General features: G+C 73.6%; 203 protein-coding genes, 3 tRNA genes and 2 pseudogenes (1 of these 208 cut by a window edge). 138 read left to right on the top strand and 70 right to left on the bottom strand.

Translation table 11 applies throughout. The annotated features are described in order from the left end of the window. Positions 1-805, bottom strand: partial view of a glycoside hydrolase family 3 N-terminal domain-containing protein gene (locus O7598_RS23370; RefSeq protein ID WP_269693427.1) — the 5' portion only. The gene continues 650 nt to the left of window position 1, outside the view; only the first 805 of its 1,455 coding nucleotides appear in the window; it begins with the start codon at positions 803-805; its stop codon lies off the left edge, out of view. A gap of 124 nt (positions 806-929) precedes the next feature. On the opposite strand from O7598_RS23370, the gene O7598_RS23365 reads away from it, so the two are divergent. Next, the gene (locus O7598_RS23365) at positions 930-2,135 is read left to right on the top strand and encodes an ROK family transcriptional regulator (protein ID WP_269693426.1); all 1,206 of its coding nucleotides are present in this window, start codon (positions 930-932) and stop codon (positions 2,133-2,135) included. A 105-nt stretch (positions 2,136-2,240) separates the two neighbouring features. Here the strand turns inward: O7598_RS23365 and O7598_RS23360 are convergent, their stop codons facing one another. Next, positions 2,241-3,251: an ABC transporter permease subunit gene (locus O7598_RS23360; protein WP_269693425.1), complete on the bottom strand. Its 1,011-nt coding sequence runs from the start codon at positions 3,249-3,251 to the stop codon at positions 2,241-2,243. Then, on the bottom strand, positions 3,248-4,252 hold the full coding sequence (locus O7598_RS23355; protein WP_269693424.1) for an ATP-binding cassette domain-containing protein: 1,005 nt from the start codon (positions 4,250-4,252) through the stop codon (positions 3,248-3,250). Before O7598_RS23355 ends, O7598_RS23360 begins: the two co-directional genes overlap by 4 nt. 131 nt (positions 4,253-4,383) lie before the next feature. Between O7598_RS23355 and O7598_RS23350 the strand changes: the two genes are divergently transcribed. Both O7598_RS23350 and O7598_RS23345 read left to right on the top strand, forming a co-directional pair. After that, entirely contained in the window at positions 4,384-5,223 is an 840-nt protein-coding gene (locus O7598_RS23350) for an ABC transporter ATP-binding protein (RefSeq protein ID WP_269693423.1), read from the top strand. Positions 5,224-5,230: 7 nt separating this feature from the next. Then, positions 5,231-6,127, top strand: coding sequence for a ribokinase (locus O7598_RS23345; protein ID WP_269693422.1), 897 nt, complete (start codon positions 5,231-5,233; stop codon positions 6,125-6,127). Positions 6,128-6,190: 63 nt separating this feature from the next. On the opposite strand, the gene O7598_RS23340 is transcribed toward O7598_RS23345, so the two are convergent. Continuing rightward, entirely contained in the window at positions 6,191-6,949 is a 759-nt protein-coding gene (locus tag O7598_RS23340; RefSeq protein WP_269693421.1) for a hypothetical protein, read from the bottom strand. 79 nt (positions 6,950-7,028) lie between these two features. Here O7598_RS23340 and O7598_RS23335 point away from each other — a divergent pair, with 79 nt between their 5' ends. Together O7598_RS23335 and O7598_RS23330 are read left to right on the top strand one after the other, a co-directional pair. Then, the gene (locus O7598_RS23335; RefSeq protein WP_269693420.1) at positions 7,029-7,361 is read left to right on the top strand and encodes a hypothetical protein; all 333 of its coding nucleotides are present in this window, start codon (positions 7,029-7,031) and stop codon (positions 7,359-7,361) included. A 35-nt stretch (positions 7,362-7,396) separates the two neighbouring features. Continuing rightward, a complete protein-coding gene (locus O7598_RS23330; protein WP_269693419.1) occupies positions 7,397-8,971 on the top strand; it encodes a dienelactone hydrolase family protein in 1,575 nt (524 codons plus the stop codon). Between the two features lie 32 nt (positions 8,972-9,003). Here the strand turns inward: O7598_RS23330 and O7598_RS23325 are convergent, their stop codons facing one another. The 3 genes from O7598_RS23325 to O7598_RS23315 form a co-directional block, all read right to left on the bottom strand. Beyond that, entirely contained in the window at positions 9,004-9,915 is a 912-nt protein-coding gene (locus O7598_RS23325; protein WP_269693418.1) for an alpha/beta hydrolase family protein, read from the bottom strand. Between the two features lie 95 nt (positions 9,916-10,010). Beyond that, a complete protein-coding gene (locus tag O7598_RS23320; protein ID WP_269693417.1) occupies positions 10,011-10,376 on the bottom strand; it encodes a hypothetical protein in 366 nt (121 codons plus the stop codon). Next, a complete protein-coding gene (locus O7598_RS23315) occupies positions 10,373-10,855 on the bottom strand; it encodes a DUF6232 family protein (protein ID WP_269693416.1) in 483 nt (160 codons plus the stop codon). The genes O7598_RS23320 and O7598_RS23315 overlap by 4 nt, the downstream gene beginning before the upstream one ends. A gap of 56 nt (positions 10,856-10,911) precedes the next feature. On the opposite strand from O7598_RS23315, the gene O7598_RS23310 reads away from it, so the two are divergent. Further along, on the top strand, positions 10,912-11,322 hold the full coding sequence (locus O7598_RS23310; protein WP_269693415.1) for a nuclear transport factor 2 family protein: 411 nt from the start codon (positions 10,912-10,914) through the stop codon (positions 11,320-11,322). On the opposite strand, the gene O7598_RS23305 is transcribed toward O7598_RS23310, so the two are convergent. Beyond that, positions 11,268-11,789, bottom strand: a complete 522-nt coding sequence (locus O7598_RS23305) for a DUF6232 family protein (RefSeq protein WP_269693414.1) — start codon at positions 11,787-11,789, stop codon at positions 11,268-11,270. The genes O7598_RS23310 and O7598_RS23305 overlap by 55 nt on opposite strands. A 98-nt stretch (positions 11,790-11,887) precedes the next feature. Between O7598_RS23305 and O7598_RS23300 the strand changes: the two genes are divergently transcribed. Together O7598_RS23300 and O7598_RS23295 are read left to right on the top strand one after the other, a co-directional pair. After that, entirely contained in the window at positions 11,888-12,661 is a 774-nt protein-coding gene (locus tag O7598_RS23300; RefSeq protein WP_269693413.1) for an enoyl-CoA hydratase-related protein, read from the top strand. Between the two features lie 72 nt (positions 12,662-12,733). Further along, on the top strand, positions 12,734-14,356 hold the full coding sequence (locus tag O7598_RS23295; RefSeq protein WP_269693412.1) for an acetolactate synthase: 1,623 nt from the start codon (positions 12,734-12,736) through the stop codon (positions 14,354-14,356). 28 nt (positions 14,357-14,384) lie between these two features. Here O7598_RS23295 and O7598_RS23290 read toward each other — a convergent pair whose 3' ends face one another. From O7598_RS23290 to O7598_RS23280, 3 genes are read right to left on the bottom strand one after another with little or no spacing between them, the layout of a single operon-like run. Next, positions 14,385-14,783, bottom strand: a complete 399-nt coding sequence (locus O7598_RS23290; RefSeq protein ID WP_269693411.1) for a PLD nuclease N-terminal domain-containing protein — start codon at positions 14,781-14,783, stop codon at positions 14,385-14,387. Positions 14,784-14,809: 26 nt separating this feature from the next. Beyond that, positions 14,810-15,109: a DUF202 domain-containing protein gene (locus tag O7598_RS23285; protein ID WP_269693410.1), complete on the bottom strand. Its 300-nt coding sequence runs from the start codon at positions 15,107-15,109 to the stop codon at positions 14,810-14,812. Positions 15,110-15,131: 22 nt separating this feature from the next. Then, positions 15,132-15,518, bottom strand: coding sequence for a YidH family protein (locus O7598_RS23280; protein WP_269693409.1), 387 nt, complete (start codon positions 15,516-15,518; stop codon positions 15,132-15,134). Between the two features lie 41 nt (positions 15,519-15,559). Here O7598_RS23280 and O7598_RS23275 point away from each other — a divergent pair, with 41 nt between their 5' ends. From O7598_RS23275 to O7598_RS23260, 4 genes are all read left to right on the top strand, one after another. Continuing rightward, positions 15,560-16,357 (top strand): GNAT family N-acetyltransferase, encoded by a 798-nt coding sequence (locus O7598_RS23275; protein WP_269693408.1) that lies wholly within the window; start codon positions 15,560-15,562, stop codon positions 16,355-16,357. Positions 16,358-16,359: 2 nt separating this feature from the next. Then, positions 16,360-16,764, top strand: a complete 405-nt coding sequence (locus O7598_RS23270; protein WP_269693407.1) for a hypothetical protein — start codon at positions 16,360-16,362, stop codon at positions 16,762-16,764. Positions 16,765-16,952: 188 nt separating this feature from the next. Next, positions 16,953-17,732: an electron transfer flavoprotein subunit beta/FixA family protein gene (locus O7598_RS23265; protein ID WP_269693406.1), complete on the top strand. Its 780-nt coding sequence runs from the start codon at positions 16,953-16,955 to the stop codon at positions 17,730-17,732. Between the two features lie 11 nt (positions 17,733-17,743). Then, positions 17,744-18,703, top strand: coding sequence for an electron transfer flavoprotein subunit alpha/FixB family protein (locus tag O7598_RS23260; protein ID WP_269693405.1), 960 nt, complete (start codon positions 17,744-17,746; stop codon positions 18,701-18,703). Positions 18,704-18,803: 100 nt separating this feature from the next. Here the strand turns inward: O7598_RS23260 and O7598_RS23255 are convergent, their stop codons facing one another. Beyond that, complete coding sequence (locus O7598_RS23255; protein WP_269693404.1) at positions 18,804-19,577, bottom strand: anti-sigma factor; 774 nt, start codon at positions 19,575-19,577, stop codon at positions 18,804-18,806. Next, positions 19,531-20,136, bottom strand: coding sequence for an RNA polymerase sigma factor (locus O7598_RS23250; RefSeq protein ID WP_442929888.1), 606 nt, complete (start codon positions 20,134-20,136; stop codon positions 19,531-19,533). Before O7598_RS23250 ends, O7598_RS23255 begins: the two co-directional genes overlap by 47 nt. Positions 20,137-20,376: 240 nt before the next feature. Between O7598_RS23250 and O7598_RS23245 the strand changes: the two genes are divergently transcribed. The 7 genes from O7598_RS23245 (at position 20,377) to O7598_RS23215 (ending at position 27,248) form a co-directional block, all read left to right on the top strand. Continuing rightward, positions 20,377-21,207 (top strand): DUF4397 domain-containing protein, encoded by an 831-nt coding sequence (locus tag O7598_RS23245; RefSeq protein WP_091063805.1) that lies wholly within the window; start codon positions 20,377-20,379, stop codon positions 21,205-21,207. Then, positions 21,204-21,875 carry a class F sortase gene (locus O7598_RS23240; protein WP_269693402.1) on the top strand — a complete coding sequence of 224 codons (672 nt, stop codon included), beginning with the start codon at positions 21,204-21,206 and terminating at the stop codon, positions 21,873-21,875. The genes O7598_RS23245 and O7598_RS23240 overlap by 4 nt, the downstream gene beginning before the upstream one ends. Before the next feature lie 145 nt (positions 21,876-22,020). After that, complete coding sequence (locus O7598_RS23235; RefSeq protein WP_269693401.1) at positions 22,021-23,196, top strand: cysteine desulfurase family protein; 1,176 nt, start codon at positions 22,021-22,023, stop codon at positions 23,194-23,196. 40 nt (positions 23,197-23,236) lie between these two features. Then, a complete protein-coding gene (gene mnmA / locus O7598_RS23230; protein ID WP_269693400.1) occupies positions 23,237-24,313 on the top strand; it encodes a tRNA 2-thiouridine(34) synthase MnmA in 1,077 nt (358 codons plus the stop codon). 485 nt (positions 24,314-24,798) lie between these two features. Next, positions 24,799-25,803 (top strand): methionine synthase, encoded by a 1,005-nt coding sequence (locus O7598_RS23225; RefSeq protein WP_269693399.1) that lies wholly within the window; start codon positions 24,799-24,801, stop codon positions 25,801-25,803. A gap of 36 nt (positions 25,804-25,839) precedes the next feature. Next, a complete protein-coding gene (locus tag O7598_RS23220) occupies positions 25,840-26,208 on the top strand; it encodes a VOC family protein (protein ID WP_269693398.1) in 369 nt (122 codons plus the stop codon). Between the two features lie 26 nt (positions 26,209-26,234). Then, positions 26,235-27,248, top strand: coding sequence for an ADP-ribosylglycohydrolase family protein (locus tag O7598_RS23215; protein ID WP_269693397.1), 1,014 nt, complete (start codon positions 26,235-26,237; stop codon positions 27,246-27,248). Positions 27,249-27,260: 12 nt separating this feature from the next. Here the strand turns inward: O7598_RS23215 and O7598_RS23210 are convergent, their stop codons facing one another. After that, positions 27,261-27,830, bottom strand: a complete 570-nt coding sequence (locus tag O7598_RS23210) for a type II toxin-antitoxin system PemK/MazF family toxin (protein WP_269693396.1) — start codon at positions 27,828-27,830, stop codon at positions 27,261-27,263. A 207-nt stretch (positions 27,831-28,037) separates the two neighbouring features. On the opposite strand from O7598_RS23210, the gene ligA reads away from it, so the two are divergent. The 4 genes from ligA to gatA all read left to right on the top strand — a co-directional run bounded on the left by ligA (position 28,038) and on the right by gatA (position 34,877). After that, positions 28,038-30,173, top strand: coding sequence for an NAD-dependent DNA ligase LigA (gene ligA, locus O7598_RS23205; RefSeq protein WP_269693395.1), 2,136 nt, complete (start codon positions 28,038-28,040; stop codon positions 30,171-30,173). A 139-nt stretch (positions 30,174-30,312) separates the two neighbouring features. Beyond that, the gene (locus tag O7598_RS23200) at positions 30,313-32,994 is read left to right on the top strand and encodes a putative bifunctional diguanylate cyclase/phosphodiesterase (RefSeq protein WP_269693394.1); all 2,682 of its coding nucleotides are present in this window, start codon (positions 30,313-30,315) and stop codon (positions 32,992-32,994) included. 105 nt (positions 32,995-33,099) lie between these two features. Beyond that, positions 33,100-33,405, top strand: coding sequence for an Asp-tRNA(Asn)/Glu-tRNA(Gln) amidotransferase subunit GatC (gatC, locus tag O7598_RS23195; RefSeq protein ID WP_091063838.1), 306 nt, complete (start codon positions 33,100-33,102; stop codon positions 33,403-33,405). Next, complete coding sequence (gene gatA, locus O7598_RS23190) at positions 33,402-34,877, top strand: Asp-tRNA(Asn)/Glu-tRNA(Gln) amidotransferase subunit GatA (protein ID WP_269693393.1); 1,476 nt, start codon at positions 33,402-33,404, stop codon at positions 34,875-34,877. Before gatC ends, gatA begins: the two co-directional genes overlap by 4 nt. Here gatA and O7598_RS23185 read toward each other — a convergent pair. Then, positions 34,858-35,424: a hypothetical protein gene (locus O7598_RS23185; protein ID WP_269693392.1), complete on the bottom strand. Its 567-nt coding sequence runs from the start codon at positions 35,422-35,424 to the stop codon at positions 34,858-34,860. The genes gatA and O7598_RS23185 overlap by 20 nt on opposite strands. An 11-nt stretch (positions 35,425-35,435) precedes the next feature. Next, complete coding sequence (locus O7598_RS23180) at positions 35,436-35,654, bottom strand: hypothetical protein (RefSeq protein WP_269693391.1); 219 nt, start codon at positions 35,652-35,654, stop codon at positions 35,436-35,438. Positions 35,655-35,863: 209 nt separating this feature from the next. Between O7598_RS23180 and gatB the strand changes: the two genes are divergently transcribed. Both gatB and O7598_RS23170 read left to right on the top strand, forming a co-directional pair. Next, positions 35,864-37,360, top strand: coding sequence for an Asp-tRNA(Asn)/Glu-tRNA(Gln) amidotransferase subunit GatB (gene gatB / locus O7598_RS23175; protein WP_269693390.1), 1,497 nt, complete (start codon positions 35,864-35,866; stop codon positions 37,358-37,360). A 103-nt stretch (positions 37,361-37,463) separates the two neighbouring features. Further along, on the top strand, positions 37,464-39,812 hold the full coding sequence (locus tag O7598_RS23170; protein WP_269693389.1) for a transketolase-like TK C-terminal-containing protein: 2,349 nt from the start codon (positions 37,464-37,466) through the stop codon (positions 39,810-39,812). A gap of 364 nt (positions 39,813-40,176) precedes the next feature. On the opposite strand, the gene O7598_RS23165 is transcribed toward O7598_RS23170, so the two are convergent. The 3 genes from O7598_RS23165 to O7598_RS23155 are packed head-to-tail and all read right to left on the bottom strand — an operon-like array spanning position 40,177 to position 44,898. Beyond that, entirely contained in the window at positions 40,177-41,802 is a 1,626-nt protein-coding gene (locus O7598_RS23165; RefSeq protein ID WP_269693388.1) for a metallophosphoesterase family protein, read from the bottom strand. A 54-nt stretch (positions 41,803-41,856) separates the two neighbouring features. Continuing rightward, entirely contained in the window at positions 41,857-43,032 is a 1,176-nt protein-coding gene (locus O7598_RS23160) for a PQQ-dependent sugar dehydrogenase (protein ID WP_269693387.1), read from the bottom strand. A 57-nt stretch (positions 43,033-43,089) separates the two neighbouring features. Next, complete coding sequence (locus O7598_RS23155) at positions 43,090-44,898, bottom strand: SpoIIE family protein phosphatase (protein ID WP_269693386.1); 1,809 nt, start codon at positions 44,896-44,898, stop codon at positions 43,090-43,092. A 143-nt stretch (positions 44,899-45,041) separates the two neighbouring features. Between O7598_RS23155 and O7598_RS23150 the strand changes: the two genes are divergently transcribed. Continuing rightward, positions 45,042-45,968, top strand: coding sequence for a 2-hydroxyacid dehydrogenase (locus tag O7598_RS23150; RefSeq protein WP_269693385.1), 927 nt, complete (start codon positions 45,042-45,044; stop codon positions 45,966-45,968). Here O7598_RS23150 and O7598_RS23145 read toward each other — a convergent pair. Then, positions 45,962-46,366, bottom strand: coding sequence for a PH domain-containing protein (locus O7598_RS23145; RefSeq protein WP_269693384.1), 405 nt, complete (start codon positions 46,364-46,366; stop codon positions 45,962-45,964). The two genes, O7598_RS23150 and O7598_RS23145, sit on opposite strands and share 7 nt — an antisense overlap. Before the next feature lie 455 nt (positions 46,367-46,821). Between O7598_RS23145 and O7598_RS23140 the strand changes: the two genes are divergently transcribed. Beyond that, a complete protein-coding gene (locus O7598_RS23140) occupies positions 46,822-49,200 on the top strand; it encodes a putative bifunctional diguanylate cyclase/phosphodiesterase (protein ID WP_442929935.1) in 2,379 nt (792 codons plus the stop codon). An 18-nt stretch (positions 49,201-49,218) separates the two neighbouring features. Here O7598_RS23140 and O7598_RS23135 read toward each other — a convergent pair whose 3' ends face one another. Beyond that, entirely contained in the window at positions 49,219-50,238 is a 1,020-nt protein-coding gene (locus tag O7598_RS23135; protein WP_269693382.1) for a LacI family DNA-binding transcriptional regulator, read from the bottom strand. A gap of 384 nt (positions 50,239-50,622) precedes the next feature. Between O7598_RS23135 and O7598_RS23130 the strand changes: the two genes are divergently transcribed. The 4 genes from O7598_RS23130 (at position 50,623) to O7598_RS23115 (ending at position 56,327) form a co-directional block, all read left to right on the top strand. Continuing rightward, positions 50,623-51,906, top strand: coding sequence for an ABC transporter substrate-binding protein (locus O7598_RS23130; protein WP_269693381.1), 1,284 nt, complete (start codon positions 50,623-50,625; stop codon positions 51,904-51,906). Positions 51,907-51,988: 82 nt separating this feature from the next. Then, positions 51,989-53,002: a carbohydrate ABC transporter permease gene (locus O7598_RS23125; RefSeq protein ID WP_269693380.1), complete on the top strand. Its 1,014-nt coding sequence runs from the start codon at positions 51,989-51,991 to the stop codon at positions 53,000-53,002. Positions 53,003-53,043: 41 nt separating this feature from the next. After that, positions 53,044-53,886, top strand: coding sequence for a carbohydrate ABC transporter permease (locus O7598_RS23120; protein ID WP_269694953.1), 843 nt, complete (start codon positions 53,044-53,046; stop codon positions 53,884-53,886). Beyond that, complete coding sequence (locus tag O7598_RS23115; protein WP_269693379.1) at positions 53,883-56,327, top strand: glycoside hydrolase family 2 protein; 2,445 nt, start codon at positions 53,883-53,885, stop codon at positions 56,325-56,327. Before O7598_RS23120 ends, O7598_RS23115 begins: the two co-directional genes overlap by 4 nt. A gap of 328 nt (positions 56,328-56,655) precedes the next feature. Here O7598_RS23115 and O7598_RS23110 read toward each other — a convergent pair whose 3' ends face one another. From O7598_RS23110 to ilvD, 3 genes are all read right to left on the bottom strand, one after another. Then, on the bottom strand, positions 56,656-58,134 hold the full coding sequence (locus tag O7598_RS23110) for a stress response protein (protein ID WP_269693378.1): 1,479 nt from the start codon (positions 58,132-58,134) through the stop codon (positions 56,656-56,658). A gap of 216 nt (positions 58,135-58,350) precedes the next feature. Then, entirely contained in the window at positions 58,351-59,076 is a 726-nt protein-coding gene (locus O7598_RS23105) for a hypothetical protein (RefSeq protein WP_269693377.1), read from the bottom strand. A gap of 75 nt (positions 59,077-59,151) precedes the next feature. Beyond that, a complete protein-coding gene (ilvD, locus tag O7598_RS23100) occupies positions 59,152-60,999 on the bottom strand; it encodes a dihydroxy-acid dehydratase (protein WP_269693376.1) in 1,848 nt (615 codons plus the stop codon). Between the two features lie 110 nt (positions 61,000-61,109). Here ilvD and O7598_RS23095 point away from each other — a divergent pair, with 110 nt between their 5' ends. From O7598_RS23095 to ilvC, 4 genes are all read left to right on the top strand, one after another. Further along, positions 61,110-63,545, top strand: a complete 2,436-nt coding sequence (locus tag O7598_RS23095; RefSeq protein WP_269693375.1) for a putative bifunctional diguanylate cyclase/phosphodiesterase — start codon at positions 61,110-61,112, stop codon at positions 63,543-63,545. Positions 63,546-63,690: 145 nt separating this feature from the next. Then, positions 63,691-65,613, top strand: a complete 1,923-nt coding sequence (locus O7598_RS23090; protein ID WP_269693374.1) for an acetolactate synthase large subunit — start codon at positions 63,691-63,693, stop codon at positions 65,611-65,613. Between the two features lie 62 nt (positions 65,614-65,675). Then, on the top strand, positions 65,676-66,191 hold the full coding sequence (gene ilvN / locus O7598_RS23085) for an acetolactate synthase small subunit (protein WP_269693373.1): 516 nt from the start codon (positions 65,676-65,678) through the stop codon (positions 66,189-66,191). Between the two features lie 58 nt (positions 66,192-66,249). After that, entirely contained in the window at positions 66,250-67,263 is a 1,014-nt protein-coding gene (gene ilvC, locus O7598_RS23080; protein WP_269693372.1) for a ketol-acid reductoisomerase, read from the top strand. A gap of 64 nt (positions 67,264-67,327) precedes the next feature. On the opposite strand, the gene O7598_RS23075 is transcribed toward ilvC, so the two are convergent. Continuing rightward, positions 67,328-69,013, bottom strand: coding sequence for a tetratricopeptide repeat protein (locus O7598_RS23075; RefSeq protein ID WP_269693371.1), 1,686 nt, complete (start codon positions 69,011-69,013; stop codon positions 67,328-67,330). Between the two features lie 267 nt (positions 69,014-69,280). Here O7598_RS23075 and serA point away from each other — a divergent pair, with 267 nt between their 5' ends. Beyond that, positions 69,281-70,879, top strand: coding sequence for a phosphoglycerate dehydrogenase (gene serA / locus O7598_RS23070; protein WP_269693370.1), 1,599 nt, complete (start codon positions 69,281-69,283; stop codon positions 70,877-70,879). A gap of 87 nt (positions 70,880-70,966) precedes the next feature. On the opposite strand, the gene O7598_RS23065 is transcribed toward serA, so the two are convergent. Both O7598_RS23065 and O7598_RS23060 read right to left on the bottom strand, forming a co-directional pair. Beyond that, complete coding sequence (locus O7598_RS23065) at positions 70,967-71,323, bottom strand: hypothetical protein (protein WP_269693369.1); 357 nt, start codon at positions 71,321-71,323, stop codon at positions 70,967-70,969. A 334-nt stretch (positions 71,324-71,657) separates the two neighbouring features. Beyond that, positions 71,658-72,530 (bottom strand): FAD:protein FMN transferase, encoded by an 873-nt coding sequence (locus O7598_RS23060; protein ID WP_269693368.1) that lies wholly within the window; start codon positions 72,528-72,530, stop codon positions 71,658-71,660. 220 nt (positions 72,531-72,750) lie between these two features. On the opposite strand from O7598_RS23060, the gene O7598_RS23055 reads away from it, so the two are divergent. Both O7598_RS23055 and O7598_RS23050 read left to right on the top strand, forming a co-directional pair. Beyond that, a complete protein-coding gene (locus O7598_RS23055) occupies positions 72,751-73,782 on the top strand; it encodes a 3-isopropylmalate dehydrogenase (protein ID WP_269693367.1) in 1,032 nt (343 codons plus the stop codon). A gap of 175 nt (positions 73,783-73,957) precedes the next feature. Next, the gene (locus O7598_RS23050; protein WP_269693366.1) at positions 73,958-75,055 is read left to right on the top strand and encodes a branched-chain amino acid aminotransferase; all 1,098 of its coding nucleotides are present in this window, start codon (positions 73,958-73,960) and stop codon (positions 75,053-75,055) included. A 56-nt stretch (positions 75,056-75,111) separates the two neighbouring features. Here O7598_RS23050 and O7598_RS23045 read toward each other — a convergent pair whose 3' ends face one another. Both O7598_RS23045 and O7598_RS23040 read right to left on the bottom strand, forming a co-directional pair. Next, positions 75,112-75,843: a tyrosine-protein phosphatase gene (locus tag O7598_RS23045; RefSeq protein ID WP_442929887.1), complete on the bottom strand. Its 732-nt coding sequence runs from the start codon at positions 75,841-75,843 to the stop codon at positions 75,112-75,114. Between the two features lie 65 nt (positions 75,844-75,908). Continuing rightward, positions 75,909-76,373, bottom strand: a complete 465-nt coding sequence (locus tag O7598_RS23040; RefSeq protein WP_269693364.1) for a PRC-barrel domain-containing protein — start codon at positions 76,371-76,373, stop codon at positions 75,909-75,911. 285 nt (positions 76,374-76,658) lie between these two features. On the opposite strand from O7598_RS23040, the gene cimA reads away from it, so the two are divergent. After that, positions 76,659-78,275, top strand: coding sequence for a citramalate synthase (cimA, locus tag O7598_RS23035; RefSeq protein ID WP_269693363.1), 1,617 nt, complete (start codon positions 76,659-76,661; stop codon positions 78,273-78,275). Between the two features lie 11 nt (positions 78,276-78,286). On the opposite strand, the gene O7598_RS23030 is transcribed toward cimA, so the two are convergent. Then, complete coding sequence (locus tag O7598_RS23030; RefSeq protein ID WP_442929886.1) at positions 78,287-79,279, bottom strand: endonuclease/exonuclease/phosphatase family protein; 993 nt, start codon at positions 79,277-79,279, stop codon at positions 78,287-78,289. A 270-nt stretch (positions 79,280-79,549) separates the two neighbouring features. Between O7598_RS23030 and O7598_RS23025 the strand changes: the two genes are divergently transcribed. From O7598_RS23025 to O7598_RS22985, 9 genes are all read left to right on the top strand, one after another. Continuing rightward, entirely contained in the window at positions 79,550-80,068 is a 519-nt protein-coding gene (locus tag O7598_RS23025; protein ID WP_269693362.1) for a hypothetical protein, read from the top strand. A 192-nt stretch (positions 80,069-80,260) separates the two neighbouring features. Continuing rightward, positions 80,261-81,310: an AAA family ATPase gene (locus tag O7598_RS23020; protein ID WP_269693361.1), complete on the top strand. Its 1,050-nt coding sequence runs from the start codon at positions 80,261-80,263 to the stop codon at positions 81,308-81,310. A gap of 92 nt (positions 81,311-81,402) precedes the next feature. Next, positions 81,403-82,392 carry a DUF58 domain-containing protein gene (locus tag O7598_RS23015; RefSeq protein WP_269694950.1) on the top strand — a complete coding sequence of 330 codons (990 nt, stop codon included), beginning with the start codon at positions 81,403-81,405 and terminating at the stop codon, positions 82,390-82,392. Then, a complete protein-coding gene (locus O7598_RS23010; RefSeq protein WP_269693360.1) occupies positions 82,389-83,348 on the top strand; it encodes a VWA domain-containing protein in 960 nt (319 codons plus the stop codon). The genes O7598_RS23015 and O7598_RS23010 overlap by 4 nt, the downstream gene beginning before the upstream one ends. A gap of 46 nt (positions 83,349-83,394) precedes the next feature. Further along, positions 83,395-84,258: a S1C family serine protease gene (locus O7598_RS23005; protein WP_269693359.1), complete on the top strand. Its 864-nt coding sequence runs from the start codon at positions 83,395-83,397 to the stop codon at positions 84,256-84,258. 89 nt (positions 84,259-84,347) lie between these two features. Beyond that, on the top strand, positions 84,348-84,644 hold the full coding sequence (locus O7598_RS23000; RefSeq protein ID WP_269693358.1) for a hypothetical protein: 297 nt from the start codon (positions 84,348-84,350) through the stop codon (positions 84,642-84,644). A gap of 9 nt (positions 84,645-84,653) precedes the next feature. Beyond that, positions 84,654-85,079 carry an alternative ribosome rescue aminoacyl-tRNA hydrolase ArfB gene (arfB, locus tag O7598_RS22995; protein WP_269693357.1) on the top strand — a complete coding sequence of 142 codons (426 nt, stop codon included), beginning with the start codon at positions 84,654-84,656 and terminating at the stop codon, positions 85,077-85,079. A gap of 49 nt (positions 85,080-85,128) precedes the next feature. Continuing rightward, entirely contained in the window at positions 85,129-85,704 is a 576-nt protein-coding gene (locus O7598_RS22990) for a GNAT family N-acetyltransferase (protein WP_269693356.1), read from the top strand. Between the two features lie 85 nt (positions 85,705-85,789). Next, positions 85,790-86,953 (top strand): cellulose binding domain-containing protein, encoded by a 1,164-nt coding sequence (locus tag O7598_RS22985; RefSeq protein ID WP_269693355.1) that lies wholly within the window; start codon positions 85,790-85,792, stop codon positions 86,951-86,953. Between the two features lie 191 nt (positions 86,954-87,144). Here O7598_RS22985 and O7598_RS22980 read toward each other — a convergent pair whose 3' ends face one another. Together O7598_RS22980 and O7598_RS22975 are read right to left on the bottom strand one after the other, a co-directional pair. Next, positions 87,145-88,026: a 3-methyladenine DNA glycosylase gene (locus O7598_RS22980; protein ID WP_269693354.1), complete on the bottom strand. Its 882-nt coding sequence runs from the start codon at positions 88,024-88,026 to the stop codon at positions 87,145-87,147. Positions 88,027-88,059: 33 nt separating this feature from the next. After that, the gene (locus O7598_RS22975) at positions 88,060-89,508 is read right to left on the bottom strand and encodes a hypothetical protein (RefSeq protein ID WP_269693353.1); all 1,449 of its coding nucleotides are present in this window, start codon (positions 89,506-89,508) and stop codon (positions 88,060-88,062) included. A gap of 171 nt (positions 89,509-89,679) precedes the next feature. On the opposite strand from O7598_RS22975, the gene O7598_RS22970 reads away from it, so the two are divergent. From O7598_RS22970 to O7598_RS22955, 4 genes are all read left to right on the top strand, one after another. Continuing rightward, on the top strand, positions 89,680-90,483 hold the full coding sequence (locus O7598_RS22970; RefSeq protein ID WP_269693352.1) for a fumarylacetoacetate hydrolase family protein: 804 nt from the start codon (positions 89,680-89,682) through the stop codon (positions 90,481-90,483). A gap of 108 nt (positions 90,484-90,591) precedes the next feature. Beyond that, a tRNA-Gln gene (locus O7598_RS22965) sits at positions 90,592-90,663 on the top strand. A 75-nt stretch (positions 90,664-90,738) separates the two neighbouring features. Further along, positions 90,739-90,811: transfer RNA gene (locus O7598_RS22960), tRNA-Glu, on the top strand. A gap of 150 nt (positions 90,812-90,961) precedes the next feature. Continuing rightward, positions 90,962-91,034 (top strand) — tRNA-Glu (locus O7598_RS22955). Positions 91,035-91,176: 142 nt separating this feature from the next. On the opposite strand, the gene O7598_RS22950 is transcribed toward O7598_RS22955, so the two are convergent. Next, a complete protein-coding gene (locus O7598_RS22950) occupies positions 91,177-91,863 on the bottom strand; it encodes an IclR family transcriptional regulator (RefSeq protein ID WP_091063967.1) in 687 nt (228 codons plus the stop codon). 49 nt (positions 91,864-91,912) lie between these two features. Between O7598_RS22950 and leuC the strand changes: the two genes are divergently transcribed. The 4 genes from leuC to O7598_RS22930 all read left to right on the top strand — a co-directional run bounded on the left by leuC (position 91,913) and on the right by O7598_RS22930 (position 96,923). Then, complete coding sequence (leuC, locus tag O7598_RS22945; RefSeq protein WP_269693351.1) at positions 91,913-93,355, top strand: 3-isopropylmalate dehydratase large subunit; 1,443 nt, start codon at positions 91,913-91,915, stop codon at positions 93,353-93,355. Between the two features lie 15 nt (positions 93,356-93,370). Continuing rightward, positions 93,371-93,958: a 3-isopropylmalate dehydratase small subunit gene (gene leuD / locus O7598_RS22940; protein ID WP_269693350.1), complete on the top strand. Its 588-nt coding sequence runs from the start codon at positions 93,371-93,373 to the stop codon at positions 93,956-93,958. A 160-nt stretch (positions 93,959-94,118) separates the two neighbouring features. Beyond that, positions 94,119-94,745 carry an HU family DNA-binding protein gene (locus O7598_RS22935; protein WP_091063976.1) on the top strand — a complete coding sequence of 209 codons (627 nt, stop codon included), beginning with the start codon at positions 94,119-94,121 and terminating at the stop codon, positions 94,743-94,745. A gap of 132 nt (positions 94,746-94,877) precedes the next feature. Next, a complete protein-coding gene (locus O7598_RS22930; RefSeq protein ID WP_269693349.1) occupies positions 94,878-96,923 on the top strand; it encodes an endonuclease/exonuclease/phosphatase family protein in 2,046 nt (681 codons plus the stop codon). A gap of 44 nt (positions 96,924-96,967) precedes the next feature. Here O7598_RS22930 and O7598_RS22925 read toward each other — a convergent pair whose 3' ends face one another. The 3 genes and pseudogenes from O7598_RS22925 to cofC all read right to left on the bottom strand — a co-directional run. Further along, positions 96,968-97,849 (bottom strand): NUDIX hydrolase, encoded by an 882-nt coding sequence (locus O7598_RS22925; RefSeq protein ID WP_269693348.1) that lies wholly within the window; start codon positions 97,847-97,849, stop codon positions 96,968-96,970. Between the two features lie 40 nt (positions 97,850-97,889). Then, entirely contained in the window at positions 97,890-100,193 is a 2,304-nt protein-coding gene (locus O7598_RS22920) for an RNA degradosome polyphosphate kinase (protein WP_442929885.1), read from the bottom strand. A gap of 279 nt (positions 100,194-100,472) precedes the next feature. Beyond that, positions 100,473-101,093: pseudogene (cofC, locus tag O7598_RS22910) on the bottom strand (2-phospho-L-lactate guanylyltransferase); the annotation flags it as partial. A 94-nt stretch (positions 101,094-101,187) separates the two neighbouring features. Here cofC and O7598_RS22905 point away from each other — a divergent pair. The 5 genes from O7598_RS22905 to O7598_RS22885 all read left to right on the top strand — a co-directional run bounded on the left by O7598_RS22905 (position 101,188) and on the right by O7598_RS22885 (position 106,110). Further along, positions 101,188-101,913, top strand: coding sequence for a lysophospholipid acyltransferase family protein (locus tag O7598_RS22905; RefSeq protein WP_269693347.1), 726 nt, complete (start codon positions 101,188-101,190; stop codon positions 101,911-101,913). Continuing rightward, positions 101,910-102,917: an NAD(P)H-dependent glycerol-3-phosphate dehydrogenase gene (locus O7598_RS22900; RefSeq protein WP_091063994.1), complete on the top strand. Its 1,008-nt coding sequence runs from the start codon at positions 101,910-101,912 to the stop codon at positions 102,915-102,917. The genes O7598_RS22905 and O7598_RS22900 overlap by 4 nt, the downstream gene beginning before the upstream one ends. After that, positions 102,914-104,032: a cystathionine gamma-lyase gene (locus tag O7598_RS22895; RefSeq protein WP_269693346.1), complete on the top strand. Its 1,119-nt coding sequence runs from the start codon at positions 102,914-102,916 to the stop codon at positions 104,030-104,032. The genes O7598_RS22900 and O7598_RS22895 overlap by 4 nt, the downstream gene beginning before the upstream one ends. A 172-nt stretch (positions 104,033-104,204) precedes the next feature. Then, on the top strand, positions 104,205-104,996 hold the full coding sequence (locus O7598_RS22890) for a putative protein N(5)-glutamine methyltransferase (protein WP_269693345.1): 792 nt from the start codon (positions 104,205-104,207) through the stop codon (positions 104,994-104,996). Between the two features lie 67 nt (positions 104,997-105,063). Further along, positions 105,064-106,110: an ROK family protein gene (locus O7598_RS22885; RefSeq protein ID WP_269693344.1), complete on the top strand. Its 1,047-nt coding sequence runs from the start codon at positions 105,064-105,066 to the stop codon at positions 106,108-106,110. 28 nt (positions 106,111-106,138) lie between these two features. Here O7598_RS22885 and O7598_RS22880 read toward each other — a convergent pair whose 3' ends face one another. Both O7598_RS22880 and O7598_RS22875 read right to left on the bottom strand, forming a co-directional pair. Then, a complete protein-coding gene (locus O7598_RS22880) occupies positions 106,139-106,339 on the bottom strand; it encodes a DUF397 domain-containing protein (protein WP_269693343.1) in 201 nt (66 codons plus the stop codon). Positions 106,340-106,343: 4 nt separating this feature from the next. Beyond that, a complete protein-coding gene (locus tag O7598_RS22875; RefSeq protein WP_269693342.1) occupies positions 106,344-107,189 on the bottom strand; it encodes a helix-turn-helix domain-containing protein in 846 nt (281 codons plus the stop codon). 276 nt (positions 107,190-107,465) lie between these two features. Here O7598_RS22875 and O7598_RS22870 point away from each other — a divergent pair, with 276 nt between their 5' ends. Continuing rightward, positions 107,466-107,690, top strand: coding sequence for a hypothetical protein (locus O7598_RS22870; protein WP_269693341.1), 225 nt, complete (start codon positions 107,466-107,468; stop codon positions 107,688-107,690). Between the two features lie 302 nt (positions 107,691-107,992). After that, the gene (locus O7598_RS22865; protein ID WP_091064463.1) at positions 107,993-109,096 is read left to right on the top strand and encodes a D-alanine--D-alanine ligase family protein; all 1,104 of its coding nucleotides are present in this window, start codon (positions 107,993-107,995) and stop codon (positions 109,094-109,096) included. A 14-nt stretch (positions 109,097-109,110) separates the two neighbouring features. On the opposite strand, the gene O7598_RS22860 is transcribed toward O7598_RS22865, so the two are convergent. After that, a complete protein-coding gene (locus O7598_RS22860) occupies positions 109,111-109,698 on the bottom strand; it encodes a DUF3515 family protein (protein WP_269693340.1) in 588 nt (195 codons plus the stop codon). Beyond that, the gene (locus tag O7598_RS22855; RefSeq protein WP_013284547.1) at positions 109,699-109,932 is read right to left on the bottom strand and encodes an Lrp/AsnC ligand binding domain-containing protein; all 234 of its coding nucleotides are present in this window, start codon (positions 109,930-109,932) and stop codon (positions 109,699-109,701) included. A gap of 167 nt (positions 109,933-110,099) precedes the next feature. On the opposite strand from O7598_RS22855, the gene O7598_RS22850 reads away from it, so the two are divergent. Further along, positions 110,100-111,038, top strand: coding sequence for a thiamine-phosphate kinase (locus O7598_RS22850; protein ID WP_269693339.1), 939 nt, complete (start codon positions 110,100-110,102; stop codon positions 111,036-111,038). Between the two features lie 91 nt (positions 111,039-111,129). Continuing rightward, positions 111,130-111,597: a GNAT family N-acetyltransferase gene (locus O7598_RS22845; protein WP_269693338.1), complete on the top strand. Its 468-nt coding sequence runs from the start codon at positions 111,130-111,132 to the stop codon at positions 111,595-111,597. A 3-nt stretch (positions 111,598-111,600) separates the two neighbouring features. Here the strand turns inward: O7598_RS22845 and O7598_RS22840 are convergent, their stop codons facing one another. Next, positions 111,601-112,857, bottom strand: coding sequence for an ATP-grasp domain-containing protein (locus tag O7598_RS22840; RefSeq protein WP_269693337.1), 1,257 nt, complete (start codon positions 112,855-112,857; stop codon positions 111,601-111,603). A gap of 183 nt (positions 112,858-113,040) precedes the next feature. Beyond that, the gene (rpmB, locus tag O7598_RS22835; protein WP_091064024.1) at positions 113,041-113,232 is read right to left on the bottom strand and encodes a 50S ribosomal protein L28; all 192 of its coding nucleotides are present in this window, start codon (positions 113,230-113,232) and stop codon (positions 113,041-113,043) included. A 219-nt stretch (positions 113,233-113,451) separates the two neighbouring features. On the opposite strand from rpmB, the gene O7598_RS22830 reads away from it, so the two are divergent. Genes O7598_RS22830 through O7598_RS22820 form a run of 3 tightly spaced genes read left to right on the top strand, consistent with a single transcriptional unit; the run spans position 113,452 to position 118,224 of the window. After that, entirely contained in the window at positions 113,452-115,062 is a 1,611-nt protein-coding gene (locus tag O7598_RS22830; protein WP_269693336.1) for a DAK2 domain-containing protein, read from the top strand. Further along, positions 115,059-117,260 carry an ATP-dependent DNA helicase RecG gene (recG, locus tag O7598_RS22825; protein WP_269693335.1) on the top strand — a complete coding sequence of 734 codons (2,202 nt, stop codon included), beginning with the start codon at positions 115,059-115,061 and terminating at the stop codon, positions 117,258-117,260. Before O7598_RS22830 ends, recG begins: the two co-directional genes overlap by 4 nt. Positions 117,261-117,285: 25 nt before the next feature. Beyond that, positions 117,286-118,224, top strand: a complete 939-nt coding sequence (locus O7598_RS22820; protein ID WP_269693334.1) for a serine hydrolase domain-containing protein — start codon at positions 117,286-117,288, stop codon at positions 118,222-118,224. Between the two features lie 173 nt (positions 118,225-118,397). On the opposite strand, the gene O7598_RS22815 is transcribed toward O7598_RS22820, so the two are convergent. Then, complete coding sequence (locus O7598_RS22815) at positions 118,398-119,348, bottom strand: cell wall anchor protein (protein ID WP_269693333.1); 951 nt, start codon at positions 119,346-119,348, stop codon at positions 118,398-118,400. Between the two features lie 247 nt (positions 119,349-119,595). Here O7598_RS22815 and rsmD point away from each other — a divergent pair, with 247 nt between their 5' ends. The 10 genes from rsmD to O7598_RS22765 all read left to right on the top strand — a co-directional run bounded on the left by rsmD (position 119,596) and on the right by O7598_RS22765 (position 129,411). Continuing rightward, complete coding sequence (gene rsmD, locus O7598_RS22810; RefSeq protein ID WP_269693332.1) at positions 119,596-120,159, top strand: 16S rRNA (guanine(966)-N(2))-methyltransferase RsmD; 564 nt, start codon at positions 119,596-119,598, stop codon at positions 120,157-120,159. After that, complete coding sequence (gene coaD / locus O7598_RS22805; RefSeq protein WP_269693331.1) at positions 120,156-120,632, top strand: pantetheine-phosphate adenylyltransferase; 477 nt, start codon at positions 120,156-120,158, stop codon at positions 120,630-120,632. The genes rsmD and coaD overlap by 4 nt, the downstream gene beginning before the upstream one ends. Positions 120,633-120,846: 214 nt before the next feature. After that, the gene (locus O7598_RS22800; protein ID WP_091064048.1) at positions 120,847-121,344 is read left to right on the top strand and encodes a hypothetical protein; all 498 of its coding nucleotides are present in this window, start codon (positions 120,847-120,849) and stop codon (positions 121,342-121,344) included. Between the two features lie 127 nt (positions 121,345-121,471). After that, positions 121,472-122,035 (top strand): YceD family protein, encoded by a 564-nt coding sequence (locus O7598_RS22795; protein WP_091064050.1) that lies wholly within the window; start codon positions 121,472-121,474, stop codon positions 122,033-122,035. Positions 122,036-122,040: 5 nt separating this feature from the next. Beyond that, positions 122,041-122,214: a 50S ribosomal protein L32 gene (gene rpmF / locus O7598_RS22790; RefSeq protein WP_089156974.1), complete on the top strand. Its 174-nt coding sequence runs from the start codon at positions 122,041-122,043 to the stop codon at positions 122,212-122,214. Between the two features lie 54 nt (positions 122,215-122,268). Continuing rightward, a complete protein-coding gene (locus O7598_RS22785) occupies positions 122,269-123,306 on the top strand; it encodes a phosphate acyltransferase PlsX (RefSeq protein WP_269694945.1) in 1,038 nt (345 codons plus the stop codon). Next, the gene (gene rnc, locus O7598_RS22780; RefSeq protein WP_269693330.1) at positions 123,303-124,139 is read left to right on the top strand and encodes a ribonuclease III; all 837 of its coding nucleotides are present in this window, start codon (positions 123,303-123,305) and stop codon (positions 124,137-124,139) included. The genes O7598_RS22785 and rnc overlap by 4 nt, the downstream gene beginning before the upstream one ends. Next, on the top strand, positions 124,132-124,989 hold the full coding sequence (mutM, locus tag O7598_RS22775; protein WP_269693329.1) for a bifunctional DNA-formamidopyrimidine glycosylase/DNA-(apurinic or apyrimidinic site) lyase: 858 nt from the start codon (positions 124,132-124,134) through the stop codon (positions 124,987-124,989). The genes rnc and mutM overlap by 8 nt, the downstream gene beginning before the upstream one ends. Before the next feature lie 237 nt (positions 124,990-125,226). Continuing rightward, a complete protein-coding gene (locus O7598_RS22770) occupies positions 125,227-127,449 on the top strand; it encodes an MMPL family transporter (protein WP_269693328.1) in 2,223 nt (740 codons plus the stop codon). 456 nt (positions 127,450-127,905) lie between these two features. Further along, positions 127,906-129,411: an MFS transporter gene (locus tag O7598_RS22765; RefSeq protein ID WP_269693327.1), complete on the top strand. Its 1,506-nt coding sequence runs from the start codon at positions 127,906-127,908 to the stop codon at positions 129,409-129,411. A 55-nt stretch (positions 129,412-129,466) separates the two neighbouring features. On the opposite strand, the gene O7598_RS22760 is transcribed toward O7598_RS22765, so the two are convergent. Both O7598_RS22760 and O7598_RS22755 read right to left on the bottom strand, forming a co-directional pair. Next, on the bottom strand, positions 129,467-130,339 hold the full coding sequence (locus O7598_RS22760; RefSeq protein ID WP_269693326.1) for an endo alpha-1,4 polygalactosaminidase: 873 nt from the start codon (positions 130,337-130,339) through the stop codon (positions 129,467-129,469). Positions 130,340-130,417: 78 nt separating this feature from the next. Further along, positions 130,418-131,716 carry a CAP domain-containing protein gene (locus tag O7598_RS22755; RefSeq protein ID WP_269693325.1) on the bottom strand — a complete coding sequence of 433 codons (1,299 nt, stop codon included), beginning with the start codon at positions 131,714-131,716 and terminating at the stop codon, positions 130,418-130,420. A gap of 377 nt (positions 131,717-132,093) precedes the next feature. On the opposite strand from O7598_RS22755, the gene O7598_RS22750 reads away from it, so the two are divergent. The 3 genes from O7598_RS22750 (at position 132,094) to O7598_RS22740 (ending at position 136,819) form a co-directional block, all read left to right on the top strand. After that, positions 132,094-132,288 (top strand): hypothetical protein, encoded by a 195-nt coding sequence (locus tag O7598_RS22750; protein ID WP_091064470.1) that lies wholly within the window; start codon positions 132,094-132,096, stop codon positions 132,286-132,288. 314 nt (positions 132,289-132,602) lie between these two features. Further along, positions 132,603-136,202, top strand: coding sequence for a chromosome segregation protein SMC (smc, locus tag O7598_RS22745; protein ID WP_269693324.1), 3,600 nt, complete (start codon positions 132,603-132,605; stop codon positions 136,200-136,202). Then, positions 136,199-136,819 (top strand): HAD family hydrolase, encoded by a 621-nt coding sequence (locus O7598_RS22740; protein ID WP_091064085.1) that lies wholly within the window; start codon positions 136,199-136,201, stop codon positions 136,817-136,819. Before smc ends, O7598_RS22740 begins: the two co-directional genes overlap by 4 nt. Before the next feature lie 15 nt (positions 136,820-136,834). On the opposite strand, the gene O7598_RS22735 is transcribed toward O7598_RS22740, so the two are convergent. From O7598_RS22735 to O7598_RS22720, 4 genes are all read right to left on the bottom strand, one after another. Next, on the bottom strand, positions 136,835-138,184 hold the full coding sequence (locus O7598_RS22735; protein WP_269693323.1) for an extracellular solute-binding protein: 1,350 nt from the start codon (positions 138,182-138,184) through the stop codon (positions 136,835-136,837). Then, positions 138,184-140,781 carry a caspase, EACC1-associated type gene (locus O7598_RS22730; RefSeq protein ID WP_269693322.1) on the bottom strand — a complete coding sequence of 866 codons (2,598 nt, stop codon included), beginning with the start codon at positions 140,779-140,781 and terminating at the stop codon, positions 138,184-138,186. The genes O7598_RS22735 and O7598_RS22730 overlap by 1 nt, the downstream gene beginning before the upstream one ends. After that, on the bottom strand, positions 140,778-141,161 hold the full coding sequence (locus tag O7598_RS22725) for a hypothetical protein (protein WP_269693321.1): 384 nt from the start codon (positions 141,159-141,161) through the stop codon (positions 140,778-140,780). The genes O7598_RS22730 and O7598_RS22725 overlap by 4 nt, the downstream gene beginning before the upstream one ends. Before the next feature lie 107 nt (positions 141,162-141,268). After that, complete coding sequence (locus O7598_RS22720) at positions 141,269-142,204, bottom strand: superoxide dismutase (protein WP_269693320.1); 936 nt, start codon at positions 142,202-142,204, stop codon at positions 141,269-141,271. Positions 142,205-142,281: 77 nt separating this feature from the next. Between O7598_RS22720 and O7598_RS22715 the strand changes: the two genes are divergently transcribed. Continuing rightward, complete coding sequence (locus O7598_RS22715) at positions 142,282-143,271, top strand: ArsR/SmtB family transcription factor (RefSeq protein WP_269693319.1); 990 nt, start codon at positions 142,282-142,284, stop codon at positions 143,269-143,271. Positions 143,272-143,305: 34 nt separating this feature from the next. Here O7598_RS22715 and O7598_RS22710 read toward each other — a convergent pair whose 3' ends face one another. The 6 genes from O7598_RS22710 to O7598_RS22685 all read right to left on the bottom strand — a co-directional run bounded on the left by O7598_RS22710 (position 143,306) and on the right by O7598_RS22685 (position 149,985). Next, on the bottom strand, positions 143,306-144,799 hold the full coding sequence (locus O7598_RS22710) for a N,N-dimethylformamidase beta subunit family domain-containing protein (RefSeq protein WP_269693318.1): 1,494 nt from the start codon (positions 144,797-144,799) through the stop codon (positions 143,306-143,308). 205 nt (positions 144,800-145,004) lie between these two features. Beyond that, positions 145,005-145,535, bottom strand: a complete 531-nt coding sequence (locus tag O7598_RS22705) for a DinB family protein (RefSeq protein ID WP_269693317.1) — start codon at positions 145,533-145,535, stop codon at positions 145,005-145,007. A 67-nt stretch (positions 145,536-145,602) separates the two neighbouring features. Continuing rightward, a complete protein-coding gene (locus tag O7598_RS22700; protein WP_269693316.1) occupies positions 145,603-146,091 on the bottom strand; it encodes a universal stress protein in 489 nt (162 codons plus the stop codon). A gap of 4 nt (positions 146,092-146,095) precedes the next feature. Further along, positions 146,096-147,721, bottom strand: a complete 1,626-nt coding sequence (locus O7598_RS22695; protein WP_269693315.1) for an MDR family MFS transporter — start codon at positions 147,719-147,721, stop codon at positions 146,096-146,098. A 112-nt stretch (positions 147,722-147,833) separates the two neighbouring features. Then, complete coding sequence (locus O7598_RS22690; RefSeq protein ID WP_269693314.1) at positions 147,834-148,259, bottom strand: MarR family winged helix-turn-helix transcriptional regulator; 426 nt, start codon at positions 148,257-148,259, stop codon at positions 147,834-147,836. Between the two features lie 13 nt (positions 148,260-148,272). Next, a complete protein-coding gene (locus O7598_RS22685) occupies positions 148,273-149,985 on the bottom strand; it encodes an alkaline phosphatase D family protein (RefSeq protein ID WP_269693313.1) in 1,713 nt (570 codons plus the stop codon). A gap of 146 nt (positions 149,986-150,131) precedes the next feature. On the opposite strand from O7598_RS22685, the gene ftsY reads away from it, so the two are divergent. The 12 genes from ftsY to O7598_RS22625 all read left to right on the top strand — a co-directional run bounded on the left by ftsY (position 150,132) and on the right by O7598_RS22625 (position 163,564). Further along, positions 150,132-151,313: a signal recognition particle-docking protein FtsY gene (ftsY, locus tag O7598_RS22680; protein ID WP_269693312.1), complete on the top strand. Its 1,182-nt coding sequence runs from the start codon at positions 150,132-150,134 to the stop codon at positions 151,311-151,313. 8 nt (positions 151,314-151,321) lie between these two features. After that, positions 151,322-152,185, top strand: a complete 864-nt coding sequence (locus O7598_RS22675) for an aminoglycoside phosphotransferase family protein (protein WP_269693311.1) — start codon at positions 151,322-151,324, stop codon at positions 152,183-152,185. 165 nt (positions 152,186-152,350) lie between these two features. Further along, entirely contained in the window at positions 152,351-153,757 is a 1,407-nt protein-coding gene (locus tag O7598_RS22670) for an ammonium transporter (RefSeq protein WP_269693310.1), read from the top strand. Positions 153,758-153,782: 25 nt separating this feature from the next. After that, entirely contained in the window at positions 153,783-154,121 is a 339-nt protein-coding gene (locus O7598_RS22665) for a P-II family nitrogen regulator (protein ID WP_174537509.1), read from the top strand. A gap of 17 nt (positions 154,122-154,138) precedes the next feature. Further along, positions 154,139-156,502 carry a [protein-PII] uridylyltransferase gene (locus O7598_RS22660; RefSeq protein ID WP_269693309.1) on the top strand — a complete coding sequence of 788 codons (2,364 nt, stop codon included), beginning with the start codon at positions 154,139-154,141 and terminating at the stop codon, positions 156,500-156,502. 133 nt (positions 156,503-156,635) lie between these two features. Further along, entirely contained in the window at positions 156,636-157,538 is a 903-nt protein-coding gene (locus O7598_RS22655; protein WP_269693308.1) for an ABC transporter ATP-binding protein, read from the top strand. After that, complete coding sequence (locus tag O7598_RS22650) at positions 157,528-158,349, top strand: ABC transporter permease (protein WP_269693307.1); 822 nt, start codon at positions 157,528-157,530, stop codon at positions 158,347-158,349. Before O7598_RS22655 ends, O7598_RS22650 begins: the two co-directional genes overlap by 11 nt. A 15-nt stretch (positions 158,350-158,364) precedes the next feature. Then, positions 158,365-159,498, top strand: a complete 1,134-nt coding sequence (locus tag O7598_RS22645; RefSeq protein WP_269693306.1) for a sensor histidine kinase — start codon at positions 158,365-158,367, stop codon at positions 159,496-159,498. Next, positions 159,495-160,151, top strand: a complete 657-nt coding sequence (locus O7598_RS22640; protein WP_269693305.1) for a response regulator transcription factor — start codon at positions 159,495-159,497, stop codon at positions 160,149-160,151. Before O7598_RS22645 ends, O7598_RS22640 begins: the two co-directional genes overlap by 4 nt. A 109-nt stretch (positions 160,152-160,260) precedes the next feature. Continuing rightward, positions 160,261-161,814 (top strand): signal recognition particle protein, encoded by a 1,554-nt coding sequence (gene ffh / locus O7598_RS22635; protein ID WP_269693304.1) that lies wholly within the window; start codon positions 160,261-160,263, stop codon positions 161,812-161,814. 70 nt (positions 161,815-161,884) lie between these two features. Then, positions 161,885-162,466: a Uma2 family endonuclease gene (locus O7598_RS22630; protein WP_269693303.1), complete on the top strand. Its 582-nt coding sequence runs from the start codon at positions 161,885-161,887 to the stop codon at positions 162,464-162,466. A gap of 18 nt (positions 162,467-162,484) precedes the next feature. After that, a complete protein-coding gene (locus O7598_RS22625) occupies positions 162,485-163,564 on the top strand; it encodes an amidohydrolase family protein (protein ID WP_269693302.1) in 1,080 nt (359 codons plus the stop codon). A gap of 35 nt (positions 163,565-163,599) precedes the next feature. On the opposite strand, the gene O7598_RS22620 is transcribed toward O7598_RS22625, so the two are convergent. Continuing rightward, positions 163,600-164,175, bottom strand: a complete 576-nt coding sequence (locus O7598_RS22620) for a TetR/AcrR family transcriptional regulator (RefSeq protein ID WP_269693301.1) — start codon at positions 164,173-164,175, stop codon at positions 163,600-163,602. A gap of 92 nt (positions 164,176-164,267) precedes the next feature. Here O7598_RS22620 and proS point away from each other — a divergent pair, with 92 nt between their 5' ends. The 12 genes from proS to O7598_RS22560 all read left to right on the top strand — a co-directional run bounded on the left by proS (position 164,268) and on the right by O7598_RS22560 (position 172,566). After that, entirely contained in the window at positions 164,268-165,674 is a 1,407-nt protein-coding gene (gene proS, locus O7598_RS22615) for a proline--tRNA ligase (protein ID WP_269693300.1), read from the top strand. A gap of 75 nt (positions 165,675-165,749) precedes the next feature. Continuing rightward, positions 165,750-166,397, top strand: coding sequence for a DUF402 domain-containing protein (locus O7598_RS22610; RefSeq protein ID WP_269693299.1), 648 nt, complete (start codon positions 165,750-165,752; stop codon positions 166,395-166,397). A gap of 241 nt (positions 166,398-166,638) precedes the next feature. Then, entirely contained in the window at positions 166,639-167,130 is a 492-nt protein-coding gene (rpsP, locus tag O7598_RS22605; RefSeq protein WP_091064187.1) for a 30S ribosomal protein S16, read from the top strand. Position 167,131: 1 nt separating this feature from the next. Next, on the top strand, positions 167,132-167,365 hold the full coding sequence (locus tag O7598_RS22600) for an RNA-binding protein (RefSeq protein WP_013732101.1): 234 nt from the start codon (positions 167,132-167,134) through the stop codon (positions 167,363-167,365). Beyond that, positions 167,365-167,904, top strand: a complete 540-nt coding sequence (gene rimM / locus O7598_RS22595; RefSeq protein WP_269693298.1) for a ribosome maturation factor RimM — start codon at positions 167,365-167,367, stop codon at positions 167,902-167,904. The genes O7598_RS22600 and rimM overlap by 1 nt, the downstream gene beginning before the upstream one ends. Before the next feature lie 18 nt (positions 167,905-167,922). Then, entirely contained in the window at positions 167,923-168,711 is a 789-nt protein-coding gene (trmD, locus tag O7598_RS22590; protein WP_269693297.1) for a tRNA (guanosine(37)-N1)-methyltransferase TrmD, read from the top strand. A gap of 144 nt (positions 168,712-168,855) precedes the next feature. Continuing rightward, complete coding sequence (gene rplS / locus O7598_RS22585) at positions 168,856-169,215, top strand: 50S ribosomal protein L19 (RefSeq protein WP_091064199.1); 360 nt, start codon at positions 168,856-168,858, stop codon at positions 169,213-169,215. A 171-nt stretch (positions 169,216-169,386) separates the two neighbouring features. Further along, the gene (gene lepB / locus O7598_RS22580; RefSeq protein ID WP_269693296.1) at positions 169,387-170,268 is read left to right on the top strand and encodes a signal peptidase I; all 882 of its coding nucleotides are present in this window, start codon (positions 169,387-169,389) and stop codon (positions 170,266-170,268) included. After that, positions 170,265-170,897 carry a signal peptidase I gene (gene lepB, locus O7598_RS22575; protein WP_269693295.1) on the top strand — a complete coding sequence of 211 codons (633 nt, stop codon included), beginning with the start codon at positions 170,265-170,267 and terminating at the stop codon, positions 170,895-170,897. The genes lepB (O7598_RS22580) and lepB (O7598_RS22575) overlap by 4 nt, the downstream gene beginning before the upstream one ends. 51 nt (positions 170,898-170,948) lie before the next feature. Further along, positions 170,949-171,416 (top strand): NUDIX hydrolase, encoded by a 468-nt coding sequence (locus tag O7598_RS22570; protein WP_269693294.1) that lies wholly within the window; start codon positions 170,949-170,951, stop codon positions 171,414-171,416. Next, positions 171,410-172,246 (top strand): ribonuclease HII, encoded by an 837-nt coding sequence (locus O7598_RS22565; RefSeq protein WP_269693293.1) that lies wholly within the window; start codon positions 171,410-171,412, stop codon positions 172,244-172,246. The genes O7598_RS22570 and O7598_RS22565 overlap by 7 nt, the downstream gene beginning before the upstream one ends. Next, positions 172,243-172,566 carry a DUF2469 domain-containing protein gene (locus O7598_RS22560; RefSeq protein WP_007075222.1) on the top strand — a complete coding sequence of 108 codons (324 nt, stop codon included), beginning with the start codon at positions 172,243-172,245 and terminating at the stop codon, positions 172,564-172,566. The genes O7598_RS22565 and O7598_RS22560 overlap by 4 nt, the downstream gene beginning before the upstream one ends. 37 nt (positions 172,567-172,603) lie before the next feature. On the opposite strand, the gene O7598_RS22555 is transcribed toward O7598_RS22560, so the two are convergent. Next, positions 172,604-173,710 (bottom strand): sulfite oxidase, encoded by a 1,107-nt coding sequence (locus O7598_RS22555; RefSeq protein ID WP_269693292.1) that lies wholly within the window; start codon positions 173,708-173,710, stop codon positions 172,604-172,606. Further along, the gene (locus tag O7598_RS22550; protein ID WP_269693291.1) at positions 173,707-174,357 is read right to left on the bottom strand and encodes a class I SAM-dependent methyltransferase; all 651 of its coding nucleotides are present in this window, start codon (positions 174,355-174,357) and stop codon (positions 173,707-173,709) included. The genes O7598_RS22555 and O7598_RS22550 overlap by 4 nt, the downstream gene beginning before the upstream one ends. Positions 174,358-174,695: 338 nt before the next feature. Between O7598_RS22550 and O7598_RS22545 the strand changes: the two are divergent. Next, positions 174,696-175,238: pseudogene (locus O7598_RS22545) on the top strand (murein hydrolase activator EnvC family protein); the annotation flags it as partial. A 17-nt stretch (positions 175,239-175,255) separates the two neighbouring features. Here O7598_RS22545 and O7598_RS22540 read toward each other — a convergent pair. Both O7598_RS22540 and O7598_RS22535 read right to left on the bottom strand, forming a co-directional pair. Further along, entirely contained in the window at positions 175,256-176,437 is a 1,182-nt protein-coding gene (locus O7598_RS22540) for an aminotransferase class V-fold PLP-dependent enzyme (protein ID WP_269693290.1), read from the bottom strand. 44 nt (positions 176,438-176,481) lie between these two features. Further along, entirely contained in the window at positions 176,482-177,399 is a 918-nt protein-coding gene (locus O7598_RS22535; protein WP_269694944.1) for a tyrosine recombinase XerC, read from the bottom strand. Between the two features lie 480 nt (positions 177,400-177,879). On the opposite strand from O7598_RS22535, the gene O7598_RS22530 reads away from it, so the two are divergent. After that, complete coding sequence (locus O7598_RS22530) at positions 177,880-178,221, top strand: hypothetical protein (RefSeq protein ID WP_269693289.1); 342 nt, start codon at positions 177,880-177,882, stop codon at positions 178,219-178,221. Positions 178,222-178,259: 38 nt separating this feature from the next. Here the strand turns inward: O7598_RS22530 and O7598_RS22525 are convergent, their stop codons facing one another. The 3 genes from O7598_RS22525 to O7598_RS22515 are packed head-to-tail and all read right to left on the bottom strand — an operon-like array spanning position 178,260 to position 181,319. Next, on the bottom strand, positions 178,260-179,441 hold the full coding sequence (locus tag O7598_RS22525) for a DNA-processing protein DprA (RefSeq protein ID WP_269693288.1): 1,182 nt from the start codon (positions 179,439-179,441) through the stop codon (positions 178,260-178,262). Continuing rightward, complete coding sequence (locus tag O7598_RS22520; protein WP_269693287.1) at positions 179,438-180,958, bottom strand: YifB family Mg chelatase-like AAA ATPase; 1,521 nt, start codon at positions 180,956-180,958, stop codon at positions 179,438-179,440. The genes O7598_RS22525 and O7598_RS22520 overlap by 4 nt, the downstream gene beginning before the upstream one ends. A 1-nt stretch (position 180,959) precedes the next feature. Beyond that, positions 180,960-181,319 carry a YraN family protein gene (locus O7598_RS22515; RefSeq protein WP_269693286.1) on the bottom strand — a complete coding sequence of 120 codons (360 nt, stop codon included), beginning with the start codon at positions 181,317-181,319 and terminating at the stop codon, positions 180,960-180,962. Positions 181,320-181,827: 508 nt separating this feature from the next. On the opposite strand from O7598_RS22515, the gene O7598_RS22510 reads away from it, so the two are divergent. From O7598_RS22510 to O7598_RS22460, 11 genes are all read left to right on the top strand, one after another. Beyond that, positions 181,828-185,373 (top strand): LamG domain-containing protein, encoded by a 3,546-nt coding sequence (locus O7598_RS22510; RefSeq protein WP_269693285.1) that lies wholly within the window; start codon positions 181,828-181,830, stop codon positions 185,371-185,373. A gap of 180 nt (positions 185,374-185,553) precedes the next feature. After that, positions 185,554-192,585: an RHS repeat-associated core domain-containing protein gene (locus tag O7598_RS22505; protein ID WP_269693284.1), complete on the top strand. Its 7,032-nt coding sequence runs from the start codon at positions 185,554-185,556 to the stop codon at positions 192,583-192,585. Positions 192,586-192,755: 170 nt separating this feature from the next. Beyond that, positions 192,756-193,196, top strand: a complete 441-nt coding sequence (locus O7598_RS22500; RefSeq protein ID WP_269693283.1) for a hypothetical protein — start codon at positions 192,756-192,758, stop codon at positions 193,194-193,196. Positions 193,197-193,565: 369 nt separating this feature from the next. Then, a complete protein-coding gene (locus tag O7598_RS22495; RefSeq protein ID WP_442929884.1) occupies positions 193,566-194,579 on the top strand; it encodes a hypothetical protein in 1,014 nt (337 codons plus the stop codon). Between the two features lie 359 nt (positions 194,580-194,938). Continuing rightward, positions 194,939-195,838 carry a 30S ribosomal protein S2 gene (gene rpsB / locus O7598_RS22490; protein ID WP_269693281.1) on the top strand — a complete coding sequence of 300 codons (900 nt, stop codon included), beginning with the start codon at positions 194,939-194,941 and terminating at the stop codon, positions 195,836-195,838. Positions 195,839-195,964: 126 nt separating this feature from the next. Beyond that, complete coding sequence (gene tsf, locus O7598_RS22485; protein ID WP_269693280.1) at positions 195,965-196,792, top strand: translation elongation factor Ts; 828 nt, start codon at positions 195,965-195,967, stop codon at positions 196,790-196,792. A gap of 154 nt (positions 196,793-196,946) precedes the next feature. Then, positions 196,947-197,714, top strand: a complete 768-nt coding sequence (pyrH, locus tag O7598_RS22480) for a UMP kinase (RefSeq protein ID WP_036345766.1) — start codon at positions 196,947-196,949, stop codon at positions 197,712-197,714. Positions 197,715-197,800: 86 nt separating this feature from the next. Beyond that, positions 197,801-198,358 (top strand): ribosome recycling factor, encoded by a 558-nt coding sequence (gene frr / locus O7598_RS22475; RefSeq protein ID WP_269693279.1) that lies wholly within the window; start codon positions 197,801-197,803, stop codon positions 198,356-198,358. A 259-nt stretch (positions 198,359-198,617) separates the two neighbouring features. Next, entirely contained in the window at positions 198,618-199,889 is a 1,272-nt protein-coding gene (locus tag O7598_RS22470; protein WP_269693278.1) for a phosphatidate cytidylyltransferase, read from the top strand. A 104-nt stretch (positions 199,890-199,993) separates the two neighbouring features. After that, positions 199,994-201,139, top strand: coding sequence for a 23S rRNA (adenine(2503)-C(2))-methyltransferase RlmN (rlmN, locus tag O7598_RS22465; protein WP_269693277.1), 1,146 nt, complete (start codon positions 199,994-199,996; stop codon positions 201,137-201,139). A gap of 22 nt (positions 201,140-201,161) precedes the next feature. Next, positions 201,162-202,358 carry a DivIVA domain-containing protein gene (locus tag O7598_RS22460; protein ID WP_269693276.1) on the top strand — a complete coding sequence of 399 codons (1,197 nt, stop codon included), beginning with the start codon at positions 201,162-201,164 and terminating at the stop codon, positions 202,356-202,358. A 75-nt stretch (positions 202,359-202,433) separates the two neighbouring features. Here O7598_RS22460 and O7598_RS22455 read toward each other — a convergent pair whose 3' ends face one another. Then, on the bottom strand, positions 202,434-202,658 hold the full coding sequence (locus O7598_RS22455; RefSeq protein ID WP_091064291.1) for a DUF2631 domain-containing protein: 225 nt from the start codon (positions 202,656-202,658) through the stop codon (positions 202,434-202,436). 259 nt (positions 202,659-202,917) lie between these two features. On the opposite strand from O7598_RS22455, the gene O7598_RS22450 reads away from it, so the two are divergent. Both O7598_RS22450 and O7598_RS22445 read left to right on the top strand, forming a co-directional pair. After that, entirely contained in the window at positions 202,918-204,498 is a 1,581-nt protein-coding gene (locus tag O7598_RS22450; protein ID WP_269693275.1) for a Rieske 2Fe-2S domain-containing protein, read from the top strand. Between the two features lie 106 nt (positions 204,499-204,604). Next, positions 204,605-205,240, top strand: a complete 636-nt coding sequence (locus O7598_RS22445) for a TMEM175 family protein (protein ID WP_269693274.1) — start codon at positions 204,605-204,607, stop codon at positions 205,238-205,240. 53 nt (positions 205,241-205,293) lie between these two features. Here O7598_RS22445 and O7598_RS22440 read toward each other — a convergent pair whose 3' ends face one another. Beyond that, positions 205,294-206,889 (bottom strand): phytoene desaturase family protein, encoded by a 1,596-nt coding sequence (locus O7598_RS22440; protein ID WP_269693273.1) that lies wholly within the window; start codon positions 206,887-206,889, stop codon positions 205,294-205,296. 68 nt (positions 206,890-206,957) lie between these two features. Between O7598_RS22440 and O7598_RS22435 the strand changes: the two genes are divergently transcribed. Both O7598_RS22435 and O7598_RS22430 read left to right on the top strand, forming a co-directional pair. Continuing rightward, entirely contained in the window at positions 206,958-207,377 is a 420-nt protein-coding gene (locus O7598_RS22435) for a 50S ribosomal protein L7/L12 (RefSeq protein WP_269693272.1), read from the top strand. A 94-nt stretch (positions 207,378-207,471) separates the two neighbouring features. Next, positions 207,472-208,641, top strand: coding sequence for an alkaline phosphatase PhoX (locus tag O7598_RS22430; RefSeq protein ID WP_269693271.1), 1,170 nt, complete (start codon positions 207,472-207,474; stop codon positions 208,639-208,641). A gap of 10 nt (positions 208,642-208,651) precedes the next feature. Here the strand turns inward: O7598_RS22430 and O7598_RS22425 are convergent, their stop codons facing one another. Further along, positions 208,652-209,494: a YhjD/YihY/BrkB family envelope integrity protein gene (locus O7598_RS22425; RefSeq protein ID WP_269693270.1), complete on the bottom strand. Its 843-nt coding sequence runs from the start codon at positions 209,492-209,494 to the stop codon at positions 208,652-208,654. A 51-nt stretch (positions 209,495-209,545) separates the two neighbouring features. Here O7598_RS22425 and O7598_RS22420 point away from each other — a divergent pair, with 51 nt between their 5' ends. Beyond that, the gene (locus O7598_RS22420) at positions 209,546-210,091 is read left to right on the top strand and encodes a GNAT family N-acetyltransferase (protein WP_269693269.1); all 546 of its coding nucleotides are present in this window, start codon (positions 209,546-209,548) and stop codon (positions 210,089-210,091) included. Between the two features lie 58 nt (positions 210,092-210,149). Beyond that, positions 210,150-211,382 carry a PP2C family protein-serine/threonine phosphatase gene (locus O7598_RS22415; RefSeq protein WP_269693268.1) on the top strand — a complete coding sequence of 411 codons (1,233 nt, stop codon included), beginning with the start codon at positions 210,150-210,152 and terminating at the stop codon, positions 211,380-211,382. On the opposite strand, the gene O7598_RS22410 is transcribed toward O7598_RS22415, so the two are convergent. Continuing rightward, positions 211,345-211,617 (bottom strand): hypothetical protein, encoded by a 273-nt coding sequence (locus tag O7598_RS22410; RefSeq protein ID WP_269693267.1) that lies wholly within the window; start codon positions 211,615-211,617, stop codon positions 211,345-211,347. The genes O7598_RS22415 and O7598_RS22410 overlap by 38 nt on opposite strands. A gap of 147 nt (positions 211,618-211,764) precedes the next feature. Here O7598_RS22410 and O7598_RS22405 point away from each other — a divergent pair, with 147 nt between their 5' ends. From O7598_RS22405 to ispG, 8 genes are all read left to right on the top strand, one after another. Further along, entirely contained in the window at positions 211,765-212,571 is an 807-nt protein-coding gene (locus O7598_RS22405; protein ID WP_269693266.1) for a helix-turn-helix domain-containing protein, read from the top strand. Continuing rightward, positions 212,562-212,762, top strand: coding sequence for a DUF397 domain-containing protein (locus O7598_RS22400; protein ID WP_269693265.1), 201 nt, complete (start codon positions 212,562-212,564; stop codon positions 212,760-212,762). The genes O7598_RS22405 and O7598_RS22400 overlap by 10 nt, the downstream gene beginning before the upstream one ends. A gap of 221 nt (positions 212,763-212,983) precedes the next feature. Beyond that, a complete protein-coding gene (locus O7598_RS22395; RefSeq protein ID WP_269693264.1) occupies positions 212,984-213,181 on the top strand; it encodes a hypothetical protein in 198 nt (65 codons plus the stop codon). Continuing rightward, positions 213,178-213,471 (top strand): type II toxin-antitoxin system VapC family toxin, encoded by a 294-nt coding sequence (locus O7598_RS22390; RefSeq protein ID WP_269693263.1) that lies wholly within the window; start codon positions 213,178-213,180, stop codon positions 213,469-213,471. Before O7598_RS22395 ends, O7598_RS22390 begins: the two co-directional genes overlap by 4 nt. 173 nt (positions 213,472-213,644) lie before the next feature. Then, the gene (locus tag O7598_RS22385) at positions 213,645-213,941 is read left to right on the top strand and encodes a hypothetical protein (RefSeq protein WP_269693262.1); all 297 of its coding nucleotides are present in this window, start codon (positions 213,645-213,647) and stop codon (positions 213,939-213,941) included. Between the two features lie 135 nt (positions 213,942-214,076). After that, the gene (dxr, locus tag O7598_RS22380; RefSeq protein WP_269693261.1) at positions 214,077-215,291 is read left to right on the top strand and encodes a 1-deoxy-D-xylulose-5-phosphate reductoisomerase; all 1,215 of its coding nucleotides are present in this window, start codon (positions 214,077-214,079) and stop codon (positions 215,289-215,291) included. Then, complete coding sequence (locus O7598_RS22375; RefSeq protein ID WP_269693260.1) at positions 215,288-216,535, top strand: M50 family metallopeptidase; 1,248 nt, start codon at positions 215,288-215,290, stop codon at positions 216,533-216,535. The genes dxr and O7598_RS22375 overlap by 4 nt, the downstream gene beginning before the upstream one ends. A 9-nt stretch (positions 216,536-216,544) precedes the next feature. Continuing rightward, positions 216,545-217,720 (top strand): flavodoxin-dependent (E)-4-hydroxy-3-methylbut-2-enyl-diphosphate synthase, encoded by a 1,176-nt coding sequence (gene ispG, locus O7598_RS22370; RefSeq protein WP_269693259.1) that lies wholly within the window; start codon positions 216,545-216,547, stop codon positions 217,718-217,720. Between the two features lie 350 nt (positions 217,721-218,070). Here ispG and O7598_RS22365 read toward each other — a convergent pair whose 3' ends face one another. Further along, positions 218,071-218,655 (bottom strand): PadR family transcriptional regulator, encoded by a 585-nt coding sequence (locus tag O7598_RS22365; RefSeq protein ID WP_269693258.1) that lies wholly within the window; start codon positions 218,653-218,655, stop codon positions 218,071-218,073. A 137-nt stretch (positions 218,656-218,792) separates the two neighbouring features. Between O7598_RS22365 and O7598_RS22360 the strand changes: the two genes are divergently transcribed. The 5 genes from O7598_RS22360 (at position 218,793) to O7598_RS22340 (ending at position 226,784) form a co-directional block, all read left to right on the top strand. Then, positions 218,793-219,632 (top strand): GNAT family N-acetyltransferase, encoded by an 840-nt coding sequence (locus tag O7598_RS22360; RefSeq protein ID WP_269693257.1) that lies wholly within the window; start codon positions 218,793-218,795, stop codon positions 219,630-219,632. Between the two features lie 99 nt (positions 219,633-219,731). Further along, positions 219,732-220,427, top strand: a complete 696-nt coding sequence (locus O7598_RS22355; protein WP_269693256.1) for an ATP-binding cassette domain-containing protein — start codon at positions 219,732-219,734, stop codon at positions 220,425-220,427. Beyond that, a complete protein-coding gene (locus O7598_RS22350) occupies positions 220,424-222,574 on the top strand; it encodes a YhgE/Pip domain-containing protein (protein ID WP_269693255.1) in 2,151 nt (716 codons plus the stop codon). The genes O7598_RS22355 and O7598_RS22350 overlap by 4 nt, the downstream gene beginning before the upstream one ends. 10 nt (positions 222,575-222,584) lie before the next feature. Beyond that, on the top strand, positions 222,585-223,178 hold the full coding sequence (locus O7598_RS22345; protein ID WP_269693254.1) for a TetR/AcrR family transcriptional regulator: 594 nt from the start codon (positions 222,585-222,587) through the stop codon (positions 223,176-223,178). 90 nt (positions 223,179-223,268) lie between these two features. Continuing rightward, positions 223,269-226,784, top strand: a complete 3,516-nt coding sequence (locus tag O7598_RS22340; protein ID WP_269693253.1) for an ABC transporter ATP-binding protein/permease — start codon at positions 223,269-223,271, stop codon at positions 226,782-226,784. Between the two features lie 39 nt (positions 226,785-226,823). On the opposite strand, the gene O7598_RS22335 is transcribed toward O7598_RS22340, so the two are convergent. Together O7598_RS22335 and O7598_RS22330 are read right to left on the bottom strand one after the other, a co-directional pair. Beyond that, a complete protein-coding gene (locus tag O7598_RS22335) occupies positions 226,824-227,891 on the bottom strand; it encodes an NADH:flavin oxidoreductase/NADH oxidase (RefSeq protein WP_269693252.1) in 1,068 nt (355 codons plus the stop codon). 77 nt (positions 227,892-227,968) lie between these two features. Next, on the bottom strand, positions 227,969-229,258 hold the full coding sequence (locus O7598_RS22330; RefSeq protein ID WP_269694943.1) for a dicarboxylate/amino acid:cation symporter: 1,290 nt from the start codon (positions 229,256-229,258) through the stop codon (positions 227,969-227,971). Between the last annotated feature and the right edge of the window lie 237 nt (positions 229,259-229,495).

Raw genomic sequence — 229,495 nt, 5'->3', positions numbered from 1 at the left:
CGCCGGCGGCCAGCGCGGCGCCCTTCATCTCCAGCGCGTCGGTGATCACCGTGCCGGTGAAGCCGTACTCGACGCGCAGCAGGTCGTGCAGGACGGCCCGGCTGAACGTCGCCGGTCCGTCCCCGGTCAGCGCCGGCACCCGGATGTGCGCGGTCATCACCGCGCGTACCCCGGCGTCGATCACCGCGGCGAACGGCGGCAGGTCCCGCTCCCGCAGCACGGCCGGCGGCACGTCGACAGTGGGCAGCTCGTGATGCGAGTCGGCGACCGTGGCGCCGTGCCCGGGGAAGTGCTTGGCGCAGGCGGCCACGCCGGCCGACTGGAGACCGGCGACTGCGGCGGCCGAGTGGACGGCCACCCGCTTCGGGTCCGCGCCGAACGAGCGGGTGCCGATCACCGGGTTCTCGTCGGCGGTGTTCACGTCGACGGTGGGCGCCAGGTCGAGGGTGATGCCGACGGCGGCCAGTTCGGCGCCGATCGCCGCGTACACCGCGCGGGTGAGGTCCGGGTCGTCGACCGCGCCGAGCGCGGCGTTGCCCGGGTACGGGCTGCCGGTGGCGTGGGCCAGCCGGGTGACGTCACCGCCCTCCTCGTCGATCGCCAGGATCACGTCCGGGCGACCGGCGCGCAGCGCCGCGGTGGACGCCGCCAGCTGGGCCGGGTCGTGCACGTTGGTGCCGAACAGGGTGTGCCCGGCGAGGCCGTCGGCGAGCAGGTCGACCGCCCAGTCCGGCGGGACCGGGCCGGCGTACGCGGCCAGCAACGTGCCCAGCGCGAGCCGACGGAGTCCTGGATCCAACCCCACTTGTGCCCCTTTCCCTGCCGGATCGTCCGACCTCTCTCGGAACGGGGTGGCCGATACGCTAACGGCCACCCTTCGGCAGGCGTTTTATGGTTAGAAACCTTACTGAAAAATCGAGGACCTTGGCATGAGTGCGACCCGGCTGCCCGGCACCCCCCGACTCCTTCGGGCGCTCAACGACCGCGCGGCGCTGGAGCTGCTGCTCGAGCGCGGGCCGCTGACCCGGGCCCGCATCGGCGAGCTGACCGGGCTGTCCAAGGTGACCGCCTCCCAGCTCGTCGAGCGGCTGGAGGAACGCGGCCTGGTCGCCCGGGTCGGCGAGCAGGCCGGCGGGCGGGGCCCGAACGCCCAGCTCTACGCGGTGCGCCCGAGCAGCGCGTACGTGGTCGGCGTGGACGTCGGCGCGGAGCGGGTGGTGGCCGCCTGCGCCGACATCACCGGCGCGGTGGTCGGCCGGGTCGAACAGTCCACCCGGGACACCGACGACCCGGTGGGCGTGGTGCACAACGCGGTGGTGCGGGCGGCCAGCAGCGCCGGGGCGGAGCTGTCCGCCGTCCGGCGCGTCGTGCTGGGCACGCCCGGCCTGGTCGACCCGCAGACCGGCGACATCACGTTCGCGTTCAACCTGCCGCGCTGGCACAGCGGACTGCTCGCCGCGCTCCGCGAGGACCTGGACACCCCGGTCGTCTTCGAGAACGACGTGAACCTGGCCGCGGTGGCGGAGGCGCAGTCGGGTGCGGCCCGCGACACCGCCGACTTCGTGCTGGTCTGGGTGGACGCGGGCGTCGGCCTGGCCATCGTGCTGGGCGGCCGGCTGCACCACGGCAGCAGCGGCGCGGCCGGTGAGATCGGCTACCTGCCGGTGCCCGGGGTGCCCATCCCGCGCGACGTGTCCCGGCGCGCCAAGCCGGCGTTCCAGCAGCTCGCCGGCGCCGACGCGGTCCGCGCGGTGGCGGCCGAGCACGGCTTCGCCACGCCGGACGCGGCCGAGCAGGGGGTCGCCGCGGCCCGGGCGGCCGAGGCGGTCGGCGCGGCCATCGCGGCCGGCGACGCCGGCGGCCCGGTGCTGGACGAGTTGGCCCGGCGGCTGGCCCTCGGTGTGGCGAGCACCTGCGTGGTGCTCGACCCGCCGCTGGTGGTGCTCGCCGGCGCGGTCGGCCGGGCGGGTGGGGCCGAGTTGGCCGAGCGGGTGCAGCAGGAGGTCGCCGCGATCACGCTGGTCCGGCCGCGGGTGGTGAGCACCGGGCTGACCGAGGAGCCGATCCTGCGCGGCGCGCTGCGCACCGCGCTCGACGCGGTCCGCGACGAGGTGTTCGGCTCGACGGTCGGCTGAGCGTCCGACCCACCCTGCCGCCATGTGAAGGAATTCTTCACCCTGTCGGGCGGGTCTGCAAGGAGTTGCCGGCGCGGCCCGCTCGCACGGGCCGCGCCGGCACGCTCAGATCAGGTCCCGCCGCCGGAACACCGCGAACGCGGCCGCCACCAGCGCGCCGGTCAGCGCGACCAGGACCACCAGCCCCGACGGCCAGCCGAGCGTGTAGGAACCGTCGCAGAACCCGGAGATCCCCGTGCTGCAGGCGCTGCCGTCCCAGAACCGCACCTCACCGGCGAGCCACGCACCCAGATAGCTGGAGAGCATGAACCGGTCCGGCCGGGCGACCTGGAGGATCTGGAACACCAGCCGCGCGCCCAGCTCCCACACCACCAGGTAGGCGGCCACCGTGCCCAGCGCCGCGGAGGTGTGCCGGCCCAGTGTGGCCACGGCGAACCCGAGCGCCGCGGCGAACAGCACGAGCAGCAGACCGCGTACCCAGGTCGCGCCGAGCGACGCCCAGAACTCGCCGCCCATCCGCCCGGTCAGCCCGGACGCCTGGCCGATCAACCAGAACGCGCCCAGATAAGCCACCGACGCCAGCACGGAGAGCGCGAGCACGCCGCCGAGCAGCGTGCCGAGCTTCGCGGCGAACACGGTCGGCCGGCGCGGCCGCCACAGCAGCAGGTTGACCACCCCGCCCGAGTTCAGGTCCGCCCCGATGTAGGAGGCGCCCACCAGGAACCCGAACAGCGCCAGGAACGCGATCAGGAAATAGAGCAGCGGCTGGGCCTCCTTGGCGAAGACGAAGACACCGCTGAGGTAGTCGGACGCGGTCGGCAACTGCTCCGACCGGGCCGGGTCGATCTGCGCGCAGTCCCGCGGCACGTAGTCGTTCTCGACCGGGGTGACCGTCCCCGCCTTGATCTGCACGCAGCGGTCGTGCGCCAGCTCCAGCCGCTGGACCTCCTGCGCGGCCTGCGCCTGGGCCCGGCTCAGCTCGATCGCGGTCGGCCGGTGCGACCCACCGAGCGTGGTCACCACCGTCACCGCGAAGGCGACCGCCAGCAACACCACCATGAGCTGCACGAAGCGCCGGGCGGCCAGCCGCTCCAGCTCGGCACGGACCAGGTTCACGCGTCCACCTCCCGGCCGTCCCGGACGTCCAGATCGATCACTCCGTCGTGCGTCGGCGCGCCGTCCACCTGGCGCGGCACCGCCACCGGCTCCCGGTCGCCGGTCAGCTCCAGGAAGACGCTCTCCAGGTCGGGTCGGAGCGGCACCAGCTCACGCACCCACAGCCCCTGCTCGCCCAGCGTGCGGCTGACCACCTCGGGATCCTCCACACCGGTCACCACCAGGTGGTCGGGGTGCGCGGTCACCGACAGGCCGGCGCGGCCCAGCAACTGCTCGGCCCGCTCCGGCTCGGCCACCCGCACCTGCCACTGGTGCTGGTCGAAGCCGGCCAGCACCTCGTCCACCGGCCCGTACGCGACCCGCCGGCCGCGGCTGACGATCGTCACGTGGTCGCAGATCAGCTGGATCTCGGCGAGGATGTGGCTGGAGAGCAGCACCGTCACCCCGGAGGCGGCGAGCGACCGGGTCAGGTCGCGCATCTCCCGGATGCCGGCCGGGTCGAGCCCGTTCGCCGGCTCGTCGAGGATCAGCAACTCCGGGCGCTTGAGCAGCGCCGAGGCGACCGCCAGGCGCTGCTTCATGCCCAGCGAGTAACCCTTCACCCGCTCGTCGCCCCGGTCCCGCAGGCCGACCTGCTCCAACACCTCGTCCACCCGACTGGTGGGCACGCCGCCGGCCAGCGCCAACAGCCGCAGCGTCCGGTGCGCGGTGAAGTTGCCGAAGAACTGCGGGCTCTCCACGATCGCGCCGACCCGCCCGGCCACGTCGGGCAACCGCTCCGGAGACCGGGCGCCCAGCACGTGCATCCAGCCGGAATCCGGCCGGACCAGCCCGAGCAGCGCCCGCAGCGTGGTCGTCTTGCCCGAGCCGTTCGGGCCGAGGAAGCCGTGCACCTGACCCGCCTCGACCAGCATGTGGAAGTCGTCGACGGCGACGCGGCGCCCCTGACGCAGGGTGTGGAACGTCTTGCGGAGACCGGCGATCTCGATGACCGCGCTCATCCGCCCGCCTCCCGGCAGCGGTCGGGCATCTGTCGTCCTTCCGAAGCGGTGACCAACGACACGGCGCCCCACCCTATGGCCGCGACGCCGCCCGTGGGGGGCGACGGGCCGGTGCGTGGTTGGATGGGGCGGTGACTGGTGACCTGATCCCCGGCGCCGTCGGCGCCCCCGCCCCCTCGACCGTGGACGCGGATCTGGTGGTCAGCCTCGACGGGGTCGGCGTCAAGCGCTCCGGCACCTCGCTGGTGCACGACGTCGACTGGCGGGTCGAGCTGGACGAACGGTGGGTGCTGCTCGGCCCGAACGGCGCCGGCAAGACCACAGTGCTCAACCTGGCCGCCGGCCGGCTGCACCCGAGCCACGGCGTCGCCCACGTGCTCGGCGAGCGCATCGGCCGCACCGACGTCAACGAGCTGCGTACCCGGATCGGCCTCTCCACCGCCACCCTCGCCGAGCGGATCCCCGCCGAGGAACGCGTCACCGACGTGGTGGTGACCGCCGCCTGGTCGGTGGTGGGCCGCTGGCGGGAGAGCTACGACCGCACCGACGAGGCACGCGCCACCGCGCTGCTCGGCCAGCTCGGCGTCGGCCACCTGGCCGACCGCGCGTACGGCACGCTCTCCGAGGGCGAGCGCAAGCGGGTGCAGATCGCGCGCGCCCTGATGACCGACCCGGAGCTGCTGCTGCTCGACGAGCCCGCCGCCGGGCTCGACCTGGGCGGTCGGGAGGACCTGGTCGCCCGGCTCGCCGAGCTGGCGTACGACCCGGACGCGCCGGCCATGGTGCTGGTCACCCACCACGTGGAGGAGATCCCGCCCGGCTTCACCCACGCGTTGCTGCTGCGCGAGGGCGGGGTGGTGGCGCAGGGCCTGCTCGCCGACGTGCTCACCGCCGACAACCTGTCCAAGACCTTCGGCCTGCCGCTGCTCGTCTCCCGCGCCGGCGACCGTTGGACCGCCCGCGCCGCCTGAGCCTGTCATGCCGCAGACCCGCGTCGCCGTCGTCGGCAGCGCCAACATGGACCTGGTCGGGACCGCCGCCGCGCTGCCGAGGCCGGGTGAGACGGTGCTCGGCACCGACTTCGTCATGCTCCCCGGCGGCAAGGGCGCCAACCAGGCGGTCGCCGCGGTCCGCGCCGGCGCGTCCTGCGTCTTCCTCGGCGCGATCGGGTCGGACGCGTTCGGCGTCACCCTCCGGGCCCGGATCACCGCCGCCGGTGTGGACACCGGCCACCTTCGGGTGGCGTACGGCCCGTCGGGCGTCGCCCTGATCATGGTCGGTGGCGCGGGGGAGAACGCGATCCTGGTCACCCCCGGCGCGAACGAGGCGTTCGTCGCGCCGACCGAGGACGAGCTGGCCGCCGTACGCGAGGCGGACGTGCTGGTCGCGCAGCTGGAGGTGCCGGTCGAGACGGTGACCGAGGCGGCGCTGGCGGCCCGGTCGGCGGGCACCCGGGTGGTGCTCAACGCGGCACCGGCGCGGTCGCTGCCGGCCGAGCTGCTGGCCGCGACCGACCTGCTCGTGGTCAACGAGCCGGAGGCGCAGGCGCTGACCGGCCGCGGCCGGGACGAGCCGGCGGCGCTGCTCGACCTGGTGCCCCGCGCGGTGCTGACGCTCGGCGGCGACGGCGCCTGGTACGTCGACCGGGACCGGGCGCCGATGCACGTGCCCGCCGTGCCGGTGGACGTGGTCGACTCCACCGCGGCCGGGGACGCCTTCACCGCCGCGCTCGCCGTGGCCTGGGGTGAGGGGCGGGACCTGGCCGAGGCGGTGCGCTGGGCCTCGGCGGCCGGGGCGGCCTGCGTCCGCAGGCTGGGCGCCTCGGTGGCGCTGCCGCACCGCACCGAGATCGACGCGCTCTTCGCCCGGGGTTGAGCCGGTCCTCGCTGTTAACAGGGGGCCCCGCCTCTACCGGATGCGTTAAGAAGGGGCCCCTCCTTAACTCTCGGCGCGCTCGCCGCGGCGGCGCAGCATGGCGAGGCCGGGGATGCCGGCCACCGCGAGCTTGAGGTCGCGGGTGACGTCCAGCAGGTCGTGCAGGTCCGGCCCGACCCGGTCCAGCGTGGCCAGGATCGGCAGCACGTCCGAGGTGAGGTGCTCCTTCAACTTCGGCAACTCGTCGACGAGCCGGATCGCCGCGGTCACCTCCTCCGGGCTGAGCTGCTCGACGAAGCGGGCCGCCATCGGCGCGGCCCGGCGCAGCGTCGCCTCGTACGCGGCCAGCAGCTCGGTCGCGGTGCCGGCCGCCGCCTCGGCGGTGGCCACCGTGCCGGCGGCCCGGGCCGCCACCGTGTCCGCCTCGGCGACCACGCCGGCCGCCGCCCGGGCCACCCGGTCCGCCTCGCCGACCACCGTGGCCGCGGCGGCGGAGACCCGCTCCGCCTCGCCGACCACCACCGCGGCCGCGGCGGCCACCTCGGTCGCGGTGTCGATCGCGGTGGTGGCGGCGGCGCTGATCACGGCCACCTCGCGCACCGCCGTCTCCGCGTCGGTGAGCACCCGGTCGGTGCGGTCGAGCGTGCCCTCGATCCGGTCGACCACCCCGTTGATCCGCCGGACCAGCGCCTCCACCTCGTCGAGCACGGCGAAGGCACGGGCGGGCACGGCGGCGAGCGCGGTGGCCGAACCGAACGCCTGGTCCAGGGCGGAACGGGTGAGGCCGACGACGGCGCCGGGCCGGGGAAGTGGGATCGCCATGCCCACCAGTGTGCGTCGTGCGGTCCAGCGACGCTCGGCGGCGGCCGGGCGGTGACGGTGGCGCCACTACCATGCGGGGATGGGTAGATTCCTTGCGCTCTTCAACGGTGCGGCCGACGAGGTCGACAAGGTCGAACTCTCCGACCAACAACAGACCGAGTTCATCGACGCCTGGGCAGCGTGGGCGCAGGCCAACGAGAAAGCGCTCGTCGACCCCGGTGCTCCGTTGAACGCGAAGAAACTGGTCACCGCGCAGGGGGTTGAGGACTTCACCGACGCGATGACCGGCTACACCATCGTGGAGGCGGACTCGCACGACGAGGCGGTGAGGATCTTCTCCGGGCATCCGCACCTGGGGCTGTTCCCCGGCAACTCGGTCGCCGTCCTCGAATGTCCGGCTCCGCCCAGCTGAGCCACGCGGCGCGTGGCACCGCGTAGGGTGCCGGCATGCCCGCCCCCGGCCCGGCCACCCGGCGAGCCCTCGCGTTCGGTGTGGTCGCCCTGCTCGCCGTCGTGGCCGGCGTCCTGCTGCTGGTCCGCGCGGACGCCGGCCTGAGCACCCGGCGGGCGACCGTCGCCGGCGTGCCGCTCACCGAGGTGCGCCAGGCCGGAGCGGGCGGTGAGCGGCGGCCCGGCGTGGTGATCGCGCACGGTTTCGCCGGTTCCGCCCGGCTGATGCGACCGCTCGCCGACTCGGTGGCCCGGCACGGCGCAGTAGCGGTGCTGCTCGACTTCGCCGGGCACGGCGCCAACCCGTCCCGGCTGCCCGGGGCCGGTCGGGACGACGAGCGGGCCCGCTCGGTCCTCGCGCACGACCTGGACGTCGCGCTGGCCTGGCTGCGGAGCCGGCCCGACGTCGACCCGGACCGGATCGTCCTGGTCGGGCACTCGATGGGCGCCGGCGCGGTCACCCGCTACGCGGTCGCCCACCCGGAGATCGCCCGGACCGTGGCGATCTCGCTGCCCGACGCGGGCGACGTGCCGGCCGGCTGGGCGGGGAACCTCACGCTTGTGGTGGGCGGGCTGGAGTTCCCGGACTTCCGGCGGGCCGCCGAGGAGGCGACGCGCGGCGCGCCGCCGGGGACGCGGGAGCGGGTGGTGGCGCCGGGGACCGAGCACATCTCGGTGCTCTTCGCGCCGCGTACCCACGCGGCGGTGGTCGCCGCGCTCCCGGGCCGTCCCGGCGGTCCGGCGCCCGAGCCGCTGACCCGCCCGGCCGCCGCCGCACTGCTCCTGCTCGGCCTGGCGCTCGGCTTCGTACCGCTGGCCGGGTTGCTGCTCCGCCGCCGGTCGGCACCGTTGCTGGCCACCACGCCCCGGGCGGCGGCCGGCAAGGCTGCGAATGCTGCCGGCGAACCGGTGCCGGCCGGTGATCCCGGGGACGCGGCCGGCGGCCCACGCTCCTGGCCGGGGCGGTGGCTCGCGGTGGCGGTGCCGGCGGCCGGGGCCGGCGCGGCGCTCGCCGCCCCACTGCCGACCGCCCGGCTGCCGCTCGCGGTCGGCGGGCACGTCGCCGTGTTCCTGCTGCTCACCGGCGTGCTGCTGGCCGCCGCGCACCTGTTGTTCCGGCCGGGTCGACCACCGGCGGGGGACACCGTCCGGCCGGCGCGCGCCGCCGTGGTGGCGGTGGTGCTCCTCGGGTACGCGGCGCTCGCCGTCGCGCTGCCGCTGCACCTCGGGTTCACCTCGGCCGCGCCGGTCGGTGCCCGCTGGTGGCTGCTGCCAGTGGTGGCGCTCTGCTGCCTGGTCTTCCTGCTCGGCGCCGAACTGGTCGCCGAGGGCCGGGGCGGCCGGTACGCGACGGTCGGCGGGATCGCCGTGGCGGTCCTGGCCGGCGCGGCGGTGACCGGCCTGGCGCCCGGGTTCGTGCTGCTGGTGGTGCCGCTGTTCGCGGCGTTGGTGGCCTGGCAGGCGGCCTGGGCCGGGGTGCTGCGCCGGCGGGGCGCGCCCCGGTGGCTGCCGGCGGCGGTCGGCGCGGTGCTGCTCGCCTGGCCGGTCGCCACCACGCTGCCGCTGGCCTGAGCCGGGGCGGGCCGGCCGCCCCGGCCCGCGGCTCAGCGCACGCCCTCGAAGACCACCTGCGGGTCGGTGCGGGCCGGGTCGCCCCAGACCGCGTCGTCGTAGCCCGTGTCGCCGGCCAGGTGCCGCAGGAACCACTCGGTGAGCAGCCGCCGGGTGAGCTGGAGCTGGACCGTACGGCTGATCGAGCCGCTGTCGCAGAACAGCGAGCCGCTGTCCATGAAGCCGCAGTGCGAACCGCCCTTGATCGTCCGGAGCTGCTTGACCGGCGGCTTGGCGGCGTAGATCGGGCGCTGGTGGTCGGCCGGTGGGGCGATGCCGTCCCGGTCGCCGGAGATGAGCTGCACCGGGATCGTGAGGGTGGCCGCGGCCGAGACGGCGGACGGGTTGGTCTCGGCGGCGGCCAGGTTCGCCACCGTCACCACGCGCGGGTTGCGGGCCGCGGCCAGGATGCTCGCCCCGCCGCCCATGGAGTGCCCGGACAGGCCCAGCCGGGCGGTGTCCACGTGCCCGGCGAACCGGGATCCGCTCGTGGTGTCCTGCGCCACGGTCCAGGTCAGCGCCGCGTTGAGGTCGTCGGCGAAGGCGCTGTGGTTGGGCGACAACCCGCCCTGCGACGTCGGGGCGACGACGATGAAACCCCAGGTCGCCAGGTGCGACAGCGTCGAGGAGTACTTCGACACGGACTGCAGGAAGCCGTGGCCGAACGCGATCGTCGGGAACCGTCCGGCGGCGACCGGCTGGCCGTTGCCGGCGGCGGTGGCCGGGTAGGTGATCCGGGCCGAGAAGGAGCGCCCGGCGGCGCTGACGGTGGCGTCGACGTAGCCGGCCGCGTACCGGCCGGGGGTGGACGGGTCGGCCGAGGCGGTGGCGCCGGCCGGGGCGCCGGTCGCCGGCAGCGCCAGGCTGAGCGCCGCCGCGACCGCGACGGTGAGTCTCCGCAACATGTCACCCTCCTGCTGATCGATGGACATGAACGTCCACTCAGGAGAGCAGGGATGGTGGCCCGGGGTAACAACCCGGTTGGTCCATCGCGGGGGCGTTATGACCGGGCGACCCGTAGCGCCCACCAGATCAGCGGCGCCTGCATCGGCACCCGGCCGTAGGCGATCGCCCGCTTCACCGGCCGGCGCCGGCGCCAGTCCCAGGCCATCTGCGCGTTCGCCGGCAGCACGGCGGCGAACAGCGCCGCCGCGGCCAGGCCACCGGACCGACGGGTCGCCGGACGCGCCACCGCCGCGGCCACGGCCAGCTCCGCTACCCCCGAAGCGTACGTCCAGAAGCGGGCCGGCCCGGGCAGGACGCGCGGCACGATCGGGTCGTAGAAGCCGGGGCGGACGAAGTGGGTGACGCCCGCGGCGGCGAGCAGCCCGGCGAGTGCGACGGCCTCGCCGCGACGGTGGGTCATCGTCGGTCTCCCTGCTGTTCGACGGCGCGTTGCACGGCCCGGTAGATCTGTCCGAACCGTAGCGCGTCGGGCGTGCGGACCAGCATCGTCTCCCGCCCGTGCGCCTGCACCCACAGTTCGTGCACCCGGTTGCCGCGCTCGTAGGAGCGGTCCAGCCAGCCGAGCGGCACCTCCAGGAACGGGGTGAGCGCCAGCCCGACCACCACGAACGCGGCCACGATGATCAGCGCCAGCTTCCAGTCGCCCCGGTCCTGCGCCGCCCAGGCCAGCGACAGTACGCAGACCAGCGCCACCAGCGGCGGCAGCGACAGCAGCAGGACCAGCACGCCGCGACCCAGCACCCGCCCCCGCACCGCCGCCGTGGTCCGGCCGCGGGCGTGCCAGACGTAGGTGACGTCGGCGAGCGGGACGACCTGCCCACCGGCGTGGATGGCCCGCGAGGTGACCTGTACCGCGTCGTCCCGGTAATAGAGGGTCATAAATCAGCGTACCCACTCGGAGTGCGCGGGCGGAATCTGTCGGTAGCGTGGCCGGTATGGCGGACTCCGACGAGCAGGCGCGCAACGTGGAGGTGGTCCGGCGCTACCTGCGGACCTTCGTCACCAAGGACCTGGCCGAGTTGGCCGAGGTGGTCGACGAGGACGTGGAGATCTACGGTTCCGGCACGGCGGTGCGCGGCCGGCGCTACCCGGAGGCGGCCGTCTCGTCGCCCGGCCTGACCGTGCTCGACCAGCAGATCGTGGAGATCTTCGCGGCCGGTGACCGGGTGGTGGTGTCGGTGGCGCAGACCTACCGGCGGGACGCGACCGGGGCCACCACGGTGCAGAGCGCGTGCAAGATGTACCGCCTGGCGGGCGGCCGGATCGTGCAGTTCTGGGGCGAGCAGGACACCTACGGCCTGCTGCGCGGGCTGGGCCTGCTGCCGGACGAGCCGATCACGTTCTGAGCCGGCGCGGCGGCGGGCACCCGCTCCATGGCCCGCTGCACCGCGCGGTAGATCTGGCCGAAGCGCAGCGCGTCGCCGGTGCTCAGCAGCCGCACCGGCCGCCCCTGCCAGGTCGCCCACATCTCCAGTTCCCGGCTGCCCCGCACGTAGGAGCGGTCCAGGTGTTCGAAGAGTACGTCGGCGAGCGGCCCGACGGCGAGGCCGACAAGCACGGAGGCGCCGACGATGGCGATGGTGACGGTGAGCGAGCGGTGCAGCCAGACCGCGAGCGCGATGCCCAGCAGCGCGGCCACCAGCGGCCCGGCGAGCGCCGCGCCGATCGCGCCGCGGCCGGCGAGCACCCGCCAGGAGCGGCTGCCCCGCCGGTGCCAGACCATGGTCAGCTCGGCCAGCGGCCAGCTGCGGTCGTCGACCCGCAGGGCGGTGGAGGTGACCCGGACCGACCGGTCGTCGTAGTACGTGGTCATGGCCTCACTCCCGGTGCTCCGGCGTCTACCGCCATGTCTACCCCAACGAGGCGGGTCGTAAGGTTGGCACGCGACTTCGACGAGGAAGTGAGGGCAGCGTGGGCGAGTTCGTCAGGCTGGAAGTGAAGGACGGCGTCGGCACCATCCGGCTGGAGCGGCCGCCGATGAACGCGCTGAACACGCAGGTGCAGGAGGAGTTGCGCGCCGCCGCGGCGGCGGCCACCGCCGACGCCGAGGTCCGCGCCGTGATCGTGTACGGCGGCGAGAAGGTCTTCGCGGCCGGCGCGGACATCAAGGAGATGGCCGACATGTCCTACGTGGACATGGCGGAGCGGGCCGCCGACCTGTCCAGCGCGCTGGGCGCGATCGCCCGGATCCCCAAGCCGGTCGTCGCCGCGATCACCGGGTACGCGCTCGGCGGCGGCTGCGAGCTGGCGCTGGCCTGCGACTGGCGGATCGTGGCCGACGACGCGAAGCTCGGCCAGCCGGAGATCAAGCTGGGCGTCATCCCGGGCGCCGGCGGCACCCAGCGGCTGGCCCGGCTGATCGGCCCGGCTCGCACCAAGGATCTGATCATGACGGGTCGGATGGTCGACGCCGAGGAGGCGCTGCGCATCGGCCTGGCCGACCGGGTGGTTCCGGCCGCCGAGGTCTACGACGCCGCGCTGGCGTACGTCAAGCCGTTCCTGACCGGGCCGGTGCAGGCGCTGCGGGCGGCGAAGGCGGCCGTCGACGCCGGCCTGGACATGGATCTCACCTCCGGCCTGGCCTGGGAGAGCCAGCTCTTCGCGGCGCTGTTCGCCACCGACGACCGGCGCGAGGGCATGGCCGCGTTCGTGGAGAAGCGCAAGCCCGGCTTCACCGGCCGCTGACGCGAGAGCTGTTCACATCTCGTCTACCGGCCAGTAGCGTGTGACTCCGGTCGCGCGACGAAGGGGAGTGGCATGACGGAACACGTCGAGGGGCACGGCGGCGAGCTGGCGCTGGCGGCGCTGCGCGCGCACGGCGTACGGGAGATGTTCACGCTCTCCGGCGGGCACGTCTTCCCGCTCTACGACGCGGCGCACTCCGCCGGCTTCCCGCTCTACGACGTGCGGCACGAGCAGTCCGCCGTGTTCGCCGCCGAGGCGGTCGCCAAGCTCCAGCGCCGCCCCGGCCTCGCCGTGCTCACCGCCGGCCCCGGCGTCACCAACGGCGTCTCCGGGCTGACCAGCGCGTTCTTCAACGCCTCGCCGGTGCTGGTGATGGGCGGGCGGGCCCCGCAGTTCCGCTGGGGCTCGGGCAGCCTCCAGGAGATGGACCACCTGCCGCTGGTCGCCCCGGTGACCAAGCACGCCGAGACGGTGTTCAGCGCCGACGACATCCCGCGGGCCGTCTCCGCGGCGCTGACCACCGCGCTCACCCCGCACCGCGGCCCGGTCTTCCTGGACTTCCCGCTGGAGGCGGTCTTCTCCGTCGGCGACGCCGACCTCCCGGCGGTCGCCGCCCCGGCGCCGATCGAGCCCGACCCGGACGAGGTGACGAAGGCGGCCCGGCTGATCGCCCGCGCGTCCCGGCCGGTGATCATCGCCGGCTCCGACGTGTACGCCGGGGACGCCGTCGACGCGCTGCGCGCCGCCGCCGAGTCCCTCCAGGTGCCGGTGTTCACCAACGGGATGGGCCGGGGCGCGCTGCCGCCGACGCACCCGCTCGCCTTCGCCAAGGCCCGCCGGGTCGCGCTCAAGGGCGCCGACGTGGTGGTGGTGGTCGGCACGCCGCTGGACTTCCGGCTCTCCTTCGGCGACTTCGGCGACGCGGCCGTCGTGCACGTGGTGGACGCGCCCAGCCAGCGCGCCGGGCACGTGCAGCCGGCCGCCGCGCCCGCCGGTGACCTGCGGCTGATCCTCGGGGCGTTCGCCGAGCACCCCGGCGACCGGGCCGACCACGCCGACTGGATCGCCGAGCTGCGCACCGCCGAGGACGCGGCGAAGGCGCGCGACGCCGAGGAGATGGGCGCCGAGACCGACCCGATCCGGCCGGCCCGGGTCTACGGCGAACTGCGCAAGGTGCTCGCCCCGGACGCCATCACCATCGGCGACGGTGGCGACTTCGTCTCGTACGCGGGGAAGTACCTGGAACCGGCCCAGCCCGGCACCTGGCTCGACCCCGGCCCGTACGGCTGCCTCGGCACCGGCATGGGCTACGCGATGGGCGCCCGGGTCAGCCACCCGGACCGGCAGATCTGCGTGCTGATGGGCGACGGCGCGGCCGGCTTCTCGCTGATGGACGTGGAGTCGCTGGCCCGGCAGAACCTGCCGGTGGTGATCGTGGTCGGCAACAACGGCATCTGGGGGCTGGAGAAGCACCCGATGCGCGCCATGTACGGCTACGACGTGGCCGCCGACCTCCAGCCCGGGCTGCGCTACGACAGGGTGGTCGAGGCGCTCGGCGGTGCGGGCGAGACGGTGGAGAAGGCCACCGACCTCGGCCCGGCGCTCGGCCGCGCGTTCGACGCCGGGGTGCCGTACCTGGTCAACGTGCTGACCGACCCGGCCGACGCGTACCCCCGGTCGTCGAACCTGGCCTGACCGCGACGCCGCGACGGCCCGCCGGCTCTCAGACCTCCGGGCGATCCCGGTCGTCCGGGCGGTCGCGCAGCTCCTCCTCGCGGCGGCGCAGGTCCTCCTCCCAACGCCGCAGACGCTCCTGGTCCTCGGCGCGGGAGCGCTTGTCGAGCGAGGCGAGGAAGTCCGGGTCGTCGTCCGGCGCGAGCGGGCGGCGGGCCGGCGCGGCGGTTCCGCCGGACGCGGCGACGCCACCCGGCCCGGTGGCGCGTTCCCGACCGGCCACGAACCAGGCGATCGAGCCGACCAGCGGGAAGAAGAGGATGACCAGCACCCAGACCAGCCGGGGCAGCACCTTGACCTGCTCGTCCTCGGCGGAGAGGCAGCTGATCAGCGCGCAGACGGCGAGCACGACCTGGACCAGGAACAGCAGTACGTAGAGGCGGGCCATGCCCCATGATGGCGCACCGGGCGCGCCTAGTGCACCCTCCCGAGCACGTGCGCCACGCCGAGCAGGGCCAGCGCGGCCGCGCCGAGCGCGGTCAGCGGCATCGAGACCCGGCCGAGCCGGCGCGGGCCGGCCCCGGTCGCGCGCCGCCAGGCGGCGGCGAGCACGACCAGCCAGACCGCGACCGCGACCCCGGCCAGGGCCGCGTCGACGACGCGACCGGTGAACGCCGGCCGGAGTTGGAGCAGCAGCACCACGGTCAGGGCGAGCAGGGTGCGCCGCCAGGCCAGGCGGGTGCGTTCCGCCGGCAGCCCGGAGTCGGCGCTCACCACGGACCTCGCGGCGGCGTGGTCATCGGGCCCCCCGGAGCAGCACGGCGGCGACCAGCAGCAGCGCGCCGAGCGCGACGATCAGCGCCAGCACCGCCGGGAAGCGGGACGCCGGCAGTTCCTCGCCCAGCCGGATCGCGCGTTCGGTGCGTGCCCAGTGGTCCACCGCGCGGATCGACACGGTGGCGCCGAGCAGCAGCAGCCCGACGGCGAGCGCCTCACGCAGGTGGGCCAGGGGGAGCGGGGGCAGGAACTGCGCGGCGGCCAGCCCGCCCGCGACCAGCGCCAACCCGGTCCGCAGCCAGGCCAGGAACGTCCGCTCGTTGGCCAGCGAGAAACGGTAGTCCGGCGGGGTGCCGACCGAGCGCAGCTCCCGCGGGTCGAACCAGCGCCTGATCGACTCCCACACGGCACCGATTATCCGCTTGGCTCCCGGCCTAGCCTTGGGGGATGACCGATCTTGACGCGCGCGCCCTCCGCGAGGCCTACGACACCCAGATCCGCCCGGAGCTGCCGAACCCGGTGCCGGCCGGGGTGACCATCGAGCGGGACGGCCCGCTGTTCCGCGTGCTCGGCCTGGACCAGCGCGGCTTCCTCACCTACCGGACGCTGGACGGCCTGGCCGGCGCCGAGCTGGACGCGCTGATCACCCGGCAGGTGGAGTTCTTCCGGGCCCGGGGCGAGGCGGTCGAGTGGAAGCTCGCCGGCCACGACGAGCCGGCCGACCTGGGCGACCGGTTGCGCGCCGCCGGCTTCGTCCCGGAGGACCAGGAGACCGTCGTGGTCGGCCCGGTGGCGCCGCTCGCGGCCGCCGTCCCGGTGCTCCCCGAGGGGGTACGCCTACGCGAGGTCACCAGCCGGGCCGACCTGGAGCGGATCGCCGCCATGGAGGAGGAGGTCTGGCACGACGACCGTGGTCACCTGGTGCACGGGCTGGCCCGCGAGATCGAGGCGGACCCGCAGTCGATCACGATCGTGGTGGCCGAGGCGGGGGAGACGGTGGTCAGCGCGGGCTGGGTCCGCTACGAGGGCGACACCGGCTTCGTCAGCCTCTGGGGCGGGTCGACGCTGCCGCAGTGGCGGAAGAAGGGGATCTACCGGGCGCTGGTGGCCTACCGGGCGCGGCTCGCGCAGCAGCGGGGCCGGACGCTCGTGCAGGTGGACTGCTCGCCGGACAGCCGGCCCATCCTGGAGCGGCTCGGGCTCGTTGCGGTCACCACCTCCACGCCCTACGTCTACACTCCGTGATCATGGACCGGTTGACGGCGGACGAGCAGCTCACCCTCAAGACCGGCGCGTTCGGGGCGGTCTTCCTGGTCTCCAACGCCGTGCCCGGGGTGCTGGCCATGGTGCGGGAGAGCATCGCCGCCTCCGGGGCGCTGGCCGACGCCGGTGGCGTGGTCAAGGAGGCGCTCACCACCGGTCCGCTCCCGCAGCTGCCGCGCGACTCCGCGCTGGAGATCGAGTCGGTGGTGCTGCCGGCGCTGGGCCGGGCGGTGGAGATCCTGCGGGCCAAGTCGCCGGGGGACGTCGAGGCGTACCGGTCGGTGGTGCTGGCGGCGGCGGACCGGGTGGCGCAGGCGCACCGGGGAGTGGAGCCGGCCGAGGCGGCGGCGATCGACAAGATCCGGATGGCCCTGGCCGAGACGGCCTGAGCGCCGTCGGACTACGGTGAGTTGCGTCACTCCGGGCCCACGGGGAGTCGATGCTACTTGCGGGTAACATTGCGCCGTGGGCAAGTGCACAGCGTCTCGCGGTTGACCGAGCGTTAAGTCACGCGGGAGGCTGCGCCCGTGACCGGGCGAGTGATCGCTACACCAAACAGGAGGGTCGTCGAAGCGCGATGAACATCGTCGTACTCGTCAAGCAGGTGCCCGATTCGGGCGCGGACCGCAACCTGCGTCCTGACGACAACACCGTCGACCGCGGCTCGGCGAACAACGTCATCAACGAGATGGACGAGTACGCCATCGAAGAGGCGTTGAAGATCAAGGAAGCGCACGGCGGTGAGGTCACCATCCTGACCATGGGTCCGGACCGGGCGACCGAGTCGATCCGCAAGGCGCTCTCCATGGGGCCGGACAAGGCCGTCCACGTCGTCGACGACGCGCTGCACGGCTCCTGCGCGGTGGCCACCTCCAAGGTGCTCGCGGCCGCCCTCGGGCAGCTCAACGCCGACCTGGTCATCTGCGGCGCCGAGTCCACCGACGGTCGGGTGCAGGTCATGCCGCACATGATCGCCGAGCGGCTGGGCGTGGCCGCGCTGACCGGCGCGCGCAAGCTCACCGTCGACGGCGCCACCCTCACCGCCGAGCGGCAGACCGAGGAGGGCTACGAGGTGGTCACCGCCTCGACCCCGGCCGTGGTCTCCGTCTGGGACACCATCAACGAGCCCCGCTACCCCTCCTTCAAGGGCATCATGGCCGCGAAGAAGAAGCCGGTGCAGACGCTCTCCCTGGGCGACCTGGGCGTGGCCCCGACCGAGGTGGGCCTCGACGGCGCCACCAGCGCGGTGCTGGAGCACACCAAGCGTCCGCCGCGCTCCGGCGGCGAGAAGATCACCGACGAGGGCGAGGGCGGCGTCAAGCTGGTCGAGTTCCTCGCCACCGAGAAGTTCGTGTGAGAGGTCTGGACATGTCTGAGGTTCTCGTCGTCGTCGAAGCCACCCGGGAATTCGGCGTCAAGAAGGTCACCCTGGAGATGCTCACCCTCGCCCGCGAGCTGGGCACCGTGAGCGCGGTCGTGCTCGGCGGCGCCGGCGCCGCCGATGCGCTGAGCGCCAAGCTGGGCGAGTACGGCGCGGAGAAGATCTACGCCGCCGAGGGCGAGGAGATCGACGGCTTCCTGGTGGCCCCGAAGGCCGCCGTGGTCGCCGAGCTGGTCAAGCGGGTGCAGCCGGCCGCCGTGCTGCTCGCCTCCTCGCAGGAGGGCAAGGAGATCGCCGCCCGCCTTGCGGTCAAGCTGGACAACGGCATCCTGACCGACGTCGTCGGCCTGGACGCCGACGGCACCGCCACCCAGGTCGCGTTCGCCGGATCCACCATCGTCAAGTCCAAGGTCACCAAGGGCCTGCCGCTGGTCACCGTCCGGCCGAACTCGCTCAACCCGACACCGGCCGCGGCCACCCCGGCCGTCGAGCAGCTCACCGTGTCGGTCACCGACGCGGACAAGCTGGCCAAGGTCGTCGAGCGGGTCGCCGAGCAGAAGGGCTCCCGCCCCGAGCTGACCGAGGCCTCGATCGTCGTCTCCGGCGGTCGCGGTGTCGGCAACGCCGACAACTTCAAGCTGGTGGAGGAGCTGGCCGACCTGCTCGGCGGCGCGGTCGGCGCGTCCCGCGCGGCGGTCGACTCCGGCTTCTACCCGCACCAGTTCCAGGTCGGCCAGACCGGCAAGACGGTCTCCCCGCAGCTCTACGTCGCGCTCGGCATCTCCGGCGCGATCCAGCACCGGGCCGGCATGCAGACCTCGAAGACCATCGTCGCGGTGAACAAGGACGGCGAGGCGCCGATCTTCGAGCTGGCCGACTACGGCGTGGTCGGCGACCTGTTCAAGATCGTCCCGCAGGCCGCGGAGGAGATCCGCAAGCGCAAGTGACACGCGGTCGCGGAAAAAGGCCGCCGCCCGGTGATCCGGGCGGCGGCCTTTGCACGTAGGGAGCTGATCGGCGGGCCGGGGAGCTGAGCCGGCCCGCCGATCAGCCCGTCAGGGTGCCCCTCAGCAAACTGTCGCCGGAGTGGGCGGGCTTGTTGTCGTACTGCTCGGCGCTGACGTCGACGACGGAGAAGGTGCTCAGGTCCACGTTGCGGGGAATCGGCAGCAACGCGTCCCCCGATCCCTTGCTCAACGTGCCCACCGAGAACATCTCCATCGTCTTCGGGTCGATCAGCCAGACCTCGTAGTACCCCGGAACGCTCGGGAGATTCGCCACATGCAGATGCAGTTGGTTGTCACCGAGCACCCGGGCGTCGCCCGAGGCGTCCTTCGGGGTCGAGCCGAACGCGGCCAGCGGCGCGCTGGCCAGCACCGTCGGCTGTGGTGCGGGCTCGTCCCCGCCCGCGCCGAGCACCACGGCGGTGCCCACCACCCCGATGATCGCGGCGGCGGTCGCGGTGACCGCGGTGCTCGCCCAGCGGCGCCACCGGCGGCCGCGGCGCGGACGGGTCGCGACGGCCGGCCGGCCGGCGGGCTCACCGACCGCGTCGCCGTCCCGCGGCGGGCGGTGACCGTTCAACGTGGGCAGTTCCTCGGCGGCCCGGATCTCGGCGACGATGCCCTGCCAGAGGTGCTCCGGCGGATCGGGTAGGTCGTTCAGGCCCTGGGTGCCGGCGCCGAGCCCGGCGACGTGCTGGAGCGTCTCCAGCTCGCCCCGGCAGTGTGCGCAGGTGTCGAGGTGGGTGGATTCCCCGTCGGCCGCCTCGCTCTCACCGAGCGCCAGAAAGACCAGCCGGTCGTGGTCCAGGTGCTGCACCGTCCACCTCCCATCTGCGTTTCAGACTCTGCATGCCGCGTCGGATGTGGCTCTTGACCGTGCCGAGCGGCACGCCGGTCACGGCCGAGATCTGCTGGTGTGTCAGGTCGTCGTAGAACGCCAGCTCCAGCATCCGCCGTTGCTCGTCGGGCAGCCGGGCCAGCTCGTCGGCGACCACCAGCCGGTCGACCACGGTGTCGGGGTCGGGGCCGGTGTCCACCGGCTCGGGCAGTTGCCTGACCGTCTCGACCACCCGGGTCTCCCGGGCGGAGGCCCGGATCCGGTCGACCACCTTGCGTCGCCCGATCCCGAGCAGCCAGCCGATCAGTGAGCCCTTCGCCGGGTCGAACGTCTCCCGGCCGAGCCAGGCGGCGACGAACGTCGCCTGGGTCACGTCCTCCGCGTCGCTCCGGTTCGCCAGCGTCGAGGCGGCCAGGTGCAGCACCGCCCGGCCGAACCGGTCGTACGCCTCTCGCAGGGCGGCCTCGTCGCCGTCGCGGAACCGCATCGCCAGATCGTCGTCTTTCGGCGGCTCGGGTCCCTGCCTCGCCGCCGTCACCGGGCGGCTCGCCATCCGTGGGGCATGCCGAACTGTAACTCCCACCGCCCCCGCCCCACTCTCCCGGTGTTGTTCGTGCAATGCCCGTCACCTCCTCTTCGTCGCCGGGGGCCCCACCGGATGCGTCCGCCGCCGGAAAAAGAAAACGGATCCGGAGCGCATCCGGCGGCGTCCGGACCGGCGTAACCCGTTCTGCAAGCCAGGCCTGACGAATCAGCACCAATCCCCAGGAGGCAGACAATGCAGCTCGCCATGTTCCGTCGGGTCGCCGCGGGCGGCGCGGTGGCCGCCCTCACCTTCGCCGGCGTCGGCGCCGCCACCATGAGCCCGGCCTACGCCGCCTCGTCGAAGGTCTCCGTGGTCCACGGCATCCCGGACACCCCGGTCGACGTCTACGTCAACGGCAAGAAGACGTTGAACAACTTCAAGCCCGGCGACGTGGCCGGCCCGCTCACCCTTCCCGAGGGCGAGTACGACATCGCGCTGACCAAGCCCGGTGAGGCGATCGACAAGGCGATCCTCAAGGTCGACGACGCCGAGGTGCCGGGTGGGGCGAACATCAGCCTCGCCGCCCACCTGAGCGCCGACGGCAAGCCGCAGATCACCCCGTTCGTCAACGACGTGTCCAAGGTGGGTGCCGGCAAGGCCCGGCTGATCGTGCGGCACACCGCCGCCGCGCCGGCCGTCGACGTGCGGGCCGGTGGCAAGCCGGTCTTCGAGGGCCTGACCAACCCGAAGGAGGCCAAGGCCGACGTCGCCGCCGGCACCGTGAAGGCGGACGTGGTGCTCGCCGGCACCGACACCGTCGCGATCGGCCCGGCCGACCTGAACCTGAAGGAGGGCACCGCCACCATCGTCTACGCGATCGGCTCCGCCGACGCCAAGAACCTGGACCTGGTCGCGCAGACCATCAGCGGTCTGCACTCGGCGCCGGGCGGCGTGCCCAGCGGCACCGGTGGCCAGGCCGGCACCGGCGTGGACACCTGGTGGTACGTGCTGGCCGGCGCCGGCGTGCTGCTGCTGGTCGGCGGCGGGGCGCGGGCGGCCACCGCCCGGGCCGGTCGCCGGTGACGGTGCGCAACCGCGGGGCGCTGGCGGCGATGACCGCCGGCGCCGCCGCGCTCACCGTGGCGGCGCTGGTGGCGTGCGGATCCCAGCCCGCGGAGGACGTCGGCGGCGACGAGGCGGCGGCGCTGGCCAGCGCCACCCCCAGCGCGACGCCGGCGGCGACCACGACCGCTGACGCGTCGGTGCCGGTGAACGCCGGCACGCTGCCGGCGGACGCCAAGATCGTGCCACCGGTACGGCTGAGCATCCCGCCGATCAAGGTCACCGCCTCGGTCGACCCGGTCGGCATCAACGACCGCACCAACGAGTTCGAGGTGCCGCCCAGCGTGGACCAGGTCGGCTGGTACCGCTACGGCCCGGGCCTGGAGGCCGGCGCCGGCTCGGTGGTGATCGCCGGGCACGTGGACAGCGCCGAGCAGGGCAAGGGGGCGTTCTTCCGGCTCCGCGAGCTGGGCCGGGGGGACACGCTGACCGCCACCGGCTCGGACGGCAAGGAACGCCGCTACCGGGTGGTGGCGCGGGAGGAGTACACCAAGACGAAGATCCCGCTGGAGCGGTACTTCGCCCGCGACGGCAAGCCGCGCCTGACCTTGATCACCTGCGGCGGGCCGTTCGACCCGAAGACCCGGCACTACCGGGACAACATCGTGGTCACCGCGGTTCCCGCATGAGCGAACGCACCGAGCGAAGCGAGGGCCGTGAGGGCATGCTCCCGGCCAGCACGGCATGAGGTGCTCGACCGCCCGTCCCGCCCCGGTGCGGGACGGGCGGTCCGGCCAGCGGCGGACAGTCCTGCGGCCGTTAGGCTGAACGGTGATGGCATACCTGGATCACGCGGCGACGACCCCGATGCTGGACGAGGCACTCGAGGCGTACGTCGCCACCGCCCGCGAGGTGGGCAACGCGTCGTCGCTGCACGCGGCGGGTCGCCGTGCCCGGCGTCGGGTGGAGGAGTCCCGCGAGCGGGTGGCCGCCGCGCTCGGCGCCCGCCCGTCCGAAGTGATCTTCACCGGTGGTGGCACGGAGAGCGACAACCTCGCCGTGAAGGGCATCTTCTGGGCCCGTCGCGACGCCCGGGCCGAGCGGGTCCGGGTGGTCTCCAGCGCGGTCGAGCACCACGCCGTGCTGGACTCGGTGGACTGGCTGGTCGACCACGAGGGCGCGCAGGTCGGCTGGTTGCCGGTCGACGAGGCCGGCCGGCTCGACCCGGAGCTGCTCCGCGCCGAGCTGGCCGAACACGGCGACCGGGTGGCGGTGGTCACCGCGATGTGGGCCAACAACGAGGTCGGTACCGTCCAGCCGGTGGCCGAGCTGGCGGCGGTCGCCGCCGAGCAGGGGGTGCCGTTCCACACCGACGCGATCCAGGCGGTCGGCCAGGTGCCCGTCGACTTCGCCGCGAGCGGGGTGTCCGCGCTCACCGTGACCGGCCACAAGCTCGGCGGGCCGACCGGCGTGGGCGCGCTGCTGCTGGCCCGCGACGTCGCCGCGACGCCGCTGCTGCACGGCGGCGGCCAGGAGCGCGACGTCCGCTCCGGGACGCTGGACACCGCCGGCATCGTCGCGTTCGCGGTCGCCGTCGAGGCCGCGGTGAAGGGCCAGCAGGAGTACGCGGCCCGCGTCGCCGCGCTCCGCGACGAGCTGGTCGAGCGCGTCCGGCGGGCGGTGCCCGAGGTGGTCTTCAACGGCGACCCGGCGGACCGGCTCCCCGGCAACGCGCACTTCTCCTTCCCCGGCTGCGAGGGGGACGCCCTGCTGCTGCTCCTCGACGCGCAGGGCATCGCCTGCTCGACCGGCTCGGCCTGTTCGGCGGGCGTGGCCCAGCCCTCGCACGTGCTGATGGCGATGGGCGCCGACGACGACCGGGCCCGCTCCTCGCTGCGCTTCACGCTCGGGCACACCAGCACCGGCGCGGACGTCGACGCGCTCATCGCCGCGCTGCCGGCCGCCGTGGAGCGAGCCCGCCGCGCGGCCGCCCTCCGTACCCCCCGCTGAGCCGGATACCCTCGGTGTCGAGGACGAGGGGAGTCGGCTGGTGAGGGTTCTGGCGGCGATGTCGGGCGGAGTGGACTCCGCCGTCGCGGCGGCGCGGGCGGTGGAGGCCGGGCACGACGTGACCGGGGTGCACCTGGCGCTGGCGCGCAACCCGCAGACCTACCGCACCGGCGCCCGGGGCTGCTGCACGCTCGAGGACTCCCGCGACGCCCGGCGCGCCGCCGACGTGCTGGGCATCCCGTTCTACGTGTGGGACATGGCGGACCGCTTCCACGACGACGTGGTCGACGACTTCGTCGCCGAGTACGCCGCCGGGCGTACCCCGAATCCCTGCCTGCGCTGCAACGAGAAGATCAAGTTCACCGCGGTGCTGGACCGCGCGGTCGCCCTGGGCTTCGACGCGGTGGTGACCGGCCACCACGCCCGGCTCGGCCCCGACGGCCTGCTGCGGCGCAGCGTCGACCCGGCCAAGGACCAGTCGTACGTGCTGGCGGTGCTGACCCGCGCCCAGCTCGACCGGTCGATCTTCCCGCTCGGCGACTCCACCAAGGCCGAGGTGCGCGCGGAGGCCGCCCGGCGCGGCCTGGCCGTGGCCGACAAGCCGGACTCGCACGACATCTGCTTCATCGCCGACGGCGACACCCGGGGTTTCCTGGCCCAGCGGCTCGGCGAGGCGCCGGGCGAGGTGGTGGACGCGCTCACCGGCGCGGTCGTGGGCAACCACAGCGGCGCCTACCAGTACACCGTCGGGCAGCGCCGCGGGCTGCACCTGGACCGCCCCGCGGCGGACGGCCGACCCCGCTACGTGCTCTCCATCACGCCGAAGACCAACACCGTGACGGTCGGTCCGGCCGAGGCGCTGGAGGTCTCCTCGGTGCGGGCCACCCGCCCGGTCTGGACCGGCGGGCCGCGCCCGGACGGGCCGATCGAGTGCGAGGTGCAGCTACGGGCGCACGGTGACGTGGTGCCGGCCGCCGTCACGGTGGACGCCGCCGCGCTGCACGCCGCGCTGCGCCGCCCGCTGCGCGGCGTCGCCGCCGGTCAGGCGATCGTGGCCTACCGCCCGGACCCGGCCGGCGACGTGGTCCTCGGCTCCGCCACCATCGCCGCTGCCTGACCTCGCCCCGCCCAGCCCCGGCCCTCGCCCCCCGGCCCCCGGCCCTCGGCCCTCGCCCCCCGGCCCTCGGCCCTCGCCCCCCCGGCCCTCGGCCCCAGGCCCCAGGCACTGGCTTTCGTTCTCCGACCCGGGCCTTCGGGCCTGGCGGCGGCCAGGATCGGCGGCACGTCCCGCTCGCCACGCGCCTCGGGCCATCCCGTCGAACAGGTCCCTCGGGTGCCTTTAGAGCTGATGTCACAGACGACTCACCGGTCAGCGCACTCCGCCGGGCCGGCCGGGCCGGGGCTGGGTGGGGCGAGCGGGCGAGTCGTTCCTGATCTCAGCTCCAAAGGCACCTCGGACCGGTCGTCGGCCCGGCCCGCGTCCGGAGCCGCCCGCGTCCGGAGCCGCCCGCGTCCGGAGCCGCCCGCGTCCGGAGCCGCCCGCGTCCGGAGCCGGCCGCGTCCGGAGCCGGCCTGCGGCGGGCAGCCGGATAGGCTGCGGCGGTGACTGATCAGCAGTGGCCCTGGCCGGCCGGCGCGGCGACCGGGATCGGTTCGCTGCCTGGCACCGACATTGCCGAGGCGCAGCGGATCGTGCTCGGCGAGCTGCCCGCCCTGCCGCACCTGCCGGAGCTGCCCGCCCGGGGCCCCGGCGCGGACCTCGTCGGTCGCACCGCCGGCCTGCTGGTCGAGCTGCCGGTCGAGCTGTACGCGGCCCGCTGGCGGATCGCCCCACGTCCCGGGCGGGACCTGCGCCGCGCGCGCGACCTCATGGAACGTGACCTCGACCAGCTTGCCGAGCAGGCCGAGGAGTACGCCGGCCCGGTCAAGGTCCAGGCCGCCGGTCCGTTCACCCTGGCCGCCACGCTCGAACTACCGATCGGCGGCCGGATGCTGCGCGACCCGGGCGCGGTGCGCGACCTCGCCGGGTCGCTCGGCGAAGGGTTGCGGGGGCACGTGGCGGCGGTGGCCCGACGGCTGCCCCGCGCCTCGGTGCTGCTCCAGCTCGACGAGCCGTCGCTGCCGGCGGTTCTTGCCGGCCGGGTACCCACCGAGAGCGGCTTCGGCACTCACCGCGCGGTGGAGCCGGAGGTGGCCCGTGCGCTCCTGCGCGACGTGCTCGACGCGGCCGGGATCCCCACGCTCGTGCACTGCTGCGCGCCGGACGTGCCGCTGGAGCTGATCCGGTCCGCCGGCGCCGCCGGTGTCGCCCTCGACCTGTCCCTGGTCACCGACCTGGATCCGCTCGGCGAGGCGATCGACGCCGGGTTCGGGCTGCTGGCCGGCGCCGCGCCGACGCAGCCGCCGGCGTCCGGCCGGGCGCCGACGTCGGCCGAGGTCGCCGATCGGGTGAGCCGGGTCTGGGACCGGCTCGGCTTCCCCCGGCGTCGGCTGGCCGAGCAGGTGGTGATCACGCCCGCGTGCGGCCTGGCCGGTGCCACCCCGGCGTACGCCCGGGCGGTGCTGGCCGCCTGCCGCGACGCCGGCCGGCGGCTCGCCGAGGCGTGACGTTTCCTGTCGCACCCCGGGGGCAGGATGACTCACATGATCGGACGACTGCGTTCCACCGTGATCGACTGCCCCGATCCGCGCGCGCTGGCCGGCTTCTACGCGGAGCTGCTCGGCCTGCCACTGATCGAGGAGGGTTCCGAGGGCGACGACTGGGTGGTGCTCGGCGGTCCGCCGGGGCACCAGCCGCGGCTGGCCTTCCAGAAGGCGCTCGACCTGCGCGCGCCCGCCTGGCCCGACCCGGAACGGCCGCAGCAGTTCCACCTGGACGTGACGGTGGACGACATCGAGGCGGCCGAGAAGGCGGCGCTGGCCCTCGGTGCCCGGCGGCTGCCCGGCGAGGGCGACGGCTGGCGGGTCTACGCCGACCCGGCCGGCCACCCGTTCTGCCTCTGCTGGGACTGAGCGCGCGTCGGTTGCGCGGCGGGTGCATGATCACCACCGTGATCGCCTCCACCGACCGTCGCGCCGCCGGCTCGCTCTTCGGGCTGGCCTACGGCGACGCCCTGGGCAAGCCGACCGAGTTCCTCACCGTCGCCGAGATCGTCCGGCGCTACGGCCCGACCGGCCCGCGTGAGCTGGAGGGCGACCCGGCGCAGGTCACCGACGACACCCAGATGGCGTTGGCCGTGGCGTGGGCGCTGCACGACGCGCCCGCGTACACGCCGGAGGCGGTCGAGCCGCTGCTGCGGCAGCGCTTCGTCGACTGGTCGGTCAGCCCGGAGAACAACCGCGCGCCGGGCATGACCTGCCTGCGCGCCTGCGCCGAGCTGGGCCGGGGCACCCGGTGGCAGGAGGCCACGGTCGCCGACTCGAAGGGCTGCGGCGCCAACATGCGGGTCACCCCGGTCGGGCTGCTCGACGTCGACCTCGACACGCTGGCCGGGCTGGCCCAGCTCCAGGCCGGCCTCACCCACGGCCACCCGACCGGGCTGGCGGCGAGCGAGCTGACCGCGTACGCGGTCCGGCTGTTGCGCGACGGCGCGGCGCTGCCGGCGCTGCCCGGTCTGCTCACTTCGCGGGCCCACGAGCAGCGCACGGTCTACCGGGGCGACTGGCTCGGCGACCTGTGGCAGCGACCCGGCGTGCCCACCGCCGCCGAGTTCATCGCCGAGGGCTGGGACGACTGCCTGCGGGTGCTCGGCCGGCTCGACGCGGCGCTGGCCCGCCCGGACGACGGCGGCGACCCGTGCCGGCTCACCGGCGAGGGGTGGATCGCCGAGGAGGCCCTCGCGACCGCGCTGCTCTGCGCGCTGCGACACCCGGACGACCCGGTCGCCGCGCTGGCCCGGGGCGCCACCACCGCCGGTGACTCCGACTCCATCGCGGCGCTGGCCGGCGCGTTCGTCGGGGCCGCGCACGGCATGGCCGCCTGGCCGGCGGCCTGGTCCGGCCGGATCGAGTACGCCGACCAGCTCACCGCCCTGGCCGCCGCGCTGGACTGAGCGCCCGCGCCGCTAGGCGGTGAGGTGGGGCAGGCGGCGCACGCCGCGCCACACCCCGGCGTCGCAGTCGCCGGCCTTGTCCGCGAACGCGGTCAAGGCCACCGGGATCGGCTCGCTGACGTCCAGCCAGCTGTCGTGCTCGGCGTCGGCGTCCCAGCTCCGGGTGGGGATGGACACGTGGTCGTCCCGGTCCGACTTGTCCTGGCTGGTGATCTTCAGGACCTCGGCGTCGGCCCCGTCCACCCGCAGCACCAGGCAGGGACGCACCTTCGAGCCGGTGCCGTCGGCGTAGGGCACGTCGGCCCACCAGATCTCCCCGGGCCGCGGGGCGCCCCGGTCCGGCCGGCCGGCGTCGCGCGGTCGCGGTGGCGTACCGGTCCGGCCGCCCCCGCTCCCGGCGCGGCCACCGCGGGGCGGGCCGGCGGGCCGGCCACCGGAGCCCGGCCGTCGGCGGTCCCCGGAGCGGTCGCGTCGGGGCGTCCCCGCCGACCGGTCGGCGGACCGGCGGCGCCACTCGCTCCACAGCCAGCCCGCCGCCACGCAGGCCACGATCACCAGCGCCCAGATCAGCCCGTCGCGCATCCGTACCCCGCCTTCCGTCCGTTTCGGCCCACCGCCGCCGCCGCGATCGTCGCACGGCCGGGGCTCGCGCGCTCCGCGGGCGCGGGACGCGCCGCCCCGCAGCCGGGCCGCTGCTCAGCGCGGGTGGCCGGACGGGTGTCACAGCCGACCGCTACGGTTCGGGGGTAGCACGAGCACGGGAGGTCGACAGCGGTGTCCGAAGGCGGCGTGTCCGAAGAAGCGGTTCCCCAGACGGTCGACGCCGCCCAGGAGGCGGCGGCCGGCGCCGAGCCGACCCCGGCGGCCCGGGAGCGGCACGCCACGTTGAGCCAGGAGCTCACCGAGCACCAATACCGCTACTACGTGCTGGACGCGCCGACGATCACCGACGCGGAGTTCGACAGGCAACTGCGTGAGCTGGAGGCGCTGGAGGCCGAATTCCCGGCGCTGCGCACCCCCGACTCGCCCACCCAGCGGGTCGGCGGCACGTTCTCCACCGACTTCACACCGGTCACCCACGCCGAGCGGATGCTCTCGCTCGACAACGCGTTCGCCGACGAGGAGTTGGCCGCCTGGGCCGAGCGGGTCGAGCGGGACGCCGGCGGCCCGGTGCCCTACCTGTGCGAGCTGAAGGTCGACGGGCTGGCCATCAACCTGACCTACTCCAAGGGCCGGCTGGTGCGGGCCGCCACCCGTGGTGACGGCCGCACCGGTGAGGACGTCACCGCAAACGTGCGCAGCATCCGGGGCGTGCCGGCGCGACTCACCCCGACCGACGAGTTCCCCGACGTGCCGGAGCTGCTCGAGGTGCGTGGCGAGATCTACTTCCCGGTGGCCGGGTTCGCCGACCTCAACGCCAGCCTGGTCGAGCAGGGCAAGGCGCCGTTCGCCAACCCGCGCAACGCCGCCGCCGGCAGCCTCCGGCAGAAGGATCCGCGGGTCACCGCCTCCCGGCCGCTGCGCCTGGTCGTGCACGGCATCGGCGCCCGCAAGGGCTACCGGCCGGCCGCGCAGTCCGCGGCCTACGCCGCGCTCAAGGCGTGGGGGCTGCCCACCAGCGACCGCTGGAAGGTGGTGGACGACCTGGCCGGGGTGGCGGAATACATCGCCTGGTACGGCACGCACCGCCACGACGTCGAGCACGAGATCGACGGCGTGGTGGTCAAGGTGGACCCGGTCTCCATCCAGGGCCGCCTCGGCTCGACCAGCCGCGCGCCACGCTGGGCGATCGCCTTCAAATACCCGCCGGAGGAGGTCAACACCAAGCTGCTCGACATCGACGTCAACGTCGGGCGCACCGGCCGGGTCACCCCGTTCGCGGTCCTGGAGCCGGTCCGGGTGGCCGGTTCCACTGTCGCGCTCGCCACCCTGCACAACGCCCGCGAGGTGGAGCGCAAGGGCGTGCTCATCGGCGACACGGTGGTGCTGCGCAAGGCCGGCGACGTCATCCCCGAGGTGCTCGGCCCGGTGGTCGAGCTGCGTCCGGCCGACGCCCGCGCGTTCGTCATGCCGACCACCTGCCCGGCCTGCGGCACGCCGCTCGCGCCGGCCAAGGAGAGCGACGTCGACATCCGCTGCCCCAACTCGCGCAGCTGCCCGGCGCAGTTGCGGGAGCGGGTCTTCCACCTGGCCGGTCGCGGTGCCTTCGACATCGAGGTGCTCGGCTACAAGGGCGCCGCCGCGCTGCTCGACGCCGGGATCATCACCGACGAGGGCGACCTGTTCGCCCTCGACGCCGAACAGCTGAGCCGTTCCCCGTTCTTCGTCAACAAGGACGGCACGCTCGGCAGCAACGCCACCAAGCTTCTCGACAACCTGGCCGTGGCCAAGGAACGCGATCTGTGGCGGGTGCTGGTGGCGCTCTCCATCCGGCACGTCGGCCCGACCGCGGCCCAGGCGTTGGCCCGGCACTTCCGGTCGATCACCGCGATCGAGGAGGCCGCCGAGGAGGAGCTGTCCTCGGTGGACGGCGTCGGTCCGACGATCGCCGCGAGCCTGAAGGAGTGGTTCGCCGTCGACTGGCACCGCGACGTGGTGCGCAAGTGGGCCGATGCGGGCGTCCGGATGGTCGAGGAGGCCGGCGACGAGGGGCCCCGGCCGCTCGACGGGGTCACCGTCGTGGTCACCGGCACGCTGTCCGGGTTCAGCCGCGACCAGGCCGCCGAGGAGATCCAGAACCGCGGCGGGAAGGTCACCGGGTCGGTCTCCAAGAAGACCGGCTTCGTGGTGGTCGGCGACAACCCCGGCTCGAAGGCCGACAAGGCGGCGACGCTGAAGCTGCCGATCCTCGACGAGGACGGGTTCCGGGTGCTGCTGGATTCCGGCCCGGAGGCCGCCCGGGAAGTGGCCCGGGTGGAGGGCTGAGCGCCGCACGCGGCGTATACCAACTTAATTACGACTACGACCGATTCGTGGCTGTCGTGTCGGGGAAAGTGGCCCGGAGGGCGTTTCATTGGCGTACGGCGTGTGACGGCGCGCGCCACGACCGCTCCCGGGAGGTGCGATGGCGACCGGCGACCCACGCAACTCCGTCCCGCCCGGGCGGGCCCGGCCGTTCTTCGGCTTCGTCGGTGCGGTCGGTGCGGTCGCCGTCCTCGTCTCCGCCGGGCCGCTGGCCGCGCTCCCGGACCGACTGACCGAGCTGCCGGTCGCGTTCTGGACCATGGCGGCGCTCGCCGTCGTCTGCGACGCCCGTCCGTTCGTCCCGCCGGGGCGGCGGCAGACCTCGGCGCTCTTCCCGTCCACCTGCTTCACCTTCGCCATCCTGCTCGGCTGGGGTTTCGGCCCGGCCGTGGCGGTGCAGGCCGTGGCGGTGGCCGTGTCCGGCTGGCGGCTCGGGTACGCCGCCTGGCGCACCGGCTTCAACGCCGCCCAGTACGCCTGCGCGCTCGCCGCCGCGTACGCGGTCAGCCGCCTGGGTGCCGGCGAGCTGTTCGGCGGCGGCCGGTTGCACTGGACCGACGTGGCGGCGTTGGGCGGCGCCACGGTGGCCTGGTTCGCGGTCAACTACGGCCTGGTCAACTCCGCCATCCGGCTGCGGTTCGGTGACCGGTGGTGGCCCAGCGTCCGGCTCGGGTTGGCCTACGAGCTGCTCTCCACCGGGTCGCTGCTGCTGCTCGCGCCGGTGCTGGTGGCCGCCGCCCGGGCCAGCGCGGCGCTGATCCCGCTGGTGCTGGTGCCGCTCTTCGCGGTCTACCGGATGGCCCGGCTCTCCGCCGAACGGGAACAGCTCGCCGACGTCGACCCGCTCACCGGGCTGCCCAACCGCAAGGCGCTGCTCACCGAGGTCGCCGAGCAGGTGCACCTGCACGGCGAGCGGGCCGCCCGGGGCGAGCCGGACGCCCACCTGGCCCTGCTGCTGCTCGACCTCGACCGGTTCAAGCACGTCAACGACGCGCTCGGGCACGCGGTGGGCGACCGGCTGCTGGTCGAGGTGAGCGCCCGGCTGATCGACGTGGCCGACGAGGGCGAGCTGGTGGCGCGGCTCGGCGGCGACGAGTTCGCCATCGTCGTACCCCGGTTGGCCGGTGTCGAGGAGGCCCGCGAGCGGGCCGACCGGGTGGTCGCCGCGCTCGCCGAACCGGTGCCACTTGACGGTCTGCCGCTGGACGTCGGCGGTTCCATCGGCGTCGCGCTCTTCCCCGACCACGGCGAGGACTTCGCCACCCTGATGCGGCACGCCGACGTCGCCATGTACGACGCCAAGCACCGCAACGACACCGTGGCGGTCTACGCGCCGGAGTCCGACCACAACTCGGCCGAGCGGCTGAGTCTCCTGGCCGACCTGCGTCGGGTGCTGGAGTCCCCGCACCCGGCGCCGGCCGGCGAGCCGGGGGGCGTACGCGGGGGCGACGGTGCCGTGCTGGCGCCGAGCCTGCCCGCCGCCCGGCCGGCCCACGACGAGCGGCCGGCCCACGACGAGCGTCGGGCCCACGAGGAGCGGCCGGCACGCGACGACGGCCCCGGCGGGGTGCGGCCCGGTGGCGGGCCGGCCCGGTGGCGGCTGCGACGTCGCCGGGAGCGCGTCGACGCGCGACCCGACGACGATCTGATCGAGCGGATCCTCACCGGCGCCGACCCGATCCGTCGCCGGGCCGCCCACAGCGGCACGCCCACCGGCTCGGGAAGCGTCGACACCGCGCCGAGCGCGATCGGCGCGCCGGCCGCCCACCCGACACGGTCGGCACCGGCCGCGCCGGCCGTGGCTGCGGGGACGGCCGCGCCGGCCGTACCCGTGGAAACCGTGCCGGTCACGGCGGCGCCGGCGGCCGACGGTGCGGAGGCCGGCGGGTGGACGGGTGGCGAGCCGACCGCACCCGGCGTCGTGCCCGCGGTGACCGGTGACCGGCCCGGCGCGCACGACCCGGACGACCCGGCCGGCGACCCGGGCGAGATCACCATGTACTACCAGCCGCAGATCGCCATCGCGACCGGCGAGGTGGTCGGCGTGGAGGCGCTGTTGCGCTGGTGGCACCCGCGCCGGGGCATGGTCGACCCGGGGGAGCTGATCCAGGTCGCCGAGCAGAGCGCGGTGATGCGGCTGCTCACCCGCCGGGTGGTGGACGACGTGGTGGAGCAGCTCGCCAAATGGTCGGCGGCCGGCCTGACGCTGCGCGCCGCGCTCAACGTCAGCGTGCGGGACCTGCACACCGGCGAGATCGCCGACCAGATCGCCGAGCGGTTGACCCAATACGGTGTGCCGCCGGAGCGGCTCCAGGTGGAGATCACCGAGGGCGCGTTGATGGCCGACCCGAGGCGGGTGCTGGCCAGCATCACCCAGTTGCACCGGATCGGGGTGGGCATCGCGCTCGACGACTTCGGCACCGGCTACTCCTCGTTGCAGCACCTGCGTCGGCTGCCGCTGTCCGAGGTGAAGGTGGACCGGTCGTTCGTGCTGGGCATGGCCGACGACCCGGACGACGCGGCGATCGTCCGCTCGATGATCGAGCTGGCCGGCGCGCTCGGGCTGCGGGTGGTCGCCGAGGGCGTGGAGGACGAGCGCACCTGGCGACTGCTGCACGCCGCCGGCTGTGACGTGGCGCAGGGCTGGTTCCACGCCCGGCCGATGCCGGCGGAGGAACTGATCACCTGGCTGTCGCGGTACCGCCCGGTCCGCCCGGTGGCGGCGGAGGCCGACGGTCGGGGTGGCCCGGCGGCGGAGGGGGAGTCGAAGGCGTCGTCGTGACGGCGGGACAATAGACTCGCTCCGGTCACCGCGCGTCATCGTTCACGGGTCGTGCGCGGCCGGCACACCGAAGACGTCTCAGGACAGCCACGAAGGGGGCACCCGATGGCCGCCATCTCCCGCGAGGAGGTCGCGCACCTCGCGCGACTGTCGCGGCTCGCCGTCACCGAGGAGGAGTTGGACACCTTCGCCGGTCAGCTGGACGTGATCCTCCAGTCGGTCGCGCAGGTCGGCGAGGTCGCCGCGGCGGACATCCCGCCGACGTCCCACTCGGTGCCGTTGACCAACGTGCTCCGCGAGGACGTGGTGACGCCGAGCCTGACCCCGCAGGAGGCGCTGTCGGGTGCACCCGACGCCGAGGAGCAGCGGTTCCGCGTCCCGCGGATCCTGGACGAGGATGTGGCCTCATGACCGATGTGACAAAGCTCAGCGCCGTCGAGATCGCCGGGCTCGTCGCGAACGGTGACGCCTCCGCGGTCGAGGTCACCCGCGCCCACCTGGACCGGATCGGCGCCGTCGACGACCGGGTGCACGCGTTCCTGCACGTCGACACCGACGGCGCGCTGGCCGCCGCGCGGGCCGTGGACGAGCGCCGGGCCGCCGGCGAGGAACTGGGCCCGCTGGCCGGCGTGCCGGTCGCGGTCAAGGACGTGCTCACCACCAAGGGCGTGCCGACCACCGTCGGGTCGAAGATCCTCGAGGGTTGGCGCCCGCCGTACGACTCGACGATCGTCGAGCGGCTGCGTGCCGCCGGCACGGTGATGCTCGGCAAGACGAACATGGACGAGTTCGCCATGGGCTCCTCCACCGAATACTCGGCGTACGGGCCGACCCGCAACCCGTGGGACACCGACCGGATCCCCGGCGGCTCCGGCGGCGGCAGCGCCGCGGCGCTGGCCGCGTACGAGGCGCCGCTGTCGATCGGCTCGGACACCGGCGGCTCGATCCGCCAGCCCGGCGCGGTCACCGGCACCGTCGGCGCGAAGCCCACCTACGGCGGCACCTCCCGCTACGGTCTGGTGGCGTTCTCCTCGTCGCTGGACACGCCCGGCCCGTGCGCGCGCAACGTGCTGGACGCCGCGCTGCTGCACCAGGTGATCGGCGGCCACGACCCGCGCGACTCCACCTCCATCCCGGCCCCGGTGCCGGACGTGGTGGGCGCCGCGAAGCTCGGCGCGAGCGGCGACCTGACCGGCGTGAAGCTCGGTGTGGTCACCGAGTTCACCGGCGAGGGCGCCGAGCCGGGCGTGATGGCCGCGTTCCGGGAGTCGGTCGAGGCGCTGGCGAAGCTGGGCGCCGAGATCGTCGAGATCTCCTGCCCGCACTTCAAGTACGCGCTGCCGGCCTACTACCTGATCGCGCCGAGCGAGTGCTCCTCCAACCTGGCCCGCTTCGACGGCGTCCGCTTCGGCCTGCGGGTCGGCGACGACGGCAACCGGTCGCTGGAGGAGGTCATGTCGCTGACCCGCGAGGCCGGCTTCGGGCCCGAGGTGAAGCGCCGCATCATGATCGGCACGTACGCGCTCTCGTCGGGCTACTACGACGCCTACTACGGCCAGGCGCAGAAGGTCCGCACGCTGATCACCCGCGACTTCACCACGGCGTTCGAGCAGGTGGACGCGCTGATCTCGCCGACCACGCCGTTCGTGGCGTTCCCGATCGGCGCGCGCACCTCGGATCCCTACCAGATGTACCTGGCGGACCTCTTCACCATCCCGACCAACCTCTACGGCGGCCCGGCCATCTCGGTGCCGTGCGGGCTGTCCGAGGGGCTGCCGGTCGGCCTGCAGATCATGGCCCCGACCATGGCGGACGACCGGATGTACCGGGTCGCCGCCGCGCTGGAGTCCAGCGTCGGCACGTTCACCCCGCCGGCTCTCTGAGTCCACCACCGATCGGCGTCGACGGACCTCCGTCGGCGCCGATCGGCGTCTCCGGCGGCACCGGTGCCGCGTCGAGGTAGCGGCGGGCCTCCCGGATGCCGCGCCCGCGCCACCACGCCGTGCCCGACCAGCCCACCACGAGCGTGGCGGCGACCAGCCTGGTGGACCACCGGGTGGCGCCGACGAGCACCACCGCCTGCAGCGCCGCCAGCACCAGCACGAACCACACGTACCACCGCTGGCCGAGCCGGCGGCGGGCCTCCCGACGGGCGGCGGCGTCGACGGTCGCGTCGGTGGCCCGGCCCGCGCGCAACGCGTCCCGCGCCGCCGCGGCCGGGCCCGGATCGGCGGTACGCATCCGCGGCACCAGCCACCTGCCGAGCAGCAGCGCGGCCCCGGCGCCGACGACGGCTGGCAGGGCGGTGAGGGCCACCATGGCCACCACGTCCTGGAAGTCGTACTCGCCGTCGGCCGCCCAGATCCCGGTCAGCAGCGCGGGCAGGCCGAGCGCCAGTGCACCGGCGACCAGCACCGCGCCGGTCGTCACCGGAGCCCTGCTCACCGGTTCGCCCGCCCGCGCCGCCGGGAACCGGTCACCCACCGGGCCGCGAGGAGTCCGATCAGCGCGCCGACGACGCCGGGCAGGACGCTGACGAGCAGCAGGACGCCAAGACTCTCGGGTGACCTGTCGTCGGAGAGGAACCAGCGGATCGCACTGATCGTCACCGCGACGACGAAAACGGCGGCCACGCCCACCACCACCTGCCGCACGTTCATGGAGCGAGGCGGCGCCGGTGATTCGCCGCGTTCGGTGCGTACCGTCGAGTCGTCCCCCGTATTCGTCATCCTCGACACGTACCCCCGGGTCGTTCCTCGCATGCCGGCGCGGCGGGCCCCCGTGCGGTGATCTCGAAGCCCGGCAGCGGGGTGGCCGGGCCAGCCGATTAGGCTGGAACGGTTCTGTCCGGATCGCGCCTGGAGCTCAGATGACGACGACACTGCCCGCGTACGACGAGGTCGTCGCGCGCTACGAACCGGTGATCGGCCTGGAGACCCACGTCGAGCTGGGCACGAACACCAAGATGTGGTGCGGCTGCCCGACCGACTTCGGCGGCGAGCCGAACACCCGGGTCTGCCCGGTCTGCCTGGGCCTGCCCGGTTCGCTGCCGGTGGCCAACAAGGCCGCCATCGAGGCGACGATCCGGATCGGCCTGGCGCTGAACTGCTCCATCGCCGAGTGGTGCCGGTTCGCCCGGAAGAACTACTTCTACCCGGACATGCCGAAGAACTTCCAGATCAGCCAGTACGACGAGCCGCTCTGCTTCGACGGGTACCTGGACGTCGAGGTCAACGGCGAGCTGGTGCGGATCGGCATCGAGCGGGTGCACCTGGAGGAGGACACCGGCAAGACGCTGCACGTCGGCGGCGCCACCGGTCGCATCCACGGTGCCACCGAGTCGCTCGTCGACTACAACCGGGCCGGCATCCCGCTGGTGGAGATCGTCACCAAGCCGATCCCCGGCACCGGCGCGCTCGCCCCGGAGATCGCCCGGGCGTACGTGGCCGAGCTGCGCGACGTGGTCCGCTCGCTGGGCGTCTCGGACGTGCGGATGGAGGAGGGCTCGCTGCGCTGCGACGTCAACACCTCGCTGAACCTGCCGGGCGAGGAGTGGGGCACCCGCACCGAGACCAAGAACGTCAACTCGCTGCGTTCGGTCGAGCGGGCGGTCCGCTCGGAGATGCTGCGCCAGGCGTCCGTGCTCGACGCGGGCGGCCGGATCGTGCAGGAGACCCGGCACTTCCACGAGGACACCGGCGACACCACCTCGGGCCGGTCCAAGGAGACCGCCACCGACTACCGGTACTTCCCGGAGCCGGACCTGGTGCCGCTCGCGCCGGACACCGCCTGGGTGGCCGAGCTGAAGGCCGCCCTGCCGGAGCTGCCGCGGCTGCGCCGCAAGCGGATCCAGCAGGACTGGGGCCTGTCCGACCTGGACATGGAGTCGGTGGTCAACGCCGGCGCGGTCGAGCTGATCGAGGCGACCGTGGCCGCCGGGGCCACCCCGGCGGCGGCCCGCAAGTGGTGGCTGGGCGAGCTGTCCCGCCGGGCCAACGAGACCGGCGTGGAACTGGCCGACGTGGGCGCCACCCCGGCGCAGGTCGCCGAGCTGCAGGGCCTGGTCGACGCCGGCAAGCTCAACGACAAGCTGGCCCGGGCCGTGCTGGAGGGCGTGGTGGCCGGCGAGGGCTCGGCGACCGAGATCATGACCAACCGCAACCTGGAGGTCGTCTCGGACACCGGCGCGCTCACCGCCGCCGTGGACGAGGCGATCGCCGCCAACCCCGACATCGCCGACAAGATCCGCAGCGGCAAGGTCGCGGCGGCCGGCGCGCTGGTGGGCGCGGTCATGAAGACCACCCGCGGCCAGGCGGACGCGAAGACCGTCCGCGAGCTGATCCTGGAGCGCCTCGGCGCTGCCTGACATGTGTCAATAGGGGCCCCCGCCTATGCAGAATGCGTTAAGCGGGGGCCCCGCCTTACCCCCCCAAGAGGGCGTCAACGGCGACGCCCCGGATGGAGTCACCGTGAACGAGGACGTCCTCGACGAGATCCAGCGCCGGGTGCTCTGGCTCGCCACCCGCATCGTCGACGCGGCCAACCACGACCGGGACACCGGCGACGGCGTGAAGGTCGGCGGCCACCAGGCCTCCAGCGCCTCGCTCGTCACCGCGATGACCGCGCTCTGGTTCCAGCACCTCGACGCCGAGGACCGGGTCGCGGTGAAGCCGCACGCCTCCCCGGTGTTCCACGCCATCCAGTACCTGCTCGGCAACCTCGACCGGTCCTACCTGCCGACGCTGCGCGCCCGCGGCGGCCTCCAGTCGTACCCGTCGCGCACCAAGGACCCGGACGAGGTGGACTTCTCCACCGGCTCGGTCGGCCTGGGTGCCGCCGCGCCGCTGTTCGCCGCCGTCACCCGTCGCTACGTCGACGCGCACTTCGGCGAGCGGCCGCACTCCCGGTTCGTCGCGCTGATCGGCGACGCCGAACTGGACGAGGGCAACATCTGGGAGGCGGTCGCCGACCCGGCCACCACCGGGCTGGGCAACGTGATGTGGCTCGTCGACTTCAACCGGCAGTCGCTGGACCGGGTCGTCCCCGGCATCCGGATCAACCAGTGGCGCGGCCAGTTCGAGGCCGCCGGCTGGCACGTCGTCGAGGTCAAGTACGGCCGCAAGCTCGCCGAGGCGTACGCCCGGCCGGGCGGGACGGCGTTGCGCGACTGGATCGACCTGATGCCGAACGAGCAGTACCAGTCGCTGTTCGGCCTCGCCGGGCCGGCCCTGCGCAAGCAGTTCCTGGACGGCGCGCCGGCCGAGGTGGCCGCGTTCGTCGCCGACATCCCCGACGACGAGCTGGGCCCGCTCGTCACCGACCTGGGCGGGCACGACGCGCAGGCGATGCTCGACGCGTACGCCCAGTGCGACGCCGTCACCGACCGGCCCAGTGTGGTCTTCGCCTACACGGTCAAGGGCTGGGGCCTGCCGATCGCCGGCAACCCGCGCAACCACTCGGCGCTGCTCAGCACCGAGCAGGTGGACGCGTTGCGGGCCGCGAACGGCCTGACCGCGCAGACCGAGTGGGACCGTCTGGACCCGGCGTCGCCGGCCGGCATCCGGGCCGGCGAGCGCCGGGAGGCGCTGTCCCGCGCGCCGCGCGAGCGGGCGCTGGGCGTCGCCGTCCCGGAAACCACTCGGGTACGCGCGAACAAGCCGGTCTCCACCCAGGAGGTCTTCGGCCGGGTGCTCGTCGACCTGGCCCGGGACCCGAAGGTGGCGCCCTACCTGGTGACCACCGCGCCGGACGTGGCCACCTCGACCAACCTGGCCGGGTTCATCAACAAGACCGGCGTGTTCGCCCCGACCGAGCAGCGGTCCTGGACCGAGGACCGGATGCTGCGCTGGACGGAGAGCCCCGCCGGGCAGCACATCGAGCTGGGCATCTCCGAGATGAACCTGTTCCTGCTGCTGGGCCAGCTCGGCCTGTCGTGGGACCTGTCCGGCCAGCCACTGCTGCCGGTCGGCACGGTCTACGACCCGTTCGTGCTGCGCGGGCTGGACGCGTTCCTCTACGGCACCTACTCGGGTTCCCGGTTCGTGGTGGCCGGCACCCCGTCGGGCATCACGCTGGCGCCCGAGGGCGGCGCGCACCAGTCCACCATCACCGCCTCGGTCGGCCTGGAGCTGCCGGGCGTGACGTTCCTGGAGCCCGCGTACGCCGGCAGCCTGGACTGGCTGCTCTGCGACGCGCTCGGGCAGATCGCCGGCGGCGGCGCGCCGGCCGCCACCGCCGCGCCGGCCGAGGACGGGGCGTACTACTTCCGGCTCAGTACCCGGCCGATCGACCAGGCGCCGTTCGAGGCCGCCCGGGCCCGGCTCGGTGACGCGGTGCTGCGCCGGCAGGTGGTGGCCGGCGCGTACCGGCTGGTCGACGCGCACCAGGCGTACCCCGAGCTGGCGGACGCCCCGGTGGTGCAGCTCGCCGCGTCCGGCGCGGTGCTGCCCGAGGTCCTGGCCGCCGCCGCGGAGCTGGCGGAGGAGGGGGTCGCCGCGCACGTGGTCGACGTGACCAGCCTGGACCGCCTCTACCGGGCGTGGCAGCGGACGCTGCGCCAGGGCGTGCGGACCGCCACCGTGCCGAGCGTGCCCGGCGCGCTGCGGTCGGCCTTCGCCGACCGGGTGCCGGTGGTGACCGTGCACGACGCGGCGTCGCACGCGATGGCCTGGTTGGGTTCGGCGGTGGGGGCGCCGGCGGTGCCGCTCGGGGTGGACGAGTTCGGCCAGTCCGGCACCGTCCGGGAGCTGTACGAGCTGCACGACCTGCTGCCCGGCAGCATCGTCAACGCGGCATTGGCCGCGCTGGCCCTGCGCTGACCGGCACGGGCGCGCGCACCGCCGTCGGTGGCGCGCCCGGAGCCCGGTCCGGATCGCCGAAGCGGGGCGCCCGGACCGGGTCGGCAGGTACGGAGAGTGATTCCATGACGAGTTGCTCTCCGTGACCGGTAGGCATCGACAAAGGCATGCCCTCGCGCCGCCTTTGCTCTGCAGCCATATCCGCATCACCGCGCTTAGCTGCGGCGTTGCGTCGGACGGCCCGAGCATCGGACGGCGCCTTTGGTCACCCTACGTGCCCGCTGCGCGGATGGCTGCAGAGCAAAGGCGGCAGACACGGATGCTTGTCGGCAGGGCCGAAACTACTTTCTGTGATTGACCAGTGCTGACTGCCGCCCCAGGGCGGTCAACCGGTGGTGGTGGGGCTCGGGCTCGTCGCGGTCGCCGACGGTGACGACGACGGCGGTTCCGACGGCCCGCGCGTCGGCGTCGGGGTGACCGGCACCTCGTCGCCCTTGGCCGGGTCCCGGATCACGTGCCGTTCCAGGTTGACCTGCGACTGGCCGGTGCCGCCCACGGTGATCTCGTCGTACGCCTGGAGCAGCTTCTGCTGGTCGAGGTAGAGCACCGTCATGGTCAACGGGGTCGGCTTCTCGCCCTCCAGCCCGCGCAGCCCGGCCCCACCGGTCGAGCCCTCCACCATCAACGTGGTCGGCTGCTCACCCGGCGCCTGCGGCAGCTTCGACACCTGCCGGGCGTGGGTGTGCCCGGAGAGCACCAGCGGGCAGGCGCCGGAGAGCGGCCCGGCCGACGCCGGGTCGTGCACCAGTGCGATGTCCACCTTCTTCGGTGACTTCTCGACCGTGCGGGCAAGCTGCTCGCCGGCGCCGATCACCTGGTCGGCGACGGCGGAGGTGAGGCCGCTGCCGGCCGGTGAGGTCTCCTTGTCCGGGGTGAACCGGGGGTCGCCGATGCCCGCGATGGTCAACCCGGCCACGGTCGTGGTCGAGTTGTTCAGCACCACGGCGTTCGGCTGCTGGGCCACGGTGGCCGCCGTACGCGGCGAGTCGTGGTTGCCCCGGATGTACACGTACGGCTTCTTGAGCAGGCCGATCGAGCCGACGTAGGACGCCTCCGGCTCGCTGCCCCAGTCGGTGAGGTCGCCGGTGTCGATCACCACGTCGATGCCGAACTGCTCGACCACCGTGCGGATCAACTGCCACCCGGTCGGGTTGAGGTGCATGTCGGAGACGTGCAGCACCCGGGTGGTCCCGGGGGACGGCTGCACCACAGGCAGCGCGGAGACCGTGGTGTAGAGCTTGCTGACGTTGCCGACCAGCCGCTGCAACTGCTCGGCGTACTTGGTGTAGTCGTTGGCGATCCGCCGCGCGTCACCCACGATCGCGGGCGCGTTGACCAGCAGCCCCTCGTACCTCGGTTCCTCGATCGCCTGCGGGCGCACGGTGGCGGCGGCCAGGCCGAGACTGCCGGCGGTGATCACCAGCGCCAGGCCGCCCGCCCAGGCGGTGCGACGGACGTCGCGGAAGACGAGCCCGGCCAGGAGCAGGGTGGCCAGCACCGCCGAGGCGAGCGTCTTCAGGCCGAGGCGCACCACGCCGTCGCGGACGTCCTGCACCGCCGACTGGCTGGCCCGGCTGATGCTCGCCGGGTCGTCGATCAGCGCCTCGGTGCGCCCCTGGTCCAGCGAGCCCACCTCGACGGTCAGGTACGCCGGCCCGTCGTGGCTGTCCAGCAGCAGCGCGCCCAGCGGCGGGATGTCGACGGTGGTGCCGCCGGTCAGCGACGGGCTGAGCTTGAGTTCCGCCCGGAACGGCCCGATGTCGGTGCCGACGTGGCCGCCGGCGTACGTGCCGACGACGATGCCGCCCAGCGTGACCGCGAGCAGCGCCAGCACCACGCCCACCCGGCGCAGCCGGTGGCCGGGCCGCCACGCGGCGAGGCGGCGGACGCGCTCGGTCTCCGGGGACGTCGGGTCCCCGGCGCGCTGCTCTTCGTTCTCCTGGCCGTCCATGCTGAGATTCTGACCTGCCCAGTGTGTGATCTTGGCAAACCCGCCGGAAGTGGATCAGCTCCGGCCGGCGCCGCCGTCCGCGAAGACCAGCCGCAGGATCCGGTCGTCCTCGGCGGCCGGCTTGCCCCGACCGTCCCGGTTCGAGGTGCTCACCCAGATCGAGCCGTCCGGCGCCACGGCGGCGGCGCGCAGCCGACCGTAGCGGCCGGTGAGCAGCTCGCGCGGCTGGCCGAGGACGGTCCCGTTGCCGGCCAGCTCGACCAGCCACAGCCGCTGCCCGCGCAGGCAGGCGGTGACCAGCAGCCGGTCCACCGCCGCCAGGCCGGAGCAGGAGGCGTCGGAGGTGCGCCACTGCACGATCGGGTTCACGTAGCGCTTGTCGTCGCCACGCCCCTCGACCTGTGGCCAACCGTAATTGCCGCCCTGGTTGATCTGGTTGATCTCGTCCCAGGTGTTCTGGCCGAACTCCACGGCGTACATCCGCTTCTCCGGCGTCCAGGCGAAGCCCTGCACGTTGCGGTGCCCCGACGACCACACCGGGGAACCGGCGGTCGGGTTGCCCGGTGCCGGCTTGCCGTCCGGTGTGATCCGCAGGATCTTGCCGCCGAGGCTCTTCGGGTCCTGCGCGTTAGCGGTCTGCCCGGCGTCGCCGGTGCTCACGTAGAGGAAACCGTCCGGGCCGAAGCCCAACCCGCCGCCGTCGTGGTTGCCGGCTTTGGGGATGCCGGTGAGGATCGGCGTCGGGGTCTGGCCGAGCTGCAGCTTCGCGACCCGGTTGTCGTCCTGCGCGGTGTAGTAGACGAAGATCGTGCGGTCGCGCGCGTAGGCCGGGGAGACGGCGATGCCGAGCAGACCGCCCTCACCGCCGGACGCCACGCCCGGCACCGTCTGCACCGGTCGCACCGCGAGCCCGTCCGCCCCGGACTCGGGGCCGACCTGGAGGATGCGCCCGCTGTCACGCTCGGTGACCAGTGCCGCGCCGTCGGGCAGGAACGCGATGGCCCACGGCACCTCGAGACCCTTCGCCAGCACCGTGGCCACCACCTGCTGACCGGCCCCGCCGGGGCTGGCCGTGTTGGACGGCGACGGCAGGTTGGGCGGCTCGCCGGCCGGGTCCGGCTCGGGCTCGCCGAGGGTACAGCCGGCGGTGCCCAGCAGCAGCGCCGCGCAGGACGCCGCCAGCGCCGTCCGGAGGCGGCGGGCGCGGGGGTACGACAGACGCGGGCTCACCCGGCCCAGCCTAGCCGGACACGACGGCGAACCGGCCGGCTCGGCGGTGCGGCGCGTTCAGCCGGCGCGCAGGGCGAGCACGGCGACGTCGTCCTCCCGGCGGTCCGCGGCGGTGAGCAGCCGGTCGCAGAGGGCGGCGAGCGGGACGGTGGGCCCGGCCGCGGCGATCCGCTCCAGCAGCTCCGCCTGGCCCTCGTCGATCGGCTGGTCCCGGCGTTCGATCAGCCCGTCGGTGTGCAGCAGCAGCGTGTCGCCCGGGGCGAGGGTCAGCGTCCGGCCGGTGCGCCGGGGCGGGCGGGCCAGGCCGAGCAGCGGGCCCCGTCCCCGCGCCACCGCCACCGTGCCGTCGGCGCGGAGCAGCAACGGCGGTGGGTGCCCGGCGTTGCACCAGTGCACCCGCAGCCCGCCGTCGTCCGGGCGGACCCGGGCCAGCACGGCGGTGGCGACAGTGGGCACCCGCAGCCCGCCGATGGCCCGGTCGAGGTTCGCCACCAGCGCCTCGACCGGGTCGTCCCGCCCGTACGCGTTGCCGCGGACCAGGTTGCGCAGCTGGCCCATGGTGGCCGCGGCCTCGATGTCGTGCCCGGCGACGTCACCGATCGCGGCGATCAGCTCGCCGTCGGGCTGGACGAAGGCGTCGTACCAGTCGCCGCCGACCTCGACCCGGTCCGCGGCCGGCAGGTACCGGGCGGCCAACTCGATCCCGGGGACCACCGGCAGCACCGGCAGCATGCTGTGCTGGAGCACCTCCGCGACGTGCCGCTGCTCGCCGTAGAGCCGGCTGTTGCCGACCGCCTGGCCGGCCCGTACGCCGATGTCCTGCGCGGTCCGCAGGTCGCTCGCGTCGAAGCCACGCCGGCCGGGCCGGTTGACGAGCGTGACCGCGCCGATCACCCGGTCGCCGACGGCGGCGGTGATGGGCACGGTCAGGTGGGAGCTGATGCCGAGCCGGTCCGCCAGCGGCACCAGCTCCGGGCGGGTGGTGCCGCGCGCCACGTCGTCGATGCCGGCGGCGCCACGCATCACCGGCCGGCCGGTCCGCAGCACCGACCGGATCAGCGACTCCGGGCCGAGCCCGGTGACCAGCAGTTGGGCGAAGCGCGCCAGGTCGGCGTCGCACTCGGGGTCCCGGTGCGCGCCGGAGACCCCGCGCGGCCGGCCGGCCGGGTCGACCAGCGTGATCAGGCACCAGTCGGCGAGCAGCGGCACCATGGCGTGGGCGAGGCGGTCGACCGCGGTGCTCACGTCGAGCGTGCCGCCGAGCAGCTCGCTCATCCCGGCCAGCATGGCGAGCCGGTCGTGCGCCTCCTCGGCACGGCGTCGGGCCTGCTCCGCGCTGCGTACCGCGATCCGCAGCCGCAGCTCCGAGGAGCAGGCGGCGGCCAGGTCGGCGAGCGTCCGCAGCTGTTCCTTGCTCCAGGCGCGGGGCTTGCTGTCGATCGCGCAGAGCGAGCCGAGCACCCGTCCGTCCAGGTCGGTCAGCGGCATTCCGGCGTACGCCACCACGCCCAGGTCCTCGATGGCGAGGTTCAGCCGCACCCGCGGGTAGAGCCGGGCGTCGGGCAGCACCATCGGTGCCTCGATGTCGACGACGTGCTGGCAGAACGAGTGGCTGAGCGGGGTCTCCCGGCGGCCCGCCCAGGGCTGCGGCAGCCCGGTCTCGCCGGGGAAGAACTGGCGGTCCGCGTCGACCAGGGAGACCAGCGCGACAGGCACGTCGAGCAGGTCACTGACCAGGCGTGCGAACCGGTCGAACGCCTCGTCCGGCACCGCGTCGAGGCGGGTCTCGTCGAGGGAGCGCAGCCGGTCGGGATCGGTCAGCGCCGGGATCGGCGCCGCCTTCCGCTCCGGGTCGTCCTCGCTCATCGCCACCCGTCCTCAGTACCGGCGGGCGCCGGCCGGCGTCCCGCTCCCGATTAAACCCTGTCGCACGTGTGTCCGACCCGCGGCGGGGCGTTCGTCACGGTCGACGCGCCGCCGACCTGCGGGTACGGATATCGTCGGCGGTCGTGAAGGCATGGATCCCGCACCCCGCCGGCCGCCGGCTCCTCGGCGAGCTTCCCCCCGACGTCACCGTGGAGCTGCTGGAGGACCCGGCCCGGCTCCCGTCCGCCCCGGGCGGGGTGCGGTTCTGGGTGCCGCCGTTCCTGTCCGGCCCGGATGCCGGCACTCTCCTGGCCGAGCTGCCGGACGTCGAGGTGGTGCAGCTCCTCTCCGCCGGCGCGGACGCGTGGGTGGGACGCGTCCCGGCGGGCGTGACGCTCTGCGACGCCCGGGGCGTGCACGACTCGGCCACCGCCGAGTGGGTGGTCGCCGCGATCCTGTCGGCGCTGCGCGGGTTCGCGCCGCTGGCCCGCGCCCAGGCCCGCCGGGAGTGGGCGTACGACGAGGTCGCGCCGACCGACGAGCTGGCCGGGAAGCGGGTGCTGATCGTCGGCGCCGGATCGATCGGCGCGGCGGTGCGGGCCCGGCTCGCCCCGTTCGAGGTGAGCTTCACCCTGGTCGCCCGCACGCCGCGCCCGGACGAGGGGGTGCACGGGGTGGCGGAGCTGCTGGCGCTGCTGCCGGCGGCGGACGTGGTGGTGCTGCTGGTGCCGCTCACCGAGCAGACCCGGGGCCTGGTCGACGAGCGTTTCCTCGCCGCGATGCCGGACGGCGCGCTGTTGGTGAACGCCGCGCGAGGGCCGGTGGCCAGCACCCCGGCACTGGTCGCCGAGCTGGAGTCGGGGCGGCTGCGAGCCGCGCTGGACGTCACCGACCCGGAGCCGCTGCCGGCCGACCATCCCCTGTGGGAGCTGCCGAACGTGCTGCTCACGCCGCACGTCGCCGGCTCGGTACGCGGCCTGCTGCCGCGCGCGTACCGGCTGGTGGGGGAGCAGCTGCGTCGCTTCGTGGCCGGCGAGGAGCTGACGAACCGGGTGACCGACGGCTACTGACCCTCGTCGGGCCGCGCCGGACCGGTGCCGTACCCGGGCAGATCCTGGCCGGCGGCGGCGACCAGCCGGGGCAGGTCGGTGGCGCGTACCGCCGGCAGCGCCAGCACCTGACCGTCGTCGAGCCGGGCGACCGCCCGCCCACGGGGATCACCGCCCAGCTCCACCACCCGGGTCCAGGGCACCCGGCGCTGCCCGGCGAGCGCGCGCAGCCGCAGTTCCCGGGGATCGGCGTCGGTGCCGGCCCGCCAGGTCCAGACCCCGACCGCGAGCGGGACGAGCAGCACCCAGAGGAGCCACCAGCGGGCGGTGGCCAGCGGCAGCGCGCCGATGAAGGCGACGATCGCGGCGGCCAGGATGGCCTGGTTGTGACGGAAACGGACGGTGTCGGCGCGGCTCACCCTCCGATGATCGCATCCGGCCAGGTCAAGTTCCCCTCCGGGCGACCCGCGCCGCGTCGTCGTTGCCGAGCTCGGCAGCAGAATCCCGAGATCTTGGTACCGGACGGCCCTTCCGGGGGCCATTGCGTACCAAGATCTCGCGGGGCCCCGGAATGCGGAACGGACATGCTGCCCCGACGAGCGCTGCGCGGTCGCCTGTGACACACGTCACTAGCCGTGTTGCGTAACCGGTTGCTTCCGGGATCGTTCTTAGGCATGGCCGCAGCGATCCCCGCCGATGCGACCGTGACGCCCCGACGACCCCGCGCCGCAACCGCACCGCCCCGTGCCCCCTCACGAAGGCGACCGCCGTGCCCGTCACCCCTCCCACCGGTCCCCGCCGGTGGCTCGCACCGCCCGACCTCGCCGTCTCGCTAGCCGGCGCGCTCTTCCTGCTGGCCGGCGTCGCCGGGCTCATGCCCGGCCCCGCTGCCGCAGCGCTCGCCGTCGCCGGTGGCTGCGCCCTCGCCTGCGTCCGGCTCGCCTGGCTGGCCGGCGTCCCACCCGCGCCGTCCCCGCCGCCGCACGCCGCCCCGGCCTCGGAGCGGCCCGCACCCGCCCCGACGCCGTACGCCGCAACGGCGCCGGAGTACGCCGGGACGGCGCCGGAGCACGCCGGGACGGCACCGGAGCGCCGGGCGTCGTCGACGCCCTGCACGCCCTCGGGGCGCCCGGCGCCCTCCCCGACGCCTCGCGCCGGTTCCGGGCCGGGCCGCCGTGCGCCGGACGGGCCGCCCGGCCGGGCGGGTGGGGGCGCGACCGGGCGGCAGGCCCGGAGGGTGGCGTTGTCACGCCGGGTCGCCGCGATCCTCGACGCCGCAGTCCTGGTCGCCGGCCTCACCGTCGCGGTGTTGCCGCTCAGCGATCCGGCGCACCGGCTGCCGGTCGCGCTGGGCGGGCTGGGCCTGGCCGGGTCACTGCACGCCGCGGCCCTGCTCCGCCTGCCCGGCCGGTCCCGGCTGCCCGGGCGGGAGCGGCTGCGTCGTACCGTCGACGTGCTCGCGCTCGGCGTCAGCCTGGTCTTCGCCGGCTGGATGCTGCTGCCCGCCGGCCCGGTGCCGCCGGCCGCGCTGATCGCCAGCGTGGGCGGGGCGGTGACGCTGGCCGTGCTCACGATGGCGGCGCTCGCCGAGCGCCACCGGCGGCCGGGAGCCGCGCGCTGCCACGCCGGGGCCGGCCTCACGCTGGGCGGGTTGGCGTTGCTCGTGGTGCTGCTGGCGTACCACGCGCCGGACCGGGCGCTGTCGGCCGTCGCGCCGCCGGTGCTGGCCGGCGCGCTGCTCACCGCGGCCGGCGCGCGGCGCACCTCGGCCGGGGAGCGACCGCACCACGGCGCCGCGCCGGCTGCCTGGCCGCGCCTCACCGCGCCCGCCGGGATCGCGGCCGTGGCCGCCGGGGTGCATCTGGGTACGGCGGGGGAGTTCAGCCCGGCGGCGATGGCCCTCGGGCTGTCGGTCATCCCGCCGATCATGGTGGGTGAGCTGCTCGCCGCCGCCGACCAGCGTCGCCGGGTCGAGCGGCTGGTCGCCAGCGAGGCATGGCTGCGGCGCGTCGTCGGCGCGGGCGGCGAGACCGGTGAGCCGGCGCCGCTGACCCGGGCCGAACTGGTCCGGGCGCTGCCCCTGCGCAGCGGCGGCGCGCTGCTCGTGGTGGACCTGCACGGCGACGACGCGACGGCGCCGGACGGGCCGGTGCCGGCCGAGGTGCAGCGGCGGCTGCGTGCCGGCTGCGGGCCGCACGACCTGGTCGCCCGGTTCAACGACACCGGGTACGCGGTGCTCACCGACGTCGGGCCGGTGCCCGCGTACGCGCTGGGCATCCGGTTGCTGGCGGCGCTGGCCGAGCCGTACGCCCGGCCGGGCGGGGTGACCCGGCTCCGGGTGAGCATCGGGCTGGCCGAGACCACCGGGGGCGATCCGGAGGACGTGCTGCGCCAGGCCGACCTGGCCCGTAGGCGGGCGGTGCAGCTCGGCCGGGACCGGGTCGAGTGGTACGACGCCTACCTGGAGGAGCAACTGGTCCGCCGGCTCGACCTGGAGCGGGAGCTGCCCGGCGCGGTGGCGCGCGGCGAGCTGGACCTCGTCTACCAGCCGGTGGTGGCGCTGGCCGACCGGATGCCGGCGGGCACCGAGGCGCTGCTGCGCTGGCGCAGCCCGGTGCTGGGCACGGTGCTGCCGGCGGAACTGCTGCCGGTGGCGACCGACCTCGACCTGCTGGGGGAGGTCGGGTGGTGGGTGGTGGACCGGGCCTGCCGGCAGCTCGCCGCCTGGTCGGAGGGGGGCCGTGAGCTGTGGATGGCGGTCAACGTCACCCCGCGGGAGCTGGCCGCGAAGGACTTCGTGGCGCGGACCGCGACCGCGCTGGCGGCGTACGACGTGCCGCCGGAGCGGCTGGTGGTGGAGGTGGCCGAGCCGGCGGTCGGGGCGGAGCTGTCCACGGTGGTGGCTCGTCTCGCCGGCCTGCGGTCGCTCGGCGTCCGCACCGCGCTGGACGACTTCCGGGCCGAGCACGCCTCACTGGCCCAGCTCCGCCGGCTGCCGATCGATCTGCTCAAGGTGGGTCCGAACCTGGTGGCGCCCGGCGCCGACGGGCAGCGCCCGCTGATCGACGTGGTGGCGAACCTGGGCGACCGGCTGGGTGTGGAGGTGGTGGTGGAAGGGCTGGAGTCGGACGGTCAGGTGGCCGGGGCGCGGCAGGCCGGCTGCCGGTACGGGCAGGGCTTCGCGCTGGCCCGGCCGGCGACCGCGGAGCGGGTCGAGGCGTGGTTCGAGGAGTTCCCCTCGGCGTCGAGGTGAGGTGGTCCCTTAACCGGTTCAGTGAACCCGCGGCGGGGCGGTGCTGCCGCGCGGCGTGAGGTGGGCGGTCTCGTCCTGCACGCCGGTCACCTCCTCGCCGGCGATCACCGCGAGGAGTTGCCGGGCGGCGTGTGCGCCGTACGCCGGGATGTCCCGGCCCAGCGCGGTCAACGGCGGGTGCACGAGCTGGCAGAGCGGCGAGTCGTCCCACGCCACGATGGACAGGTCGCCGGGGACGGCGAGCCCCATCTCCTGGGCCACGGAGAGGCCGGCGATGGCCATCACGTCGTTGTCGTAGATCACCGCGGTCGGCCGCCGGGCGGAGCTGAGCAGCCGGCGGGTGGCCCGCGCCCCCTCCTCGCCGGTGTAGTCGGACCAGACCGTGCTCGCCTCGTCCAGCCCGAGCCGCCGGCACACGTCGGTGAACGCGTCGGTGCGGATCTCGGTGTGCAGCAGCGAGGGCAGCCCGCCGACCCGGGCGATCCGCCGGTGCCCGAGCGCGACCAGGTACTCCACCGTCTCGACCAGGGCCGCCGCGTCGTCGGACCAGACGCTGGCCAGGCCACCGGTGTGCCCGGGACCGCCGATCACCACCGCGGGCAGTTGCAGTTCCTCCAGCGCGGGCACCCGCCGGTCGTCGGTGCGCAGGTCGCAGACGAAGACGCCGTCCACCCGGCGCTCGGCCCACCAGCGTCGGTAGACCGCGATCTCGGCCTCCTGGTCGGTGACCACCTGGAGGGTCAGCGCGTACGAGCGGGCCGACAGCTCGGACTCGACGCCGCTGATCAGCTCCATGAAGAACGGCTCGATGCCCAGTATCCGGGCGGGCCGGCACAGTGCCAGCCCGACCGCCTTGGCGGTGGCGCCGGAGAGCGCCCGGGCGGCGCTGCTCGGGCTGAACCCGATCTCGGCGGCGATCGCGAGGATGCGCTGGCGGGTCGCCTCGGAGACGCCGGGTTGTCCGTTCAGCGCGTACGAAACCGCGCCCTTGGAGACCCCGGCGCGCCGGGCGACGTCGGCGATGGTCGGCCGCTTCACCGAAGCGTTCCTCCACTGTGTCCGGCCCTCGCGGGCGCTTCTCGGCCGCCGGGGTGCCGGCGGTGAGTGACGCTACTGCACCCGCCCCGGCGCGCGGTCGGCGCGGCGGGGGCGGAGGAACTGAACCGCACAGTTCGTCACTGGTGCGGTTCAGCGTACGGGGAACCCGGATCCTGTCCAGTGCCCACCCGCTCCCGATTCTGCTCAGGAAAGCGCTCCACCACGCATGGTCGCGCTCCCAGAAGCGTCCCAGGGTTACGGGACGGCCTCGCTGTTAACCGGCCGTTGACAGTGCTGGGGGTGAACCGTACGGTGGCCTCACTTATCCGGTTCAGTCAACGTCTCTCGATCTCGGGAGCGTTCCCATTTGGCGCGGAGGATGACATGAAACGGTCCTGGACGCACTGGGCGCGCACGGCCGCCGTCGGTGCCGTCAGCCTGGTCATGATCGCTGCCTGCAGCGGCAGGAGCACCACCGGCGGCTCGGACGCGGCCGACGGTCAGGTCACATTGAAGATCAATTTCTGGGGCGACTTCGGCCTGCAGGACCTCAAGACGAAGTACGAGGCCGAGCACAAGAACGTCAAGATCCAGCTCAACTCGGGCGAGTACAACGCCCAGCACGAGGACCTGCAGAAGAAGCTCGTCGCCGGCAACGGCGCGCCGGACATCGCGGCGATCGACGAGGGCTTCATGGTCCAGTTCCGCAGCCAGTCCGACAAGTTCGTCAACCTGCTCGACAAGGGCGCCGGCTCGTACGAGAGCAAGTACCTGCCCTGGAAGTGGAAGCAGTCGCTGTCCGCCGACGGCAAGACGCAGATCGGCCTCGGCACCGACGTCGGCGGCCTGGCCATGTGCTACCGCACCGACCTGTTCAAGGCCGCCGGCCTGCCCACCGAGCGCGACCAGGTCTCCGCGCTCTGGCCCACCTGGGACAAGTTCCTCGAGGTCGGCCAGCAGTACACCGGCAAGACCAAGAAGAAGTTCCTCGACGCCGGCACCAACCTGTTCAACCCGATCCTCGGGCAGCAGCAGGTCGGCTTCTACAACGACCAGGAACAGCTCCAGATGCAGCAGGGCCCGAAGGTCGCCTTCGACTACACGGTCAAGGCCGTCGACCAGGGGCTCTCCGCCAACCTGGTCAGCTTCCAGGCCGACTGGGACAAGGGCTTCACCAGCGGTGCGTTCGCGGTGCTCGCCTGCCCGGCGTGGATGCTCGGCCACATCAAGGACACCGCGCCCGGCACCCAGGGCAAGTGGGACATCGCCGCGGTCCCCGGCGGCGGCGGCAACTGGGGCGGCTCGTTCCTGACCATCCCCAAGCAGGGCAAGAACGTCGACGAGGCGTACAAGCTGCTGGAGTGGCTGGTCGCGCCGGAGCAGCAGATCGAGATCTTCAAGAAGGTCGGCAACCTGCCCTCCCAGCCGGCGCTCTACGCCGACCCGGCCATCGCCGACTTCAAGAACCCGTTCTTCAACAACGCCCCGGTCGGGCAGATCTTCCCGAAGATGGCGCAGGGCCTCACCCCGCAGTACCTGGGCAAGAAGAACGGCCCCACCCGGGTCGCGGTGGAGAACGTGATCCGGCGGGTGGAGAACAAGTCGCTGAAGCCGGACGCCGCCTGGAACGAGGCGGTCAAGGAGGCCGACAAGGCCGCCAAGTCCTGACGCACCACAGGTGCCGGAGCGGGACCCGACCCGCTCCGGCGCCGCCGCACCCGCCCACCCTCCTCGGCTCTGGAGTGATCCGATGTCCAGCACCCGTGCCGCGCCCGCGCCGCCGAGCCGCCGACCCGCGCCGGAGCGCGGCCGTCCCGGGGCCGACGACCGGCGGCTGACCTGGCGCAACCGGCTGTACCGCTTCGACATGCGCTACATGCCGTACCTCATGATCGCGCCGTTCTTCCTGATCTTCCTCGTGTTCGGGCTCTTCCCGCTGCTGTTCAACGCGGTGGTCTCGCTGCGCAACTACCGGCTCGACGACCCGACGCTGCCCTACTGGGCCGGGTTCGAGAACTTCAGCCGGCTGGTCGCCGACGAGGACTTCTGGAACGCGCTCTACAACACGTTCGGCATCTTCCTGCTCTCCACCGTGCCGCAACTGCTGCTCGCTCTGGTGGTCGCCTCGCTGCTCAACCGGCAACTGAGGGCGCAGACCTGGTGGCGGGTCGGCGTGCTGCTGCCGTACGTGACGCCGATCGTGGCCTCGACGATGGTGTTCAGCGTCTTCTTCTCCCGCGACTTCGGCATGGCCAACTGGGTGCTCGGGCTGCTCGGCATCGGCGGCGCGGACGACCCGATCGACTGGCGGGCCGACAAGCTGCACGCCTGGATCGCCGTCGCCACCATGGTCAACTGGAAGTGGATCGGCTACAACGCGTTGCTCTACCTGGCCGCCATGCAGTCCATCCCGCGCGACGTCTACGAGGCCGCGGCGATCGACGGCGCCGGCCAGTGGAAGCAGCTCTGGCGGATCACCGTCCCGATGATCCAGCCGGTGGTGCTGTTCACCGTGATCCTCTCCACCATCGGCGGGCTGCAGCTGTTCACCGAGCCGATGCTCTTCGACCTCAACGCCCAGGCCGCCACCGGCGGACCCAACGGCGAGTGGCAGACCATCGCCCAGCTCATCTACAAGGTCGGCTGGAAGGACCTCAACCTCGGCTACGCCGCCGCCATGTCCTGGGCGCTGTTCCTGATCATCCTGGTCGTCGCCGGCGTCAACTACCTGCTGACGAACCGTCTCTCGGGAGGTCGTAAATGAGTGCCATCGCCGCCCCGCCGGCCCGGCGCAAGCGACGCCCGATGGCCCGGGCACCGCAGGACACCCCGGCCGGCCTCTGGACCTACCTGCTGCTCGCGGTCAGCATGCTCTTCGCCGCCTTCCCGCTCTACTGGATGTTCGTCATCGCCACCAGCAACGACGAGGCGCTGGCGAAGCTCCCCCCGGCGATCGTCCCGAGCGACCGCTTCCTCACCAACGTCGACGAGGTCTTCTCACTCCAGGACGTCTACTTCGCCGCCTCGCTCGTCAACAGCGTCATCGTCTCGACAGTGGTGACCGCCTCGGTGCTGTTCTTCTGCTCGCTGGCCGGATTCGCGTTCGCCAAGCTGCGCTTCAAGGGCAGCAACGCGCTGATGCTCTTCGTGGTGCTCACGCTCACCGTGCCCAACCAGCTCGGCATCGTCGCGCTCTACATCGTGATGGGCAAGCTCGGCTGGAACGGCACCCTGCTCGCGGTCATCGCCCCCGGCCTGGTCACCGCGTTCGGCGTGTTCTACATGCGGCAGTTCATCGTGAACACCGTCCCGGACGAGCTGGTCGAGGCGGCCCGGGTCGACGGCGCGACGACCATGCGGGTGTACGCGACCATCGTGCTGCCCGCGATCCGTCCGGCCCTCGCGGTGCTCGGCCTGCTCACGTTCGTGGCCACCTGGAACGACTTCCAGTGGCCGTTGATCACGCTGAGCGGCACCGACTTCCCCACCTCCATGGTCGCGGTCTCCGACCTGGCCAGCGGCAACTACGTGATCTACCGGCGGGTGCTGGCCGGCGCGTTCATCGCCACCATCCCCCTGCTGCTCATGCTGTTCATCGGTGGACGTCAGATCGTCCGCGGAATCATGGAAGGCGCGGTGAAGTCGTGAGCCGTTCCACGCTGCTGCACGAGGGTTGGACGCTGCGGGCCGAGCCCGGCCCGCAGGTGCCGCCGGAGATCGCCGGGATCGAGGTGCCGGCGACCGTGCCCGGATGCGTGCACACCGACCTGCTCGCGGCCGGCCTCATCCCCGACCCGTACCTCGACGACAACGAGAACCGGCTCACCTGGATCGGGCGCACCGACTGGGTCTACCGGACCACGTTCGACCGGCAGCCCGGCGACGGCGTCGACCGGGTCGACCTGGCCTGCGCCGGCCTGGACACGGTCGCCACCATCACGCTCAACGGTGTCGAGGTGGGGCACACCGAGAACCAGCACCGCGGCTACCGGTTCGACGTCCGGTCGCTGTTGCTGCCCGGCGAGAACACCCTGGCCGTACGCTTCGACTCGCCCTACCGCTACGCGGAGGCGCACCGGGACCGACTCGGCGACCGGCCCAACGCGTACCCGGAGCCCTTCCACTTCATCCGCAAGACCGCCTGCAACTTCGGCTGGGACTGGGGACCGGCGGTGGTCACCGCCGGCATCTGGCAGCGGATCGGCCTGCACGCCTGGTCCACCGCCCGGCTCGCCGGCGTCCGGCCGCTGGTCACGGTCGAAGGCGGCGTCGGCCGGGTGGAGCTGCACGTCGACGTGGAGCGGGCCGGCGACGAGCCGCTGACCGTCCGCGCCACCGTCGCCGGCGTCGCCGCCGACGTCACCGTGCCGGCGGGGGAGCGGGCCGCCGTGCTCACGCTCACCGTGCCCGACCCGGAGCTGTGGTGGCCGGTCGGCCACGGCGACCAGCCGCTGCACGACCTCGACGTCACGCTGCATGCCGCCGACGGCCGGGAGCTGGACACCGCGTCCCGCCGGATCGGCTTCCGCTCGGTCCGCCTCGACACCACGCCCGACGCCCACGGCACCCCGTTCACGCTGCACGTCAACGACGTGCCGATCTTCGTCAAGGGCATCAACTGGATCCCCGACGACGCGTTTCCCAACCGGGTCACCCGGGCCCGCCTGGCCGAGCGGTTCGGCCAGGCGGTCGAGGCGAACATCAACCTGCTGCGGATCTGGGGCGGTGGCCGCTACGAGTCGGACGACTTCTACCAGCTGGCCGACGAACTCGGCCTGCTGGTGCAGCAGGACTTCCTGTTCGCCTGCGCGGCCTACCCGGAGGAGGAGCCGTTCCGCGGTGAGGTCGAGGCGGAGGCGCGGGAGCAGGTGGCCCGACTCGCCGGCCACCCGTCGCTGGTGCTCTGGACCGGCAACAACGAGAACATCTGGGGCTGGCACGACTGGGACTGGCAGGAGCCGCTAGCCGGCCGCACCTGGGGACGCGGCTACTACCTGGAGCTGCTGCCCGCGATCGTCGGCGAGCTGGATCCCACCACGCCCTACTGGCCGGGCAGCCCGTGGTCCGGCCGCGAGGACCTCCACCCCAACGACCCGGCCCACGGCACCATGCACATCTGGGACGTCTGGAACGACGACGACTACACCAAGTACCGCGAGTACGTGCCGCGCTTCGTCGCCGAGTTCGGCTACCAGGCGCCACCCGCGTACGCGACGCTGCGCCGGTCCATCTCCGACGAGCCGCTCGCGCACGACTCGCCCGGCATGGCCCACCACCAGAAGGCCATCGACGGGGACCTGAAACTCCAGCGCGGGCTCGACGCGCACCTGCCGCCGCCCGCCGACTTCGACGACTGGCACTACTACACCCAGCTCAACCAGGCCCGCGCCATCCAGCTCGGCGTCGAGCACTTCCGCTCACACCGCCCGATCTGCATGGGCACCATCGTCTGGCAGCTCAACGACTGCTGGCCGGTCACCTCCTGGGCCGCCGTCGACGGCGACGGCCGGCGCAAACCCCTCTGGTACGCGCTGCGCCGCGCCTACGCCGACCGGCTGCTCACCGTGCAGCCGCGCGACGGTGGGCTGGCACTGGTCGCGGTGAACGAGACCGCCGAGGCGTGGACCGCGCCGGCCACCGTCACCCGGCTCACCCTCGCCGGGGAGCCGAGGGCGAAGACCTCGGTCGACCTCGATGTCCCGGCGTACTCCTCGGTGGTGCTGGCGCTGCCGGCGGAGCTGGCGCGGCCGGACGAGGGCCGCCGCGAGCTGCTGGTCGCGGAGGCCGGCGACACCGCGGAGCGCGCGCTGTGGTTCTACGCCGAGGACCGCGACGTCGATTGGCCGGCGGCGGAGTGGGAGGCGACGGTCGAGCCGGCGGACGGCGGCCAGCGGGTCCGGGTGACCGCGCGGACGGTGCTGCGCGACCTGACGCTGTTCCCCGACCGGCTGGACCCGTCCGCCCAGGTCGACGCGGCGCTGGTGACGCTGTTGCCGGGGGAGAGCGCCGTCTTCACGGTGCACGCCGCGGCTGCGCTGGACACGACGGCGCTGACGAGCCGCCCCGTGCTCCGCTGCGTGAACATGTAAGGCGGGGCCCCCGCTTAACGCATTCTGCATAGGCGGGGGCCCCTGTTAACACTCCGGTTCGGGCGGAGCGGGGCGGGTATCAGCTATGGCATGACTGATCCGGTGGAGCTTTCCGAGGAACACGCCGGGGGCGCCGACCCCGAGCACACGCCGCCCGACGTTCCGCGCGCCGATCCAGACGCCCCGCAGGCGTGGCCCCGCGAGGCCGGTGTGCCCGTGGACGGCACCGACCCGGCTGAGCAGGACCGGACCACGAGTCCGAACGGACGATGATTCGGTCACCCACCGCCTCTCCTTCCTCTGGAGGCAGCGCGAGGAGGGGCGGTGCTCACTCCTCAGACCGGATGTGCGACCCGTGGCTGACCGGCGCCTCGGAAGGGGTGTCGAACTCCGGGCTGTCCTGGGAGGAGATCGCGGTGGAAACCAGACTGGCGGCGACCGGTTGGACCGGCGTGACATCGTCCGGCGTACGCAGGCGCGGCGGCGCGGGCATCCACGGCTTGAGATTCTGGATGATCTGCTCGTAGAAGTCGTCGATGGCGTGCAGGACGGAGTCGATGAAGGAACCCCGTCCGGTTCCACGCTTGCTTCCTGCCGCTGCACTCTGGGCGACCCGGAAGGCCCGCAGCTCGCGCGCGGGGTCGGCGATCAGCGCCGTGGGCTCGGCGCGGACCTGGCGTAGGAGGTCGGTCGCGCCACCGCCCCGGGCGTGCATGGCGAACGCCTCGATCCGCACCGTCTCCGGCGCGTCCCTCAGTTGGCGGATCAGCCAGTTCACCCTGGTGGTCGGTCGACCGGTGCGCGGGGCGTCCACATCGACGTGGCAGACGATCTGCCCGGCCCGCAGGTCGGCCGTCACGTGGAGGTTTCCGACCGCGCCCGGAATCCTGATGCTGCCGGTCAGGGTTCCGGTGGTGACGAGCTGACTGACCAGTGACTGGCTGCGTGCGGCCGGGTCGGCGAGATCACGGCGGCTCAGCGCGGGCGTGACGTCGGTGCCCAGTTGCCGGCCGAGACGCAGGCAGGCGTAGCGGATCAAAGCGTCGAAGCGGCCGGAAACCTCACCTGCGCCGCTGTCGCCGGCCCGCAGCGTTCCAGCCGACACCCCGTCGCGTACCTGCACCCAGGCTGGGCCCATGTCGCTGAACTCCAGCGCGCCCGAGCGGGGGTGTTCGAGGTATCGGATCAGCTCGCCCAGGATCCACGCCTGGTCCGGGTCGGCGACGCCGCGGTACTCCTTCTGGACCACCGCCTGGGTGAGGATCTCCGTCCAGGGCAGGTGGTAGAGCGCGACCTTACGAAGCTTTCGGCGATCGATCGCGGTCGGATGCTGGCCCGGGACGGGAGCGATCTCGTTGGAGATCGTGATGAGCGCATCGAAACCCTGCTCCCGGGCGATGTCCAGGTACGCCTCCAACTGCTCGGTCTTCAGCGCGTTGCTGCCAGTCTTCACCTCGACGAGTGCGGTCCACTGCCGCTGACCCCTGGTGACGCGGATGAGGCCGTCCGGGAAGAGCTGCTGGTTGCCGAGCTTGAATGGGACCTCGATGAAGGTCTGAACCGTGCCGGCCGGTGCGCCGAAGGACTGGGTCAGGACCCGTCCGAACTCCCGGACCGCGCTCATCACCGCCAGCAGGGCGGAGGTCGCCCGTCGCTCCTGTTCGTCGGCGCCGTTGATGCCGGATGTGGGGATCAGGCGGGCGGCGAGCCAGGTCTCCTCAGACATGCAATGACTCCTCGTGAAGGCGGTGGTACGAGAAGTTACCTGCGGGCCGGGTCGGAAAGTGGCGTGACCATTAGCGCACACGCCCGGAAAGAGTTGCCCGGTCGGGTATCCCGTAGGGCATTCGGCCCGATCCGATTGTCGGACGGAGAGCTTGACGTCATCGGTTCGGTCCGTACGAGGTTTGTCCGTCAGATTGGCGACTGCGCGGCGAGTGGAACGTCGTGGGTGTCAGGCTGAAACAGCGACACCCACGGCGCTCCACTGAGTCGAGGCTTCGAGTACGTCGCGTAAGGAGTGCTAGTTGGGCAGGGCGGCGAGGCCGGCGAGCAGTTCCCAGCGCTCCGCCTCGGTGAGCGCCACGTACGCCGGCTCGTCGCGACGGTCGGTGTCGGCCTCGATCGCGGCGCGTTCCGGCCCGTCCGGCAGCGCGCGGATCCCGTCGGCGGTCAGGCCGGCGGCCCGCCACGCGGCCCGGTGCGCGTCCGCGCGGTGGTGTCGCAGCGAGCCCAGCCGGGTGACCAGCAGCAGCGCGGGCGACGCGTCGTCCGGCTCGTACGGCGGGGACATGGCGTGGAACGCCGGCCCGCCGCTGGCCTGCCCGTGCGCCAGCACCCGGCCGACCAGCTCCACCAGCCGGGGCACGATGCTCAGGCCGGGCAGCACCCCGGGCAACATCGCCCACTTCTCCTCGGCGGCCTCGCCGGTGGCCCGCTGGGCGAACAGGGCCAACTCCCGGCCCAGCTCGGTCAGGTGCCAGGCCCCCTCGTCGTCGCGGACGAAGATGCCCTGCTTCAACTCCCGGCTCATGTCACCGTCGGTGTAGACCAGGCCGTCGGCGAGCGCCTCGGCGGGCACCGGCCGGGCCAGCACGCCGGAGAAGAAGCTGTTCTCGGCGCCGAGGTCGCAGCCGCGTTCGGCGTAGAACGCCTCCATCCGGGGCCGGGCCGCCCAGCGGGCGCCCACGTAGACCCGGTCGATCGCCGGTCGGACCAGTCGCGCGTAACTCACCGTCGTCGTCTCCACGCCGCCGGACCCTACCGGGGCGGGTGTTAAAAGGGGGCCCCGCCTATACCTGAGGCGTTAAGCGGGGGCCCCTCCTTACTCCGGGACGCGGCGGTAGGCGCCGTCGCTGGCGGAGGTGGCCATCGAGGCGTACGCGCGCAGCGCCGCGGAGACCGGGCGCTGGCGGTCGGTCGGGGTGTACGGGCGGTCGCGCTTCTCCTCGGCCACCCGCCGCGCGGTCAGCTCGTCGGCCGGCACGTTCAGCTCGATGGAGCGGCCCGGGATGTCGATGACGATCTCGTCGCCGTCGCGCACCAGCGCGATCAGCCCGCCGGCGGCGGCCTCCGGTGAGGCGTGCCCGATGGAGAGGCCCGAGGTGCCGCCGGAGAACCGGCCGTCGGTGAGCAGCGCGCAGGAGCGGCCCAGGCCGCGGCCCTTGAGGAACGAGGTGGGGTAGAGCATCTCCTGCATGCCGGGGCCGCCCTTGGGGCCCTCGTAGCGGATCACCACCACGTCGCCGGCGACGACCTGCTTGGCGAGGATCGCGGTCACCGCGTCGTCCTGCGACTCGTAGACCTTCGCCGGCCCGCGGAAGGTGAGGCACTCCTCGGGCACCCCGGCGGTCTTCACCACGCAGCCGTCCGGCGCCAGGTTGCCGTGCAGGATGGCCAGGCCGCCGTCGGCGCTGTAGGCGTGTTCCCGGTCGCGGATGCAGCCGCCGGCCGCGTCGGTGTCCAGCGACGACCAGCGGTTGGTGGTGGAGAACGGCTCGGTGGTGCGCACCCCGCCCGGCGCGGCGTGGAACAGCTCGACGGCCTCTCGCGTGGCCTTGCCGCCCCGGACGTCCCAGTCGGCGAGCCACCGGTCCAGGTCGGGGGAGTGCACCGCGCGCACGTCGCGGTGGAGCAGGCCGGCGCGGTCCAGTTCGCCGAGGATGGCCGGGATGCCGCCGGCCCGGTGCACGTCCTCCATGTGGTAGTTCGGCGAGTTCGGGGCGACCTTGGCCAGGCACGGCACCCGCCGGGAGACGGCGTCGATGTCGGCCACGTCGAAGTCCAGTTCCGCCTCGCGGGCGGCGGCGAGCAGGTGCAGGATCGTGTTCGTCGAGCCGCCCATGGCGACGTCGAGGGCGACCGCGTTCTCGAACGCCGAGCGGCCGGCGATCGCGCGGGGCAGCACCGAGGCGTCGTCCTCGTCGTACCAGCGCTTGGCGATCTCCACGGCGGTGCGGCCGGCCTCGACGAAGAGCGACCGGCGGGCGGCGTGGGTGGCGAGCGTCGACCCGTTGCCGGGCAGCGCCAGGCCGATCGCCTCGGTGAGGCAGTTCATCGAGTTGGCGGTGAACATGCCGGAGCAGGAGCCGCAGGTCGGGCACGCGGAGCGTTCGATCTCGCCGAGCTGGTCGTCGGTGACCGCCTCGTTCGAGGAGGCGATCATGGCGTCGATCAGGTCGATCTTGGAGTGGACGACGCCCTCGATGGCCACCGTCTTGCCGGCCTCCATCGGGCCGCCGGAGACGAAGACGGTCGGGATGTTCAGCCGCAGCGCGGCGAGCAGCATGCCGGGGGTGATCTTGTCGCAGTTGGAGATGCAGACCAGGGCGTCCGCGCAGTGCGCGTTGACCATGTATTCCACCGCGTCGGCGATCAGCTCCCGGCTGGGCAGCGAGTAGAGCATGCCGCCGTGGCCCATGGCGATGCCGTCGTCCACGGCGATCGTGTTGAACTCCCGGCCCACGCCGCCGGCCTCGGCCACCGCGTCGGCGACCAGGCCGCCGAGGTCCTTCAGGTGGACATGACCGGGTACGAACTGGGTGAAACTGTTGGCGATGGCGACGATCGGCTTGCCGAAGTCGTCGTCGGTCATCCCGGTGGCCCGCCAGAGGGCCCGGGCGCCGGCCATCGTCCGACCATGGGTGGATGTCCTCGACCGCAGCTCAGGCATGGGTACCAGTCTTACACCGCCGGACCGGCCGTCCCCGGCCGTGCACCCTGTGTCCCAACAGTTGCACACCCGGTGCCCCACGGAGGGCGCGAATCCGGCAGAGTTGACGCGTGCAGTCGTCCCCGGGGATGGTCGCCGTCGCCGCGCTGAGCGGGTTGGCCGCGGCGGGTGCCGTCGTGCTGCTCGCCGGGTCGGCCCGTCGCCGCGCCTGCCCCCGGCGGCAGGCCCACGTGCTGCTGGCCGTGGCCGGCACGGTCGCCCTGGTCGGCCTGCTCCTCGGTCTGGTCGGCCTGCTGGCCGCCGGCGACCACTGGGCGCACCGGCAGGGCCAGCGCACCGGCTGGGCCACGCTCGTCACGGCGTGCACCACGCTGGCCGGGCTCGGGCTCGGCGCCGCGCTGCTCCGGCTGCCCGGCGCGGCCGCGACCCGGGCCGCCACCGCCCGGCTGCTCCTCGACGGCGTCATCATGGCCACCGCGCTCTGGTTCGTCGGCTGGGTGGCGTTCAGCGAGCCGACCCGCCTGCTCGGCGGGGCCACGCCGGTGGGCTGCCTGCCCATCCTGCTGGCCACCGTCACTGCGGCGCTCACCGCCGGGTTGACGCTGATCCTGGTGCTGCGGGCGGCCCCGCCGCGCGGCTGGCTGGCCCTGCTGGGCGCCGGGGCGATCGCGGTGACCGTCGGCGGGCTGGGGGTGTCGGGCGGGCTCTGCCAGGGCGGTCCCGGCGTGCTCGCGGTCGGCGCCGTGGTGACCGCCGCCGGCCTGCTCGCCGTCGCCGTCGCCGGGCGCCGGGCCGACGCGACGCGGTTCGACGTCGACCTCATCCGCCGCGACGGCGAGTACGCCTTCGTGCCGATGTTCGCCATCGCCGCCTCCGCGATGTACCACCTCACCCAGGGCGGCCGGTTCGACGGCTACGGCATCGTGGCCGGCAGCGTCGAGGGCTTCGCGCTGGTGGCCCGGCAATATCTGGCCCTCAACGACGTGCGGGGCTACGCCGTCCGGCTGGCCGAGCGGGAGGCGCACTTCCGCGAGCTGGCGCACACCGACCCGCTCACCGGCCTGGCCAACCGGCGCGGCCTGCTGCGCGCCCTGCAACGGTGCGCCGAGACCGGCGTCCCCTGCGTGCTGCTCGGGCTGGATCTGGACGGCTTCAAGAACGTCAACGACATGCGCGGGCACGACGTCGGCGACGCCGTGCTGGCCGAGGTGGGCCGGCGACTGCGCGGCAACCTGCGCCCGGGTGATCTCGCCGCCCGGCTGGGCGGCGACGAGTTCGCGGTGCTGATGCACGGGTCGGCCGAGCCCGGCCCGGTGGCCGATCGCCTGCTCGGGGTGCTCGGCCGCCCGTACGAGGAGGCGGACGGGCCGGTCTTCCTCTCGGTCAGCATCGGGGTGGCCGGCAGCCACGGCAACCACGACGTCGAGCTGCTGCTGCGCAATGCCGACCTGGCGCTGCGCTACGCCAAGCAGCGCGGCAAGAACCGGATCGAGCGCTACGACGCAACGTACGACCAGTTGCTCAGCCGGCGGACCCGGCTGGAGCACGAGTTGCGCGGCGCGATCGAGCGGGACGAGCTGCGGCTGGTCTTCCAGCCGGTGGCCTCGCTGCCCTCGGTCCGGCCGGTCGGCGCCGAGGCGCTGCTGCGTTGGCACCACCCGGAGCTGGGCAACGTCCGGCCGGACGAGTTCATCCCGCTCGCCGAGGAGTGCGGGATGATCGCCAAGCTCGGCGCGTGGGTGCTGCACCAGGCCTGCTACCAGCTCTCCCGGTGGTTGGCCGACGGGCACGACGTCTGGGTGTCGGTGAACGTGTCGCCGCGCGAGCTGCACGCCCCGGAATACGTGGTCCAGGTCGCCGACGCGCTGCGCGCGCACCACGTGCCGCCGCAGCGTCTGGTGCTGGAGGTGACCGAGCACGCGGTCGCCACCGACCTGGACGAGCTGATCCGGCGGCTGACCGCTTTGCGGCTGACCGGGGTGCGCATCGCGCTGGACGACTTCGGCGCCGGCTACTCCTCGCTGGGTCAGCTGCGCCGGCTGCCGATCGACATCCTGAAGATCGATCACGGTCTGGTCGCCGAGCACGAGCCGGTGCGGCCGGTCGGCCGGGAGGGCCCGGCGTTCGCGCCGATGGTGGACATCGTCATGCGCCTCGGCCACCAGTTCGGGCTGGAGGTGATCGCCGAGGGTGTCACCAACCCCACCGAGCTGGCCGCCGTGGTGGCCGCCGGTTGCCGTTTCGGCCAGGGCGCGCTCTTCGGCTGGGGGGTGCCGGCCGAGCACCTGGAGGCGATGCTGGAGGCGGCCACCTCGCCGGGCAACCGGCCCGCGCCGCTCCCGCCCGCGCCGCCGCCCCCGCCGGTGCGCACCCCGTCGCCGCTGCTGCCCCGGCTGCGTAACAACCCGCCCGCGCCACGCCCCCCGCTCGACGCGTCGTCGCAGCTCGCACCGGGTGCGGACGCGGTGCCGACGGCCGACACGCCCACGTCCGTGAACCAGAATGTGGGATCAGTTGACTCATCGCGTGAGATGCGTCAGGCTTAGCCACATGTCGTCGAACCGGTCGCTGCGAGTACTTACCTGAGCGCACTCTCCTCCTGAGAGTGCGCTGGCCCCGTGCATCCTGCACGTGGGCTTTTTTGTTGCCGTCGCCCGCGTCACCCACTCACAGCCGAAGGCCTGAACCGCCATGACGAGACCCACGCCAGAGACCCTCGCCCACTCCGCCCGGCGGGCCCGCCCGGGCGCCGGCGCGGCCGGCGACGCCGACCACGCTCCCGCCCCCCGCCCGGGCACCGCCCCGGCCGGCAACCGGGCCGTCCCGGCCGGCGCGGACACCACCGCCACGCCCGTACGGCAGTCCGCCACCGCGCAGGTCTCCGGCGCCGGCTCGCTGGTGCGGTCGCTGGAGGCGCTCGGCGTCGACGTGGTCTTCGGCATCCCGGGTGGCGCGATCCTGCCCGCGTACGACCCGCTCTACGACTCCACGGTCCGGCACATCCTGGTCCGCCACGAGCAGGGCGCGGGGCACGCGGCCACCGGCTACGCACAGGCCACCGGCCGGGTCGGTGTCTGCATCGCCACCTCCGGCCCGGGCGCGACGAACCTGGTCACCCCGATCGCCGACGCCTACATGGACTCGGTCCCGATGGTGGCGATCACCGGCCAGGTGGCCCGGCCGTCGATCGGCACGGACGCCTTCCAGGAGGCCGACATCCAGGGCATCACGCTGCCGATCACCAAGCACAACTTCCTGGTGCAGACCGCCGACGAGATCCCCCGCGTGCTGGCCGAGGCGTTCCACCTGGCCTCGACCGGCCGGCCCGGCCCGGTGCTCGTCGACATCCCCAAGGACGTCCTCCAGGCGCCTGCCACCTTCGCCTGGCCGCCCACGCTGGACCTGCCCGGCTACCGGCCCACCCTGCACCCGCACGGCAAGCAGATCCGCGAGGCGGCGCGGCTGATGACCGCGGCCCGCCGTCCGGTGCTCTACGTCGGCGGCGGCGTGCTCAAGGCCGGCGCCACCGAGGGGCTGCGCCGGCTGGCCGAGCAGACCGGGATCCCGGTGGTCACCACGCTGATGGCGCTCGGCGCGTTCCCCGACTCGCACCGCCAGCACCTGGGCATGCCCGGCATGCACGGCACCGTCGCCGCGGTCTACGGCCTGCAGAAGGCCGACCTGATCGTGGCGCTCGGCGCCCGCTTCGACGACCGGGTGACCGGCAAGCTGGACTCGTTCGCGCCGGACGCCACAGTGGTGCACGCCGACATCGACCCGGCGGAGATCGGCAAGAACCGGCACGCCGACGTCCCGATCGTGGGCGACGCACGGCATGTGATCGACGAGTTGATCGCGGCGGTGACCGCCGAGCAGGCCGCGCACCCGACCGCCGACCTGGCCGACTGGTGGACCCAGCTCGACGACCTGCGTGCGCGGTACCCGCTCGGCTTCGAGGAGCCGTCCGACGGCACGCTCTCCCCGCAGCACGTGATCAAGCGGCTGGGCGAGATCGCCGGGCCGGACGCGATCTACGTGGCCGGCGTCGGCCAGCACCAGATGTGGGCCAGCCAGTTCATCTCGTACGAGAAGCCGAACACCTGGCTCAACTCCGGCGGCCTGGGCACCATGGGCTACGCCGTGCCGGCCGCGATGGGCGCGAAGGTCGGCAAGCCGGACACCACGGTGTGGGCGGTGGACGGTGACGGATGCTTCCAGATGACCAACCAGGAGCTGGCCACCTGCGCGCTGGAGGGCATCCCGATCAAGGTCGCCGTGATCAACAACGGCAACCTGGGCATGGTCCGGCAGTGGCAGACCCTGTTCTACGGGGAGCGCTACTCCAACACCGAGCTGGGCACGCACAAGCACCGCATCCCCGACTTCGTCAAGCTGGCCGAGGCGCTCGGCTGCATCGGGCTGCGCTGCGAGAACGCCGAGGACGTGGACAAGACCATCGAGGCGGCCATGGCGATCACCGACGCGCCGGTGGTCATCGACTTCGTGGTCGGCAAGGACGCGATGGTCTGGCCGATGGTGGCCGCCGGCACCAGCAACGACGAGATCATGTTCGCCCGGGGTGTCCGCCCCGCGTTCGACGAGGACGATATCTAGGTCATGAACGAATGCACCGAGCGCAGCGAGGGCCATGAGGGCATGACGAGGAAGGCACAGCAATGACCTTGCACACGCTGTCCGTGCTGGTGGAGAACAAGCCGGGCGTGCTGGCCCGGGTCTCCGGGCTGTTCTCCCGGCGCGGGTTCAACATCGACAGCCTCGCCGTGGGCGAGACCGAGAACCCCGACGTCTCCCGCATCACCATCGTGGTCAACGCGGAGTCCTCGCCGCTGGAGCAGGTGACCAAGCAGCTGAACAAGCTGGTCAACGTACTCAAGATCGTCGAGCTGGACCCGCAGGTCTCGGTGGCCCGGGAGCTGCTGCTGGTGAAGGTCCGGGCGGACCGCAGCGCCCGCGCCCAGGTGCTGGAGACGGTCGGCCTGTTCCGCGCGCGGGTGGTCGACGTCGCACCGGACACGCTGACCGTCGAGGCCACCGGCACGCCGGACAAGCTCGACGCGCTGCTGCGTGACCTGGAGCCGTTCGGCATCAAGGAGATGGTCCAGTCCGGCACGGTGGCCATCGGGCGGGGCTCCCGCGCCATCACCGCCGGCCCGGCGCTGCGCGCCGCCTGATCCGTACCCACCAGTTTTTCGACGGGCCGACGGGCACCGCCGTAGGAAAGGGAAGTCAATGAGCGTTGAGGTTTTCTACGACGACGACGCCGACCTGGGCCTGATCCAGGGACGCACGGTCGCCGTGATCGGTTACGGCAGCCAGGGCCACGCGCACGCGCTGTCGCTGCGCGACTCGGGCGTCGACGTGGTGATCGGCCTGCCCGCCGGCTCGAAGAGCCGGCCCAAGGCCGAGGAGCAGGGCCTGCGGGTGCTCAGCCCGGCGGAGGCGGCGGCCGAGGCCGACGTGATCATGATCCTGGCGCCGGACACCGCCCAGCGCGCGCTCTACACCGACGCCATCGCGCCGAACCTGGCGCCCGGCAAGGCAATCTTCTTCGGGCACGGCTTCAACATCCGGTACGGCCTGATCAAGCCGCCGGCCGAGGTGGACGTGGCGATGGTCGCCCCGAAGGGCCCCGGTCACCTGGTCCGTCGCCAGTACGTCGACGGCAAGGGCGTGCCGTGCCTGGTCGCCGTCGAGCAGGACGCCAGCGGCAACGCGTTCGGTCTCGCCCTGGCGTACGCCAAGGCGATCGGCGGCACCCGGGCCGGCGCGATCAGGACGACGTTCACCGAGGAGACCGAGACCGACCTCTTCGGCGAGCAGGCGGTGCTCTGCGGCGGCGCGGCGGCGCTGGTGCAGACCGGTTTCGAGGTGCTCACCGAGGCCGGCTACGCCCCCGAGGTGGCCTACTTCGAGTGCCTGCACGAGCTGAAGCTCATCGTCGACCTGATGTACGAGGGCGGCATCGCCCGGATGCGCTACAGCATCTCCGACACCGCCGAGTACGGCGACCTGTCCCGCGGCCCCCGCGTCGTCGACTCGCGGGTCAAGGACGAGATGCGCAAGATCCTCGGTGAGATCCAGTCCGGCGAGTTCGCCCGCGAGTGGGTGGCCGAGGACGAGGCCGGCCGGCCCAACTTCGCCAAGTGGCGGGCCGAGGGCGCGGCGCACCCGATCGAGGAGACCGGGCAGAAGCTGCGCGCCATGATGAGCTGGGTGGACCGCCCGATCACCGAGACCGCCTGATCCGACACACCGGGTGGCCCGCGGCCTGACGCTCTCCCCGGCGTCGGTCGCGGGCCGCGGTCCGTCACGCCGGATCCGGGCGGGCGGCGTCGACCGACTCCTCGACGGCCCTGATCTCGTCCCGGATCCGCTCCGCCTCGGCCGTCCGGTCGAGGCTCCGCAGGGTGCGGCCGAGGTTGCGCAGCGGCGTGAGAAGCTCGGCCCGGTCGATCCGGTCCGGGTCGGCCCGCAGCAGGTCGAGGCACTCCCGGTAGATCCCCACCGCATCGTCCAGCCGGTCGAGGGCGTGCGTCCGGTTGCCCAGGTTGCACAGCGCCTCCGCCAAACCCAGCCGGTGCGTCACCGGGTCGGTGGCGAACAGCTCCCAGCGTACGGCCACGCACTCGCGCAGCAGCTCGGCCGAACCGCGCGGGTCACCGGTCAGGTGCACGGCCCGGGCGAGCGTGAAGAGGCACCGCCCGAGCAGATCCCGGTGCGCCGGGTCGCCGCCGGCCAGCGACCGGGCCAGCTCGACCGCCTCCCGCCCGGCCGCCAGCCCGTCCCCGCCGGTAGCTGTCCCGGCCGGCAGCTCCAACACGGCCAGCTCGCAGCGCAGCAGCAGGGCGTGGGCCAGCCGGGGGCGCCAGACCTCCGGAAGCCGCGCGGTGTGCTCGCGGAAGAGCGGGACGGTCTCCGCCAGCAATCCGTCGGCCGCCGTCCGGTCTCCCGCCGCGATCCGCAGGTCGATCAGTTCGGACAGGGCGCCGGCCAGCATGCCGTCGTGGTCGTCCCGGGCGAGCTCCGCCGCCTCGGTGAGATGCGCGGTCGCCTCGTCCCGCCGGCCGGCCCCGGCCGTCAGGCGGCCCAGCACGAGCAGCCCGTGAGCCAGCGCGGCGCGCGCGTCCGGGGTACCCGCCTCTACCGTCGCCCGTTGCTGGCCGACGGCCTGCTCCGCCAGCCGCACAGCGGTCTCCGGGTCGCCCAGCTGCGCCCGGCACTCCGCCTCGATCAGCATGACCCGGGCCAGCATCGGTCGCCCGTCCCGGGGCCGGAACCGGCTCCAGAGCTCCGCGTCGATGCGGGCCTCTTCGATCACGTCGAGGGCTTCCTGCGCCGGGCCGGTGACCGTCAGGCCGTGGGCGAGATCCATTGCGGCCATCGTTCCGACGGGCAGCCACTTGGACCGACCGTAGAGGGAAAGGTCGCGGTGGAGTTTCCACGCCTGTCGTCGGGCGACGTTCGCCTCCTCCGGCCGGTCCAGCAGCTCCTGGCAGTTCCCGACGACCAGCAGTGCCTGGGCCAGCCGCATCCGCTCCGGCGGGCTCAGCCGTCCGCAGCGTTCCCAGGTCGCCTGCGCCCGCAGCGCCAGCGCGCGCGCCTCCTGCACCTCCCCGCGACGGTGGAGGTTCGCCGCGAGGAGCCCGCGGGCGGTGGCGAGCACCGCCAGCGCCGACCGGTCGTCGGTGTCCTCGACGTACCCGACGGCCTCCCGGAGCTGGTCGATCGCGGCGGGGGTGGTGTCCGGAGCGTCGGCCCGTGCCGTCAGGGCCCGGGCCAGGGCGACCCGGTGCCGGCCCGGCCGCTCGGCGGCCAGCCGCCGGCAGAGGGTCAACGCCTCCTCGGCCGCCGCCGTGCGTCGGACCGGCGAACCCGGCAGCGTGTTCACCCTGTGGGACCGGGTGACCAAGACCTCGGCCAGCCTCGGTCCCCACAGGTGCGGACCCAGTCGGGCGAGCGGTCGCAGCAACGCGATCCGGACCACGAGCGACATCAGCGGTTCCCTCCCCGTGCGGGTGTTGGTTCCGTTGTACGGGGGCATCGCCAGTCGGCGCGCACGTGAACGGCGGATGACGGGCGTGCGACGGGCCTGTGTGAGGGCGCTCACCCAGGAGTCCGGGACCCGGAGAGCGGACCGCCCCCTACCATCCTTGGTGTGGTGCCCCGGCGCACCCGACGGCCATGGCACGGATCGGCGCAGGGCGCAGCGCGGCGTCCCGACGCCCCAGGCCGAACCGACACCGAGCGTCTACGAGGACCGATGAATCCTGTCGTACTGATCGCCGAAGAACTCGCCCCCGCCGCCATCGAGGTGCTCGCCCACGACTTCGACGTGCGCCACGTGGACGGCACCGACCGCCCGGCCCTGCTCTCCGCCCTCTCCGAGGCCGACGCGGTGATCGTACGCAGCGCCACCCAGATCGACGCCGAGGCGATCGCGGCGGCGCCCCGCCTGAAGGTGGTCGCCCGTGCCGGCGTCGGCCTGGACAACGTCGAGGTGCCCGCCGCCACCGCCCGGGGCGTCATGGTGGTCAACGCTCCCACCTCCAACATCGTGTCCGCCGCGGAGCAGGCCGTCGCGCTGCTGCTCGCGGTGGCCCGCAACACCGCCAGCGCCAGCGCCGCGCTGAAGGCCGGCGAGTGGAAGCGGTCCAAGTACACCGGCGTGGAGCTGCAGGGCAAGACCGTCGGCGTGGTCGGCCTCGGCCGCATCGGCGTGCTGTTCGCGTCTCGCATCGCCGCGTTCGGCACCCGGCTGATCGCGTACGACCCGTACATCCAGCCGGCCCGCGCCGCGCAGCTCGGCGTGCGTCTGGTCGGGTTGGAGGAGTTGCTGCGGGAGAGCGACTTCATCTCGATCCACCTGCCGAAGACGCCGGAGACCGTCGGCCTGATCGGCGAGAAGGAGCTGGCGGTCGTCAAGCCGGGCGTCCGGATCGTCAACGCCGCCCGGGGCGGCCTGGTCGACGAGCAGGCGCTCGCGGACGCGATCGCCGAGGGCCGGGTCGCCGGCGCCGGCATCGACGTCTACGCGAAGGAGCCGTGCACCTCGTCGCCGCTGTTCGCGTTCGACAACGTGGTGGCCACCCCGCACCTGGGCGCCTCCACGAACGAGGCGCAGGACAAGGCCGGCCTCGCGGTGGCGAAGAGCGTCAAGCTCGCACTCCAGGGCGAGTTCGTGCCGGACGCGGTGAACGTGCAGGCCGGCGGTGTGGTCGCCGAGGACGTCCGTCCGCTGCTGCCGCTGGCGGAGAAGCTGGGCCGGGCCTTCACCGCCCTGGCCGGTGGGGTGGCCGCCAGCGTCACCGTCGAGGTGCGCGGCGAGATCGCCGGCCACGACGTGTCGGTGCTGAAGCTCGCCGCCACCAAGGGCCTGTTCAGCTCCGTGGTGGAGGAGCAGGTCACCTACGTCAACGCGCCGCACCTGGCCGCCGAGCGGGGCGTCGAGGTCACCCTGGCGACGCCGGCCGAGACCGTCGACCACCCGAACCTGGTGACGGTGCGTGGCGCGCTGCCGGACGGGCGGACCGTCCGGGTCTCCGGCACGGTGGCCCACACCGGCGCCCGCGACGTGCTCAAGCTGACCGAGGTGGACGGCTTCGACGTGGAGATCGGCGCGGAGGGCATCCTGGTCTTCCTGCGCTACGTCGACCGGCCCGGCGTGGTCGGTACGGTCGGCACGCTGCTCGGCGAGGCCGGCGTCAACATCGCCGCCATGCAGGTGGCCCGGCGGGAGGCCGGCGGCGAGACGCTGATGACGCTCACCGTCGACCAGGCGCTCGGCGCCGACCTGCTCACCTCCGCGGCCGATTCGATCGGCGCGGTCGCGGCCAGCGCGGCCGACCTGCGCGACGAGTAGTCCGAACAGGACGATCGGGGCCCGGCCGGTCACGGCCGGGCCCTTCGTCGTGTGCTGCCGGATGGGGGACCGAGGTGACCGCGCCGGTCAGGAGCGGACGCGGGCCGGCGGCGGGTAGACCGAGCCGTCCTGCGCGTCGAAGAGCATCAGGTCGTGCTCGCCGGCCAGCCGCTCGATGTCCAGCAGGACCTGGTCCGGGCACGTGGGATGCAGGTTCATCTCGACGTGGTCGGCGGCCGCGTGCAGCGGCGCCACCTCCCACGGGGTGCCCGGCCGGGCCGGACGGTCGGGATAGCTCGCCGTGATCGCCCGGTAGAAGCCGACCACCCGGGGGTCGGGGTGCTGCTCGCCGTGCCACCCCTCGCGGCACTGCCGCACCGCCGCCCGCACCTGCTCCGGTGTCGCCCCGTTCGACAGGGCCCACACGCTCAGATCGAAACTCACGGCGGACAGCGTGCCATCCCGACCGGCCCACGTCACTTCTGCCCCACCTCGGGGATTCACCTGCTGATTGTTGACACGGTGGCGATGGGTCCGCTGTGGAGACTCTTGCGTCGAGTTGCGTCGATTCGCTAGCGTACCGGTGCGGTGCACGGCTGAGTCGATTTCCCGGCCCGTCTTCGGGTGGCGTGGTCGGGCGTCCGACCTGTCGGCCCGCACCCCTCGATTGCGCGAGCCACGCGCACTCGTCGCTGACCGGCCCCCACGGTCGTTGCCGAGACCGCGGGGGCCGATCGCGGCCCACGCCCCGGATGCGAGAGCGGGGCGTCGCCGCGCGTCAGCGGCGGTGGTGCGCGAAGAGCGCGCGGTAGTCCGAACCGTCGCGGAACCAGGCCAGGCCGGCCGGGCCGGCGGCGTAGAGCGCGGTGGCGTAGGCGTCGGCGACGGCCAGGTCCGGGCCGACCACGGTGGCGGCCACCAGCCGGTCGGTCGGCTCGCCGGTGTGCGGGTCGACGACGTGCCCGCGCCGCCCGGTGACCCCGGAGGTGCCCACCGCGCCGGCTGTCATCTCCAGCACCAGCGGGCTCCGGCGCGCCTCGGTGGGGTGGTGCACCGCGACCCGCCACGGGCCGCCGTGCGCGGCGTGTCCGCGTACCGTCAGGTCGGCGCCGCTGAGCACGGCGTAGTCGTGGATGCCGGCGGCGCGCAACCGCGCCGCGGCCCGCTCCACCGCCCAGCCGCCGAGCAGGCCGCCCGGGTCGAAGCCGCCCGGCACCGCCCACGCGTCGAACCACCCGTCGGTCGCCGCCCGCATCGCGGCGCAGCGGTCGACCAGGTCGGCCAGCGGTGGGTACGAGTCGGGGCTGATCTCGTCGCGGCGCAGTCGCGACACCAGGCTGTCCGGCTGGTTGGGGCCGTAGGTGAGGTCGACGGCGCGAAGTTCGGCCACGGCGTCCCGGAGCGCCTCGCCGACGCCCCGGTGGCCGAACCAGTCGGGCGCGTTGAGCAGCAACGTGTACTCGGCGGTGGAGGTGCTCACGGTGTGCCGGACGCTGATCCGGTCGTAGACGGCGGTGGAGTCCCGCTCCACCCGGTGGCTGCGGGCACCGAGGCGCAGGTCGGGGCGGGTCTGGCGGAACGCGGACTGGTCGACCCAGCGGGTCCGGGGTTGCTCGTCCGCCCAGTGCGTCCGCCGCTGGTCGATCCGCATGACACCCGCCCCCTCGCTGGCCGCCGCCGCGTCGCGGCGATGCCGGTCCCCGGGCCCCCGTCGACCCGGTCGTCTCGACCATAGGCAGTGGAGATGACCGCGCCATGAATGCCGGCTGGGAGCCTCCTGTGCGTCGCGCTTCCCGCATTCTGGAAGACTCGTACCGGGAGGCGGGACGGCGACGTACCGTTGCGCAGAACGACGAGGTGAGGAGCGCCAGGTGGCACGCATCGCGGTGGTGGCCGGCGACGGCATCGGTCCCGAGGTGGTGGGGCAGGCCCGCAAGGTCCTCGACGCGGTGCTGCCCGGGATCGAGGCCACCGGGTACGACCTGGGCGCGGCGCGCTGGCACCGCACCGGCGAGGTGCTGCCCGACTCCGTCCTCGACGAGTTGGCCGGCCACGACGCCATCCTGCTCGGGGCGGTCGGCGACCCGACCGTGCCGCCGGGCGTGCTGGAGCGCGGCCTGCTGCTCAAGCTCCGGTTCGCCTTCGACCAGTACGTCAACCTCCGCCCGTCCCGGCTCTGGCCCGGCGTGACCGGCCCGCTGGCCGCGGTGAAGCCCGGCGAGGTGGACCTCGTGGTGGTCCGCGAGGGCACCGAGGGGCTGTACGCGGGCGCCGGCGGCAGCCTGCACCGGGGCACCCCGGCCGAGGTGGCCACGGAGGAGAGCCTGAACACCCGGCACGGCGTGGAGCGGGTGATCCGCGACGCGTTCGCCCGGGCCGGCCGCCGGGAGCGGCGCAAGGTGACGCTGGTGCACAAGACCAACGTGCTCACCCACGCCGGCTCGCTCTGGTCCCGGGCCTTCGCCGAGGTGGCCGCCGAGCACCCGGACGTGACCACGGAATACCAGCACGTCGACGCCGCGGCGATGTTCCTGGTGACCAACCCGTCCCGCTACGACGTCGTGGTCACCGACAACCTCTTCGGCGACATCCTCACCGACATCGCCGCGGCGGTGACCGGTGGCATCGGGCTGGCCGCCAGCGGTTGCATCAACCCGGAGGGGCGCTACCCGTCGATGTTCGAGCCGGTGCACGGCTCCGCGCCGGACATCGCCGGCAAGGGCGTCGCCGACCCGGTGGCCGCCGTGCTCTCCGCCGCGCTGCTGCTCGACCAGCTCGGCCACGCCGAGGCCGCCGCGCGGGTCACCGCCGCCGTGGCCGCCGAGCTGGCCGGGCGTACGCCCGGGGCGCCGTTGCGCACCGAGGAGGTCGGCGACCGCCTCGCCGCCCACGCCGTAGCCTGACCCGGGCCGGCTTCCCTGGCCCGGTCACGGGCCGCCAGACCCGTTCCCGGGCCCGTCTCCACCGCCGGCGCGGGGGCGGAGCTATCCGCTGAACGACCGTTCGGGGTAAGTTTCTGGCACCAGTGACGTCGGCGTGCGATCCCGCATGCCGTGGGACCGCAGGGAGGTCAGCGCGATGAGCGGTGGTGACAAGCTCGATTTCGAGATCCGTCCGAATCCCGCGCCGGTATCCGCCGCCGACCGGGCCGCCCTGCTGGCGAACCCGGGCTTCGGTCGGGTGTTCACCGACCACATGGTCACCGTCCGCTACGCCGAGGGCAAGGGCTGGTACGACGCCCGGGTCGAGGCGCGCGCGCCGATCCCGATGGACCCGGCGGCGGCGGTGCTGCACTACGCGCAGGAGATCTTCGAGGGCTTGAAGGCGTACCGCACCGGCGACGGGTCGGTCACCATGTTCCGGCCGGAGGCCAACGCGGCCCGGTTCGTGGCGTCCGCCCGGCGGCTGGCCATGCCGGAGCTGCCGCCGGAGACGTTCGTGGACTCGCTGCGCAAGCTGGTCGAGATCGACCGGGAGTGGATCCCGGAGCACGAGGACGCCAGCCTCTACCTGCGTCCGTTCATGTTCGCCAGCGAGGTCTTCCTCGGGGTGCGCCCGGCCAACGAATACCTCTACTGCGTCATCGCGTCGCCGGCCGGCGCCTACTTCGCCGGCGGGGTGAAGCCGGTGACGGTCTGGGTCTCCCCGGACTACACGCGGGCGGCGCCCGGCGGCACCGGCGCGGCCAAGTGCGGCGGCAACTACGCCGCCTCGCTGGCCGCCCAGGCCGAGGCGATCGAGGCCGGCTGCGACCAGGTGGTCTTCCTGGACGCGGTGGAGCGGCGCTACGTCGACGAGCTGGGCGGCATGAACGTCTTCTTCGTCTACGACGACGGCACGCTGGTCACGCCGCCGCTGGGCGGCACGATCCTGCCGGGCATCACCCGCGACGCGGTGCTGACCCTGGCCGCCGAGGCCGGGCACGAGGTGCGGGAGCAGCCGGTCAGCTTCGCCGACTGGCAGGCGGACGCGGCCAGCGGGCGGCTGCGTGAGGTGTTCGCCTGCGGCACCGCCGCCGTGGTCACCCCGATCGGCGGCGTGAAGTTCCCGGACGGCGAGTTCCTGATCGGCGGCGGCGCGCCGGGCGAGACCACGATGGCACTGCGCCAGAAGCTGGTCGACATCCAGCGCGGTCGCGCCGAGGACCGCCACGGCTGGGTGACAAACGTTCTCTGAACGGCTCGACCGGCGCGGCCGGCCCCGTCCGTCGAGGAGGGGGCCGGCCGCGCCGCTCATTCGAGCAGGTGGGCGCGGAGCGCGTCGAGCTGCTCGGCGGTGACGCCGGCGTGGGTCAGGTAGCCCTCGACCGAGCCGTGGCCGGCGCGCAACTCCGCGAGGAACAGCTCCATCGCCTCGGCGGGGGAGGCCAGGAACGGCGCCGGCGGCTCCTCGGCGTCCGGCAGGGTGGCCCGCACCCAGGCGCTGAACCGCTCGGACGCGGCGGTGCTCAACGCGTAGTCGGCGACGATGTCGTCGTCCGGCACGCCGAGCACGGCCAGCGTGAGCGCGCAGACGATGCCGGTGCGGTCCTTGCCGGCGACGCAGTGCACCACCACCGGTGCGTTGGCGCTGTCGGCGATCAGGCCGACCGCCTCGGCCAGCCCGGCCGTGCCGGTGCGGGCCAGGTCGGCGTAGCGGTCGGCGAGGTAGCGGGCCAGGCTGACGCCGGACGACGAGTATTGCCGGGCGGCCCAGTCCTCGTGCTCGGGGTGGATGTGCCGGTAGGCCAGCCCGTCATAGGCGGGCACCCGGCCGTCGCGTTCCACCTCGGTGGGACGGCGCAGGTCGATCACCGTGCGGATGCCGAGCGCGGTGAACGCCGCCCGGTCGGTCTCGTCGATGCGGTGCAGCGAGTCGGAGCGGTAGAGCCGGCGGCGTCGGACGGCGCGCCCGTCGCGGGCGCGGTAGCCGCCGACGTCGCGGAAGTTGAACAACGCGGGGAAGGGTGTCTCCGGGGCGTCCACAGCTGACACGGTAACGGCCGGCGGCGGCATCGGTGTGCCCCCGCCGGCCGTGGCCGGTGCTGGTGTCAGATCCGGGTCGGGCCGTCCGGCGGCAGCGCGGAGTGGTTCTCGCCGTAGTAGCCGCCGAGCTTGTCCCGGTAGGCCGGGTCGGTGTGGTTGGCCTCGTCGTACTCCGGGGCCGCCTTGATCTGGTCCTTGTCCCGGTCGACGAAGACCTTCTGGGCGTCGTGGTCGACGTGGTTGACGGTGCCGGCCGGCAGCATGACCTTCTTGCCGAAGATCCACGGGCCGGTGTCGACGACCAGGTAGCTGTCGTCGACCTCGTGGCTCGCCTTGTCGATCTTGCCGATGCTGCCGTCGCTGGCCTCGACCTTGTAGCCGGTGAGGTCCGCGCTGGCCACGCCGGCCTCGTCCCGGTAACGCCACGGGTCGAACGCGCCGGCGGGCGCGCCGCCCGCGTAGGCGCCCTGGCCGCCGTCGGCGACCGGGTCGGTGGTGCCGTGCGTGGTGTGCGGGTCCAGCCTGTCCATAGGGGTGACTCCTGTCCCGGCGGGTGCGCCGTCGTGGGGAGTGAATGTGTCGTTGCTGCGCCGGTTCATACCCGTTGGCCGACTTTTCAATCTCGCACCAGCGTCCCGGAATGTGGATTGAGCCTCCCACCCAGCGGCGGAAGTGGCAGAGTACCGGTCGTGACCAGCTCCGTCCTGATCATTAGCAGCTAGCGCGCCGGCCTTCCCCCTCGCCGAGCGCGCAGACCTCCCGCATCCGCGGGGGGTCTTTTTGTTGCTCTCCCCAGGCACGAGAAGAGGACTCCGATGACCTTCCAGGTGTACGACACGACGCTGCGCGACGGCGCCCAGCGCGAAGGGCTCAGCTACTCGGTGGTCGACAAGCTGGCGGTGGCCCGCCTGCTCGACGACCTCGGGGTCGGCTTCATCGAGGGTGGCTGGCCGGGCGCGGTGCCCAAGGACACCGAGTTCTTCCGCCGCGCCCGCACCGAGTTGGCGCTGCGGCACGCGGTCCTGGTCGCGTTCGGCGCCACCCGCAAGGCGGGTCGGGCGGTCGAGGACGACCCCCAGGTGCGCGCGCTTCTCGACGCGGGGACCTCGGCCGTGGCGTTGGTGGCGAAGGCGGACCTGCGGCACGTGGAGCGGGCGCTGCGCACCACCGCCGAGGAGAACCTGGCGATGGTCCGCGACACCGTGGCGTACCTGGTGGCGCAGGGGAGGCGCGTCTTCGTCGACGGGGAGCACACCTTCGACGGCTTCCGCCACGACCCCGGCTACACCGCAGCCGTGGTGCAGGCCGCGCTGGCCGCCGGCGCCGAGCGGTTCGTGCTCTGCGACACCAACGGCGGCATGCTGCCGTCCCAGGTCACCGCCGCGATCGAGGACCTGGTCGCGCGCACCGGGACCGCGCCGGAGCGGCTCGGCATGCACGCCCAGAACGACACCGCCTGCGCGGTGGCGAACACCATCGCCGCGGTCGAGGCCGGCGTCCGGCACGTGCAGGGCACCGCCAACGGGTACGGCGAGCGCCCCGGCAACGCGGATCTGTTCGCGATCGTCGCCAACCTCCAGCTCAAGCTCGGCATGCCCGTCCTACCGGAGGGCTGCCTGGAACAGATGGTGCGGGTCTCGCACGCCATCGCCGAGATCGCCAACATCGCCCCCGACACCCACCAGGCCTACGTCGGGGCCGCCTCCTTCGCCCACAAGGCGGGGCTGCACGCGAGCGCGATCAAGGTCGACCCGTTGCTCTACAACCACGTGGACCCCGCCGTGGTGGGCAACGACATGCGGATCCTGGTGACCGAGATGGCCGGCCGGGCCAGCATCGAGCTCAAGAGCCGCGAGCTGGGTCTGGACCTGGCCGGCCATCCGGACGCGCTGTCCCGGGTCACCGGCCGGGTCAAGGAGCTGGAGGCCGGTGGCTGGTCGTTCGAGGCCGCCGACGCGTCGTTCGAGCTGTTGGTCCGCTCGGAGCTGCCGGACGCGGCCCCGGCCCGGCCGTTCGCGCTCGAGTCGTACCGGGTGCTCGTCGAGCACCGCGAGGACGGCGCGGTGGTCTCCGAGGCGACCGTCAAGATCCGGGTACGCGGGGAGCGGGTGATCGCCACCGCCGAGGGAAACGGCCCGGTCAACGCGCTCGACGAGGCGCTGCGGGTCGGGCTGGCCCGCCACTACCCGGAGCTGCGCGAGTTCGAGCTGGCCGACTACAAGGTCCGCATCCTGGAGGGCAGCCACGGCACCGGCGCGGTGACCCGGGTGCTGGTGGAGACCGCCGGCGCCGGCCGGGACTGGACCACCGTCGGCGTGCACCCCAACGTGGTGGAGGCGAGCTGGCACGCACTTGTCGACGCGCTCACCTACGGCCTCGACAAGGCGGGGGCCGCGCTCAACGCCTCCGGTAGAGGAAGGGGCCCCGCCTGACACCCCGGGGCTCACGCCGCCGGCAGTCGTAGCTCGGTCAGCAGTGCCCGGTGGTCGCTGCCGGGCACCGGCCAGGTGCCGGCGGCGCGCACCGCGATGCGCCGGTCCACCAGCACGTGGTCGATGGTGACCGGCGGGATCGGGTCGCCGTCGTACGGGCCCCAGGTGCCGGCCAGCCCGGCGCCGGCCGCGTCGGCGGCGTCGGTGTAGCCGGTGCCGATCAGCTCGCGCAGCGCGGCGTGGTCCAGGGTGGCGTTGAAGTCGCCGGCCAGCACGCTCAGTCCGGCGTTCGGGGTGGCCGGCGGCTGGGCCCGCTGGTCGGTCCACCACTCCGGCACCGCGTCGAATTCGTACGGCGCGCCCGGGTGCGCCGACTCCACCCGCAGCGGCGGCGCTCCCGGCACCGTCACGGTCGCGTACGCCTGGGTGAGGAAGTATCTCCGATGGCGCCGGTGGCCGGGGTCGCGCAGCGGATGGCGGGCGTACAGGCCGGAGCCGAAGGCGCCTGCCTCCGGGGTCAGCGACCGGTACGGCAGCAGGGTGGCCAGGCCCAGTCGGTCCAGGTCGGCGGCGAGCTGCGGGGTGAGTTCCTGGACGGTGAGCACGTCCACCCGGTGCGCCCGGACCAGCGCCACCAGCGCCGCCGCGTCGGCCGAGCCCAGCCGTAGGTTGGCCGTGAACAGTCGCAGCACCGGGCCGTCCGCGGCCGGCTGGTCGTCGGCGAACGCGCGGGGCGCCACCGCGCCGACCAGCGCCAGCGCGGCCAGCGCCGCGACCACCGCACAGGCGCGGCGCCGCAGCGCGAGCGCCAGCACCGCGACGGCCGGCGCCACCGCGGCGACGTACGGCGTGAAGGCCGTCGTCAGCACCAGCGGGCCTCGTTCCAGCCCGGCCAGGCGCAGCACCGCCCAGGCGGCCACCGGCGCGACCGACAGCCAGCACGCCGCGGTCGCCCACCGGGCACCCCGGGCGCCGCCGCGCCGGGGAGCGTCCACCGTGATCACGCCGGTCACCCTACCGGTACCCCGCGAAACGTTTTCGTGAATGGTCGAGCGCTTCCTTCTCACAATTTTGGACGTGTTTGGAAACGGTCACTGACACGCGTTAAGCGCTATTGACCACCTCATTTCCCGGTGTTAGGTTCCACCTGTTGAGGCACTCAACTCTCCGTAGTAAGGCCAGCTCAGCAGCGGTGCACTCTCGCGCGGATCCCCGATGATCCGCAATTGTTGCGCGCCCGCCGTATCACCATGGTCAAAAGAGGGAGATCTGTCATGGCTACATTCTTCAAGCGAAAGGCGACGGTGGTGGCGCTCGCCGCGCTGTCCCTCACCGTGGCCGGTGGCGGGATCGCGGTCGCCGCCCAGCCCGAGGCGAAGCCGGGTCCCCAGGCCCGGGCGGGCGGTCAGCCGGCGGTCGGCGCGACCGAGCAGCGGGCCGCCCGGTCCGCCATGCGCGCCACCCTGGCACCCCCGGCCGCGGGCCAGGTGGCCTGGGCGGTGGTGTCGTCCACCGGAACGCTGCTGCAGCACTCCGGCAACGTGGTGTCCGCCTTCCGGTTCGCGCCCGGCTACCACGTGTGGCCGGGGCAGTACCAGGTGCTGCTCGACTACGACGTGAGTCAGAAGGCGTACGTGGCGACCGTGGGCACCAACGACTCGGTCAACGTCCCGCCCGGTGGTGAGGTGTCCGTCGCACCGCGACTGGAGACCCCGAACGCGGTCTTCGTGCAGACCCGTACGTCCGGCGGATCGCCCTCGCCCAGGCCGTTCCATCTCGTGGTCACCAGCTGATCCGCGCCACCACGCACCGGCCCCCGCCGACGCGGGGGCCGGTGTCGTGTTCCGTCCCGGTCCGGTGCGCGCCGCGCCGGTTCGCGCGGTTGTCGCCGCATCGGGGAGGTCCTCCCGGTCCGGCCCGCCCCGGGCCGTGCTGGGGCTGATAATCCGACGTTTGTCGCGGCTCCGCCCCGGGAAGCAAGCACCGTGACGGACATCTCGGACACCCTGGCCAGCGTGCCCACCCCGGTCGATGCGGACGCGAGCGGCGTCGAGCTGGACCAGACCCTCTTCGAGGTCAAACGCGTGATCGTCGGGCAGGACCGGCTCGTCGACCGCCTGCTCACCGCGCTCGTCGCCGACGGCCACTGCCTGCTGGAGGGCGTGCCGGGGGTGGCCAAGACGCTCGCCGCGCAGACGCTCGCCACAGTGGTCGGCGGGACATTCTCCCGGATCCAGTTCACCCCCGACCTGGTCCCGTCGGACATCGTCGGCACCCGGATCTACCGGGCGTCCACCGAGACGTTCGACGTGGAGCTGGGGCCGATCATGGCGAACCTGGTGCTCGCCGACGAGATCAACCGGGCCCCGGCCAAGGTGCAGTCGGCGCTGCTCGAAGCGATGGCCGAGCGGCAGGTCTCCATCGCCGGGCGGAGCTGGCCGGTGCCCGACCCGTTCCTGGTGCTGGCCACCCAGAACCCGATCGAGTCGGAGGGGGTCTACCAACTCCCGGAGGCGCAGCGGGACCGGTTCCTCATGAAGGTCGTGGTCGACTACCCGAGCGACGCCGACGAGCTGGCCATCCTCTACCGGATGAGCACGGAACGGCCCACCGCTCGCCCGGTGCTCGACCCGGTCCGGCTGCGGGAGCTGCAACGCCGCGCGGCCGACGTCTTCGTCCACCACGCGCTGGCCGAGTACGTGGTCCGGCTCATCCTGGCCACCCGCGACCCGGGCCGCTTCGGCCTGCCCGAGATCGCGCCGATGCTGGCGTACGGGGCGAGCCCTCGCGCCACGTTGGGGCTGGTGGCCGCCGCCCGCGCCCACGCGTTGATCTACGGCCGGGACTACGTGCTCCCCGAGGACGTGCGCGAGTTGGCGGTGGACGTGCTGGCGCACCGGCTGGTGCTCTCCTTCGACGCGGTGGCCGACGGGGTCTCCGGCGAGGACGTGGTGCGTCGCCTGGTCGAGGCGGTGCCGCCGCCCCGGCTGGTGACCGGGCCCGCGCCGGCGGCGCCGGACCTGGCGGCGGCGTGACCCGCCGGGCCACCCCCGCGCCCGCCCGGCCCGGTGTCGGTCCGGCCGCGCCCGGCGCCGCCCGCGCCGGTCTCGGCGCCGCCGATCCGCAGATCGCCGACCTCGCCCCCGACCAGCGGCTGCGTCGGTTGGAGCTGACCGTGACCCGGCGGCTCGACGGGCTGCTGCACGGCCGTTACCGGGGCCTGCTGCCCGGGCCCGGCAGCGAGGCGGCCGGCAGCCGGGAGTATCGCCCCGGCGAGGACGAGGTGCGCCGGATGGACTGGGCGGTGACCGCGCGGACGACCGTGCCGCACGTGCGGGAGGTCGACGCCGACCGGGAACTGACCACCTGGATGCTCGTCGACGCCAGCGCCAGCATGGAGTACGGCACGTCCACCCTGGACAAGCGCGAGTTGGCGGTGGCGGCGGTGGCCTGCGTCGGCTTCCTCACCGCCGGGGTGGGCAACCGGCTCGGCGCCCAGGTGCTCACCCGGGACGGGCTGCGCCGGTTCCCGGCCCGCAGCGGGCGCACCCATCTGCTCGGGCTGCTCCGCGCGTTGCTCGGCGCCCCGCGTACCGACGACCCGCCGGAGCCCCACGCGCGGGGCCGGGCCGGCGGACGCGGCGTGCCCCCGGCCTCGGGCCTGGCCGACGGCCTGGCCGGGCTTCAGCGGGTGGCGACCCGGCGAGGGCTGGTGGTGGTGGTCTCCGACTTCCTCGACGAGCTGCCCGACGACCCGGACGCGGCGCCGCCCTGGGCGGCCGCGCTGCGCCGGCTGGCGGTACGGCACCAGGTGCTCGCCGTGGAGGTGACCGACCCGCGCGAGCTGGAGCTGCCGGACGTCGGACTGGTCACCCTGGTCGACCCGGAGACCGGGCGGCACCGCGAGGTGTGGACCGGTGACCCGGCGCTGCGCGAGCGGTACGCGCGGGCCGCCGCCGCCCAGCGCGACCAGGTGCGCCGCACCCTGCACCGGGCCGGTGCCACCCACCTGGCGCTGCGCACCGACCGGGACTGGTGCGCGGACGTCGTCCGGCACGTGCACGAGCAGCGCCGGCTGGCCACCGCGCCGGCCGCGGCCCGGGGAGGTGCCGCATGAGCTGGCAGTCGCCCGCCCGGCTCTGGCTGCTGCTCGCGGTCGCCGCGCTGGTCGCCGGCTATCTGGTGCTCCAGCGCCGGCAGAGCCGGTACGCGGTCCGCTTCACCAACCTGCGCCTGCTGGACCGGGTGGCCCCGCGCCGGCCGGCCTGGCGGCGGCACGTCCCGGCGGGGCTCTTCCTCGGCATGCTGGCGTTGCTGGTGGTCGGGTTCGCCCGGCCCGAGGCCGAGGTGCGGGTGCCCCGGGAGCGGGCCACCGTGATGGTCGCGGTGGACGTCTCCACCTCGATGCTCGCCGGTGACGTGGACCCGGACCGGCTGACCGCGGCGAAGGAGGCCGGCCGGAAGTTCGTCGACGGGCTGCCGGACGAGTTCAACGTGGGTCTGGTGGCGTTCGCCGGCAGCGCGGCGGTGCTGGTGCCGCCGAGCACCGACCGGGAGGCGCTGCACGAGGGGATCGAGCGGCTCGCCGAGGGCATCACCGGCGTGCAGGGCACCGCGATCGGCGAGGCGATCAGCACCTCGCTGGGCGCGGTGAAGAGCCTGGACGCCACGGCCGCGAAGGACCCGCCGCCGGCCCGGATCATCATCCTCTCCGACGGCGCGAACACCTCCGGGATGGACCCGATGGAGGCGGCCGACCAGGCGGTGGCGGCCAAGGTCCCGGTGCACACCATCTCCTTCGGCACGCCCGGCGGCTCGGTGGACCGGGGCGGCCGGGCGATCCAGGTGCCGGTGGACGGGCAGACGCTCAAGGCGGTCGCCGAGGAGACCGGAGGCGGCTTCCACGAGGCGTCGACCAGCCGCGAGCTGAAGGACGTGTACGAGGACATCGGCACCTCGGTCGGCTACCGCACGCAACGGCAGGACATCTCGGCCCGCTTCATCGGTTTCGGGCTGGTCCTGGCCATGGGCGCCGCCGCCGGATCGCTGCGGTGGTTCTCCCGACTGCCCTGACCGCGCTTTGCGAGGCGGACGACGCACGACACGTGAGGAGCCAGGCATGGCAGTGCAGACCGGACTCGGTGAGCCCCGCGGCCCGTGGTTCGTCTCGCCCGAGCTGGACCCGGACGGGCGCGGCGGCTGGTCCGACGTACCCGGATCCGGCGGGCCGGCGGGGCGGCGGAGCTGGCGCGGCCGGTTGCTGAGCGCGGCGGCGGTGGTGGCGCTCTCCACCGTCTCCGGCGCGGCGGCCGGCACCTGGGCGGCCGACCGGGACGCGCCGGGCCCGTCGGCGGCCTCCGCGGCCCCGGTGCCGGCCGAGCTGGTCACCGCCGCCGGCAAGACGGTGCCCGGGGTGGTCTCGGTGATGGTCGGGGGGAGGTCCGGCGCGGGGGCGTCCGGCTCCGGCTTCGCCATCGACAACGAGCAGCACATCGTCACCAACGACCACATCCTGGCCCGCGGCGGCTCCGGGCCGGTGACGGTGGAGACCTCGGACGGGCGCCGCCTCGCCGCCGAGGTGGTGGGTCGCGCGCCGGACAGCGACCTGGCGGTGCTCAAGGTGCCCGCGTCGGCGGGGCTGCCACCGCTGCCGCTGGCCAAGGCGAACGCGACCCGGGTGGGGGAGCCGGTGCTGGCGGTCGGTTCGCCGCTCGGGCTCTCCGGCACGGTCACCGCCGGTATCGTCAGCGCGCTCAACCGGCAGGTGCGGATCGGCAACGGCCGGCACACCGCGGTGCAGACCGACGCCTCCATCAACCCGGGCAACTCCGGCGGCCCGCTGGTGAACGCGCGCGGCGAGGTGGTCGGGGTGAACACCGCCATCGCCACCATCGACGGGAACGGCTCGATCGGCATCGGCTTCGCCATCCCGATCGACCAGGTGCAGCAGACCGCCGACACGATCATCGGCAAGGGCGGCTGAGCTGCGCGGACGGCCCCGAAACTGTCGGATATCCGGCGTGGGAGCATCGGACCATGGAAATATTACGCTGAGTATGAATACTGGCGGAGGTGGAGCAAGCTGTCATCGCGGCCCTCCTCCTGGTGGGCCTGGTCATCGGCGCCGGAGTCGGCGCGGCGTACGCCCGTGCTCAGCGCGGCTGGAAGGACTATCAGACGGTCCGGACCAGCGTGCCGGGCGCGCGTCGTAACGCGTGGGCGGCGATCCGGGCGGTGGCCGTCAAGGCCGCCGTGATCGCCCTGCTGCTGGTCGGCGCCGCCGCGTACGCGGCGTCCGGCTCGGACGAGGAACGGGCCGGTCCCGCCCCGACGGCGACCCCGAGCCCGAGCCACCGCCCGGGGCGCTAGCCTCGGGGCGTGGACGACGGACTGCGGGTGACCGACCGGCTCGTGGTGCCGGCCGCCGAGCTGCGGGAGCGGTTCTCCCGGTCCTCCGGACCGGGCGGGCAGGGCGTCAACACCACCGACTCCCGGGTGGAGTTGAGCTTCGACCTGGCCGGTTCGCCGAGCGTGCCGGACGCGCTGCGGGAACGCGCCCTCGGTCGGCTCGCCGGCCGGCTGGTCGACGGTGTGCTGACGGTGGCGGCCAGCGAGCACCGCGCGCAACTGGCCAACCGGGAGGCGGCCCGGGAGCGGATGGCGGCGCTGTTGCGCGAGGCGGTCGCCCCGCCACCGAAGGCGCGTCGGCCGACCCGCCCGTCGCGGGGCGCGAAGGAGCGTCGACTGGCCGACAAGAAGCGGCAGGCGCAGCGCAAACGCGACCGCCGGGTGGACGGCGACTGACCCGAAATCCGGTTGAGCCTCCGGTCGCGCGGCCCGGAGAATCCGCCCCGTGCCGACCGATTTCTCCGTCAAGCCCACGCTCACCGGCGAGCGGGTGGTGCTGCGCCCGTTCTCCGATGACGACCTGCCGGCGCTCGCCGCGATCCTGGCCGACCCGGAGGTCGCCCGGCTCACCGGCAGCCCGCCCGGCGAGGGCTTCGAGCCGACCCGGCTGCGCGCCTGGTACGGCACCCGCAACAGCCAGCCCGACCGGCTCGACCTGGCCGTGGTGGACCGCGCCTCCGGCGCCTGCGTCGGCGAGGTGGTCCTCAACGAGTGGGACCGGGCCAACGCGAGCTGCAACTTCCGCACCCTGATCGGCCCCGGCGGGCGCGACCGCGGCCTCGGCACCGAGGCGGTCCGGCTGGTCGTCGGGTACGGCTTCGAGCGGCTCGGCCTGCACCGCGTCGGGTTGGAGGTGTTCGCGTTCAACCCGCGCGCCCGCCGGGCCTACGAGAAGGTCGGCTTCGTGGCCGAGGGCACGCTGCGGCAGGTGCTGCGCGACGGCGACGAATGGGTGGACGCCACGGTGATGTCGATCCTCGCGCCGGAGTGGGCCCGACACCGGGGCCGTCCGGGGGATTGAGTCGAAAGTTTCGAAGCGCTTCAATGCGTACGGGAGCGTCAGGGCCGTCACCGACCGATCGTCACGTGACAGGAGTCCCCCACGCATGTCCCGAAACCGCCTGCGCGCCGCACTGACCGCGGTCACCGCACTGCTTTTCCTGCTCGCCCTCGGCCCGGCTCTCGTCTCCACCGCCCCACCCGCCGTCGCGGCCGCCGCCCCGGTCCGTGTCATGCCGCTCGGCGACTCCATCACCGGCTCGCCCGGCTGCTGGCGCGCCGTGCTCTGGAACCGTCTCCAGTCCACCGGCTACACCGACGTCGACTTCGTCGGCACACTCGGCCCGCAGGGCTGCGGCGTGACCTATGACGGCGACAACGAGGGCCACGGCGGCTACCTGGCCACCAACATCGCCAACCAGAACCTGCTCCCCGGCTGGCTCGCCGCCACCCACCCCGACGTGGTGCTGATGCACCTCGGCACCAACGACGTGTGGAGCAACATCGCGCCGGCCACGATCCTGGCCGCGTACTCGAAGCTGGTGGACCAGATGCGGGCCGCCAACCCGGCCACCACCGTGCTGGTCGCGAAGATCATCCCGATGAACCCCTCCAGTTGCCCGGAGTGCGGGCAGCGGACGATCGCGCTCAACGCCGCCGTCGACGGCTGGGCGGCCGGGAAGACCACCGCCGCCTCGCCGGTCGTGGTGGTGGACCAGTGGACCGGCTTCAACACCGCCACCGACACCTACGACGGGGTGCACCCGAACGCCGCCGGCGACCAGAAGATGTCCGACCGCTGGTACCCGGCGTTGACCGCCGCGCTCCACCGGACCACCCCCACGCCCACCACGTCACCGTCGCCGACCCCGACGTCCACGCCGACCTCGACCCCGTCGCCGTCACCCACCTGGACGCCGACCGGACCCCCGCACCCGACCGACAGCCCGTCGCCGACGCCGACCGTCGGCGGCTGCGCCGCCACCTGGCGCACCGCCGGGCAGTGGCCGGGCGGCTTCCAGGCCGAGATCACGGTCCGTAACAACGGCGCCGTGCCGATCCACTTCTGGGTGGTCCGGTTCGCGCTCAGCGGTGGGCAACGGATCACCCAGGCGTGGAGCGCCCAGGTGGCGCAGGGCGGGACCGCGGTGACCGCCCGGAGCGCGACCTGGAACGGCGCGCTGGCCCCGGGTGCCGAGGCGACGTTCGGCTTCCTGGCCGATGGTGCGGTCCCGAACCCGGTGCCGCTGCCGGCCTGCGCCCTCGGCTGACCAGGGCGGTTGTGGTTCACCTCCCTGATCACACGGCGTGACGGCAGGAAGAAGGACGTCGCGTCACGCCGGTATGCCTCCTGGTCAGATTTATGACCAGGAGGCATACGCGGCGCTGCGGGTCCGTCCCTGCTCGCGACACGCCCGACACCTGTCGACGCCGGCCCGACGCGAGCAGCGCCCGCCGCAGGTCAGGCAGGCGCGGCGCGGTCCAGCGCGGCGAGCAGACGGGCCCGCAGGCCGGCGGCCCGCTCGGCGAAGCCGCGCTGGGCGGTGGCGTACTCCGCCCGGCCCTCCGGGGTCTCCACCCGCACCGGCGGGTGGCCCAGGTCGGCCAGGTCGTACGGGCTGGCCCGCATGTCCAGCTCGCGGATCTCCCGGGCCAGCGCGAACGCGTCCGCCACCAGCTCCGACGGCACCAGCGGGGAGAGCTTGTAGGACCACTTGTAGAGATCCATGTTGGCGTGCAGGCAGCCCGGCTGCTCCAGCGCGTGCTGGCTCTCCCGGCTCGGCTGCAGCACGTTGAGCGGCCGGGCCGGCGCGGTGAAGAACCGGAACGCGTCGAAGTGGCTGCACCGGACGCCGCGTTCCTCGACCACCGCCGCCGTCGCCGCCGGGCTCAGCCGCAGCGGCCAGGCGTTGTGCCGCACCTGCTCCTGGGTCTGCCGGTAGACCATCGCCCACTCGTGCATGCCGAAGCAGCCGAAGTGCGCCGGCCGCCCGGCGGTCGCCGCCAGCAGCGCGCGGATCCAGGCGATCGACTCGGCGCGACGCGCGCGTACCCGCTCGGTGTCGAGGGTGAGCCCGGCGGCGCTCGCGGTGTAGTCCGGGCCGAAACCGGCCGGGTCGGCGTCGCGCAACGCCACGCCCGCGCCCGGATGCCAGCGGCGCAGCTGGGCCGGGCGGTGCGAGTAGTAGGTGAAGAGGAAGTCCGCCACCGGGTGCTTCACCCCGGTGCGGCGGCGGGCCAGGTGCGGCGCCAGCCAGGCGTCGACCCGCTCCTCGTGGTCGCGCCGGCGGGCGCGCCAGTCGGCCGCGTCGAGCACGGCGGCGGGGGCGAGGGCGGCGGTCACCGACCCAGGGTACGACCGCCGCCCGGCCCGCCGTCAGTCCACGTCCACCCGCACGCCGGCGGAGAACACGCCACTGCGCAGCTCCAACTGCTTCGGCGGCTGCGCCCCGTGCACGGTGAACACCAGCGGCAGCAGGACCCGCCGCCCGGCGGCCACCGGTTGGGCGAACACGTCCCGGCCGAGGTTCGCCACCCGGGTGGCGTTCTCGTCCGCGGCCACCCAGTTGCCGCTGGGCAGGTACGCGCGCTGCAACTGCCCGTGCCAGGTCTGCTGCTCCGAGGTGACGTTACGCACGCCGACCGTGGCCAGGCAGGGCTGCCCGCCGCCCGGAGCCGCCGGCACCACACCCGCGCCGCAACTCATCCGGTAGACGGTGAACTCGAACGCGGTCTCCCGCAGCGGCACCCCCAGCCCGCCGTTGACCGTGCTGCCCACCCACGCGCCGCTGGTCGGCTGCTTGGTGGTGTCCATCGCGGCGACCCGCTGCGTGGCGGTCCACGCCGCCGCGCCGACCACGCCGGCCAGCACCGCCGCCGCCACGCCGACCGCCAGCCAGACCGGCGGCCGGCGACGCCGGGAGGCGGGCGTGGGAAGTGCCGGCCGCGGGTAGATCGTGCCCCGGTCGTCCGGGCCGCCCACCCCGGCGGCGACCGGCGCCCCGCCGGCACCCGACGGGCCGGTCCCGGCAGCGCTCGTCGGACCGGTCGGACCCGCGCCGGCCCGGGCGACACCCGCCGGCGCGCTGCGGGCGCGCTGCCGGCGGCGTCGCGCCGCCCACCAGAGCACCCCGCCGACGACCATCAGCACCGCGGCGAACGCGGCCAGCAGCACCGGCGGGCGGCGCCAGGCCGGTGCCGCCGTCGCCTGGGCCGCCGGAGCGGTGGCGGCGCCCACCCAGGTCGCCGTGGCGCAGTCGTACGGCCGGGTGCCGTCGGTGCCGTAGACGCAGGTGGGGGCGGTCACCGAGCGGCTCGGCCCGGTCACCGCGAGCGCGGTGTGCAGCGCGGTCGTGCTCCGCGCCGGCAACCGCAGCCGCCAGGTGACCTCGCCGGCGGTCGCCCCGACCGGGCCGCCGACCTGCCCGCCGCCGGTCACCGTGGTGGCCCGGGAACCGCTCGGCAGTTCCTGCCGCACCATCGTCTCGACCGGTGCCGTACCGGCGTTGCGGACCTCGATCCGGTAACCCGGCGCCGGGGTGCCGGCCGCGCCGACGGCCACGCTGACCGGTGGCATCGTCGGCTGGACCGGCGCGGGTCCGGTGGTCGGCACCGCCGGCGGCACCGCCGGCACGCCGGTCGGGATCGGGGTGGCCGCCGTGGCCGGCCGGGCGGGTGCGGCGACCGCGGCCGGCGGCGGGGCGGGCCGGGTGGTCGCGGCCTCCGCCCGGGGCGCCGCCGGGGGCAGCGCGGGCACGGCGGCGATGACGCCGAGGCAGTTCACGAGCACTGCCAGGGTCCTGTGGTGTCGTCTCGATGCAGGCATACCAACGAACCTCCGGAACCGAAGCTATGGGCCGGGGGCCGCCGGGCGGGTACGAAGCCGGCATTCCCACCCCGGCCGGCGGGATCCGGCGTACCCTGCTCGCTCGACCGCGAGGGGCGTCACCTGCCGGTGTCCGGCGGCCGGTCCGGCGGACCGGGATAGATTGGCCCGGTGCGTATCGCTCGTTTCGCTCATGCCAAGGGAATGTCGTTCGGGGTCGTCGAAGGCGAGATGGAGGCCGGGCCGCAGGGCCTGACCATCGCCGAGATCGAGGGCCACCCGTTCGGGCAGATCCAGTTCTCCGGCGCCCGGTGGGCGCTCTCCGACGTCCGGCTGCTGTCACCGATCCTGCCCAGCAAGGTGGTGTGCGTCGGCCGCAACTACGCCGAGCACGCCGCCGAGCACGGCAGCGAGGTGCCGAAGGAGCCGCTGCTCTTCCTCAAGCCGTCCACCTCGGTGATCGGCCCGCGTGACGCCATCCGTCTGCCGATCTTCTCCAAGCAGGTCGAGCACGAGGCGGAACTCGCCGTGGTGATCGGCGCCCCCGGCGCCCGGCGCGCCGACCGGGCCGCCGCCGAACGGGCCATCTTCGGCTACACCTGCGCCAACGACGTCACCGCGCGCGACCTCCAGCGTTCCGACGGGCAGTGGACCCGGGCCAAGGGCTTCGACTCGTTCTGCCCGATCGGCCCGTGGATCACCACCGGGCTGGACGTCCGGGACCTGGAGATCCGCTGCGAGGTGGGGCGTGATCCGGAGGAGATGGAGGTGCGCCAGCTCGGCCGGACGAAGGACATGGTGTTCGACGTGCCCGCCCTGGTGTCGTACGTCTCGCACGTGATGACGCTGCTGCCCGGCGACGTGGTGCTCACCGGCACCCCGGCGGGGGTTAGCCCGCTCACCGAGGGGGATACGGTCACCGTGCGGATCGAGGGGATCGGGGAGTTGAGCAACCCGGTGGTCCCGGTCGCCTGATCCGGCGCCGATGCCTCGTTTCCGCAGCTCACATGCGGTTCGGGGGGTTGGATTTGGCCTGCCGGCACCGGGAGGGTAAAGTTCGTTCCCGGCGCCGCAAGGGGCCAATGGGGTATGGGGTAATTGGCAGCCCGACTGATTCTGGTTCAGTTAGTCTAGGTTCGAGTCCTGGTACCCCAGCGCAGCCGCGGGTTCGCGAGAATCCCGGCCGCTGGATTCCGGCAGTTGCCGCTGCCGGAGTGCACGAAAAGTTCTGGCCCCGTCGTCTAGTGGCCCAGGACGCCGCCCTCTCAAGGCGGTAGCGCCGGTTCGAATCCGGTCGGGGCTACAGCACCGTCAGCCCGTCCCGTTCTACGGGGCGGGCTGTTCTGCTGTTCGGCCCTCGTGCGGGGGTGACCCCCCTCGGCGGCACCGGACGTGGTGCCGCTAGACTACTGCCGCACCGCCCGCGAGGGTGGTGAAGCAGGAAAAAGTGCCTGGCCCCGTCGTCTAGTGGCCCAGGACGCCGCCCTCTCAAGGCGGTAGCGCCGGTTCGAATCCGGTCGGGGCTACGTTCACCGAACGGCCCGTCTCGCTCCGCGAGGCGGGCCGTTCGGCATTCCCCGCCCGCCTACCGCGTTGATCATGAAGATAGCGGCAGTCGGGAAGATCAAAAATGCCGCCAACTTCATGATCAACGCGAGGGGTGGTGGGTCAGAGGCCGGAGAGGCGTTGGCCGGCGCGGACGACGGCCATGGCGTGGCGTTCGCCGGGGCGGCGACCGAGGCGCTCGATCGGGCCGGAGATGCTGACCGCCGCGATCACCCGGCCCGTCCGGTCCCGGATCGGGGCCGAGACGCTCGCCACACCGGCCTCCCGCTCGGCCACGCTCTGCGCCCAGCCACGCCGGCGCACCTCGGCCAGGGTGCGGCCGGTGAACTTGGCGCGCGGCAGCAGCGGCATGACCGCCTCCGGCGGCTCCCAGGCGAGCAGGATCTGCGCCGCCGAGCCGGCGGTCATCGGCAGCACCGACCCGACCGGGACGGTGTCCCGCAGGCCGCTGGCGCGCTCGGCGGCGGCCACGCAGATCCGCTCGTCGGCGCGGCGCAGGTAGAGCTGGGCGCTCTCCCCGGTGGCGTCGCGCAGCGCGGCGAGCAGCGGCTCGGCCGCGGTGAGCAGCACGTCGGGGGCCGCGTTGGCCAGCTCGCCCAGGCGTGGGCCCGGGCGCCACCGGCCCTGCGTGTCCCGGACGAGCATCCGGTGGATCTCCAGCGCCTGTGCCAGCCGGTGCGCGGTGGCCCGGGGCAGCTTGGTGCGTTCAACGAGTTCGGCCAGGCTGGCGCCGTCGACACAGGCGGCCAGGATGACCACCGCCTTGTCGAGAACGCCGACACCGCTCATACTGTGTCCCACAAGCCGAAATTTACCTCCCAGAATTTAGGATGTCCAGATGGTGGGAGTCACTCGACCGAGGACCCTGGCCGAGAAGGTCTGGGACGCGCACGTGGTCCGCTCCGCCGCCGGCGAGCCGGACCTGCTCTTCATCGACCTGCACCTGCTGCACGAGGTGACCAGCCCGCAGGCGTTCGACGGGCTCCGCCTGGCCGGGCGCGGGGTCCGCCGGACCGACCTGACGATCGCGACCGAGGACCACAACACCCCGACCGGGTACGACGACCCGGCCTTCCGCGCCCGACGCGGCGACCTGCTCACCATCGCGGACCCCACCTCCCGCACCCAGATCGAGACGCTGCGCCGCAACTGCGCCGAGTTCGGCGTACGGCTGCACCCGCTGGGCGACGAGAACCAGGGCATCGTGCACGTCATCGGCCCGCAGCTCGGTCTCACCCAGCCCGGCATGACGATCGTCTGCGGCGACTCGCACACCGCCACCCACGGCGCGTTCGGCGCTCTCGCCTTCGGCATCGGCACCAGCGAGGTCGAGCACGTGCTCGCCACCCAGACGCTGCCGCAGGCCCGGCCGCGCACCATGGCGGTCAACGTGGTCGGCGAGCTGGCGCCCGGCGTCACCGCCAAGGACCTGGTGCTCGCGCTGATCGCCCAGGTGGGCACCGGCGGCGGGCGCGGCCACATCGTGGAGTACCGGGGCGAGGCGATCCGCGAACTCTCCATGGAGGGGCGGATGACGATCGCGAACATGTCCATCGAGTGGGGCGCCAAGGCCGGGATGATCGCCCCGGACGAGACCACGTTCGCGTACCTGAAGGGGCGGTCGCACGCGCCCCAGGGGGCCGACTGGGACGCGGCGCTGGAGCACTGGCGGACGCTGCCCACCGACGAGGGCGCGACGTTCGACACCGAGGTGACGCTGGACGCGAGCCGGATCACCCCGTTCGTCACCTGGGGCACCAACCCCGGTCAGGGCGCGCCGCTGGGCGCGACCGTCCCGGATCCGGAGGACTTCGTCACCGAGCCGGAGCGGGTCGCCGCCCGCCGGGCGCTGGAATACATGGACCTCACCCCCGGCCTGCCCCTGCGCGACCTCGCCGTGGACGTGGTCTTCGTCGGCTCCTGCACCAACGGCCGGCTGGAGGACCTGCGGGCCGCCGCCGACGTGCTGCGCGGGCGCAAGGTCGCCGACGGCGTACGCATGCTCGTGGTCCCCGGCTCGGCGGCGGTCCGGGAGGCGGCCGAGATCGAGGGGCTGGACCAGGTCTTCACCGACGCGGGCGCCGAGTGGCGGTTCGCCGGCTGCTCGATGTGCCTCGGGATGAACCCCGACACGCTGAAGCCGGGGGAGCGTTCCGCCTCCACGTCCAACCGCAACTTCGAGGGCCGCCAGGGCCGGGGCGGGCGTACCCATCTGGTGTCCCCGCCGGTCGCCGCCGCCACCGCCGTGGTCGGCCGGCTCGCCGCCCCCGCCGACCTGTAGAAGGGCAGCCGAGAGATGGACAAGTTCACCGCACACACCGGCACCGCCGTGCCGCTGCGCCGGTCCAACGTGGACACCGACCAGATCATCCCCGCCGTGTACCTCAAGCGGGTGACCCGGACCGGCTTCGCCGACGGGCTCTTCAACGCGTGGCGGGAGGACCCGGCATTCGTGCTCAACAACCCCGCTTATTCGGGAGCGTCGATTCTTGTCGCCGGCCCCGAGTTCGGCACCGGCTCGTCCCGCGAGCACGCCGTCTGGGCGCTGCGGGACTGGGGCTTCCGGGCGGTGATCTCACCCCGGTTCGGTGACATCTTCCGGGGCAACGCCCTCAAGGAAGGACTCCTTCCGGTGGAGTTGGAATTGAAGGCCGTTGAGGAACTGTGGGATCTGGTGGAATCCGAGCCGACCACCGCCATCACTGTCGACCTCACCGCCCGTGAGGTCCACGCCGGGGACGCCACCTGGGCATTCCCGCTGGACGACCACAGCCGGTGGCGGCTGATGGAGGGCTTGGACGACATTGGACTCACCCTCCGCCACGAGCCCGAGATCGGCGCGTACGAGGCCGCCCGGCCGGCGTTCCTGCCCTCGATCGCCTGACCTCAGACCCCTTTTCGCCCCCACCGGCCCGACCGGTGGGGGCGAATCCGTTACGACACAAGGGCTTTTTTCCACCGAATGTTTGTGTCCAGGCAGCACAGGGCATACGGTGCGCGCAGAATGGCTCGCGTCGAGTCAGTTGCACAATCGGGAGGAAGTCGTGAACAAGGCCGAGCTCATCGAGGCGCTCGCCGTTCGCCTGGGGGACCGGAAGACGGCGACGGCCGCGCTCGACGCGGTACTCGCTGAGGTCCAGGCGGCGGTCACCAAGGGCGAGAAGGTGGCGATCACCGGTTTCGGAGCGTTCGAGAAGCGCGTCCGTGGGGCCCGAACAGCCCGCAACCCGCGGACCGGCGAGGCGGTGAAGGTCAAGAAGACCTCCGTCCCGACCTTCCGGGCGGGTGCGGGCTTCAAGGAGATGGTGGCCAGCGGGAAGGTTCCGAAGGACACCAGCGCCGCGAAGAAGACCGCAGGCGCCGCCAAGACCACGGCGGCGAAGAAGACCACGGCGGCGAAGACCACCGGGGCCGCCAAGAAGACCACGGCGGCGAAGGCCACCAAGACCGCCGCGGCGAGCAAGAAGGCCGCGCCGGCCAAGAAGGCCGCCGCGACCAAGACGACCGCGGCGGCGAAGAAGACGACCGCGGCGAAGTCCGCCACGGCGAAGAAGACCACCGCGGCCAAGAAGACGACGGCGGCGAAGTCCGCCACGGCGAAGAAGACCACGGCGGCGAAGAAGGCGCCCGCGAAGAAGGCTCCGGCCAAGAAGGCCGCCAGCCGGCGCTGACCGGACGGCCCGACCGAGGGCGCCCACCGTTCGCGGTGGGCGCCCTCGGTCGTGGGTACGCGTTGACCGCCCGCCGCGCCGCCCCGCAGAATCGCCGTGCCGAAACCCCCGTCGGTCACGAGAAGAGGCGCCGTGCGGCACCGTCACCTCTCCACCCTCACGCTCGCCCTGGGCGTCGCGGTTCTGCTGGACGTGCTGCGGGTCTGGCTCCCGTCGGTCATCACCCTCTTCGGCCGGGCCGCCGAGACCCCCGCCGAACTGCTCGGCGCGTTCGCCCTCGGCTGGTTCGTGCTCGGCCTGGCCGCGCCCACGCTGGTACGCCGGCTCGGCGCCCGCCCGGTCGGCCTGGCCGCGGCCGGCGTGCTCGCCGCCGTCCGGCTGGCGCTGACCGCCGCACCCGGTGGCCCCACCCAGCTCTGGCTCGCCTGTGCCGGGCTGCTCGCCGGCCTGGTCTGGCTCGCGGCCACCGCGGCGTCGGTCGACCGGCCGGTCCCCGGGCTGGCGCTCGGCCTCGCCGCGAACGCGGTCGGGCACGCGCTGCTGGGCACCGAGGACCTGGTCTGGCGCGGCGGAATGCTCGGCTGGACCCTGAGCGCGGCGCTGGTGGTGGCGTTCCTGGTCGCGGCGGTGGCCGACCGGCCGGGGCGACCGGCCGGGCCCCCGGCGGATGCCGCGCCGGTTTCGTCGGTCGGCGCGGCGCCGTCGGCGGGGTCGCCTTCGTCTCCCTCGGGCGGCGCGGCGCTGTCGGCGGGGTCGCCTTCGTCTCCGTCGGGCGGCGCGGCGCCGGCCGGCGAGGTCGCCGGGGCGCTGCCACCGCCGACGTCGGCGGGTGGGCGCCGGGCGTGGCTGCTGTGCGGCCCGGCACTGCTGCTGGCGAACCAGATCGCGCTCGCCCCGGCGGTGTGGTCCGCCGCCGCCGGCGTCGGTCCACCCGGCTTCCCCGGGCTCGCCCGCCCCGGCGGCGGGACGGTGCTGGGGGCGTACGCGGTCGGGTTGTTCCTCGGGGGCGCGCTGTACCGGCCTCCGGCCCGCCTCGCCCGGGTGGTCTGGCCGGTGGCGTTGTTCGCCGGGGCGGTGCTGTTCGCCGCCGGGCGGATCGGGCCGGCGTACCTCGTCACCGCCGCCGGCCTCGGCGGCTGCCTGGCGCTGACCGACACGGACGAGCCGGGCCACGGCGGCGTGGACGGGCGGGCGGCGGCGCGGCGCGGTCGCGCCGCCGTCGTCGGCATGCTCGTGTTCGCGGTGGCCACGATCGTCTACTACGCCGCCTACGACCTGGGGTACCCCAACGGGTGGGTGCCGGTCGCCACGGCCGTCCTCGTGGTCCTGGTGGCGCTCGGCGCGCCGTCCTGGTCGGCGCCGACGGTGTCCGATCCGGTGCGGAACTGGCTTCTCGTCAGCCTGGCGGGGCTGACCGGGCTCGGCATGCAGGCGCAGGTCCCGTCGGTGACCCCGCCGATCGCCGGCCGGCCGGTGGCGGTGCGGGTGGTCGCCTACAACATCCGGATGGGCTTCGGGCTGGACGGCCGGCTGGACCTGGACGCGGTGGCCCGGCAGCTGCGCGGGGCGGACGTGGTGCTGCTCAGCGAGGTCGACCGGGGCTGGTGGCTCAACGGCGGCCACGACACGCTGGCGCTGCTGGCCGGGCGGTTGCGGATGCCGTACGTCTTCGCGCCCGCCGCGGACCCGGTCTGGGGCGACGCGGTGCTCAGCCGGTTCCCGGCGCGTTCCGGCCGGACCCGGCCGCTGGCCGCGCACGGCGCGCCGACCGGCGCGCAGGCCCTCGGCGTCACGCTCGACCTCGGCGGCCGGGACCTGGCCGTGGTCGCCACCCACCTGCAACCGCCGCCCGGACGGGACCCGGTGGAGCAGGCTCGCGAGGTGGCCGAGTTCGCCGCCGGGTACGCGGCCGGCCGGCCGCTGCTGCTCGGCGGTGACCTCAACACCGAGCCGGACGCCCCGGCGTTCGCCGAGTTCGCCCGCGTCGGCCTGGTGGACGCGCTGGCCGCCGCCCGACCGCTGCGCACCAGCCCGGCCGACGACCCACGCACCCAGATCGACCACGTCTTCGTCTCGCCGGGGCTGACCGCCGCCGAGGTACGCGCCCCGCGCACCGAGGCCAGCGACCACCTCCCGGTGCGTCTCACGGTGGCGCTGCCCGGATCGGCCGTCGGTTAGAAGGGGCCCCGTCTATACCGGAGGCGTTAACAGGGGGCCCCTCCTTACAAGCGGTCGGGGGTGAGGAGGCGCTCGCCGGCGAAGGCGAGCAACCAGCCGCCGCCCTTGGCGGTGACGAAGTCGCCCGGCCCGCCGGTGAGCCGTTCCAGTGCGCCCGGGATCACCTTGCCCTGGCTGCACACCGCGACCGGCTCGGCGGCGGCGGCCAGCGCGGCCAGCCGCGCGGCGGCGGCGAGCACGCACTCCTCGGGCTGCTGACCCGGCTTCGGCTCGTCCAGGTCGCCGCAGACCTCGATCGGCAGGTCCAGCCGGGCCGCCGCCGGATCCAGCGTCTGCACGCACCGGCGGGCCGAGGCGGAGAAGAGGCGCACCGGCCGGACCAGCGTCACCAGCGGGACCAGCGCCAACGCCTGGGCCCGGCCCTCGGCGTCCAGCGGCCGGCCGGTGTCCGGACCGGTCCAGGTGCCCCGTTTCCCGGCGTGCGCGTGCCGGACCAGCAGCACCGTCGCGGTGACCGGCGGCAGCGCCGCGAACGCGCCGATCACCTCGGCGTCGTGCGGATAGCTGACCCGGCGGGCCGCCGCGTCGACCGGGAACCAGGCCACCTCGTCCACCTCGGTGCCGGGTTGGAAGCCGCCGCTGCCGACCGCCCGCATCGACCACCAGTCGACCGCCTTGGCCCGGCCCTCGCTGCGGTAGCGGACCGTGGGCAGGCGCACCTGCGGCACCGCCCGGACGTCGGTCTCCTCGGCGACTTCCCGCACCGCGGCGGCGAGCGGGTGCTCACCGGCGTCCAGCTTGCCCTTGGGCAGCGACCAGTCGCCGTAGCGGGGACGGTGCACCAGGCAGACCTCGACGCCGGCCGGGCCCGGCCGCCAGACCACGCCGCCCGCCGCCCGGATCCGCACCGGCTCGTCGTCGCTCATCGGATCACCGTATGCCCGCCCGCCGCTCGGCACGGCCTGCTCAGTCCGCCCGGCCGCCGACCCGGCGCAGCAGCAGGTCCTGCAGGTGGGTCAGCGGCGTGTCGCCGTCGCCGGTACGCCGGTGCCAGGTGCCGTCGGCGGCCAGCTCGAACGCGTCCACGTCGCTGTCGAACGCGGCGGCCAGCACGTGATCCAGCTCGGCCCGGGCCACCGGGTCGCTCACCTGCACCAGCGCCTCCACCCGGCGGTCCAGGTTGCGGTGCATCAGGTCGGCCGAGCCCATCCAGAACTCGGCGTCGCCGTTGTTGCCGAACCGGAAGATGCGGGAGTGCTCCAGGAACCGACCGAGGATCGACCGGACCCGGATGTTCTCCGACAGCCCCGGCACCCCCGGGCGCAGCATGCACATGCCCCGGATCAGCAGGTCGACGTGCACGCCGGCCCGCGACGCCCGGTAGAGCGCGTCGGTGATCTCCTCGTCGACCAGCGCGTTCACCTTGAACTGCACCAGCCCCGGCACGCCCAGCCGGACGTGCTCGATCTCCCGGTCGATCCGCTCGATCAGGCCGCTGCGGATGCCCTGCGGCGCGACCAGCAGCCGCCGGAAGGCGGTCTGCCGGCTGTAGCCGGTGAGCACGTTGAACAGGTCGGTCAGGTCGGCGCCGATCTCCGGGTCGGCGGTGAGCATGCCGAAGTCCTCGTAGAGTCGGGCCGTCTTGGGGTGGTAGTTGCCGGTGCCGATGTGGCAGTAGCGCCGGATCTGGTTGCCCTCCTGCCGTACCACCAGCGCGGTCTTGCAGTGCGTCTTCAGGCCCACCAGGCCGTAGACCACGTGGCAGCCGGCCCGTTCCAGGGTGCGCGCCCAACCGATGTTCGCCACCTCGTCGAAGCGTGCCTTCACCTCGACCAGCACCACCACCTGCTTGCCGGCGGCGGCCGCGTCGACGAGCGCGTCGACGATCGGTGAGTCGCCGCTGGTGCGGTAGAGCGTCTGCTTGATGGCGAGCACGTCCGGGTCGGCGGCGGCCTGCTCGACGAAGCGCTGCACGCTCGTCGCGAACGAGTGGTAGGGGTGGTGCACCAGCACGTCGCCGTCGCGCAGGGTGGCGAAGACGCTGCGCGGCACCTCGCCCTCGGCCAGGCGCGGGTGGGTGGCCGGCACGAACGGACGGTCCTTGAGGTCGGGGCGGTCGGCCTCGCCGTAGACCTGCCAGAGCGCGGAGAGGTCGAGCAGCCCGCGCACCCGCAGCACGTCGTGGTCGTCCATGTCCAGCTCGCGGACGAGCAGCTCCAGCATGTGGTCGGAGATGGAGGCGGCCACCTCCAGCCGCACCGGGGGACCGAAGCGGCGCCGGGCCAGCTCCCGCTCCAGCGCCTGGAGCAGGTCCTCGTCGCGGTCCTCGTCGACCTCCACCTCGGCGTTGCGGGTGACCCGGAACAGGTGGCACTCGACCACCTGCATGCCGGAGAAGAGCTGCCCGAGGTGGACCGAGATGAGGTCCTCCACCGGCAGGAACCGGACGCCGGGCCGGTCGCGGGCGACCCGCACGAACCGGGGCACGTTGTTCGGCACCTTGACCCGGGCGAACAGCTCGGAGCCGCCGTCCGGGTCGCGCACCGAGACGGCCAGGTTCAACGACCGGCCGGAGATGTAGGGGAACGGGTGCGCCGGGTCCACCGCGAGCGGGGTGAGCACCGGGAAGATGTGCTCCCGGAACCAGGTGCGCAGCCGCTCCCGCTCGGCGTCGTCCAGCTCGCTCCAGCGCAGGATGCGGACGTCTTCCTCGGCGAGCCGGGGGAGCACGTCGTCGACGAAGCAGGCGGCGTGCCGGGCGACCAGGTCGGCGGCCTTCTCGGTGATCAGTTCGAGCTGGGTGCGCAGCGGCAGCCGGTCGCCGCCGCGCACCGGCAGGCCGGCGGAGAGCCGGCGCTTCAACCCGGCCACCCGGACCATGTAGAACTCGTCCAGGTTGCCGGCGAAGATGGCCAGGAACTTCGCCCGTTCCAGCAGCGGCGTCCGGGGGTCCTCGGCGAGCGCCAGCACCCGGGCGTTGAAGTCGAGCCAGGACAGCTCCCGGTTGAGGAAACGGTCCTCCGGCAGCGGCGCGGCGGCCGGCGGCTCGTCCGGGTCGGGGCCGGCGACCGGGCCGGGCCCCTCGACCGGATCCAGCGGCTCGTCCAGGCCGCTGGCGCCGGCCGCGTCCGGATCGGTGCCGAGGCGCTCCTCGGGCGGCCGGGTCTGGCGGAACCGCCCGTCCGGGCCGCGGGTCGGGCGGCCGTTGCGGGGCGTGCCGGGGTCGAGGAGGGGAGGCGGGCCGTCGGAGTGCTCGCGAGGGGTGCTCACCACCTCATGATTCCCTGACGAGGGTGAACGGAAAATGAACTCCGGTCAGGTTGTTCAGGCCATCGTCGGCAAGGTCACCCGAATGACCTCGCCGGCGGCGTCCCGTTCCACCCGCAGGCGCTGCCCGAGCCGCAGCAGCCGCAGCCCGGAGGCGTCGAACGCGCGCGCCGGGAATGCCAGCTCGGTGCCGTCGTCGAGCAGCAGCACCCCGCTGCGGGTCGACGCGTCGTAGGTGGCCACCGTGCCCTGCATGCCAGCACCGTACCGGACCGGGTCGCCGGCCCGGGCCAGCAGCGCGCCGGTGCGCGGGCCCACCCCGAGCCGGGCGGCGGCGGACAGGTCGGCCGCGGTGTCCACGTCCCGGCGCAGGCTGGGCCAGTCGCCGGCCAGCGGCAGCGCCCCGCTCGCCGCGTGCGCGCCGGCCGAGCCGGGCCCGAAGCGCGGCGCCAGCGGCACCCCGGCCGGCGCGGCCAGCAGCACCGTGCCACCGCCCGGGGCGTCGGCCACGAACCCGCGTACCCCCTCGGTCGCCCGCAGCGCCGCGGCCAGCTCGCCCGGGCGCAGCGCGGGCAGGTCCGCGGTGACGCCGGCCACCGCGGCGCGCGGCCCGGCCGCCGTCGCGCCGTGCCGGAAGGCCGCGTTGAGGCCGGCGCCCGGGTCGGCGGTGACGCCGGCGCCCGCCTCGGTCACCGTCGCGGTGACCCGGGGGTCGTCGGTGACCACCAGCACCCGGCCGACCGCCGGGCAGGCCAGCGCCGCGCGTACCGTGTCGGCCGACAGCGCCAGCGCCAGCTCCTCGTGGGGTACGCCGGGCAGCGCGCCCCGCAGGCGGCTCTTCGCCGCCGCGAGTCGCTTCACCGGCATCACCACGGTCCAGCTGGGCTCAGGCACACCGACCATCCTGCCAGCGCCCGGCGGTACCCTCACTGGCCGGACCGGGGGCGAGCAGGCATGATTCTTCCCCGGGGCGCGTGGGGCGGAACGAGGAGGCACTGTGGCACCGCGGAGGCTGGGATTCTGGCAACGGTTCGCCGTGGTGCTGGTGAAGCCGGTGTTGACCGTCTGGACCCGGCGCACCTGGCGGGGCATGGAGCACCTGCGGCGCGACGGCGGCATCATCATCGTGCCCAACCACATCTCGCACGCTGATCCGCTGGTCTCCGCGCACTTCATCTACGACGCCGGGCGGTGGCCGCAGTTCCTCGGCAAGGCCAGCGTCTTCAAGGTGCCGGTGATCGGCTGGATCCTGCACCGGTGCAGGCAGATCCCGGTCGAGCGGGGCAGCGTCGAGGCGGTCAAGTCGCTGGACAAGCTGATCGCCGCGCTGGACGAGGGAGGCGCCGTGGTGATCTACCCGGAGGGGACCACCACCCGGGAGCCGGAGCTGTGGCCGATGAAGGGCAAGACCGGCGCGGCCCGGCTGGCGCTGGCCACCGGCGCCCCGGTGATCCCGGTCGCCATGATCGGCCCCGAGCGGATGTTCGACCCGCGTACCGCCCGGATCGGGCTGCGCCCGCGTACCCCGGTGACGGTGGTCGCCGGGCCGCCGGTCGACTTGGGCCGGTGGGCCGGCGCCATGCCGACCCGGGCGATCCTGGAGGAGATGACGGACACCATCATGCTGCGGATCCGGGACCTGGTCGCGGAGATCCGCGGCGGCACGCCACCGCCGCTCTGGCAGCGACCGGCCCGCACCGGCGCGCCGGAGGTCTCCGAATGAGCGGGCACGTCGCGGTGCTGGGCGCCGGGTCGTGGGGGACCGCGTTCGCCAAGATCCTCGCCGACGCCGGCCGGGACGTGACGGTCCTGGCCCGCCGGCCCGCGGTGGCCGAGGCGATCCGCGACGGGCGGCACAACCCGGAGTACCTGCCGGACGTGCGCCTGCCCGAACGGGTCACCGCCACCGGCGACGCCGCCGAGGCGATCGAGGGCGCCGAGGTGGTGGTGCTCTCGGTGCCCTCGCAGACGCTGCGCGGCAACCTCGCCGAGTGGACCCCGCACCTCGCGCCCGACGCCACGCTGGTGTCCCTGATGAAGGGCATCGAGCTGGGCACCACCAAGCGGATGAGCCAGGTGATCATGGAGACGGCCGGGGTGCCGGCCGACCGGGTGGTCGTCGTCTCCGGGCCCAACCTGGCCCCGGAGATCGCCGCCGAGCAGCCGGCCGCCACCGTGGTCGCCGGCACCGACAGCCGGCGTACGGCACTGGTCCAGGCGTCGATCCGGACGCCCTACTTCCGTCCGTACACCAACGACGACGTGATCGGCTGCGAGCTGGGCGGGGCGGTCAAGAACGTGATCGCGCTGTCGTACGGCATCGCCACCGCGATGGGCTTCGGCGACAACACCCGGGCCATGCTGATGACCCGGGGCCTGGCCGAGACCGCCCGCCTCGGCGTGGCGCTGGGCGCCGACCCGATCACCTTCGCCGGGCTGGCCGGCATGGGCGACCTGGTCGCCTCCTGCTCGTCGCCGCTGGCCCGCAACCGTACGTTCGGCGAGCACCTGGGCCGGGGGGAGACGCTGGAGCAGGCCCAGGCGGCCACCCGGCAGACCGCCGAGGGCGTGAAGAGCTGCCTGGCCATCCGGGACCTGGCCCGGGCGCACGGGGTGGAGATGCCGATCACCGAGCAGATCGAGCGGATCTGCCACGAGGGGATGGACCCGCGCCTGGCCGTGGACGCGCTGATGAGCCGCACCGCCAAGCCGGAGTCCTACGAGTGACCGCCGGCTGGGGGGACGGCACCCGCAGCGTGCGCGCCGGGCTGCCGGACGCCGTACCCGGGCAGCCGTTCCTGCCCGGCCCGGTCTTCGCCGCGCCCTACCACCTCGACCCGTGGCGCGGCCCGGCGGCGGCGCCCGACGGGTACGGGCGGCCGGACAACCCGACCCGCCGGCTCCTGGAGGCGGCGATCGGCGAGCTGGAGGGCGGCGACTGCCGGGTCTTCGCCAGCGGTCAGGCGGCCATCACCGGGCTGCTGCTGACCGTGCTGCGACCCGGCGACACCGTGCTGCTCCCCGCCGACGGCTACTTCCCGGTGCGCGCGTTCGCCACCGACACCCTGGAGCGGATCGGGGTGCGCGTCGACTTCGTGCCGACCGCCGGGCCGTACCCGTCGTTCGAGGGCGTGCGGCTGGTGCTGCTGGAGACGCCGGCGAACCCCGGCCTCGACGTCGCCGACGTGCCGGCGCTGGCCGAGGCGGCGCACGCCGCCGGCGCGTTGCTGGCGGTGGACAACACCACCGCCACGCCGCTCGGGCAGCGTCCGTTGGACCTCGGCGCGGACGTGGTGGTCGCCTCCGGGACGAAGGCGCTCACCGGCCACTCGGACCTGCTGCTCGGCTACGTGGCGACGCGCGACGACGCGCTGCGTGACGCGGTGGCCGGCTGGCGGACCACCACCGGCGGGGTGCCCGGCGCGTTCGACTGCTGGCTGGCCCACCGTTCGCTGGCCACCGTCGACCTGCGGCTGGCCCGGCAGGCCGCCAACGCCGAGGCGCTGGCCGGGCTGCTCGCCGGCCGGCCGGACGTCACCGGCCTGCGCTGGCCCGGGCGGCCGGCGGACCCGGCGTACCCGGTGGCGTCGGCGCAGATGCGCCGGATGCCCGGCGTGCTCTCCTTCGACCTGGGCGACGCCGACCGGGTGGCCCGGTTCCTCGACGCGTCCCGCCTGGTGGCCGCCGCCACCTCGTTCGGCGGGCTGCACACCACGGCCGACCGGCGGGCCCAGTGGGGCGACGACACCGCACCCGGCTTCGTCCGGCTCTCCTGCGGCATCGAGGACCCCGCCGACCTGGTCGCCGACGTGGCCGCGGCACTGGACGCCGCCACGGGCTGACGGCGGGCCGGGCGCTGGGCTATCGTGACGGCAGCCACGGCCCGTGCGGCCCCGACACCGAGGAGGTGAGTCCGATCCACCAGCAGAGGACCGGCGCTCCCTCCGAGTCCGTGTCGCCCCGGGGCTGAGGCGACGCCGGGGGCGCCGACGAGCGTTCCCCGAAAGGCTTGCCATGGCTTCCACCGTGTTCACTCCCGACCGTTCCGCCCTCGTCCGCCGGCTGCGCGCCGCCGGCTGTGTCTTCGCCGAGGACGAGGCCGACCTGCTGATCGCCGCCGCCGACTCGGCGCGGACGCTGGCCCGGCTGGCCGACCGCCGCGTCGCCGGCCTCCCGCTGGAGCACCTGCTCGGCTGGGCCGAGTTCTGCGGGCGGCGGGTCGCCGTCCACCCGGGCGTGTTCGTGCCGCGCGGGCGTACCGCGTTGCTGGTCGCCGCCGCGGTGGCGGTCGCCGGGCCGGCGCCGGCGGTGCTCGACCTGTGCTGCGGCTCCGGCGCCGCCGCGCTGGTGCTGCACGACCGGCTGGCGCCCCGGTGGCTGGGCGCCGCCGACGTCGACCCGGTCGCGGTGGCCTGCGCCCGGCGCAACCTCGACCCGTTGGGCGTGCCGGTCTACCAGGGCGATCTGTTCGACGCGGTGCCGGCCGGCTGGCGTGGCCGGCTGGACCTGGTGGTGGCGAACGCCCCGTACGTGCCGAGCGACGCGGTGGCGACGCTGCCGGTCGAGGCGCGGGTGCACGAGGCCGCGGTGGCGCTGGACGGTGGCGCGGACGGGCTCGCGGTGCTGCGCCGGGTCGCCGCCGGCGCGGCCGAGTGGCTGGCCCCGGGCGGGCACCTCGCGGTCGAGGTGAGCGCCGAGCAGGCCCCGGCGCTCTGCGCGGCGATGACCGCCGTGGGGCTCGACCCGAGCGTGGTGCGCGACGAGGAGTGGGAGGCGACCGCCGTGACCGCGCGCCGGCCCGGCTGACGTCGGCGTGGCGGGTGGCCCCGCCGAGAACTAACCTCGGGTCAGACTCGACGGGGAGGCGGTGGCGGTGGGCAGCGCAGGGGTGCCGGTGGTGGTGGGGCTGGACAACGGCGGCACGAGCAACAACGCCACCGTGCTGACCGTCGACGGCCGTTTCCTGGTGGACGGGCTGCTGGAGATCCCGAGCGAGGTCGGCGCCGGGCCGGAGGCGGCGATCGAGGCCCTCGCGCGCGCGTTCGACGGCGTGCTGGCGCACACCCGGGTGCCCCGTGAGCTGGTGCGCGCGGTCGGGCTGGACACGCCCGGGCCAGCCAGCGCCACCGGGGTGATCTCGTCGCGCGGGTCGACCAACTTCGCCCAGCCGGCGTGGCGCGGCTACGACGTGCGCGGCGCGCTCGAGCAGCGGCTCGGCCTGCCGGTGGTCTACGCCAACGACGGCAACGCCGCCGCCCTCTACGCCCATCACCTGCACTTCGGCGCGGACGCGACGGCCCGCTCGTCGGTGTCCGCGATCGTCGGCACCGGCCTGGGCGGGGGTGTGGTGGAGAGCGGCCGGGTGGTCGGTGGCGCGGCCGGCATGGCCGGCGAGTTCGGGCACGTGCACATCCCGCTGGACGGGCTGCTCGAGCCGGGTCAGCCGGTGCCGGTCTGCGCCTGCGGTTTCGCCGGTGACGCGGAGAGCGTCGCGTCGCTCACCGCGATCCGGCGCAACCTGCTGCCGTACTGGTTGTCCCGGTATCCGGAGCACCCGCTGGCCGCGGAGGAGCCCGCCCGGGCCGCGAAGCTGCTGCGCGACCACGGCGAACGGGGCGACCCGCTGGCCCGCCAGGTGTTCGGCCAGCAGGCCCGGGCGCTGGGGCGGCTGTTCACCATCGCGGCCAACTTCACCGACCCGCACGCGTACTTCGTCGGTGGCGGTGTGGTGGAGGCCGCGCCGGAGTTCCGCGACTGGTTCCTGGCCACGGTCGCCGAGCACACGGTGCTCCGCGACGAGCAGCGTGCCGTGGCGACGTTCGCCCTGGTGCCCGACCGTGACATGGCCGGCGCCCGGGGCGTCGCCATCGCCGCGCTGGAGGCGATGAAAGGCGGGGCCCCCGCTCAACGCCTTCGGTAGAGGCGGGGGCCCCTCTTAACACCACGCGTCAGGCGTGCGGCGGAGCGGTGGTGAAGGCGGCCCAGGCGGCCGACGGGAACACCAGCACCGGGCCGGTCGGGTCCTTGGAGTCGCGTACCGCTACCGACTGCGGCAGCGGGGCCATCTCCACGCACGCGCCCTCATCGCCGCTGTGGCTGCTCTTGCGCCAGCCGGTCGGCGTCGGGTGGGGCCGGTTCGTGCCGTTCATGCGGTCACCTCTCGTTGAGCAGACGGAGGAGCTGGTCCCGACTGGCCGCCGGGCTCAGCGCCACGGTCCGCAGGTGCTCCATGATCTTGGTGCAGGTACGCAGGTCGCCGGGTCGGTCCAGCACCATCTGACCGGCGACGGTCTCCACCGAGGCGATGATCGGGTCCTCGGGGTCGGCGAACTCCAGGATGTGCAGCGATCCCCGGGTGCCCCGGTGGTAGCCGGCGGCCAGCGGGATCACCTGCACGGTGATGTTCGGCAGCTCGGTCATCTTGAGCAGGTGGTGGAGCTGGTCGGCCATCACCGAGTGGCCGCCGACCGGGCGTAGCAACGCGGCCTCGTCGATGATGGCGTCCAGGATCGGCGGGTCGTCCCCGGAGATGCGTTGCTGGCGGTCCAGCCGGAGCTGGACGCGTTGTTCGACCTGTTCGTCGCTGAGCGTGTGCGGGCCACCGCGCATCACTCCGCGGATGTAGTCGGCGGTCTGGAGCAGGCCCGGCACCACCGACGGCTCGAAGTTGGCGATGCCGGTGGCCTCGGCCTCCAGCGCGATGAAGTCGATGGTGCGGCGGTCCAGCAGGTAGGAGTAGGACACCCACCAGCCGGGCTTGCGGGCGTCCTTGGCCAGTTGCACCGCCGCGGCGATCTCGTCGGGCCCCACGCCGTAGCTGGTCAGCAGCGCGCGCACGGTGGCCGGGCTGATCAGTGTCTGGGCGTTCTCGTAGCGGGACAGGGTGCTCCGGGTGCTGTTGATCTCATCGGCCGCGGTCTCCAGGGTGAGGCCGGCGGCCTCCCGGTGGGTCCGTAGGGCGATGCCGAGCCGTCGGGCCCGCGCGGTCTTCGACGCCATGCATCGATGGTCGCACATCCGGTGGGAAAATGGGCATGAGAGAAAGTCGATGAGAGTTGCATTCACGCCTGTCCACCTGTCAATCTGTGACAGCGTCCTCACCGCCGGTTGTCGTGGCGACGGTGGTGGTGAGTGACCGGAGGGGATGGGGCGCGCGGCGATCGGGTTTTACTCCCCCACGACCCGATCGTCGCGTGCCCGTCCGGTCCACCAGGCGGGGAGGGGTTACGCGATGACGGTGACGGCCTGCCACCCCGGAGGCGGGGGTGGCCGGAGATGACGCGGTTCCTCGTGGTCCTCACCGACGTACGACCGGCCAACGGTCACGAGCGCGACGAACGCACCACCCCCGAGCGCCGCCGGCAGGTCGTCGGCGCGAGCAGCCGGGAAGCGGCCGACCGGATCGCCGGCGCGTTCATGGCGCTGGGCATGGTCCGCGCCGGCCGCCAGCGGGTCAAGGTCATCGCGGTCGGCCGCCGGCCCCGGCATCCGGCCTCCTGAACCACACCGGGCCCGACCCCTGGACGCGGCGACCGGGGTCGGGGAGCCGGGCGGCCGGTGGCAGGTCCCGCCGCCGGCCGCCCGGGCCGCCGTTCCGGCGCGCGGTCGCGACGGCGACGTGCCGGGTGGCCGAGGGCCGACACCGCGTCGTTACTCCCCGTATAAGTTGTCTTGACCGTTTGCCATGCCGCACCGCGTCTCCCCGGGTATCGGCCACCGCTCCCGACGACGCACAGTAAGGTCAACCGGGTGAGCGCCACCGGCGTGCACGGCCAGCCGCAGCCGCGAACGATGAGGTGACCATGACCACCCCAGGCAAGACCCGTGTGGCGATCGTCTTCGGCGGCCGCAGCCCCGAACACGGCATCTCCTGCGTCAGCGCCGGCAGCGTGCTGGCCGCCCTCGATCCGGACGAGTTCGAGGTCGTCCCGGTCGGCATCACCCGGCAGGGCCAGTGGGTGCTCGCCAGCGGTGACCCGGCGCAGCTCGCCATCGCCGACCGCAAGCTGCCCGAGATCACCGCTGGCTCCGGCGCCGAACTGGTGCTGCGCGCCGACCCGGCAGCCGGTGGCCTGATGGTGCTCGACCCGGCCCAGGGGCCGGTGGCACTGGCCGACGTGGACGTGGTCTTCCCGGTGCTGCACGGCGCATACGGCGAGGACGGCACCATCCAGGGCATGCTGGAGATGGCGGACATCCCCTACGTCGGGGCGAACGTGTTCGCGTCCGCCGCCGCCATGGACAAGGAGTTCACCAAGAAGCTCTGCGCGGCCGAGGGCATCCCGGTCGGCCCGTACGCGGTGCTGCGCGCCGGCATGTCGCTCACCGAGGAGGACAAGGAGCGCCTCGGGCTGCCGGTCTTCGTCAAGCCGTCCCGGGCCGGCTCGTCGTTCGGCATCACCAAGGTCGACGACTGGGCACAGCTGGACGCCGCCCTGGCCACCGCGCGGGAGATCGACAGCAAGGTGCTGGTCGAGGGCGCCGTGGTGGGCCGCGAGATCGAGTGCGGCGTGCTGGAGGGTGAGGCCGGCGGCGCGCCCGAGGCGTCGGTGCTCGCCGAGGTGCGGATGATCGGCGACCGCGACTGGTACGACTTCGAGGCCAAGTACATCTTCGCCGACGAGGTGACCGAGTACGACGTCCCGGCCGGCCTGCCCGACGCGGTGACCCGGCAGGTGCGCGACTACGCCACCCGCGCCTTCACCGCGCTGGACTGCTCCGGCCTGGCCCGGGTCGACTTCTTCGTCACCCCGGAGCTGGACGTCTATCTCAACGAGATCAACACGATGCCGGGCTTCACCCCGACGTCGATGTTCCCGCGCATGTGGGCGGCGAGCGGGCTGGAATACCCGAAGCTGGTCAACCGCCTGATCCGCACCGCCCTGCAGCGCCGCGCCGGCCGCTGAGGCCGGCGCCGGCCTCAGCCGGAGCAGCCCGAGGGGACCTGCTTCGCCGAGGGCACCGCGCTGACGATCGCGTCCGAGATCGGGGTCACCCACTGCAACGGCTGCTCGTACGCCTTCGGCACCCGGACCCGGACCGGGGTCTCCCGGTCGACGGTGGTCAACACCGTCGCGTCGGCCTCCTGCACGGAGTGCCAGCAGACCTTGTTGACGGTCCACACCTCGTCGGTCGGTTGCACCAGCGGGGCGCTCCCGCCGCAGGCCACGGTGAGCGCCGGGTCGCCGTAGGCGGCGTTCTGCTCGGGGCCCGCGGTGACCGGACGCTGCCGCAGGTCACGGACACTGTCGGGCAGCTGCGACACCAGCGCGCGGCAGAGGACGGCCGGCCGTTCGGCCAGTGCCGGGGCGGGCAGCTCGACCGGCGCGCTCGACTGCGCGCGGGGACTGGTCGAGGCGCTCGGCGTGGCGTCCGGCGACTCGGGGGCCAGCTTGGCGAGCGTGAACCCGGCCACCGCCACGGTCACCGGCACGGCCACCAGGGTCGCCCAGAGCGCGGCGCGGCGGGTGCCGCGGTCCCGGCGCGGGGTGGTCTCCGTCTCTTCCACTTACAGCCGCACCACCGAACACGTGAGGGTGCGGGTGATGCCGGGCACCATCTGCACCTTGCTGACGATGAGTTTGCCCAGCTCGTCGACCGTGTTCGCCTCGGTGAGCACGACCACGTCGTAGGGCCCGGTGACGGCGTCGACCCGAACCACGCCGGCAAGGTCCGCGATCAGACCGGCCACGTCACGCGCCCGACCGACCTCGGTCTGGATGAGGATGTACGCCTGTACCACGACTCGACCTCCGTCCGTCGCCGCCTGGGGCGGCCCGAAGGGTGAAACTACCGCACCGGGCGGGGGTGATCCCTATCGGTCGCCGGGTGGACGCGGTGAGCGAGCACACGTCGGTACGGGGACAGGGGTGGGACGTGCGGGACGACGGAGCGGGACGAGGGGACGGCATGACGGTCGCAGGTGTCGGGGAGTTCGGGCTGATCGACCGGGTGACCGCCCGGCTGTCGTACGGGGAGAGCTGCCTGCTCGGCCCCGGCGACGACGCCGCGCTGGTGGCGGCGCCGGACCGGCGGGTGGTCGCCTCCACCGACGTGCTGGTCGAGGGGCGGCACTTCCGCCGGGACTGGTCGTCGGCGCGGGACGTGGGTCACCGGGCGGCGGCGGCCAACCTGGCCGACATCGCGGCCATGGGGGCCACCCCGACCGCGCTGCTGGTCGCGCTCTGCATGCCCGCCGAGCTGGATCCGGCCTGGGCCGAGGAGCTGGCCGACGGACTGGGCGCGGAGGCGGCCGGGGTCGGCGCGAGCGTGGTCGGCGGGGACATGTCGGCCAGCCCGACGCTGACCGTCGCGGTGACCGCGCTCGGCGACCTGGCCGGCCGGGCGCCGGTGGTCCGGTCCGGGGCCCGGCCGGGGGACGTGGTGGCACTGGCCGGGCGGACCGGCTGGGCGGCGGCCGGCTACACCGTGCTGTCCCGCGGCTTCCGCACGCCCCGCCTGCTGGTCGAGGCGTTCCGCCGGCCCGAGGTGCCGTACGCCGCCGGGCCGGCCGCCGCGGCGGCCGGCGCCACCGCCATGATCGACGTGTCGGACGGGCTGCTCGCCGACCTCGGGCACGTGGCGACGGCCAGCGGGGTGGCGATCGACCTGGGCCGGGACGCGTTCGAGGTGCCCCGGCAGATGCGCGACGCGGCGCAGGCGCTCGGCGTCGACCCGTACACCTGGATCCTGGCCGGCGGCGACGACCACGCCCTGGCGGCGACGTTCCCGGCGGGCGCGGCGCTGCCGGACGGCTGGCGGCCGGTCGGGCGGGTGACCGACGGCGCCGGCGTCACCGTCGACGGCGCCGGCTACGACGGTCCGCCCGGCTGGGACCACTTCCGCTAGGCGGAACCGGCCGGCCTGCCCCGCAGTGATCTGCGTCCGACCTCGGCGGCGGGGGCGGGCCGGCCGTCGGGGCCGGTCGTAACCTGGCACGGTGAGCGAGATCGAGATCCTCCCGCGGCGCTTCGACGCGCCGGAGTCGCAGGCGTTGATCCGGGCGGCGCTGGCCGACCTGGGCGCGCGCTACGGCGGCAGCGGCGACGAGACGCCCGTCGACCCGGCCGAGTTCGTCCCGCCGGCCGGCGCGTTCCTGGTCGCCTACCTGGACGGGCGACCGGTGGGGTGCGGCGGCTGGCGCAGCCACGGCGAGGACGGCGAAGAGGCCGAGCTGAAGCGGATGTACACCGCGCCGGCCGCCCGGGGCCGGGGCGTGGCCCGTTCCGTGCTCGCCGCGATCGAACGGTCCGCGCGCGACGCCGGCCGCAAGCGGATCGTGCTGGAGTGCGGCGACAAGCAGCCCGAGGCGATCGCCATGTACACGTCGTCCGGCTACGAGCGGATCCCGAACTTCGGCTACTACCAGGACGCGCCGGGCTGCCTGTCGTACGGCCGCACCCTCTGACCGTCAGCCGACGGTGATGCGGATCTCCCCGGCGGCCCGGCGGGCGGCGACCGCCGCCTCGTCCGGGGTGGCGCCCCAGGCCATCAGGTGCCCGCTGCGGTGCGCCGAGGAGAGCAGCTCCGGCACGGTCTGCCCGACCTTCGTCTCGACCTGCACGTCGAGCACGCCCGGCACCCGCAGCGCGGCCCGCCGGCCGTCCACCGCGGTGACCCGGCCGGGCGGGGCGACCAGGAACTCGATGGCCGCCGCGCCGGTCGGCCGCTGCGGCAGCGCCGGGCGTTCGCCGCACAGCACCCGCAGGTACGCCTCGATGACGTCCCGCTCGTAGGCGATCGAGATGAGCGCGGTGATCATGTCGCCGGGCATCCGGGCCGCGCACTCGACGAGCGTCGGCACGCCGCCGGCCAGGATCCACTCGCTGTGCAGCATGCCGCTGCGGAAACCGGCCGCCTCGGCGAGGCGGACCGCCGCGGATCGCAACGCGTCGTGCTCGGCCGGGGGCAACGCGGACGGCACGGTGTGCCCGGTCTCCACCGGGTACCGGCCGCCGGCGACCCGCTTGTCGGTGACGTTCGCGAAGAGCACCTCGCCGTCGGCGACCAGCAGTTCCACGCTGTGCTCGGAACCGACCAGCAGCTCCTCGACCAGCACGCCGGTGGGCAGGCCGCGCTCGGTGGCCTCGGCCGGCTCGGGCGGGGTGGCGCTGGCCGCCCAGCGGGCCGGCAGCTCGGCCGGGTCGGTGATCAGTTGCACGCCGAGGCTGCCCGAGCGGCGGGTCGGCTTGAGCACGCACCGGCCGCCGTGCGCCCGGGCGAACGCGACCGCCCGCTCCGGGTCCTCGACCAGCTCGTAGGCGGGGTTGGCCAGGCCGATCTCGTCGGCGAGCAGCCGCATCCGGTGCTTGTCGGAGAAGACGTCCGCGGCGGTCGCCCCGGCGCCGGGCAGGCCGAGCCGGTCGGCCAGCCGGGCGGTGGCGCTCACCGCGTACTCCAGGCCGGGCAGGACCAGCCGGGCCCCGGCCAGGCCGGGTTCGCGGGCGACCAGGTCGTCGACGTCCAGGCCGGTCTGGTATTCCGCCGCCACCAGCCGGCCGATCAGCGGCAGCTCGGCGGCGAACCGGGTCAGCTCGCGGCGGCGGATCACGTCCGGCTCCTCGACCAGCACCACGCTGCCGGCCGGCAGCTCCTGGTCGAACCAGCGCAGTGAGCCGAACGACCCGCCGACCACCACCAGTTGCTCGCGACCCAGATCGAGGTGCACCGGTCGTTCCTCCCCACGGCTCGCGCCGGAACCGGACGGCCGACGCAGCAGCACCCTAACCGGCGCACGCCAGCCGGTCGCCGTACGGTCGGTCAGCCGTCGGCGCGGGTCGGTGGACACGACAGAAGCCGGCGGCCCCGAGGGGGCCGCCGGCGACCGACGATGTCCGGTGGTGCTGCCGGGTCAGGCCCGCGCGACCTTGCCGGCCTTGATGCACGAGGTGCAGACCTGGAGCTTCTTGGTGGTGCCGCCACCGGCCGGGGTACGCACCGACTGGATGTTCGGGTTCCAGCGGCGGTTGGTCTTCTTCTTGGACCAGGGCACGTTGTGGCCGAAGCCCGGCCCCTTGCCACAGACGTCGCACACGCTAGCCACGGGATACTCCTGGGATTGAAACGTTCATGAGGTCGCCGCCAGGCGCAGCCCGGGCAACCTGGTCAGGTTACCCGATGCCGGTCCGTACGCCCAACCGGCCCTGCGCCGAGCCCGCCCAGCGTACCGACCGGCCGGGCCGGACCGCCGCGCCGGTCGGACACGCCGGGCGGAGGCGGACGACCCCGGCGCGTGTCGGTGCGCGCCAGTAGGCTTCCCGACGTGCTGGACACCCTCGACGCGGCCGCGGTGCGCCGCTGGTGCACGAGCGGGCTGGCTGCCCTCCGGCGGCACCAGGGCGAGATCGACAGCCTGAACGTCTATCCGGTGCCCGACGGCGACACCGGCACCAACCTGGTGCTCACGTTCACCTCGGCGCAGCAGGCCCTGGCGATGGACCTCGGCACCCTGCCCGACGACGGGCACACCCCGCACGGGCACGCGCTGCGGTTGATGGCCCAGGGCGCGCTGCTCGGCGCGCGCGGCAACTCCGGCGTGATCCTCTCGCAGATCCTGCGCGGCCTCGCCGACCGGCTCGGCGCCGCGCCGGCGGTCCGGGGCCGGCAGCTCGCCGCCGCGCTGACCGACGCCACCACCGCCGCCTACGCGGCGGTCGCCCGACCCGTCGAGGGCACCCTGCTCAGCGTGGTCGCCGCGGCGGCCGGCGCGGCCCGGCGGGCGGACAGCGACGACCTGCGCGCGGTGGCCCGGGCCGCCGCCGAGGCGGCCGCCCGGGCGCTGGCCCGCACCCCCGAGCAACTTCCCGAACTGGCCCGCGCCGGGGTGGTCGACGCCGGCGGGCGCGGGCTGTGCCTGCTGCTCGACGCGCTGGTCGAGGTGGTCACCGGGGAGAGCCCGGAGCAGCCGGCGCCCGCGCCGCCCGCGCTCCGCCGGCCCGGGACCGCCGTTCGGGAGACCGGCTCCGAGGCGTACGCCTACGAGGTGCAATACCTGCTCGACGCCACCGACGAGGCGGTGGCCCGGCTGCGCGACGAGTTGGCGGCGCTCGGCGACTCGCTGGCGGTGGTCGGTGACGGCGCCGGCACCTGGAACGTGCACGTGCACGTCAACGACGTCGGCGCGGCCGTCGAGGCGGGCGTGGTCGCCGGCCGGCCGCACCGGATCGCGGTGACCCGCTTCGCCGACCAGGCCGCCCCGGCGACCGAGCGGGCGGCGCGCCCCGAGGGCCGGGCGGCCGTGGTGGTGGCGACCGGCGCCGGCATCGCCGAGCTGTTCGCCGCCGAGGGCGCCGTGGTGGTCCCCGCCAACCCGTCCACCGGCGAGCTGCTCGACGCGGTCCGGGCCACCGGCGCGGCCCGGGTGGTGGTGCTGCCCAACGACCCGAACACGCAGTCGGTGGCGAGCGCGGCGGCGAAGGAGGCGCACGGCCTCGGGGTGAAGGTGAGCGTGGTGCCCACGCGATCCCCGGTGCAGGCGCTCGCGGCGTTGGCCGTGCGCGACCCGAAGCGACGCTTCGAGGACGACGTCATCGCGATGGCCGAGGCGGCCGGCGCCTGCCGCTACGCCGAGGTCTGCCACGCCGGTCGGGAGGCGCTCACCGTCGCCGGCCCGTGCCGGCCGGGTGACGTGCTGGCCCTGGTGGAGGGCGAGGTGCACCTGATCGGGCAGGATCTGACCGACACCTGCACCGCCGTGGTCGACCGGATGCTCGGCGGCGGCGGCGAGCTGGTCACGTTGCTCTGCGGGGCGGACGCCCCGGCCGGGCTGGCCGACCGGGTGCGTGCCCACGTCGAGCGGTCCTGGCCGTTCGTCGAGGTGCAGGCCTACGAGGGCGGCCAGCCGCACTACCCGCTCCTGCTGGGGGTCGAATGACGAGCGAGCCGTCGACGGTGGACACGCCGCTGAAGAAGCTGGTGGGCGAGAAGACCGCCAAGGCCTTGGCCGGCCACCTCGATCTGCACACCGCCGGCGACCTGATCTACCACTTCCCGCGCCGCTACGACGAGCGCGGCGAGCACACCGACATCCGCTCGCTGGACGTGGGGGAGCAGGTCACCGTGCTGGCCCAGGTGCAGCGCACCGCGGTCCGCCCGATGCGGCAGCGGCGCGGCAACCTGCTGGAGGTCACCGTCGGCGACGGCTCCGGCGGCGTGCTCACCTGCACCTTCTTCGGCAACCAGGCGTGGCGGGAACGGGAGCTGCGCCCGGGCCGGTGGGGGTTGTTCGCCGGCAAGGTGACCGAGTTCCGGGGCAAGCGGCAGCTCAACGGGCCGGAATACGTTCTGCTCGGCGAGGGCGGCGACGGCGAGGCGGCGGCCAACGAGGAGGTCGAGGAGTTCGCCGGCGCGCTGATCCCGGTCTACCCGGCCGCCGCCGCGGTGCCGACCTGGGTGATCGCCCGCTGCGTCCGGGTGGTGCTGGACACGTTCACCCCGCCGGACGATCCGCTGCCCGCTGCCGTGCGGGCCACCCGCAACCTGGCCGACATCGGTTCCGCGTTGCGCGAGATCCACCGTCCGACCAGCAAGGAGGCGCTCTACCGGGCGCGCCGCCGGCTCAAGTGGGACGAGGCGTTCGCGGTGCAGCTCACCCTGGTGCAGCGCAAGCACCGGGCGGCGGCGTGGCCGGCGCGGCCCCGGCCGGCGAAGGCGGGCGGCCTGCTGGACGCGTTCGACGCCCGACTGCCCTACGAGCTGACGTCCGGCCAGCAGGTGGTGGGGCGGGAGATCGCCGCCGACCTGGCCACCGCCCACCCGATGCACCGGCTGCTGCAGGGCGAGGTGGGTTCCGGCAAGACGGTCGTGGCGCTGCGCGCCATGCTCCAGGTGGTGGACGCCGGCGGTCAGGCCGCGCTGCTCGCCCCGACCGAGGTGCTCGCCGCCCAGCACCACCGCGGCATCCTCGACCTGCTCGGCCCGCTCGGTCGGGCCGGTGAGCTGGGCGCCGCCGACGGCGCGACCCGGGTGGAGCTGGTCACCGGCTCGCTGGGCGCGGCGGCCCGGCGGCGCGCGCTGGCCGAGGTGGCCGAGGGGCGCGCCGGCATCGTGCTCGGCACGCACGCCCTGCTCTACGAGGGCGTCGACTTCGCCGACCTGGGCCTGGTCGTGGTCGACGAGCAGCACCGGTTCGGTGTGGAGCAGCGGGACGCCTTGCGCGCCAAGGCCGACCAGCCGCCGCACGTGCTCGTGATGACCGCCACCCCGATCCCGCGCACGGTCGCCATGACCGTCTACGGCGACCTGGAGACCTCCACGCTGTCCCAGTTGCCGCAGGGCCGCTCGCCGATCGCCTCGCACGTCGTCCCGGCCGCCGAGAAGCCGGCCTTCCTCGACCGGGCCTGGCGCCGGCTGCGCGAGGAGGTCACCAAGGGCCACCAGGCGTACGTGGTCTGCCCGCGGATCGGTGAGGGTCCGGTGTCCGACGAGGAGCCGCCGCGGGAGGACGACAACGGCCGCCGGCCGCCGCTCGCGGTGACCGAGGTGGCCCCGCTGCTCGCCGAGGGGCCGCTGCACGGGCTGCGGATCGGGGTGCTGCACGGGCGGCTGCCGGCCGACGAGAAGGACGCGGTGATGCGCGCCTACGCCGCAGGCGACCTGGACGTGCTGGTGGCGACCACGGTGGTCGAGGTGGGCGTCAACGTGCCCAACGCCACCGTGATGATCGTGCTGGACGCCGACCGGTTCGGCGTCTCCCAGTTGCACCAGTTGCGCGGACGGGTGGGCCGGGGCTCGGCAGCCGGCCTCTGCCTGCTGGTCACCGAGGCGGCCGAGGGCTCGTCGGCCCGCGAGCGGCTGGACGCGGTGGCCTCCACGACCGACGGGTTCAAGCTGGCGGAACTCGACCTGGAGCAGCGCCGGGAGGGCGACGTGCTGGGCGCGACCCAGTCCGGTCGGCGCTCGCACCTGCGGTTGCTGTCGTTGCTGCGCGACACCGACCTGATCCGGGACGCCCGGGCCGAGGCGATCGCGCTGGTGGAGGAGGATCCGGAGCTGGCCCGGAATCCGGCGCTGGCGGCCTCGGTCGCCGCGCTGGTCGACTCCGAGCGCGCCGAATATCTGGAGAAGGGCTGACACTTGCTCGGTTAGGCTCCGGCGGATGTCGATCTTTTCGCACGATCGCGGGGTGCTGCTGCTGGCTCGGGGCGACGAGGTCCTGACGGACCGGGTCACCGGCGCGGCCGACGAGTCCACCGGGGCGCCCTGCACCCCGGCCACCCGGTTCCAGATCGCCTCGATCAGCAAGCAGATGGCGGCCGTCGCGGTGCTGCTGCTCGCCGAGCGGGGCGTCCTGCGCCTGACCGACCCGGTGGTGCGCTGGTTGCCCGACCCGCCGCCGGCATGGTCCGGCATCACGCTGCACCACCTGCTCACCCACACCTCGGGCCTCGGTCACTGGGAGGAGCACCCGGCGATCGATCTCGCCGCGCCGGCCGAGCCGGACGCCCTGCTCGCCGCGTTCGCCGACGTGCCGCCGCTGTTCCGGCCCGGCGCGGGGTGGCACTACAGCAGTCCCGGCTACGTGCTGCTGGCCCGGACGGTCGAGCGGGCGACCGGCCGGCCGTACGCCGAGTTCCTGGCCGAGGAGGTCTTCGCGCCGCTCGGCATGACCGGTAGCTTCGCCGGGTCGGGCGACGGACGGCCGGACGTCGCGGTCGGGCACGAGGGCGGCCGACCGGTGCCGTCCTGGGACCTGGCGACCGTGAGCATGGGCGCCGGTGACGTCTGGTGCACGGGGGCGGACCTGCTCACCTGGCTCGACGTGCCGCGTCGGGGCCGGCTGCTCGCCCCGGCCTCGGTGGCCGCGCTGACCGCGCCGCACGCGCCCACCGGCAAGCCCGGCGAGGCGTACGGCTACGGGTTCTTCGTCGGCCCGCTCGCCGGCCGGCGGGCGGTCCACCATTCCGGGGACAACGGCGGCTACAAGGCGTTCGCCGCCTGGCTGCCCGACACCGACCACCGCCTGGTGCTGCTGACCAACCAGGCCGAGATCGATCCGGTGGCGGTCACGTCCGTCCTCGACTCCGACCCGGCATGATCCACACCAGTTCGGCGAGGTGGCGGGATCAGGCGGTGTGATCCACACCAGCTCGGCGTGGTGGGGGTGTCCCGCGTGGTGTGAACCCGCCACCTCGGCGTGCTGGAGTGGATCACGCGGCGAGGGCGCGCCGACCGGGTGGTCGACGCGCCCTCGACGGTGAAGCTGGTGGATCAGGCGGTGAAGCTGATCCGGCGGCGGCGGGCCACCACGTACAGCACCGCGCCGGCGCCCAGCAGCAGCGCCGCGCCACCGGCGATGGCGCCCGCGGCCGGGCCGGTCACCGGCAGGCCGCCACCCTGGCCGGAGCAGTCCTCCGGCTGGGTGTACGGGATGGTCTCGGACTCCTCGACCACGTCGTACTTCACGGTGACCTTGAGACCCTTGTACGCGTCGAACTCGACCGAGGTGGTCTTGCCCGGCTCGGAGACGAGCTTCTTGGTGACGCCCTTCTCGGTGGTCAGCGTGGCGTTGAAGGGGATGCCCTTCGCCGGGTTCTCCACGGTGAAGGTCATCGAGTCGCAGTCCTGGTCGAGCTTGAAGATCGGCTCCGCCGGCTCGGCCGGGGCGGACGGTGTCGCGGACGGGCTCGGCGGGGTGGACGCGGACGGCGTCGGGGTGGGCGTCGGCGGCTCGCTCGGCTCCGGCGTCGCACTCGGCGTCGGCGTCGGGGTGCTCGGCGACGGCGAGGGGCTCTCCTCGACCTCGCAGTTGCGGCTGGGCTGGGCCACCACGGTGCGCTCACCGTCGTGCGACTGCCGGCCCCGCTCCCAGTGCGCCCCGACGGTGAGCTTCAGCTCGGGGATGGCGCCGGTGAACGTGTGGGTCTGGGTGCCGGTCAGCGGCCCCTCGCTCTGCTTCTTCAGCTCCGCGCCCACGGCCAGACCGCCGGTGATGTCGCCGGGCACGGTGGATTCGAGCTTGGTGATCCGGCCCGAGATGTCGCGCTCGCTGCTGATCACCGACCAGGTGACGGTGACCTTGCCGTCCTTGGTGGCGCAGTAGCTGCCGGAGGGCTCGGGGTGGTGGGCGGCGGCCGGGGCGGCGACGGTGGCCACGCCCGCGAGGCCGATCAGCGCGCCGGCGGTGAGGACGGCGGCACGCCGGAGGTGGAGACGGTTCACGTCTTCTCCTGAGGGGGGAGGATGGGAGAGGAGTGCGGCGGACGGACCGGAGTCGCGCGTCCGCACGGCAACCGGGCAGACCCTAGCGAGATCGACACCGCGGGCGTTACCGCGATCTACGGGTCGTAAAGGGTCCGTTATGAATTCGAGATCATTGATGTACGCGGGGTCACCGGTCGTCGCTGCGGGTGGTATGCCGACCGGCTTCCCCGGTCGCGTAGCGTCGGGGCATGCGCAGGGGACGACGGTGACCCGGATCGTGGCCGGCACGCTCGGCGGGCGGCGGATCGCCGCGCCGCCCGGCGCCGGCACCCGACCGACCTCGGACCGGGTGCGGGAGGCGCTGTTCAGCGCCGTGCAGGCCGACCTCGACCTGGCCGGGGCGCGCTTCGCCGATCTCTACGCCGGCTCCGGCGCGGTCGGTCTGGAGGCGCTGTCCCGGGGCGCCGCCCACGTGCTGCTGGTCGAGTCGGACGCCCGGGCCGCCCGGGTGGTCCGGGAGAACATCGCCGCGCTGCGGGCCGCCCCGGCCGCCCGCCTGGTGACCGGCAGGGTGGGCAGCGTCCTGGCGGCCGGGCCGGACGGCGGGCCGTACGACGTGGTCTTCGCCGATCCGCCCTACGCGATGCCGGACGCGGAGATCACCGCGATGCTGGCCGCGCTCGTCGATGGCGGCTGGCTCGCCCCGGACGCCCTGGTGATCGTGGAGCGGTCCCGCCGCACCGGACCGGTCGGCTGGGTGGAGGGCGTCACCGGGGAGCGCAGTCGCCGCTACGGCGAGACCACGCTTTGGTACGGTCGCCGATCATGAGACGTGCGGTCTGCCCGGGCTCGTTCGACCCGGTCACCAACGGTCACCTCGACATCATCGGCCGGGCGAGCCGACTCTTCGACGAGGTGATCGTCGGTGTGTTGATCAACCAGTCGAAGCAGGGGTTGTTCAGCGTCGAGGAGCGGATCAAGATGCTCCGCGAGGTGACCTCCTCCTACGACAACGTCCGGGTGGAGTCGTTCCGCGGCCTGCTCGTCGACTTCTGCCGGGACCAGCAGGCGAGCGTGCTGATCAAGGGCCTGCGCGCGGTCAGCGACTTCGACTACGAGTTGCAGATGGCCCAGATGAACGTCGGTCTGGCCGGCGTGGAGACGCTCTTCATGCCGACCAACCCGCTCTATTCGTTCCTCTCCTCCAGCCTGGTCAAGGACGTGGCCAAGTGGGGCGGCGACATCTCCGCCCACGTCCCCGACCTGGTCCGCGAGCAGCTCGTCACCCGTCTCCGCCCCTGACTCACCCGCCGATCTCGCACTTGCGGCCCGCCGTTCGTCCGTTCGGGGCGGAATGTCGGGGCGGAAAGTGCAAGATCGACGAGAGCGGGTGGGGCGACGCGCGGGGGCGGGTCGGGCGGGAGTGGGCGGGGCGCGACATGATGGGGGTTGGCGCCGAAAATGGGCGCAGGCCGCATCATGGAGGGCGGCCGACGAAGACAGGAGTGAGGCGCCGGTGGACCCGCTCGATCGCATCGACGAACTGATCGCCATGGTGGAGCAGGCCCGCTCCGTCCCGATGTCGCGCAACAACTGCATGGTCGACCGCGGCGAGATGATCGCGGCGCTCGACGAGATGCGTGCCGAGCTCCCCGCGGACCTGCGCCGCGCCGCCGCGCTGCTGGAGGAGCGGGACAAGATCATGGAGGCCGGCAAGCGCGAGGCCGACCGGATCATCAGCGAGGGTGAGGCGGAACACGCCCGGCTGGTCTCGGTGAACGAGATCACGGTCTCGGCCGAGCACGAGGGCGCCCGGATCATCGCCGAGGCGCGCGCCGAGGCGCAGCGCCTCCGCGAGGAGGTGGACGACTACGTCGACACCGCGCTCGCCAACTTCGAGCAGTTCCTGACCCGGGCGCTGGCCTCGATAGAGCGCGGCCGGGACAAGATGCACGCGCTGCGCGAGATCGGCACCTTCGCTGGGGACGAGGCCGAGCGCCCGCTACCCTTCTGAGCGGCGCACGGGCCGGTCGCCGACAGCCGGCTGCCGCCGGGCCCGGGGTGGGCACGCCCCCGGTTCGACGGTCCGCCCCCCTGCCAGGTAACCTTTTTTGTCGGCCTCTCACGGCCGGAGTCTGACTATGCCCAAACATTCGCCTCGCCAACTCGACCCCAGGGCGCCGCTGGTCCTCGACACGAGGGACCTGCCGCGTCGCCCTGGCGCGTTGCGTGAGCTCCGGCGGGTGGTGACGGCACCGGCGGACCTCGGTGTGGAGTTGATCAGCGTGCCGGAGGGCGCGGACCTCGACCTCGACCTGAGGTTGCAGTCGGTGTCCGAGGGCGTGCTCGTCTCCGGGACCGTTGCCGGTCCCGTCAAGGGCGAGTGCGGCCGTTGCCTGCGCGAGATCGACGACTCGGTGGTCGTCAACGTCCAGGAGCTGTACGCGTACGAGGACAGCACCACGGACGAGACGACCGACGAGGACGAGGTGGGCCGGATGCAGGGCGATCTGATCGACCTGGAACCGGCGTTGCGGGACGCGGTGGTGCTCGCGCTGCCGACCAACCCGCTCTGCCGGGAGGACTGCCCAGGCCTGTGCCCCGAGTGTGGGGTGCACTGGGACGATCTGCCGGCCGACCACAGTCACCAGCAGATCGACCCGCGTTGGGCGGGCCTGTCGCAACTGAACCGTACAGAGGAGTAGGAACCGTGGCCGTCCCCAAGCGCAAGATGTCGCGCAGCAACACCCGCGCCCGCCGGGCGAACTGGAAGGCCTCGGTGGTGGCGACCGTTGCCTGCCCGCAGTGCAAGTCGCCGAAGCTGCCGCACGCTGCCTGCTCCGTCTGCGGCACGTACAACGGCCGCCAGGTCCTCGAGGTCTGACCTGGACGCCGAGTGACGCCCCCGACCACTTCTCGGGTGGCGCGCGCACCACGGCTGAAGCCCGGTGCCCCGGCTCCCTCCGCCGCCGGCCGTACCCCGGCCGGCCGGCCGTCGGAGCCGGGCACCGCGCGGATCGCCGTCGACCTCCTCGGCGGGGACGATGCTCCCGCCGTCGTGGTTGACGGCGCTCTGCGGGCGGTGCGTACCGATCCTGACCTGCGCCTGCTGCTCGTCGGTCCGACCGAGGTCGCCGACGGGCTGCTCGGTGCGCTCGACCCGACGCAGCGTGCCCGGGTCACGGTCCGCCCGGTGCGGGCCGCCGTCGGCATGGCCGATGATCCGACCGCCGCCCGCGGCGAGAGCACGGTCCGCACGGCCGTGCAGGCCGTCCAGGACGGCTTCGCCGACGCCGTGGTCTCCGCCGGCTCGACCGGCGCCACCGTCACCGCCGCCGCGCTCGGCCTGGGCCGCTGGCCCGGGGTACGCCGACCCGCGCTGGTCGCCACGCTGCCCGCGGTCGACGGGCCGGTGGTGCTGCTGGACGTCGGCGGCACCCTGGAGCCCGGCCCGGCCACGCTGGCCCGGCACGCCGTCCTCGGCGCCGCCTACGCGGCCGTGGCCCACACGGTCGCCGCACCCCGGGTGGGGCTGCTCTCCGTCGGCCACGAGGCGGGCAAGGGCGACCGGTTGCGCCGGGCCGCCGACCCCGCCCTCGCCGCCGTGCCGCTGCCCTGCGGCGCCCGGTACGTCGGCCTGGTCGAGGGGTACGACATCTCCCTCGGCACCCGGGTCGACGTGGTGGTGACCGACGGATTCACCGGCAACGTCCTGCTCAAGGCCATCGAGGGCGCGTACGCCATGGCCGGTGGGCCGCCGGCGAACGGCGGCGCGCCCCGCGCGGCGGCCCTGCTCGGGGTGGGCGGCACCGTGGTGGTGTGCCACGGCGCCGCCGGCCCGGACGACGTCGCCTCGGGCATCGCGCTGGCCGCCCACCTGTGGCGTCGCGACGCCGCCGGCACGGTCCGTGCCCTGCTCGCCGAGATCCCGCACGATCCCGCACCTGACCGCAACGACACCGAGGTAGCACCATGACCAACGAGAAGCGGCGGCGTGCTCCCGTCAGCCACCTGGAGGCGGCCTTCGGCGTGTCGCTCGACCCGGAGCTGCTGGAGCGCGCGCTGACCCACCGCTCGTACGCGTACGAGAACGGCGGCCTGCCCACCAACGAGCGGCTGGAGTTCCTGGGCGACTCGGTGCTCGGCGTGGTGATCACCACCGCGCTCTTCCACAACCACCCCGACCTGCCCGAGGGGCAGCTCGCGAAGCTGCGGGCCAGCGTGGTCAACATGCGCGCGCTGGCCGACGTGGCGCGCGGTCTCGGCCCGGACGGGCTCGGCGCCTACCTGCTGCTGGGCAAGGGCGAGGAGGCCACCGGCGGCCGGGACAAGGCGAGCATCCTCGCCGACACGCTGGAGGCGCTGCTCGGTGCCATCTACCTCCAGTACGGGCTGGACACCGCGGCCATCGTGATCCACCGGCTGTTCGACCCGCTGATGGCGGAGTCGGCCGGCCGGGGCGCGGCGCTGGACTGGAAGACCAGCCTCCAGGAGTTGACCGCCGCGTTGGGTCTGGGCGTGCCGGAATACCGGATCGAGGGCACCGGCCCGGACCATCTGAAGACGTTCACCGCCTGGGTGGTGGTGGCCGGCAACCGGTACGGCGGCGCGGAGGGGCGCAGCAAGAAGGAGGCCGAGCAGCGGGCCGCCGAGTCGGCCTGGCGGATGCTGACCGAGCAGGCGGAGGCGACCGCGCGGGCGGAGGCCGAGGCGCGGGCGGAGGCCGAGGCGCGGGCGGCGGCCGAGGCGCCGACCGAGGCCAGGGCGGTCGACCCGGAGGACGCCGAGGCGGGCGCCGGCCGTGCCTGAGCTGCCCGAGGTGGAGACCGTCCGGCAGGGGCTGGCCCAGTGGGTCGTCGGCCGGCGGATCACCACCGTCGAGGTACGCCACCCGCGGGCGGTACGCCGGCACGCGCCGGGCGGGGCGCACTTCGCCGACGTGCTGGCCGGCCGGACGATCACCGGCGTACGCCGCCGGGGCAAGTACCTGTGGCTGCCGCTGGACAGCGGGGACGCGGTGATCGGCCACCTCGGCATGTCCGGCCAGTTGCTGCTGCAACCGGCGGACGCGGCGGACGAGCTGCACCTGCGGGTCCGCTTCCGGTTCGCCGACGACGGTCCGGAGCTGCGCTTCGTCGACCAGCGCACGTTCGGCGGGCTGTCGGTCTCCTCCGGTGGGGCGGAGCTGCCGGCCGAGATCGCGCACATCGCCCGGGACCCGATGGATCCGGAGTTCTCCGACGACGGGTTCGTGGCCGCGTTGCGGCGCAGGCGCACCGAGATCAAGCGGGCGTTGCTCGACCAGACGCTGATCTCCGGGGTGGGCAACATCTACGCCGACGAGGCGCTGTGGCGCGCGAAGCTGCACGGCGTCCGGCCGACCGACGCGCTGACCCGGCCGGCGGCGCTGCGGCTGCTCGGCCACGTGCGCGACGTGCTGGGCGAGGCGATCAAGCAGGGCGGCACCAGCTTCGACGAGCTGTACGTCAACGTCAACGGCGAGAGCGGCTACTTCGACCGGTCGCTCAACGCGTACGGCCGGGAGGGGGAGCCCTGCCCGCGCTGCGGCGCGCCGATCCGGCGCGAGGCGTTCATGAACCGGTCCTCCTACAGTTGCCCGCGCTGCCAGCCGCGCCCTCGGGGCAGCCTCCGGGGATGACCCGGAGCCGGTTCGGGGTTGCGCCGGTGTGCTGCGCCGGCCGGTCCCCGGCGGCGCGCCGGAGCGTACCCGGAAACGCCCCTTTTCCGGTGATCGGCGCGACCGGTTCCGGCCGCGCAGGTGGGGCTAGCCCTATCGGGGCGAAGCCGGGGCCGTTCCCCGATGCCCGGGCGGCGCGGGCCTCCTAGCGTCGGCAGACGTCGGCACGGGGCCGACGTCTGGAGGGGGAACCCGGATATGGGCAGGCGACCGGTGACCGTGCGGCTGGCACGGTGGAGTGCGGAGCATCCCTGGCGGGCCATCGCGCTGTGGGTGGTGTTCGTCGCGGTGTGCTTCGTCGGCGGCAACGCCGCCGGGCTGAACGAGGCCACCGACGCGGATCAGGCGATCGGCGAGTTCGGGCGGGCCGAGCTGATCGTCAACGGTGGTGACTTCCACGATCCGGCCACCGAGAACGTGCTGATCACCGCGCGATCGGGGGCGCTGGACCCGGCCGCGGCGAAGGCCGTCGCACAGGACGCCGCGGGCCGGCTGCGGCAGGTCGAGGGCGTCGCGTCGGTGGGTACGCCGATGCCGTCGCGGGACGGGACGGCGCTGCTGCTGCCGATCACCATGGCCGGCGACCCGGAGACCGCCGAGGACCGGGTGCAGCCGCTGCGGGACACCACCGCCCAGGTGCAGGAGGCGCACCCGGAGCTGCGGGTGGAGCAGGTCGGCGGCCCGTCGATCGACAAGGCGCTCGACGACACGCTCGGCAAGGACTTCAAGCGGGCCGAGCTGCTCAGCCTCCCGGTGACGCTGGCGATCCTGATCATCGCGTTCGGGGCGCTGATCGCGGCCGGCGTGCCGGTGCTGCTCGCGCTCTCCTCGGTGGCCGCCGCGATGGGCCTCTCCACGCTCGCCTCGCACCTGGTGCCGGCGACCGACACCACGGCCAGCGTCATCCTGCTGATCGGCATGGCGGTGGGCGTGGACTACTCGCTGTTCTACGTGCGGCGCGAGCGCGAGGAACGGGCCAAGGGTCGCTCCGGCCTCGACGCGGTGGAGATCGCGGCGGAGACCTCCGGGCACGCCGTGGTGGTCTCCGGCACCGCCGTGATCATCTCGATGGGCGGCCTGCTGCTCGCCCAGGACGCGATCTTCTCGTCGCTGGCCGTCGGCTCGATCCTGGTGGTCGCGGTGGCGGTGATCGGCTCGCTGACCGTGCTGCCGGCGTTGCTCGCCAAGCTGGGCCGCTGGGTGGACCGGCCGCGGGTGCCGCTGCTGTGGCGGCTCACCGCCCCGCGCGGCGGGCGGTCCGGGCAGCCGGCGCGGCCCCGGTTCTGGCCGGCCGTGCTGCGGCCCGCGCTGCGCGCGCCGGTGGCCACGCTGCTGATCTCGGTCGCGCTGCTGCTCGCGCTCGCCGCGCCCGCGCTGGGCATGAAGCTCAAGTTCCCCGGCGCCGAGGACGTGCCGCGCAGCACGCCGGCCATGCAGGCGTACGACCGGCTCACCGCGGCCTTCCCGAGCAACGGCACCAGCCACACGGTGGCCGTGCGGGCGCCGGCGGACCAGGCCGACCGGGTGCGGGCCGCGCTCACCGGCCTGGCCGGCCGGGCCGCCACCGACCCGCTCTTCGCGCCGGCCGAGGGGGACGGCCCGGAGATCAGGGTGTCGGCCGACCGGCGGGTGTCCGTGCTGGACGTGGCCACCCCGTACGCCAGCCGTTCCGACGAGGCGTCCCGGTCCCTGCACGAGCTGCGCCGGGACCTGGTGCCCGCCGCGCTGGACGGCATCCCGGGCGTGGAGTACGCCGTCGGCGGCGGGGTGGCCGCCAGCGAGGACTACGCCGACCACATCTGGGCGAAGCTGCCGGTGGTCGCCGCGTTCGTGCTGGCGTTGACGTTCCTGGTGATGGCCTGGACGTTCCGGTCGGTGGTGGTGGCGCTCACCTCCATCCTGCTCAACCTGCTCTCCGCCGGCGCGGCGTACGGCCTGCTGGTGCTGGTCTTCCAGAGCCACTGGGCGGAAGGGCTGCTCGGCTTCACCTCGATGGACGCGATCGTCACCTGGCTGCCGCTGTTCCTGTTCGTGGTGCTGTTCGGGCTCTCCATGGACTACCACGTGTTCGTGGTCAGCCGGATCCGCGAGGCGGTCGACCGCGGCATGCCCAACCGGGAGGCGGTGGCGGAGGGGATCACGTCCTCGGCCGGCGTGGTGACCAGCGCGGCGATCGTGATGGTCGGGGTGTTCTCGATCTTCGCCACGCTCAGCATGATCGACTTCAAGCAGCTCGGCATCGGGCTGGCGGCGGCGATCCTGCTGGACGCCACCATCATCCGGGCGGTGGTGCTGCCGTCGGTGATGACGCTGCTGGGCGACGCGAACTGGTGGGCGCCCCGCTTCCTGCGCCGCCGGTCGGCCACCCCGCCGGCCGAGCCGCCGCCCGCGCCCTCGCCGGAACTGGTTGCCGTCCGCTGACCCGGCGCGTCGGACCGCCCCGGCCCGCTTCGGCCGGGGCGTAGTCCGACCGCCGGGCCTCGGCCCGGGCTTGGCCTCGGCCCCGGCTCGGCTTGGCCTCGGCTCGGTCCGGCCGGACCGAGCCGAGGCCGGAGGTTGACTTTTCGGCGCAGCCGTGCGTGTCGCCGAGGAAACGTCCACTCAGACGGGCTATACCTGAGAGGCATAATTATGCCTCTCAGGTATAGCGAGCTGAAGGCATCTGCCCCGGGAACGGGTCACGGACAGTAGTCGCCGGCCGGTGTGCTCGCGGGGCGGGAGCGAACGGGATCGCCGACCGTCCGAGGGGTGGCCGGGGGCCGGAAGCCGGCAGGATTAACGCGCCTGGCGGCGGGGCATCTGGGCCGCCATGGATGAAGAGCTCTCGCCGGAGGCGCTTACGATCGCTCCGGCTCTCCCCACAGGCCGGAGCGCGTCATGAGCGCCGACGTGCAGACCGGCACCGTACGGACCAACGTCCCGGCGCGCCTCGACCGGCTGCCGTGGTCCCGCTGGCACTGGATGATCGTGATCGGTCTCGGCACGGTCTGGATCCTCGACGGCCTCGAGGTGACCATCGTCGGCAACCTGTCCGGCAAGCTGGCCGAGCCGGGCAGCGGTCTGGACATCACCCAGAGCCAGGTCACCGGCCTGGCCGCCGCGCTCTACGTGGCCGGCGCCTGCACCGGCGCGCTCTTCTTCGGGTGGCTCACCGACCGGTTCGGCCGCAAGAAGCTCTTCCTGCTGACCCTCGGGCTCTACCTGGTGGCCACCGCGCTGACCGCGCTCTCGTTCGACACCTGGTGGTTCTTCCTGTTCCGGTTCCTCACCGGCATGGGCATCGGCGGTGAGTACGCGGCCATCAACTCGGCCATCGACGAACTGATCCCGGCCCGCCACCGCGGCCGGATCGACATCATCATCAACGGCACCTTCTGGCTCGGCGCGGCGATCGGCGCGCTGCTGACCGTGCCGCTGCTCAACGGCCTGCCGACCAACCTCGGCTGGCGGGTGGCGTTCGGCCTGGGCGCGGTGCTCGGCGTGGTGATCCTGCTGGTCCGGCGGCACGTGCCGGAAAGTCCACGCTGGCTGTTCATCCACGGGCGGGCGGACGAGGCGAACCACCTCGTCGACTCGGTCGAGAGCGAGGTCGAACGGGAGACCGGCAGCCGGCTCACCGAGGCCGACAACTACATCGAGATCCGGCAGCGGAAGAGCACCAACTTCCTGGAGATCGCGAAGACGCTGTTCCGCCGCTATCCGAAGCGCGCGACGCTCGGCTTCTCGCTCTTCATCGGCCAGGCGTTCCTCTACAACGCGATCACCTTCGGCTTCGCCCAGATCCTGCAGACCTTCTTCGACGTCCCGCCCGGCAACAGCGGCTACTTCTTCGCGGTCATCGCGGTCGGCAACCTGTTCGGCCCGCTGCTGCTCGGTCGGCTCTTCGACACGGTCGGCCGGGTGCCGATGATCGCCGGCTCGTACATCGGCTCGGGCGTGCTGCTGCTCGGCACCGCCTGGCTGTTCCACGCCGGCGTGCTCACCGCGGTGACCATGACCGCGTGCTGGTGCGTCGTCCTCTTCTTCGCCTCCGCCGGCGCCAGCGCGGCGTACCTGACGGTCAGCGAGATCTTCCCGATGGAGACCCGGGCCATGGCCATCGCGTTCTTCTACGCGATCGGCACCGCCGCGGGTGGCATCACCGGCCCGCTGCTCTTCGCCAAGCTCGTCGGCAGCGGCCAGGTCGGCGACACCGTGCTCGCGTTCGTGATCGGTGCCTCCATCATGATCATTGGCGGTCTGGTGGAGCTGGCGCTCGGCGTCAAGGCCGAGGGGAAGTCCCTGGAGGACCTGGCCACTCCGCTCAGCGCCGAACAGGCGGGCGTGCCGGCGCAGCGTGGCGCGGACAGCTCGACCTCGACCACCGGCGCGAGCGCCGGCTGACCCTTCGACGACGCGCCGCCCCCGCCCGTTCCCCGGGCGGGGGCGGCGCCGTGTGTCACGGCAGCGGGCAGGGCTCCCGCCAGGCGTCCAGAGCCCGGTCCTTGCGGATCGAGGCGAAGCCGTAGCCGGTCGCGGTGACGCAGGACGCGGCCCGGTCCCCGGTGTACTCGACGTGGAAGACCGGCTTGTCGGCGTCGACGAACGGCAGCAGCTTCGCGCACTCGCGGCGGCGTACGCACTCCTGGTTGACCGCGAAGTCGAAGTCGGGGGCCAGCGCGGCCACCTGCGCCACGTCGTCCACCAGGCCGGGGGAGAGGTCGAGCCGACGGGCCAGCCCGGCCAGCCGGCGGTTGAACAGCAACTGTTCGTCGAAGCCCAGCGGGAAGCCGGAGCGGTGCCGGTAGCCGTCCGCGTCGTCCAGCGCCACCGCGCCGAAACCCTTGCCCCGGCAGAGCCGGAACCGGTCGGCCAGCACCGGCGCCAGCGCGTCCCAGCGCCGGACGTCCAGGAACCGACTCCCCGGACGGCCCGGCACCGCCGCGCCGCGCAGCGCGGCCGGAAAGCGGGTGGCGTCCGCGTCGCCGTCCGCGTACGTGCCGACCCGGACCTGGCACACCAGCCGGCGGCTGCGGGCCCGCAACGCGGCGGTCTCGGCGGAGGTGGTCCGCACCGGGTCGAGGAGGAAGACGTCCGCGTCCACGGACACGTCCACCGGGCCGGCGAGCTGCCACTGCCACGTCCAGCGGCGGGCCGACGCGGCCGGCCAGGAGGTGGGCGCGCCGGGTGGCACGGTGATCCGCTCCCGGCACGCCGGGACGGGCGCGAGCAGCAGCGCGGTCAGCGCCAGCGCCACGCCCCGGCGCGGCCCTCGTCGGCGGACGTGGACCGGCCGGGAGCGCGGCACGGCGCACGCCGGCCGGATCCGCATCGACAGCTCCCCGGACGCGGGCGACCCGACGCCGCCCCCGCCCGGTCAACGAGCGCCGGCCCGGTCACGACGCGCCGGTCAGCGCGGCGTGCCGAAGTCCTGCGTCCAGTACGGCCCGTTGCTGCGCGCCACGCCCACCCCGATCTGGGTGAACGAGCAGTTCAGGATGTTCGCCCGGTGCCCCTCGGAGTTCATCCAGGCGTCCATCACGGCGGCCGGGCTCTGCTGGTTCCAGGCGACGTTCTCGCCGTACGCCCGCCACGTGTAACCGACCCGGTCGAGCCGCTGGCCCACGTCGCTGCCGTCGCTGCCGTCGTGCGACATCTTCTTGTGGTCGGCCTGGTCCTGGCTGTGCCGCTGCGCGGCGAGCGTCAACTTGGAGTTGACGGTCAGTGCCTTGCAGCCGGCCTTCGCCCGCTCCTGGTTCACGATGTCGACGACCTGTTGGAGTTCCGAGCTGAGGCCGCTGCCGGAGGAGGTGGTCCGGGCGCCGGTGTTGCTCGGTGCGCTGCTGCGTTCCAGCTGCCGCGACGGGGCCTTGGTCCGGCTGGGCCGGGGCGTGGCCTTCTTCGTCGGGCTGGGCTTCACGGTGGTCGGCACGGCCGTCGGGCTGGCGGACGGGGGGACCAGCGCGTCGGCGGGCGGCCCGCTCTCGGTCTGCTCCGTTCCGTCCGGGTCGACGACCGCCGGCGCGTCGGCCGCGGTCCGCTCGGCCGGGCGGTCGCCACCGGGCAGCAGCAGGGCGCCGACGCCCAGGCTCACCACGAGCGTCGCTGCGGCGGCGGCGCCACCGATCACCAGCGGGCGGGAGAACCGCCGCTTCGGGCGGTGCCGGCTGTCGTCGGGCGGGGTGTCGGTCACCGGCTGCCAGGCGGCCGTGGGCTGCGCCCAGGCGCCGGCCGGCTGCTCCTCGCCGTTCCAGCGGTCCCGGTCCGGCAGCTCCTCGCCGTTCCACCGGTCCCGGTCCGCCGGGTAGGCGCCGGCCGGCTCGAACGGCGCGTCGTGGCCGTATCCGGACGCGGCGACGCCGTGGTCCGGTCCGCCGGCGGCGTAGCCCGGCCCGGTGGCGGCGTAGCCGGCCGACGCGGCGTCGCGGCCGTAGCCGGACTGCGGGGCGTGGCCGTAGCCCGGGTGCGTCGTGGTGGGGTCGGTGTCGTACCCGGCCGGGCCGTGTCCGGGACCGTCGACGTCGCCGTAGCGGCCGGCGTCGAGGGTGGGCGGCAGGTGGCCGGCGGGCGGTTGGGCCGGCTCGTCCCCGAAGAGGTACGACGACCGCGGCTCGGGCCGGTCGGTGAGCCACGCCGGAGCCTGGTCGGTCGGCTGCTCCGGGCGCCGGGAGGCGTCATCCGGGTCGATCGGGTCGGTCCAGCGGTACACGCCTGTCCCCTCCACGGGTCGGTTGCGGGCCGGGGTGACGCTACGGGCGCGCCCGAGCTGCGGCAACGTGGCTAAGAAAGAGTTAAGGCGAAGCCGACCGCAAGGGTGAGGCGTTCACACATTCTTCAGGGCGTACAGTAAAGGCGTCCGGACAGAGCGTGTCCGCGCCTTCTGGCAGCCCCCCGGCGAGTGGCCCGGCCGACGTGGAGATGATCTACGGCCTGCGTCAACTTGACGAAGGAGGGGGGTTCGGCTCAATATATAGGTGTCGCCAGTCGCGCCCAGCCATGCCCCGACACATCGGAGCATTGGCAGCCGCGAACATCATGGGCGCGCGTTGGCCGGCCTTTCCGGCAGCGCATATCGAGGAGTTCAGCATGGCGAAGGCCCTCTACGGCCACGTAGGTGCAGCGTCCGACCGGCGTCTGCTCGACGAGGCCACCCGGCTGCGTGCCAGGGTTCAGGCACTGGAGTTCGAGATCACGCGTCTGCGTGCCGAGAACGATCGGCTCGCGGCGGCGGCGGCGGAGGCGGACGACCTCCTCCGGCTCGCCGAGCCCGCGCTGACCTGAGTTCCGGTCGTCGGAAAACTGAATCGCACCACACCGAAAAGCGCGCCGACACTTCAGTGCCGGCGCGCAGCCATGTACGTACCCTTCTCGCCGTTGTTCGCAATTCTCGATCTTGCGGTGACTCCGGGAAATTGCGTCCGGTAATTGTGATCTTGCGGTTTTCGCCCGACCGGGGCGGCGGGTGCGGAAAGCGGACAGCGCCCCCACCGGGTGGGTCGCGTGCCGGTGCGGTCCCGGGCGCGGGTTAGTCTGCGGGTTCACCAGGTCCGCGCAGCCGGCGACGGTACGGCGACCACCGGACGAGGATCGAGAAGGTGCATCTCAAGAGCCTGACGGTGAAGGGCTTCAAGTCCTTCGCCTCCGCCACGACGCTGAAGCTGGAGCCGGGGATCACCTGCGTGGTGGGCCCGAACGGCTCCGGCAAGTCCAACGTCGTCGACGCCATCGCCTGGGTGCTCGGCGAGCAGGGCGCCAAGGCGCTACGCGGCGGCAAGATGGAGGACGTCATCTTCGCGGGCACCGCCGGGCGGGCGCCGCTGGGCCGGGCCGAGGTCACCCTCACCATCGACAACACCGACGGCGCGCTGCCGATCGAGTACACCGAGGTCTCCATCACCCGCCGGATGTTCCGCTCCGGCGAGAGCGAGTACGAGATCAACGGCGACTCCTGCCGCCTGCTCGACATCCAGGAGCTGCTCTCCGACTCCGGTATCGGCCGGGAGATGCACATCATCGTCGGGCAGGGCCGGCTCGACGGCATGCTGCACGCCAAGCCGGAGGACCGCCGGTCCTTCATCGAGGAGGCGGCCGGCGTCCTCAAGCACCGCAAGCGCAAGGAGAAGGCGCTGCGGAAGCTCGACGCGATGCAGGTGAACCTCAACCGGCTGACCGACCTCACCGCCGAGCTGCGCCGCCAGCTCAAGCCGCTGGGCCGGCAGGCCGCGGTGGCCCGGCGCGCCGCCGCCATCCAGGCCAACCTGCGCGACGCCCGGCTCCGGCTGCTCGCCGACGACCTGCACACGCTGCGCACCACGCTCGACAGGGAGATCGCCGACGAGACCGCGCTGCGCGAGCGGCGCGAGCAGATCGAGGGCGAGCACGGCGAGGTGCAGGGCCGGCTCGGCGAGCTGGAGGCGGCCCTGGCCGAGGACGCCCCGCTGCTCGCGGCCGCCCAGGACACCTGGTACCGCCTCTCCGCGCTCCAGGAGCGGTTCCGCTCCATCGAGCAGCTCGCCCGGGAACGGCTGCGCCACCTCAGCGCCACCGGCGACGACGAGCGCCCCGGCCGGGACCCCGAGCAGTTGGAGGCGGAGTCGCGGCGGGTCCGCGAGCAGGAGGAGGAGCTGCGCGCCGCCCTCACCGACGACCAGATCCGGCTCGCCGAGGCGGTCGAGCACCGGCAGGAGCTGGAACGGCAGCTCGCCGCCGCCGAACGGGAGCTGGTGGCCGCCGCCAAGGCCATCGCCGACCGGCGGGAAGGGCTGGCCCGGCTGACCGGCCAGGTCAACTCCGCCCGGGCGCGCACCACGAGCGCCGGCGAGGAGATCGAACGGCTCGCCGCCGCGCACACCGACGCGCTGGACCGCGCCGAGAAGGCGCAGGCCGACCTGGACGCGGTCGCCGAGCAGTCCACCGAGGCCGACCGGGACAACGCCGACCTGGACACCCGGCACGCCGAGGCGGTCGCCGTGCACGAGCGGGCCCAGGCGGCGGTGCGCAGCCTCACCGACGGCGAACGCGCCGCCGAGAAGGACGCCGCCACCTGGAAGGCCCGCGAGGAGGCGCTCGCGCTCGGCCTGCGCCGCAAGGACGGCGCGGGGGCGCTGCTGGCCCGCGCCGACCAGGTGCCCGGCCTGCTCGGCAGCCTCGCCGGGCTGCTCACCGTCGCCCCCGGCGACGAGGCGGCGCTCGCCGCCGCCCTGGGCGGGCTCGCCGACGCGGTCGCGGTCAGCGGCGTGGACGAGGCCGTCGAGGCGATGCGGCTGCTCAAGATCTCCGACGCCGGACGGGCCGGCCTGCTGGTCGGCAGCCCCGCCGGCCCCGGCATGGACGGCACCGCCGACGCGCTGCGCCCGAAGCTGCCCGACGGCGCTCGCTGGGCGCCGGACCTGGTGGAGTGCGCCGCCGGCATCCGCCCCGCCGTGCACCGGGCGCTGCGCGACGTGGCGCTCGTCGACGACCTCGCCGCCGCGGCCGACCTGGTCGCCGCGAACCCCGAGTTGCGCGCGGTCACCCCGGACGGCGACGTGGTCGGGGCGTACGCGGCGGCCGGCGGGTCCGCCAAGGCGCCCAGCTTCATCGAGGTGCAGGCCGCGGTCGAGGAGGCCCGGACCAACCGGGCCACCGCCGAACGCGCCGCCGCCGAGCTGCGCGACCAGCTGGCCGAGGCGCGGGCCGAGGTGACCGTCGCCAAGGAGGCGGTGCAGCACGCCGCCGCCGCCAAGCGGGAGGCGGAGAGCCACCGCAACGCCGCCGCCCGCCGGCTCGCCGAACTGGGCGCGGCGGCCCGCTCGGCCAAGGCCGAGACCGACCGGCTGGGCGAGTCCCGGGCCCGCGCCGAGGCGGCCCGGGAACGCGACCTGACGGCGCTCGCCGAGCTGGCGGAGCGGCTGCGGCTGGCCGAGACCACCCCGATCGACGCCGAGCCGTCCACCGAGGAGCGCGACCAGCTCGCCGCGATGGTGCCGCAGGCCCGGCAGAACGAGATGGAGGTCCGGCTCGCGGTGCGTACCGCGGAGGAGCGGGTCGCCTCGATCGCCGGCCGGGCCGACTCGCTGGCCCGGCAGGCCACCGCCGAGCGCGCGGCGCGGGAGCGCGCCGCCGCCCGCCGCGCGGCCCGCACCCGCGGCGCGGAGATCGCCCGCGCCGTGGTCGGCGGCGCCCGCGAGGCGCTCACCCGGCTCACCGTCTCCATCGCCCGGGCCGAGGAGCACCGCGACGCCGTCGCCCGCGAACGCGCCGCCCGCGAGGCCGAGCTGTCCGAGGTACGCGGCGCGGCCAAGCGCCTCGCCGCCGAGCTGGAGCGGCTCACCAGCCAGGTGCACCGGGACGAGGTGGCCCGCGCGGAGCAACGGCTGCGCATCGAGCAGTTGGAGGCCAAGGCCGCCGAGGACTTCGGGCTGGACGTGCCCACGCTGGTCGCCGAGTACGGCCCGGACCAACCGGTCCCACCCACCGACGCGGACGTCGCGCTCGCCGAGTCCGATGGTCGGCCGGTGCCCGAGCCGGTCCGCTACGAGCGGCCGGTGCAGGAGAAGCGGGCCGCCAAGGCGGAGCGGGAACTGGCCCTGCTCGGCAAGGTGAACCCGCTCGCGCTGGAGGAGTTCGCCGCGCTCGAGGAACGCTTCAAGTTCCTCTCCGAGCAGCTGGAGGACCTGAAGGCCACCCGGCGTGACCTGCTCACCGTGGTCAAGGACGTGGACGAGCGGATCCTGGAGGTCTTCGCCAGCGCGTTCGAGGACACCGCCCGGGAGTTCGAGCAGGTCTTCACCGTGCTCTTCCCCGGCGGGGAGGGCCGGCTCGTGCTCACCGACCCGGAGGACCTGCTCACCACCGGCGTCGAGGTGGAGGCCCGGCCGCCGGGCAAGAAGATCAAGCGGCTCTCGCTGCTCTCCGGCGGTGAGCGGTCGCTGACCGCGGTGGCCATGTTGGTCGCGATCTTCCGCGCCCGGCCCAGCCCGTTCTACATCATGGACGAGGTGGAGGCGGCGCTCGACGACGTGAACCTGGGCCGTCTGATCACCTTGCTGGCACAGTTGCGGGAGAAGAGCCAGCTGATCGTGATCACCCACCAGAAGCGGACCATGGAGATCGCCGACGCGCTCTACGGCGTGACCATGCGCAGCGGCGTGACCCAGGTGATCAGCCAGCGGCTCAACCGGGCCGAGGACGACGGGCAGGAGACAGACGAGTGAGTCGGGAACGCGCCACGGCGCTCCTGGTGGACTTCGACGGCGTGCTGCGCCGCTGGGACCCGGCGGTGGCCGCCGGCGTCGAGCGGGAGTACGGGCTCACCGAGGGCGTCCTCGGTGAGATCGCGATGTCCTGGGGGCTGCTCCAGCCGGTGCTCGTCGGACAGATGAGCCACGCCGCGTGGATGGCGAGCGTGGCCGACGCGCTCACCCCCTCGCTCGGCGACCCGGCCCGGGCCCGCGCGGCGGTCGACGAGTGGCAGCGTTACCGCGGCGAGGTCGACCCGGACGTGCTGGCGTTCGTGCGCGAGGTGCGGGCGGCCGGCATCCGGGTCGGGCTGGGCACCAACGCCACCGACCTGCTCGACGCCGACCTGGCCGCGCTGGGCCTGACCGACGAGCTGGACGTCGTGGTCAACTCCTCGGTGGTCGGCGTGCACAAGCCGGCGAAGGAATACTTCCAGGCCGCCTGCGCGGCGCTGGACACCCCGCCGGCCCGGGTGCTCTTCGTCGACGACCAGGACCGCGCGGTGGCCGGCGCCCGGGTCGCCGGGCTCTCCGCGCACCGCTGGAGCGGGCCGGCCGACCTGCGTTACCTGCGCGCGGCGCTGGCCTACTGAGCCGGCCGCCCCGCGTCAGTCCGGCGCGGGGCTGGTCGGTGTGGCCCCGCGCAGGGCGTCGGTGAGCCGCCGCGCGAGGTCGTCCGGGAGCGTGCCCTCCCGCTTGAGCACCGTCATCACGTAGCCGCGCAGCACCAGGCTGAAGTTGACGTAGTGCGGCGAGACCGGCCGTAGTTGGGCGCGGTCGACCGCGTCCCGCAGCAGCGGCAGGTAGGGGTAGTTCTCCTTGATGATCGCGTCGCTGTAGACGACGGCCCGGGTGGCGGCGAAACCGCCCTTCTCGAAGAGCGTGCGCTGGCTCTCCTCCCCGGTGAGGTACTCGATCAGCGCCTGCGCGGCCCGGGGTTGCTTGCTCTGCCGGGCCACCGCCAGGTTCTGCCCGCCCAGCACACTCGGCCCGGGCAGCGCCGTGACGCCCACCCTGGACGCGGCCGGCGACGGCGGCGCGGACGCGTCCGCGCCGGTCAGCTTGCGGTACGCGACCGGCCAGTTGCGCATGAACGCGACCTCGCCCACCGCGAAGGCCTCCCGGCTCTGGTCCTCGTTCTGGTTGAGGGCGCCGCTCGACACCACGGACGCCCCGGTGGTCGACGGCGTCAGCGACCGGAGCGCGTCGGCCAGCCGCTTCGGGTCGACCGAGACCTTGCCCTGGTCGTCGACGCGCAGGTCGCCGCCGTGCGCCCAGAGCGCCTCCAACGCGTTGACGGTCAGCCCCTCGTAGCCGGCGAGCTGGCTGGTGAAGCCGGCCTTGAGCCCGGAGCCCCGCCCGTCGAGCAGCCGGGTCGACTCCGCCTCGATCTTCGGCCAGTCGAACGGCGGCTTCAGCCCGAGGTCCCTGCGGTAGTAGAGCAGCCCGGCGTCGGTGTTGAACGGCAACGCCCACAACCGGCCCTGGTAGCGGCAGGTGCGCAGCGGCTTCTCCAGGAACGCCTCGTCCGGGGGATCGGCCAGCCGGGGCTCGTCGATCGGGCGCAGCAGGTTCTTCTCCGCGAACGCCGCCGTCCAGGTGACGTCGAGATTGAACACGTCGATGTCCTGGTCGTTCTCGCGCTCACCACGATTGATCATCTCCGCGTACTGGGCGTCCGCCGCCTCGTTGAGGCTGATCATCCGGGCCTGGTTGTGCGGGTTCGCCGCGTTCCAGAGCTTGAGCAGCGCCTGCCGCTGCTGGCCCTCGCTGTCGTCCCGGCCGGTGAGGACCACCAGGTCACCCGGTTCCAGGCCCTTCGGGCCGGCGACCTTCCACAGCAGGAGGGAGCACGACGCGGCCACCAGCACGCCGCTGAGCAGGCCCAGCCCGAACGCCCGCCACCAGCGCCGCCGATCCCTCCCCGGCGTCGGCCTGGCCCTCCGGGTCGATGGCATCAGTCCGCTCCCTTCCACAGCGCGGTGAACAGCCGGTCCAGCGTCGGATCGAGGCGGTCGGTCCGGGTGTCGTAGCAGTCGCCCCCGGTGCCCTGCGCGAGGCGGTCGAGCGGGGAACCGGCGCAGTCCGCTTCCCCCACCGCGAGGACGTAGAGGCGTACGCCGGACAGCTCGGCCACGGTCGGTGGCGGCCGCCCGGAAGTGTCCTGGCCGTCGGTGACCACCACGAGCGCGCGCAGCGGGTCGCCGCCGCCGCCCCGGAGCTGGGCCACGCCCTGCCGGATGGTCTGGTGCAACGGAGTGTCACCGGACGGCCGGATCCGCGCGACGGCGGCGCGCAGGGTGCCGGCCACCGTCGCGCCCGTCGGACCGATCGGCACGATCGGCTTGGCGTTGGCGGCCACCGTGGAGAACGTGCGGAGGCCGAACTCGTCCCGCCCGCCCACCCGCTCCAGGGACCGCCCGACCCCGTCCACCGCCACCTCGAACCGGCTCCGGCGCCGATCCTCGCTCGGCGCGCGCATCGAGCCGGACGCGTCCAGCGCCACCAGGACCCGCCCCGGCCGGTGCGCGCGGCGGTAGACCTCGCGCACCCGGTCCTGCTCCTTGGCGACCAGCTCACGCAGGGGACGGACCCGGGCGAACGGCCAGTCGAACAACGCGCCGTTGGCGCGGACCACAGGCGTGGTGGCGGTCACGCCCGGCGGCCGCAGGCCGACCCGGAGCAACGCCTGCTGCCCCGCCTCCTCGTGGACCAGCCAGCGGGCGAAGGTGGCCGCCGCGGCCCGTACCGCGGGGCTCTGCACCGCCGTCGGCCAGCGGAGCCGGGCGACCGTGAGGAAGAGCAGCGGAGAGTCGGACGGATAGAACGCCTGCAGCCGTTCGGCCGCCGGCGGCGGCTGCTGGGCCGGACAGCCGGCGCCGAGCGGCCGGCCCTGGTTGTAGCGCACCAGCGCCTGCTCGGTGAGCACCACGGCGGGTGTGCGAACCCCCGCGCCGCCGGCGGGGGCGGTGGCGCGCGTCCGCTGCCGGCAGAGCACGGCGAGGTCGTCCCCGATCGGGTACGAGCCGGCGTCCAGCGCCTCGTCCACCCACCGCTCGACGTCCTGCCGCGCGGTCGACGCGGACGCCAGCCCTCGCTCGTCGCCGTAGAGCGCGTAGGTGGCCAGACGGGCGGGCGCCGACACGGCCGGATCCGCGCGGACCACGCCCTCGCCCCCGGAGATCACCGGTTCGGCGGTCGCGCCGGCGGCGTCGCGGAACAGCTCCCGCCACGTCCGCCCCATCCGGCGCGCCGCCTCGACGGCCCCACCGGCGGCGACCTGCGCCTGCGGGACGCCGAGCACCAGCGGCGACGCGGCGATCTCGTTGACCTCGTCGACGACGCCCGCGCCGGCCGGGCCCAGGCGCGTCACGTCGACCGCCGACTCCGGCAGCCACAGGTCCGGGTGCGGCCCGACGTCCTGGAGGTAGCGACGCCCCGGCGCGCCGGACGAGTCCCAGTCGGCGCCGATGCCGGCGCGGACGTCGTCGGCGGCCGCAGGGTAGAGGTGGAGCCGGGCCAGCGGGCAGCCCCGGTGCTGCCGCGCCGACCACCGCTCGAACGCGTCCGCCACCTCGCGGTACGGCTCCAGCCCGGCGGCGGAGGTGGCCACCCGCACCTGCGGCGGCAGGAAGCAGTCGGCCCCGACGGCGGCGACCGGGCCGGAGTAGCCGGCGGAGGCGCACAGGAGCGCCCAGACCGCGAGGATCGGCACCACCACCCGCCGGGGCAGCGCGCCGCGGGTGGCGGGGTGCGGCGTCACGGCGGCGACCAGGCGCCTCAACCGGTGCAGCGGGCCGTCGTCCGGCGGCGGTGGTGGGGGAGGCTCCCGGCCCGCCCACGCCACCCGGATCACGCCCTGCTTCCGGTGCACCGAGAGAGTGGGGCGCTGCCGCCTGCTCACCTCGTGGACCCGCTCGTCGACGTACCGGTAGAGCTCGTCGGTGTCGACGATCCCGTCGCCGTTGCGGTCCGCCCGCCCGGTGCGCAGCCCGTCGACCACCGCCCGGGTGAAGACGCCCTGACCGTCCCGCTCGAAGCTGAGTTCGGTGCCGGCGCAGGAGGTGATCACGACGTGCCCGCGCCCGCGGAACGGGCCGGTCAGGTCGGCGTCGTGCGCGCCCCGGGCCCGCTCGTCGCGGGCGAAGGCGCCGCTGTAGCAGCAGTCGAGCAGCACCACGATCTGCTTCGCCCGGCTGTCGGCCATCTCGTGCCGGATGTCGGCGGCGGACAGCGCGGTCGCCCGGATCAGGTGGCTGTCGTGCTCGGAGTCGCGGGCGGCGAAGAAGAGGTCGCCCGCCGCGTCCTTCAGCCCGTGCGCCGAGATGTGCAGGAGCAGCAGGTCGTCGGGCTCGGTGTTGTGGAAGAAGACGGCGACGGCGCGGCCCACGTCGTGGACCGTGCGGTTGCGCAGCACGCGTACGTCGTCGAAGGCGCCGATCGCCGGGTTCTCCAGCACCTCGCGGAGGGAGTCCGCGTCCGCCACGGTGCCGGGGAGGGAAGCGAACTGAGGATCCGCGTAGGCCTCGTTCGCGATGATCAGCGCTCGTCTCATCGTTCCGGTGGGAACACCCGGTCGATGAACGCCTCGATCAGCCGGCGCTGCTCGTCGGCGGTGGCGTCGTCGACGATCAGCTCGTGCTCGCCGATGCGCACCTCGACCCGGCCGCGACCGCGCCGCCGCTGCCACTCGCCGACGAGGCGGAGCACCCCGGCGACGAGGTCCGCCTGGGCGGCCAGGACGGCGAGCAGCGTGCCCAGTTCGGCGAGTTCGCCGGCCCGGGAGCCGTCCGGCGCGACCGTGGCCGACTCCGGCTGGCGGACCGAGCGGACGGCGTCGAGCTGGTGCAACTCGAGGCGCAGGCGGTGGGTGGCTTCCTCGGTCGTGTCGGCGTCGTCATCGAAGGTGACGAACCGACAAACCATGGTGTCCATTGATCGAACGTTATCAGCTCTCCGCCAACCAGCCGGTAACATTCCGTACACAGTGGTGGCTCGACCCGGTCGGGCGGGCCCCGTGTCCCGCCCGACCGGGCGGTGGCTCACCGCAGGCCGGGCACCTCGGTGACGGTGAACGGCGGGGCGGCCGGGTCGGCGAAGAGCTGGCTCTCCACCCAGAGCAGACGATCGGCGTCGCGGGCCACCGCGGTCGGAGAACGGCGGGTGTCGACCGTTCCGGACCGGCCCACCACCCGGGCGGTGCGCAACCCCGCGTCGAGCCGGGCCTCGTTCACCGCGAACCGGGTCACGCCGGCGGCGTCCGTCTCGTTGACCACCCCGTACAGCCGATGGCCCTCCAGCAGCAGGCCGTCCGCACCCATCCGGCCACCGGTCACCTCGACCTCGGTGACGGCCCGGGCCGTCAGGTCGACCCGGAACAGGCGTTCGCCGCCCTGCTCCGCCACCAGGGCGACCCGGCCCGACGGGTCGCTGACGACGCCGTTGAGAAACGTGGGCGCGGCCGGGAAGTCGCCCGGACGCACCCATGGGACGAGCGCGCCGACCCGCCCGCCGTCGAGCGCGGCGCGCCACAGCGTGCCGGTGGCGGAGTCGGTGACGTAGACGGCGTCGCCGGTGACCACCAGGTCGTTCAGGGCCGCGCCGCCGGCCGCCGTCCGGCGGGCCAGCAGGGTGCCGTCCGGGGCGTACACGAAGAGCGTGCCGGTGAGCCAGCCCGCGACGAAGATCCGACCCCGGCGGTCGGCCCGGATGCCGGCGGCACTGGTCCGGCCGTCGGAGCCGGCGGCGAGGAACGGGTGCAGGACCGCCCGCCGGGTGTCGCCCCGGTAGACCGCCCCGGTGGCCGAACTGGTGACGTACATGGTTCCGGCCGGGGTGACGGTGAGCCCTTCCGGGAACACGTCCGGTTCGGCGGAGACGACGTAGACGACGGGGCGGCCGGTGACGGGGGCGGGTTCCGGCGCGCCGGCGGTCACCGCCGTCAGGACCACCGCCGCCGCCGCGAGAAGTGTCTTCACCCCACGGAGCGTCCGGCGGTGACGACCCGACCGGAAGCCCCTTTCGGGCCGGGCCGAAAGGTGGCTACCGTTCGCCGGTGACCACCCTGCGGCTCAACGCGACCGACCTGAGCCGGACCGTGCTGCACGCCGGCCCGGCGGCCCTGGTCGAGCTGGCGATGGCCGCGCAGCGGCTGGTCCTCGCCGACGTGCCGACCCACCTCATCGCGTGGCGGGCCCGCACCCGGGCCGCGCTGCGCCCCGACATGCGGCCCTACCTCGACCTGTGCCGGACGCCGTACCTGCTGCCGGACTTCCTCACCCCGCCCCGCTTCGACGGCGGTCTCGCCAGCCTGGTCGACCAGGTCGCCGGCACGCCGGACGAGGTGCTCGCCGCCGAGCTCAGCCCGCTGGTGGAGTCGGGTGCGCTGCCCGCCCGGGTGGCGCCGCTGGCCGCCGGGGAGGCCGCCGCCCGAGCCCGACTGCGTGCGGCGATGCTCGCCTTCCACGGCGTGGCGCTCGCTCCCTACTGGACGGAGGTCGAGACCGCGGTACGCGCCGACCGGGCGGTGCGCGGTCACGTCCTGGCCGGCGGTGGCCTCGACCGGGTGCTCCGCGACCTCAGCCCGTACCTGGCGTGGGCCGAGACGGGGGAGAGCTACGCGCTGTCGTACCGGTGCGCGGTGGCCGACGACATCGAGCTGACCCCCGGCGGACGCGGGCTGACCCTCGTGCCGTGCCACCTCGCCCCGCAGCCGTTCCTGCTGGCCGACCCGACCGGCCCGCTGGTGCTGGTCTACCCGATCCGGCCGGGCCCGGAGCACCTGCGATCCCGCGCGCCCCTGGCGGACCTGCTCGGGCGTACCCGGGCGGCGGTGCTCGCGGCGACCGCCGAGGCCCCCGGCACGTCCCAGCTCGCGCGCCGGGTCGGTGTCTCCGCCGCGACGGCCAGCGAGCACGCGGCGACCCTGCGGGCCGCCGGCCTGATCACCACCCGGCGGGCGGGCGCGTCGGTGCGGCACTGCCTCACCCCGCTGGGCGAGCAGTTGTTGCGGGCGGGCGGCCCGGCGGAGGCCGGACCGGGGTGACCGGTGGCGGGGCCGTCATCCGGTCCGGTCAGGATCAGTGCGCCGCCGCCGCCGCTCCGCCGCCGGCGACCACCCGGTCCAGCAGGTTGACGGTGGCCCGGGCCAGGCGGGCGTCGGCCACCGCCGGGTCGGCCACCGCCCGGGTCCAGCCCAGCGAGCCGGCGGCGAACACCCAGGCCCCGGACGCGGCCCGGTAGAGCCGGCTCTGCTGCACCTGCGGCGCGCCCTGGTGCCGGTAGGGGGACTCGGCCAGCAGCGCCTGCTCCGTGGCCTCGGGACCGGAAAAGTGGGCCATGCGCCGGTCGGCCTCGCCCCACACCACCTCGGGGATCAGGTCGCCGTCCCGGACCCCGGCACCGGCCCAGAACCAGTGCCCGGCGTCCCGCACCACGAGCGGGGCGTACCCGTCCACGGTGCTGACGTACTGGGCTCCGATGAACTGCTGCTCGGCCTGGCCGGCCGTCCGCCACCTCGTGGTCGGCGGCATCGGGCCGGACGCCGGCCGGCTCTCCTTGGCGCACCGGACCAGGCGGTCGTCGCCGTCGTCCGCGCCGTAGCGGATCCGCCAGTAGCAGTTGTTCGCGCCCAGGAAGACCAGGCTGGTGCCGGCGTCGCGGGCGTCGACCACCGCCCGGCGCATCGGCGCCGACCAGTACTCGTCGTGGCCGGGGAAGACGACCGCGCGGAACCGGGCCGGATCCACCCGCCCGGTGTGCAGGTCCTCGCTCGTGGCGTACCCCAGGTCCAGGCCCAGGCCCTCCACCCACCGGACGAAGCCGATGTCGTGGTCGGCCAGGGCCGGCAGGCCGCAACCGGCGTACGGCCGGTCGTGGCTGACCGCCCGGGCCCGGCGCTCCCCGCTGCGGTGCCCGGCGGCGTCGAAGCCGTAGTAGAGGCTGGCGCCGGTGCGCCCGTCCTCCGGCCACCGGTTGTAGGCCTGCCAGGTGCTGGTCGGCAGCACGACCAGCGCACCGCCGCCGGTCGTCGGCGGGCGCACCACGAACGGGACCCACTGGTGGTGGCCGGAGGCGCCGGCGAGCAGCGCGAGGTAGAGGCCGCTCACCCAGCTCGGTGGCACCGTCGGCCGCCACCCCGGGCGCCATTCGCAGCGCACCGCGCCGGTCGCCGGATCCACCCGCGGCGGGCCCTGGGGAGCGCCCTCCAGCCAGGGGCTGACCGCCACCTGCCGCGCGCCCACGCCCCGGTAGTGGCCGAGCCGGAAGACGGTGATCCGGTACTTCTGCGGTTGGCCGACCGAGACGTGGAACCGCAGTTCCGCGCCGGGGGCGACGCTCGTGGCGTGCGCGTAGCCGGCGATCTCGCCGCGCCCGTCCTGGGCGAACCGCAGCCCGGTCAGCCGGAAGTCGGCCGCGCCCGGCCTGGTGTTCTCGACCACGACCGCCCCGGCGCCGGCCGCGCGGGGCGTGGTCGCCCGGACCGGCGAACCCGGATCGCCCGGGCCGGTGCCCAGCGCCGTCGCACCGAGCGCGCCGAGGATGCCCAGCGCCCGCCGTCGAGTGTGCCCCATCCCGGTCCCCGTCCACCTGGTCGCCCGTGCGCCCGACGGTTCCGGTGCCGCGGGTGCGGGCCCGGCGGGGCCGGGGTGATCGGAACCGGCCACGGCCGTTCAGCCGCTAGACGTACCGGGTCGGCGTGGCGTTGCCGGGAACGGTCACTTGTGGACGATCAGGTGTCGGGTGCCGGCCGTTCGGCCGAGCGGATGGGTGGCCGGTTCAGGAGCCGGTGACGCCGTCGATGCGCTCGCGGATCAGGTCCGCGTGGCCGTTGTGCCGGGCGTACTCCTCGATCATGTGCACGTACACCCACCGGAGGCTGATCTCGCGGGTGCCGCCGTCGCGCCGGGTGTGCGGGAACGTGTGCTCCAGCGGTAGGTCGGCCACCGCCAGGTCGGCGGCCTCGATCTCGGCGGCCAGGGTGGCCAACGCCTCGGCCGGGTCGGCGTCGGCGATGTCGTTGAGGTCGGCGTCCGGGTCGACGCTGTAGTCGTACATGTCGGGCAGGTTCAGGCCGGCCGCGTGGTGGCGGAACCACCAGCGCTCCACGTCGGCCATGTGCCGCACCAGCCCGAGCAGGGTCAGTCCGGAGGGCTCGACGCTACGGGTGCGCAGTTGCTCGGCGGTGAGCCCGGCGCACTTGAGACGCAGGGTGTCGCGGTGGGTGTCGAGCCAGCCTTGCAGCATGGCGCGCTCGTCGGCGATGAACGGCTCGTCGCGGCGGTCGACGTCGGGTGCTCTCCAGGTCATGATCGCAGATGTTAAGCGGGGGCCCCTTTACAACGCGAGGCGTTAAGCGGGGGCCCTTCCTTACACCTCAGGGGACGACGACGACCGGCCAGCGGCCGGCGCGCACCAGGCGGGTGGCGACCGAGCCGACCAGCCGGTGGCCGGCCTGCTCGGAGGAGCCGACCACGACCAGGTCGGCCCGGTGCTCGTCGGCGGCCCGGCCCAGCTCGGTGTACGCGTCGCCGCGCCGGCACAGGAACGTCACCGGCAGGTCCAGCTCCTCGGCCCCGCGCCGGCACTCCTGCCGCAGCTCGTCGGCCAGCTCGTCGTGGGTCCGCTGCACCGCGCCGGCCACCACCCCGGACATGATTCCGCTGTACGGGGCCGGCGAGCTGACGAAGACCGCCACCAGCCCGGCGCCCTGCCGGCGGGCGAGCCCCGCCGCGTAGGCGGCGGCCCGCATCGACGTGCGGCTGCCGTCCACGCCGACCAGCACCACCCGGGGTCCGTCGGTGCCCCGCTCGAAGGGCAGCGGCCGGGCCTGCGGGCCGTACCGCTCACGTTCCGGCGCGTCCATCGTCTCAGTCCTCCCGGATCCCGGTGCGGACCACCGCGGCGGCGTTGCCGGCGGCCACCGTCGACTCCCGCTCGACCTCGTCGGAGACCGGTTCGGTGTTGGTGCGGCGCAGCGGCACCTCCCGGATCAGCACCACCGCGATCAGCGCGAGCAGCCCGAACGGGGCGGCGGCCAGGAAGATGTCGCCGGCGCCGTGCCCGTACGCGGACTCCACCACGGCGCGGATCGGGGCGGGCAGCGCGTGCACGTCCGGCAACGCGCCGCCGCCACCGGAGGCGGGGGCCGGGACGCCGATCCGGCTCAGCCCGTCGGACAGGTAGCCGGTCACCCGGTGGTCGAGCAGCGCGCCGAGCGCGCTCACGCCGACCGCGCCGCCGAGGCTGCGGAAGAAGGCCACCACCGAGCTGGCCGCGCCGAGCTCGTGCGTGCCGACCGTGTTCTGCACGGCCAGCACGAGGTTCTGCATGGTCATGCCGAGACCCAGGCCGATCAGCGCCATGAAGATCGCGAGCCGCCAGTACGGGGTGTCCGCGCGCATGCTGCCCATCAGCGCGAAGCCGGCGGTGAGCAGCGTCGAGCCGGTGACCAGCCACCGCTTCCACCGGCCGGTGCTGGTGATGATCCGGCCGACCACCGTCGAGGCGACCAGCAGGCCGCCGATCATCGGCAGCGTCATCAGGCCGGCCATGGTCGGGCTCTCGCCGCGGCTGATCTGGAAGTACTGGCCGAGGAAGACCGAGGCGCCGAACATGCCGACGCCGACCGCGATGCTGGCCACCACGGCGAGCGTGATGGTGCGGTTACGGAACAGCCGCGGCGGGATCATCGGCTCGGCGGCCCGCTGCTCGACCCGGACGGCGAGCGCCCCGAGCAGCACCGCGCCGGCCACCATGACCGCGCTGGTCCAGGAGATCCAGTCGTACCTGTCGCCGGCCAGGGTGATCCAGACGAGTAGCAGCGAGACGGCGGCGGTGATCAGGGTGGCGCCCCACCAGTCGATGGTCACCTTGCGCTTGACCACGGGCAGGTGCAGCGTCTTCTGGAGCACGATCAGGGCGAGCACGGCGAACGGCACGCCGACGTAGAAGCACCAGCGCCAGCCGAGCCAGTCGGTGTCCACGATGACGCCGCCGATCAGCGGGCCGCCGATGGTGCCGACCGCCATCACGGCGCCGAGGTAGCCGCTGTAGCGGCCGCGCTCGCGCGGGGCGATCATCGTCGCCATGATCACCTGGGCGAGGGCGGTGAGGCCGCCCGCGCCGACGCCCTGCACCACGCGGCAGGCGATCAGTTCGCCGGTTGACTGGGCCTGACCGGCCAGGACCGAGCCCAGCACGAAGACCACCAGGGCGAGCTGGACCAGGATCTTCTTGCTGGTCAGGTCCGCGAGCTTGCCCCAGATCGGGGTGGTGGCGGTGGTCGCGAGCAGGGTGGAGGTGACCACCCAGGTGTACGCGGACTGGGTGCCGTGCAGGTCGGTGATGATCCGCGGCAGCGCGTTGGAGACGACCGTGGAGGAGAGGATCGCGACGAACATGCCCAGCAGCAGGCCGGAGAGCGCCTCCAGGATCTGCCGGTGGGACATGTCGACGGCGGTCGCCGCCCGGGTGGGCGCTGTCGCCTGCGTCATCGTGGAAAGCCTCCGAGAGGAGAGGAGTTGCGGGTTGCCTCGGGCAACCGTATGGCTTGGTTGCCTCAAGCAACAACCGCGAGTGGCGCGGCTCCTATTCCCGCGGCGCAGGTCAGAACGTCTCGTTGAACCGGTGCATCAGCCGGGCGAAGTCCGCCACGTCCTCTTTCGGCCAGTCCTCCAGCGAGCGCCGGATCTGCCCGAGTCGGGCCGCCCGGGCCGCGTCGAAGCGCCGGGTGCCCTCCTCGGTGAGGCTGAGCTGCGCGGCCCGCCGGTCGGTCGGGTCCGGGTCGCGGCGCACCAGGCCCAGCGCCTCCAGGCCGCCGATCTGCCGACTCAGCGTGCCCTTGCCGATGCCCAGCTTGACGGCCAGGTCGGTGAGCCGGATCTGGCCCGAACGGCGCAGCCAGAGCAGCAGCCCGTAGGCGTTCGGCTCCAGGTTCGGGTGGACCTCGCGGGCGATCTCCCAGGACAGCGCCCGGCCGCGGCGCAGCAGCGCGGTCAACTCGTGTTCCACGGCGCGCAGCGTCTCGTCCACGGTCAGAGGATAGTCATGCCTCGTCGCTGAGCTGCTGGCGCGCCACCGGCCGCAGCTCGCCGTCGCTGGTGGTCCCCTCGATCACCACGGCGGCCGACCGGCCCCGGTGGGTCAGCGTGGCCACCGCGTTGCCGAAGTAGGGCCCGGCCAGCTTCCGCCACCGCACCGACGGCCGGCGCACCCCGGCCGAGCGGGCCAGCGCCCGGGTCGCCCCGGCCGGCCCCGGGTTCCAGCCGAGCTTCATCAGCGGGCGCATCCCGGCCGGCACCTGGTTGTGGATCGGCGAGCAGGTGAGCTGGTGCACCGGGGTCTTCACGCCCCGGTCGGCGAACCGGGCCCGGGCCACGTACGAGTGGTGCACGTCGCCGGAGAGCACGCTGATCGAGGCCGGACGCGGGTACGCCGGACCGGCGCCCACCCGCGCGCCGGTGCGCGCCGCGGCGCCGCTGCCCAACCGGGCGAACAGCTCGCCGAGCGCGTCGAAGGAGCGCCGGAACGCCGCCCAGTGCTCCAGGTCCCAGGCCCGGCGCATCTGCTCGGCCAGCCGCGCCACCCACTGCCGGTCGGAGTCGGCGAGGCGCTCGTTCCACGCCTCCACGTGGTGGATGCCCGGCGGCATCAGCCAGGGCAGCGAGGTGCCCACCACCAGGTGGTCGTAGGCGCCGTGGGCCTGGTCGAGGAACCACGACCACTCGCCCGGCGGCAGCATCGCCCGGCTGCCCGGCAGGAGCACCCGGCTGGACCGGTTGTCCAGCATGACCAGGCGGGTCCGCCCCAGGTCCAGCGCGTAGCTCCACTGATATTGCACGGCCCGCCAGCGCTCGGTGTCGTGCGCCAGGTCGGCCTCGGTGTCCACCCGTTCGCCGAACTCGTGCAGCACGCCGGTGGCGTCCTCGGCGGCCACCACCTTGGCGTAGACCGGGTCGGCGGCGATCTCGTCCGGGCTGAGGTTGCCCAGGTGCTGGTAGACCCAGTAGGAGGCGAGGCCGCTGCGGATCCGCTCGGCCCACCACGGCTCCTCGCGCATGTCCGCCCGCCACGACTGCGAGGTGTTCCAGTCGTCGATGACCTCGTGGTCGTCGAAGATCATCACGCTCGGCACGGTGGAGAGCAGCCAGCGGATCTCCGGGTCGCGCCAGGACTCCAGGTAGAGCTTCGTGTACTCGTCGAAGCTGACCACCTGCGTCGCCGGGGCGTCCTTCGGCCGCCGCCGGCGCCGCTTGAGCAGCTTGCGCACGGTCGGCGAGGTCTCGTCGGCGTAGACCTGGTCGCCGAGCAGCACCAGCAGGTCGGGCAGCGTGACCTCGTCGGGCGCGGCCATCACCCGCCGGGCGTACGCGTCCAGCGCGTCCGGCGGCAGCTTGCGCGCGGTGGAGTGCTGGGTGGTCTCCCGGCAGGACCCGAAGACCAGGCGCACCGGCTGGTCGCCGTCGTCGGCCGCGCGGGTGCGGATCACGCTGGGCGGGAACGCGTCGTCCGGCAGCGGCCAGGCCACCTCGTCGTCGACCAGCACCTCGTACTCGGTGGCGCTGTCCGGGGTGAGCCCGGTCACGATCACGATCGCGTAGTGGTGGTCGTACGCGGAGAAGGTGGGCGCGCTGCCGGTGGCGCCGTCGGCCGTGCGGACGGTGACCACGGCGGGCGCGCTCGTCTCCACCCAGACGGTGGCCCGCGTGTCGACGACCCGGCGTAGCAGTGGGCCGATGAGCAGGCGGGAACCGGGCACGACGTTACCTCCGACAAGATCGATTGGGTCTTCCTACCCGGCCGGCGGTTGCGGTACGCCTTCCAGCAGCGAGCGTACCCGCAGGTTGTTCGCGTGCCGAGGCCGTGAGTGGGACGCCGTCGCCGGCATCTGACAGGATTTCGGGCATGAAGGAATACCTCCTCGTCGCTCTCGCCCTGCTCGGCGTGCTGATCATCGGTGGCCTGAGCCTCGTGGTGCCCCGGCTGCGCCGGCGCCCGGAGCCGCCGCTGCCGACCACGGAGGTCGACACCCGCACCGAGGAGGACCTGGCCGGACCGCCGGTGGAGGCCCCCGAGGCGGAGCTGAGCACCGGCGTGGTGGTCGAGGCGCCGCCGGTCGGCGCGCCGTCGATCGAGGTGCCCGAGCCCACCGCCGGCCGGCTCGTCCGGCTGCGCTCCCGGCTGTCCCGCTCCCAGAACGCGTTCGGCAAGGGCCTGCTCGGCCTGCTCAGCCGGGACCGCCTCGACGAGGACACCTGGGAGGAGATCGAGGACAGCCTGATCACCGCCGACGTCGGCATCGACTCCACCCGGGAGATCGTCGACCGGCTGCGCGAGCGGACCCGGGTGCTCGGCACCCGCACCGGCGACGAGCTGCGCACGCTGCTCGCCACCGAGCTGGTCAACGCGCTCGACCCGAGCCTGGACCGGTCGCTGCGGACCACGTCGACCGACGGCGTCCCGGCGGTGCTGCTGGTGGTCGGCGTCAACGGCGCCGGCAAGACCACCACCTGCGGCAAGATCGCCCGGGTGCTGGTGGCGGACGGCCGCACCGTGCTGCTCGGCGCGGCCGACACGTTCCGGGCCGCCGCCGCCGACCAGCTGGAGACCTGGGGCGGCCGGGTGGGCGCCGAGACGGTCCGCGGGCCGGAGGCCGCCGACCCGGCCAGCGTCGCGTTCGACGCGGTCAAGCGCGGCATCGAGGTCGGCGTCGACACCGTGCTGATCGACACCGCCGGCCGGCTGCAGAACAAGGTCGGCCTGATGGACGAGCTGGGCAAGGTCAAGCGGGTGGTGGAGAAGCACGGCCCGATCGACGAGACGCTGCTGGTGCTGGACGCCACCACCGGCCAGAACGGCCTGGAGCAGGCGCGGGTCTTCACCGAGGCGGTCAACGTCACCGGCGTGGTGCTGACCAAGCTCGACGGGACGGCCAAGGGGGGCATCGTGATCGCCGTGCAGCGCAAGCTCGGCATCCCGGTCAAGCTGGTCGGCCTCGGCGAGGGCAAGGACGATCTGGCCCCGTTCGACCCGGCGCAGTTCGTCGACGCGCTGCTCGGCACCGAGCCGCTCGGCCGGGACGCGTAGCCTCTCCCGTGACGACTGACGATCGCGCCTACGCGGGGTGGCGCGACCCCGACCACCCGTCGCCACGCCTCGGGAGACCGTACGTGACTTCGCAGGAGATCCCGCTGCACGGCGGGAACGTGAGCACCGTGGTCCGCGTGGGCGACACGGTCCGGCGCAATGCCGGGCCGTGGACGCCCTCGGTCCACGCGTTGCTGCGCCACCTGGAATACGTCGGCTTCACCGGCGCCCCGCGCGCGCTCGGCATGGACGAGCGCAACCGGGAGGTGTTGTCATACCTGGAGGGGGAGTGCGGGGAGTACCCGCTGGCCCCGCACTGGGTCACCGACGAGGCGCTGGTCACCGTGGCCACCATGCTGCGGATGTTCCACGACGCCCAGTACGGCTTCACCCCGCCGCCCGGCGCGGTCTGGCGCTCGTTCGGGCCGCCCCCGCCGGACACCGAGGTCATCTGCCACCACGACGCGGCCCCGCACAACGTGATCTGGCGGCCCGACGGCACGCTCGGGCTGATCGACTTCGACCTCGCCTCGCCCGGCGCCCGCATCTACGACGTGGCGTACGCGGCGTGGACCTGGGTGCCGATCTTCTCCGACCGGGACTCCGTCACGCTCGGCTGGAAGCGGCCCGACCGGCCGCGCCGGTTGCGGCTCTTCGCCGACGCGTACGGGCTGATCCCGCGCGACCGGCACCGGCTCATCCGCACCATCCGCAAGCGCATCGTCGACCACGTCGAGGGCATCCGGCGGATGGCCGCCGCCGGCGAGCCGGCGTTCGTCCGGATCGTGCACAAGGGCCACCTCCGCCGGCCGATGCGGGACCTGCGCCTGCTCGACTACGAGCGGCACCACCTGGAGTACGCGCTGCGCTGAGCAAGATCGGCGTTCTTCACACGCCGGAAACAACCCGTCACGTGTCGGAAATCGAGCGGTGTCGGTACAGGAAACAGCGGCCGACCAAGCTTCCGCGCAACCGGCGTACGGGCGACGCTGCCCCGGAAGCCGCGAAGGAGGGAACTTCACCTTTAGGAGGCCAGCGTGCCTGAAGCACCGACGATCGACGGCGGCAACACCGTATGGCTGCTGGTTTCGACCGCTCTCGTGCTGCTCATGACCCCCGGCCTGGCGCTGTTCTACGGCGGCCTCAACAGGTCCAAGGGCGTGCTCAACATGATGATGATGAGCTTCTCGGCCATCGGGCTCATCTCAGTTCTGTGGTGGTTCTACGGTTTCAGCGTCGCGTTCGGCAGCGACGTCAACGGGCTCTGGGGTGACCCGGGCGCCTACCTCGGCACCAAGACGTTCCTCGCCGAGACCGACCTCTGGGGCGCCACGGCGGAGAACCCCAGCGGCATCGGCATCCCGCTCTACGTGTTCATGGCGTTCCAGATGGTCTTCGCGGTGATCACCGTCGCGCTGATCAGCGGCGCCATCTCCGACCGGGCCAAGTTCTCCGGCTGGCTGCTCTTCGCGTTCGGCTGGGCCACCCTGGTCTACTTCCCGGTCGCGCACTGGGTGTGGGGCGGCGGCATCATCGGCGCCAAGCTGCACGCGCTGGACTTCGCCGGTGGCACCGCGGTGCACATCAACGCCGGTGCGGCGGCGCTCGGCGTGGCGCTGGTGCTCGGCAAGCGGGTCGGCTGGCCGCGGGAGGGCATGAAGCCGCACAACATCCCGCTGGTCGCGCTCGGCGCCGGCCTGCTCTGGTTCGGCTGGTTCGGCTTCAACGCCGGTTCCGAGCTGACCGTCGACTCGGTGGCCGGTCTGGCGTTCCTCAACACCCAGCTCGCCACCGCCGCGGCGGTGCTCGGCTGGCTGCTGGTCGAGCGGATCAAGGACGGCCGCCCGACCATGGTCGGCGCGTCCTCCGGCGCGGTGGCCGGCCTGGTCGCCATCACCCCGGCCTGCGGTTTCATCGCACCCTGGGCGGCGGTCCTGCTCGGCGGCGTGGCCGGCGCGGTCTGCGCGCTCGCCATCAGCCTGAAGTACAAGCTCGGCTACGACGACTCCCTCGACGTGGTCGGCGTGCACTTCGTCGGCGGCTGGATCGGGTCGCTGTGGCTCGGCCTGTTCGCCACCAACTCCGTCAACAGCGCGATCGGTGACGTGGTCGGCGCCTCCGACGGCCTGTTCTACGGCGGCGGCGTGACCCAGCTCGGTCGGCAGGCGCTGGCCGGTCTGATCGTCACCGTCTGGTCGGGCGGCGTCGCCTGGCTGCTCGCCTTCGCGATCCAGAAGACGATCGGCTTCCGGGTGTCGGCCGAGGCCGAGGTCGACGGCATCGACGTCGCCGAGCACGCGGAGAGCGCGTACGACCTGTCGCCCACCACGGGCAGCAGCACGAGCGCGTTCGCCATGGCCGGGATCGGCGGCACCAGGCCGAACCCGGAGCCCGCCGACGAGGCGGACGAGTCCGCGCCGGTCAGCGAGAAGGTCGCCGGTTAACGTTCCAGGGATGGAGGGGTTGGACATGAAGCTGGTGACCGCGGTCATCAAGCCGTACCAGTTGGACGCGGTGAAGGAGGCCCTGCACGCGCTCGGCGTGGCCGGGCTGACCGTCAGCGAGGTGCAGGGCTACGGCCGGCAGAAGGGGCACACCGAGGTCTACCGGGGTGCCGAGTACACGGTGGAGTTCCTGCCCAAGATCCGGGTCGAGGTGCTCACCGACGAGATCGACGTCGACAAGATCGTGGACGCGATCGTCGGCGCCGCCCGGACCGGCAAGATCGGCGACGGCAAGGTCTGGGTGACCGGCGTCGAGGAGGTCGTCCGGGTGCGTACCGGCGAGCGCGGGCTCGACGCCCTCTGACGACGGAACCCGCAGACGTGACCTCGTTGACCACGGCCACCGGCCCCACCGGGTCCGGCGTGCCCGTGGTCAACGAGGTCGCCGGCGTGCCGGGCGGCATCGGCGAGCCGGCCCGGACCGCCCGGGCCGACGCGCTCGACGCCTGGCTGCGCCGGATCTTCCCGGCCCGGCCCGGCGTCGCGCTGGTCGCGGTGGGCGGGCTCGGTCGTCGCCAGTGCGCCCCCTACGGCGACCTCGACCTGGTGCTGCTGCACGCGGGCGTGGCCGGCATCGACGAACTGGCCGCGTCGCTCTGGTATCCGATCTGGGACGCCGGGCTGCGGCTCGACCACTCGGTACGCACCGTCGCGGAGGCGCTCTCGGTGGCCCAGGACGACGTCAAGGTCGCCCTCGGCCTGCTCGACGCCCGGCACGTGGCCGGCGACCCGGCCCTGACCGGGCAGCTCGCCCGCACCGCCACCGACCACTGGCGGCGCACCGCGATCCGCCAGCTGCCCGGCCTGCGCGAGATCACCGCGGCCCGCTGGGAGGCCCACGGCGAGCTGGCCTTCCTGCTGGAGGGCGACCTCAAGGAGGCCGCCGGCGGCCTGCGGGACGTCGGCATCCTGCGCGCCATCGCCACCGCCGGCGTCACCGACGCGCTCCGCCCGGCCGTGCACGCCGCGCACCGGCGCCTGCTGGACACCCGCGACGCCCTGCACCAGCAGGTCGGCCGCCGGGTCGACCGGCTGCTCGCCCAGGAACGCGACGGCGTGGCCGCCCTGCTCGGGCTGCGACAGCCCCAGCTCGGCACGCCCGTCGGGGCCGCGTCCGACAGCTCCGCGGCCGACGGTCGCGCGCCCGTCCGGGACGACGACGCCCCGCCGCCGGTCGCCGAGGGCGACATGCTGCTGCGGCTGGTGGCCGGCGACGCGCGGACGGTCAGCCACGCCCTGGACGACGCCTGGCGGGCCGCCGACCGGCTCCGCTCCGGCCGGCACCGCGCCGCCCCCGGCCGACCGGTGCGCCGGCCGGTCGCCCGCGACGTCGTCGAGCAGGACGGCGAGCTGGTGCTCGCCCGGACCGCCATCGGGGCCCGCCCCGACCCGAGCCTGTCGCTGCGGATCGCGGCCGCGGCGGCCACCACCCGGCTGCCCATCGCCCGGGCCACCTGCGAGTGGCTGGCCGCCTACTGCCCGCCGCTGCCCGCGCCGTGGCCGCCGGCCGCCCGCGCCGCGCTGATCACGCTGCTCGGCGCCGGATCTGGCCTGGTGCCGGCCTGGGAGACCTGCGACCGGTACGGGCTGATCGACGGCTGGCTGCCCGAGTGGACCCGGCTGCGCAGCCTGCCGCAGCACAACCCGGTGCACCGGTTCACCCTCGACCGGCACCTGGTGCAGACCGCGTACGAGGCGAGCCGGCACACCCGCGAGGTGGAACGACCGGACCTGCTGCTGCTCGGCGCGTTCCTGCACGACATCGGCAAGGGACTCCCCGGTGACCACTCGACGGTCGGCGCGCCGCTGGCCGAGGCGATCGCCACCCGGATCGGGCTGCCCCCGGCCGAGGCGACGCTGATCGGCACGCTGGTCCGGCTGCATTTGCTGCTACCCGACGTGGCCACCCGGCGGGACCTGTCCGACCCGAAGACGATCGCCGGTGTCGCCGAACGGGTCGGCGACACCGGCACCCTGGAACTGCTGCACGCCCTCGTCCAGGCCGACGCCGCCGCCACCGGCCCGGCCGCCTGGTCCGGCTGGAAGGGCCGGCTGGTCGCCGAACTGGTCGCCCGGGCACGCACCACGCTGGACACCGGCGTGGTGCCCGCCCCGCCGGCCCCCGACCCGGCGCTGGTCGCCGGGCCGCTTCCGGTCGTACACCTGGGGGAGGACCGGGTGGCGGTGGCCGCCGCCGACCGGCGGGGGCTGCTCGCCACGGTGGCCGGTTGCCTGGCCCTGCACCGGCTGGAGGTGATCTCCGCGGACGCCGCCACGGTCGACGGCCGGGCCCTGGTCGAGTGCCGGGTGCAGCCGCGCTACGGGCTGGCCCCCGACCCGATCGCGCTCGGCGCCGACCTGCGCCGGGCGGTCGCCGGCGACGTCTCGGTCATCCAGCGCCTGCGCGGCCGGGCGCTGGCGGCGCGGAGCCGGGGGGCGGCCCCCCGGGTGGTCTGGCACCGGGAGGCCGCCACCGACGCGGTGCTGCTGGAGCTGCGCGCGGCCGACGCGGCCGGCCTGCTCTACCGGGTCACCTGCGCGCTCGACGAGGCCGGCGCCCAGGTGCGCGCCGCCCGGATCTCCACCCTCGGCGGCGACGTGGTCGACGCGTTCTACCTGGTCGGCGGCGCGCCCTCGGACGAGCACCGCGCCCGCGTCGAGGCCGCCGTCCTCGCCGCCGTGTAAGGCCGGGGCCCCCTTCCAACGCATTCGGTAGAGCAGGGGCCCCGCTTGACACCCGAGCTACGCCGGCTGACGTACGCGGGTAGCCGCCGGCGGGCCGACGCGTGGCGCGGCCGGCGGCGGGACGCTCTACGGCATGAACCTGCCAGTGCAGACCGAAGGGCTCACCAAACGGTACGGCGGCCGCACCGCCGTGCGGAATCTCGACCTGACCGTGCGGGCCGGCGAGGTGTACGGCTTCCTCGGCCCCAACGGCGCCGGCAAGACCACCACCCTGCGCATGCTGCTCGGCCTGATCCGGCCCAGCGGCGGGACGGTACGGCTGCTCGGCCGCACGCCCGGCGCCGGGCGGCTCACCGGCGTCGGCGCGCTCATCGAGGGGCCGGCCTTCTACCCGTACCTGTCCGGCCGGGACAACCTGCGGGTGCTGGCCCGCTACGCCGGGGTCGGCGCGGACCGGGTCGCGGCGGTGCTCGACCTGGTCGACCTCGCCGACCGGGCGGGCGACCGGTACGCCGGCTGGTCGTTGGGCATGAAGCAGCGCCTCGGGGTGGCCGCCGCGCTGCTGAAGGACCCGCGCCTGCTGATCCTGGACGAGCCGACGAACGGCCTCGACCCGGCCGGCATGGCGGACATGCGGAACCTGATCCGGCGGCTCGGCGCGGCCGGGTCGACAGTGCTGGTCTCCAGCCACCTGCTCGGCGAGGTCGAGCAGGTCTGCGACCGGGTCGGCGTGATCGCCCGCGGCGAGCTGGTGGCCGAGGGCAGCGTCGACGAGCTGCGCGGCGCGGCCGGGCTGCGGGTGCTCGCCGACCCGCCGGAGCAGGCGGTGGCGCGGGCCCGGGAACTCGTCGGCGCGGACCGGGTACGCGTCGTCGACGGCGGTTTGGAGCTGACGATCGCGCCGGAGCGGGCGGCCTGGCTGAACGCCGAACTGGTCGGCGCCGGGCTCGCCGTGCGGGAGCTGCGGCCCCGGGAGCGGGACCTGGAGCAGATCTTCTTCGACCTGGTGGAAAGGGGTACGGCCGATGTCGCGTAGTCTCCGCGCCGAACTGGTCAAGCTGGTCCGCCGGCCGGCCGCCTGGCTGCTGCTGGCCATCACGCTGGCGCTGTCGCTGATCTTCACCTATCTCTTCCCGTACGCCGGTGCGGCCGGTGGCGCCGACGGCCCGAACACCGACCGGGCGCTGCCCGCGATGTTCCCCGACCACCTGGTCGGCAATTCGCTCGGCGGCCTGCCGGTCTTCCTCGGCGCGATCCTGCTGATCCTCGGTGTGCTCATGGTGGGCGGCGAGTACGGCTGGGGCACCTGGAAGACCGTGCTCACCCAGGGGCCCACGCGGCTCGAGGTGTACGCCGGCAAGCTGCTCGCCCTCGCGCTCGCCGCGCTGGCCGTGGTGCTCGCCGTGTTCGCGGTGGGCGCGGTGGCCGCCGCGCTCATCGCGTCCGCCGAGGGGCAACCGGTGCGCTGGCCGTCGGCGGTCGACCTGGTGGTCGGCGTCGGCGCGGGGTGGCTCATCGCGACGATGTGGGCGATGCTCGGTGCCGTGCTCGCGGTGGCGCTGCGCGCGGTGGCGCTGCCGGTCGGCCTGGGTCTGGTGTGGATGCTCGCCGTGCAGAACCTGCTCGCCGCGATCGCCGCCCCGCTCGTCGACTGGGTGGCGACCGCCCAGCGGGGGTTGCCGGGCCCGAACGCCGGTGCGCTGGCGGCGGCGCTGGGCGCGCCCGGGGACACCCCCGGCGTGGCGGCCACCGTGGGCGGTGGGCAGGCGGCGGTGGTGGTGTCCGCGTACCTGGTCGGTTTCGCGGTGGTCGGCGCGGCGTTGCTGCGCCGGCGGGACATCGGCTGAGTCGGGGGACGGGAAGTGGACGTGGACCGCGGGCGCGGTGACCGGCGGCGGTGGCTGCTCGACGGGCTGCTCTGCGTCGCGCTGCTGGCGATCGGGCTGGCCGGTACCGTGCCGGCCGGCCTGAACCAGGGCGTGCACGCCGGCCCGGTCGCCTACCCGCCGGTCGTGGTGGCGGCGCTGGCGCTGGCGGTACGCCGACGCTGGCCGCTGCCCACCCTGGCGGTGGTCGCCGCGGCGACCACCGGGTACCTGATGCTCGGCCAGCCGTACGGCCCGATCCTGCTGTCCTTCGTCGTCGCGGTCTACACGGTGGCCGCGCACCTGCCGGTCCGGACCGCGGCGGTGGCCGGCGCGGTCGTGCTGGCGGCGCTGGCGCTGTACGTCTTCGTCGGCGTGCGACCGCCCGGCGCCGTCGGTCTCATGCCGGTGGCGGCCTGGGTGGTGGTGCCGTTCGCGGTCGGGGTCACCGTGCGGCTGAGTCGGGAGGCCGCCGCCCGGAGCCGGAGCGACGAGGCGCGCCGGCTGGCCGACGCGGAGCGGCTGCGGGTGGCCCGGGAGGTGCACGACGTGGTGGGCCACGGGCTCGCCGCGATCCACCTCCAGGCCGAGGTCGCGCTGCACCTGCTGGCCCGCCGGCCCGAGCAGGCCGAGGCGGCGCTCACCGCGATCAGCCGCACCAGCAAGGAGGCGCTGGACGAGTTGCGGGTGACGCTGACCGTGGTCCGCCGCGAGGAGGTGACCGACGAGCGCGCGCCGGTGCCGGGGCTGGCGCAGCTCCCGCACCTGCGGGAGCGGCTGGCCGGCGCCGGGGTGCCGGTCACCGTCGAGACCAGCGGGGAACCGCGCCCGCTGCCGGTGGCGGTGGACCTGGCCGCCTACCGGGTGGCGCAGGAGGCGCTCACGAACGTGCTGCGCCACGCCGGCCCGGCCACCGCCGCGGTCCGCGTCGGCTACGCGCCGGGCGAGGTCACCGTCGAGGTCACCGACACCGGCCGGGGCCGGCCCGCCCCGGCGGACCGGGCCGCCGGCTCCGGCCTGGCCGGGATGCGCGAACGGGTCACCGCGCTCGGCGGTACGTTCGACGCCGGACCGGCCGCGGGCGGCGGCTTCCGGGTGCACGCCACGCTGCCCACGGGGGAGGTCACATGATTCGGGTGCTGCTCGCCGACGACCAGGACCTGGTCCGGATCGGCCTGCGCGCGCTGGTGGAGAGCGAGGACGACCTGACCGTCGTCGGGGAGGCCGCGGACGGGCTGGCCGCCGTGGCGGCGGCCCGCCGGGAACGCCCGGACGTGGTGCTGATGGACGTGCGGATGCCCGGTGTGGACGGCATCGAGGCCACCCGCCGCATCGTCGGCGACCCGGCGCTGGCCGGCACCCGGGTGGTGGTGCTGACCACGTTCGAGCTGGACGAGTACGTCTTCGACGCGCTCCGGCACGGCGCCAGCGGCTTCCTCACCAAGGACACCCGGCCCGTCGAGCTACTGCGGGCGATCCGTCTGGTCGCGGAGGGGGAGGCGCTGCTGTCCCCGTCGGTGACCCGCCGGGTGGTCCGGGAGTTCGCCACCCGGCCGGCCCGGGTGCCGCGCCCGCATCCCCGGCTGGACGCGCTGACCGACCGGGAACGTGAGGTGGTGGGCCTGGTCGGGGAGGGGTTGAGCAACGCCGAGATCGCCGAGCGGTTGGTGGTCAGTCCGGCGACCGCGCGTACCCATGTCAGTCGGGCCATGGTCAAGCTCGGCGCCCGGGACCGGGCGCAGTTGGTGGTCTTCGCCTACCAGTCGGGGCTGGTCGTCTCCTGAGGCTCCGGCCGGGTCGGAGCGGGGGTAGGGGCGGCGGGCTACCCTAACGGTGGGCTGGACAGCCGGCCCGGCCGCTGTGCCCGCCGATAACGACAAACGGGATGTTCGCGTGTTTGACACCTTGAGTGACCGCCTGTCCGGGATCTTCACCAAGCTCCGCGGCAAGGGTCGGCTCACCGACGCCGACATCGACGCCACCGCGCGCGAGATCCGGATGGCGCTGTTGGAGGCCGACGTCGCCCTGCCGGTGGTCAAGGGCTTCATCGCGAACGTCAAGGAGCGGGCCCGCGGCTCCGAGGTCTCCGAGGCGCTCAACCCGGCCCAGCAGATCATCAAGATTGTCAACGACGAGCTGATCAACGTGCTCGGTGGCGAGGGCCGGCGGCTCCAGTTCGCCAAGAACCCGCCCACGGTGATCATGCTGGCCGGCCTCCAGGGCTCCGGCAAGACCACGCTCGCCGGCAAGCTGGCCCGCTGGCTCAAGGGCCAGGGCCACCAGCCGCTGCTGGTCGCCGCCGACCTCCAGCGCCCCAACGCCGTCGGGCAGCTCCAGGTGCTCGGTGGCCGGGCCGGCGTCGAGGTGTACGCCCCGGCGCCCGGCAACGGCGTCGGCGACCCGGTGCAGGTCGCCCGCGACTCGATCGAGCACGCCAAGCGGGCGGCCCGCGACATCGTCATCGTGGACACCGCCGGCCGTCTCGGCATCGACGCCGAGATGATGCAACAGGCCGCGAACATCCGTGACGCGGTCCAGCCCGACGAGGTCATCTTCGTCATCGACGCCATGGTCGGTCAGGACGCGGTCCGCACCGCCGAGGCGTTCCGCGACGGCGTCGGCATCACCGGCGTGGTCCTCTCCAAGCTCGACGGTGACGCCCGCGGTGGCGCCGCGCTGTCGGTCCGGGAGGTCACCGGCCAGCCCATCCTGTTCGCCTCCACCGGCGAGAAGCTGGAGGACTTCGACGTCTTCCACCCCGACCGGATGGCCAGCCGGATCCTCGGCATGGGCGACGTCCTCACCCTGATCGAGCAGGCCGAGGCGGCCTTCGACGCCGATCAGAAGGAGAAGATGACCGCCAAGCTGATGGGCGGGGAGACCTTCACGCTGGAGGACTTCCTCGATCAGCTCATCGCGGTCCGGCGGATGGGTCCCATCGCCAACGTGCTGGCCATGATGCCCGGCATGGGGCAGATGAAGGACCAGATCGCCGAGCTGGACGACAAGCACTTCGACCGGGTCACCGCGATCATCCGGTCGATGACCCCGGCCGAGCGCACCACCCCGAAGATCATCAACGGCTCCCGCCGGGCCCGGATCGCCAGCGGCTCCGGCGTCACCGTGATGGACGTCAACCAGCTGCTCAACCGCTTCGCCGACGCGCAGAAGATGATGAAGCAGATGGGCGGCATGATGGGCCTGCCCGGCGGCGGCCGGCGCAAGGCGACCAAGTCGCCGAAGAACAAGCGCAAGGGCACGAAGGGCGGCAACCGGCCGCGCACCGGGGCCGGCGCGGCGGGCGGCTTCCCCGGCGGCATGCCGCAGCTCCCGCCGGGCCTGGACCCGGGCGACCTGGCCGGCGGGCAGGGCCTGCCGCCCGGCTTCAAGCTGCCGAAGATCGACTTCAACAAGCTCGGCAAGGGCGGCGACAAGGGCCCGCGCTGACGCGTGTCGGTGACGGTGGGCGACGTCATCCTCTCCTAGGGTGATGTCGCCCCCATGGAAGGAGATGTCAATGACCGCGGCCCCGATCCTGCCGGAGCGGCACGAGTGGACGGTCGACGACCTGGGCGACCTGCCCAAGGACCTTCCGTACGAACTGATCAACGGAAGGTTGATCGTGCCGTCCCCCACCGCCCTGCACCAGGACCTGTGTGTCCGTCTGCTGCTCGCGCTCGAGGTCAACTGCCCGCCGGATTTCCTGGTGACCATCGACCTGTCCATGCGGGTCGACCGTCGCAACGAGCCGCGCCCGGACGTGGTGGTGATCCGGCGCAAGCATGCCGGCCGCTCGCCGGTCCCGATCGAGGACACGCTGCTCGCGGTGGAGGTCGTGTCCCCGACGTCGCACTTCCGCGACCTGTACGACAAGGCGAGGGTCTACGCCCGTGCCGGGGTCGCCTCCTACTGGGTGGTGGACCCGCAGCACGAGCGGATCGCGCTCACCGAATACACGCTGGGCGGCGGGACTCGCGAGTACGAGCAGGTGACCCACACCGAGGACCTGTTCGTCACGGAGCGGCCGTGGAAGGTCTCGGTCGACCTGCCGGCCCTGACCGCGCGTCGCAACGACCTGCTGGCCGGCGAGGGCGAGTGATCGGGTAGGACTGTGCACATGGCTCTGCATGTGCGCGGCGTGTTCCTCCCCGACGACGAGGTCCGGGACGTCTGGCTGGTCGGCGACCGGGTCACCTTCGAACCGGTGCCGGGCGCCGAGACCGTGGCCGACGGCGGTTTCGTGCTGCCCGGCCTGACCGACGCGCACTGCCACATCGGCATCGCCCGGGGCGGCGCCCCGATCACCTCACTCGACCAGGCCCGCGAGCTGGCCCGGATCGACCGGGACGCCGGCGTGCTGGCGATCCGCGACGCCGGCTCGCCGTACCCGTACCCCGAGTTGGAGGACGAGCCGGACCTGCCGCGACTGGCCCGCGCGGGCCGGCACGTCGCGCCGCCCAAGCGCTACCTGCGCGACATCGGCGTGGAGGTCGGCGCGGCGGAGGTGGCCGCGACCGTGGCCGCGCAGGCCGCCGCCGGCAACGGCTGGGTCAAGCTGGTCGGCGACTGGATCGACCGGGGCGTGGGCGACCTGGCGCCGGCCTGGGACGCCGACACCATGACCGCGGCGGTCGCCGCCGCGCACGCCGCCGGGGTACGCGCCGCGGTGCACACGTTCTCCGAGTCGGCGGTGGAGATCATGGTGCGGGCCGGGGTGGACTCGGTCGAGCACGGCACCGGGCTGAGCCTCGACCTGATCGACCTGATGGCCCGGCAGGGCACCGCGCTGGTCCCCACCATGATCAACATTCGGACCTTCGGCCACATCGCGGAGCAGGCCCGGGAGAAGTTCCCCGGGTACGCCGACCACATGCTCGCCCTGCGCGACCGCTTCCCCGAGGTGGTCCGGGCGGCCCACGAGGCGGGCGTGCCGATCTACGTGGGCACCGACGCCGGCGGCGGCATCGACCACGGGCTCGCGGCCGAGGAGATGCTGCTGCTGCACGAGCAGGCCGGGATGGCCGCCGAGGACGTGCTCGCCGCCGCCTCCTGGCGGGCCCGCGAGTGGCTCGGCTTCCCCGGCCTGGTCGAGGGCGGGCTCGCCGACCTGGTGGTCTATCCCGACGACCCGCGCCGGGACCTGCGGGTGGTGCGGGCGCCCAGCCGCATCGTGCTGCGCGGCCGGGTGGTCTGCTGACCCGGCTGCCCGGCTGAGGCGTGGCCGGGCGGCGGTCAGCGCGGTGCGGCGGCGGTGAGGAAGAGGCGCACGGCCAGGTCGGCCAGCTTGCCGGCGGTCTCGTCCACCGGGGCGCCGGGCAGCACGATGTGGCTCACCACCAGGCGGACGATGCTGTCCGCCGCGAAGGCCAGCGCCGCCGGGTCGGCGTCGGGCAGGTGGCGCCCCGCCCACTCCAGCAGCGCGGCGGTCGACTCGGCGAGGACCAGGTCGGCGCGGGTGGTCAGGTAGGGCAGCAGCTCGTCCGAGCCGCCCCGGGCGCTGGTCAGGATCGCCTTGACCAGCGGATTGTCGGCGGCCGAGGCGAGCGTGCGGCGGATCGCCGCGTACGCGGCGGCGTGGACGTCGGCGCCGTGCTCGGCCAGCGCGGCCCGGACCTCGCCGACGAACCGGTCCACCTCGTGCCGGGCGAGCGCCTCGGCCAGGCCCGCCTTGGTGCCGAACTCGTTGTAGAGCGTCTGCCGGCTGACCCCGGCGGCCTCGGCCACCGCACCCATCCGGACGCCGTCCCAGCCACCGGCCACGGTCTGCGCCCGGGCGGCCTCGACGATCGCGTCCCGTGCCTCACCCATCGCCGTCGAAGTCTACGGCCGACCGGTGCGACACGGCGCGGGCCGGCTCCCCGGCGCAGCGGCGGCCCACGCGGCGCATAGGATGTGCGGTCATGGCACGCGTGCTCACTCCCCGTGCGGAGGATTTTCCCCGCTGGTACCAGGACCTGATCGCCAAGGCGAAGCTGGCCGACAACGGCCCGGTTCGGGGCACCATGGTCATCCGACCGGCCGGCTACGCCATCTGGGAGCGGATGCAGGCCGAGATGGACGCCCGGATCAAGGCGGCCGGGGCGGAGAACGCGTACTTCCCGCTGTTCATCCCGGAGAGCTACCTCAAGCGCGAGGCCGAGCACGTCGAGGGCTTCTCGCCGGAGCTCGCAGTGGTCACCCACGGTGGCGGCAAGCAGCTCGCCGAGCCGGTGGTGGTGCGCCCCACCAGCGAGACGGTGATCGGCGAGTTCATGGCCAAGTGGATCGACTCCTACCGGGACCTGCCGCTGCTGCTCAACCAGTGGGCGAACGTGGTCCGCTGGGAGCTGCGCCCGCGGATCTTCCTGCGCACCAGCGAGTTCCTGTGGCAGGAGGGGCACACCGCGCACGCCACCCGCTCCGACGCCCGCGCCTACGCCCGCCGGATCCTGCACGAGGCGTACGAGGACCTGATGGTCAACGTGCTGGGCATCCCGGTGGTGGTCGGCCTGAAGACCGCCCGGGAGCGCTTCGCCGGCGCCACCGCCACCTACACGTGCGAGGGCATGATGGGCGACGGCAAGGCGCTGCAGATGGGCACCAGCCACGAGCTGGGCCAGAACTTCGCCAAGGCGTTCGACATCAGCTACTCCTCGGCCGAGGGCGGCCGGGAGCACGCGTGGACCACCTCCTGGGGCACCTCGACCCGGATGCTCGGCGGTCTGATCATGTGCCACGGCGACGACAACGGGCTGCGGGTGCCGCCGAAGCTGGCGCCGGTCCAGGCGTACGTGATGGTCGTCAAGGACGGCGAGGGCGTGAGCGAGGCCGCGGCCAAGCTCCGCGACGGGCTTCGCGACGCCGGCGTGCGGGTCGCGCTGGACGACCGGACCGACACCGCGTTCGGCCGCCGCGCGGTCGACGCCGAGTTGCGCGGCTACCCGGTCCGCGTCGAGGTCGGCCCGCGCGATCTGGCCGCCGGCAACGCGGTGGTGGTCCGGCGTACGGACGGCTCGAAGGCACCCACGCCGGTGGCCGACGTGGTCGGTGCGGTGCTGGCCGCGCTGGACGCCGACCAGCGGGCGCTGCACGACCAGGCGCTGGAGTTCCGCCGGTCCCGCACCGTCGAGGTGTCGACGCTGGCCGAGGCGATCGAGGCGTCCGCCACCGGCTGGGCGATGGTGCCGTGGTCGGCGGTCGGCGTGCCCGGCGAGGCCGAGGCGAACGCGCAGGGCGTGACGGTCCGCTGCCTGCTGCGCGCCGACGGCTCGGTGCCGGACACCGAGGACGAGCCCGACCTCGTGGCCATCCTCGCCCGCGCCTACTGAGGTGTAAGGAAGGGCCCCCGCTTAACGTATTCGGTAGAGGCGGGGCCCCCTTTTAACAAGCCAGGGATGGTGAGAGTGCGCTTCGAACCCGGCCGGCTGGTCCTGCACCGCAACGTGCGGCACGGGCGGATCGGGTGGGTTCGGTCGGCTCGCGTCGTCTCCGACGACGAGCGCGGGCTGCTGCTCTGGGTGGCCCGGGGCGCGCCGGCGGGGCACGAGGTGAACGCGGCGGGGCTCGGCATGCGGGCGGTGTCGTTCGCCGATTGGGTCAGCCCGTCGTACACGGTCGCGCTCGGCACCTGGAACGGGCCACCGGTGCTGAAGTTCCTGCCCGTCGGCGCTTCCCACTCGGTGTGGTGGTTCCGGAACGAGGAGGGCCGGTTCCAGAACTGGTACGTCAACCTGGAGGAGCCCGGCGTCCGGTGGGACGACGGCGCGGTGGCCGGGGTCGACATCGTGGACCAGGACCTCGATGTGGTGGTCCACCCGGATCTGACCTGGGAGTGGAAGGACGAGGACGAGTTCGTCGAGCGGCTCGCCTTCCCGGAGCACTACTGGGTGACCGACGAGAAGGCGGTACGCGCCGAGGGGGAGCGGGTGATCCGGATCGCCGAGGCGGGCGCGTTCCCCTTCGACGGAACCTGGTGCGACTTCACCCCGCCGGCGGAGTGGGACGTACCGGACAAACTGCCGCCCGGGTGGGACCGGCCGCCGGCGCGCTGAGCGGTGTCCTTCGTCACCTCCCAAGCGGTCCGAGGCGCGCGGTGCGGGTCCGGTGTGAGAGTTCCAGGCCGGGTCTGGCAGAATGGACCGCTGGTATCCGGCGCGCGTCCGGCGCCCTCTAACCCGGGCGCGTCGCCAGTTCACCGAGCAGTCTCCGGCCCAAACCCCACTGTGCCGGTCGCGCTCACCCGCCACACCGCCCGCACGGGCCGGTGAGATCGCAAACAGGAGCGAAACAACTGTGGCCGTAAAGATCCGGCTCCTGCGGATGGGCAAGATCCGCAACCCGCAGTACCGCATCGTCATCGCCGACTCGCGCACCAAGCGTGACGGTCGCGCGATTGAGTTCGTCGGCGTGTACCAGCCGAAGGAAGACCCTTCGGTGATCGAGGTCAAGTCGGAGCGGGTCCAGTACTGGCTGTCCGTCGGCGCGCAGCCGAGCGAGGCCGTGCAGCGCCTGCTCGAGCTGACCGGTGACTGGCAGAAGTTCAAGGGCCTGCCCGCCCCGCCGCCGCTGAAGGTCGCCCCGGAGCGGGCCGACCGCAAGGCGGCGTACGAGGCCGAGGCGAAGGCCGCGGCCGGCGTGGCGGACACCCCCGCGAAGCCGGCCAAGAAGGCCGCCAAGGCGGAGGCCCCGAAGGCGGAGGCCGAGGCGCCGAAGGCGGAGGAGCCCAAGGCCGAGGAGCCCAAGGCCGAGGCGCAGACCGGCGCCGAGTCCGGTGAGCAGGCCTGACATGGCACTGCGTCCCGCCCTGGAGCACCTGGTCAAGGGAATCGTCGACCACCCGGACGACGTCCGGGTGCGGATGGTCGATTCCCGTCGGGGCAAGCGGCTCGAGGTCCGCGTGCACCCTGAGGACCTCGGCACGGTGATCGGGCGGTCCGGCCGGACCGCCAAGGCGCTGCGCCAGGTGATCGGCTCCATCGGCGGACGTGGGGTACGCGTCGACATCGTCGACTCGTACTGATGCTTCTCGTCGTCGGCCGGATCGGCAAGCCGCACGGTATCCGCGGTGAGGTCACCGTGGAGGTGCGTACCGATGAGCCCGAAGCACGGTTCGCCCCCGGTTCGGTGCTGGTCACCGAACCGGGGGTGGTCCCGGCCGAACCCGGCGCCTGGCGGGTGCCGCCGGCGCTGACCGTGGAGTCTGCGCGCTGGCACCAGGGCCGGCTGCTTGTCGTGTTCGAGGGCGTGCGGGGTCGCGACGTCGCCGAGGCGTTGCGCAACACCCTGGTCGGCGTGGACAGCGCCGACGTCGACGCGCCGGAGGACCCGGAGGAGTTCCACGACCACCAGCTGGTCGGGCTCGCCGTGGTCAACCCGGCCGGGGAGCGGATCGGCGAGGTGGACCGCATCGACCACGCCCCCGCCTCCGACCTGCTGGTGGTGCGGCGTCCCGAGGGGCGCACCGCGCTCATCCCGTTCGTCAAGGCGATCGTGCCCGAGGTGGATCTCGGCGGCGGTCGCGTCGTCGTCGACCCGCCCGCCGGTCTACTCGACCTGTAGCCGGCTGGAGCCACCCGCATGCGCGTCGACATCGTGTCGATCTTCCCGGAATACTTCGCCCCGCTGGACCTGTCGCTGATCGGCAAGGCCCGCGCGAACGGGCTGCTGCGGCTGGCCGTACACGATCTGCGGACCTGGACCCACGACGTGCACCGCACGGTCGACGACACGCCCTACGGCGGCGGCCCGGGCATGGTTATGCGGCCGGAGCCGTGGGGCGAGGCGCTCGACGCGCTGGCCCCCGACGAGCTGAGCCCGGACGGGCACACGCTGCCCCGCCTGCTGGTGCCGTCGCCGGCCGGTGTCCCGTTCACCCAGGCGATGGCGCACGAGCTGGCCGCCGAGTCGCACCTGCTCTTCGCCTGCGGCCGGTACGAGGGCATCGACCAGCGGGTGCTCGAGCACGCGGCGACGCGGATGCCGGTGACCGAGGTCTCCCTCGGTGACTACGTGCTCTTCGGCGGCGAGGTGGCCGTGCTGGTCATCCTGGAGGCGGTCACCCGGCTGCTGCCCGGGGTGCTCGGCAACGCCGGCTCGCTGGACGAGGAGTCGCACGCGCACGGCTTGTTGGAGGCCCCGCTCTACACCAAGCCGGCGACCTGGCGCGGGCTCGACGTGCCCGAGGTGCTCCGCTCGGGCGACCACGGCCGGATCGCCCGCTGGCGGCGCGACGAGGCGCTGCGGCGGACGGCGGCCCGCCGGCCCGACATGGTCGGCGCGCTGTCCCCGGAGAGCCTGGACTCCCGCGACCGGGCGGCGCTGGACCAGGGCGGATTTCCCTCGCCGCCGGAGCATGTGGCAAAGTAGAGGGGTTGCCGCTTCCGTCCACGCCGTGGGCGGCTGCGAGGACCTCCGACCCGGGGCCGGCGACGCCGGCCACCACCCGGGGGTCAGAATCACCCGTTCGCGCACCGACTGACGGTGCGCCGTGAGCCTCACGAGGACGCAGCGATGAACATCCTGGACGCCCTTGACGCCCAGTCGAAGCGTGCCGACCTGCCCGACTTCCGTGCCGGTGACACCGTCAAGGTGCACGCGCGGGTCGTCGAGGGCAGCCGGTCCCGGGTCCAGATCTTCCAGGGCGTCGTCATCCGTCGCCAGGGTGACGGCCTGCGCGAGACCTTCTCGGTCCGCAAGATCAGCTTCGGTGTCGGCGTGGAGCGGACCTACCCGCTGAACAGCCCGGGCATCGACCGGATCGAGATCGTGACCCGTGGTGACGTGCGCCGCGCCAAGCTCTACTACCTGCGCGAGCTGCGCGGCAAGAAGGCCAAGATCAAGGAGCTGCGGGAGAAGCAGCCGGCGAACTGAGCTTTCGTTCGCCACGCCGCCCGGGCTGCGCGGATGTCGTATCGACCAGATCGCATTACCCTGGTCGGTACGGGCGCAGCCGGACGGCACGAAGCGGTCCACTGCCGCCCGTGGGGCCTCCGCGAGGAGACTCCCGGGCGGTAGTGTCGTTTCCGCGGACCGGAGAGTGGCATGGTGCAGATGCTTGACGAGGACGGCACCGCCGATCCCTGGCGCCGGCGAGCCCGGCGCTCCCGGCGGCAGATGCCGCTCTGGCAGGAGCTGCCGCTGCTGCTCGTGGTGGCGTTCTGCCTGGCGGTGCTGATCCGCACGTTCCTGCTCCAGGCCTTCTTCATCCCCTCCGGGTCGATGGAGAACACGCTGCTCATCGGCGACCGGGTCCTGGTCAACAAGGTCGTCTACGACATGCGCGACCCGGTCCGTGGCGAGGTCGTGGTGTTCCGGGGCACCGACCGCTGGGTGGCCCAGGAGGCGCCGGCCCCGCCGACCAACATGGCCGGCAAGGTCGGCCGTACGCTCGGCGACCTGGTCGGGGTCAGCCGCCCCGGCGAGAAGGACTTCATCAAGCGGGTCATCGGGGTGCCCGGCGACAAGGTCTGGTGCTGCGACAAGGGCCGGGTGGTGGTGAACGGCACGCCGCTGGAGGAGCAGGAGTACGTCTCCGAGGACTCCCCGGTCGAGCTGCCGCCCAACCCGAAGGAGTGCCGGTCCCGGCAGTTCACCGAGGTGGTGGTCCCGCCGGGGCAGATCTTCGTGATGGGCGACCACCGGCTGGTGTCACAGGACGCCCGGTGTCAGGGGCCGGTGCCGATCGACAACGTCATCGGCCGCGCCTTCATGATCGTCTGGCCGTCGCAGCGGTGGACCAGTCTGCCCGTACCGAAGACCTTCACGGACCTGCCCCGCCCGGACGCCGCGCCGGCCCGACCGGCCCCGGTCGACCCCGACCCGGTGGGCGGAGTCGTCCTGATTCTCCCGGTCGCGGCCACGCTGACTGTTCTCGCGGGTTCGGGGCGACCGCGCCGTACCCGGGGACGTAGGCTCCTCCCGTGATTGACGAGCAGACCGAAAAGCCGCGCAGCTCCTTCTGGAAGGAACTGCCCATCCTTCTGGGTGTGGCGATCCTGGTCGCAGTGCTGGTTCGTGCCTTCGTGCTGCAGACCTTCTTCATCCCCTCGCCGTCCATGGAGAACACGCTCAAGATCGACGATCGGGTGCTGGTCAACAAGCTGGTCTACGACTTCCGCTCGCCGCACCGCGGCGAGGTGATCGTCTTCAAGGCGCCCACCGAGTGGAGCGGCAACCCCAACGGCGAGGACTTCATCAAGCGGGTGATCGGCGTCGGCGGCGACCACGTGGTCTGCTGCGACCGGGCCGGCGGCCAGGAGCGGCTGATCATCAACGGCAAGCCGATCGACGAGCCGTTCATCTTCCCCGGCAACAAGCCGGCCGACCAGGATTTCGACGTCACCGTGCCGGAGGGTCGGCTGTGGGTGATGGGTGACCACCGGGAGGCCTCCGGTGACTCGCTGGAGCACTGGCAGCAGTCCGGCGAGGACATCAACGAGGCGACCATTCCCGAGGGCGAGGTCGTCGGCCGGGCCTTCACCATCTTCTGGCCGTTCAACCGGGCCACCTGGCTCACCGTGCCCAAGCAGTTCGACGGCATCCCGAATCCCTGAGTCGTCGGGTCGGCGTGGTCGCCCGTCGGTGGCGTCTGGCAGGCTGGTGCGGTGACCGTCTACACCCCTCGACGCGCGGCCCGGGTGCTGCTTGTCGACGCGGACGACCGGGTGCTGCTGTTCCACGGCAGTGACCCGGCCCGGCCGGGGCACCGTTACTGGTTCACCCCGGGCGGCGGGCTCGACCCGGGGGAGACCCCGGCCGAGTGCGCGGCGCGGGAGTTGACCGAGGAGACCGGCCTGCGGCTGACTCCGGCCGAGTTGGGCACGCCGGTCTGGTCCGAGACGATCGAGTTCCCGTTCGACGGTGTCTGGTACCGCCAGGAACAGGAGTTCTTCCTGGCCCGGGTGCCCCGCTGGGAGGTCGACACCGCCGGCTTCAACGCGGTCGAGCGGGCCACCGTGCACGGGCACCGCTGGTGGACGGCGGCCGAGTTGGCCGACACCGCCGAGCGCTACTACCCGCCGGACCTGCCCGCCCGCCTCGACCGGGCGCTCGTCGGGGCCGGCCCGTGCTGACCCCGCCGCGGACCGTGGTGCGCCGCGACGGCGGCCTCTACGCGCTGGAACGGGCCCTGCAACGCCGGGGCTTCCGCCAGGTCGCGGGTGCCGACGAGGCCGGCCGGGGGGCGTGCGCGGGGCCGTTGGTGGCCGCCGCCGCGATCCTGCCCGAGGGGCGGCGCGGCGAGATCGACGAGCTGGCCGACTCCAAGCTGCTCACGCCGGCGGCCCGGGAGCGGGTCTACCACGAGGTGGTGGCCCGGGCCCTGGCGTACGCCGTGGTGATCATCCCGGCCGAGGAGGTCGACGCGCGCGGGTTGCACGTGTGCAACCTCGCCGCGATGCGCCGGGCGCTCGCCTCGCTCGCCACCCGCCCCGACTACGTGCTGACCGACGGCTTCGGCGTGGACGGGCTCGACGTGCCGGGGCTGGCGGTCTGGAAGGGCGACCGGGTGGCCGCCTGCGTCGCGGCCGCGAGCGTGCTCGCCAAGGTCACCCGGGACCGGATCATGGTGGACCTGGACGGGCGGTTCCCCGGCTACGGCTTCGCCGAGCACAAGGGCTACATCACCGCCGAGCACAGCGCCGCGCTGCGCGAGCTGGGGCCCTGCCGGGAACACCGCTTCTCGTACGTGAACGTGGCCGCCGTCTCCGGGCGCGACGGACGGCCGCCCCGTGCCCGGAGACCGGTGGGCCGGGAGGCGGAGCCGGCGCTCTTCGGGCGTCCGGACGAGCCGATGGAGCACTCCGGCGCGCCAGGGGGTACCGTCGGCGTGGCGTTGGGCGAGCAGCCGCGACCTCCGGCGTCGGTGGGGGAAGATGTGGTCATGGAAGGCGGAGTGCGATGAGCGCGGAAGATCTCGAGAAGTACGAGACCGAGATGGAGCTGCAGCTCTACCGGGAGTACCGCGACATTGTCCGCCAGTTCTCCTACGTGGTGGAGACCGAGCGCCGCTTCTACCTGGCCAACCAGGTGGACCTGCACGTCCGCAACTCCGACGGCGAGGTCTACTTCGAGGTCGAGATGCACGACGCCTGGGTGTGGGACATGTACCGACCCGCCCGTTTCGTCAAGAACGTCCGAGTAATGACGTTCAAGGACGTCAATGTGGAAGAGCTCGAAAAGCCCGACATCTCGCTTCCCGCAGATTCCGGTTTCGGCGGCTGAACGCCACGGGCCCGCACGGCCCGCCGACGACGGCGGATCACTCCGCCGGCACCACCACCGCGACGCGCTGCACCAGGTTGTTCGCGAACCCGCCCCGGTTCCACTGCTGCTCGACCGGCTGGGTCCGCCCCGAGGCGTCCGTCGCCCGGGCCCCCAGCACCCACCGCCCCGGCTCCGCCGTCCACGCCAGCGACCACCGGCGCCACCCCCACCCGTCCCCGGTGGGCTCGTCCAGGCTCGCCGGCACCCACGAGTCGCCGCCGTCGACCGTCACCTCGACCGACGTCACCGGCCCATAACCGGACCAGGCCCGACCGTCCACCGTGCACCGGCCCGGTCGCAGCACCCGGGTGCGGGACATGAAGTCCGGGAAACCGGGCGGACGCACCAGGGCGCGCGGCTCGATCCGGGTCACCGGCACACCGGGGTCGTCGGCGTCGGCCCGCAGCCGGTAGGCGACCGCGTTCTGGTAGCCGTCGAACGGCTCGGTCGTCACGTGCACGTCCCGCAACCACTTGACGTGCGCCATGCCGTACCAGCCCGGCACGATCAGCCGCAGCGGGGCGCCGTGCTGCGGCAGCAGCGGAGCGCCGTTCATCTCGTACGCCAGCAGCACCTCCTCACGCAGCGCGTCGGCCACCGGCAGCGCCCGCTGGTAGTCCTGCTCGACACCGCGCTCCACCCCGTGGTCCGCGCCGGTGAAGACCACGTCCACCGCGTCGTCGGCCAGGCCGGCCTCGCGCAGCAGCGGAGCCAGCGGGGTACCCGTCCACTCGGCGTTCCCCACGGCCTCCACCAGCCAGGGCTGGCTCACCGGGCGCGGGTGCAGCAACGCCCGGCCGTTCCCGGCACACTCCAGGGTGACCTGACGGGTCACCCGGGGCCGCGCCCGCAGCGCCGCCAGGTCCAGCCGGAGCGGACGCGCCAGGGCCCCGGAGACGGTCAGCGTGTGCGCGTCCGGGTCGACGTCCGGGATGTCGTAGTGGATGAGCAGGTAGTGCAGGCCCGCGGGGGTCACGTCGTAGCGCAACGCTTCCAGCGGGATGCCGTGGTTGCGCGCGGCGAGCTGAAGCTCCTCGACGCTGATCGCCTCGTCCGGCCCGGCCACCCGGGAGGGCCGGCTGACGTCGTCCATCGTGGTCATCGCTGCTCCAGCACGTCGTAGCCGACGAACGCGAACATCCGCGTGCCCGGCTCCAACGGTCGGGGCGGGCCGGTGAACCGGTGCGCGCCGACTCCCACCCCGTCGGCCGGGCTGCTCACCGCGACCGGCACGAAGCCCTCCTCGGCGAACCAGTCGCAGATGGTGGGCACCAGGTCCGGCTCGCGACGGTGCCGGGTCCACAGCACCGTCCCGCCGGTGGCGCAGAGCGACGCGCAGTGCCGCACCGTCGACCGGATGTCGTCGTCGCCGATGTTGCCGAAGACGCCGCACACCAGCACCAGGTCCGCCGGCGCCAGGTCGGCGTACCGGTCGGTCACCGCCGCGTCGCCGGTCACCACCTCCACGCCGGTCAGCCCCGCCTCCGCGACCGCGCGGCGGGCCAGCTCGGTGTTACGCGGATCCAGCTCGACCAGGCGGGCGGTCACCTCGCCGCCGCGCGGATGGGCGGCGAGCACGGGGATCAGGTCGCGGCCCTGACCGGCGCAGAGGCTGATCGCGCGCAGCGGGCCGGGCGGCGCCGCGTCCAGCGCCTCGACGATCCGCCGTCGTACCTCGACGAGCCGCCGGGACAGCGCGGAGTCGGGTTGGTCGTAGTCACGGTGCCAGTCCAGCCAGTCCTTCGCCACGCGGCCAGCATAGGCGGCCCGGCCCTAGCAGATCCGTCCCGATTTCGAGGGCGGTCCACAACCGGCCGTTGTCCACAGTGCCGCTCCCGGGCGAGCACGCCGGCTCGAACGCGCCCGGCAGAGTGCGCGGCATGAGGTTTCCGACCGGCCCGGCCCTGCTGCCGTTCCTGCTCCTCGTGCCGATCCTGACCGCCGAACCCGGCGCGCCGCCGGCCGGCTCCTCGCCGTCCGCAGCGCCGCCGTGGTCCGCAGCGCCGCCGTGGTCCGCAGCGCCGCCGTGGTCCGCAGCGCCGCCGTGGTCCGCAGCGCCGCCGTGGTCCGCAGCGCCGCCGTGGTCCGCAGCGCCGCCGTGGTCCGCAGCGCCGCCGTGGTCCGCAGCGCCGCCGTGGTCCGCGGCGCCGCCGTCGTCCGCAGGGCCGGCGCCGGATGCGGCGCTGCCGCCCGCCGCCGGGACGGAGGCACGCTTCCGGTGGCCGCTACCCGGTCCGCCCCGGCCGGCGCGGCGGTTCGACCCGCCACCGGCGCCCTGGCTGCCCGGGCACCGGGGCGTGGACCTGGTGGCCGAGCCCGGTGCCGAGGTCCGGGCCGCGGGCGCCGGAACGGTCCTCTTCGCCGGCGTGGTGGCCGGACGGCCGGTGGTCACCGTCGGGCACGGCGACGGGCTGCGCACCACCTACGAACCGGTCCGTCCCAGGCTGGCGGCCGGCGACCGGGTCGACACCGGCACCCCGATCGGCGACCTGCTCCCCGGGCATCCCGGCTGCGCCGCCGCGGCGTGCCTGCACTGGGGGCTGCGGCGCGGCGATGCCTACCTGGACCCCCTCGCCCTGCTCGGGCTGGGCCGGATCCGCCTGCTCCCGCTCGACCCGGCTGGTTCCTGAACCGGCACGCGCGTCACTCAGCGTCGGGCGAGCAACGCGGGCAGCCGCACGGCCAGCCGGTCGTACTCCTCGGGGGTGTTGTAGACCTGGCCGCACAGCCGCAGGTAGCCGCGCCCGTTCCAACCGGCTACCGACACCTCCGCGGCGAGCCGGTCGGCGATCTCGGCCCGCAACGCCCGGGCGGCGTCCAACGTCGTCGCGACACCCGGCGGCAGCGGCACGAGCCGCATGGCGACCGCCGGTCCGCCGGGCGCCGGCAACCGCTCCGGCGCCACACCCAACGCGTCCCCGACGACCCGTTGCCCGTACGCGGCCAGCGCCGCGTTGTGCGTGCGGACCCGGTCCACGCCGAGGCTGCGCAGGACGAACAGGCCGACCGGGGCGGCCAGCCAGCCGGTGTAGTCGAGCGTGGCCTGCCACTCGACCCGGGTGGGAAACCCGCTGCCCTGCTCCCACGAGACGACGAGCGGCTGGATCCGTTCCCGCCACTGCTCCGCCACCACCAACGCGGCGGTGCCCCGTGGCGCGTACGCCCACTTGTGCAGGTTGCCGACCCAGAAGTCGGCGCCCACCGAAGCCACCGAAGCCGGCAGCATGCCCGGTGCGTGCGCCGCGTCCACCAGCACCGGCACGCCCCGCTCCCGCGCCACCGCCACGAGCGCCGCCGCCGGGAACAGCCGGGCGGTCGGCGAGGTGAGCTGGTCGACGATCAACAGCCGGGTCCGCCCGGGGCGCAGCCCGGCCCGGACGATCTCGACCACCTCCTCGTCGGTGGCCGTCAACGGCACGGCCACGGTGCGGGACACCGCGCCGGTCCGCTCGCACTCCCGGGCCACCGACAGGCCGACCGCGCCGTAGCCGTGGTCGGTGGTGAGCACCTCGTCGCCGGGGCGCAGCGCGAGCGACTGCAACACCACGGCCGCGCCGGCGGTGACGTTGCCGACGAGGGCGGTGCCGTCCGGGTCGGCGCCGAGGAAGGTGGCCAGGTGCCGCCGGGCGTGGGCGATCCGGTCGACCAGTCCCTGGCTGAAGAAGCGCAGCGGGTTCGACTCCATCTCGTCGCGCAGGCGCTGCTGGGCACGCTGCACGGCGATCGGCACGGCGCCGAACGAGCCGTGGTTGAGGTGGCTGACCGACGGGTCGAGGGAGAAGAGCAGTCGAGCCCCGGGGATCGGCTCGGGCGGCGGTGGCACCGTCATCCGTCGATCCTAGCCCGCCGTCGATCATCGCCCGGCCGCTTCGGTCAGGCCCGCGGATGCGCCTGCCGGTAGGCCGCCCGCAGCCGCTCGACCGAGACGTGCGTGTAGATCTGGGTGCTGGCCAGCGACGAGTGCCCCAGCAGTTCCTGGACGGCGCGCAGGTCCGCCCCGCCTTCGAGCAGATGTGTGGCGGCGGAGTGGCGCAGCCCGTGCGGCGTCACCCGCGGCACCCCGGCCGCACCCGCCCACCCGGCCACGATCCGCCGCGCGGTGGTCGGGTTGAGCCGCCCGCCCCGGGCGCCGAGCAGCAGCGCGCGACCCGAACCCGGCGCCACCAGCGCCGGCCGGCCGGTGTGGAGCCACGCGTCGAGCGCCCGCTGCGCCGGCACCCCGTAGGGCACCGCCCGTTCCCGCCCGCCCTTGCCCAGCACGCGCACCACCCGACGGGCCTGGTCGACGTCCCCGACGTCCAGCCCGCAGGCCTCGCTGATCCGTACCCCGGTGCCGTAGAGCAGCTCGAGCAGCAGCCGATCCCGCAGCAGGACCGCGTCCGGAGGCCCGGGGTCGTCCGGCGCGGCGGTGGCGGTCACGCCCGGGGCGTCCATCAGCGCGGCGGCCTGGTCGGCACGAAGGACGGTGGGCAGCTCCCGCCCGGCCCGCGGGCTGGCCAGCGGCGCGGCCACGTCGGCGGGGAGCAGGCCGGCCCGGTGCGCCCAGGCGCTGAACGTGCGCGCGGCGGCGGCCCGCCGGGCCATGGTCGTCCGGGCGGTCCCCATCGTCCGCTGCTTCGCCAGCCAGCTGCGCAGCACCGCGAGATCCAGCCCGGCCAGGTCGGCGCAGCCCATCCGCACCGCGTGGTCGAGCAGGGAGACGAGGTCGGTGACGTACGCCCGGACGGTGTGCGCGGAGCGGTTGCGCACCCGGACCAGGTGGTCGGCGAAGTCGTCCACCGCGTCACGCATCGGCGCCGGCAGTTCCTCGTGCGCGGCCCGGGTGCCGCGCCGTCGCTCAGCCACCGGACGCCTCCGCCCGAGCCCGACGCCTGCGGGGGCGCCGACGGAGGCGGATGCTGTCGTCGGACACCGGTCCAGACTACGGGCGGAGCCGGCCGCCGGGGGACAGCCGGCCCGCGATCGCCGGCGGCTCGGTGAGGTCCGCGAGGTTCGACCGGCCGGTGGCGTCGTCCGCCCGCCGCGCCCGCCGTCGCCTCCGAGCCCCGGCGTCCGGGTGCGTGTGTTGCTGCCCAGGCGACAAGAAACGCCCAAGCCCGACAGCCACGCGCGCGGGTGCCCGCGCACACCGAACGGGGGGTGGCCCGAGCGGCTCTGGACAGGAGAAACTCGTGTCGCGAAGAGGCGAGCGTCGGCGTCGGCCGGCCTCGCCGGCTTCGCTCGGGCAAGGCGTCGCCAAGGCGGTGACGCCGATGCGAGGAGGGACCGGGCGTGGGAGTCGATGCCGTCCTCTACCGGCGGGTGCGCGCCGGCGCCGACCGCCGCCGATCGTCGTACGTGTCGATCGAGGTCGTGGCGGACCGGCAGGACGTGCTGCTCGACCTGCTCACCCGGGTCCGGGGCAGCGGGCGCACGCCGATGCTGGACCGCGTCGAACCCCTCGGCGAGCTGGCCGTGGACGCCGGGCAGGTGCCGCACCTGCTCACCGAGCTGCGTTGCCTGCTGGAGGCGGCCAGGGCGCCGCAGGAGGTCGAGCAGATCCGGCGGGTGGCCCGGCTCGCGCACCGCTGCCGGGAGGGGCGCGACGTCGAACTGCGCTTCGAGGGCGACTGACCCGACCCGGTCGGCCTGGCCCCGGACACCGGCGGCACTCATCCGCCGTCACCGGGAGGCGGCGCGAGCGCGTAGCCGCCGTCGCGGCGTACGACCAGGGCCAACTCCTCCAGCATGGACAGTTTTCGCATCGCGGTCCGCAGGTCCACCCCGGCTCGCGCCGCCACACTCTCCAGGTCGATCGGTCGCCGCCGGGGCAGCGCCTCCAGCACCTGGGTGGCGTCGTCGTCGAGCCGGTCCCGTGGGCGCTCCGGGGCCCGCGCGAGCGGCGCCAGGTCGTCCCCGATCCGGCCCACCTCCTCCAGCACGTGCGCGACGCCGGCGACCAGCCGGGACCGGGGCTTCTCGCGGAGCACCTCGTGCCCGCCCACGGACATGGCCGAGGTGACCGGCCCGGGCACCACCATCGCCGGCCGCCCCAGGCCGAGCGCCCGGTTGAGGGTCTGGGTGGCGCCGCTGCGCGCGGCGGCCTCGACCAGCACCGTGCCCCTGGTCGCCGCGGCGATGACCCGGTTGCGGATGAGGAACCGTGGCCGCAGCGGCTCGGCGCCCGGCATCCACTCGCTCACCAGCAGGCCGGTCTCCGCGATCCGGTCGAACAGCGCGGCGTTGCCCATCGGGTAGGGGCGGTCCACACCGCAGGCCAGCACCGCGACGGTGCGCCCGCCCGCGGTCAACGCCCCACGGTGCGCCGCCGAGTCGATGCCGAACGCGCCGCCGGACACCACCGTCCACTCCCGGTCGGCGAGGCCGTAGCCCAGCTCGGTGGCCACGTGCGAGCCGTAGGGGGTGGCCGCCCGGGCACCGACCACGGCCACCGAGCGGGTCAGCGCGTCGTCGAGCGGCCAGGCGCCGCGTACCCAGAAGCAGAGCGGCGGGTCGGTCTCCACGTCGACCCGCCGGGCGGCGTCGGGCAGCACCAGCTTGCTGAGTGCGGCGACCTGCGGCGGCCACTCGTCGTCCTCCGGAGTGACCAGCCGCGCGCCGAGCCGGTCGCCGCGCGCGAGCGCCTCCGCCGCCACCGCGCGGGCGTCGCCGGTCGCCGTGCGGGCCGCCACCGCCGCCCGGAGCGCCCGCTCCGGCGCGCCCCCGGCCAGGAGCAGGTCGAGCGCGGCCACCGGGCCGAGCTGGTGGACCAGCCGGTGGACCGACCGGGTGCCCGGCTCGGCGAGCCAGGTCAGCGCCACCCGGGCCTGTCTGCGGTCGTCGACACCGGTCACGTGCCCTCTCCCGTCCTGAGTTGGATGGCTTCGCCGATGTCGTGCTCGTCGGGTCGGTCCCGCCCGTCCAGGTCGGCGATCGTCCAGGACAGCCGGAGGACCCGGTCGTATCCCCGCGCCGACAGCGACCCGGTGTCCAGGCGGCGGCGCAGCTCCTGGGTGACCCGCGCCGGCAGGTGCCACGGCGGCCGGCGCAGGTGCGGGCCGGGGACCTCCGCGTTCACCCGGTGCCCGGTGGCGGCCCAGCGGTCGGCCGCGGCGCGGCGCGCCTCGACGACCCGGGCGGCCACGGCGGCCGAGGACTCGTGCGGCGTGCCGGTCCGCAACAGCTCGGCGGCGCGCACCGGCATCAGACCCACCTGCACGTCGACCCGGTCGAGCAGCGGGCCGGACAACCGGCCCAGGTAGCGCCGCCGGGCCTGCGGGGTGCACTCGCAGTCGACGTCGCCGGACGGCTTGGCGCAGGGGCACGGGTTCGCGGCCAGCACCAGCTGACTGCGTGCCGGGTATTCGGTGGCGCCCCGGGTCCGGGCGACCCGGACCCAGCCGCTCTCCAGCGGCTGGCGCAGCGCCTCCAGCGCGCCCTTGCCGAACTCGGGCGCCTCGTCGAGGAAGAGCACGCCCCGGTGGGCCAGCGACACCGCGCCGGGGCGGGCCAGCCCGGAACCGCCGCCGACCAGCGCCGGCACCGTGGCGGTGTGGTGGGGCGCCTGGAACGGGGGCCGGCGCAGCAGGCCGCCGCCGGGTGGGAGCAGGCCGGCGATCGAGTGCAACGCGGTCACCTCCAGGGCGGCCTCGTCGTCCAGCTCCGGCAGGATCGACGGCAGGCGCTCGGCGAGCATCGTCTTCCCGGCGCCGGGCGGGCCGAGCAACGCGAGGTGGTGACCGCCGGCGGCGGCGATCTCGAGGGCTCGGCGGCCCAGGGGCTGCCCGGCGACGTCGCTGAGGTCGGGCCCGCCGGGGCCGCCGGCCGGGGACTGCCCGGGCGGGACGAGCAGGGGTACGCCGTCGCGGACGTGGGCGACGAGCCGGTGCAGGGTGTCGACGGCGCGCACCCGTACGCCGGGGATGACGGCGGCCTCGGCGGCGTTGCCGGCGGGCACCACCACGCGCGGGTATCCGGCCCGGGCGGCGGCGGCGACCATGGGCAGGGTGCCGCGGACCGGCCGGACGGTGCCGTCGAGGCCGAGTTCGCCGAGGATGACGGTGGCGTCGAGAGCGACCGGCGGCAGTTCGCCGGAGCCGGCGAGCACGGCCGCGGCGATGGCGAGGTCGAACGCGGAGCCGTACTTGGGCAGGGTGGCCGGGAGCAGGTTGAGGGTGATCCGCCGGTTGGGCCACTTCTGCCCGGAGTTGACGATGGCGGCGCGGACCCGGTCGCGGGCCTCGTGCAGCGCCGTGTCGGGCAGGCCGGAGATGACCACGGCGGGCAGGCCGGGTGCGAGGTCGGCCTCGACCTCGACCACATGACCGGCCACGCCGGCCAGGCCGACGCTGAGAATCTTGGCGTAGCCCATCTCAGAACGCGCCCCGGAGGTGCTCGACGCGGGCGTGGCCGGTGGCCGGCAGCCGCACCGAGAGCACGTCGAAGCGGACCTCGTCGGCGGTGGTGCCGGTCTCGGCGAGCCACCGGGCGGCCAGGACGCGCAGCCGGCGCGCCTTCGACCTGACCACGGCCTCGGCGGGCGAGCCGTACCGCTCGGTGCGCCGCGTCTTCACCTCGCAGAAGGCGAGGACCGGGCCCTCCCAGGCGATGATGTCGATCTCCCCGTCGGGGCAGCGCCAGTTGCGCGCGATCGGGCGCAGCCCGGTCTCGATCAGGTGGCGCAGCGCGCACCGTTCGCCGTAGGCGCCGACGGCCTGGTTCCGGTTCGTCATGCCGGTCAGGATGCGGGCCGCCGGCCCGATCGTGGGCGTCCCGTGGGGCCGGCCTGTGGACGAGAGCCGATTGTGGACGGACCCGCGATCATTCCGCCGATGTGCTAAGCCGGACGCGATGGCGGACGGTGATCGCCCCGCCGCTCTCGGGGCCACATGGGCGGTTTGTGGCTACCAGTTGTGACGCCCCTTTACAGCGGAAGTTGACGTTCCTTACTGTCACGTCGCCGACAGGTACTGAACGGGGGCTCGGGTGGACCTGCGCATGGCGTTAGCGACGTATCGGTGCGGTGCCGGCACGACGACGGCCGCACTCCCATCGACGAACCCGCGGGGCGGCCACTGATCACCGCTCTTCCGTGGTGATCCACGCACGTCGACATCCTGACCGTCGGCGCGGTGTCGGGCGTCGTCGCCCCTGCCGTACCTGATTGACCCTCACTCACTTTCCCCGCGTACCGCGCGGGTCCTTCGGTGTGCTCACACACGCGCAATGAGGAGTGCTTTGGTGACAACACGTGGAATCGCCCCCGAGCGGCGCCGTCGCGGCCTCGCCGCGTCGGTCGTCGCACTGGCCCTGGTGGCCGTCGCCGGTCCGACCGTGATGCCCTCGCCGGCCGGGGCGGAACCGGCGGCCCCCGAGCCGGCGGCCGCCCCCGAGGCGCCGGCGCTGAGCGAGATCGACGCCCTGGCGCAGGCCGGAAAGCTCAAGGCGCCGGTGGAGGTGACGAGCCTCAGGAACGAGGACTCGCGCGTGCTGGCGACCCCCCGGGGCACCCTGGTGCTGGAGTCCTACGCGGAGCCGCAGTGGACCCGGGGCCGCGACGGCGGCTCGTGGCGGAAGATCGACACGCGGCTCGAACGGCGTGCCGACGGATCGGTGGCGCCGGTGGCGACGCTGACGGACGTGTCGTTCACCTCCGGCGGCAGCGGCCCGACGATCCGGCTGCCCCTGGCCGAGGGGCAGGTGTCCCTGTCCTGGCCGGGAGATCTGCCGGCACCGACGCTCGACGGTGACACCGCCGTGTACGAATCGGTGCTGCCGGAGGTGGACCTGCGGCTGCGGGCGCTGCGCGACGGGTTCACCTGGGCTCTGGTGGTGAAGTCCGCGGGGGCGGCGACGAACCCGGCGCTGAACGAACTGCGCTTCGCGCTGCGTACCACCGGATCGCTCACCAAGCGGTCGCGGTCCGGCGGCGGGTTCGAGGTCGCCGACGGCAACGGTCGTTCCGTGCTGTCCGCCGGGGGCGCGCTGATGTGGGACTCGGCCGGGGTGGCCACGGCCGCCCAGGGTGCCATGGGCCGGGCCGCGAACGGGTTCGTGGCGCAGGACCGGCGTGACGCGCTGCGCGTGGTGCCGGATCGGGCGCGCAAGGCGGAGATCCCGACCGGGGTCCAGGGCGAGGACCTGGTGATCCGGCCGGACCGGTCGCTGCTGCGCGGCAAGGGCACCGTGTACCCGGTCGTGATCGACCCGTGGAGCACGATCGAGAAGACCCGGTGGGGTTACTCGAGCACCAACGACGCGACCCGCAACGACGGGGTGGCCCGGGTCGGCAAGGACCCCGACGGGTCCGGCACGTACCGGTCCTACTTCTCGTTCAAGCTCACCTCGCTGTCCGGCAAGACGATCCGCGACGCCAAGTTCCTGACCGAGATGACGCACTCGTGGGACTGCGGCAACACGCCGGTGAACCTGTGGCGTACCGCCGACATGGCGACCACCGGCAAGCAGGCCTGGTCCGGGCCGAGCTTCTCCAAGTGGTTGGAGGAGCGTTCGGCGCACGCGCACAAGCCGTCCGGCGGTCCGGGCTGCGACGACGACCCGCAGCCGGACAAGCCGATGGAGTTCTCCAGCCAGAACGTCATCAACGACATCAGCGCCAACCGAGGCCAGGACATCTACACGCTGGCGCTGTCGACCCGGCAGTCCGACGGAACGTCGGAGTCGACGAGCAACTGGTGGAAGAAGTTCGACCCGGTGCAGACCAAGCTGACGATCGAGTACAACACCAACCCCAACACGCCGACGGCGGCACAGCTGACGACCCACGCCGGCTACACCGCGCCGGCACAGGCCTGCGTGACCGGCACGTCGCGGCCGGCGGTGCGCTCGGACTTCCCGTGGCTCAAGGCGACGCTGAGCGACCCGGACGGCAGCGGCGGCGGCAGCCTCTCGGGTGTCTTCACGCTCCAGAAGCTGGTGGGCAGCACCTGGACGAACGCGTCCGGCTGGCCGAAGACCGACTCCGGGGTCGCCCCCGGGGCCAAGGCCGAGCTGCAGTTGACCACGAAGACGGTCAACGGCGAGCTCTACCGGTGGCAGGTGCAGACCAAGGACACGCTGGGCGGGGTGTCGGCGAGCGCGTCACCGTGGTGCGAGTTCTCCATCGACTACTCGGCGCCCGCCTCGACCCCGACCGTCACGGCCGCCGACGGGCTCTATCTGGAATCCCCACCCCTGGGTGCCAACCAGGATCCACACGGTTCGGTCGGCTTCTCCGGTAGCTTCACCTTCTCCGCCAACGGCGCCTCCGACGTGTACGACTACGTCTACCAGGTCAACGGCGGCCCGGAGGTGGTGGTGCGCGCCACCGGGCTCGGAGGTCCCGCCACCGTCTGGGTGACCCCGACGACGCGGCTGGAGAACGTGCTGACCGTGCGCAGCCGGGACCAGGCCGGCAACTCGTCCGCCCCGTACGACTACACGTTCCTGGCCAGCGACCCGTCCGCGCCGGTCGCACACTGGGCGGTCGACGAGGGTTCGGGCCTCACCCTGGCCAACAAGGTCGGCGGCGGTCCGGCGGCGACCATGAGCCCGTCCCCGGCGTGGACGGACTCCCGGGTGCTGGGCACGAGCCGCAGGAGCGGCAAGGACTGGGCGGTCAAGTTCGACGGCAACGACCAGGCCGCGACGGCCGGCCCGATCGTCAACACGACCCGTAGCTTCTCCTTCGCCGCGTGGGTTCGCGCCGACGCCGTCGGTGGCGTCGTCATGGCACAGGTCGGCACCAACAAGAGTCCGTTCGAGCTCCAGTACTACCCGACGAAGCAGCGATGGTGCTTCGTCAGTTACGCCTCCGACACGGCCTACGCGGCCTCCACCCCGTCGCCCGCGTGCGCCGTCGACCCGGTACAGCCGGGAGTCTGGGTCCACCTGGCCGGCACCTACGACGCCGGCTCCGCCAACCAGCTCACGCTCTGGGTCAACGGCGTGCGCAAGGGCACGGGCTCGACCAGTGCTCCGACGTGGGCCGCGTCCGGACCACTGTTGATCGGTGCCGGGCGCAACGGCGCGCCGACCGGCTGGATGAACGCGGCGATCAACGACGTCCGCGTCTGGGACCGGGTCATCGACCCGGAGACGGACCTGGCGGATGTCGTCGCACCCGTCCCCGTCGGCCAGTGGGACATGGACAGCGACGACCAGGACGAGCCTCGGGAGGCCGGCGACTCCTCCGACTACCGCGCCCCGCTTACCCTCAAGCCGGCCCCGGCAGCGGTGTGGTTCCCGGACAGCTACAACAGCTCGACGTCGCTGCGTTTCGACGGGCTGTCCGGCTCGGCTGAGACCAGCGCACCGGTTCTGCGCACCGACCAGTCCTACACCGTGTCGGCATGGGTGCGCTTCGCAGGCGGTGGAGGCGCTCGCACCGTAATCGCCCAGGACGGCACGAACATCTCGAGCGCGTTCCTGAGCTGTCGCACCGACGCGTCCGGCTCGAAGTGGTCGGTGATGGTGCGGTCGTCCGACTCGACGGCGGCGTCCGGGTTCTACGTGAACGGCACTGAGTGCCTGGTGAACCAGTGGACCCACGTCGCCGCAGTGCAGGACGTCACCGCGAAGACGATCAGCCTCTACGTCAACGGTGCCCTGGTCAAGCAGGGCACGCCCACCTTCACCCCGTGGCACGGGACAGGGGCGCTGACGGTCGGCCGGGGCCGGTGGGGCGTGCCTACCGACTACTTCAACGGCGACATCGACCGGGTCCAGGCGTGGCAGGGCGCACTGAGCGCCGCGGAGGTGCAGGCGGTCGCCGCCAGCACCGACTGACCTCCGGCCGCAGCGGGTTCGGGCGTCACCCACCGGTGGCGCCCGAACCGGCCCGGCCTCCCCGCGCCCGCCCGGGACGCGGGTTCCACACCCTCTGCTCCCTGAAGGGGATCGATGAGCACTTCCCGAACCGGCCGACCAGAGCGCCGCCACAGGCGGCGGGTCCCGGCAATCGACGCGGTGGGACGTGGTGCCCGCCGCAGCCTCACCATCGGTCTGGCCGCGCTGCTCGCGGCCACGATCGGCGGCCAGCTTCCCGCCCGGGCGGAGCGGTCGACACCGGCGCCGCACCTCGACCCGCAGCGGTACTCGTCCGCCCCTCTGCACAAGGCCGTATCCAGCAAGCGGATCCCCGACACCGACGCGGCGGCGGCGAAGGTGCGGCGGCCCGCGCCGGTCTGGCCGGCGGCGGGCTCCGCGGAGGTGACGCTGGGCGCGGCGACCACGGCGGCGACCTCCGGCCGCGCCGGCTCGTTGCCCGTGACGGTACGACCGGCTCCCGCTTCGCCGGCCGGCCGCACGGCGTCGTACCCGGGCAAGGTCCGCGTCGAGGTGCTGGCCAAGGCCACGGCCGAGGCGGCCGGCGTCGAGGGCCTGCTGGTGCGGGTCGGCCGCACCGACGGGGTCCGGTCCGCGGGTACGGTCGAGGTGGGCGTCGACTACGCCGCCTTCGCGACCGCGTACGGCGCCGACTGGGCCTCGCGACTGCGTCTGGTGCGGCTGCCCGAGTGTGCCCTGAGCACCCCGGCGGCGGCGAGCTGCCGACCCGAGTCGGTGGCGTCGCGTAACGACGTGCGGACCCGGACGGTGTCCGCTGCCGTTCCGGTGTCCGCGTCCGACCCGGTGGCGTCGGGCGCTCGGACGGCTGCCGGAGCGACGGTGGCCGGGGGGACGCTCTTCGCGCTGACCAGCGGCCCCTCCGGTGGGGCCGGCAACTTCGCGGCCTCCAGCCTCGCGTCCACGTCGTCGTGGGGCCACGGCGGTGCCACCGGCGGCTTCCAGTGGTCCTACCCGATGCGAACCCCGCCCGGCCCCGGTGGGCCGGAGCCGAGCATCGGTCTCGGTTACTCCTCCCAGTCCGTCGACGGGCGGCACGCGGCGACCAACAACCAGCCCGGCCTGTTCGGGGAGGGCTTCGACTACTCTCCGGGCTTCATCGAGCGCCGGTACAAGGTGTGCGCCGAGGACATGGGCGGCAACGCCAACAACTCGGTCAAGACCGGGGACCTGTGCTGGGGCCCGGAGAACGCCGTGATGTCGCTCAACGGCAGCACTGTCGAGCTGCTGAAGGGCAGCGACGGCACGTGGCACCCGCGCAGTGAGAACGGCGCCAAGATCGAGCTGCTCACGTCCGCGGCGTACGCGAACGGCGACGACGACAACGAGTACTGGAAGGTCACCACCACCGATGGCACCCAGTACTGGTTCGGTCGTCACCGGCTCCCGGGCTGGTCGACCGGTCGGCCGACGACCAACTCGGTCCTCACCGTGCCCGTCTTCGGCAACAACCCCGGTGAGCCGTGCAACGCGGCGACCTTCGCCGCCTCGGACTGCAACGGCAAGTCGCAGGCCTGGCGGTGGAATCTGGACTACGTCCAGGACATCCACGGCAACACCATGTCCTACTGGTGGGCCAAGGAGACCAACTACTACGCCAAGAACCTGGTGGCCTCGACACCTGTCGTCTACGACCGGGCCGGCTACCTGACCCGCATCGACTACGGCAGCGACAACCGGGACAACAACGAGTACGCCGCCGCGTCGCCGTACGTCGAGAACACCCCGGGACGCGTCGAGTTCACGAACGTCGACCGCTGCCTGACGAACTGCGCCACGAAGAACGCTACGACCTGGCCGGACACGCCGTGGGACCAGAACTGCACCGCGACCACGAAGCCCTGCAACAACGGTTCCCCGACGTTCTGGTCCGCCAAGCGCACCACGCTGATCACCACCAAGGCGTGGAAGGCGACCGCCTCGGCCTACCAGAACGCCGACTCGTGGACGTTCCGGCAGGCGTTCCTTGACCCCGGTGACGGCACCCGGGCCGGCCTGTGGCTCGACGGCATCACCCACAGGGGCCTGAACGGCGGCACCGTCACCGCGCCGGAGGTGACGTTCTCCGGCATCCAGAAGCAGAACCGGGTGGACGCCGCCGGAAGTGACTGGGCCCTCGCCATGAACTGGCACCGGGTCAACCTGATCACGCAGGAGACCGGCGGCCAGATCTTCGTCACCTACAGCGACGCGCAGTGCGTCAAGGGCAGCGTGATGCCCTCGACGAGTGCGTTGGACAGCAACAAGTTGCTGTGCTACCCGGTCAAGTGGACGCCACCCGGCGAGACCGACAAGGTGACCGACTTCTTCCACAAGTACGTGGTCAAGGAGGTCCAGCAGATCGATCCCACCGGTGGGTCACGGCCGCTGCGCACCGCCTACGACTACCTCAACGACGACAACGAGGCGCTGTGGCACTACGACGACGACACCGGGCTCACCCCGGACGATCGTCGTAGCTGGTCCCAGTGGCGTGGTTACCCCAAGGTGGTGACCTACGTCGGTGAGGGTGCGGCCCGAACCAAGACCGAGACCCTCTACTACCGAGGCATGTACGGGGACAAGCTCGCCGGCGGTGGCACGCGTACCACCCAGGTCCAGGGCCTGGAGGGCGGCGCGGTCAACGACTACGAGCAGTTCAGCGGTTCCGCGCGCGAGACGGTCACCTGGTTGGGCGGGGCCGTGCTGTCCGCCACCGTGCACGACATGTGGCGATCGGACCCGCCGACCGCGACGCGGGCGGGAAGCCCGGTCGCCGAGTCCCGCTACGTGCGAGTGCGCACGTCGAAGACGCGTATCGCCACGGACACGGGCTGGCGGCGCAGCACGGCGACCACCGACTTCGACGACTACGGCATGCCGACCACCCAGGAGGACAGCAGTGCCGCCACCGCCGGCGACGAGCGGTGCACCAAGACCGAATACGTCCGCAACACCGCGGACTGGCTGCTGACCCCGGTCAAGCGGATCAATGGGTGGGTCGGGAAGTGTTCGTCCGGCCCCGCTGACGACAAGCAGGTCCTCGGTGACGTCCGGTTCAGCTACGACTCGCTGGCGTACGGGGCCGCGCCGGGCAAGGGCCTGCTCACCAAGACCGAGCGGATCACGTCCTTCACCGGAGGTAACCGCACCTACCAGCAGGTCGGCACCGCGAAGTATGACGCCCGGGGTCGGATGACCGAATCCACCGACGTCGCCGGGGAGAAGTCGACGACGGCCTACGTCCCGGCCACCGGCGGTCCGGTGACCCAGCAGACGACCACGAACCCGCTGCTGTGGACCAGCACCGTCGACCTCGACCCGACCACCGGACTGGTGGTCAAGAGCACGGACACCAACAACAACGTCACCGAGTACGCCTACGACGCGATGGGTCGCGCCACGCAGATGTGGCTGCCCAACCGGGCGCGGGTGACCTACCCCACCGCGCCGTCGACCACCTACGGCTACTCGTTGTCGAAGGCGGCGCCGTCGTACGTCACCACCACCGCGGTCAACGCCAACGGCGGCAACGACACGTCGTACGTGATCTATGACGCTCTCGGTCGGCAGCGGCAGACGCAGGAGCCGGCCAACGGCACCGGCCGGATCATGACCGAGACGTTCTACGACGCGGCCGGCCGGATCTACAAGGCCAACGCGGCCTACTACGACTCCGGTGCGATCGACACCTCGGTCATCAAGTCCCGGCTGGACCAGGATGTGCCGAGTCAGACGAAGACGCTCTACGACACGGCAGGCCGTCAGATCCACTCGTTGCTCCTCGGCACGGTGTCGAGCGTTCAGGTCGAGAAGGCCAGGACGTCGACCACGTATCACGGCGACCACGTCACCGTGGAGCCTCCGTTGGGGCAGGCGGCCACCACGGTGTGGACCGACTCGGAGGGCCGGACCGAGAAGCTCTGGCAGTATCACGGCCGGACGGCCACCGGCGGCTACGACGAGACGAAGTACACCTACCACCCGGCCGGCCAGTTGGCCACGGTGAAGGATCCAGCCGGCAACGCCTGGTCCTACACCTACGACATCCAGGGCCGCCTGACGTCGACGACCGACCCCGACACCGGAACGTCGACCAAGCACTACAACAACCTGGGTCAGTTGGAGAAGACCACCGACTCCCGGCCGGACACCCCCGACATCTGGTTCACCTACGACAAGATCGGGCGACCGCTCACCACCCGCGAGACGAGCCTGACCGGGCCGATGCGGACCGAGCTCACGTACGACTCGCCGGCCAAGGGCATCACCAAGTCGGCGTCGCGGTGGATCGGCTCGGAGGAGTACCGGTCGGAGGTCGTCTCCGTCGACAAGATGTACAACACGACGCAGAGCAAGCTGACGCTGCCGTCGTCGCAGGCGGGGTTCTGCGGGATCGGCGCGGTCACCTGCAGCTTCACGTCCAAGGCGAGCTTCCTGACCGACGGCTCGCCCAACACGCTCACCATCCCGGCCGCGGGCGGCCTCGACCAGGAGGTGCTGAACTACAAGTACGACACGACGTACGCGATGTTGGACCGGCTCGCCACGGACTACCTGGACGCCACCTACTACGTCGTCGACTCGGGCTACACGAACCTGCACGAGCTGAGCACGATCACGCGCTCGACCGCGTTGACGGGCGCGAAGTCCGTCCTGAGCAAGAGTTCCTACGACGACAGCACCGGCCGGGTCGCCAGCAGTTCCGTCACCCGGTCGACCGCGCCGGCCCACGTGGCCAACACGTTCTACGACTACGACGCCAGCGGCAACATCATCAAGATCGACGACAACACGGGCGCCCGCCCACGGGACACCCAGTGCTTCGCCTACGACCACCAGCGCCGGCTCACGGACGCGTGGACACCGGCCTCGTTCGACTGCGCCGCCAAGCCGCAGGCGGAGTCGGAGCTGGGTGGCCCGGCACCCTACTGGCAGCAGTGGTCGTTCGGCGCGCCGGACCACCCGCAGGGGCGCGTCGGCAACCGCCTGACCCAGACCGAGCGGGGCACCCCGACAGGCACGGTCACCACCTCCTACTCCTACCCGGCGGCCCGCGCGGCACAGCCGCACCGGCTGGACGGCTGGAGCCGGACCGACAACACCGGCACCACCACCGGCTCGTACACGTACGACGAGGCCGGCAACATGAAGACCCGTCCTGGCAAGTCGGGACAACAGTCGCTCACCTGGGACGTCGAGGGACACCTGGCGTCGGTGACCGACAGCACCGGCACCAACTCCTACATCTACGACGCGAGCGGCAACCGGCTGATCGCGACAGACCCCACCGGGAGCACCCTGTTCCTCGGTGACCAGGAGATCCGCAAGAACGCCAGCAACGGGCAGGTCAACGCCACTCGCTACTACTCGTTCAACGGCGAGACGGTGGCCCAACGCACCGTCACCGGCATCACCTGGCTGGCGAGCGACCACCAGGGCACGTCGCAGGTCAGCATCGCCAACGACACCAACCAGACCATCACCCAACGCCGCCAGACCCCCTACGGCACCTCCCGCGGCGCCGCGGTCACCTGGCCCAACAAACAAGGATTCGTCGGCGGCTACCAAGACCCCACCGACCTGACGCATCTCGGCGCCCGCGAGTACGACCCGACCATCGGTCGGTTCATCTCGCCCGACCCGATCAACGACCCAGGGAACCCGCAGCAGCTTCCCGCCTACACCTACGCCGCGAACAACCCGGTCACCTTCAGCGACCCCAGCGGCGAGATCATCCCCGAGTACCTCAATCCTTCGGCCACCCCGGGTCTGGACCTGTGCTCGGATGGGAAGACCAAGCTCAGCGGTTACGCGTGTCAGAACCTCATCGAGGGCACGAGCGGTCAGGGTCAAGGCGACACCCGCTACGACGGCAGCGGCGGACCCCGGAAGAAGTCTGGCCGGGAGAAGACGCACGAGTTCCTTGAGGGTTGCGGTCTCTTCCTCATCGGGCTGGGCGCGGGGTGCGACGGTGTCAACGCCGTCGTGTACGCCACCGAAGGCAACTGGCGGCAGGCTGCGCTCTCCGGTGTGTCGAGCGTTCCCGGAGTCGACTGGGCCTGCAAGATCAGGAGCTTTTGCAAGAGGGCGATCGACTGGGGTGCGGGCAAGGTAACGGCTCTCGTCGCTCGGGTCCGATGGGGCAAGGCGCCATCGATCAATCCGGCGGCCGAGGCCGCGGAGATGGCGGCGCTGAAGAAGGAGATCCGGGAAAGCGCGAAGCCCCCGGCGCCGAAGACCCCGCCACCACCTGTGAAGAAGCCCGATCCGCCGGCCAAGGGCAAGACCGGCGGCGGGAACAGCGATGCGCCCACCGCCAAGGGCGGCTGCCCGACACACAGTTTCGCGCCGGACACCCCGGTGCTGATGGCCGACGGTTCGACCGAGCCGATCGCCGACGTTCGGGTGGGCGACCAGGTTCTCGCCCACGATCCGGAGCACGGCGGCACCAGCGCCCAGACGGTCGAGAAGCTGCACGTCAACCAGGATGAAGCCCTGACCGACCTGGTCGTACGGGACAGTTCGGGTGTCGAGTCCACGATCGGCACGACGCAGCACCACCCGTTCTGGAGCGTCACCCGGAAGCAGTGGGTCGGCGCGGGCGAGTTGGAGACCGACGAGCGGCTGCTGTCGGCGAGCGCGTCGACGGTGAGCGTCGTCGAGGTTCGCAACTTCAGCGGCAACAAGGTCATGCGGGACCTCACGGTCTCCGTCATCCACACGTACTATGTGCTCGCCGGCAACACGCCGGTCCTCGTGCACAACTGCGGTCCGGTTAAAAACAACCAACCTGACGGTCTGTCGATAGAGCTGATGGAAGCGGACCTGGCTGGTGTTTCACCTGTTGCGGCGGGCACTTCCGGCTTCTCCCGTGCGACTTCGGGCAGCGGGGACTTTCTCTGGACCGTCGGGGAGGAGGGGGGCCTGAACATGGTCGCCGCGGGAGGCGGTATCCATCATACGGTGGCCTCGGGCGGCGCTCCTGTGATGGCGGCAGGGCAGGTTTCGTTCCGGAATGGTGTGGTGACGTCATTCGACAACCTGACGGGGCACTACACTCCGTGTACTAGCTGTGCTGCGGTATTCATTCAGCGAGGCGTGGACGCCTTTGGTAAGGCAGGTGTACGGATTCCGCTGAGAGTCATCACGGATTACGGCGGAAAGGCTCCCTAGTGGAAGCGCGACCAGAATTGCGAGAACTCCGGGCGATCCCGCTCGAATCGCTCGGCGGGTGGCTGGGTTCTCGGTTCCCCCAAGGGGTGTCAACTCAGTGGTGGCACGCGCTCTTCGAGTCGGTCGAATCGGCTGTCAGTCCCCTGAGAAGCGTTGACCACTCTCAACGGATGTCCGACCTGAGGCTCGGCGCTATGGCAGCGATTCTGGCTGTCGAGCGCCACGACATCGATGCATCTTTCGGGGCGTACTGGTTGCTCAGACTCGCGGCAGCAGCGGTTCGGCTCGATCTGGTGGCCGATGAGTTGCCGGTCGTGCTGACGCCTGACGGAGCTGCTGCGTGGGCGCTCAAGCATCTTCCGTTGCCACTCGATGAGGCAGTGGCAGTCGCTCAAGCCAGGAGGGGGCAGTACGAAGCCGCCGATGAGTCTTTCTTTGCTCCCATTGGGGTTGCCTACAAGCCGGTAAGCCAGGAGCTTGACGTCCAAGCGTCGGCATTGCGGGGAGTGGAGAAAGTTCTGTCCGCTCTGCCATGGGTTGTCGATCATTTGACGGACTTGGAAATTCGACGGGAGGTCCGTGCTTGGCTTGACTTCGAGAACCAGTTGTGACGGAGTGCTCTTGGTCGAAATCGTGACGCCGACTCGGGCCGTGCGCATGCGGGCCCGTACGCCGTAGTGCGTTCCGGGTGCATGTGGGCTGACTCGATCTTGCGAGTGCAGCTTTGAGCCAGTCGGACCTGGTTTGGAACCTTGGTCCGGCTGGCTCACTGCTCGGTTAGGTGGGCGCGCATGGCTGTTGCCGTGGTCATCGGCGCAGCCCTCAAGCAGTGCGCCGTCACTGGACCAGGAAAGGTCGGCCTCGACGTTGAGGATCACCGGCTGTAACGAAAAGCGACGAGTTGACGGCGTTGGAGGCCTTCACCGGCTGGGCCGACGCCCTGCGTACCCGAATGGCGTCGCTGGTGGCGGTCGCATACCGTGCCGGTCGTGGACGGACGACGCAGCTACCCCGAGGATCAGCAGGAACCGCGGTGGGGCGACCGCGGGTACGAGTCGGACTGGCGCACCACCGGCGAGCCGCGCTACCGCGACGACGACTACCGCGCCCCGGAGCAGCGCGCCGGCGAGAGCCGTTACGGCGCGTACTCCGCCGCCGACCCGCTCGTCGACGACACCAGCGGTTGGCGGTCGCAGCGCCCGGACGACCCTGAGGTCTCCGGCGAGTTGCCCGGCCGCGCCGGTCGCCGGGCGGCCCGCGAGGCGGCCGGTGGTGAGGACGTGTTGTCCCGCAGCGGCGTCGACGCGCTCGGCACGGCGTCGCGCGGGGCGGCGAACCCGTCGGCCGGCGTGGCCGACCCGCTCACCGCCGCCCGTGGCGGCACCGATCCGTACGGGCTCGGGGCGCGGGGCGCCGACGCCCTCGCCGGGAGCGCCGATCCGGCCCGCCCCGGTCCGCTGGGCGGCTACCCGATCGTGGACACCGGCAGGTCGGCCGAGCCCGCCACGTCCGGCGGTGGGACGCAGATCTCGCTGGGGGGCCGGACCGGTCCCGGCGCGGCCACGCCGTTGACGGTGGGGGAGCGGCCGACCGGTGGGGCGGACCCGGCCGCGCCGGTGAACCCGTTGGAGATGCCGACCGGTCCGATGCCGGCGGTGGTTCCCCGTTCGGACACCCCGCCGCCGGGTGACGGCGTCTACCGGACCCGGCGTCCGGCGCTGGCGGTGCTGCTGGCGGCGTTGGTGCTGGTGCTGGAGGTGCCGGCGATGCGGGTGTTGCTGCACGGGCTGGTCGGGGACCCGGTGTCGACGTCGCACGTCGTGGTGGGCACGTTCCTGGTGGTCGGCCTGCCGATCTTCGGCGCCGGGCTGTACGGGCTGCGCACCGGCGGGTTGGCGCTCGCCGACGGCAGTCGGGGTTGGCTGCGTCCGCCGACCGCCTATCTGACCGTCGGCCTGGTGCTCTTCGTGGCCGCCGCCCTCGCGGCCCGCTGACCCGGAAGCGGCCGCGGGCCCGCTTGATCCACACCGGTACGCCGAGGTGGCGGCATCCCCGCCGCCGTGATGCCGCCACCTCCCCGAGCTGGAGTGGATCAAGCTGCCCCCAGGCGGGCCTGGAGTAGATCAAGGGGGACCGCGCACCCCGGGGCCGAGGTGCGGGGACGGCGCGTACACTTGTCAACTGGCGACCGCCTCGCGCGGTCGACCTCGCGTGCCCTCTCCACGATCATCCGTGGGGCGACGGCCTCCCTGGTCCCGGTTCTTCACCCGGGCCCACCCTGGCCGGCGACCGGGCGCCAGGCGTCCGGCCGCCGGCCGGACGGACAACCAGGGACAAAGTAGGAGTACCCACCATGGCCGTCGTGACCATGCGTCAGCTGCTGGAGAGCGGTGTGCACTTCGGGCACCAGACCCGGCGCTGGAACCCGAAGATGAAGCGCTTCATCTTCACCGAGCGCAACGGTATCTACATCATCGACCTGCGCCAGACCCTCGACTACATCGAGAAGGCGTACGAGTTCATCCGCACCACCGTCGCGGGCGGCGGCAGCATCCTGTTCGTCGGCACCAAGAAGCAGGCCCAGGAGGCCATCGCCGAGCAGGCGACCCGGGTCGGCCAGCCGTACGTCAACCACCGCTGGCTCGGTGGCATGCTGACCAACTTCCAGACCGTGTACAAGCGGCTCCAGCGGATGAAGGAGCTTGAGGCCCTGGGTGACCTGAGCGGCACCGCCGCCGGTTACACCAAGAAGGAGACCCTCCAGCTCTCCCGCGAGAAGATCAAGCTGACCCGCACCCTCGGTGGCCTGCGGGACATGCAGAAGCTTCCGGCCGCGGTCTGGATCGTCGACACCAAGAAGGAGCACATCGCCGTCGACGAGGCCCGCAAGCTGGGCATCCCGGTGATCGCCGTGCTCGACACCAACTGCGACCCGGACGAGGTCGACTTCCCGATCCCGGGCAACGACGACGCCATCCGGTCGGCCGAGCTGCTGACCAAGGTCGTCGCCGCCGCCGTCGCCGACGGTCTGATCGCCCGCTCCGGCCGTAACCGGGGCGGCGACGAGAAGCCCGAGGCGGGCCAGGTCGGCGCCGACGAGCCGCTGGCCGAGTGGGAGCGCGAGCTGCTCGAGGAGCCGAAGAAGGCCGACGAGCAGCCCGCCGCCGCCGAGCAGCCGGCCGCCGAGCAGCCCGCCGCCGCCGAGGAGCCGAAGAAGGCCACCGAGCAGCCGGCGGCCGCCGCCGCGGAGTGATCTCGCCGTCGCGCCCCCACCGTCCGGGTTCCCGGGCGGTGGGGCGCGACGGGTACGCCGGGCAGCACCGGCCCGGAACGGGTAAGCAGCACCCCAGACCACCTCACTGACACCGAAGAGAGAGTCATGTCCAACTTCACCGCCGCGGACGTCAAGAAGCTCCGGGACCTCACCGGCGCCGGCATGATGGACTCCAAGAAGGCGCTGACCGAGGCCGAGGGCGACTTCGACAAGGCCGTCGAGATCCTGCGCGTCAAGGGTGCCAAGGATGTCGGCAAGCGGGCCGGCCGCACCGCGGCCAACGGTCTCGTCGCCCACTCCGGCCAGGCGCTGCTCGAGCTCAACTGCGAGACCGACTTCGTCGCCAAGAACGACGCCTTCATCGCGCTGGCCCAGCAGCTCGTCGAGCACGGCGTGACCAGCGGCGCCACCAACGCCGAGGAGCTGCTCGCCAGCAGCATCGACGGCAGGACGGTCGCCGACCTGATCCAGGAGCAGTCCGCCAAGATCGGCGAGAAGCTGGTGCTCAACCGCTTCGCCAAGCTCGACGGCACCACCGCCGTCTACCTGCACCGCAAGAGCCAGGACCTGCCCCCGGCGGTCGGCGTGCTGGTGCAGTTCACCGGCAAGACCGACGAGGCCGGCGACGCCGACGCGCGCGGTGTGGCCATGCAGATCGCCGCCATGCGGCCGAAGTTCCTCACCCGCGACGAGGTGCCCGCCGAGACGGTCGAGTCCGAGCGGCGCATCGCCGAGCAGACCGCCCGCGAGGAGAACAAGCCCGAGGCGGCGCTGCCGAAGATCGTCGAGGGTCGGGTCAACTCCTTCTTCAAGGACTTCGTCCTGCTGGAGCAGGCGGCGGTCGCCGACAACAAGAAGACCGTCAAGCAGGTGCTGGCCGAGGCCGGCATCGAGGTGACCCGCTTCGTGCGGTTCGAGGTCGGCCAGGCCTGAGCCGCCGCCCGGGCCGCTGGGCCCGGGCGCAGGGGAACGTGGACGAGGAGGCCGCAGGTGTACGCGACAGGCACCGCGGCCTCCTCGTCACATAGGGTCGGCAGGGGCAGTTACGCGATGCCCGCGCGCTGCGCGGGGAGAAGGGGCGGGGCGGATGACGCAGGTTGTGAGTGACCGGAGCCTGGCGGCGGACGACCCGACCGCCCCTCCGCCCGGTCGGTCCCGCCGGGTGGTGCTGAAGCTCTCCGGTGAGGTCTTCGGCGGCGGCGCGATCGGCGTCGACCCGGACGTCGTACAGGGCATCGCCCGGCAGATCGCCACCGTGGTCCGCCGCGGCGTGCAGGTCTCCGTGGTGGTCGGCGGCGGCAACTTCTTCCGCGGCGCCGAGCTGCAGAAGCGGGGCATGGACCGGGCCCGCGCCGACTACATGGGCATGCTGGGCACGGTGATGAACTGCCTGGCGTTGCAGGACTTCCTGGAGAAGGAGGGCATCGAGACCCGGGTGCAGAGCGCCATCACCATGGCCCAGGTCGCCGAGCCCTACATCCCGCTGCGCGCGATCCGGCACCTGGAGAAGGGCCGCGTGGTGATCTTCGGCGCGGGCGCCGGGATGCCCTACTTCTCCACCGACACGGTGGCCGCCCAGCGGGCGCTGGAGATCCGTGCGGACGTGGTGCTGATGAGCAAGAACGGCGTGGACGCGGTCTACACCGCCGACCCCCGGATCGACCCGACCGCGAGCAAGCTCGACTCGATCACCTTCTCCGAGGTGCTGCGCCGCAACCTGCGGGTGGCCGACGCCGCCGCGTTCAGCCTCTGCATGGAGAACGGCCTGCCGATGCTGGTCTTCGGCGCCCAGGGCGACGACACGATCGTCCGGGCCGTCGGCGGTGAGAAGATCGGCACGCTGATCACCGCCTGACGCGGTCCCGCCGGACCGGCAGCGGTCCTCTGCCACAGCCTGAGAGCACAGCCCACGACGAGCGACAGAAGGAGGCGAGGAGACCGGTGATCGACGACACCCTCCTCGAGGCGGAGGAGAAGATGGAGCGTGCCATCGAGCACGCCAGGGAGGAATTCGGCGGGATCCGCACCGGTCGCGCCAACGCCGCCATGTTCTCCCGGATCGTCATCGACTACTACGGCAGCCCGACCCCGCTGCCGCAGATGGCGTCCATCGCGGTGCCCGAGCCGCGCATGGTGATCATCAAGCCGTACGACAACTCGCAGCTGAACGCCATGGAGAAGGCGATCCGCGACTCGGACCTCGGGGTGAACCCGAACAACGAGGGCAACCAGTTGCGCATCGTGCTGCCGCAGATGACCGAGGAGCGGCGGCGGGACATGATCAAGGTCGCCCGGCAGAAGGGCGAGGAGGCCAAGGTCGCCGTCCGCAACATCCGCCGCAGGGCCAAGGAAGAGCTGGACCGCCTGGTCAAGGACGGCGAGGTCGGCGAGGACGAGGGCCGGCGCGCGGAGAAGGACCTGGACGACCTGACCCAGCGCTTCGTCGCCACCGTGGACGAGATGATCAAGCACAAGGAGAGCGAGCTGCTCGAGGTCTGAGCGGCCCGCGTACTCCACACGGCACCGCGCCGCCGCCGCCCGGCACCCGGGCGGCGGCCCGGTGCCGTCGTCGTGCCCGGCCGGCGTCCACCCTCGCCGCCTCCCGGGTGCAGTAGGCTCGGCACGATTCGGCGACCACCACCGGGTGAACGGCGGGAGTCGCCCGGCCGTCGGCCGCTCAACAGGAAGTCTCACGCCGGTAGGGGATGGTCTTGGTCTTGCGTCATGTGGTGGCTTCCGTACCGTCTGCCGGTGCGTGATGTCCCACCCCGACCCCTACGGCAGCATCGAGCCGCGTGGCTGGGACCGTCCGGCCCCGGCCCTGCCCTGGCCGGAGACCGACCTGGAGCCCGGCTCGTGGCAGCGGCCCGCTCCCGGCCCGGACGCCTGGCCCGCCGACGCCGGGGCGTACGCCCGGCCCGCTGACCGGGAGGCGTACGCCCGCCCGGACACGGACCCCTTCCCGGGCGGTCCGTGGCCCCACGACGGACCGCCGCCCGGCGGTCGCGGCCCGCGCGGCGACGACCGCCCCGACGGGTACGACCGGCCGGACGACGAGTTCCCCACCGCGCAGATCGCGCCGGTGCGGGACGAACCGACCGACCACCTCCCGGCGGTACGCGACGAGCCGGCGCCCGAGCCGCCGTCCGGTCGCCGGTCGAAGGGGCGCCGCCGGGCGAGCGCCGAGCGTCCGCCGACCACCGCACCCCGTTCGTCGAAGGCGGGGCGCAACCTGCCCGCCGCGATCGGCGTCGGGCTGGGCCTCGGCGCGGCGATCGTGGTGCCGCTCTTCTTCTTCCTGCCGGCGTTCCTCGCCGTGCTGGCCGCCGCCGTGGCGATCGGCATCTGGGAGATGGCCCGGGCGGTCCGTCGCAGCGGCGCCCACCCGCCGCTGGTGCCGCTGGTGGCCGGCGGGGTGATCATGGTCGGGCTGGCCTGGTTCGCCGGCCCGGACGCGCTCTGCCTCGGGCTGCTGGTGACCGTGCTGGGCACGATGATCTGGCGGCTGGGCGACGGCCCCGGCAACTACCAGCGTGACCTCACCGCAGCCACGCTGATCGTCGTCTACGTGCCGTTCCTCGCCGGTTTCGCGGCCCTGCTCGCGGCCGCGCCCGACGACGGTCACCTGCGGGTGCTGGTCACGCTGGTGGCCGTGGTGCTCTCCGACACCGGCGGGTACGCCGCCGGGGTGGCCTTCGGCAAGCGCCCGATGGCCCCGAAGATCAGCCCGAAGAAGTCCTGGGAGGGCTTCGCCGGTTCGGTCACCGCCGCCGCGGTGGGCAGCGCCCTGCTGCTGTGGCTGCTGTTCGAGGTGGCCCCGTGGTGGGGTGCGCTGTTCGGGGTGGCGATCTCCTGCGCCGCGGTGCTCGGCGACCTCGCCGAGTCGATGATCAAGCGGGACCTGGGCGTCAAGGACATGAGCAACCTGCTTCCCGGTCACGGTGGCCTGATGGACCGGCTCGACTCCATCCTGTTCGCGGTGCCGACGGCATATCTGCTGCTCGCGGTGTTCGTGCCGGTGGTGGGCTGAGGGATGGATCACCTGCGCGAAGCGGGGCCAACCGGCCGGTCGGGGGCGATTCGGCCCCCACGGACGGGTGCGTCCCGCCGCACCCGTGTCAGACTGGACGCGCCATGACGAGCCTCCCACTGATCTCCGTAGACCCCGACGGCCGCGGCCGCCGACCCGCGATGCCTCCCCGTCACCTCGCCGACCTGGACCTGCCGGGTCGGCAGGCGCTCGTCACCGAGCTGGGCGAACCGGCGTTCCGCGCGAAGCAGGTCTCGAACCACTACTTCGGTCGCCTGGTGCGCGACCCGGAGCGGATGACCGACCTGCCGGCGGCGACCCGTGAGCGGCTGGCCGGCACGCTGCTGCCCACCCTGCTCAACCCGGTGCGCGAGCTGGCCTGCGACGACGGCGCGACCCGCAAGGCGCTGTGGCGGCTGCACGACGGGTCGCTGGTGGAGAGCGTGCTGATGGGTTACCCGGACCGGGTCACCGTCTGCATCTCCAGCCAGGCCGGCTGTGGCATGGCCTGCCCGTTCTGCGCCACCGGTCAGGCCGGGCTGACCCGCAACCTCTCCACCGCGGAGATCGTCGACCAGGCGGTCTACCTGGCCGGGGTGGCCGCCTCCGGGGCGGTGGCCGGCTCACCGCCGCGGCTGTCGCACGTGGTGTTCATGGGCATGGGGGAGCCGCTGGCCAACTACGCGCGGGTGGTCGCGGCGATCCGCCGGCTGGTCGCGCCGGCGCCGGAGGGGCTCGGCCTGTCCCAACGGCACATCACCGTCTCCACGGTCGGGCTGGTCCCGGCCATCCGCCGACTGGCCAGCGAAGACCTCTCGGTGACCCTTGCGTTGTCGCTGCACGCCCCCGATGATGAGCTGCGCGACGAACTCGTCCCGGTCAACCAGCGCTGGAAGGTGTCCGAGGTGCTGGACGCGGCGTGGGACTACGCGGCCACGACGGGGCGTCGCGTGTCCATCGAGTACGCGATGATCAAGGACGTGAACGACCAGCCGTGGAGAGCCGATCTGCTCGGGCGGCTGCTGGCCGGCAAGTTGGCCCACGTGAACCTGATCCCGCTCAACCCGACCCCGGGCAGCCGCTGGGACGCCAGCCCGAAGCCGGTCGAGCGGGAGTTCGTCCGGCGGTTGCGCGACGCCGGGGTGTCCACCACGGTGCGCGACACCCGGGGACGCGAGATCGACGGGGCGTGTGGGCAGCTCGCCGCGGCCGAGGACACGGACAGCGACCCACGCGCGGCAACGGCGTAGCGGTACGAGACCAGGAGACATAGTGGCGAGTCAGGGTCAGCGTTTCCGGCGGAAGGCGCTCCGCCGGGGATACAAGGTCGACGAGGTGGACGCCTTCCTGGACCGGGTCGAGGCGACCCTCGACGGCCAGCCGGTCGGCGCGCCCGTCGCCTCCCAGGAGGTCCACGACGTCGTCTTCCGGGTCCGGTTCAACGGCTACGACGAGTGGCAGGTCGACCTGCACCTCGACCGGGTCGAGCGGCAGCTCGCCGAGCTGGAGGAGCGCTCCGGCGCCGCCGGCGGGCGCGGTGGCGATCCCCGGATGGCCGACCGGCTCGGCCCGCCGATGCGCGACGACCGCGGCCTGTCCCCGGTGCCCCAGCCACCGATGCCGCCCCGGCAGATGCCGGCCCAGGCCGGCCCGCCGGTCGACCGCTACGGCAACCGCTACGACGAGCCGACCGGCGCGTTCGCCGGCGGCTACGACGGTCCGCGCGGCGGCTACGACGCGCCTCGTGGCCCCGCCGGTCCGGGCCCGATGGGCCCGGGCCCGGGTGCCCCGATGGGGCACGGCGGCCCGCCGCCGCGGAGCCTGCCGCCAGGTCCGGGCGGTTACGGTCCGCCGGACGCCGGCCCGGGTGGCTACGGTCCGCCGGACCCGACCCCCGGTGGTGGTTACGGCCCGGAGCCCGGCCAGGGTGGGTACGGCGGCCCGGGCGACCGCTTCGACGGCTTCGAGGCCGGCCGGCACGGCCGTGCCGACATGACCGCGGAGATCCGGATGCCCGAGCGTGAGCTGCGTGAGCTGCGCGGACGCGGTCCGGCCGGCCCGCCGGCGCTGCCGCAGCAGGGTTACGGCCCGCCGGATCAGGGTTACGGCCCGCCCGACCAGGGTTACGGCGGTGGCCCGTCGATGACCGGCCCGCCGCTCGTCGGTCCGCCGGCCGCCGGCCCGCCGATGGTGGGGCCGCCGATGGCCGGCCCGCCCGGCAGCGACCTGCACCGGGTCGACCAGATCCGGCGCAGCTTCCAGGTCCGCCGGTTCGGCAGCGGGTACGACCCGGACCAGGTCGACCGGTTCTTCGAGACGCTGCTCGGCGGCATGCAGGGGCGCAACGCGATGCCGGTCAACCCGAAGGACCTCGACACGCTGCGCTTCGGGCTGGTGCCCGGCGGCTACTTCGAGGCGGAGGTCGACGCCGCGCTCAAGGACGTGCAGGACATCCTGCTCGGCCGCTGAGCCGTCCAGGACGGCGAAAAGGGCCCGTCCCCCTCGTGGGGGCGGGCCCTTTCGGCGTACCGCTGGCGCCGTGCGTCAGGACCGCAGGCCGTTGCGGCGCAGCACGGCGTCGCCGATGACGATGGCGAGCAGCAGCGCGGCGATCCCGAACAGCCAGATGTGCTCCACCCGGCCCTGCTCGGTGCCGCAGAGCGCCATCAACACCAGGGCCACCGCCGACACCACCGCACCGATCCGCCCGGACTTGCGGTGCCCCGGCTTGTGCTGATCTGGCGCGGTTACCGGCTCGTCTCCTGCCACTGTCGGTCCTTCCCTCGCGATCGGATCTCCGGCTAGTCTGGCACGCCCCCCGGCGGGCCCGGCGCAGGGTCCGGCCGGACGGGGCGCGGACGACCCGCACGGGCGACGCGGGCCGGCGGGCGGAGCGGGCAGCCCGGCCCGGGCCGTTGGACCTGTCCCGGCCGGGCCGACGGGCACTACGGGCGTCGCGGGACGGCGGCGACACTGTCTCCGGTAGCGTCGGGGCGTACGCCAGATGCCTTTTTCGAGGGGGACTACGGTGCGAGTGACCGGTACGGGCCACGCCAGCATGCGGATCGACACGCCCGCGGGCAGCATCCTGTGCGACCCGTGGGTCAACCCCGCCTACTTCGCCTCCTGGTTCCCCTTCCCGGACAACTCCCAGCTCGACTGGGCGACGCTGGGCCAGGTCGACTACCTGTACGTGTCGCACCTGCACCGGGACCACTTCGACGCCAAGCACCTGCGTGACGTGATCTCGAAGGACGCCACCGTCCTGCTGCCCGAGTTCCCCACCTCCGAGATGGAGGACGAGCTGCGGGAGCTGGGCTTCACCAAGTTCCTGAAGGCCCCGAACGAGCAGGTCGTGGAGCTGCCCGGCGGGCTGAAGATCATGATCCAGGCGTTGACCAGCCCCACCGACGGCCCGATCGGCGACTCGTCGCTCTGGGTGGAGTACGACGGCGTCCGCCTGCTCAACCAGAACGACGCCCGGCCCACCGACCTGACCGTCTTCGCCGAGCTGGGCCACGTGCACGCGCACATGCTCCAGTTCTCCGGCGCGATCTGGTACCCGATGGTCTACGAGCTGCCGCAGGCGGCGAAGACCGCGTTCGGCAAGCAGAAGCGGGACCGGCAGTTCGACCGCACCTGGCGCTACATCGACGATCTGAAGGCCGACAACGTCTTCCCGATCGCCGGCCCGCCGTGCTTCCTCGACGACGAGCTGTGGCAGTTCAACGACATCTTCGGCGACGAGGGCAACATCTTCCCCGACCAGTCCGTGTTCCTGTCGGAGTACGCGAAGGTCGGCGGCACCAACGGCATCGTGCTGCTGCCGGGCAGCGTCGCCGAGGTCACCACCGAGGGCACGACCACCACCCATCCCCAGCCGGTGGAGGAGTTCTTCGCGAACAAGGTCGCCCACCTGGAGGAGATGCGGGAGCGCAAGCGCCCGATCATCGAGGCGGAGAAGGCGTCCTGGCGGCACCCCGAGATCGATGTGCTGGGCGAGATGAAGCGGCGCATCGAGCCGCTGCTCGACGAGTCGATCTACCTGGCCAAGGGCGTCGGCGGCCCGGTCCGTTTCGACCTGGTCTCCTACGACGGCACCGACGTCGAGTCGATCGTGGTGGACTTCCCGGGCAAGGAGGTCCGGCCGTACGCGGACGAGAAGGTCCGCTACCGGTTCCGCACCGAGCGGGCGCTGATCGAGCACCTGCTGCACATCGGCGAGGTCGACTGGGTCAACTCGCTCTTCCTCTCCTGCCGCTTCTCCGCGGCCCGGATCGGCCAGTACAACGAGTTCGTCTACGCGTTCTTCAAGTGCCTCTCCGAGGAACGCCTCCAGTACGCCGAGGGCTGGTACGACGAGCACGAGCGGGCGGTCGACGCCGAGGACATCACGCTCGACGGCTGGGTGGTGCAGCGGCGCTGCCCGCACCTCAAGGCGGACCTGAGCCGGTTCGGCATCGTGGACGGCGACCAGCTCACCTGCCAGCTGCACGGCTGGAAGTTCGACCTGGGCAGCGGTCGCTGCCTGACCAGCGTCGGGCACAAGATCCGCGCCCACCGGGCCGACGAGGAGACCCCGGCGCCGGCCGGGGACGCGCTCATCTGACGTTTTCGCCCCGCCCGCCGCCCCCGGCACGCGACCATCTGCGTGAGGGGGCGGTGTGACGGGCGCGGACAGGGAGCCGGAGTACCGGTTCGGGCGTAGCAGCGAGATGGCGCGGGACGCCTCCCGGGTGGAGGCGTTCAGCGACGCCGTGATCGCCATCGTGCTCACGCTGATGGCCGTCGAGCTGCTCCAGTTCGGCCCGGACGCGCCGGACGACAAGGGCCTGCCGGCCGCGTTGGCGCACGAGTGGCGGGCCTACCTGGCGTACGTCATCACGTTCGCGGTGGTGGGTCAGGTCTGGTTGACCCACCACAACATGTGGCGGTACGTCTGCCGGGTCGACCAGATGCTGCTGGTGCTGAACCTGCTGCTGCTGATGTTCGTGGCGGCCATCCCGTTCACCGCGAACCTGCTCGCGGACAACCTGCGCGGCACCCCCGGCGACCAGCGGTTGACCGCCGCGCTCTACGTCGGCACGGTGCTCGGTGAGGCGCTCTTCTTCAACCTGAGCTGGTGGTGGGCGCGCCGGCGCGGCCTGCTGCATCCGGATCTCGACCCGCGCCTGGCCCGGGCGGTGGCCCGCCGGTTCCGGCTCGGCCCGCTGCTCTACCTGGTGGCGTTCGCGGTGGTGTTCGTCGACCCGATCCTCAGCCTGCTGGCGTACCTGCTGCTGGTCGGCCTCTACGTCATCCGCGGCCCCGGCGACCTCCCACGCGCCGGCCAGGAGGCCGCCCCGTCGTGAGGTGTTAAGCGGGGGCCCCGCCTATACCGGAGGCGTTAACAGGGGGCCCCTCCTTACATGTCGGCGAGGATGCGGCGGGCGGCGTTGTGACCGGCGGCGCCGATCACGCTGCCCGCCGGGTGGCAGCCGGCGCTGCCGGCGTAGACGCCGTCCACGCCGGTGGCGTACGGCATCCGGTCGGTGAACGAGACCGTGTTGTCGACGTGGTGGATGTGCCCGCCGGAGATGCCGAAGTGGGCCTCGATGCCGGGCGGGGGCAGCGGCACCGCGTCCGCGATCAGGTCGCCGGCGCCCGGCGCGTACCGCTCGCAGATCGCGACCAGCTTCTCCACGTAGCCGGGCAGCGCCGCGTCCCAGGTGGTGCCGGCCAGCTCGTAGGGGACCGACTGGACGAACAGCGCCGACGAGTGGTGCCCGGCGTCGTCCTGCAACGACGGGTCGACGGTGGTGTGCAGGTACCACTCGATGGTCGGCTCGTCCGGCAGCCGCCCGGCCCGCACGTCGGCCCACATGCCGCGCAGCGCGGCCATCGGCGACGCGCCGCCGGCGCCGACGAGCGAGTCGGAGCCGGGCAGCAGGTGGATGGTCGAGCCGAACGGGCTCGGCGCGTCGGCCGGCAGGCAGGAGAAGCGCGGCAGCCCGGTGAGCGCCAGGTTGAGCTTGAGCGTGGTGCCGGGCCGGCGCACCGCCGTCATCCGCGCGCCCAGCTCCGCCGGGAGCGCGCCGTCGGGCAGCAGCTCCATCAGCCGGTACGGGTCGCACGCCCCGAGCACCACCGGGGCGGCGACCTGGCGGCCGTCGGCCAGCACCACGCCCGACGCGGCGCCGGAGTCGAGCGTGATCGCGGTGACCGGCGTGCCGGTGAGGATGCGGGCGCCGGCGGCCCGGGCGGCGTCGGCGAAGGTGCGGGAGACAGTGCCCATGCCGCCCTCGGCGATCATCCAGGTGCCGTCCGCGCCGGGGAGCCGGCACATGTTGTGCACCAGGAAGTTGTGCCCGGTGCCCGGGTCGTCCGGGCCGGCGTTGAGCCCGGACAGGCCGTCGGTCACCGCGTACATGCTGACCAGCAGCTCGGAGCGGAAATCGAAGCGGGCCAGGTGGTCGGCGACCGAACCACGCACCAGGTCGACGAAGACCTGCCGCAGGGCCGGCCGGACGTAGCGCTCGGCGGTCTCCTCGACCGGCAGCGGCTCGGCCAGCCAGGCCGGCGCCAGGTCGTCGCGGAGCTGGGCCAGCTCGGCCTGGAGCGCGTGGTCGGCGGCCACGTCGGCCGCCGAGAACATGTCGGTGAGCTGCCGCCGGGTGGCCGCGGCGTCGCGGCCGAAGAGGAGGTACGGCGAACCGGGCCCGCCCGGCGTGGGCAGGAAGTAGTGCGGGTCGCGGCGCACCACCGGGATGGTCACGTCGAGCGTGGCGAGCAGCTCCGGAGGCATCAGCCCGAGCAGGTACGACCCGGTGGAGTGGCGCAGCCCGGGCACCTTCGGGAACGGGTTCTCGGTGCGGGTCGCACCGCCGATCACGTCGGCGGCCTCCAGCACCAGCACGTCGAGGCTGGCGCGGGCCAGCAGGATCGCCGAGACCAGGCCGTTGTGCCCGGAGCCGACCACGACGACGTCGGCGCGTGCCGGCAGCTCACTCGATTCGCTCATGCCCGCGCAGCCTACTGGCGGGCGGACCGTGGCGGGAGGGTTCGCGGCGGGCGGCTACCGTGGCCGGCATGCCCGAGGCTGTCCAGTTCGCGCTCCTGGCCGTGCTCGTCGTCCTGCTCCTGCTCGCGTTCGTGTTCCGACGTGCCACCGGCCGTCCTCGGGACCTGGTCACCCCGGACCCGGCGAGCGGTGGCGGGCAGGCGGAGGTGCTCCGGCTGGCCCGCGAGGGGCGGACGGTGGAGGCGGTCAAGCTGCTCCGCCAGCAGACCGGGCTGCCGTTGCTGGAGGCGAAGCAGACGGTCGACGTGTTGCGGGCGGGCGGCACACTGCCGGCCCGACCCGCCGGCCCGGTCGACCCGGACGGCGAGGTGCGCGCCGAGGCGACCCGGCTCGTGCGCGCCGGGAAGAAGATCCACGCGGTCAAGCTGGTACGGGAGCACACGAGCTGGTCGCTGGCGGAGGCGAAACGGTACGTGGATCGGCTCTGACGTCACCGCGCGTTCACCACCCAGCGGCAGCGGTCGATGCCGAACGAGGGCTACGGTCGACGCAGCGCCAACCGCCACCCCGGGAGGTCAACCGATGGACCGTCGTACCGTCCTGCGCGCCGTCACCGTCGCCGGGGGCACCGCCTTCGCCGGCAGTCTCTGGGCCGACGCCGCCGCTCCGGCCGCGCCCGCCCAGCCCGGTCCCGGCCCCTACGGTGACCTGCTGGCCGCCGACGCCAACGGCCTCCAGTTGCCCGCCGGCTTCACCGGCCGGGTGGTCGCCCGGTCCGGCCAGCGGGTGCCCGGCACCTCGTACGTCTGGCACTGGGCGCCGGACGGCGGCGCCTGTTTCCCGGCCGGCGACGGCTGGATCTACGTCTCCAACTCGGAGGTCCCGCTGGTCGGCGGCGCCTCGGCGGTGCGCTTCGCGGCCGACGGTTCGGTAGCGGCCGCCTACCGGATCCTGAGCGGCACCAGCACCAACTGCGCAGGTGGGCCCACCCCGTGGGGGACGTGGCTCTCCTGCGAGGAGGTGCCGCTGGGCCGGGTCTTCGAGACCTGGCCGGCCGGCGGCCGGTCCGGCGAGGAGCGGACCCGGATGGGCCGCTTCAAGCACGAGGCGGCGGCCTGCGACCCGGTCCGGCAGGTGGTCTACCTGACCGAGGACGAGCCGGACGGCCGCTTCTACCGCTTCGTCCCGGACGCCTGGGGCGACCTGCGCACCGGCCGGTTGCAGGTGCTCTGCTCGCGGGACGGCCACGTGACCGGGCCGGTGACCTGGCAGGACGTGCCGGACCGGGACGGCTTCCCGGTGCCCACCCGCTTCCAGGTGCGCGACGCGCAGGTGTTCGACGGCGGGGAGGGCTGCTGGTACGCCGACGACACCTGCTGGTTCACCACGAAGGGCGACAACCGGGTGTGGGCGTACGACGCGGCGGCGCAGCGGCTCGACCTCGCGTACGACGACTCGCTGGTGGAGGCCGGCGCGGCGCCGCTGACCGGGGTGGACAACATCACCGGCACCGCGGGCGGTGACCTCTACGTGGCCGAGGACGGTGGCAACATGGAGATCAACATGATCACGCCGACCGGGGTGGTGACGCCGTTCGCGCGGCTGCTCGGGCAGCCGACCTCGGAGATCACCGGCCCGGCGTTCTCGCCGGACGGCAGCCGGCTCTACTTCTCCTCCCAGCGCGGCGTCAGCGGTGCCAAGGCCGGCAGCGGCGGCATCACGTACGAGGTGCGCGGCCCGTTCCGGCGCTGACGCGCGCGGGTCAGGCGCGGGCCGCCTCCCGGGCGGCCCGCCACCGGCTGAGCGCCAGCGTGGCCGAGTAACCGGCCAGCACGATCACGTGGAACAGGTAGAGCCAGAGCAGCACGGCCACCCCGCCGCCGATCTCGTCGAACCCGCCGAACGGCACGCCCAGGTTCAGCGGCAGCGAGCAGAACAGCACGAAGCCGTGCAGGAAGCCGGAGAGGTTCGCGGCGGTGAACGAGCCCATGCCGAGCGTGGCGAGCCAGTCCGGGGAGGCCGGGCCGACCACCCGGAACACCCACACCAGCACCGGCGTGAGCACCAGCCAGACCGCCAGGAACGACAGCACCACCCCGAGCGCGCCGATCCAGCCGCCCTGCCGCACCAGCCGGGTGGTCAACGGCAGCGCCAGCAGGATCGACAGCAGCAGCGCCGGGGCCGGCGCGAGCAGCGGCAGCAGCAGCAGCCGGCCGCGCCAGCCGACCAGCGCGCCGGACTCGGCGCGCGGCTCGGCCACCGAGACGAACGCCCGGCGCAGTCCCTCGCCGTAGAGCGAGGCCGGCAGCAGCGAGGCGAGGGCCAGCAGCGGGGTCAGCCCCAACCCGGCCTCGACGAGCGCGGCCACCGCCCGGTCCGCGCCGATCTCGGTGGGCAGCGTCTCGATGGCGTACGAGGTCAGCCGGCGTACCCGGTCGGCGCCGGCGAGCAGCCCGGTGAGCCAGATCGCCAGCAGCGCCACCGGCACCACGGCGACCGCGCCGTAGAAGGTGATCGCGGCGGCGTGCAGCGAGAGGTCCCGCCCCCGGACCGGCCGGAACGCCGCCGAGGTGATCCGCTTCGTGCGTTGCCAGCCGTCGCCCATCGCCCCCTCGTTCCCCCTCGGCCGGTCCGTCACGCATTACGATCCGGCGTCATGATGATCGCCTCGACCGAGCGGCTCGTGGTCCGGGACTGGACCGAGTCACCCGACGACCTGGCCCGCGTCTACGACATCTACTCCCGCGAGGAGGTCATGCGCTGGCTGGGCGGGGGCAAGGGGCGGATGACCCAGCCGAGCGACGCGCTGGAGCGGGTGCGGTCCTGGCGCGAGCGCAACGCCCCGTACGACGGTCGGTGGGGCCTGTGGGCGATCGAGCCCCGCGCGGCGGGCTGCGCGGCCGGCAGCGTACTGCTCAAGCCGTTGCCCGGCCGGGACGGCGTCACCCCGACCGACGACATCGAGGTCGGCTGGCACCTGCACCCCGACGCCCAGGGTCACGGCTACGCCACCGAGGCGGCCCGGGCGGTGCTGGAGCGGGAGTTCGCCACCGGGACCCCACGGGTGTACGCGGTGGTGATGGCCGGCAACGAGCCGTCCGTCGCGGTGGCCCGGCGACTCGGGATGACCCACGTCGGGGTCCGCACCGACTGGTACGGCGGCGCCGAGCTGGAGACGTTCGTCCTGGATCGCCCCGTCTAGCTCGTTGGCGGTTTGCCGTCGGCCTCCCTACGGTGGTGGGGACACGGGGAGGTGCGGTTTGGTCGACGGCGGCGACGCGGCGCGCTGGCTGCACCTCAACGCGCCCCGTGGCGGGCCGGACGAGCTGTCGCTCCTGGTGAGCCGGGCCGCGCCGGCCGTCGGCGCCACCGAGATCGTGATCTACCTCGCCGACTACACGCAGTCCTCACTCGTGCCCCTGGTCGGCCCCGGCCCGCCCCGGGCCGAGCTGACCATCGAGACGACCCTGGCCGGCCGGGCGTTCACCAGCCTCCAGGTGCAGCGCGCTCCCGACCACCCGGATCGGCTCTGGGCGCCCCTGCTGCTCGGGTGCGAACGGTTGGGGGTGCTGGAGATCGTGTCGCCGGGCGCCGGCGACCCCGCGCTGGACCGGCCGGCCTGGGAGGTGGCGGTCGCCGTCGCCCAGCTCCTGGTGAACCGCCGGCTCTACGGCGACGTCGTGGAACGGATCCGCCGCCGCCTTCCGATGCAGGTCGCCGCCGAGATCGTGTGGGGCCTGCTGCCGCCGCTGACGTTCGCGACCGACGAGCTGGTGATCACCGCGATCCTCGAACCGTGCTACGACGTCGGCGGGGACGTCTTCGACTACGCGCTCAACGGCGACGTGCTCAGCGTCGGGCTCTTCGACACCTGCGGGCACGGCATCAAGGCGAGCGCGTTGGCCTCGCTCGTGGTCAGCGCCTACCGCAACGCCCGACGCACCGGCCTGGACCTGGTCGACACGGCGATCAGCATCGACAGGTGGGTGCGCTCCGAGCACCCCGGCACGTTCGCCACCGCGCTGCTCGCCGAGCTCGACCGGCGGACCGGCCTGCTCAGGATCATCAACGCGGGCCACCCCGGCGCCATGCTGCTGCGGGACGGCCGGGCGGTCCGGGCGCTGCCGGGGCCGACCGCGCTGCCGCTCGGGTTGGGCAACCTGTCGGCGAAGCGTCCGCGGGTGCACGAGGAGGGGCTGCACCCGGGGGATCGTGTCCTCGCCTACACCGACGGCATCACCGACGCGCGCAGCGACGACGGGGAACGGTTCGGGCTGGACCGGCTGGTCGACTTCGTCGAGCGTGCCCTGAACGACCAGTTGCCCAGCCCGGAGACGATGCGCCGGCTGGTACGCGCGGTCCTCGCCCACCAGCAGGACGAGCTCGACGACGACGCCACCGCCCTGTTCCTGGAGTGGCAGCCGCCGCACCTGCCGTTGGCGCACCTGGAGCACCTCACCGCGCCCGACGGGACGATCGCGTCCAGCCGATGAATCGGGCGAAGTACTCGGCCGGGTCGATCTCCACGGTGCCGAGGCGCAGCGCGTCGGCGATCGCGTCGTGCATCAGCAGGCAGAGATAGATCGCCAGTCCGACGTGGTCGTGGGCGTACTCCCGGCGGAGGTGGAGCTTGGCCGGTTGGCACGGCCACGGCGCCCCGCACGCGCGACATCGCCAGACGGGCCGAGCCGCCAGGTGCCGGGCCGGCCCGGCCGTCTCCTCGCTCATGGTCCCTCCTCCTCGCGCCTGTTCACACTCTGGTGTGGACGCGACTACGGTCGGAAGGCGGCGGGCGCTCCCAGGCTGGCTGTGCCGATCGGCGCGGGCCCGGTGGTGACCGGCGGTGATCCGTGGGCGGCCTGTGGTGGAGGTGTGATGGACGGCGACCCGCTGTCGACGCTGGAGTTCTTCGGTGCGGAGCTGCGCCGGGCCCGCCGGGAGCGCGGGCTCAGCCAGGAGGACCTGGCCCAGCGGATCAGCTATTCGGCGTCGCTTGTCGGCATGGTGGAGATCGGCCATCGCACGCCCTCGCAGGACTTCGTCGCCCGGGTGGACGCCGCGCTGGAGGCCGGCGGGCTCTTCGGTCGGCTGCTCACGCTGGTGCGCGCCGACGCCGCGCCGCCGTGGTTCCGCGAGTGGATCAGCGTGGAGCGGGAGGCGACGTTGATCCGCTGGTTCGAGCCGTCGCTGGTGCCCGGCCTGGTGCAGACCGAGGCGTACGCCCGGGCGGTGCTGCGCGGCGGCCGGATGTTGCGGGAGAGCGAGGTCGAGCAGCGGGTCACCTCGCGGATGGAGCGGCAGGTGGTGCTGGGCCGGGAGTCGCCGCCGGAGGTGGTGATCGTGGTGGACGAGGCGGTGCTGCGCCGGGCGGTGGGGGAGCCGGCGGTGATGGTGGAGCAGTTCGAGCACCTGTTGCGGGTGACCGAGCAGCCGCACGTGACAGTGCACGTCGTTCCCGCCGACGCCGGCATGCACGCCGGGCTGGCCGGCCCGTTCATCCTGGCCCGCACGCCGGAGGGTGGCGAGGTGGCCCATCTCGATACGCCACTGCGGGCGCACGTCACCGACCGGCCGGACGACGTGGATAATCTTCGCCGCAGGTGGGAGAGCCTGCGGGGCGAGGCGTTGCCCCGGCGGGCCTCCCGGGAGCTGATCCGGGGGTTGGCGAAGTCATGGACCTGACCGGCGCGATCTGGCGCACGTCCACCCGCAGCGACAACGGCGGTGCCACCTGCGTCGAGGTGGCCACCAACCTGCCGCACGTCGTCGGCGTACGGGACAGCACGGACCGCCACGGCCCTGCGCTCACCTTCCACCCCGCAGCCTGGACCGCCTTCCTCCGCTTCACCCGGACCTTGCCCTTCCCTCGGTGATCATGAGGTTGGCGGCGACGAATCGGACGGATGGCGCCGCCAAGCTCATGATCACTGGGTGGCTGAGCCCTCTCCTGGCGGGATTCGGCCCTGGACGTGGCGCACCGGATGTGCGAGGGCGGACTGCCGGAGCGGGAGAGGCTGGCCGCGAGTCGACCGAGTCGACTGTCGTCAGGTGGAAGAATGGGGCATCCAGTGAGGTGGAGAAGGTGAGAGCTGTCATGTCGACCGATGCGGAGCGGAATCCGGAATGGCCGGGCGTGACTCACGTGCCGGCCGATGAACTCGCGCGACGCCAGGGTGTGGAGCCGGTTTCCAGTCTCGACCAACTGGCCCGTCCCGACCTGTTCGAGTCGGACGAAGAGTTTGATTCTTTCCTCGCCGACCTTTACGCCTCGCGGCGCGAGGGCATCGCGTGAGCATTGTCGTCCTGGACACCGACGTGGCGTCGGCGATCCTGCGGGGCCGGGTCGACGAACGGCTGCGGGCGCGGCTGACCGGCCGGACGCTCGGCATCACCTTCGTGACACTCGGCGAACTCACCAAGTGGACCGTGGTGCGCAGTTGGGGGCCGCGTAGGTTGGCCGACCTCGCGCGGTGGCGGCGGGGCCTGGTCCTGCTGCATCGGCTGCCTCTCGCTACCTACAACGGCAAGGATTACGCCGATTTCGCCGAGCATGACCGTCTCCGGCTCCTCGATCTGGCCTGACCGGGCCGTCGGTCAGTCGCTGGACCTCCTGGCTTGTCGGGACTGGCCATGGAGGGCCCGGGACGCGCTCGAACTGTTGCCGGCGAACAATGGGCCAAGGATCGAAGTGCTGCGCGGTTGTGTGGTCGTCACGCCGGGCGGCGTTGACCGACGCGCGGCGCACCCGTCGGTCGGTGGGCGCACCGGTCGGTCTCCAGGCCGCTGGCGTCGCGGCCGTTCTGCTGCTAGGCGAGATCGCCCCGTTCGGTGTGATCGACCGGCCACGGGAGCACGCCGCCGGCGTGCCGTACTTCCTCCGGGTCGATCTGCGTAACCGGGTGCCGGCGCTCGCCCTCTACGAGTTGGTCGACGGCGAATACCACCCGCTCGCTGCGGTGGCCGGGGCCGGGTTCGTGATGCGGCAGCCGTTCGAGTTCAGCGTCGACCTGGCCGACCTGCTCGACGAGGAGGTGCCCGAGCGGTCCGGGTGACCATGATCCACACCGGCTCGCCGAGGTGGTGGTGTCGGAGAGGCGGGGAGGGCGCCACCTCGGGGAAGTGGAGTGGATCAAGCCGGGAGGGGACGCCGGGACGGGCCCGGTGACGCGCTGGGGAACAATGGGCGGGTGACCACTCCCCGGGAACTCGTGCTGCTCGGCTCGACCGGCTCCATCGGCACCCAGGCCATCGACCTCGTCAAGCGCAACCCGGAGCGGTTCCGGGTGGTCGCCCTCGGCGCCGGCGGCGGCAACGTCGAGCTGCTCGCCGCGCAGGCGCTGGAGCTGGGCGTGGACGCGGTCGGCGTGGCCCGGGCGTCCGCCGCACAGGATCTCCAGCTCGCGTTCTACGCCGAGGCGAGCCGGCGCGGCTGGGCCACCGGCGACTTCAAGCTGCCCAGGATCGTGGCCGGGCCGGACGCCATGACGGAGCTGGCGCAGTGGCCGTGCGACGTGGTGCTCAACGGTGTGGTCGGCTCGCTGGGCCTGCCGCCGACGCTGGCCGCGCTGCGCGCCGGGCGTACCCTCGCCCTGGCCAACAAGGAGTCGCTGGTGGCCGGCGGCCCGCTGGTCAAGGCCGCGGTGACCCGGCCGGGGCAGATTGTTCCTGTCGATTCCGAGCACAGCGCGTTGGCGCAGTGTCTGCGCGGCGGCGCCAGACCGGAGGTGCGTCGGCTCGTGGTCACCGCCAGCGGCGGCCCGTTCCGGGGCCGGCGGCGCGACGAGTTGACCGCCGTCACACCGGAGCAGGCGCTGGTGCACCCGACCTGGAACATGGGCCCGGTCGTGACGATCAACTCCGCCACCATGGTCAACAAGGCGCTGGAGGTGATCGAGGCGCACGAGCTGTTCGACGTGCCCTACGCCGACATCGAGGTGATGGTCCACCCGCAGTCGGTGATCCACTCGATGGTCGAGTTCGTCGACGGCTCCACCCTCGCCCAGGCCAGCCCGCCGGACATGCGGCTGCCCATCGCGCTCGGCATCGGCTGGCCGGACCGGGTGCCCGAGGCGGCCGCCGCGGTCGACTGGACCACGGCCCACACCTGGGAGTTCGCGCCGCTCGACGACGCCGCGTTCCCGGCCGTGGCGCTGGCCAAGGCGGCCGGCGAGGCGGGGCGCTGCCGCCCGGCGATCTACAACGCGGCGAACGAGGAGTGCGTGGCCGCGTTCGTGGCGGACCGGCTGCCGTTCCTCGGCATCGTCGACACCCTCCAGCGGGTGCTGGAGGACGCTCCCGACTTCGACGAACCAGGTACCGTCGAGGACGTGCTCGCCGCCGAGTCGTGGGCACGGGCGCACGCCCAGGAGATCATCGTCGGGTCGGTGGAAGGAGCTCGATGAGCTATCTGCTCGGGGTGGTGCTGTTCGCCCTGGCGATCCTCATCTCGGTGAGCCTGCACGAGGCGGGGCACATGATGACCGCCAAGGCGTTCGGGATGAAGGTCACCCGCTACTTCGTCGGCTTCGGCCCGACGCTCTGGTCGTTCAAGCGCGGCGAGACGGAATACGGCGTCAAGGGCATCCCGCTCGGCGGATTCTGCAAGATCGTCGGGATGACCCCGCAGGACGACGACGTCGAGCCGGGCGACGAGAAGCGTGCCATGTGGCGCTACCCGGTGTGGAAGCGGACGATCGTGATGTCCGCCGGCTCCGCGATGCACTTCGCCATCGCGCTGGTGGCGCTCTGGATCATCGCGGTCAGCGCCGGCCTGCCGAACCCGAAGTTCCCCACCACCGAGGCCGGCTTCCGGGCCGAGCCGGCGGTGATCGCGCTCACCCCGTGCGTGGTGGTGGAGAACGCGGCCCGCACCTGCACCGCCTCCGACCCGGCCAGCCCGGCCGGCAAGGCCCAGCTCAAGGACGGCGACCGGATCACCGCGGTGAACGGGCGGTCGGTCTCCACCTGGGGCGACATGCTCGACGTGGTCCGCGGCACGAAGCCCGGCCCGGCCACCGTGTCCTACCTGCGCGACGGCACCCCGGCCACGGCCACCGTCGACCTGGCCTCGGTGCAGCGCCCGCCGCTGGACGACCCGAAGGGTGCCGCCTCGGCGGTCTCCGCGCTCGGCGTGGCGCTCCAGCCCAGCACCCCGACCCGGGTGGAGTACGGCCCGGTCGCCGCGTTCGGCGCCACCGCCGACTTCACCGGCAACATGGCGGTGCAGACGGCGCACGCCATGCAGCGCATCCCGCAGAAGGTGCCGGCGCTCTGGAACGCGATCACCGGCGCCGAGCGCGACGTGGACACCCCGATCAGCGTGGTCGGCGCCAGCCGGCTCGGCGGCGAGGCCGTGGAGAACAACGCCTGGCTGGTGTTCTTCATGCTCTTCGTGTCGCTCAACTTCTTCATCGGCGTGTTCAACCTGCTGCCGCTGCTGCCCCTGGACGGCGGTCACATCGCCATCGCCTGGTTCGAGCGCGCCCGGTCCTGGCTCTACTCCAAGATCGGCCGCACCGATCCGGGGCGCGTCGACTATCTCAAGCTCATGCCCCTCACGTACGCGGTGATCCTGGTCGGCGGCGTGTTCACGCTGCTGACCGTCACCGCGGACGTGGTCAACCCGATCACGCTCTTCTCAAGGTGAGTGCCTGAAGTGACAGCTGTCAGTCTCGGTATGCCTCCCGTACCGCCGCCGCCGCTGGCTCCGCGCCGGGCCAGCCGCCAGATCATGGTGGGTTCGGTGCCGGTCGGTGGTGGCGCGCCGGTGTCGGTGCAGTCCATGACCACCACGTTGACGTCGGACGTCAATGCCACGTTGCAGCAGATCGCGGAGCTGACGGCGTCCGGCTGTCAGATCGTGCGGGTGGCGGTGCCGTCGCAGGACGACGTCGAGGCGCTGCCCGCGATCGCGCGCAAGTCGCAGATCCCGGTGATCGCCGACATCCATTTCCAGCCGAAGTACGTGTTCGCCGCGATCGACGCGGGTTGTGCGGCGGTGCGGGTGAACCCGGGCAACATCCGGCAGTTCGACGACAAGGTCAAGGAGATCGCCCGGGCCGCCGGGGACGCGGGCGTGCCGATCCGGATCGGGGTGAACGCCGGTTCGCTGGACAAGCGGCTGCTGGCCAAGTACGGGCGGGCCACGGCTGAGGCGCTTGTGGAGTCGGCGTTGTGGGAGTGCTCGTTGTTCGAGGAGCACGGGTTTCGTGACATCAAGATTTCGGTGAAGCACAACGACCCGGTGGTGATGATCCGCGCCTACCGGCAGCTCGCGCAGCAGTGTGACTATCCGCTGCATCTGGGTGTGACCGAGGCGGGTCCGGCGTTTCAGGGCACGATCAAGTCGGCGGTGGCGTTCGGGGCGCTGCTGGCCGAGGGGATCGGCGACACGATCCGGGTGTCGCTGTCCGCGCCGCCGGTCGAGGAGATCAAGGTCGGTAACCAGATCCTGGAGTCGTTGGGTCTGCGTGAGCGCGGTCTGGAGATCGTGTCGTGTCCGTCGTGCGGTCGGGCTCAGGTGGATGTGTACAAGCTGGCCGAGGAGGTCACCGCCGGGCTGGAGGGGCTGCCGGTGCCGCTGCGGGTGGCGGTGATGGGCTGCGTGGTCAACGGTCCGGGTGAGGCCCGCGAGGCCGACCTGGGTGTCGCCTCCGGCAACGGCAAGGGCCAGATCTTCGTCAAGGGCAAGGTCGTCAAGACCGTCCCCGAGGCCCAGATCGTGGAGACCCTGATCGAGGAGGCCCTGCGCATCGCCGACGAGATGGGCGCCGAACTCCCCGACGAACTACGCGAGCTGCTGCCTGGCGGCGCCACCGTCACCGTGCACTGACCGCTTCCCGCGTCGCCGTGCGGCCGTCCCCTCGCTGGGGGCGGCCGCACGCGCCGTTTCCGGACCGGCCGGGCTCGCGCTCGGCCGGAGATCTTGGAACGAAACGGCCCCTCCAGGGGCGCTTTCGTTCCAAGATCCCCACCCCACCCTCCGGAACACCGTTCCCAAAATGCACCAGTCCCGCGCCGATCTTGGAGTTGTGGTCCATCAGTTAATGGTGGAAAGCGGGCGAAGTTGGGTGCCACAACTCCAAGATCGACGAAGATGAGGCGTGTCCGAGGGTTGCCCGATTGCCGAGTCGCCGGGCTGACGACGAGGCGTGATGAGGCTGGCCGAGGCGCGGGGGCGGCTCACTCGGACTCGGCGAGGATGGCGTAGAGCTTGCGCCGCGTCTCGTCGAGCACCTGGGCGGCGCGGGCGCGCTGATCGTCCGTGCCGTTCGTCATCACCTGCCGCAGTGCGTTCATGGCCTGTGTGCCGGCGTCGCGGATGTCGTGCCAGCTGTTGACGGTCTGCTCGGCGAACTCCGCCCAGGGCGGGGTCTGCGCCGCCTCGGCCGCCTCGGCCCGACCCTGCTCGGTGAGGGCGAACCGCTTGCGCCCGCCGTCGGAGTCGGGGGCGGTCGCGATGACGCCCTCGTCCTCCAGCAGTTGCAGGGTGGGGTAGATCGAGCCGGGGCTGGGCCGCCAGGCCCCGCCGGTGCGGGAGTCGATCTCCTGGATCATCTCGTAGCCGTGCATCGGCCGCTCGGTGAGCAGGGCCAGCACGGCGCCGCGCACGTTCGGCCGCCGTCCGCGCCCGCGACCACCCCGGCCGCGTCCGTGGCCGTGCGGTCCGGGTGGGAACGGCGGGGGCGGGGGTACGGGCGGGAAGCCGAAACCGCCATGGCGGTGCATCTCGTCGCGCAGGGTGTGCACGTGTCGGTGGAAGCTCATCAGGCTCTCCTTCGGTCGAGTATCGCTGATGCATCAACGATATATCGCCAACGCATCGCCGACAAGACGTCCGATTGGATTGGTGAGGTGTCCGGTCGGCCCGCGGGTCACCGCGTGCATCTGGCAGGCTGGTAAGCGTGCTCACGATGCCGGTACGCCAACTGGGGGAGTCGGAGCGCCGCGCGGTCGAACGGCTGCTCGACGCCGACCCGTACGCCGGCGCGCAGGTCGCCGAGCGGGTGGCGGCGCGCGGCCTGGCCTGGTGGCGGGCCGAGGCGCGGATCCTCGGCTACGGCTCCCGGCGCAACCTGGAGTCGATCTGCTGGCTGGGTGGCAACCTGACCCCGGTGCTCGCGTCCGAGTCGGCGGTGGCCGCGTTCGCCGAGCAGTTGGGCGAGGAGGACCGGCTCTGCTCCTCGATCGTGGGCCGCGCCGACGCGGTGCTCGGCCTCTGGGACCGCCTCTCCGCACACTGGGGGCCGGCCCGGGACGTACGCCCGAACCAGCCGTTGCTGGCCACGGACGCGGCGCCGCCGGTGGCGCCGGACCCGCAGGTGCGTCGGGTGCGGGGCAGTGAGGTCGACCGACTCTTCCCGGCGGCGGTGGCGATGTACACCGAGGAGGTCGGCGTCTCCCCGATGGCGGAGGACGGCGGCCGTGGCTACCGGCGGCGGGTGACCGAGCTGGTGCGCGCCGGTCGCGCCTACGCGCGCTTCGTCGACGGCCGGGTGGTCTTCAAGGCCGAGCTGGCCGTGGTGACCCGGCGCACCGCGCAGGTGCAGGGCGTCTGGGTGGCGCCCGAGTGGCGCGGGCGGGGCATCGCGGCCGCCGCCATGGCCGCGGTGGTGCGCGACGCGCTGGCCCGGGTCGCGCCCACGGTCAGCCTCTACGTCAACGACTTCAACCTGCCGGCCCGCCGGGTCTACGAGCGCTGCGGCTTCCGCCCGGTCGGCACGCTGGCCACCGTGCTGTTCTGAGGATCACCCTCGCCTCGTGTTGCCTCGAACCGGACACCCGGCGCTATGCTGGTCATGTTTTTGTACTGACCAGTCAGTCTAGAAGTCGGAGCGGGTGGGATGAAGATCGTCGAGGCCGCCGGGCTGGGTCTGCGGACCCGGCGCGGCTGGGTCTACCGGGACGTCGACCTCACCGCCGAGCGCGGTGAGCTGCACGCGGTGACCGGGCCCCCCGGCAGCGGGCGGACCTCGCTGCTGCTCGCCCTGGCCGGCCGCTTCCCGCACAGCCACGGCGAACTGCGCCGCCGCGGCCCGGCCGCGCTCGGCCAGGTGGCCGGCGTGCACGAGCCCGACCCGACGCTCACCGTCGCCGAGCACCTCACCGAACGCCTGCTGCTGCTCGGGCCGGTGCCGCGCCGCCGCCGTCAGCTCGTGCCGGTGGCCGCGGTGCGGGCCCGCCGGGCCTACCGCCGCGACGCCTACGCCGCCGCCGTCGCCGGCGCCGGCTTCACCGACGCCCCGCTCGACCCCGACCGGTACGGCCGCGACCTCACCCCGGTCGAACGACAGGTGCTCGGGCTGGTGCTGGCCAGCCTCGCCGGCCCCAGCCTGATCGTCGCCGACGACGTGGACGCCGGCGCCGACCGCCCGGAACGGCAGTGGATCTGGGCCGCGCTGGAACGCCTCGCCGGCCAGGGCTACGCGGTGATCGCCAGCGCCCGCGCCGTCGAGGACGGTACGGCCGCCACCGTGCACCGCATCGGCGACCCCGCCCTGCCCACCCCCGCCCTGACCGCCGTGGAGGTGCCCGCGTGAGCGTGCTGCGACTCGCCCTGTTCGAGCTGCGCCGGATGACCCGGGGCCGGCTGCCGCGCGCCGCACTCGCCGTGCTCACCGTGGTGCCGCTGCTCTACGGCGCGCTCTACCTCTACGCCTTCTGGGACCCGTACGGAAAGCTCGACCGGATCCCGGTCGCCCTGGTCAACGCCGACCGGCCGGCCACGGCGAGCGACGGCACCGAGGTGCACGCCGGCCGGGACCTCACCGACGAACTGATCGACCGCAAGGTCTTCGGCTGGACCGTCACCGACCAGAGCGACGCCACGAAGGGCCTGCGCGACGGCCGCTACCACCTGGTCTTCTCCATCCCGGCCGACTTCTCGGCCACCCTCGCCGCCGGCCCCGAGCCGGACCGGACGGCCCGCCAGGGCGAGCTGAAGGTGGTAAACGACGACGCCACCAACTACCTCTCCGGGCTTCTCGCCCGCTCGGCGTTCAGCGAGATCCGGGCCGCCGCCGCGGAGAGCACCGCCGCCTCGTACTTCGACAAGATGCTGATCGGCTTCACCGATGCCAAGGCCGAGACCGGCCGCGCCGCCGACGGGGCCGGGAAGATCTCCGACGGGCTCGGCGCCTCGCAGCGGGGTGCCGGGCAGCTCGCCGACGGGCTCGGGGACGCCGAGAACGGCGCCGGGCAACTCGCCGGCGGGCTGAACCAGTCGGTCCAGGGCGCCGACAAGCTGGCCAAGGGGCTCGACCAGTTGCAGACCGGCGCGGCCCAACTCGCCGACGGCGCCGGCCGGGCCGCCACCGAGACGAAGGCCGCCGCGGCCACTGTCGACGCCGCCGCCGACCGGTACGAGCCGGTGCTGCGCCGCAACGCCGACCGGATCCAGCAGGCCGCCACCGCGGTCGCCACCGGCGCGCAACAGCTCGCCGACGGCCTGGACGCACTGCCCGCCAAGGCCGACGAGGTGGTCGGCCTCGCCGAGGAGATCTCCGACCGGCTCGACGCGGTCGCGAAGGACCACCCCGAACTCGCCGACGACCCGAACTTCACCGCCGCCCGCAAGGCCGCCGGTCAGGCCGTCACCCAGGCGAAGGCGCTGCGGTCCGCGCTGGACAAGACCGACCTGGCCGCGCTGAAGAAGCAGATGACCGCTGTCGCGAAGACCGCCCGGGAGGTGGCCGCCGCCGCGCCGCACCTGGCCGACGACGTCGCGTCGGCCCGCGCCAAGGTCGACGAGCTGGCCGGCGGGCTCGGCACGCTGGCCCAGGGCAGCGCCAAGCTCCGCGACGGACTCGGCGACGCCTCGACCGGCGCCGACCAGCTGCGCGGCGGGCTCTACCGGCTCTCCACCGGCGCCCGGCAGCTCGACGGCGGCCTCAACCAGCTCGGCAGCGGCAGCACCAAACTGGCCGACGGGCTGACCAAGCTGGAGGGCGGCGCCGGCGACCTCGCCGACGGGCTCGCCGCCGGGGAGAAGAAACTACCCGGGTACGACGACGCTTCCAGCCGCGCCGACGTACTCGCCGACCCGGTCGGCCTGATCCGCGACTCGCAGCACCCGGCCGGCTCGTACGGGGTGGGCTTCGCGCCGTACTTCCTGGCGCTGGCCCTCTGGGTCGGCGCGATGATCACGTACATGCTGCTGCGGCCGGTCAACCGGCGGCACGTCATGTCCGGCGCGGCCGGCTGGCGGGTGGTGCTCGCCGGTTGGCTGCCCGCCGCGGCGATCGGCCTGGCCCAGGTCACCGTGCTCTACACCGTGGTCACGCTGGCCCTCGGGCTGGACCCGAAGCACGGCGCGGCGACGTTCGGGCTGCTCGCGCTCGCCTCGCTGGCGTTCACCGCGATCATGCAACTGCTCGGCGTGGCGCTCGGCCCGGCCGGCCGGCTCGCCGCGCTGGCACTGCTGATGCTCCAGCTCACCTCGTCCGGCGGCACCTACCCGGTGCAGACCTCACCCGGCTTCTTCCAGGCGATCCACCCCTGGCTGCCGATGACGTACGTGGTGAGCGGGCTGCGGCACACCGTCAACGGCGGCCCGGCCGGACCGGTGGTCACCGGCGCGCTGGTGCTGCTCGCGTTCGGCCTGGGCGCGCTGGCGCTCACCGTCGGCTCGGCCCGCCGGTCCCGCCGGCTCACCCCGGCCAAGCTGCACCCTGAACTGACCATGTGAGGATGGGCCGGTGACGGACGGACGGACCCGCCGGCGGGAGGACACCCGTCAGCGCCTCTTCGTGGCGGCGGTCGAGCTCATCGCCGAGCAGGGCTTCTCGGCGACCACGGTGGACGACATCGCGGCCCGGGCCGGAGTGGCGAAGGGCACCGTCTACTACAACTTCGAGTCCAAGACGGTCCTCTTCGAGGAGCTGCTGCGGCACGGCATCGGCCTGCTCACCGCCGAGTTCCGGGCCGCCGTCGACGGGCTGCCGCCCCGCGAGGCGCTCGCCGCGCTGGTCCGCGCCGAACTCGACTACATCCGCCGCTACCGGGCGTTCGCCCAGCTCCTGCTCTCGGAGATGTGGCGCACCAACCGGGAGTGGCAGCAGACGTTGCGGCTGCTGCGCGGCGAGGCGATCGAGGTGATCGCCGAGACCGTCCGGGCCGGGGTGGCCAGCGGCGACCTGCCGGACGACCTGGACGTCCGCACCGCCAGCTCGGCGCTGTTCGGTGTCGGACTGGTGGTGGCGGTGGACTGGCTCGTCTTCCAGCCCGACCGGCCGATCGCCGACGTGCAGGAGTCGCTGCTCGGCATCGTCCGCCGGGTCGCCCAGACCTGACCGGAACGCGGTAATTCGTTTGAAGCGGGCCGCCCGGACGGGAAGGCTGGGATCACCGCCCCCACCCGTCCGAGTCCGGAGGACCGTCCTATGCGCCTGCTCCGAGACCTCTGGGCCACCGCACCCCGGCGGATGGCGGCCGTCCTGCTGCTGATCGTGCTGGGCGCCGGTGGCCAGGCCGCCGCGTCCGCGCTCGCCGGCCCGGTGCTCGTGCACCGCTCGTCCGGCTGGTTCGTCGCGCTGGCCGTGGCGCTCGTCGCCGCGGTCGTCACCGACCTCGTGATCGGGCTGATCATGGCCCGGCTCACCGCCGACTGGTCCGCCGACGTGCGCCGCCGGCTCTGCCGGGTCGCGCTCGGGCAGGAGCTGCCGGCGCTGGAGACCACGCCGGTGGGCGAGCTGCTCGACCGGATCGACAACGACGTCTACCAGGTCGCCGCCGAGATGCGGAACACCGGCGTACGGCTGGCGCAGGGCATCGCGGTCTGCGTGCTCGCCACGGTCAGCGCGCTCGTCGTCTGGTGGCCGGCCGGCGTCGGGATGGTGCTGCTCACCGCGCTGCTCGCGGTCGTGCTGCGCCGCCCCACCGCCCGCATCGCCCCGGCCCGGATGGCCGAGGAGGAGGCCTGGTCGGACCTCGCGGCCGTGATGGAGGAGGCGGTGCACGGCCAGGACGACGTGCGCACCAGTCTCGCCCGGCCGTACGTGCTGCGCCTCTACGCGCGCCGGGCGGCCGAGGTGATCGCCCGCTGCGGCCGGGTGTTCCGGCTCTCCGCCCGGGTCACCGCGGTGGCCGCCGGCGGCGTCCGGGTCGGCATCGTCGGCGTGGTGCTGGGCGGCGCGTGGGCGCTCGCCACCGGCCGGGTCGACGCCGCCCGGCTCACCGCCGTCTGGCTGCTCGCGATCGCGTTCGGCGCGACCGTCGAGCACATCGCCCGCTGGGTGCCGCACCTCCAGCAGGCGTTCGGCGCGTGGGCCCGGGTGCAACTGCTGGCCGGCTCACGGCAGGAACCGGTCGGCGGGGTCGCGCCGACCGACGGCGACCTGACCGTGCGCGGGCTCACCTTCCGCTACCCCGCCGCCGGGGACGAACGCGGCCCGGCGCTGCGCGACGTGCGGCTCGACTTCACCCGCGGTCGCTCGTACGCGCTGGTCGGGCGCACCGGCTCGGGCAAGTCGACGCTGGCCAAGGTGCTCACCCGGGCCGTGGAGGTGCCCCGCGGCACGGTCTTCCTCGGCGAGGTGGACCTGGTCGACCTGGACGTCGAGGAGCTGCGCCGGTGGGTCGCCGTGGTGCCGCAGCGCACCGAGATCCTCGCCGGCACGCTCGCCGAGAACGTCGCGCTCTTCGACAGGGAACTGCTCGACGCCGCCGAGCGGGCGCTGGCCGAGCTGGGTCTGGCCGGGTGGATCGCCGAACTGCCCGACGGCGTGCACACCCGGCTCGGCGAGGGCGGTCACGTGCTCTCCGCCGGCCAGGAGCAACTGGTGGCGTTCGCCCGGATCCTGGTCCGGGACCCGCACGTGGTGATCCTCGACGAGGCCACCGCGCGACTCGACCCGGTCACCGAGAACCGGGTCCGCCAGGCCACCGAACGGCTGCTCACCGACCGGATCGGCATCGTCATCGCGCACCGGCTCTCCTCGGTGCGCCGCTGCGACGAGGTGGTGGTGATGGCCGACGGGGCGGTGCTGGAGGCCGGCCCGCTGCGCGAGTCCGCGCGGTTCGCCGAGCTGCTCGCCACCAGCCACGCCGGGGCGTACGCCGGCACCGGGGCCCGCGGCGGCGGCGTGGAACTGCTCGACGGGCCCGGCTGGGCCGACGAGCCGGCCGCCCCCGACTGGGCCGGGGCGCCGCCCGGGCCGGACGAGCCCACCGCGTCGCGGCGCGTCGCCGCGCCCCGGGTGGACCCGCCGCCGGTGCCACCCGCGCCGCGCGCGCGGACCATGCGGGAGATCCTCCGGCTGGGCGTCAACGACCCCCGGTACGGCCTGGTCTCGGTCGCCCTGTTCGTCGTGATGACGCTGCTCGGGCTGGACGGTGCGGTGCTGCCCTGGCTCTGGGCCGACGTGGTCGGCGGCGGCGACCCGTGGCTGCCGGCGCTCGGCATCGCCGCCGCGCTGCTGCTGGTGCTGCCGCTGCCCTACCTGACGAACCTGTGGTTCCCGCAGTGGTGGATCCGGCAGATGCTGCGGATCAGCGCCCGGCTGGTGCACGGGCAGACCGGCGCGCGCCGGGTCAGCGGCCACACCCCGGCCGAGGTGGTGGCGCAGGGCGGCGACACCGACCGGGTGGTGCAGCTCGCCGACAACCTGATGGACCAGTTCATCTCGCTGGCCATCGTGCTCACCATGACGCTGGTGACCGGCAGCTTCATCCCGGCGGCGTTCTTCGTCGGCACGATGGTGGTCTCCGGCCTGGCGGCGACGCTGTTCGGGCCCCGGCTGGAACGCTTCGCCGCCGGCACGGTGAAGGCGCGGGCCGCGTTCGCCACCGCGCTGGTCTCCTCGCTGTCGGCCGCCCGCACGGTGAAGCTGGCCGGCGCCACCCGCCCGGTCCTGGACCACCTCGCCGGGCTCGACGTGGTGCGCAGCGAGCGGCAGCGCCGGGAGATCGCCATGCAGGTGTGGGCCCGGTCCACCCCGTCGATCGCCAGCGGGCTGCTGCCGATCGGCGCCTGGGCGCTCTACCTAGCCGGTGGGCTCTCCGCCGGCGCGACCCTGGTGGCGGTCTCCACGCTCGGCGCCGCCCGCTGGTTCGCGTGGACCACCGCGGCGCTGGTGTCGCAGTACCCGTCGGCGCGGGTGTGGACCCGGCGGACCGTCGCGATGACCGGGATGAGCACCTACTCGGCGGCGGTGCCCGGGCTCGACCTGGCCGCCGGCACCGCGCCGGCGCCCGAGCCGCCGCCCCGGCACCCGCTGCGCCGGCTGGAGCTGGCCGGCTTCGGCGCGCTGCACTCCGACGGCACGCTGGCCGTCCGCGACGTCGACCTGGTGGTCGAACGCGGGCAACTGGTGCTGGTGGTCGGCCCGGTCGGCGCCGGCAAGTCGTCGCTGCTGCGGGCGCTCGCCGGGATCGTGCACCACGTCGGGGCGTTGCGCTGGAACGACGAGCCGGTCACCGAGCCGGAGCTGTTCCTGCGCCCCAACCAGGTCGGGTACGTGAGCCAGCTGCCCCGGGTGCTCTCCGGCACGGTGGCCGAGAACATCGCGCTCGGGCATCCGGTGGACGCCGCCGGCGCGGTGTCGACCGCGCAGCTCGAACACGACCTGGCCGCGGCCGGCGGCGGGCTCGGGCTGCTGATCGGGCACAAGGGCACCCGGCTCTCCGGCGGCCAGCTCCAGCGGCTGGCGTTGGCCCGGGCGCTCGCCCCGCGTACCGAACTGCTGGTCGCCGACGACGTGTCGTCGGCGCTGGACGTGACCACGGAGCTGGCGCTGTGGGCGGCGCTGCGCGAGCACGGGGTGACGGTGGTCGGCTCGACCGCCAAGCGGGCCGCGTTGGTCCGCGCGGACCACGTGGTGGTGCTGGTCGACGGCGTGGTCGCCGACCAGGGCGCCTGGTCCGACCTGGAGCGCCGCTGGAACCACCTGGCCGGCTGACCTCCCGCCCCGCCCTCCCCAGGGCGGGGCGGGAGATCGTCAGAAGGCCCGGGCGTACTGGTCCGGCCAGGCCGGGGTGGCGCCCAGCTTCGCGGCGGCGCGGCGCGGCCAGTACGGGTCGCGGAGCAGTTCCCGGCCCAGCAGCACCAGGTCCGCCTCGCCGGCGGCGACGATCTGCTCGGCCTGCTCCGGCTCGACGATCAGGCCCACCGCGCCGGTCGGCACGCCGGCGTCGCGGCGGATCCGGGCGGCCAGCGGCACCTGGTAGCCGGGACCGACCGGCACCGACGCGCGGGCGGACGCCCCGCCGGAGGAGGCGTCGACCAGGTCCACGCCGGCCGCGGCCAACTCGCCGGCGAGCACCACGCTGTCCTCGACCGTCCAGCCGCCGTCGGTCCAGTCGGTGGCGGAGATCCGGGTCAGCACCGGCACCGCCTCGCCGACCGTGGCGCGGACCGCGCGGGCCACCTCCAGGGTGAGCCGCATCCGGCCGGCCCGGTCGCCGCCGTAGCCGTCGGTGCGCCGGTTCGTCAGCGGGGACAGGAACTCGTGCAGCAGGTAGCCGTGCGCGGCGTGGATCTCCACGGCGGCGAAGCCGGCGTCCACGGCCCGTCCGGCGGCGGTGGCGAACGCGGCAACCACCTGCGCGATGCCCGCCTCGTCGAGCGCGGCCGGCGTGCGGTAGTCGGGCACGAACGGGTCGCCGCCGGGGCCGACCGGCGTCCAGCCGCCCTCGGCGTCCGGCACGCCGCCGCGCTCCGCCGCCCACGGCCGGTACGTCGACGCCTTGAACCCGGCGTGCGCGAGCTGCACGGCCGGGACGGCGCCCTGACCGGCGACGAACGCCGTGACCGGCCGCCACGCGTCGACGTGCGCGCCGGACCAGAGGCCGACGTCCTGCGGGGTGATCCGCCCCTCGGGCACCACGGCGGTGGCCTCGCTGAGCACCAGCCCGGCGCCGCCGACCGCGCGGGAGCCGAGGTGCACCCGGTGCCAGTCGGTGGGCAGGCCGTCGGGCCCGGCACTGTACTGGCACATCGGCGCCAGCGCGATCCGGTTGGGCACTGTGACGTCGCGCAGGGCGAGCGGGGTGAACAGGGCGCTCATGCGGTTCTCCTCCGGTCATGGAATCGGGTGCGTTTCTTGTCGCCAGAGCGACAAGAAACGCACCCGGAGTCAGGTGGTCAGGCGGGTACGGGGGCGAGACGCTCGTTCTCGGCCGGCTCGACCGGCTCGATCAGGTCGCGCTTGCCGGCCGAGTCGTACGCGGCCCGGTCGAGCGTGCCCTCCCGGGCGGCCACGATGGTCGGCACGACGGCCTGCCCGGTCACGTTCGTGGCGGTGCGCATCATGTCCAGGATCGGGTCGATCGCCAGCAGTAGGCCGGCGCCGGCCAGCGGCAGGCCCAGCGTGCTCAGGGTCAGCGTGAGCATCACGATCGCGCCGGTCAGGCCGGCGGTGGCGGCCGAGCCGACCACCGAGACGAACGCGATGAGCAGGTAGTCGGTGACGCCCAGGTTCACGCCGAACACCTGCGCCACGAAGATCGCGGCGAGCGCCGGGTAGATCGCGGCGCACCCGTCCATCTTCGTGGTGGCGCCGAACGGCACCGCGAAGGAGGCGTACTCGCGGGGGACGCCGAGGCGCTCCACCGAACGCTGGGTCACCGGCATGGTGCCCACCGAGGAGCGGGACACGAAGGCCAGCTCGATCGCGGGCCAGGCGCCGGCGAAGAAGCGCAGCGGGTTGAGCCGGCCGGCGGCGACCAGCAGCACCGGGTAGACCACGAACATCACCAGGGCGCAGCCGACGTAGACGGCGGTGGTGAACTTGGCGAGCGGGGCCAGCAGGTCCCAGCCGTACGAGGCGACGGCGTTGCCGATCAGGCCCAGGGTGCCGATCGGGGCGAGCCGGATGACCCACCACAGCGCCTTCTGCACGATCGACAGGACCGAGCGGTTGAACTGCACGAACGGCTCGGCGGGCTCGCCGACGAGCAGCGCGGCGGCGCCCACCACCAGGGCGAGGAAGACGATCTGCAGGACGTTGCCCTCGACGAACGCGCCGACCGGGTTGGTGGGCACGATGCCGGTGAGGAAGTCGATCCAGGAACCGGTGGTCTTCGGCGCCTCGGCGCCGGCCGGGTTCAGGTTCACCCCGCGGCCGGGGTCGGTGAGCAGGCCGAGGCCGATGCCGATGGACACCGCGATCAGCGCGGTGATGCCGAACCAGAGCAGCGTCTTGAGCGCCAGCCGGGCCGCGTTGGCCACGCCGCGCAGGCTGACTACGCTGACCACGATGGCGGTGAAGACCAGCGGCGGCACGGCCAGCTTGAGAAGTTGGATGAAGAGGCCGCCGACGGTGTCGAGGGTGCTGGTCAGCCAGGCGAGGTCGTTGGCGCGGGCGAGGAAGCCGAGCGCCACACCGAGCACGAGGCCGAGCAGGATCTGCACGGAAAAGGGGATCTTGCGCAGGGCGGAAGCCATGAGGGCGGGTCCAAGGTCTGGAGAGGGAAGGGGGCGTCGGGAGCGGAGCTAGGCCGGACAGACGCCGCTGGCCTGCCGTCGGAGGTCGACGTACAGGCGCTCGGTGAGGCACCAGACATTGGTCATCGCCGACCCACGCTACTCCCGTCCCCGCCCCACCGGAAGGACCGCTCCTCGTGACGCCCCTTACTCGGGCAAGGAGGGGCCCCCTTTTAACACCCGTCG

The organism is Micromonospora sp. WMMC241 (assembly GCF_027460165.1).
GTDB lineage: Bacteria > Actinomycetota > Actinomycetes > Mycobacteriales > Micromonosporaceae > Micromonospora > Micromonospora humi.
The sequence above is the reverse complement of the archived record's forward strand: the minus strand, read 5'-3'. Positions and strand labels throughout refer to the sequence as shown.

What these genes read in the sequence shown, in the direction of transcription:
- O7598_RS22640 (WP_269693305.1), top strand. Translation starts at nt 159,495, where the DNA reads ATGATTCGGGTGCTGCTCGCCGACGACCAGGACCTGGTCCGGATCGGC.
- O7598_RS22870 (WP_269693341.1), top strand. Translation starts at nt 107,466, where the DNA reads ATGACGCGGTTCCTCGTGGTCCTCACCGACGTACGACCGGCCAACGGT.
- O7598_RS22725 (WP_269693321.1), bottom strand. Translation starts at nt 141,161, where the DNA reads ATGGACACCATGGTTTGTCGGTTCGTCACCTTCGATGACGACGCCGAC.
- O7598_RS22760 (WP_269693326.1), bottom strand. Translation starts at nt 130,339, where the DNA reads ATGCGGATCCGGCCGGCGTGCGCCGTGCCGCGCTCCCGGCCGGTCCAC.
- O7598_RS23220 (WP_269693398.1), top strand. Translation starts at nt 25,840, where the DNA reads ATGATCGGACGACTGCGTTCCACCGTGATCGACTGCCCCGATCCGCGC.
- O7598_RS22365 (WP_269693258.1), bottom strand. Translation starts at nt 218,655, where the DNA reads ATGAGCTTCCACCGACACGTGCACACCCTGCGCGACGAGATGCACCGC.
- leuD (WP_269693350.1), top strand. Translation starts at nt 93,371, where the DNA reads ATGGACAAGTTCACCGCACACACCGGCACCGCCGTGCCGCTGCGCCGG.
- O7598_RS22650 (WP_269693307.1), top strand. Translation starts at nt 157,528, where the DNA reads ATGTCGCGTAGTCTCCGCGCCGAACTGGTCAAGCTGGTCCGCCGGCCG.
- O7598_RS23295 (WP_269693412.1), top strand. Translation starts at nt 12,734, where the DNA reads ATGACGGAACACGTCGAGGGGCACGGCGGCGAGCTGGCGCTGGCGGCG.
- O7598_RS22900 (WP_091063994.1), top strand. Translation starts at nt 101,910, where the DNA reads ATGAGCGGGCACGTCGCGGTGCTGGGCGCCGGGTCGTGGGGGACCGCG.
- rimM (WP_269693298.1), top strand. Translation starts at nt 167,365, where the DNA reads ATGCTTCTCGTCGTCGGCCGGATCGGCAAGCCGCACGGTATCCGCGGT.
- O7598_RS23010 (WP_269693360.1), top strand. Translation starts at nt 82,389, where the DNA reads ATGAGCTGGCAGTCGCCCGCCCGGCTCTGGCTGCTGCTCGCGGTCGCC.
- O7598_RS23275 (WP_269693408.1), top strand. Translation starts at nt 15,560, where the DNA reads ATGACCGATCTTGACGCGCGCGCCCTCCGCGAGGCCTACGACACCCAG.
- O7598_RS23305 (WP_269693414.1), bottom strand. Translation starts at nt 11,789, where the DNA reads ATGACCACGTACTACGACGACCGGTCGGTCCGGGTCACCTCCACCGCC.
- O7598_RS22985 (WP_269693355.1), top strand. Translation starts at nt 85,790, where the DNA reads ATGTCCCGAAACCGCCTGCGCGCCGCACTGACCGCGGTCACCGCACTG.
- O7598_RS23245 (WP_091063805.1), top strand. Translation starts at nt 20,377, where the DNA reads ATGCAGCTCGCCATGTTCCGTCGGGTCGCCGCGGGCGGCGCGGTGGCC.
- O7598_RS22420 (WP_269693269.1), top strand. Translation starts at nt 209,546, where the DNA reads ATGATGATCGCCTCGACCGAGCGGCTCGTGGTCCGGGACTGGACCGAG.
- O7598_RS22630 (WP_269693303.1), top strand. Translation starts at nt 161,885, where the DNA reads ATGACCGCGGCCCCGATCCTGCCGGAGCGGCACGAGTGGACGGTCGAC.
- pyrH (WP_036345766.1), top strand. Translation starts at nt 196,947, where the DNA reads ATGACGCAGGTTGTGAGTGACCGGAGCCTGGCGGCGGACGACCCGACC.
- O7598_RS23310 (WP_269693415.1), top strand. Translation starts at nt 10,912, where the DNA reads ATGGCGGACTCCGACGAGCAGGCGCGCAACGTGGAGGTGGTCCGGCGC.
- O7598_RS23165 (WP_269693388.1), bottom strand. Translation starts at nt 41,802, where the DNA reads ATGGACGGCCAGGAGAACGAAGAGCAGCGCGCCGGGGACCCGACGTCC.
- O7598_RS22470 (WP_269693278.1), top strand. Translation starts at nt 198,618, where the DNA reads ATGTCCCACCCCGACCCCTACGGCAGCATCGAGCCGCGTGGCTGGGAC.
- tsf (WP_269693280.1), top strand. Translation starts at nt 195,965, where the DNA reads ATGTCCAACTTCACCGCCGCGGACGTCAAGAAGCTCCGGGACCTCACC.
- O7598_RS22600 (WP_013732101.1), top strand. Translation starts at nt 167,132, where the DNA reads ATGGCACTGCGTCCCGCCCTGGAGCACCTGGTCAAGGGAATCGTCGAC.
- O7598_RS22975 (WP_269693353.1), bottom strand. Translation starts at nt 89,508, where the DNA reads ATGCCTGCATCGAGACGACACCACAGGACCCTGGCAGTGCTCGTGAAC.
- O7598_RS23050 (WP_269693366.1), top strand. Translation starts at nt 73,958, where the DNA reads ATGAGCGGTGGTGACAAGCTCGATTTCGAGATCCGTCCGAATCCCGCG.
- O7598_RS23345 (WP_269693422.1), top strand. Translation starts at nt 5,231, where the DNA reads ATGCCGCAGACCCGCGTCGCCGTCGTCGGCAGCGCCAACATGGACCTG.
- O7598_RS23235 (WP_269693401.1), top strand. Translation starts at nt 22,021, where the DNA reads ATGGCATACCTGGATCACGCGGCGACGACCCCGATGCTGGACGAGGCA.
- O7598_RS23335 (WP_269693420.1), top strand. Translation starts at nt 7,029, where the DNA reads ATGGGTAGATTCCTTGCGCTCTTCAACGGTGCGGCCGACGAGGTCGAC.
- O7598_RS22515 (WP_269693286.1), bottom strand. Translation starts at nt 181,319, where the DNA reads ATGACGAACCGGAACCAGGCCGTCGGCGCCTACGGCGAACGGTGCGCG.
- O7598_RS23365 (WP_269693426.1), top strand. Translation starts at nt 930, where the DNA reads ATGAGTGCGACCCGGCTGCCCGGCACCCCCCGACTCCTTCGGGCGCTC.
- O7598_RS23140 (WP_442929935.1), top strand. Translation starts at nt 46,822, where the DNA reads ATGCCCGGCCCCGCTGCCGCAGCGCTCGCCGTCGCCGGTGGCTGCGCC.
- gatC (WP_091063838.1), top strand. Translation starts at nt 33,100, where the DNA reads ATGGCCGCCATCTCCCGCGAGGAGGTCGCGCACCTCGCGCGACTGTCG.
- O7598_RS23040 (WP_269693364.1), bottom strand. Translation starts at nt 76,373, where the DNA reads ATGGACAGGCTGGACCCGCACACCACGCACGGCACCACCGACCCGGTC.
- O7598_RS22950 (WP_091063967.1), bottom strand. Translation starts at nt 91,863, where the DNA reads ATGAGCGGTGTCGGCGTTCTCGACAAGGCGGTGGTCATCCTGGCCGCC.
- proS (WP_269693300.1), top strand. Translation starts at nt 164,268, where the DNA reads ATGGCACGCGTGCTCACTCCCCGTGCGGAGGATTTTCCCCGCTGGTAC.
- O7598_RS22665 (WP_174537509.1), top strand. Translation starts at nt 153,783, where the DNA reads ATGAAGCTGGTGACCGCGGTCATCAAGCCGTACCAGTTGGACGCGGTG.
- ilvC (WP_269693372.1), top strand. Translation starts at nt 66,250, where the DNA reads ATGAGCGTTGAGGTTTTCTACGACGACGACGCCGACCTGGGCCTGATC.
- O7598_RS22700 (WP_269693316.1), bottom strand. Translation starts at nt 146,091, where the DNA reads ATGGACGCGCCGGAACGTGAGCGGTACGGCCCGCAGGCCCGGCCGCTG.
- leuC (WP_269693351.1), top strand. Translation starts at nt 91,913, where the DNA reads ATGGTGGGAGTCACTCGACCGAGGACCCTGGCCGAGAAGGTCTGGGAC.
- O7598_RS22435 (WP_269693272.1), top strand. Translation starts at nt 206,958, where the DNA reads ATGCCCGAGGCTGTCCAGTTCGCGCTCCTGGCCGTGCTCGTCGTCCTG.
- O7598_RS22520 (WP_269693287.1), bottom strand. Translation starts at nt 180,958, where the DNA reads ATGGGCTACGCCAAGATTCTCAGCGTCGGCCTGGCCGGCGTGGCCGGT.
- gatB (WP_269693390.1), top strand. Translation starts at nt 35,864, where the DNA reads ATGACGACGACACTGCCCGCGTACGACGAGGTCGTCGCGCGCTACGAA.
- O7598_RS22445 (WP_269693274.1), top strand. Translation starts at nt 204,605, where the DNA reads ATGGCGCGGGACGCCTCCCGGGTGGAGGCGTTCAGCGACGCCGTGATC.
- O7598_RS23025 (WP_269693362.1), top strand. Translation starts at nt 79,550, where the DNA reads ATGGCTACATTCTTCAAGCGAAAGGCGACGGTGGTGGCGCTCGCCGCG.
- O7598_RS23120 (WP_269694953.1), top strand. Translation starts at nt 53,044, where the DNA reads ATGGCCCGGGCACCGCAGGACACCCCGGCCGGCCTCTGGACCTACCTG.
- O7598_RS23340 (WP_269693421.1), bottom strand. Translation starts at nt 6,949, where the DNA reads ATGGCGATCCCACTTCCCCGGCCCGGCGCCGTCGTCGGCCTCACCCGT.
- O7598_RS22735 (WP_269693323.1), bottom strand. Translation starts at nt 138,184, where the DNA reads ATGCCATCGACCCGGAGGGCCAGGCCGACGCCGGGGAGGGATCGGCGG.
- O7598_RS22405 (WP_269693266.1), top strand. Translation starts at nt 211,765, where the DNA reads ATGGACGGCGACCCGCTGTCGACGCTGGAGTTCTTCGGTGCGGAGCTG.
- O7598_RS22695 (WP_269693315.1), bottom strand. Translation starts at nt 147,721, where the DNA reads ATGACGCAGGCGACAGCGCCCACCCGGGCGGCGACCGCCGTCGACATG.
- gatA (WP_269693393.1), top strand. Translation starts at nt 33,402, where the DNA reads ATGACCGATGTGACAAAGCTCAGCGCCGTCGAGATCGCCGGGCTCGTC.
- trmD (WP_269693297.1), top strand. Translation starts at nt 167,923, where the DNA reads ATGCGCGTCGACATCGTGTCGATCTTCCCGGAATACTTCGCCCCGCTG.
- O7598_RS22625 (WP_269693302.1), top strand. Translation starts at nt 162,485, where the DNA reads ATGGCTCTGCATGTGCGCGGCGTGTTCCTCCCCGACGACGAGGTCCGG.
- O7598_RS23325 (WP_269693418.1), bottom strand. Translation starts at nt 9,915, where the DNA reads ATGTTGCGGAGACTCACCGTCGCGGTCGCGGCGGCGCTCAGCCTGGCG.
- O7598_RS23315 (WP_269693416.1), bottom strand. Translation starts at nt 10,855, where the DNA reads ATGACCCTCTATTACCGGGACGACGCGGTACAGGTCACCTCGCGGGCC.
- rpsB (WP_269693281.1), top strand. Translation starts at nt 194,939, where the DNA reads ATGGCCGTCGTGACCATGCGTCAGCTGCTGGAGAGCGGTGTGCACTTC.
- O7598_RS22875 (WP_269693342.1), bottom strand. Translation starts at nt 107,189, where the DNA reads ATGGCGTCGAAGACCGCGCGGGCCCGACGGCTCGGCATCGCCCTACGG.
- O7598_RS22430 (WP_269693271.1), top strand. Translation starts at nt 207,472, where the DNA reads ATGGACCGTCGTACCGTCCTGCGCGCCGTCACCGTCGCCGGGGGCACC.
- serA (WP_269693370.1), top strand. Translation starts at nt 69,281, where the DNA reads ATGAATCCTGTCGTACTGATCGCCGAAGAACTCGCCCCCGCCGCCATC.
- ilvN (WP_269693373.1), top strand. Translation starts at nt 65,676, where the DNA reads ATGACCTTGCACACGCTGTCCGTGCTGGTGGAGAACAAGCCGGGCGTG.
- O7598_RS22375 (WP_269693260.1), top strand. Translation starts at nt 215,288, where the DNA reads ATGAGCTATCTGCTCGGGGTGGTGCTGTTCGCCCTGGCGATCCTCATC.
- O7598_RS23270 (WP_269693407.1), top strand. Translation starts at nt 16,360, where the DNA reads ATGGACCGGTTGACGGCGGACGAGCAGCTCACCCTCAAGACCGGCGCG.
- O7598_RS23005 (WP_269693359.1), top strand. Translation starts at nt 83,395, where the DNA reads ATGGCAGTGCAGACCGGACTCGGTGAGCCCCGCGGCCCGTGGTTCGTC.
- O7598_RS22765 (WP_269693327.1), top strand. Translation starts at nt 127,906, where the DNA reads ATGAGCGCCGACGTGCAGACCGGCACCGTACGGACCAACGTCCCGGCG.
- O7598_RS22340 (WP_269693253.1), top strand. Translation starts at nt 223,269, where the DNA reads ATGCGCCTGCTCCGAGACCTCTGGGCCACCGCACCCCGGCGGATGGCG.
- O7598_RS22335 (WP_269693252.1), bottom strand. Translation starts at nt 227,891, where the DNA reads ATGAGCGCCCTGTTCACCCCGCTCGCCCTGCGCGACGTCACAGTGCCC.
- O7598_RS23155 (WP_269693386.1), bottom strand. Translation starts at nt 44,898, where the DNA reads ATGAGCGAGGACGACCCGGAGCGGAAGGCGGCGCCGATCCCGGCGCTG.
- O7598_RS22425 (WP_269693270.1), bottom strand. Translation starts at nt 209,494, where the DNA reads ATGGGCGACGGCTGGCAACGCACGAAGCGGATCACCTCGGCGGCGTTC.
- O7598_RS23130 (WP_269693381.1), top strand. Translation starts at nt 50,623, where the DNA reads ATGAAACGGTCCTGGACGCACTGGGCGCGCACGGCCGCCGTCGGTGCC.
- coaD (WP_269693331.1), top strand. Translation starts at nt 120,156, where the DNA reads ATGAGACGTGCGGTCTGCCCGGGCTCGTTCGACCCGGTCACCAACGGT.
- lepB (WP_269693296.1), top strand. Translation starts at nt 169,387, where the DNA reads ATGGTGCAGATGCTTGACGAGGACGGCACCGCCGATCCCTGGCGCCGG.
- O7598_RS22400 (WP_269693265.1), top strand. Translation starts at nt 212,562, where the DNA reads ATGGACCTGACCGGCGCGATCTGGCGCACGTCCACCCGCAGCGACAAC.
- O7598_RS22710 (WP_269693318.1), bottom strand. Translation starts at nt 144,799, where the DNA reads ATGGGGCACACTCGACGGCGGGCGCTGGGCATCCTCGGCGCGCTCGGT.
- O7598_RS22440 (WP_269693273.1), bottom strand. Translation starts at nt 206,889, where the DNA reads ATGAGCGAATCGAGTGAGCTGCCGGCACGCGCCGACGTCGTCGTGGTC.
- O7598_RS23330 (WP_269693419.1), top strand. Translation starts at nt 7,397, where the DNA reads ATGCCCGCCCCCGGCCCGGCCACCCGGCGAGCCCTCGCGTTCGGTGTG.
- O7598_RS22395 (WP_269693264.1), top strand. Translation starts at nt 212,984, where the DNA reads ATGTCGACCGATGCGGAGCGGAATCCGGAATGGCCGGGCGTGACTCAC.
- O7598_RS23290 (WP_269693411.1), bottom strand. Translation starts at nt 14,783, where the DNA reads ATGGCCCGCCTCTACGTACTGCTGTTCCTGGTCCAGGTCGTGCTCGCC.
- O7598_RS22770 (WP_269693328.1), top strand. Translation starts at nt 125,227, where the DNA reads ATGGGCAGGCGACCGGTGACCGTGCGGCTGGCACGGTGGAGTGCGGAG.
- O7598_RS22620 (WP_269693301.1), bottom strand. Translation starts at nt 164,175, where the DNA reads ATGGGTGAGGCACGGGACGCGATCGTCGAGGCCGCCCGGGCGCAGACC.
- O7598_RS23260 (WP_269693405.1), top strand. Translation starts at nt 17,744, where the DNA reads ATGTCTGAGGTTCTCGTCGTCGTCGAAGCCACCCGGGAATTCGGCGTC.
- O7598_RS22925 (WP_269693348.1), bottom strand. Translation starts at nt 97,849, where the DNA reads ATGAGCGACGACGAGCCGGTGCGGATCCGGGCGGCGGGCGGCGTGGTC.
- O7598_RS23210 (WP_269693396.1), bottom strand. Translation starts at nt 27,830, where the DNA reads ATGCGCGACGGGCTGATCTGGGCGCTGGTGATCGTGGCCTGCGTGGCG.
- rlmN (WP_269693277.1), top strand. Translation starts at nt 199,994, where the DNA reads ATGACGAGCCTCCCACTGATCTCCGTAGACCCCGACGGCCGCGGCCGC.
- O7598_RS23060 (WP_269693368.1), bottom strand. Translation starts at nt 72,530, where the DNA reads ATGCGGATCGACCAGCGGCGGACGCACTGGGCGGACGAGCAACCCCGG.
- O7598_RS22730 (WP_269693322.1), bottom strand. Translation starts at nt 140,781, where the DNA reads ATGAGACGAGCGCTGATCATCGCGAACGAGGCCTACGCGGATCCTCAG.
- O7598_RS22535 (WP_269694944.1), bottom strand. Translation starts at nt 177,399, where the DNA reads ATGCGTGACGCGGTGGACGACTTCGCCGACCACCTGGTCCGGGTGCGC.
- O7598_RS22410 (WP_269693267.1), bottom strand. Translation starts at nt 211,617, where the DNA reads ATGAGCGAGGAGACGGCCGGGCCGGCCCGGCACCTGGCGGCTCGGCCC.
- O7598_RS22865 (WP_091064463.1), top strand. Translation starts at nt 107,993, where the DNA reads ATGACCACCCCAGGCAAGACCCGTGTGGCGATCGTCTTCGGCGGCCGC.
- O7598_RS22540 (WP_269693290.1), bottom strand. Translation starts at nt 176,437, where the DNA reads ATGACGGTGCCACCGCCGCCCGAGCCGATCCCCGGGGCTCGACTGCTC.
- rnc (WP_269693330.1), top strand. Translation starts at nt 123,303, where the DNA reads ATGACCAACGAGAAGCGGCGGCGTGCTCCCGTCAGCCACCTGGAGGCG.
- O7598_RS23180 (WP_269693391.1), bottom strand. Translation starts at nt 35,654, where the DNA reads ATGAACGTGCGGCAGGTGGTGGTGGGCGTGGCCGCCGTTTTCGTCGTC.
- rplS (WP_091064199.1), top strand. Translation starts at nt 168,856, where the DNA reads ATGAACATCCTGGACGCCCTTGACGCCCAGTCGAAGCGTGCCGACCTG.
- O7598_RS22850 (WP_269693339.1), top strand. Translation starts at nt 110,100, where the DNA reads ATGACGGTCGCAGGTGTCGGGGAGTTCGGGCTGATCGACCGGGTGACC.
- O7598_RS22820 (WP_269693334.1), top strand. Translation starts at nt 117,286, where the DNA reads ATGTCGATCTTTTCGCACGATCGCGGGGTGCTGCTGCTGGCTCGGGGC.
- O7598_RS22555 (WP_269693292.1), bottom strand. Translation starts at nt 173,710, where the DNA reads ATGACCACGATGGACGACGTCAGCCGGCCCTCCCGGGTGGCCGGGCCG.
- O7598_RS22355 (WP_269693256.1), top strand. Translation starts at nt 219,732, where the DNA reads ATGAAGATCGTCGAGGCCGCCGGGCTGGGTCTGCGGACCCGGCGCGGC.
- ftsY (WP_269693312.1), top strand. Translation starts at nt 150,132, where the DNA reads ATGAAGGAATACCTCCTCGTCGCTCTCGCCCTGCTCGGCGTGCTGATC.
- O7598_RS22560 (WP_007075222.1), top strand. Translation starts at nt 172,243, where the DNA reads ATGAGCGCGGAAGATCTCGAGAAGTACGAGACCGAGATGGAGCTGCAG.
- O7598_RS22705 (WP_269693317.1), bottom strand. Translation starts at nt 145,535, where the DNA reads ATGACCTGGAGAGCACCCGACGTCGACCGCCGCGACGAGCCGTTCATC.
- O7598_RS23265 (WP_269693406.1), top strand. Translation starts at nt 16,953, where the DNA reads ATGAACATCGTCGTACTCGTCAAGCAGGTGCCCGATTCGGGCGCGGAC.
- O7598_RS23200 (WP_269693394.1), top strand. Translation starts at nt 30,313, where the DNA reads ATGGCGACCGGCGACCCACGCAACTCCGTCCCGCCCGGGCGGGCCCGG.
- O7598_RS23075 (WP_269693371.1), bottom strand. Translation starts at nt 69,013, where the DNA reads ATGTCGCTCGTGGTCCGGATCGCGTTGCTGCGACCGCTCGCCCGACTG.
- O7598_RS23320 (WP_269693417.1), bottom strand. Translation starts at nt 10,376, where the DNA reads ATGACCCACCGTCGCGGCGAGGCCGTCGCACTCGCCGGGCTGCTCGCC.
- O7598_RS23355 (WP_269693424.1), bottom strand. Translation starts at nt 4,252, where the DNA reads ATGAGCGCGGTCATCGAGATCGCCGGTCTCCGCAAGACGTTCCACACC.
- recG (WP_269693335.1), top strand. Translation starts at nt 115,059, where the DNA reads ATGACGAGCGAGCCGTCGACGGTGGACACGCCGCTGAAGAAGCTGGTG.
- O7598_RS22500 (WP_269693283.1), top strand. Translation starts at nt 192,756, where the DNA reads ATGTCCGACCTGAGGCTCGGCGCTATGGCAGCGATTCTGGCTGTCGAG.
- ilvD (WP_269693376.1), bottom strand. Translation starts at nt 60,999, where the DNA reads ATGCCTGAGCTGCGGTCGAGGACATCCACCCATGGTCGGACGATGGCC.
- O7598_RS22655 (WP_269693308.1), top strand. Translation starts at nt 156,636, where the DNA reads ATGAACCTGCCAGTGCAGACCGAAGGGCTCACCAAACGGTACGGCGGC.
- O7598_RS22880 (WP_269693343.1), bottom strand. Translation starts at nt 106,339, where the DNA reads ATGAACGGCACGAACCGGCCCCACCCGACGCCGACCGGCTGGCGCAAG.
- O7598_RS23215 (WP_269693397.1), top strand. Translation starts at nt 26,235, where the DNA reads ATGATCACCACCGTGATCGCCTCCACCGACCGTCGCGCCGCCGGCTCG.
- O7598_RS23090 (WP_269693374.1), top strand. Translation starts at nt 63,691, where the DNA reads ATGACGAGACCCACGCCAGAGACCCTCGCCCACTCCGCCCGGCGGGCC.
- O7598_RS23125 (WP_269693380.1), top strand. Translation starts at nt 51,989, where the DNA reads ATGTCCAGCACCCGTGCCGCGCCCGCGCCGCCGAGCCGCCGACCCGCG.
- O7598_RS22795 (WP_091064050.1), top strand. Translation starts at nt 121,472, where the DNA reads ATGCCCAAACATTCGCCTCGCCAACTCGACCCCAGGGCGCCGCTGGTC.
- cimA (WP_269693363.1), top strand. Translation starts at nt 76,659, where the DNA reads ATGACCTTCCAGGTGTACGACACGACGCTGCGCGACGGCGCCCAGCGC.
- O7598_RS22890 (WP_269693345.1), top strand. Translation starts at nt 104,205, where the DNA reads ATGGCTTCCACCGTGTTCACTCCCGACCGTTCCGCCCTCGTCCGCCGG.
- O7598_RS22750 (WP_091064470.1), top strand. Translation starts at nt 132,094, where the DNA reads ATGGCGAAGGCCCTCTACGGCCACGTAGGTGCAGCGTCCGACCGGCGT.